Here is a 230,686-nt window from a genome sequence, read left to right as displayed (position 1 = left end):
TAATCTTTACTTTTTCAGAACGAGTGCAATTCGCCCGAATGTTTCGTGCTTATGGAGGAGTGGTAAAAATAACGATCATTAACTCTATTTTTGGATGTGAGCTATACCCTCCTGACTATTGATAATGCGATATAAAACAAACAGACTTATTTCTCTCATCATGAAATAGAGCGATAAGCGCTTTCGTCCATACATCTCATTAGTACAACTGATAGTGTTATCATTTAATTGAGTGTAATCCGATAACAATTCTCTCCGCGTCTGAATAGATAGACTATGTTGCAATACAAACCTGCACATTTTTGCTATGTAAAATCCGCATCAGTTAAACCTCCCGATGGATAATACGATGGTGAGATTAAGGTAAATTTTCTGAAATGTGCTTCTGAAACAGTATAATTAGTCTTACTTTTTTCTTACTTTTGGCCTTTCAGAAGTTTCCTGAGTTTGCGTTAAGGTAAAGAAAAGTGTTCAGATTTACCTATAACTGTTTGATTTGTAATGTGCAGGTAATACTTGTGTCAATTATTGTTTACTATAAGTGAGACTTATAAGTTAAACTCAGGTTAATTAGGGGGCTGAATTCTTTTTTGAGCATGATAATATGTCGTCTGAATGATGGATGCAGTTACCTTTAGGATTGTCATGAATGAAAGCATATTTTTACTTGATAAGCGTGTTGTATTTGATAGTACGAAGATGACCTTATCGCATGGTAATGAGATAATCAGAATATCAGAAGCTGAGACCCATCTGCTTCTTGCTTTTTGGCATGGTCTTTACAAAAAAGAAGATATTATTCATTTTGTTTGGGAAAATCGTGGAGGCTGCGTCTCAGAATCAAGTTACTATAAACTCATTAATCAAATGAGAAATGATTTTAGTAGCATCGGTCTACAGCCATCTGATATCGTAACTCGCCCTCGGGTGGGGGTATCGCTGTCTGTTGCCATTGAACCTATAAAAAAAATCACCTCCCTAAAGGTGAGTGATGAAAACGTTAAAGGCTCCCCGACTCGGGAGAACATATTTTACAAAATTAAACGTCACAGCGTATTTGTGGTATTAACAGGAGCCATTATTCTGGCATTGTTCTATGGTGTATTTACTATATATAAAGCGCCTGTTCGTAACAGCCCTGATAGTTTTTTTACATATCTTGGCGAATATAATGATTATGCAATCTATAAAACAAAAGAGGATAAGGTCACATTAAGTGAAGTAGTTTTTGCTTTTAACTCTCTAAAAATTAAAGTTTACCGGCAAAATGGACGCCATCTTTATTATATCAGGGAGCCTAACATGAATATTTTTCTGCAATGCTTAAATCCTGTTGAAATGGCGGTGCCAAAATGTATTACAGTAAAAGAACGTTACTGATTATATTTGTAATATTTATCGCCATTGTCGCAATCGGATCGGTAATAGCGCTTGAGTGGGTAAATCGTGACTCTTATAGAACCAATAATCTTATATGCACGACAAAATCAGAAGCGTATATTGAACCACGAAAATTGTACATGGATGGTGGACTTGTGCTGGATCTTAAATCTGGCAGGATTACCTTACACTACGATGTTACTACCGATACGAAAGAGAAACGGCTTTTTTTTCGTGATATCTGCATCAGCAAACTGCGCAGAACGGGTATGAAAACATTTACTTTTAAAGTCAATTCAGTTAAGACTTTTGAGTCTGATACTGCTGGCGATTTGTTTTCCTGGTTGAGACTGTTACAGCCTGGTACGATTAATGAGTTAAAGATGGTCAAAATTGGGAAAAATACCTACATGTTTTCGCTTAATCGACATTTGTATAATGTGTGTACCACCAGTAGTAACGTTGAGTTGTAGCCAATAATCCCTGTATTGATGGGAATTCGTTCCGTGATTTATGCCTAATCAGGCAGCGAACCTGGCATCTGGCTAACATATTGAATTTAGATATCTGCTATCGCTTATTCTAACGATAGTATCCTGCACCTGTTGGGTATTGATATTTTCTTGTCTATTTTCGGCACAGGGAGTGCCATCTTGCTATCATTAAGAACGTATAACCTATCTCTCAATATTGCTTTTCTCTATTAATGTTACTTTAGTTATCCTATAAAAGCGTACAGTGGCAAAAGGAAGGCCGGTAAGAGGGCAATGATTTGAAAGTAAGAAAGCTATTTCTGATGTTGTTTATTGCCGTTCCACTGATCGTAATGATATTGGTGGGGTTACTCGCGGGTATCTTCCAGCTAAAACGAGATATCGCCGTCAGCGCCAATACGCTGCTGCGGTTTAGCGCGGATATATCTGCCGCCTCCTGGCAAGTCGCCGGAAAAGCCGCCAGACTGGCTGAGAGTTCCTGCACTGATACGCTGAAAGAACTGTCCAGAACGCGGGCCTTCACTCCTTATGTACGTGACATTGGGTTTCTGGAAAATGGTGATATCACTTGCTCCTTTGTCACAGGAACCGAACGCTATCATTTTTCCCGGCTGGCAGGGCTTTCCTTACCTGCTTCTTATCCGGAACGGTGGTTGCGATCTATCGGTAGTATGGCCGAAGGACCCGATCGCCTTGTTGTGGTTTATGTGAAAAAAGTAGCAGCGAATAAAGCGGCTTTCGTCATTGTGGATTCGCAGTATGTCCAGGAGCTCATGGAGATATTGGCAGCAGAGAGAGCATCAGCCTTTAGCCTGACATTCGGCGCAGGGGAGGCGATTACCAGCGCTGCGACGTTGCGCGGTAAGGCGTTTTTAACGCAGCGCTTCACCTCAACCGATCACACTATCCAGCTGATGGTGCGAACCCCTTTCTCAACGTTATCGGCATACTGGTTACAAAACCTTTTTATTTTTGTTCCGCTGTCATTGTGTCTTTCTGTAGGGATGATGTTGTTCTACAGGCGCTGGTATTTAAAACGTTTATCTCTGGCCCGGGAGATTGCCAGGGGGATAACGCACAATGAGTTTACGGTACATTATCAACCTGTTTTTAACGTTAAACACGCTAGTTGCGGCGGCGTGGAGGCGCTAATGCGCTGGCCGCAACCGGATGGCCGTTTTATAACTCCCGATATTTTTATTACCGCCGCAGAAAATGAAGGCATGATTATTCCTCTCTCTCGTCATCTGTTCGAACTGATTGCTCATGACGTGATAAACTGGACTGTACCGGATGATTTCTATATCAGCGTAAATATATCGCCTGCGCATCTTATGGATGACGGTTTTATACAAGATATAGAGGCGCTCAGGACTCGTTTGGGAACGATAACGCTTATGTTGGAGCTCACCGAGCGTAGCCTGATTGTAGAACCTTCACAGGTCGCAGAAAAACTTTCAACGCTCCGTGAAAAAGGCGTGTTAATAGCGATTGATGATTTTGGGACCGGCTATTGCTCACTCTCCTATCTCCAACAATTACCTGTAGACTCTCTTAAAATAGACAGAACGTTTATCGATACCATTGATACCAGCAGCAATGATGTTCCTGTCCTGGATACTATCATTACGCTGAGTCAGCGACTGGGACTCAATGTGGTTGCCGAAGGGGTCAGTACCCAGCACCAATTGCGTTACATCTTAAGCCACGGGGTAGGATTCGTTCAGGGATTTCTTTATGCCAGGCCGATGGGGACTAATGACTTTATGAGTTGGCTTGGCAAGTCAGCCCAGCGGCAAAATGGTTTGCTCAAGGGGGAAAACGAATCTGCGAGTGGCCTGGTGGCTGAATAATACAGGAGCTCGCTACGGAAAAAAATTCAATAGCACGATATATCCTGGTAATATGTTTATGCCGTGAAGAAACGTGATAGCACTGGGGCGGATATTTTTATGAGTCAGAACAATTATCTGATTGACAAAAGGGTTATTCTTGATTGTGAACGAATGACGCTTTCCTGCGCCGGAGAGTCGATAACGATATCTGAATCGGAACGCAGTTTGCTTATCGCTTTTTATGAAGGCCTTTTTAAAAAAGATGATTTAATTAACTATGTCTGGGGGCGCAAAGGTGTCGTGGTCTCTGATGCCAGTTATTATAAATTGATTAACCAGCTACGAGGGTCATTTGATAAAATTGGTCTTAAGGGGGCGTCTGTTGTGACTCGCCCTCGCGTGGGTGTTTTACTCTCAGTTTCCATTGAACCGTTGAGTGATGAGGCGCAAGATATGCCGTTGCCTGCTGTTGCTGAAACAGAATTATCGACGGTTGAAGTGCGGCACGATGATACTATCATTCCCCCAATACCGGGCGCTGTGAATAAAAAAGATTGGCTCTACTTTTGCCTGGCCGCGCTTCTGATGTTTTTTATGATTTATAAAGTTAAGGGTGAAAATATTGATTATTTTACCCTCAATGGTTCGTATGATGGATACACTTTTTATAGTGTCGGGCATGATAAAACCCATCTGACGGATATCGTTGAAGCGTACTCTGAGATGAGTAATGAAATACATAAACAAAACGGGAAAATCATTTATTATATTCGCGTTCCTAATACAAATATTTTTGTCCAGTGTCTTAACCAACTTGATATAGCGGAGCCGAAATGCATTTCCATAAAAGAACGTTATTAAGCGTGGCGACGCTTGGTATGTTGGCTGTTTCAGTCGTACTGATGGTAGTTTGGGTACGAAACAGTAGCCATAGTTCTATTAATACTAATGAATTTTTATGTACGACAAGAACGGTAACGACGATACAACCTAAAGATATCCATGCCGATGGCAGTCTTGTTCTTGATTTTAAGATGAAGAGAATTACGCTTCAATATGAAATAAAAACAAAAGATAACGGTGTAAAAATATTATACCGGGACGTATATATGAAAAATTTACATCGAACAGCGCCTGGTGTTTATACGTTCGAAGTATCCCAGGTAAAAGTCTTTGCCACGGACACGGCTGGCGATCTGTTATCATATTTACGGGTTCTGCATCCGGAAGCGGCTAATGAGATTCGAATATCTAAAGTGGGTGAGAAAACCTTTTTTTATTCTCTTAATCGGCAGCTTTATAACGTTTGTACCGCGCAGTAGATCTGAATGTTGTCTGAATGCGTCAGAAGCGAGTTGCGAAATTGCCCTCCGCAAGGGTAAAGGTTAACTCGAACACCAGTTAAAGAGCATTAAAAACAATGAGTTATGAATTTTTTACTCTTCATGGAGGTAACTGATACTCGCTGATAACCTCTCGCAGTCCGCCTGACGGATGCGATGCCAGGATCGGGTCTGAAGCAACCATGAATCCGCCATTAATAAAAAAGTAAGAACTCTGTAAGACTGATTTCATATCCATTATCGAATATATCAGGTTATATTACCTCCGCAGCTGGCATGACTGGTAATAAGCGCATTTAGGTGCTCTTAATCTAAATGCTATTTGTGTGCCATAAGTTCCGGTACCGCCTTAATTATATATCAAAAATGGAGTGGTTTTAATGAAAAGACGGTCTTCGTTCCTTGTTTTTTTAGGTTTATTATTAGCGTCACCTTTAGCTTTGGCTAACGATCAGCACACCGTATCGTTTGGTTATGCACAAACTCATCTCAGTTCATTGAAAAATAGCGATAGCAAAGATCTGCGAGGCTTTAATTTTAAATATCGTTACGAGTTCAATGAGACCTGGGGGATGTTAGGCTCATTCACCGCGACGCGCAATGAAATGGAGAACTACACCTGGAAAGAGGGGAAATTGCATAAAAATGGTTCCGATTCTGTGGACTATGGTTCTTTGATGTTTGGACCAACATATCGTTTTAATGACTATGTGAGCCTGTACGGCAATGCGGGTATAGCGACGATGAAATTTAATAAACACTCAAAAGAAGACTCCTTTGCCTACGGCGCTGGTGTAATATTTAATCCTGTTAAGAGTATATCTATCGATGCATCATGGGAAGCAAGCCGTTTCTTCGCTGTGGATACCAATACATTTGGTGTCAGCGTAGGTTATCGCTTCTGATATTAAAAGTATAAGCGTTACGTTTATGGCAAGGAATTAAAAATAATATGGCGCTGCTACAGAATAGGGATGGTTATGAGCGCTCAGGTAATCTTAAGAGGAAGATAAAACACTCACCGTAGCGTTATTCTATTGATGAAATTATGATAAATTCACTATCGGAACAACTTCCGTTAAAAACGATAGGTATAGTTTTAACGGATGATTATTATACTTATTTAGGCATTGCTTCACTCTTTGAGGATGGGAAGTGCTTTATGTTCCCACTCAATGGAGAATATAATTCGTGTCAGATATCAGCTAGCGAAGATATCATAATTATTATTGATGGACGAGTTTTGATTCAGGGGGTCTGGAAAGGTTTTAAGGCGCTCATGCAGCATTATCCACATGCTCGTCGAATATGGCTCACGCGCAGAGATATTGGAAAACTTTATCCACATGGCTGCGATAGAGATCCTGATATCGATCCCGATTTGGCAAAGCCTGTTTTTATTGAGCATTTCATTAAATACGCTTGTGCAAACGAAGTAGCGGTCGGTGAACTTGCGCCGTTGACAAAAAAGGAGGAGGAGTTGTTATGGCACTTTTTATATAAAAAGTCGATGAGTCAGATCGCCAGTAGCTATGGCATGAGTCGTAAGACTTTGTACATTCATAGATTGCGTATCTGTCGTAAATATGGCTTCAAACGCTTTTTCCATTTGCTATTTATTTACCAAAGAAGTCGCCATATCTTCGCATCTAAAATTTGCCGTGTAGACAAAAACGCCGATCAGGCTTGAAGCAAACAAGATGAAAAAGTTAACGATGAGAGAGTGTGAAAGCATCAATCCTACTATGCTGCTTGCCATTAAGATACTTATCTCGGCGCTTGACGAAAAAACAAAAATAAGACTCAGAGAGCATATTGAAAAAACTGAACAAGAAATAGCCTCAAGCATACATGATAGCATCATGACAGAGACTTTTCTTCAGCAAATGAAAGACATTCGTTACATCTTAAATATAGTTCCTTGACGGCGTTCAGAAGCAAGAACGCGTTATTATTTAATGATTAATAGACCAGGTATTAGTATGAAAAAGATCTTAGTATGTTTCGTCGGCTTGGCTTTAACCGCATGTAGCGCTAATTCGTTGAATTATGGCGCTGAACAGGTACGGGTGATGACCAGCGAGCCAGGTAAGGAATGCAGCTACTTAGGGGATATCACGGGCAGCCAGGGGAATTTCTTTACCGGTGGCTGGACTTCCAACAGTAACCTGGAAACGGGTGCCCGTAACGATCTGAAAAACAAAGCTTATAAAATGGGCGGCAATACGGTAGTCCTGTTAACCCAGCGTGCAGGCCAGACAGGAAGTTCATGGCACGGTTCTGGCTCAAGCAAACAAACGAATGTCACGTTAAGCGGGAACGTTTATCGTTGCCCTCGTTAACCTTATTTTGCAGGCAATATATGCCTGTTTAGCGCGCGCGCCGCACTGGCGACGCGCGCGCTATTTGGGCTAACCTTGCTTTTTCTCGCTGTATTCCCGCCAACCGCCGCCTAATGCTTTATACAGATTAATGATATTCAGCTGTTGCATGAGCCGTGTGCGCACCAGACGCTGCTGCGCGCCATAAAGCATACGATGGGTATCAAGCAGCGTAAGGTAGTCATCGACGCCTTCCTGAAAACGGAGTCCGGCCAGCTCATAGGCGATTTGACTGGCTTCAACCGCGCGTTGTTCTGATTGCACCTGGTCACTCAGCGTACGCTGTCCCGCCAGACCATCCGCCACGTCGCGAAAGGCTTGCTGAATAACGTTTTCATACCTGGCGATTTCAATCTGTTTTTGGACATGCGCCCTATCCAGGTCAGCGCGTAATGCGCCGCCGTGAAAGAGAGGCAAGGTGATTTGCGGTAGAAAACGCCAGCTTCCCGATCCCGGTTCAAAGAGTCCGCTAAGAGACGCGCTGGCCGTTCCCGCCGCGCCTGTCAGGCTGATGGTCGGGAAGAAGGCGGCGCGCGCTGCGCCTATCCGGGCGTTTGCGCCACGCAGCCTGTACTCGGCGGCGCGAATATCCGGGCGGCGTACCAGCAGATCTGACGGTAATCCGCCTGGCAGAGTGGTCGGGATCGCGCCTTCCGTAAGCGTGACCGCCTCGTTTAGTCGACGCGACAGTTCAGGCGTGAGCGGCTGGCCCAACAGCAATTCAAGCGCGTTACGATCCCGCGCCAACTGTCGCGTATACGCCGCGCGATTGATTTCCGCAGAACGCAGCGCGATCTCCGCCATACGCAGATCGAGCTGTGTGGCGTTGCCTGTCCGGGCAAGCTGGGTTGTCAATGTGTATGAACTTTTTTGCGCGGCCAGCGTATCTTCGGTTAAGCGCAGCAGCTCCCGGTCAGCCCGTAGCGTCAGCCAGGCGCTGGCGACTTCGGAAACCAGGCTCATTCGCGCCGCAATGTACGTCTCATCAAGCGCCATATAGGCGGCTAATGCCTGGTCGCTAAGGCTTCGCACTCGCCCCCAGAGATCCAGTTCCCAGGCCGTCGTCGCCCCAGCCGCCTCGTAGCGTCGGTTAATCTCAGGCTCGTCCGTGACGCTGAGATCGGCGGGAGTGCGACCGGCGTCCATGGCGGTGGCGATACCGAGCGTCGGCAGCATCTCCGCGCGCTGAATACGGTATAACGCCCGGGCGGCTTCAACATTGAGCCCTGCCTTGCGTAAATCCCGATTATTGCGTAACGCGATCGCGATCAGTTCCTGTAGAAGCGGATCGTGGAAGAAATCACGCCAGCCAATGTCAGCGGCATCCGGCGCGCCAGAAACGGTTGACGTTGCGTAGGGATAGACCACCGCAGTCGGCGATGTGGGGCGTTCGTGCTTCGGCGCCATCGTACAGCCAGCAAGCGTGGTGACGAAAGCAAGCGTCGCCAGCGTGGCGGTCTGCCGATAGCCTGTAAAAGTGATCTTCATTATGCCATTCCCATCATTATGCTTGCTGATCATGTGAATCAACGCGGTTCTCACGCTTTAATGCCATCCTGCGAACCACCACGTAAAATACAGGCGTCAATAACAGGCCGAAGAGCGTGACGCCCAACATGCCGGCAAACACGGCGATGCCCATCGCATGTCGCATTTCCGCGCCGGCACCCGTCGCGAGTACCAGCGGTACTACGCCTGCGATAAAGGCGAATGAGGTCATCAGGATAGGACGCAGACGCAGGCGGGACGCTTCCAGTACGGCGGTCAGCGGGTCTGCGCCGTCGTGTTCTTTGGCGCGGGCAAACTCGACAATCAAAATGGCGTTCTTGGCCGCCAGGCCGACCAGCACCACGAAACCAATCTGCGTAAAGATATTGTTATCTCCGCCAGATACCCACACGCCGACAATGGCTGAGAGTAATGACATAGGCGCAATAAGCAGGACGGCGAAGGGCAGCGACCAACTGTTGTACTGCGCCGCCAGGATCAGGAAGGCCAGCAGCACCGCCAGCGCAAAGATAGCAAGCGCAGAGTTGCCGGCCTGTTTTTCCTGATAAACCAGATCGGTCCATTCGAAGACCATCCCTTCCGGCAACGTTTCACGCACGATCTTTTCAATCGCGTCCGTCGCCTGTCCGGAGGAGAAACCCGGAGCCGGTCCACCGCTAATATCTACCGAGGGGAAGCCGTTGTAATGGATGATTCTGTCTGGCCCCGACTGGCGCATAATCGTGACGAAAGCGCTAAGCGGGATCATCTCGCCCTTCGCATTGCGGACTTTAAGCAGGCCGATATCCTCTTGTTGCATACGGAATGGCGCATCGGCCTGCGCCATCACCCGCCAGGTACGGCCAAATCGGTTGAAATCGTTGACGTAAAGCGAGCCGAGGTTAATTTGCAACGTTTCAAAGATGTCGGTGAGCGATACCCCCATTGATTTCGCCTTTACCCGGTCGATATCCACCTGTAATTGCGGGGCGTTCGTCTGGAAACTGGCCAGCATATTGGCCAGTTCGGGCGTCTGCATCGCCTTAGACATAATCTCGCTTTGCACCTTTGTCATCGCTTCAAATCCCAGTTCCGCACGATCTTCAATCTGCAATTTAAAGCCGCCCGTCGCGCCAAGCCCTGGAACCGGCGGCGGCGGGAAGATGCCAATAAACCCGTCGGGAATGTGGCTAAATTTGTGCATTAGCTTTCCGGCGATAGCGTTAGCGGAAAGCGAAGGATCTTCACGCTCGTCAAAGGGTTTCAGCATGGCGAACATCAGCGCCGAATTTGGCACATTTACCGGGCCGTTAACCGACAGACCGGGGAAGACGACGACGCTTTCAACGCCGGGTTCCGCCAGCGCGATAGCGGACATCTGTTTCACGACCGCCTCTGTGCGATCCAACGATGCGCCGCTTGGGAGCTGGGCGATGCCGACGAGATAGTATTTATCCTGCGCAGGCACAAACCCGTTCGGCACCTGATGGAAGCCAAGCCAGGTCAGCCCCACAAAGCCAGCATAGAGCACCATCACAATGACGCTGCCGCGCACGGCCCGACGGACGGCGCTAACATAGCGGTTCGACGCGCTGTCGAAGAAACGGTTAAAGCGATGGAAAAAACCGCCAGTGACCGTGCCCATCAACCGCGTTAGCCAGTCAGCCTTCGCAGTATCGTGGTGCGGTCTTAGCAAAATGGCAGCCAGCGCAGGGGAGAGCGTCAGCGAGTTAATGGCCGAAAGGATGGTCGAAATAGCGATGGTCAACGCGAACTGACGATAAAACTCACCCTGCAGGCCCGCCAGGAATGCGGAAGGGATAAAGACCGCCGTTAGCACCGAGGTAATAGAAAGAATGGGACCAGTGACTTCATCCATCGCCTTCTTTGCCGCCTCTCCGGGACTTTTGCCCTGCGAGATATGCCGTTCCACGTTTTCGACCACAACGATGGCGTCATCGACAACGATACCTATCGACAGGACCAAACCAAACAGCGAAAGCGTATTCAGCGAAAAGCCAAACAGGTGCATCAAGGCAAAGGTGCCGACCAGCGAAACGGGAACCGCCACCAGAGGAATAATGGACGCCCGCCAGGTTTGCAGGAACAGCACCACGACAAGGACGACCAGCACGAGGGCTTCCAGCAACGTAATCGCCACCGATTGTAGCGATGCGCGCACGAAGACCGTAGGATCATAGGCAATCCGGTATTCGATATCCTGCGGGAAGTTTTGCTGCAACTCATCCATTTTGCCGCGAATCGCGTTAGAAACGTCAATCGCATTGGCGCCCGGACTTTGAATAATCTGTAACGCTGGCGCCGCTTCGCCATTCAGTAAACTGCGCAGCGTATAGGCATCAGCGCCCAGCGTGACGCGGGCGACATCACGCAGACGCGTCACCTCGCCGTCAGCGCCGATTTTTACCACAATCTCGCCGAACTGTTCTTCGCTGGTCAGGCGGCCCAGCGTGTTTACCGTCATCTGAAAAGCGGCGGAGGCCTCCGGCTGTTGCCCGACGGAACCGGCGGCGACCTGTACGTTTTGTTCCCGCAACGCCGTAACGATATCACTGGCGGTAAGACCGCGGTTGGCGATTTTCGCCGGGTCCAGCCAGACGCGCATGGCGTACTCGCCCGCGCCCCAGACGAGAACATCACCGACGCCGGGTAAACGGGCCAGTTCGTCGCGAACCTGCCGGATGGCGAAGTTAGACAGGTAAAGTGAGTCATAGCGTTTTTGCGGCGAGACAAGATGGACCACCATCAACATATCGGGGGACGTTTTCTCCGTTACAACGCCAATTCGTTGGACTTCTTCGGGCAGGCGAGGCAGCGCGCGGGATACCCGGTTTTGCACCTGAATTTGCGCCATATCAGGATCGGTTCCCTGTTCGAAGGCGATAGAGATAACCATGCGACCATCAATGGCCATCTGGGTATTCATATACAACATGCCGTCAACGCCGTTGATCACCTGTTCCAGCGGCGCGGCTACCGTATCGGCAATCACTTGCGGGTTAGCGCCGGGGTAGCTGGCGCTAACCTGTACCGTGGGCGGCGTAACGGCCGGATATTCACTCAGCGGCAGTTTTAAAAAGGCGATAGCGCCAGCCAGCAGCATTAACAGCGACAGGACGATGGCGAAGATGGGCCGTGCGATGAAAAAGTGGGTGAATTTCATTGGCGCACCGCCTTCGACGCGCTGTCGCCGTCCGCTTTAGTCAATGTCGCGGTCTGTTTCTCGGGCATATTCTGCCGCATCGGCACCAGACGCGGCGCAACGGTCATGCCAGGACGCACCAGCCCCTTGAGGATGATTTTTTCTCCCGGCTGTACTCCCTGTGTAACGACGCGGAGTCCATCGACCATTTGTCCCAGCTCAACCGGACGATACTCCACCTGATTCTCCTTGCCGACGATCAGCACATAGTTTTTGCCCTGATCGGCGCTCACCGCCAGATCGTCAATCAGCACGGTTTCCCGCGGCTCGCCGATGGGCAAACTGATTCGGGCAAACAGGCCGGGAGAAAGCATTCCGTCGGGGTCAGGAATCACGGCGCGCGCCCGGATAGTGCCGGTGCTGCGGTTCATCTGATTGCCCATAAAGTCGAGTACGCCCTGATAAGGCAGCCCGTTATCGGTGGTTAACCCCATGTTGACTACCGGTGGATTCTTGTCGGAGCGGGTATGCCGTAACGCCTTCAGCCAGGTGGCTTCGTCAATATCGAAATACACATACATGGGATTGTGAGACACGATAGTCGTCAGAAGCGTGGCGTTACCCGCTACGCCGCCGCTGACCAGATTGCCCCGGGTCACCAGTATGCGGTCAACGCGTCCGGCAATGGGCGCGGTAATACGGGTCCAGGAGAGTTCAAGGCGCGCTGCGGCGACGGCGGCTTTGGCCGATTGCATCTGCGCCTGTCGCGCATTACGCGTGGCGGTGACATCGTCAGCGTTTTTACGTGATACGGCGCCGCTGGCGACCAGTCGTTGAATGCGATCGAAATCCGCCTGCGCCTGGCGGGCCAGTACTTCAGCCTGACGTAATTGCGCGACGGCGGTGTCGAGGGCGACCTCGAACGGGCGCGGATCGATCTGGAACAGCAGTTGTCCGCGGCTTACCAGACGTCCTTCCGGAACGCTGACGGCGTCAAGGGTTCCTCCCACGCGCGAACGCAGCTCCACGGTCTCCGGCGCGGCCAGAAAACCGGTGAATTCCGCCGTAGGCGCGAGTGTACGGCTAAGGGCTTTAGCAACCGGTACCGACGGTGGAGGCGGCGCGCTGGCCGGTGGTCCGACGGCGTTGTCTTTATCCCATAGTGCTTCGCCGGCCATGTAAATCACGCCCCCGCTGGCGGCGATGACGCCGGCTATCAACATAATTTTGAATGTTCTACGCATGTCGTTTCCCTCTTTACCGCAGCGTGTCGGCCATTCCGCAACGCTGCCGCAGAATTTTTGGCAAAGGCTAGGCGTTACAACGAAGGAAAGGTCAAGCGTTCCTGACGGGTTTTTACGGGGCGTGGGTCGGCATCGTGGCGTAAATGTCTCGCATCATCCTCTTTTATGAGCCATCTCACATTCTCGCCGAACCGTGCAGCCTGAATACGCTTGACCTTCCCACAATGGCAAGCTTTAGGCTTTCTGATACCGAATAGTCAGGATGGGGAACTCGTCATGAGTCAGTCAGAAAATCGTCACGACACGATAAGCTTGCTTATTGAAGGTATGACCTGCGCGTCGTGTGTCGCTCGCGTTGAAAAAGGTATTAAGGCTGTGCCTGGCGTAACGGACGCTACGGTGAATCTGGCGACGGAGCGCGCCACCGTTCGCGGGACGGCGTCGGCGGAGGCGGTGATCGCGGCGATTGAAAAAACGGGGTATGAGGCGCGACCGGTAGAGACGGCGGGGCAGGGAGAAGACGACTCTGAAGAGAAAAAAGAGGCCGAGCGCGTCAGGCTGAAGCGCGATCTGATTCTCGCCAGCGTGCTGGCGCTCCCCGTTTTTGTGCTTGAAATGGGCTCGCACCTTATTCCTGGTATGCACGAGTGGGTGATAAAAACGATTGGCCTGCAACAAAGCTGGTACTGGCAATTTGCACTGACCCTGTTGGTGCTGACGATCCCCGGTCGCCGTTTTTACCTTAAAGGGTTCCCGGCGCTGGCGCGTCTGGCGCCGGACATGAACTCGCTGGTCGCCGTGGGAACCGCAGCGGCGTTCGGCTACTCGCTGGTGGCGACCTTTACGCCCGACCTGTTGCCTGAAGGGACGGTAAACGTCTATTACGAGGCCGCCGCAGTGATTGTCGCGCTTATTCTGCTGGGGCGCTTTCTGGAGGCAAGGGCGAAGGGGCGGACTTCCGAAGCGATTAAACGTCTGGTGGGGCTACAGGCGCGGGTCGCGCATGTGTTACGCGAGGGCCGCATCGTGGATATCCCTGTCGACGAGGTTGTGCTGGGCGACTGTGTGGAGGTTCGGCCAGGCGAGCGGATCCCGGTTGACGGCGAAGTGACCGAAGGCCGCAGCTTCGTTGACGAGTCGATGATTACCGGCGAACCGATACCGGTTGAGAAATCCGCAGGAAGCGCGGTGGTGGGCGGTACCGTCAACCAAAAAGGCGCGCTCACGCTGCGGGCGACCGCCGTCGGCGGACAGACCATGCTGGCGCAAATCATTCGTCTGGTGGAACAGGCGCAGGGTTCAAAACTGCCGATTCAGGCCGTCGTGGATAAAGTGACGCTGTGGTTTGTCCCAATGGTAATGCTTATTGCTGCGCTGACCTTTGTGGTATGGCTGGCGTTTGGGCCGTCGCCTGCGCTGACTTTCGCTCTGATCAATGGTGTTGCGGTTCTGATTATCGCCTGTCCTTGCGCGATGGGCCTGGCGACGCCGACCTCCATTATGGTGGGAACCGGTCGTGGGGCGGAAATGGGCGTGCTGTTCCGTAAGGGGGAGGCGTTACAGCTACTCAAAGACGCTAAGGTGGTGGCCGTAGACAAAACCGGGACACTTACCGAAGGCCGCCCGGTACTGACCGATCTCGACGTGGCCAGCGGCTTTGAACGCCGTGAGGTGCTGGCGAAAGTCGCGGCGGTAGAATCGCGTTCAGAGCATCCGATTGCCCGTGCGATTGTCGTGTCGGCAGAAGAGGAAGGGATCGCGCTACCAGGCATGAGCGGCTTCGAATCGGTGACCGGGATGGGCGTATACGCTACCGTTGACGGTACGCGTGTTGACGTGGGGGCCGATCGCTATATGCGCAAAATTGGCGTGGATATTAGCGGCTTCGCCACCACCGCCGAACGGTTAGGACAGGAAGGGAAATCGCCGCTCTATGCGGCTATTGACGGTCAACTGGCAGCGATTATCGCCGTGGCCGATCCGATCAAACCCAGTACACCCGCCGCAATTAACGCTTTACATCAGCTCGGCATTAAGGTCGCCATGATCACTGGCGATAATGCCCGCACGGCACAGGCTATCGCCAGACAGTTAGGGATTGATGACGTGGTCGCCGAGGTATTGCCAGAAGGGAAAGTCGAGGCGATACGGCGCCTGAAAGCGGCGTATGGGCAGGTGGCGTTTGTCGGCGATGGCATCAACGATGCGCCAGCGCTGGCGGAGTCCGACGTGGGGCTGGCGATTGGCACCGGCACCGATGTGGCGGTGGAATCCGCCGACGTCGTACTAATGTCCGGCAACCTGCAAGGCGTGCCGAATGCTATCGCGCTGTCTAAAGCGACCATCCGCAATATCCACCAGAATCTGTTCTGGGCCTTTGCTTACAATACGGCGCTGATTCCTGTCGCGGCAGGCGCGCTATTTCCGGTCTGGGGCATATTATTGTCACCGGTATTCGCCGCAGGGGCGATGGCGATGTCGAGCGTGTTCGTGCTGGGCAACGCTTTGCGGCTGCGCCGTTTCCGGGCGCCGATGGCAACCCCATCCGACACATCCACGACCCGAGGAGGAGCGTCATGAACATCGGTAAAGCAGCTAAAGCATCGAAAGTTTCGGCCAAAATGATTCGCTACTATGAACAGATTGGTCTGATTCCCGCGGCAAGTCGGACGGATTCCGGCTATCGGGCCTATACCCAGGCTGATGTTAATCAATTGCATTTTATACGCCGCGCGCGCGATCTCGGTTTTTCAGTTGCTGAAATCAGCGACTTACTGAATCTTTGGAATAACCAGTCGCGGCAAAGCGCTGACGTCAAACGCCTGGCGCAGACGCACATTGATGAACTGGACAGACGTATCCAGAACATGCAGCACATGGCGCAAACCCTCAAAGCGCTGATTCACTGCTGCGCCGGCGACGCGCTGCCAGATTGCCCCATTCTGCATACGCTTGGACAACCTGACGATAGCGAGCCGGAGGCGCGTACCGGAGCGGTATTGCGACGTCCTCGTCGCCACGGACTGGCAAAGCGTCTGTAAGTCCTGAGATTACGCTTGACCTTCCAACACTGGCAAGGCCCAGACTGGCAACAGTTCCCACACAAAAGGAGTTCACTATGCAGTTCCATATTGATGACATGACCTGCGGCGGCTGCGCCAGTACGGTAAAAAAGACGATTCTGACTCTCGATGCTAATGCGACGGTGAGAACTGACCCGGCGACGCGTCTGGTTGACGTTGAAACGTCGCTATCCGCGGAGCAGATTGCCGCCGCCCTGCAAAAGGCCGGTTTCCCGCCGCGCGAAAGGTAATCGTCAATGGCGATCGGTCTGGCGACAGGCCGGTCGCGATACGCTAGCCACGCTTCGCTTTCCTTTGCATGAGATAATCCCCATAAAAACTGTGACAAATCATGTGCCAGTAAGCTTTGTTAATAATATGTAATGATTTGTCTATTTTTGCTAACATTTTACCTGCTATATACAAAAAGATAACAAATAAGTAGCGCAACGCTACCTTGTTACGTCGCTTTGACGACGGGAGCGCTCCAGCGTTTCGCCGCTTCAAAGCTTGATGTTATTTTTTGATGCAGGACACTACCTATGTACACCCCCCTGAACTGGACGACGACACAACGACATGTGGCGTTTGCCAGCTTTACCAGTTGGATGCTGGATGCGTTTGATTTCTTTATCCTTGTCTTTGTACTTAGCGATCTCGCCGAATGGTTTCACGCTTCCGTATCGGACGTTTCCATTGCGATTATGCTGACCCTGGCGGTACGTCCCATTGGCGCGCTGCTATTTGGCCGAATGGCGGAAAAGTACGGACGTCGACCGATACTGATGCTCAATATTCTGTTCTTTACGGTGTTTGAACTGCTTTCCGCCTGGTCGCCCACCTTCATGGCATTTCTGATTTTTCGGGTCATGTACGGCGTGGCGATGGGCGGGATATGGGGCGTCGCGTCATCACTGGCGATGGAAACCATTCCCGATCGTTCGCGTGGCCTGATGTCGGGCATTTTTCAGGCGGGCTATCCCTGCGGCTATCTGTTCGCCTCGGTTATTTTTGGCCTCTTCTACAGTATGGTAGGCTGGCGCGGTATGTTCCTGATTGGCGCCCTGCCTGTTGTCTTGCTGCCTTATATCTGGTTTAAAGTGCCGGAATCCCCCGTCTGGCTGGCGGCCAGAGCGCGTAAAGAGAATACCGCGCTGCTTCCTGTTCTGCGCAAACAGTGGAAGTTGTGTCTGTATCTGGTGCTGGTCATGGCGTTCTTTAACTTTTTCAGCCACGGCACGCAGGATCTCTATCCTACCTTCCTGAAGATGCAGCATGGTTTTGATCCGCATCTGATCAGTATCATTGCGATTTTTTATAACATTGCCGCCATGCTCGGCGGTATTTTCTACGGTACGCTATCGGAACGTATTGGGCGTAAAAAAGCGATCATGATCGCCGCCTTTCTTGCGCTTCCGGTACTCCCGCTATGGGCATTTTCCAGCGGATCATTCACGATTGGCCTGGGCGCGTTCCTGATGCAGTTTATGGTGCAGGGCGCCTGGGGTGTCGTGCCGACCTGGCTGAACGAGCTGGTTCCGGCGAATGCGCGCGCCGTGCTGCCAGGGTTTGTTTACCAACTGGGTAATTTACTGGCGTCGGTTAATGCGACGTTACAGGCCCGCATCGCGGAAACGCATGGTGGCAATTACGGGTTGGCAATGGCGATCGTGGCTGGCGCGGTGGCTATTTTAATCTGTGTATTTGTGGCATTTGGTCGCGAGACCCGGGGAGTCGTCATCTCCGGTACAGATAGCGACGCCCTCCCGGAGTCGGCCATCAGTCATCGCACGTAAACACTACGCTCCTGGCGCATACTGTCGCCGGGAGCACGCCTTCCCCCCGTCGTTTTCACGCCCTTTCAACGAACAACAAAGGTTAATGATGGCATCTGCCTTTCGTGACCATTACAATCATCGCTTACTTTTTTCTTTATAAGAAATTGATTGTTGGACCTTAAAATTATCAACGGAGCGAAGATATCATGTTGAAAGATAACCAAAAACACAACGAGTCTGTTGCCCCGAATAGCGCCTTTCTGTCTGAGTTACAACGTGCATTACCGGAATTTTTTACCGCCGATCGCTATAACGAGCAGGGCGAACTGATCGCGAAAGGCGGATTTGATCTCGCCAAATTTGAGCGCGCGCTGAAAGCGCGTAATATTGATGAGCTGACTAGCGGTTATCAGATTGATTTTATTGGCAAAGATTACGCAAAAAAACAGGCGGGTGAAAAATCCGTTACCGTTATCGTTCCTGACGTGGAACACAATACTCTGGCAGAAAACAAAAACAGCCATAATCTTTTTCTGACCGGGGATAATCTGGATGTGTTACGCCATCTGCAAAATAATTACGCCGATACCGTCGATATGATCTATATCGATCCCCCTTATAACACCGGATCGGACGGGTTTGTCTATCCCGATCATTTTGAATATAGCGATCGGGCGTTGCAGGATATGTTTGGTCTTAATGATACTGAACTGGCACGTTTAAAATCCATTCAGGGTAAATCGACGCACTCCGCGTGGTTATCTTTTATGTATCCGCGTCTTTTCCTGGCCAGGAAGCTCCTGAAAGATACCGGATTTATTTTTATCTCTATCGACGATAATGAGTACGCCAATCTTAAATTAATGATGGATGAGATTTTTGGCGAAGGTGGATTTGTCACCAATGTGATGTGGAAGCGCAAAAAAGAGATTTCTAACGACTCTGATAACGTTTCCATCCAGGGGGAATACATTCTTGTTTACGCCAAAACCGGTCAGGGCGCTTTACGTTTAGAACCGCTTTCTAAAGAGTATATTCAGAAATCCTATAAAGAACCGACCGAACAGTTTCCAGAAGGGAAATGGCGACCGGTGCCGTTAACGGTGTCAAAAGGGCTGAGCGGCGGCGGCTATACCTATAAAATTACCACGCCGAACGGTACGGTACACGAAAGACTATGGGCTTATCCTGAAGCCAGTTACCAAAAACTGGTGGCCGATAATCTGGTCTATTTTGGCAAAGATAACGGCGGTATTCCCCAGAGAGTCATGTACGCGCACCACAGTAAAGGGCAGCCAACGACCAATTACTGGGATAACGTAGCGTCGAATAAAGAGGGGAAAAAGGAGATTCTGGATCTCTTCGGCGACAACGTTTTTGATACGCCGAAACCGACCGCATTATTGAAGAAAATCATCAAGCTCGCTATCGATAAAGACGGCGTCGTCCTGGACTTTTTTGCCGGTTCCGGCACTACGGCCCATGCGGTAATGGCGCTGAATGAAGAAGATGGGGGGCAGCGCACGTTTATTCTGTGTACTATCGATCAGACATTAAGCAATAACACTATCGCGAAAAAAGCAGGTTATAACACTATTGATGAAATCAGCCGCGAGCGAATTACACGCGTTGCGGCGAAGATCCGCGCCAACAATCCCGCGACCAATAGCGATCTCGGTTTTAAACATTATCGTTTTGCCACTCCGACACAGCAGACGCTGGACGATCTGGATAGCTTCGATATTGCTACCGGCCATTTTATCAATACCAGCGGTCAACTGGCCGCTTTCACCGAGTCAGGATTTACCGACATGATCAATCCTTTTTCCGCCAGAGGATTGGGCGTGCCGGGCGGCGCAAGCGGCGAAGAGACCTTATTAACGACATGGCTGGTCGCCGATGGTTATAAAATGGATATTGACGTACAGACCGTTGATTTTTCCGGCTATTGCGCCAGGTATGTTGATAATACGCGCCTGTATCTGATTGATGAACGGTGGGGAACAGAGCAGACCCGCGATCTTCTCAACCACATTGGTACGCACCAGCTTCCGGTTCAGACCATTGTCATTTACGGCTACTCTTTCGACCTTGAATCCATTCGTGAACTGGAAATCGGCTTAAAACAGCTTGATCAAAAAGTGAACCTGGTGAAGCGTTATTAAGAGGGGATGATGATGAATATTTTACTGGAAGAACTTCCCCATCAGGAACAGGCGTTAGCGGCGATTCTGGCGAGTTTCACCGGTATCGATCACGCGCAAGCCGATCATAATCACTATGCTAATCCGCTGATTAAGGAACGTTACGACGATAAGGCCAATATTGACGTTAAAATGGAGACCGGGACGGGTAAAACCTATGTCTATACCCGGTTGATGTATGAATTGCATCAGAAGTATGGCCTCTTCAAATTTGTGCTGGTGGTGCCGACGCCAGCCATTAAAGAAGGCGCGCGGAACTTTATTACCAGCGATTACGCCAGACAGCATTTTTCACAGTTCTACGAAAATACGCGGATGGAACTTTGCACCATCAACGCCGGTGATTTTAAAGTAAAGTCGGGGCGTAAAAATTTTCCGGCCCAGCTATTAAGTTTTACTGATGCCAGCCGTCGTGATAGCCATACGATTCAGGTTTTGCTGATCAATGCGCAAATGCTCAATTCCGCCAGTATGACGCGAGACGATTACGATCAAACGCTACTGGGCGGGCTGACGTCGCCTGTTAAAGGGCTGCAAATGACGCGACCGGTGGTCATTATTGATGAACCGCATCGTTTTGCGCGAGATAACAAATTTTATCGAGCGATTCAGGCCATTCAGCCGCAAATGATCGTCCGCTTTGGCGCTACCTTCCCGGATATTGTCGAAGGTAAGGGTAAAAATAAATGTGTACGTAAAGATTACTATCGCCGGCAACCGCAGTTTGATCTCAACGCGGTGGACAGTTTTAACGATGGTTTGGTGAAAGGTATTGATATTTATTACCCGAATCTCCCCGAAGAACAGGCCAACAATCGTTATATCGTTGACAGCGTCACGGCAAAGAAATTAATCCTCCGACGGGGGAGCAAAATTGCCGAGGTTGGCGTGGGCGAAAATCTCGCCGATGTCGATGCAGGATTTGAAGGCAGTATCGAATATGCCGGCAGTAAAATGTTGTCGAACGATCTGGAGCTGGAGGCAGGGATGGCGCTGGTGCCAGGAACCTTTGGCGCGAGCTACCAGGAACTGATTATTCAGGACGCTATCGATAAGCATTTTGACACTGAGCAGGCAAATTTCTTACGCAGCAATGAGCCAGAAAATAATGCCCCGCGTATTAAGACCTTAAGCCTTTTCTTTATTGACAGTATTAAAAGCTATCGTGATGACGAAGGCTGGTTGAAAGTCACTTTTGAGCGTTTGCTGAAAAAGAAACTGACGCAACTGATTGACGATTATCAGCGCAAGACCCTGCCGCGAGAAGTGGAGTATCTGTCGTTTCTGCAGGCCACGCTCGCCAGCCTGCACTCGGATAACCAAAACGTCCACGCTGGTTACTTTGGCGAAGACCGCGGAAGCGGCGATGAGGCGATCCAGGCTGAGGTAGATGATATTCTGAAAAATAAAGAGAAGTTGCTCAGTTTTTCAGACCATCACGGCAACTGGGAAACGCGCCGCTTTCTGTTTTCAAAATGGACGCTTCGCGAAGGCTGGGATAACCCGAATGTTTTTGTCATTGCTAAATTACGTTCTTCCGGTAGCGAGTCGAGCAAAATTCAGGAAGTGGGGCGCGGCCTGCGGCTACCGGTAGATGAAAATGGTCATCGCGTTCATCAGGAAGAGTGGCCGTCCCGACTGTCGTTTCTGATTGGTTATGATGAAAAAGCGTTTGCCAGCATGCTGGTTGATGAGATTAATCGCGACAGCAAAGTTCAGCTTAACGAGCAGAAACTGGATGAGGCGATGATCACACTCATCGTCACCGAGCGGCAAAAAGTCGATCCTGCGTTTACGGAGCTTCGTTTGCTGGAAGATCTGGATGATAAAAAACTGATCAACCGGAGTAATGAGTTTAAACCCAGCGTCACGCTTAACGGGGAAACCAAAAGTGGTTTTGCGTGGCTACTGGAGTTCTACCCTGAGCTGACGCAGGCGCGGGTGCGAGCGGATCGCATTCGTGACAATAAGCCCGCCTCCCGACTGCGAGTCAGGTTACGCAAAGAGAATTGGGAACAACTTAGCAGTATCTGGGAGCAGTTTTCCCGCCGTTATATGCTGCAATTCGAGCGTAGCGGCGCGTCTCTGGAACAGATTGCCGCCGAGGTGCTGCGCGATCCGGCGCTGTATATACGCCAGAAGCCAAGCCAGGTTCAACAACGGCTGGTATCGAATGAAGATAATGGCCGTTTTGAAGTGGCGCAGCGGGAAGGCGAATTAGCCGCCAGCGAATTTAGGGCGGGCATGAAATATGGCCATTTTCTTAAGCAACTGGCGTTACGCACCAGTCTGCCGGTTAACGTCCTGCACCCGGTGTTAATGGCGATGCTGCGTGATGTTTTGCACGGAGATTCACGTTATTTAAGCGAGATCTCGTTGGACAATATGACCCGCGCATTACAGGCGCGGATTAATGCGCATTTTGCGCAGCGCCACGATTATCTGCCTCTCGATTTTCAGGCTTCAACGTCGGTATTTGATTCTACGGCACGGCAGTTCAGAGAGGAGATTAGCGCTGAAATTGTGGGGAAAAATGTGGATGAGAATGCGATAGACGATCCCCGTTCTCTCTATCAAATACCGCCGTTGCGTTATGACAGCGTCGATCCAGAATTGCCGCTATTAAAATACGATTATCCGCAACAGGTTTCTGTGTTTGGCAAACTGCCTAAGCGGGCCATTCAGATCCCCAAATATACGGGGGGCTCTACTACGCCGGATTTTGTGTACCGTATTGAGCGTCAGGACGCCGACAGCGTTTATTTACTGGTTGAAACTAAAGCAGAAAATATGCGCGTAGGCGATCAGGTTATTCTTGATGCGCAACGTAAATTCTTCGATATGCTGCGTCGGCAAAATATTAATGTCGAGTTTGCGGAAGCGACCAGCGCGCCGGCGGTATTTTCTACGATCAATGGCTTGATTGAGGGGAAGGCAAACTAACGGGTTTGAATGGACCTTAACGGTTATCTTTTTGATAGACCATATAAAATGGCCGCCGCGCAGCGAGCGTTGCGGTCATTCTCCCTGTACTAATCCCCCGTCCCGTAAACCGCGTTGACTTGAAGGTTATCGTTTTACGTCTATTCTTAACTTTCAGCTAAGCGTATTTTGCTGAAATTGCAAATAGTCTTGAAGACGCTGTTTTTTTGTTTTGCCGTTATTTTTATAACGGCCAGGTAGATATTGCCAAGTGAATGTAACTAAGGGAGACATGTTATGCTAAATAGATACTACCGTTTCGCTGTCGAAAAAGACGACCCCTCCGAAGCGCCAGAGTCGGGCGATAAGCCTGACAGCCAGCCGCAAAAAAAATCGTAATTTATCTGGATATTCCCCGACGTTTTTACGTTTGGGGAAAATAACCGTTTCGTTTCAACCTGGTTGCGAACAGTGAATATTTTACACGAAGTGACTATATATAAACGGGAGGGAACATGGAGTTTGATGCCTTCTTTTTAGCGAGACTCCAGTTTGCCTTTACCGTCTCTTTTCATATTATTTTCCCCGCGATTACGATTGGCTTAGCCAGTTACCTGGTGGTACTGGAAGGTCTATGGCTAAAAACGCGTAATCCTGTCTGGCGCTCGCTCTATCAGTTCTGGCTCAAAATTTTTGCCGTCAACTTCGGGATGGGCGTGGTCTCCGGTCTGGTCATGGCTTACCAGTTCGGAACGAACTGGAGCGGTTTCTCCCAGTTCGCCGGCAGTATCACCGGGCCTTTATTAACCTATGAAGTGCTCACCGCATTCTTCCTGGAAGCGGGATTCTTAGGCGTGATGCTTTTTGGCTGGAACAAAGTCGGGCCGGGCCTGCATTTCTTGTCTACCTGTATGGTGGCGCTGGGCACGTTAATGTCGACGTTCTGGATTCTGGCGTCTAATAGCTGGATGCATACCCCGCAGGGATTTGAAATTCACAACGGTCAGGTGGTCCCGGTGGACTGGTTCGCGGTGATTTTCAACCCGTCGTTCCCGTATCGCCTGTTGCATATGTCCGTTGCGGCGTTTTTAAGTAGCGCGATGTTTGTCGGCGCGTCCGCTGCCTGGCATTTACTGAAAGGTAACGATACGCCGGCTATCCGCCGTATGTTCTCGATGGCGTTATGGATGGCGGTCGTGGTGGCGCCCGTTCAGGCATTGATTGGCGATATGCACGGCCTTAACACCCTGAAGCATCAGCCGGTCAAAATCGCCGCGATTGAGGGGCACTGGGAAAATACGCCCGGCGAGCCAACGCCGCTTACGCTGGTAGGCTGGCCGGATATGGAGGCGGAACGGACCCGCTATGCGCTTGAGATCCCGGCGTTGGGCAGTCTGATCCTGACGCATAGCCTGGACAAACAGGTGCCTGCGCTAAAAGATTATCCCAAAGAGGATCGCCCCAACTCTACCGTGGTGTTCTGGTCTTTCCGTCTGATGGTGGGCATGGGCGTACTGATGATCTTCCTGGGGCTGGCCAGCCTGTGGCTACGCTACCGACGCCGACTGTATCATTCGCGGCCCTTTATGCACTTTGCGCTGTGGATGGGGCCGTCCGGGCTTATCGCCATCCTTGCCGGATGGGTGACGACTGAAGTAGGACGTCAGCCGTGGGTGGTCTATGGCCTGCTGCGAACGCGTGATGCGGTTTCCGCGCACAGCACCTTGCAGATGAGCATCAGTTTGCTGGCCTTCTTTGTGGTCTATTCCCTGGTCTTTGGGGTTGGCTATATTTATATGATTCGTCTTATCCAGAAAGGGCCGCAGCCGGCGGAGACACCGACCGCTGAAACCGATGGCAGACCCGCGCGTCCTATCTCTGCCGTGGGAGAATCGCTTGAGCAGGAGAAACGCGAATGACCATCGATCTTCCGGTTATCTGGTTTGCTATTATCGTGTTCGCCACGCTGATGTATATCGTGATGGATGGTTTCGATCTGGGCGTCGGTATCCTGTTTCCGTTTATTCGTGATAAACACGATCGCGATGTTATGGTGAACTCGGTCGCGCCGGTATGGGACGGGAACGAAACCTGGCTGGTGCTGGGCGGGGCCGGGCTTTTTGGCGCGTTCCCGTTGGCTTATGCCGTCATCACCGACGCGCTGACTATCCCGCTGGTGGTTATGCTGCTTGGTCTTATCTTTCGCGGCGTCGCTTTTGAATTCCGTTTTAAAGCCACCGAGTCGCATCGCGCGTTCTGGGATAAATCCTTTATCGTCGGGTCAATCCTGGCGACCTTTGCCCAGGGGGTTGTGGTGGGCGCGGTGGTGAGCGGTTTTCAGGTGGAAGGGCGAACCTTTAGCGGTTCGCAGCTTGACTGGCTGACGCCGTTTAACCTGTTCTGCGGTGTCGGTCTGGTTGTCACCTACGCGCTGCTGGGCGCTACCTGGCTGATTATGAAAAGCGAAGATCCGCTGCATAGCCGGATGTGCGCGCTGTCGCGCCCGTTGTTGATCGTCTTGTTGCTGATGATGGGAGGCGTCAGCGTGTGGACGCCGCTCACCCACGACGACATCGCCGAGCGCTGGTTCACGCTGCCCAATTTATACTACTTCCTGCCGGTGCCTGTGCTGGTGTTGGCTTTTAGCGTCTGGCTATGGCGCAGCGTGAAAAAACCAGAATCCCATGCGCGTCCATTTATTCTCACGCTAGGGCTGATTTTTCTGGGGTTCAGCGGGTTAGGCATCAGTATTTGGCCGAATATTATTCCACCGGATATTTCGCTGTATGCCGCCGCCGCGCCGCCGCAAAGTCAAAGCTTTATGCTGGTTGGGGCGCTGATAATCATCCCGATTATTCTGGCTTATACCTTCTGGAGCTACTACGTCTTCCGTGGAAAAGTGCGACATGGAGAGGGATATCACTGATGGTTAAAGTGAAAAAATGGTCGCGGCGAGTCGTATGGATGGTCGCGATATGGTGCGCCAGCGTGCTTCTGCTGGCGGGAGTCGGAATGTTATTCAGACTGCTCATGACCTCCGCAGGATTTCGCTCCTGACTGATACCCCCCGGACGCGCTTTCATCTCTCGCGAAAGCGCGTTTTTATCGACAGATCGGCGTTTACCGATCACCTTTGCTCGCCTTATCTCCCCCCTCAATAGCGGTTGATAATTATTCTCATCTTTATTGTCGTTCCCGGGCCGCAGTGATATGGTTACACAGTGGCTAACGCTCTGGTATAACGCAGATAAACGGTATTGATAATGTCTCCGATCTCCTGTCACTCTTCCGCCGCCCCGGCGATGAAAAAGATCTTTTCCGTCAGCGATTTCATCGCGTTTGGCGAGCGTTATGGCATTGATTACCGCTTCCCTGCGTTACCGCAGTATACGCAGAGTAGTCCCGTACTTCATGGCGATATCGAAGAGATAGCGCTTCCCGGCGGGATTTGCATTACACGCTCGGATGTTCACGTGTTACAACCTTATGAAACCACCTCTCGCCATAGCAGTCCGCTGTATATGCTGGTGGTGCTGGAAGGTAACGTCGCGCTGGCTGTCAATGAGCAGACCTTTTTGTTGAGCGCGGGGATGGCGTTTTGCTCGCAACTGAGTGAGCAGCAGACGATACGCGCCCATCACGGCGCAGACAGTAAATTGCGCACCTTATCGCTGGGAATGTACCCGGACGGCGGATGGCGGGAGCGTTTGCCTGTCTCGCTGGCAGACGAGTGGGAAAATAGCGCAACCTCGGCGAGGGTCTGGCAGGTGCCGGAGTTTCTGCTTTCGGGGCTACGTTATGCGCAGCAGCCCGGACCTCATGCGGCGTCACGCCAGTTAATGCTGGAAGGCATCATGCTGCAATTGCTGGGCTATGCGCTAAATCTATGTCAGCCCGCAACGCAAAAACGCGGGCTTCCCGTCACCGGTGAATACCAGCGGCTGGAGCTCATTCGGCGTTTACTGGAGCAGACGCCGGAAAAAGCCTACACGCTGAACGAACTGGCGCGTCGGGCGGCAATGAGTCCAAGTAGCCTGCGGTGCAAGTTTCGCCATGCCTATGGGTGTACCGTGTTTGATTATCTGCGCGATTGCCGCCTGGCGCGCGCGCGTCGTTATCTGATGGAGGGATACAGCGTGCAGCAGGCCGCCTGGATGTCAGGCTATCAACATGCCACTAACTTTGCGACGGCATTTCGTCGGCGTTATGGCTGCTCGCCCGGCGAGCTGCGTGACGCGTCTCTGACGGCGTCCCGCCACTGTGCGTAACGCGCCCCGCCAGAGCGGTAATATCCGCCGCTAACCCGGTTTTCTGCCGCTTTGGGTGATTTTTTATCATTGCGCATAGGCAATCTGGCGTTACGCATAGTGGTCCGTTATCTCTAAAAGGTAATAATTCTTATTTACAATAAAGATGCCTTTGGAGATGTTCATGTTTGCGACAACGCGTATGGCGCTATTGATAGGCGGAGCTATCGGCGGCGCGACTTTTCCTCTTTCTGCCCAGGAAACCACAAAAAATGATACCGTCATTGTCACCTCGCCCGTTCAGAGTGGCGCGACCAAGCTGGCGACGCCAGATATTGAAACGCCGCAGTCGGTATCCATTATTACCCGCCAGCAGTTTGAAGAGCAGGGCGCAACCAGCGTGCGTCAGGCGGTCAGCTACACCCCAGGCGTATACAGTAACCAGATAGGCGCCTCTAACCGCTTTGATTACATCGTATTGCGTGGTTTTTCGGACGGTAGTCTGGATAACGTCTATCTCGACGGGTTAAAAATGATGGGCGACACCAATTCGCACAGTTCGTTGGTGGTTGACCCCTGGTTTCTGGAAGATATCGAGGTGGTACGCGGCCCGGCGTCCGTTCTGTATGGTCGTTCATCGCCAGGCGGCATTGTCGCGTTGACGTCGCGAAAACCGGCGTTTGATGTCGGGGGAGAAGTGAAGCTGTTTGCCGGCAATCACAACCAGCGCGGGGCGGCTTTTGATGTGACCGGCCCACTGGATGACAATGAACGTGTGGCGGCGCGTCTTAGCGGTATGACACGTTACGCCGATTCGCAGTTTACCCCCTTGAAAGAGGAACGTTATGCGCTGATGCCGAGCCTGACCTGGCGAATTACCGATCGGACGCGTCTTGATCTTATGGCCTATCTGCACCGTGATCCGGAAGGCGGTAGCCACTCCGGACTGCCTTATCAAGGCACGGTTGTACCTTATAACGGCAGAAAAATTTCTAACACTTTCTTTGAAGGTGAAGATGACTACGACAAATACGATCGCCGTGAAAATATGGTGGGTTATAACATTGAGCATCTGTTCGATAACGGCTGGTCGGTACGGCAAAAATTGCGTTATTTGCATACCAAAGTGACGTTGAATCAGGTCTATGCCGCAGGTTGGTTGAATGAAACGGCGCTGAATCGCGGCTATTCCGGCTCCGGGGAGAAAATGTCGGCTATCGCGCTGGATAATCAGCTCGACGGCAGCGTGGATACCGGGGCGATTAATCATCGTCTGCTGGTGGGGATCGATTATCAGGATCGCAGTAATCATACTACTGGCTATTATGGCGCGTTTCCGCCGATTGACGCTTTCAACCCTGTTTATGGCGCTCAGCCGGATTACATTACGTTGTATAGCCGTGAAAAACATAAGCTGCGGCAGACCGGATACTATTTACAGGATCAGATGTCATGGGATCGCTGGCGCTTTACGTTGGGCGGTCGTTACGATCGGGTCAGCGTGTCTAACATCGACAAACTTCATGATTCACGCAGCGATCTCGATAAAAACAACGTCAGTACCCGTGCTGCGTTGCTTTATCTGTTCGACAATGGCGTCGCCCCCTATCTCAGTTATTCTACCGCGTTTACGCCGACCAGCTTCGCCGACGAAAACGGCAATGTGCTGGAACCGATGAAAGGCAAGCAGTGGGAGGCGGGGGTAAAATACGAACCGCTGGGGGGGAATAGCCAGTTTAGCGCCGCCGTGTATCGTATTAACCAGACAAATATCGCGACCAAAGAAGAACCTACCGATCCGTACCGCTCGATTGGTGAAATTGAGTCTAAAGGGGTGGAACTGGAGGCCATTAGCCATTTGTCGGATAGCGTCCGTTTGCAGGCGGCGTATACCTATACTGATATCCGTTATAAGAAAAGTAGCCCGCAAGAGCAGGGTAAGCGCGCGGTTTATGCTCCACGGAACCAGGCCAGCGCCTGGCTAAGCTACGATGTGAAAAGCGGTCTGTTAGAGGGGCTGACTTTGGGCTCCGGCATCCGGTACGTCAACGGCGTGACCAGCGATCGCCTGAATACCCACATGTTGCCGTCCTATACACTGGTCGACATGGTAGTTGGGTATGATTTATCCAGCATTGGGTTAAATGGCTTGAGCGCCCAGCTCAACGTAAATAACCTGACGGACAAACGCTATGTCGCTGCCTGTAATTCGCTCTCTTATTGTTATTTTGGCGCCGAGCGTAGCATTGTAGGCAGCGTGTCATGGGCGTTTTGATAACGCTTATCGTCCGGTAGCAAAGGCTACCGGGCAAACATTAGCGGTGCGTCACGCCTTCATAGAGAAGTCTGAGCGCAAACATCCCGATAATGGCGCCGATAACACGGCTGGCAATGCGCTGTATACGCCCATAAGCGCGGCGGACTGCGGGGAGCGAAAAGGCCTGGCTGAGAAAAATACGCCAGATAACGGATGACAGCACAATTCCGGCCCAGGCCATTAACCTTGCCCATGTGGGCGTTTCTGCGCTAAGCGTTACGGAAAAAATACTGATAAAAAACAGTACGGTTTGCGGATTGGATAAATCGGTCATTAATCCCCGGCGAAAGAAAATCGTCCACGGGGCGGCAATCGGCGTCTGGAGCGTGCTCATTTGCGGCGTCGCCTGGTGGCGAATACTGTTCCAGGCGAACCATAATAAATAGGCGCCGCCGACAATTTTGATAAGAGAAAATACCGCTTCGCATTGCGTAATGAGCGTCGCCAGACCGAAAAGCCCCAGCCCGGAATAAAAGGCGTCTCCCGTGGCGACGCCCAGGCCGGTGATGACTCCCGCCCGGCGTCCTGATGCGAGGCTGGTTTGCACCACCACAAACAGATTCGCGCCGGGATTAAAAAAGGTTAACACAAACAGACTGACGGTAAGCACAACGGCATGAAACGGCTCCATAGGCAACTCTTCTCTTAGCCTCAAGAAATAACGTTCATCTTATTAATAGTCAAACCAGATGATTGCGAGTGAGATCACAAAGCAGGGGCGTTTTAATCCGCGTTGTTACGCCGACTGAGCGGGGGCTGACTGGATTTTTCCAGCAATCTACACTACTTATTTAATCAGTCCGAACGGCCTTTTTGTTCTGATAAAGCGATGATGGCGTAATAATAAAACGAGGGTTTTGCTATGAAAACTGGCTACAAGGTTATGCTTGGCGCATTAGCGTTTGTCGTGACAAACGTTTATGCCGCAGAAATCATGAAAAAAACGGACTTTGATAAAGTCGCCTCCGAATACACGAAAATTGGCACGATTTCCACCACCGGGGAAATGTCGCCGCTGGACGCCAGAGAAGATTTAATCAAAAAGGCGGATGAAAAAGGGGCGGATGTGGTGGTGCTGACGTCCGGGCAGACAGAAAATAAAATTCATGGTACGGCTGATATTTATAAAAAGAAATAAAAGCGTTGCATCATAAAAATACCCGCCTGGGTTTCCGGCGGGTATTTTTATTCCTGGCAACCGGCATCCGTTTTGCCGGATGACGGCCTGCAGTAAACGTAGCGCCATCAGGCATTCAGGACGCGGTCATTTGTCTTAATTATCCGACTGGTCTTTGGCACCAGCTTTTAAACGACGCCACAGAGTGGTGCGGCTAATCCCCAGATAACGCGCCGCGGCGCTCTTATCGCCCTTAAAGCGCGCCAGTACATCCTGTAACGCGTTCGCATCCACGGTTGAAGGCGTCAGCTCTGCTGTGTTCACCATAAGCTCAGGTAATAACTGCCGCATAAATTGCCTGTCCAGCGTTGGCGCGGGATCGACGCTTAAAAAAAGCGCCAGGCGCTCCATCATATTACGCAGTTCGCGAATATTACCGGGCCAGCGCCAGGCCAGCAAAAGCGGCTGACACTGTGTCAATCCATGACGTATCGATTCGGTAAACGGAATTTCCATCGCTGCCAGCGACTGTTTTAAAAAGCTTTCCGCGAGCGGCAAAATATCAGCCTGCCGCTCGCGCAAAGGAGGAAGCGTCAGACGCAGAATACTCAGGCGATAAAAGAGATCGGGGCGAAAACGTCCTTGCATTATCTCCCGATCCAGATCGCAATGCGTAGCGCTGATCACCCGGACATCCACCGGGATCGGCTGGTGTCCGCCGACGCGAGTGACGGCTTTTTCCTCCAGTACGCGCAAAAGTCGGGTTTGTAACGGCAAGGGCATTTCGCCGATTTCATCCAGAAACAGCGTGCCGCCGTGTGCGATTTCAAACAGCCCCGCCCGGCCTCCTCGTCGTGAACCGGTAAACGCGCCCTCTTCATAACCAAACAGTTCCGCTTCTAGCAACGACTCGGTAATCGCGCCGCAATTGACGGCGACAAAGGGAGGGGATGGCTTATTCTGACGGTGAGGCTGGCGGTGAAAGAACGTCTGGTGAATCGCCTGCGCCGCCAGCTCTTTTCCGGTCCCTGTTTCCCCCTGAATCAGCACTGCCGCACGGGAGCGGGCATAGAGCGTAATCGTCTGGCGGAGCTGCTCCATTTGCGGCGACTGGCCGCGTATATCGCCCAGTTCATACCGGGTTTGTAATCCCTTGCCGGATGGGTAATCCACGCGCTGGCGCCGTGTCAGACGGGTCATATCCAGCGCATCATGGAAAGCCTGACGAACGGTCGCCGCGGAATAAATAAAGATGGCGGTCATTCCCGCTTCTTCCGCCAGATCGGTAATTAATCCCGCGCCGACGACGGCTTCAATACCGTTGGCCTTAAGTTCGTTAATTTGCCCGCGCGCGTCCTCTTCGGTGACATAGCTTCGCTGTTCAAGACGGAGGTGAAACGTTTTCTGAAAGGCAAGTAAAGCCGGAATGGTCTCCTGATAGGTCACGATACCGATAGACGAGGTGAGCTTTCCCGCTTTCGCCAGCGCCTGTAATACATCGAATCCGCTGGGCTTGATGAGGATCACCGGTATTGACAGGCGGCTTTTTAAATAGGCCCCATTCGAACCCGCCGCGATAATCGCGTCGCAGCGCTCGGTCGCCAGTTTTTTGCGAATGTAGGTCACCGCCTTTTCAAAGCCGAGTTGAATAGGCGTGATGGTCGCCAGATGATCGAATTCCAGACTGATATCCCGAAACAGTTCGAACAGACGCGTTACGGAGACCGTCCAGATCACCGGTTTATCGCTATTATCGCGCGGAGCGCTGTGAGCAGTCGTCATCGCAGTAGGCTCATCTTTGAGGGGCGATTTTTTGTTTTAAACGTGTTTCATAAATGTTGCAATGAAACGGGGTGATTCGTTTCATGAAACGTTAGCTGACACGTTTTTCTTTTCCCTTAATCGCGCTTATTCATAACAGGCATTACTGTAATTGCCTGTTTTTAAATCTCATTGTATTTAATTTTCTCGCTGCCTCTTTGCCTGGCATAGCCTTTGCTTTGGTGAATACATTCTGAGTAACAATTTACTAACATGAGGACGAGATATGTCTTTACATTCGCCGGGGCAGGCATTTCGCGCCGCGCTCGCTAAAGAGAATCCATTACAAATTGTCGGCGCGATCAATGCCAACCATGCTCTGTTGGCCCAACGGGCCGGGTATCAGGCTATCTATCTTTCTGGCGGCGGCGTAGCGGCGGGCTCGCTCGGACTGCCGGATCTGGGGATTTCTACGCTGGATGATGTGTTAACCGATATCCGGCGCATCACGGATGTTTGCCCGCTGCCGCTGTTGGTGGATGCGGATATTGGCTTTGGCTCCTCCGCCTTTAATGTCGCGCGGACGGTAAAGTCCATAGCCAAAGCGGGCGCCGCCGCGCTGCATATTGAAGACCAGGTTGGCGCTAAGCGCTGTGGACACCGTCCAAACAAAGCGATCGTCTCGAAAGAGGAGATGGTAGACCGAATTCGGGCGGCAGTGGATGCGCGCACCGATCCGAAATTTGTGATCATGGCGCGTACCGATGCGCTGGCGGTGGAAGGGCTGGAGGCGGCTCTCGATCGCGCGCAGGCTTACGTGGACGCGGGGGCTGACATGCTGTTCCCGGAGGCGATCACCGAACTGTCGATGTACCGCCAGTTCGCCGACGTGGCGCAGGTGCCGATCCTCGCCAACATCACTGAGTTTGGCGCGACGCCGCTGTTTACGACCGACGAGTTGCGCAGCGCAAACGTGGCGATGGCGCTCTATCCGCTGTCGGCGTTTCGCGCCATGAACCGCGCCGCAGAAAAAGTCTATACCGTGCTGCGCCAGGAAGGGACGCAAAAGAACGTGATCGACATCATGCAGACTCGTAACGAGCTGTACGAAAGCATCAATTACTACCAGTTCGAAGAGAAGCTGGACGCGCTGTACAGGAATAAAAAATCGTAGCCTGTAGGCCTGATAAGGCGAAGCCGCCATCAGGCAATGCCGGATGGCACTACGTTTAACCCGCCTACGGTACGGCCTACACGCCTCAATACCCTACACATTACAATAATGACGAGGACAATATGACAGACACGACGATCCTGCAAAACAACACGCATGTCATTAAGCCTAAAAAATCAGTCGCGCTTTCCGGCGTACCTGCCGGAAATACCGCTCTGTGTACCGTGGGAAAAAGCGGTAACGATCTGCACTATCGCGGTTACGACATTCTCGATCTGGCGGAGCACTGCGAATTTGAAGAAGTCGCGCATTTACTGATCCACGGAAAATTACCGACCCGCGACGAGCTGAACGCGTATAAAAGCAAGTTAAAAGCGCTGCGCGGATTACCCGCCAATGTCCGTACCGTTCTGGAAGCGTTACCGGCGGCCTCGCACCCGATGGACGTGATGCGTACCGGCGTCTCCGCGCTGGGCTGCACCCTGCCGGAAAAAGAGGGACATACCGTCTCCGGCGCGCGCGATATTGCCGATAAGCTGTTGGCCTCGCTCAGCTCTATCCTTCTTTACTGGTATCACTACAGCCACAACGGCGAACGTATTCAGCCGGAAACCGACGATGATTCCATCGGCGGCCATTTCCTGCATCTGCTGCACGGTGAAAAGCCAACCCAAAGCTGGGAAAAGGCGATGCATATTTCGCTGGTGCTGTATGCCGAGCATGAGTTCAACGCCTCGACGTTTACCAGCCGGGTGATTGCCGGAACCGGCTCGGATGTCTACTCCGCGATTATCGGCGCGATTGGCGCGCTGCGCGGCCCGAAACACGGCGGGGCGAATGAGGTGTCGCTGGAAATTCAACAGCGTTATGAAACGCCGGACGAGGCAGAGGCGGATATCCGTAAACGCGTGGAAAACAAAGAGGTGGTGATTGGCTTTGGACATCCGGTTTACACCATCGCCGACCCGCGCCATCAGGTGATCAAACGGGTGGCGAAACAGCTTTCAGAAGAAGGCGGCTCGCTGAAGATGTACCACATCGCCGACCGTCTGGAAACGGTGATGTGGGAGACCAAAAAGATGTTCCCGAATCTCGACTGGTTTTCGGCGGTCTCCTACAACATGATGGGCGTCCCTACCGAAATGTTCACCCCGCTGTTTGTCATCGCCCGCGTTACCGGCTGGGCGGCGCACATTATTGAACAGCGTCAGGACAACAAAATTATTCGCCCCTCTGCCAACTATACCGGGCCGGAAGATCGTCCGTTTGTCTCGATAGACGATCGTTGCTAACTCACTCTTATTAAAAATAAAACGCAGGAAACGTACCCTATGTCTACCCAAGAACTGAACATCCGCCCGGAATTTGACCGCGAAATCGTCGATATCGTGGATTACGTGATGAACTACGACATCACCTCAAAGGTGGCGTACGACACCGCGCATTATTGCCTGCTCGACACGCTCGGCTGTGGTCTGGAAGCGCTGGAATACCCGGCCTGTAAAAAATTGCTTGGGCCGATCGTGCCAGGCACGGTGGTGCCCAACGGCGCACGCGTGCCGGGCACCCAGTTCCAGCTCGATCCGGTACAGGCAGCCTTTAACATTGGCGCGATGATCCGCTGGCTCGATTTTAACGATACCTGGCTTGCCGCCGAGTGGGGCCATCCTTCTGATAACCTGGGCGGTATTCTGGCGATTGCGGATTGGTTGTCACGCAACGCCGTCGCCGCCGGCAAAGCGCCGCTGACCATGAAACAGGTATTGAGCGGGATGATCAAAGCCCATGAAATTCAGGGCTGTATCGCGCTGGAAAACGCCTTCAACCGTGTCGGGCTTGACCATGTGCTGCTGGTGAAAGTGGCCTCGACCGCGGTTGTCGCTGAAATGCTGGGGCTGACGCGCGATGAGATCCTCAACGCGGTATCGCTGGCGTGGGTGGATGGGCAGTCGTTGCGCACTTATCGTCATGCGCCGAATACCGGTACGCGCAAATCCTGGGCGGCGGGCGATGCGACTTCGCGCGCGGTACGTCTGGCGCTGATGGCGAAAACCGGCGAGATGGGCTATCCCTCGGCGCTCACCGCCAAAACCTGGGGCTTCTACGACGTTTCATTCAAAGGTGAAACGTTCCGTTTCCAGCGCCCTTACGGCTCCTACGTGATGGAAAACGTGCTATTTAAAATTTCTTTCCCGGCAGAATTCCACTCGCAAACCGCCGTCGAAGCGGCGATGACGCTGTATGAGCAGATGCAGGCCGCGGGCAAAACGGCAGCGGATATCGAGAAAGTGACTATCCGCACCCACGAAGCCTGTCTTCGCATTATCGATAAAAAAGGCCCGCTCAATAACCCGGCGGACCGCGATCACTGTATCCAGTATATGGTCGCCGTGCCGCTGCTGTTCGGACGGTTAACCGCGGCGGATTATGAAGACGAGGTGGCGCAGGACAAGCGTATTGACGCCCTGCGCGAGAAGATCGTGTGTTATGAGGACCCGGCTTTTACCGCCGACTATCACGACCCGGAAAAACGAGCTATCGGCAATGCGATCACCGTGGAGTTTACTGATGGCTCACGCTTTGGCGAGGTTGTCGTGGAGTATCCGATTGGTCATGCGCGTCGCCGCGCCGACGGTATTCCGAAGCTTATCGAAAAATTTAAAATTAACCTGGCGCGTCAGTTCCCGACTCGCCAGCAGCAACGCATTCTGGATGTCTCCCTGGACAGAGCCCGCCTGGAGCAGATGCCGGTTAACGAATACCTCGATTTATATGTCATCTGAACCAGCCAGCAGTAAGGCGTAAGTTCAACAGGAGAGCGTGATGTCTTTTAGCGAATTTTATCAGCGTTCCATTAACGAACCGGAGGCGTTCTGGGCCGAGCAGGCCCGACGTATCGACTGGCGACAGCCGTTTACGCAGACGCTGGATCATAGCCGTCCACCGTTTGCCCGCTGGTTTTGCGGCGGCACCACTAACTTATGTCATAACGCCGTTGACCGCTGGCTGGATAAACAGCCGGAGGCGCTGGCGCTGATTGCCGTCTCATCAGAGACCGATGAAGAGCGCACATTTACCTTCAGCCAGTTGCATGACGAGGTCAACATTGTGGCCGCCATGTTGCTGTCGCTGGGCGTGCAGCGTGGCGATCGCGTATTGGTCTATATGCCGATGATTGCCGAAGCGCAGATAACCCTGCTGGCCTGCGCGCGCATTGGCGCGATCCATTCGGTGGTCTTTGGCGGTTTTGCCTCGCACAGCGTGGCGGCGCGCATTGACGATGCCAGACCGGCGCTGATTGTGTCGGCGGATGCCGGAGCGCGGGGCGGTAAAATTCTGCCGTATAAAAAGCTGCTTGATGACGCTATTGCGCAGGCGCAGCATCAGCCGAAACACGTTCTGCTGGTGGACAGAGGGCTGGCGAAAATGGCATGGGTGGATGGGCGCGATCTGGATTTTGCCACGTTGCGCCAGCAGCATCTCGGTGCGAGCGTGCCGGTGGCGTGGCTGGAATCCAACGAAACCTCGTGCATTCTTTACACCTCCGGCACTACCGGCAAACCGAAAGGCGTCCAGCGCGACGTCGGCGGTTATGCGGTGGCGCTGGCAACCTCGATGGACACCATTTTTGGCGGCAAGGCGGGCGGCGTATTCTTTTGCGCATCGGATATCGGCTGGGTCGTCGGCCACTCCTATATCGTTTACGCGCCGTTGCTGGCAGGCATGGCGACTATTGTTTACGAAGGACTGCCGACGTACCCGGACTGCGGGGTCTGGTGGAAAATTGTCGAGAAATACCAGGTTAACCGGATGTTTTCCGCCCCGACCGCGATTCGCGTGCTGAAAAAATTCCCGACGGCGCAAATCCGCAATCACGATCTCTCCTCGCTGGAGGCGCTTTATCTGGCCGGTGAGCCGCTGGACGAGCCGACGGCCAGTTGGGTGACGGAGACGCTGGGCGTACCGGTCATCGACAATTATTGGCAGACGGAGTCCGGCTGGCCGATCATGGCGCTGGCCCGCGCGCTGGACGACAGGCCGTCGCGTCTGGGAAGTCCCGGCGTGCCGATGTACGGTTATAACGTCCAGCTACTCAATGAAGTCACCGGCGAACCTTGCGGCATAAATGAAAAGGGGATGCTGGTGATCGAAGGGCCGCTGCCGCCGGGCTGTATTCAGACTATTTGGGGCGACGATGCGCGTTTTGTGAAGACTTACTGGTCGCTGTTTAACCGTCAGGTTTATGCCACCTTCGACTGGGGAATCCGCGACGCCGAGGGGTATTACTTTATTCTGGGCCGTACCGATGATGTGATTAATATTGCGGGTCATCGGCTGGGGACGCGAGAAATAGAAGAAAGTATCTCCAGCTACCCGAACGTAGCGGAAGTGGCGGTAGTGGGGATAAAAGACGCTCTGAAAGGGCAGGTAGCGGTGGCGTTTGTCATTCCGAAGCAGAGCGATACGCTGGCGGATCGCGAGGCGGCGCGCGACGAGGAAAAAGCGATTATGGCGCTGGTGGACAACCAAATCGGTCACTTTGGTCGTCCGGCGCATGTCTGGTTTGTCTCGCAGCTCCCCAAAACGCGTTCCGGAAAGATGCTTCGCCGCACGATCCAGGCGATCTGCGAAGGCCGCGATCCGGGCGATCTGACAACCATTGACGATCCCGCGTCGTTGCAGCAAATTCGCCAGGCGATCGAGGAATAGCCGTAAGCCGGATAAGCCGCGTCCGGCAACGGGTCAGGCTCAGCGACTGAATAGTGGGGTGTAAAGTCGGGAAAGGGCGGCGGCAGCGCGCCGCCCTGTAACAGAATTAACGCAGAATATTTTTCTCAGCCAGATCCAGTGCGAAGTAGCTGAAAATCAAATCGGCGCCGGCGCGTTTAATCGAGCCCAGACTTTCCAGCACGACCTTTTCTTCATCAATGGCGCCAGCCATAGCAGCAAATTTAATCATGGCGTATTCACCGCTCACCTGGTAAGCGCCAAGCGGCAACTCTGTGCGTTCGCGGATTTCACGCAGCACGTCCAGATACGCGCCGGCCGGTTTCACCATTAAGCAATCCGCGCCCTGGGCTTCGTCGAGCAGTGATTCACGAATCGCTTCACGGCGGTTCATCGGATTCATTTGATACGTCTTGCGGTCGCCTTTTAACGCGGTGCCCGCTGCTTCACGGAAGGGGCCGTAGAAAGAAGAGGCGAACTTGGTGGAGTAGGACATTATTGCCGTATCGGTAAAACCGGCGGCATCCAGCGCCTGGCGGATAGCCTGGACTTGTCCATCCATGGCTGCGGAGGGCGCAATAAAATCTGCTCCAGCCGCCGCCGCGATAACGGCCTGCTTGCCGAGGTTGGCCAGCGTCGCATCGTTATCCACGCCGTGTTCGCACAACACGCCGCAGTGGCCGTGCGAGGTGTATTCACAGAAGCAGGTGTCGGACATGACGATCATCTCTGGCACGGTTTGCTTACAGATGCGGGACATTCTTGCCACCAGGCCGTCTTCTTTCCAGGTATCGCTGCCGGTGTCATCAGTATGGTGAGAAATGCCGAAGGTCATAACGGAACGAATGCCAGCATTTGCGATACGTTCAATCTCTCGCGCCAGCTGCTTTTCCGGGATACGCATTACGCCGGGCATGGCATCAATAGCTTTGTAATCGTCGAGTTCTTCTTCAACAAAGATCGGCAACACCAGGTCGTTCAGGCTAAGTGTTGTCTCTTCAAACATAGCGCGCAGCGCAGCGGATTTGCGCAGGCGGCGAGGGCGATGGATAAGGTCTGTCATGGTCTGCCTGATGTTTGTGGAATCGAAGGCCCAGTATACCTGAATCTGCAGGCAGATGTTTTACGAAAACGGTCCTTAACGTAGCAGGCGCAGCCCCGGCTGCGGCAGAACATGGCGCTTCTTTTATATACCGAAGATTAATACCTCAGGCACTATATCATTTTAAATAAGAATTAGTTTTACGTTGTTTTTAGTTTTATTTCATCGTCATTTAAGTAAATGAGGGTTTTAACATTATTCATGTTTATTTTGTTTTTCTTTAATCCATATTTATATTATATGTATTTTGTTTTTTTGTTTTCTTGTAAGGTCATGAAAAAGAATGCTTTTCAATTATAAAACTTCCTTTTATTACGTCTTTTTAATTCATGTCCGAATCCGGACTGAGGATAAAGAATAATTGAACCTTTTAGCAATGACGCCGCATAATCCTTCTTGCTAAACATCTGTATGTTTTTATGCATTGATAATTGATGGATCAACTATATTACGTCCCTGAGGAGGGATGACAAATGCACTCCTGGAAAAAGAAACTTGTAGTCTCACAATTAGCATTGGCTTGCACTCTGGCAATCACTTCTCAGGCGAATGCTACTACTTACGATACCTGGACTTACATTAATAACCCTACTACGGCTCTTGACTGGGCCAATATGGATAATCCAGGTACAGTCGATGGTAACTATGTAAACTATAGCGGCTTTGTCTACTACAACAACGCCAATGGTGATTTCGATCAGACGTTCAACGGTGACACTGTTAATGGTACGATTTCTACCTATTATCTGAACCATGACTATGCCACTGATTCAGATAACACTCTGAACATTACGAATTCGAATATACATGGTTCAATTACTTCAAAGCTGCCTTTCGGCTACTGGAGTATTACACCAGCTTCTATTGACCCTGTAACTGGAGCTGTTACCCCTCGTATGTATAACGGTTATACATACGACAATGGTACTACCATTACTGATACAAATTGGTACGACGGTGATGTATTTACGCTGAATATTTCAAACTCTACTATTGATGATGATTATGAAGCGCTTTATTTCACTGACACTTATTTGAGCGGTGATGATGGTACTACAACTAAAACGACTAATGAGTCGTTCTATACGGCTTTAGGGGTTGCAGTAGATCTGAACGTAGAGAGCAATATCAATATTGCTAATAATTCTCGTGTTGCGGGTATTGCTTTGTCTCAGGGGGATACAACCAATACTGCGTATACATCCGAGTACCATCAGTGGGACAATAATATTAGCGTCTCCAACTCTACTGTGACTTCTGGTTCAGAAATTCCGTTGGAAGATGACTATGACGGAGCAAAATACTTCTTTGGTAACTCTGCTGAACCTAGTGACTATAATGGTGATGGTAGTGTAAATGATGTAGCACTGTCTTTCTCTGACAACGCTGATTCTAATTACTCCATGAAGAACAATGTTTACTTCGACCATTCTACCTTATTGGGCGATGTAGAGTTTTCTAGCCACTGGAATAATGATGGTGAATTCTTCTATTCAACAGGCTATGACAGCAACGGCGATGGTGTTAAGGATACCAACGGCGGCTGGATTGATGACAGTCAGAATGTTGATGAGCTAAATATTACTCTGGATAATGGTAGTAAATGGATTGGTTCGGCTAATATTACTGCCGATGCTATTGCTCCGGTTAATATGTACGATGTTGCATATAATAGCCTTACCCCTGGTGCGGTTATTGAAGATAACGATTGGGATCGTGTTATTGACAACAAAGTATTCCAAAGTGGAGTATTTAACGTTGCATTAAACAATGGTTCTGAGTGGGATACTGTCAACACTTCCGTTATTGATACCTTAGCTGTAAATAATGGCTCTCAGGTAAATGTTACAGACTCTACCCTGGTATCAGACACCATTGGATTGACCAACGGTTCTAGTATGAATATCGGTGAAGATGGTCAGGTAGCAACTGATCATCTGACTATCGATAGCTACAGTACTGTTGCGCTGAATGATGATGTGACTCATTATGGTGATTATTCACTGTATGCCAATACTATCACTGTAACTAATGGTGGTATGTTGGATGTTAACGTTGATCAGTTTGATAATGGTGTATTCAGCACTGATAAACTGGAACTGACCAGCGGCAATACTGCTGATCACAACGGTAATGTTGTTTCTGGTGTGTTCAATATCCATAGCAGCGATTATGTTCTGAACGCTGACCTGGTGAACGACCGTACCTGGGATACCACTCAGGCTAACTATGGTTACGGTACTATCGCAATGAACTCTGACGGTCACCTGACCATCAACGGTAATGGCGATATCAACAACGGCGACGAACTGGATAACAGCTCTGTTGACAACGTTGTAGCGGCTACCGGTAACTATAAAGTTCGCATCGACAACGCTACTGGTGCCGGTTCTGTTGCGGATTACAAAGGCAACGAGCTGATTTATGTCAATGACGTAAACACCGACGCGACCTTCTCTGCAGCAAACAAAGCTGACCTGGGTGCTTACACCTATCAGGCTAAGCAGGAAGGCAACACTGTCGTGCTGGAACAGATGGAACTGACCGACTACGCTAACATGGCGCTGAGCATTCCTTCTGCGAACACCAATATCTGGAACCTGGAACAAGACACCGTTGGTACTCGTCTGACCAATGCTCGTCATGGCCTGGCGGATAACGGCGGCGCATGGGTAAGCTACTTCGGCGGTAACTTCAACGGCGACAACGGCACCATTAACTACGATCAGGATGTTAATGGCATCATGGTCGGTGTTGATACCAAAGTTGACGGTAACAACGCTAAGTGGATCGTTGGTGCGGCAGCAGGCTTCGCGAAAGGCGATCTGAGCGATCGTACCGGTCAGGTGGATCAGGACAGCCAGTCTGCCTACATCTACTCTTCCGCTCGTTTCGCAAACAACATCTTTGTTGACGGTAACTTAAGCTACTCTCACTTCAACAACGATTTGTCTGCTAACATGAGCGACGGTACTTACGTTGACGGCAACACCTCTTCTGACGCCTGGGGCTTCGGCTTGAAACTGGGTTATGATCTGAAGCTGGGTGATGCGGGCTACGTAACGCCTTACGGCAGCGTATCCGGTCTGTTCCAGTCCGGCGACGACTACCAGCTGAGCAACGACATGAAAGTTGACGGTCAGTCTTACGACAGCATGCGTTATGAACTCGGTGTAGATGCAGGTTATACCTTCACTTACAGCGAAGATCAGGCGCTGACCCCGTACTTCAAACTGGCTTACGTTTACGACGACTCCAACAACGATGCTGACGTAAACGGCGACTCTATCGACAACGGCGTAGAAGGTTCTGCGGTACGTGTTGGTCTGGGTACTCAGTTCAGCTTCACGAAGAACTTCAGCGCCTACACCGATGCTAACTACCTCGGCGGCGGTGATGTTGATCAAGACTGGTCTGCAAACGTTGGTGTTAAATATACCTGGTAATCATTTTCTCTCAGGAGAAATAAAGGTAATTTAAACTGAAAAATGCCCGTCAAGGACTTGACGGCATTATTGCAAGGAATGCATATGTTATCTTTAAGCAAGCCACTACAGGAATTCTACAGACTCGATAAATGCCTTTCTAAGCATGGTACGCGTTTCGAGTTTGTTAATGATAAAGAGATTATCTGTTCACCTGATGAAAGTAATACCCATACCTTTGTTATTTTAGAGGGGGTTGTTTCGTTAGTTCGGGGTGATAAAGTTCTTATTGGTATTGTGCAGGCCCCTTTTATTTTTGGCTTAGCCGATGGCGTGGCGAAAAAAGAGGCACAATATAAATTAATTGCGGAGAGCGGTTGCATCGGTTATCGCCTCTCATCATCACAAACTCTCGCCATCATTGAGCAGAACCAACTGTGGCGTGAAGCCTTCTGTTGGATAGTATGGAAAAGTCAGGTACTGGAGCTTCGTGACAAGCAGCTCATTGGTAATAATTCTTACGACCAGATTCGTGCGACGTTAATGACAATGATTGAGTGGGATGAAGAACTTCGCTCACGTATTGGCGTTATGAATTATATTCATCAACGAACGCGCGTATCGCGATCGGTGGTGGCGGAAGTTCTCGCGGCCCTGCGTAAGGGTAATTACATTGAAATGAATAAAGGCAAACTGATCAGTATTAACCGTTTGCCCTCCGAATATTAACAAAAATGTTGCGCCTCGTCTGATATAGCGCGAGGCGCGACGACTCAGGATGCAGGAATAGCAATCGGTTTATTGCCGCTTAGCTCAGTAACCAAATCGTTAATCCCGTCGCTCATATTGGTAAAACGCGTGAGGGGGGAACGGGTTACGACCACAAAAGCGCCAATATTATATTGTGGGATCATCGCCATATAGGTAATAAAACCGCCGCCGCCTCCCGTTTTCTGGATAATGCCAGGACGTCCGTCTTTTGGCGCCATATAGACCCAGCCCAGACCGAGCGCGTCGGCTTTACCCGGTACGTCCATCCCGATGATTTTCTTTAACTGTGTGCGCTGATAAATCAACGTTTGCATACGATCGGCCTGTTGGCTACGGTGATAGAAATCTGACGACAGATACTGTTGCATCCAGCGCATCATATCTCCTGGCGTAGAATAGACCCCGCCGCTGCCAATGGCAGCCAGCGTATTATTACAGGGGCTTGCGCCTTTCTCTGCCACCATCAGACGTTTACACTGATCGGGAGAGGGGGTAAACGTGGTGTCTTTCATTCCCAGCGGGCGGGTAATCTTTTCTTCAAACAGTTGCGTATAAGGTTTGCCGGAGGCGGTCGCCAGCGCGTCGGCTAACAGGTCGAACGCCAGATTGGAATAGGCCGCCTGCGAGCCTGGCGCGACTTTTAACGTTGCGGTAGAGAGCCAGTTCCAGCGTTGTTCGCGGGTTGGCCAGACAAATACCGGACGATGCGCCGCGCCGCCTGGCTGTTCTCGCGGAAGCGCGCTGGTATGGGTTGCTAAGTTGACCAACGTAATCGGCGTGCCTTGATACGTCGGGACATGCGCGCCGGGAGGCGCATATTTGCTGAGAGGATCGTTTAATTTTACCGTTCCCTGATCGAGCAATTTTACCAACATTTCACTGGTCATTAGCTTGGTGAGCGAAGCGATACGAATGACCGAATCAAGCTGTGGACGAACATTATTGCCCGGTCTGGTGTCACCGAAACTACGAAACACGCGTTGATTGCCGTCGATCACCACCAGCGCCATGCCCGTGGCGCCGCTACCATAAAAGATATGCTCGGCATAACGATCAACGATATCAGAGGCAAAAACCGGATCGGCAATCGGCTGAGCCGCCTGGACAGAAGTAAGTGATGCTGCAAACAGCATGGCAGTAAAAAGCAGACTACGTTTCAACGGTGATGTCCATAAGTGAAATAACGGTGGTTATGCGTATTTATACTACCCGGCGGCACATTGCAAAACGTTAAAGAGAAAAAAGTAGGTGAAAAAACGTAACGGCGGGTTTTCGTGATGGAGAATGTTTACTTTTGTGATAAAGCGCTTGTGATAACCTGATAGCGTCAGCGTGCCTGCTGAGTATGAAACTCGTCGAAACAATTCTGTTGAGCAGAAATGCGAACTAAGCGTCACAACGTAGGTCACAATGCCTGGTTTAGCCCTTTCATTTGCGTGGGCATGGCGTGCTATTGCCGCCGTCACAGCAGCCGTAATAAAGATAAGAAGTTAGCAGGAGAGCATGATGTTTAAATCTTTTTTCCCAAAGCCAGGGCCGTTTTTCATGTCGGCGTTTGTTTGGGCGCTGATCGCCGTCATTTTCTGGCAGGCGGGAGGAGGAGATTGGGTGGCGCGACTTGTAGGGGCATCGGATGAAGTGCCTATCAGCGCAGCGCGCTTTTGGTCGCTGGACTATCTGATTTTTTATGCTTATTACCTGATTTGCGTGGGATTATTTGCAACGTTCTGGTTCATCTATAGCCCGCACCGCTGGCAGTACTGGTCGATACTTGGCACCTCGCTCATTATTTTTGTCACCTGGTTTTTGGTGGAGGTTGGCGTCGCGGTTAACGCCTGGTACGCGCCGTTCTATGATTTGATTCAAACGGCGCTCAGCTCGCCGCACAAGGTCACTCTTGGTCAATTTTATCATGAAGTGGGGGTGTTTCTCGGTATTGCGCTTATCGCCGTGGTGATCGGCGTGCTGAACAACTTCTTTGTCAGCCACTATGTATTTCGCTGGCGTACCGCAATGAATGAGCACTATATGGCGCACTGGCAGTACCTGCGCCATATCGAAGGGGCCGCCCAGCGTGTGCAGGAAGACACCATGCGTTTTGCCTCTACACTGGAGAATATGGGCGTGAGTTTTATCAATGCCATCATGACGCTTATCGCCTTTCTGCCGGTGTTAGTCACCCTGTCAGCGCATGTGCCGAATTTACCCATCGTAGGACATATCCCTTACGGCCTGGTCATTGCCGCCATAGTCTGGTCATTAATGGGGACGGGCCTGCTGGCGGTCGTCGGGATCAAATTGCCGGGGCTGGAATTTAAAAATCAGCGAGTGGAAGCAGCTTATCGTAAGGAGCTGGTCTACGGTGAAGATGACGCCAGCCGCGCCACGCCGCCCACCGTCCGTGAACTGTTTAGCGCGGTGCGCCATAACTACTTCCGTCTCTACTTTCACTATATGTATTTCAACATCGCGCGCATTCTCTATTTGCAGGTCGATAACGTTTTCGGTTTGTTCCTGCTGTTTCCTTCCATTGTTGCCGGTACGATTACGCTGGGGCTGATGACGCAAATCACCAACGTGTTTGGCCAGGTGCGCGGTTCGTTCCAGTATTTGATTAACTCCTGGACGACGCTGGTGGAGCTGATGTCTATTTATAAACGTTTACGTAGCTTTGAACGTCAGTTGGATGGTCAGCCAGTTCAGGAAGTGACCCACTCTTTTAGCTAACAGAAGGAAACGTTATGTCGGCGGCGTCCCGTCTTTATCCTCTGCCTTTTCTGGCGGTCGCCATGTTGGCTGGCTGTAGTAGTCAATCCGGGCAGCCGGTGAGCAAGGGCGAGAAGCCTGTCGACGTGGCAAGCGTAGTACGTCAGAAAATGCCAGCCAGTGTCAAAGACAGAGAGGCCTGGGCGAAAGATATCGCGACAACGTTTAAGAGCCAGGGGCTGGCGCCGACGGTAGAAAATATCTGTTCGGTGCTGGCTGTCGCCCAGCAGGAGTCCGGTTATCAGGCGGATCCTGTCGTGCCGGGGCTAAGTAAAATCGCCTGGCAGGAGATTGATCGCCGCGCTGAACGACTACACATCCCGCTGTTTCTGGTGCACACCGCGCTGAAAATTAACTCCCCCAACGGCAAGAGCTATAGCGAACGCCTGGACACGGTAAAAACCGAAAAACAGCTTAGCGCTATTTTTGATGATTTTATCAATATGGTTCCTATGGGGCAGACGCTATTTGGCTCATATAACCCGGTGCATACGGGCGGCCCGATGCAGGTCAGCATTGCCTTTGCCGAACAGCACGCGAAAGGTTATCCGTGGAAGATGGCGGGTACGGTACGTCAGGAGGTCTTTACGCGCCGTGGCGGGTTGTGGTTTGGAACTTACCATTTGCTGAATTACCCGGCGAACTACAGCGCGCCTGTTTTCCGCTTCGCCGACTTCAACGCGGGATGGTACGCCAGCCGTAACGCTGCGTTCCAGAATGCCGTCAGTAAAGCCAGTGGGGTAAAACTGGCGCTGGATGGCGATCTGATTCGTTATAACAGCAAGGAACCGGGCAAAACAGAGTTAGCGGTACGCAAACTGGCAGGGCAGTTGGGAATGAGTGAGCGTGAAATTCGCAGCCAACTGGAGAAAGGCGATAGCCTGGCGTTTGAAAAAACGGCGCTCTACAAGAAAGTCTATAAACTGGCCGAGGCCAAAACGGGCAAGACGCTTGCGCGGGAAATGTTGCCCGGTATTCAACTAGAAAGTCCGAAGATCACGCGCAAGCTGACGACCGCCTGGTTTGCTAAACGAGTTGATGAGCGGCGGTCGCGGTGTATGGGGCGATAAATTTCGCGCTGGGATATTTTCTCTAGCGCGCTAAGGTTTATTGGTGACGGTGACGCCAGCGTAAAAACGCGGCGATAACGGCAAAAATGAGGCAGCCCGTGAGGAAGGGCACCAGGCCAAAAATCGTCCCGACGCCCAGCCCAATCTCTACCCGCGGTCGACCTGTATCCTGTACCTGCATCAGATGCTCATAGATGCCTGGCGCATGAACCAGCAGGTTTAAGAGTTGCGCTCCGGCCCAGAAGCAAAACAGTACAAATATGGCGTAAGCAATATTTCCGGGCGTAGAGGAGGTTTCTCGATGCTTCCCGCTGAACAGCGATTTTGAGAGAGTGAAATCAGCCATAAAGACCTCCAGGATGATCGGCTACGATCTGGCGTTATGCCATCGGCTTACTGTGAAGTCTGACAGGTCATTGTGTTTGTCAATATCAGAATCATGGTAATTTCACATACGGAATGTATCCATCGCGTAAATTTTTGTTAGTTGTCACAAAACGATCACTTTTATCAAAATCAATTAACATTTAAGAAATTCCGTATCCCCCACAGACTCGCTCGCCAGAAGTATGCAAAAATACGTTTTTGTTGCTGTTAATACGTCGGAGTCGTTATGCGTTTGCCTGTAAAAATTCGTCGTGACTGGCACTACTATGCCTTCTCTATTGGCCTTATCTTTATTTTGAATGGCGTCGTAGGATTGCTGGGTTTTGAGGCGAAAGGATGGCAAACCTATGGCGTTGGGCTGGTAACGTGGATTATTAGCTTCTGGCTGGCGGGGTTCATCATTCGCCGGCGCGAAGATGATGAGGTAAAAGACGCCCGATAAACGTTGCGCTATCGGGCGTGCGCTATTACATCGTGGTTTTTAAGGCGTTATTCGCCGTATGGCGTTCCAGCGCCAGCTCAATCAGACGGCTGATCAAATCGGTATAGCCCAATCCGCTCGCCTGCCAGAGTTTTGGATACATACTGATATTGGTAAAACCTGGCAGCGTATTAATCTCGTTAATCACGACCTCATTGTCTGCCGTTAAGAAGACATCGACACGCGCCATACCCGCGCACCCCAGCGTCTGATAAGCCTGGATCGCGATCGCGCGGATCTTATCATTCACCTCGGAAGGGATCTGCGCAGGCACGACAACTTGTGCGCCGTTATCATCAATATACTTAGTATCGTAGGCGTAAAATTCGCTATTCAGTACGATTTCGCCGCAGGTACTGGCCTGTGGGTTATCGTTACCTAATACGGCGCATTCGATCTCGCGCCCTTTGATCCCTTGCTCCACCACCACTTTATGATCGAATTCGAAAGCCAGCGTGACCGCCTGCTGATATTGCGCTTCGTTAGCGACTTTACTAACGCCGACCGAAGAGCCCTGATTGGCGGGCTTAACGAACAGCGGCAGTCCCAGACGGGATTCAACCTCGGCAAAACTAAACGCGTGACGATTCGTTCGGGTGAGTGTAATAAACGGGGCGATATTCAGTCCTGCATCGCGTAGCAGTCGTTTGGCGACGTCTTTATCCATGCAGGCTGCGGAGCTCAGCACGTCTGAACCGACAAACGGTAAGTTTGCGACGCGCAGCATCCCCTGCAATGAGCCGTCTTCGCCCAGCGTACCGTGGACGATAGGAAAAATAACATCTACCGTCGGTAGCGGCTGCCCGTTCTGAGCGTTAATCAATTGGTGTTGGTGTTTGCCAGGCACCTGGGCCAGACTGATTGCCGAAGGACGTAGCGCGATATGTGCCGGATCGTCTGCATTCTGCAAATAATTTTCCGCATCGTTAACATGCCATTGTCCCGCCTTATCTATCCCTAACAGCACCACGTCGAAGCGGGTTTTATCGATCGCATCAACGATATTTTTCGCTGATTGCAAAGACACTTCATGTTCCGCCGACTTACCGCCAAATACTATTCCTACCCGCAATTTCGCCATCTTAAAAACCCATTCCATCGAATGCAAAGCGTATACATTACCACGACAAAACGCGGGTTTCGCGGGCTTCTGCCATAATGTTTATGGGATGTGAGAACGGAGGCCGCGTGAGAGGTAAGGGTTTTCTGATTATTGTGCTGTTGGGCGGCATTGGCGGGCTGGGATATCGTTATCTTCCCTCTTATTATAATCCTTTTGCTCCGCTACAACTTGCCGATCCGCCAGGCTGGATCACGACCTTCAAACTACAGCGCCTTACGCCGTCGCAGTGCCGGGAGCTGTTGACGGCGGCCAATCAACAGGGATTAATTTCATCACAACCTGTTGCGGATAGCGCTGGTGAATGTCCCTTGTCCCATGTTGTGCGCGTCAGAGATTTTGGCCAGGTTAAACTGAGCAGCAGTTTTTTAGCCTCCTGCCCGTTGGCGCTGCGCTCCGCGCTGTTTGTCGAACAGCAGGCAAAACCTTTAACAGAAACGTGGATGAAGCGCCGCCTGACCCGCATCGAACATCTGGGTAGCTATGCCTGCCGTAATATTTATCACCGCCCGGATGCGCGTCGCAGTGAACATGCCAGCGCAGAAGCGCTGGATGTCAGCGGGTTTCAGCTATCAGATGGCCGAAAAATCACTGTTCTGCGCGGCTGGGGGCGTCAGGAGACGGGGCCCTGGTTACGCGCTATGTTAAACGCCAGTTGCCATTATTATGGCAATGGGCTCGGGCCTGACTATAACGCTGCGCATGCTAACCATTTTCATCTTGGAATGCGGGGCTACGGCGTGTGTCGTTAAAGCATAAACGTCTGCCTTGCGCGGCTATATAATGTGACATGTTTCACAAAAATGATGAACGGGGAGACAAAATAGCAAAGTGTGACGTATCGCACCTCTGGAACCACCAGGAAAAAGAGAACTTGCTAAGCTAACGCGTATTTTCAGCTACTTACCGTTACGAGTCTTATGGAATCCTGGAAAGTTAATCTAATTTCCGTTTGGTTTGGATGTTTTTTTACCGGGCTGGCAATCAGCCAAATCCTGCCATTCTTACCCCTTTATATTTCCCAGCTTGGCGTCTCTTCCCATGAAGCGTTATCAATGTGGTCCGGGTTAACGTTTAGCATCACGTTTCTTATTTCCGCCATTGTGTCGCCGATGTGGGGCAGTCTCGCCGATCGTAAAGGGCGTAAACTGATGCTATTGCGCGCGTCGCTCGGGATGGCGATAGCTATTCTACTGCAGGCATTTGCGACCCATGTCTGGCAACTTTTCCTGCTGCGCGGAATCATGGGGTTAACGTCAGGCTATATCCCCAATGCCATGGCGCTGGTAGCCTCTCAGGTACCACGCGAACGTAGCGGCTGGGCGCTCAGTACGCTTTCTACCGCGCAGATCAGCGGCGTTATCGGCGGGCCGTTAATGGGCGGCTTTGTCGCGGATCATATCGGGCTGCGGGCGGTATTTCTGATTACCGCCATGCTGTTGGTGGTGAGCTTTCTGGTCACGCTATTTTTAATTAAAGAAGGCGTGCGTCCGGTCATCAAGAAAAGCGAACGCCTGAGCGGTAAAGCCGTTTTTGCGTCGTTACCTTATCCTGCGCTGGTGATCAGTTTGTTTTTTACCACGATGGTCATTCAACTCTGTAATGGTTCCATCAGTCCAATCCTGGCGCTGTTTATCAAATCAATGATGCCGGACAGTAATAACATCGCCTTTCTTAGCGGGTTAATTGCCTCGGTGCCCGGTATCTCTGCGCTTATCTCCGCGCCTCGCCTGGGAAAACTTGGCGACAGAATCGGCACGGAAAGAATTCTGATGGCCACGCTTATCTGCGCAGTGCTGCTTTTCTTCGCGATGTCCTGGGTCACTACGCCGTTCCAGTTGGGGCTGTTGCGTTTCTTGTTAGGCTTTGCCGATGGCGCGATGTTACCCGCCGTACAAACGTTATTGGTGAAATACTCCAGCGACCAAATTACCGGACGTATTTTTGGCTACAACCAGTCATTTATGTACCTGGGCAACGTGGTTGGGCCGTTGATGGGCGCGACGGTATCGGCGATGGCCGGTTTCCGCTGGGTTTTTATCGCTACGGCGGCGATCGTGTTGATCAATATTGGACAACTGACCCTGGCGTTACGTCGTCGGCGTAACGCGCAAAAAGCGAAAGGCCAATAGCGGTGCATCGTAACGGCGCTTCTGCCGTTACGATATGGTTTAAATTAAAAGATATATTCTTTATCCGTGAAGTTTTTCTATAGATGGCATAACCTTAAATTATGATATAGCGTGATTATTGTTTTTTGATGGTTTATTATCGTCTCGTTTACGGCCTGAGAAACGTTTCGCTGCGGCGACAGTGATAATTATTTGTGTAAAGTTCTTCCTGTATCATAAAAATAGTACTTTCAGCCTCTAGGCAGTGGTTCTTCATAGTGATAACGTCACCCTGGAACTAATAAGGAAATATGGTCATGAAAAATCTCATAGCAGAGTTGTTGCTTAAGCTAGCCCAAAAAGAAGAAGAGTCGAAAGAACTGGTTGCTCAGGTAGAAGCGTTAGAGATTATCGTCACAGCAATGTTACGTAACATGGCGCAAAACGAGCAGGAGATGTTGATACGTCAGGTAGAGGGGGCACTTGAAGGCGTAAAGCCGGATGCCAGCGTTCCTGATCACGATACGGAATTGCTGCGCCAATATGTAAAAAAGTTGCTGAGACACCCCCGGCACTAATCGTATTTAAAACAACACAGTTGTTATAACGTTACTTTTATGAAATAACATAGCCGCTTCGTTTTTATTTTCTTCTGGGTAATACAGAGCAAAATAAAAACGAAGCGGCTATGGTAATAACAGTGTAACGTTATGCGCTGTTCTTCTGCATCCTGCCAGTGTAACTGTGGATAATCGAATTGCACATTAGCCTACGGTTTGTCAATCAATAAAACATCTATTGCTAACGGTAAGTAATACTTTTACAGCCGGGTGGTATTTTTGCCAGTAACAGCCAGACTTATATAAAGTCCCTGGGATATTTCCCAAAGGGACAACGTGTAATGTGTACACTGACAAAAGGATGGTGCTATGAAAATAACATTACTGGTGACTTTACTTTTTGGCCTGGTCTTTTTAACCGCCGTCGGCGCAACCGAGAAACCGTTAACGCCGCAACAGCAGCGCATGACGACCTGTAATCAGCAGGCGACAGCGCAAGCGTTGAAAGGCGATGCGCGTAAAACCTACCTTAGCGACTGCCTGAAAAACAGTCAGTCAGCCCCTGGCGAGAAAAGCCTGACGCCGCAACAGCAGAAAATGCGTGAATGCAATGTTCAGGCGACGGAACAATCACTGAAAGGCGATGACCGTAGCAAGTTTATGAGCGCCTGCCTGAAAAAAGCGGCGTAGTGCTATCGGGTGAGTCCTGAAAAACACTCACCCGAAATTTCATACTTCCTCCATGCGCTCTGTTTCTATAATTTGGGAAAATTGTTTCTAAATGTTCCCAAAAATAATGAATGATGAAAATTTTTACCGAAAAGCGGTTGAACAGGCGGTAGCGCCGCCTGACCCTCCTGATGATCGTCAGCGCTCCGGGTTGCGCTTCGCCCGGCGCATCAGGCTACCGCGTGCGGTGGGGTTAGGGGGGATGTTTTTACCGGTGGCCGCCGTGTTAGTGTCGCAACCTGTCTTTGGCGGCTGGTGGCTATTGCTGGTCGGCTGGTCTTTTGTCTGGCCGCATCTGGCGTGGCAGTGGGCGGCGAAAGCCCTTGATCCGCTACGCCAGGAAATTTACAACCTGAAAGTGGATGCGATCCTCTCCGGCATGTGGATCGCGCTGATGGGCGTCAATATGTTGCCTGCCGCCGCGCTGTTTATGATGATGAGCATGAATCTGATGGGCGCTGGCGGGCGGCGGTTATTCACTGTCGGAATGGGCCTTTTGCTGGTGTCATGTCTGGTGACGTTGCAGCTTACCGGGCTACCTGTCGCGATGCGAAGCTCGTCGCTGGAAGTCACGCTCTCTTTGCCCGTCATTATGTTGTATCCGCTTCTGTTCGCCTGGGTAAGCTATCAAACGGCCATTAAATTAGCGGAACATAAGCGACGCTTGCAGGCGATGAGCTCGCGGGATGGCATGACCGGCGTCTATAACCGACGCCACTGGGAAATTTTATTACGTAATGAATTCGATCACAGCCGACGCCACCATCGGGAGGCGACATTGTTGATTATCGACATCGATCATTTTAAGAGCATTAACGACACCTGGGGACATGATGTTGGGGATGAGGCTATTATCGCCCTGACGCGTCAATTACAGATAACGCTACGCGGGAGTGATATTATCGGGCGCTTTGGCGGCGACGAATTTGCGGTGATTATGTGCGGAACGCCGGCAGACAGCGCGATTACCGCCATGTCGCGAGTGCATGAACGGCTAAATACCTTACGCTTGCCGGGCGCGCCGCAGGTCATGTTACGTATCAGCGTGGGCGTGGCGCCGTTAACGCCACAAATCGGTCATTATCGGGAATGGCTAAAGTCTGCGGATATGGCGCTTTATAAAGCAAAGAATGCCGGACGTAACCGCACCGAAGTGGCGGCATGACGTCCAGCCGGGCTTCAGGATTTACTGAGCGCCTCTGATTTTTCCATACACTTCGTCATCGCTTCTATTACCGCAGCGCGGAAGCCACGTTCTTCCAGAACGCGTACGGCTTCAATCGTCGTTCCGCCAGGCGAGCACACCATATCTTTCAGTTCGCCGGGATGCTTTCCGGTTTCGAGTACCATTTTCGCCGATCCCATGACGGCCTGCGCGGCGAATTTATAAGCCTGAGCGCGAGGCATACCGCCCAGAACGGCAGCGTCCGCCATCGCCTCGATAAACATAAAGACATAGGCCGGCGAAGATCCGCTCACGCCAACCACCGGATGGATCATCGGCTCAGCAATCACTTCCGCCTCGCCAAAGCAGCGGAAAATATTCAGTACATCAGCCGTATCTTCCGGTGTGACCAGCGCGTTGGGCGTGACGGAGGTCATTCCTGCGTTGACCAGCGACGGCGTATTCGGCATAGCGCGAATGATTTTACGGTCGTGTCCCAGCGCGCGCGCAAGCTGATCAAGCGTTACGCCTGCGGCGATAGAGACCACCAGCGAGTCTTTGTTCAGGCTGGAGGAGATTTCACTGAGCACTTTCACCATAATGCCCGGTTTTACCGCGCCGAAAACGATATCCGTGACCTGAGCGACCTCCTGCGCGCTTTGCGCCGCATTAATGCCGTACTGGTCATGCAGGGCGGCAACTTTATCGGGGGAGGGGGTGTAGACCCAGATCTGACCGGGAAGTACCTGACCGCTGGCAATCAGTCCGCCAAGAATAGCCTTGCCCATATTACCGCAGCCAATAAAACCGATTTTCTTCTCCATCTCGTCATTCCCTATGTTTGTGTGTTATGGGGAATGGTTAGCTTAACGCGGATTGAAAACGGGCAGAAGGAGAAACAGCACTTTGATGAAAGACAAAAGCGCGAGACAATAAAAGATTGTATACCGTACGGGAGACATTATGACCATCTGGGTGGATGCGGATGCGTGTCCGAATGTCATTAAAGAAATTTTGTACCGCGCCGCCGAGCGGATGCAGTTGCCGCTTATTCTGGTTGCCAATCAGGCCTTGCGCGTGCCGCCTTCGCGTTTTATCCGCACGCTCCGCGTGGCCGCCGGGTTTGACGTGGCGGATAACGAAATCGTGCGTCAATGCGAAGCGGGCGATCTGGTGATTACCGCGGATATTCCGCTGGCGGCTGAAGTGCTGGAAAAAGGCGCTGCGGCTCTTAATCCCCGGGGAGAACGCTATAGCGACGCCACGATTCGCGAACGTCTGACGATGCGTGACTTTATGGACACGCTACGCGCCAGCGGCGTACAAACGGGGGGGCCAAACACTCTCTCGCCGCGCGATCGTCAGCATTTTGCCGCCGAGCTGGATAAGTGGTGGCTGGAAAGCCAGCGTAAAAAATAAATCCTGTAATGAAAAATTTACAGTTTATTCATTTCTGATTCTTGCTATAGTACTAATATTGTGACTTTAGTACCTTTGTGTAAATTATTATTTACATTTATGCATTGTACTAGTTAGATGATATGATTATAACATTGCTGATATCAAATCCTGCGTATGCGCAGTTCCTGGGGGAACGCCTGCTATGATGCAACCTCTTTATCTTGTTGGCCCGCGGGGCTGTGGGAAAACCACCATCGGTATGGCGCTGGCGCAGGCAACCGGTTTCCGGTTTGCGGATACCGACCGCTGGCTGCAATCGCACGTGCAGATGAGCGTCGCTGATATCGTTGAAAAAGAAGGCTGGGGAGGGTTCCGCGCCCGGGAAACCGCGGCCCTGGAGGCGGTAAGCGCGCCTTCGACTGTCGTGGCGACGGGGGGCGGTATTATTCTCACGGAGTATAACCGACGTTATATGCACCGTGTTGGCGTAGTGATTTATCTGTGCGCGCCGGTATCCACGCTGGTTAACCGGCTTGAGGCTGAACCTGAAGCGGATCTGCGCCCGACCCTCACCGGCAAGCCGTTGAGCGAAGAGGTTCGGGAAGTGCTTGAGCAGCGTGACGCGTTGTATCGCGAAACGGCGCATTACATTATTGACGCGACGAAAGCGCCGGCCCAGGTCGTTTCTGAAATTATTGCGGCGCTGCCGCCGTCGACGCAACGGTTACAGGGAGATGTCTATACTTAACGCTCACCCAGAATAAAGGAAACGCTATGCCAACCAGACCACCTTATCCGCGGGAAGCTTATATCGTCACCATTGAAAAAGGCACGCCGGGCCAGACGGTGACGTGGTATCAGCTACGGGCTGACCATCCGAAACCTGATTCGCTCATCAGCGAGCATCCGACCGCAGAAGAAGCGATGGATGCGAAAAAACGTTACGAAGATCCGGATAAATCATAGACGCATGAACCACTCGGAAGGGATTCTGAGTACCCCTAAATTGTATCTCCATCACATTCTTGAAACATTTATACTGGCAACTAAAACCGTAAATTAAGCGATAACAATACAATATTGGAGTTATTTGGAATCTTTACACAATACGTTGCTCATCTGCTGCTACGCTTTCTGAGATTTGTAGGGCAGGTAGCGCGGTGAGCGTGTGAATATTTGCCCGGGAATTACGACGAAGTAATAAGGTGGAATAAAAATGAGTGCGTCGTTGGCAATCCTCACAATCGGCGTTGTGCCAATGAGCGAAGTGTTACCGCTTCTGACGGAATACATCGACGAACAACACATCACCCATCATAGCCTGCTGGGAAAAATGAGCCGGGAAGACGTTATGGCGGATTACGCTGTAGAGCCTGGCGACGATCCGCTTTTGACGTTGCTGAATGATAACCAGATAGCCCATGTTTCCCGCCAGAAAGTGGAGCGAGATTTACAGAGCGTTGTCGAGGTGCTGGATAACCAGGGTTACGATGTCATTATACTGATGAGCACCGCGGCGATTAAAAGTATGGCAGCCCGTAATTCTATTTTGCTTGAACCGCTGCGTATTATTCCACCGCTTGTCGCCTCTATTGTGGATGGGCATCAGGTGGGCGTGATTGTGCCTGTTGCAGAACTTCTGGCGGCCCAGGAGAAAAAATGGCAGGTATTGCAAATGCCGCCGGTGTATTCGCTGGCGAATCCGGTTCACGGTTCTGAGCAACAGTTAATTGATGCCGGGCAGGCGCTATTGGATCAAGGCGCGGACGTCATTATGCTGGATTGTCTGGGTTTTCATCAGCGTCATCGGGATATTTTACAGCAGGCGCTGGATGTGCCGGTTTTACTCTCTAACGTTTTGATTGCGCGGTTAGCTTCAGAACTGCTTGTCTAATTTTACGTGACAGGCCGAACGTCAGGACTCTATATTGGGTGTTAATTTAATAATGAGACGGGGCCTGATTATGCTACAAAGCAATGAATACTTTTCCGGGAAAGTGAAGCCTATTGGATTTACCAGCAGTAGCATCGGCCGGGCCAGCGTTGGTGTGATGGCGGAAGGGGAGTATACCTTTGGCACCGCCGAACCCGAAGAGATGACGGTTGTGAGCGGCGCGTTGAAGGTACTGTTGCCGGGAACTGTCGAATGGAAAGTGTATACAGCCGGTGAGGTGTTTAACGTGCCTGGCCACAGTGAGTTTCATCTACAGGTTGCTGAGCCCACCTCGTATCTGTGCCGCTATTTGTAACGGTGAGTCCCCTCTCCGGCGGAGAGGGACCCTCTGGTTAGCGCTGCGCTTCGCCGCCTAATCCTTCCACCAGGCTTTGAATCAGCGCCGCCAGCTCGCCGGTCATCAGGATAAAGTCCGCGTCAAAACGTTGGGCAAAATCTTCCCGGTCGATATCTTCGTTCTGATCGCGCAGCTCATCGCAGAATTTCAGACGCTTAATGGAGCCGTCGTCGCACATGACGAATTGAATACGCTGCTGCCAGTCGAGCGCCAGCTTCGTGACCACTTTACCCGCTTCAATATGAACGGCGATCTCGTCGCTGACCAGATCCTGCTTTTTCGCGCGGATCACGCCGCCATCTTCCAGCATCGCTTTCAATTCGGCTTCGTCCAGCAACTGGAAACCCTGAGCGACCGTACCGGAGCGCACCCACTCGGTGAGCGTCAGCTCAATCGGATTTTCCAGCGCCAGCGGGACGACCGGCAGCGAGCCAAGACTTTTACGCAGTAGCGCTAAAGTATCTTCCGCTTTTTTCGCGCTGGCGCAGTCAACCATAATCAGGCCGTTAACGGTATCAATCCACATCATTGTCTGACTGAAGCGGCTAAACGCGCGCGGCAGCAACGAATGCAACACTTCATCCTTCAGGGAATCTTTTTCCGTCTTCTTCAGCTTGCGTCCCTGATCGGCTTCCAGTTTCTGGATTTTCGCCTCCAGTGCCTGTTTGATCACTGGCGATGGCAGGATTTTCTCTTCTTTGCGCGCGCAAATAATAATTTGGCCATTGGCGGTGTGCGTTAACGCATCGCTGTGAGAGCCCATCGGCGGAACCCAGCCCATTTTGGCCATATCCTGGCTACCGCATGGGGTAAACGTCATTGAGGCGAGCTGTTTCTCCATCTCTTCGGCGCGTAATGTGATATCGCGGCTAAGACGGTAAACCATTAAATTTTTGAACCACAGCATGATAATTTCCACGGCCTTGTCGTTAAATCCAGGCGGTATAGTAACGAATTGTCGGCAGGCTTGCATTGCCAATCAGAACGGTGAATTCTACCCTGTTGATATTCCCAAAAAATGAGGAGCGGTATGTGCGTATTGGTATCGATTTAGGCGGCACAAAAACGGAAGTCATTGCGCTTGATGATGCAGGAGAGCAGCGGTTTCGCCATCGTCTGCCTACGCCGCGGGAGGATTATCAGCAAACGATAGAAACCATCGCTACGCTGGTCGACATGGCGGAACAGGCGACCGGCCAGACCGGTAGCGTTGGCATTGGCATTCCCGGTTCTCTCTCGCCTTACACCGGCGTGGTAAAAAACGCTAACTCTACGTGGCTTAACGGCCAGCCGTTCGATAGCGATGTGAGCCGTCGTCTGAAGCGTGAAGTGCGGTTAGCCAACGATGCCAATTGCCTGGCGGTATCAGAGGCGGTAGATGGCGCGGCGGCGGGGGCGCAAACGGTATTTGCGGTGATTATCGGTACCGGGTGCGGCGCGGGCGTAGCGCTAAATGGCCGGGCGCACATCGGCGGCAACGGTACGGCAGGCGAATGGGGCCACAATCCGTTGCCGTGGATGGATGACGATGAGTTGCGTTACCGTGAAGAAATTCCCTGTTATTGCGGTAAACAAGGCTGTATCGAAACCTTTATTTCCGGTACGGGATTTGCCACGGATTACCAGCGTTTGAGCGGTAAAACGCTAAAAGGCGATGAGATTATTCGTCTGGTCGACGCGCAGGACGCCGTGGCGGAACTGGCGTTAAGCCGTTATGAGCTGCGGCTGGCGAAAGCATTATCTCATGTCGTGAATATTCTGGATCCGGATGTCATTGTGCTGGGCGGCGGTATGAGCAATGTTGAGCGCCTGTACAAGACGGTTCCGTCGCTGATGAAATCGTTTGTTTTTGGCGGCGAGTGCGAGACGCCGGTACGTAAGGCGCGGCATGGCGATTCGAGCGGCGTGCGCGGCGCGGCCTGGCTGTGGCCGCTGGCGTAACGTTTCTAGCCGGATGGCGTCATCCGGCAACCGGCGTGACCGATGGCTGCTTGTGTTTTAGACGTCCGTATACCAGCAACGACGACATGGCGGAAAACGAGAGCAGGGCGGCGGGAAGCGCCACATAGTGGTACGCAAAACCTAGCGTCAGCATCAGCCCGCCGCACCAGGCGCCAATCGCGCTACCGAGATTAAACGCGATTTGCCCTCCCGCCGCGCCCAGCAGTTCGCCGCCTTTGGCGTTTTGCAGTAGCAGGATTTGCAGCGGCGCAGAGAGCGCAAACAGACCAGCGCAGCAGATAAACGCGAAAGTCAGCGATGCCGTTTTGTATCCGCTGAAGAAAAAGAGCGCCATGAGAGAGAGCACGATAACGAGGTCAGTCACTACCGCGATGCGCAGCGGCGTATATCTGCCGGAGAGTTTGCCGCTTAACAGATTGCCTAACACCATCCCCAGCCCGACCAGCATCATAATAAACGTCATGCTCGTCTCCGAAAAACCGGAGATGTACATCATAAATGGCTTGATATAGCTGAACCAGGCAAAAACGCCCGCATTGCCGAACATCGTGGCGGCGAAAATGAGCCACGGCGCAGGACTACGCAAGAAGTGGAACTGCTCGCGCAGGCTGCCTTGGGCTTTGTCACGGATATCCGGCACCCAGAAGAAAATCGCGGTGAGCACGGCGATGTTGAAAACCGCGATCAATAAAAAGGTGTAGCGCCAGCTAAATTCCTGGCTCAGGTAAGTGCCGACCGGAATGCCCACCAGATTCGCCACCGTCATCCCTGAAACCATACCCGCGACGGCGGCGGTGACTTTCCCGGGGCGGATAATCTTTGACAGGACAATGGCGCCGACGCCAAAAAAGGCGCCGTGCGGAAAGCCGGAAACCAGTCTGCCGACGGCGAGCATCAGATATGACGAGGAAAAGGTAAATATGGCATTGCCCATCACGCACAGCGTGACCAGAAACAGCAGTATATGTTTAAGCGAAAAGCGGCTGGAAAAGAGCGCCATAACAGGCGCGCCCAGCACGACGCCGAAGGCGTAAAACGAGATCATATGCCCGGCGGCGGGAATTGTTATCCCGACATCGCGTGCCAGCTCCGTCAGCACGCCCATAATGCCAAACTCGGCCATCCCCAGTCCGAACGTACCCAGCGCCAAAGAAAAAATAACTTTTTTCATACCACCTGCCGAAAATAAAGGCGCATGTCGCGCGCTGTGGCTGTGAATTGTCACAGCCAATCAACGTATAGCTTGCGGATAAGCGCGAGGTAATACCATTCCTTATCCGTCTTTGTGTATTCATTATTATGCTATGTCATGACGGTATGCTGTGCGCAGGATGACACTCGCGTTACTCCACAGCAAACGCTTTGTCCAGTTTGCTATAACCAAGCCCATTGATTTTTTTCACTTTTATCTGCACAGGGATACGTTCTTTCATGGCTTCCACGTGGCTAATCACACCGATGGTCTTCCCGCTGGCATTCAGCGCGTCGAGCGCATCCAGCGCGGCGTCCAGCGTTTCGCTATCAAGCGTGCCGAAGCCTTCGTCGAGGAACAAAGAATCAATGCGCGTTTTATGGCTGACCAAATCTGATAACGCCAGCGCCAGCGCCAGGCTGACCAGGAAACTTTCGCCGCCTGATAACGTTCGCGTATCGCGCACGGCGTCGGCCTGCCAGGTATCGACAACCTCCAGTTCCAGCGCGTCGCTGGCTTTGCGCTGCAATAAATAGCGGCCATGCAGGCGGGTGAGCTGATGATTCGCCAGCCAGACCAGATTATCCAGCGTCAGTCCCTGGGCGAATTTGCGGAACTTATCACCTTCTTTAGAGCCGATCAGCGCATTGAGATAGCCCCAGTCTTCCACTTGCTGAGAGGTTTGCTTCATTTCCGCCATCAGCGCGCGTTGGCGCTGCCGATTATCTGCATCCTGTTTAATTTGCTGGCGGATTTCCCCCTGGCGTGTCGTGTTTTCGCGCAGTTGTTGCGCCAACTGCGTCAGCCGCTGCGCGAGCTGCTCCGCCGTACACGTTGGGTCCAGACCGGCGGGCGGCTGTTGCTGATGGTCAGCCAGCGCCTGCGCGGACTGCGCGCTTAACGCCTTCGCTTGTTGTAGCTGACTTTCCAGCGTTTGTTGTTGTTTTTCCAGACGGGTCACGGTCTCTTCATCCAGCAACGCCGCCAGGAACGTTGCCTGGCTGTCAAACGGGCTATTTTTTAACGCCGCATCAAAGTGCGCTATTGCCTCGGCGGCGCGCTGCTGTTCCTGCGTCGTCTGTTCCTGCAGGGTTTGCAACTGGCTTTGTAATGACACGCACTCATCATGCGCCTGCCGCCAGTTATCCAGCGGCACGTCGTCGTCGGAATCCGCGGTATCCGTTTGCGGTAGCGTCTCCAGCAACGGGGCAAGCCTGTCGATCTGCATTTGCAAATCCGCGAACTCGGTCTGACGCTGTTGCCATATTTTCGCTTCGTCGGCGCGCTCATTCAGCCATGAGGCTTCGTCTTCTGGCGCAGGAAGGGAAAGCGTATACTGCGCCAAATCAGCCGTCAGCGACGCCTGACGCTGCGCAATCTGCGCGGTAAAGCGCGCTACCTGTTCAGTATGCGCCGCGATTTGCGTTTGTAGAGCATGACGCTGGCTGAGCTGATCCAACTGTTGCTCATGCTCTTCCGCGGCGGTCAGCCAGCCCGCGAGGTCTTCTTGCGGCTGGAGCTGAACGCCCAGCGTAGCGCACAGCGTTTGCCATTCCTCAGTAAGCGCTTGCTCCTCCTGCAACAACGACTGCGCCTCGCTTTCATCCCGCTGTAATTGTTGCGTTAAGGCATCTAACTGTCCTCGCAGCGCCGCGCCTTCTTCCGCCAGCGTTTTGACCTCTTTTTCCAGCGCGTCGCGGCGGGTTTGATTCGCGCTCAGTTCCAGCGCCTGATAGGCGGCGATGGCGGGGTGCGTCGTCGAGCCGCAAAGCGGACACGGCTGGCCGGACTGTAAGTGCGCCCGCTGGCTTTCCAGATCTTTGATGCGCGCCTCCTGCTCGCAAATAGTGCGAACGTCCGCAAGCTCCTGCGCTTTAGTCTTATAACTCAAACGCTTATCCGCCAGACGTTGGGTGTATTGCGCCTGCTCCTGATGATGACGCGCGATAGCTGCCTGTAGCTGCGCCTGACGCTTTTGTTTCGGGAGAATTTGCCCCTGAAGCGCGGCGAGACGATGGCGTAGCGGACGCTGCCGGGTATGCAATGCTCTGGCTTCCGCCAGCGCCTGTGGCGTGAGGTCGAGCGTGAGCGGCGGTAGCGCATCACGCTGACGCGTATCGCTCAGCAACTGCTGTTGCCATTGGCTCAGTTGCGCCCGATCGTGGGATTGTTGTGTTAATAATGCTCGCCACCCCGCCAGTTCGCTGCGCCAGACGCGGATGCCGTCGTGTTCCGCCAGCCATGTCTTCAACCGCTGCCCTGTGGCGTTCAGTTGCGTGAATTGTCGATGCGCGCAGGCGCGGATACGCTGGCGCAGGCGATACGCGCTTTGTAAGCGAGCATTCACTTCATCACTGTGCTGGCGAACACGCTCAACGGCGCGGGTTTGTTCCTGAATGCGCTCCCAGTGCGGGCGCAACTGGCGAGCAGGTTGCGCCAGTGTCAACGCCGCGAGCTGCGGCTGCGCTTTTTCTCGCGCCTCTTGCGCCGCGTACAGCGCCTGCTGCCGGGCGTGTAATTCAGTGTGGAGCTCGTTTTTTCGGGTCAGCCAGTGAAGGTGCTGCTGCTGTCCCTGCTGGTCGGCCAGCAGGCGTTTCTCTTCGTCAGTAAGCGCCTGCAAACTGGCTTCCAGTTGCTGTAACTGTTCGTCCGCCAATAGGGCGACGCCGCTGGCCTGCGCTTGTAACTTTTCCAGTTCGAGACGGGCTGATTTATGTTTTTCAAATACCTGTGCGGAGATCTGCCCGTAAATCTCAGTGCCGGTGAGCTCCTCCAGAAGCTCTGCGCGCTCTTTCGCTTTGGCGTTAAGAAAGGCGGCGAACTGCCCCTGTGATAACAACATCGAACGAGTGAAGCGCCCGTAGTCCAGCCCGGTCAACGTGGCGATCATCTCCAGTTTATCCTTTACCTTATCGGCAAAGATCTTTCCGTCTGAACACCGCGCCAGCTCCACGCGTGGGGCCTGGAGATTGCCGTCAGGCTGATTTCGGGCTCGGTTCTGGCTCCAGAACGCGCGCCAGGCTTCGCCTTTTACCTCGAACTCCACTTCGGCCAGACATTCCGCCGTATCGCGCGTCATCAAATCGTTTTGCGACTGCGATACCGTATTCAGGCGCGGCGTTTCGTGGTACAGCGCCAGGCAGATGGCGTCAAGCAAGGTGGTTTTTCCCGCGCCGGTCGGGCCGGTAATGGCGAATAACCCGTTACTGGCAAACGGTTCGGCGGTAAAATCGACCTTCCATTCTCCTTTCAGCGAGTTCAGGTTTTTCAGACGCAAACTGAGAATTTTCATGCCTCATGCTCCTCATTCAACGCGTAGAGCGTGCTGGAAAAGAGCTGATTCAGGCGCTCGCGCTGCGGGGGATCTAACGCTTCCAGCGCCAGACGCCGCGCAAAAACCTCCTCCACGCTAAGCTCGCTTAATGTTTCCCGCCGCTCGTTCGCCAGCGAGCGCTCACGCTGTTCGCGGCTACGGCGCACCAGTAATACCTCTACGGGGAGTGACTCCGTTAATGTCTGTATTCTGCGTTGGATATCGTGCAGATAATCATCTGTGGTGATTTCAATATCCAGCCAGACGGGGGGCGATTGCTCAACGCCGCGCCACTGCTCAAGCTGTTCGGTAATTGATGCCAGGTCGCCTTTTAAAACCGCCAACGGTTGAGTCACGGGGACAGCCAGACTTTCGGTGCTTTGCCATTTCCCCTGGTCGAAGGTCACCAGATGCACGCATTTGCTTTTGCCGCACTCATCAAAGCTGAGGGCGATGGGCGAGCCGCAATAGCGGATATGCTCCGTGCCGCCGACACATTGCGCGCGGTGAATGTGTCCTAATGCGATATAATCCGCGGGGGGGAAATGCTGCGCCGGAAAGGCATCCAGCGTACCGATATAAATGTCGCGAACCGCATCGCTTTTGCTGGCGCCGACGGTGGTTAAATGTCCCGTCGCGATAACCGGCAGCTTTCGTTCGCCGCGTAGCTGGCACGCTTCCTGATGCTGCTGTTGATAATAATCGGCAATCGCATGAAGAAGTTGCTGCTGTTTCTCGCTGCCGGATAACCCCGCCTGACTGGTAATAATGTCGCGCGGGCGCAAAAAGGGAATGGGGCACAGTACGGCACCCGGAGAACCGTCGCGACGATGAAGTAGCCGCGGCGCATAGCCCGCGCTGGCGATCACGGTTGTATTGAGAAACGCCAGAATGTCGCGCGACTCGTTTAGCGTGGCGACGGAATCATGATTACCGGCCAGCACCACCAGATGACAGCCCGTTTGCTGTAAATTAACGACGAAACGGTTATAAAGTTCTCGGGCATAGCTTGGCGGCGAACCGGTATCAAAAATATCGCCAGCGACAATAATGGCATCCACCTGATGGGCCTGCGCGGTCTCCAGCAGCCAGTCCAGAAAAGCCTGATGCTCCGCGGCGCGGCTTTTACTGTAGAAGTTTTGTCCCAGATGCCAGTCAGAGGTGTGGAGGATGCGCATAATTGTTCCATGCAAAAAAAGCGTGAACGGGATTATACACGTCCTCCCTTCCATTTTTGGGCGCAATTTACCGCCGGTACACGGTAATGCACGGTTTCACCGGTGTCATAAATCATCAACATGCTGTCAATGCCGCCTTTTTTTTTCATAAATCTGTCATAAATCTGACGCATAATGGCGCGGCATTGATAACTAACGACTAACAGGGCAAATTATGGCGAGACGTATTCTGGTCGTAGAAGATGAGGCGCCGATCCGTGAAATGGTGTGCTTCGTGCTCGAACAAAATGGCTTTCAGCCCGTAGAAGCCGAAGATTATGACAGTGCGGTGAATAAACTTAATGAACCCTGGCCGGATCTCATCCTTCTTGACTGGATGTTGCCCGGCGGGTCAGGGTTACAGTTTATTAAACATCTCAAACGTGAAGCCATGACCCGGGATATTCCTGTGGTTATGCTGACCGCAAGAGGTGAGGAAGAAGATCGTGTGCGCGGGCTGGAAACCGGCGCTGACGATTACATTACCAAGCCGTTTTCCCCCAAAGAGTTGGTGGCGCGCATTAAAGCCGTTATGCGGCGCATCTCGCCGATGGCGGTCGAAGAGGTGATCGAGATGCAGGGACTGAGCCTTGATCCTGGCTCTCACCGCGTGATGACCGGCGACAGCCCGCTGGATATGGGGCCGACCGAATTTAAATTACTCCATTTCTTTATGACGCACCCGGAACGGGTTTACAGCCGCGAACAGCTACTCAATCATGTCTGGGGCACCAATGTGTACGTTGAAGACCGGACGGTCGACGTGCATATTCGCCGTTTGCGTAAGGCGCTGGAGCACAGCGGCCACGACCGGATGGTGCAAACGGTACGCGGGACAGGGTATCGTTTTTCGACCCGCTTTTAATGCCTTTTCCGCCAGTAGAACACAGGTTTCTGGCGGAGAAGGCTTTCCATTCTTGAGGGAGTATGACGCGTGCTGGAACGGCTGTCATGGAAAAGGCTGGTGCTGGAGCTGGTGCTCTGTTGCATCCCCGCGCTTATCCTTAGCGCTTTTTTTGGTTATCTGCCGTGGTTTTTACTGGCGGCGGTGACGGGACTGCTTGTCTGGCATTTCTGGAATTTGTTACGCCTCTCCTGGTGGCTTTGGGTCGACAGAAGTATGACGCCGCCGCCGGGGCGGGGAAGTTGGGAACCGCTGTTATACGGTTTACACCAGATGCAGTTGCGAAATAAGAAGCGTCGCCGCGAGCTGGGGAACCTGATTAAACGTTTTCGCAGCGGCGCGGAGTCGCTGCCTGATGCCGTGGTACTGACCACAGAAGAGGGCGGCATTTTTTGGTGTAACGGTTTGGCGCAACAGATACTGGGGCTACGCTGGCCGGATGACAACGGGCAGAATATTCTCAATCTACTGCGTTATCCGGAGTTTACCCAGTATTTAAAAACGCGTGATTTCACCCGTCCGCTTCATTTGGTGCTCAATACCGGGCGGCATCTGGAGATCCGCGTCATGCCTTATACCGATAAACAACTCCTGATGGTGGCGCGCGATGTGACGCAAATGCATCAGCTTGAAGGCGCCAGACGTAACTTTTTCGCCAACGTTAGCCATGAGTTGCGTACGCCCTTGACGGTATTGCAAGGCTATCTGGAAATGATGCAGGAACAGGCGCTGGAAGGGGCGACGCGAGAGAAAGCGCTGCATACGATGCGCGAGCAAACGTATCGTATGGAAGGGCTGGTAAAACAACTGCTTACGCTGTCTAAAATTGAGGCGGCTCCGGCGCTGTTATTAAATGAAAAAGTGGATGTACCGATGATGCTGCGGGTCGTGGAGCGTGAAGCGCAGACGCTCAGCCAGCAGAAACATACCTTTACGTTTGAGGTCGACGATAGTCTTAGCGTTCTGGGCAATGAAGAGCAGCTACGTAGCGCGATCTCAAACCTGGTGTATAACGCAGTAAACCATACGCCGGCGGGAACGCATATTACGGTGAGCTGGCGACGTGCCGCGCATGGCGCTGAATTTTGCATTCAAGATAACGGTCCGGGGATTGCTGCCGAGCATATTCCTCGTCTGACCGAACGCTTCTACCGCGTCGATAAAGCGCGTTCGCGGCAAACGGGCGGCAGCGGCCTGGGATTGGCGATTGTGAAACATGCGTTGAATCACCATGAAAGCCGCCTTGAAATCGACAGTTCGCCTGGCAAAGGAACGCGATTTAGCTTTGTGCTGCCGGAACGTTTAATTGCCAAAAATAGCGATTAATTGCCTTTCGTAAGTATAACTTTCCATAAGCCAGCGGATGCTGGCTTATTTTCTTTGCAGTTAAGACGGGCTCGTTGAAACATTCAACGTTTGGTGATTTTTTGTTCGCATGATTAGCCATAACTTTTTCATGAGAATGGTGTTTTATTCTGGTTGTAAATTTCATATCGCTATATTCATCTGGTTTTTAGATCCCACCTTGCTTTAAAACGTTATAAGCGTTTAAATTGCGCTTCAGGTGCTGTCATTACGACTGCATTTGCGCGGTAAATCGAAAAACAATTCTTCGCCGCATCGGTCCGGGAGCTTTTCCCGCTGAAATTGATAAAAAACGCCGCTTTATAATCCTCCGGGAAAGGCAAAAATTTTAATGTTTACAACATCACCATCCACAGGCAGTAAGACTTTATGACCCATCAGTTAAAATCGCGCGATATCATCGCCCTGGGCTTTATGACATTTGCGCTGTTCGTTGGCGCAGGCAATATTATCTTTCCTCCTATGGTCGGTTTGCAGGCGGGTGAACACGTCTGGACAGCCGCTATTGGCTTTCTGATTACCGCCGTAGGGCTACCGGTTCTTACTGTTGTGGCGTTGGCGAAAGTCGGCGGCGGCGTAGACAGCCTCAGTACGCCGATTGGTAAAGTGGCGGGACTCCTGCTGGCGACCGTTTGCTATCTGGCCGTCGGGCCGTTATTTGCGACGCCGCGTACCGCGACGGTGTCGTTTGAGGTCGGTATCGCTCCGTTGACCGGCGATTCTGCAATGCCGTTGCTGATTTACAGCGTGGTCTATTTCGCTATCGTTATTCTGGTTTCCCTCTATCCGGGTAAACTGCTGGATACGGTAGGGAATTTCCTGGCGCCGTTGAAAATTATTGCGCTGGTCATCCTTTCCGTCGCGGCTATCGTTTGGCCTGCCGGCCCAATCAGCAACGCCCTGGACGCTTATCAGAATGCGGCCTTTTCTAACGGATTTGTGAACGGCTATCTGACGATGGATACGCTTGGCGCGATGGTGTTTGGTATCGTTATTGTGAACGCGGCGCGTTCTCGCGGCGTGACCGAAGCGCGCCTGTTGACGCGTTACACGGTCTGGGCCGGCCTGATGGCGGGCGTGGGGCTGACGCTGCTTTACCTTGCCTTGTTCCGCTTAGGTTCTGATAGCGCGACGCTGGTCGATCAGTCAGCGAACGGCGCGGCGATTCTTCATGCCTACGTTCAGCATACCTTTGGCGGCGCGGGAAGCTTCCTGCTGGCGGCGCTGATCTTTATCGCGTGTCTGGTGACGGCGGTGGGGCTGACCTGCGCCTGCGCTGAGTTTTTCGCGCAGTATATTCCGCTGTCTTACCGCACGCTGGTCTTTATTCTCGGCGGCTTCTCTATGGTGGTGTCAAACCTCGGACTGAGCCATCTGATTCAAATTTCCATTCCGGTGCTGACGGCTATCTATCCGCCGTGTATCGCACTGGTTGTATTAAGTTTTACCCGCTCATGGTGGCATAATTCCACCCGCATCATCGCGCCGGCCATGTTTATCAGTCTGCTTTTTGGTATCCTTGACGGCATCAAAGCATCTGCCTTTGGCGATATGCTGCCAGCCTGGAGTCAGCGTTTGCCGCTGGCGGAACAGGGACTGGCGTGGTTGATGCCAACGGTGGTGATGGTGATCCTGGCGATTATCTGGGATCGCGCGGCGGGTCGGCAGGTGACCTCCAGCGCTCACTAAAATCGCTGACATATGTGTACACCACGGGGCTTAACGCCCCGTGGTTTTTTATTGTGTTGATAGGTCAGAAATTGATGGAAAGCAATAATAAGCTAAAGCGTGGGCTGAGCACCCGGCACATTCGCTTTATGGCATTAGGTTCGGCAATCGGCACCGGCCTGTTTTACGGCTCGGCGGACGCCATCAAAATGGCGGGGCCGAGCGTGCTGTTGGCCTATATTATTGGCGGGGTCGCGGCATATATCATTATGCGCGCATTGGGGGAAATGTCCGTTCACAACCCTGCCGCCAGCTCATTTTCGCGCTATGCGCAGGAAAACCTCGGCCCGCTTGCGGGCTACATTACCGGCTGGACCTACTGTTTTGAGATCCTGATCGTCGCCATTGCCGACGTGACCGCGTTCGGCATTTACATGGGAGTCTGGTTCCCCGCCGTGCCGCACTGGATTTGGGTACTTAGCGTGGTGCTGATCATTTGCGCCATCAACCTGATGAGCGTCAAGGTGTTCGGCGAGCTGGAGTTTTGGTTCTCCTTCTTCAAAGTCGCCACCATTATTATCATGATTGTCGCGGGTATCGGCATCATTGTGTGGGGAATTGGCAACGGCGGGCAGCCGACCGGCATTCATAACCTGTGGAGCAACGGCGGCTTCTTCAGCAATGGCTGGCTGGGAATGATCATGTCGCTGCAAATGGTGATGTTCGCTTATGGCGGGATTGAGATTATCGGTATCACCGCCGGGGAAGCGAAAGACCCGGAGAAATCCATTCCGCGCGCCATTAACTCAGTACCGATGCGTATCCTGGTATTTTATGTCGGCACGCTGTTCGTCATTATGTCTATCTATCCGTGGAATCAGGTCGGCACAAACGGCAGCCCATTTGTGCTGACGTTCCAGCATATGGGGATTACCTTTGCCGCCAGCATTCTGAACTTTGTGGTATTGACCGCCTCGCTTTCCGCTATCAATTCTGATGTGTTTGGTGTAGGCCGTATGCTGCATGGTATGGCGGAGCAGGGGAGCGCGCCGAAAGTCTTTGCCAAAACGTCACGCCGTGGTATTCCGTGGGTCACTGTGCTGGTGATGACGATTGCGCTGCTGTTTGCGGTTTACCTGAACTACATCATGCCGGAAAACGTCTTCCTGGTGATTGCCTCGCTGGCGACGTTTGCGACGGTATGGGTATGGATTATGATCCTGCTGTCGCAAATCGCCTTCCGTCGTCGTTTACCGCCGGAAGAGGTAAAAGCGCTGAAATTTAAGGTGCCGGGCGGTGTCGTAACGACGATAGCGGGTCTGATTTTCCTGGTCTTCATTATTGCGCTTATCGGCTACCATCCGGATACCCGCATCTCACTGTACGTGGGTTTTGCGTGGATAGTTCTGCTGTTGATTGGCTGGATGTTTAAACGCCGTCGCGACCGTCAATTGGCGCAGGCGTAGTCGTTTTTCTCTGCCTTATCCGGTCTGCAGGCAACGGTAGACCGGATAAGCGGAGCCGCTTCTCCTCCTGGAGCCTCCTCCCCTAATAAACCCCTGGATGATGAGTTATCCTTTAAATCTCTATGGCAAGGTGGCCCCATTTTCAGTAGAGGGGATACGAGATGTTGAATGCCTGGCACTTACCGGTTGCCCCATTTGTGAAGCAACATAACGATAAATTAACCATTACGCTGTGGCTGAGCGGAGAAAATCCGCCGTCTCGCGTGACGTTGCGCTCAGAATTCGATAATGAAGAAATCTCACTGGCGATGCGCAAACAGCGCCGCCAGCCGCAGCCGGGTGTGACGGCGTGGCGAGCGACGCTCAATATCGCGTTAGGGCAACCCCGTCGCCGTTACAGCTTTAAATTGCTTTGGCACGACCGCCAGCTTTGGTTTACGCCGCAGGGATTTAACCGCTTCCCACCGGCGCGTCTGGAACAATTTGCCGTTGATGTTCCGGACAGCGGCCCGCAGTGGGTCGCCGATCAAATTTTTTATCAGATCTTCCCGGATCGTTTTGCCCGCAGCGCGACGCGTGAAGCCGATCAGGACCGGGTGTACTACCATCATGCCGCAGGTCAGGAGATTGTGCTGCGCGACTGGGACGATCCTTTAACCCCCCAGGCGGGCGGTTCCACCTTTTACGGCGGCTGTCTGAATGGCATTTGTGAGAAGCTGCCGTATCTGAAAACACTGGGCGTCACAGCGCTATATCTGAATCCGGTATTTACCGCGCCGAGCGTCCATAAGTACGACACGGAAGATTATCGCCATGTCGATCCGCAATTTGGCGGCGATCGGGCGCTGCTACGCCTGCGGCGTAAAACCCAGGCGCAGGGCATGAGGCTGGTGCTGGATGGCGTGTTTAACCATAGCGGCGACTCGCATGCGTGGTTTGACAGGCATAACCGCAGCACTGGCGGCGCGTGCCATCACCCGGACTCGCCGTGGCGTGACTGGTACTCCTTTTCACCACAAGGCGTGGCGCTGGACTGGCTGGGTTATCCGAGCCTGCCGAAACTCGATTATCAATCAGAAACGCTGGTGGATGAGATCTATCGCGGTGAGGACAGTATCGTTCGTCACTGGCTAAAGGCTCCGTGGAATATGGACGGCTGGCGGCTGGATGTCGTACATATGCTGGGCGAGGCGGGCGGGGCGCGTCATAATTTGCAGCACGTCGCCGGTATTACCCGGGCGGCAAAAGAGGCGCAGCCCGAAGCCTATATTGTGGGGGAACATTTCGGCGATGCGCGGCAGTGGCTACAGGCCGATGCGGAAGATGCCGCCATGAATTATCGCGGCTTCACCTTCCCGCTATGGGGATTTCTCGCCAATACTGATATCGCTTACGAACCACAGCATATTGATGCCCGGACCTGTATCGCGTGGATGGATAACTACCGCGCCGGGCTGTCACATCAGCAACAACTGCGCATGTTTAATCAACTCGACAGCCATGATACTGCGCGCTTTAAAACTCTGCTGGGTAAAGACGCGGCGCGCCTGCCGCTGGCGGTGGTCTGGCTGTTTACCTGGCCCGGCGTGCCATGTATTTATTACGGCGATGAAGTCGGCGTGGACGGCGCAAATGACCCCATGTGCCGCAAACCGTTCCCATGGGATGAACGCAAGCAGGACGGCAACTTGCTGGCGCTGTACCAGCGTATGGCGAAACTGCGCCAGAGCAGTCTGGCGCTGCGTCGTGGCGGATGCCAGGCGCTGTATGCCGAAGGTGACGTAGTGGTATTCGTGCGAGTTTATCAGCAGCAGCGGGCGCTGGTGGCGATTAACCGGGGCGAGGCCTGTGAAGTGGCGCTGGAAGCGTTGCCGTTGCTGAACGTGGCCGGATGGCAATGTAAAACGGGAAGCGGTGACATCCGTGAGGGAAGACTTAGTTTACCCGCGATTTCCGCGACGGTATGGATGAATCGTTGAGGCGAGGTGGTTCGTAACACCTTACGCATAAAAAAGGCTCGCATTCGCGAGCCTTTTATCAATGCACTGACTTACAGGCTGGAAATGTTCTCAGCCAGGTATTTAGCCACGCCGTCCGGAGAGGCGTTCATGCCTTCTTTGCCTTTTTCCCACTGCGCCGGGCAGACATCGCCGTGCTCTTCGTGGAACTGCAGCGCGTCGACCATACGCAGCATTTCGTCGATATTACGACCCAGCGGCAGATCGTTTACGACCTGGTGGCGAACAATACCGTTAGCGTCAATCAGGAAAGAGCCGCGCAGCGCAACGCCTTCGTCCGGATGTTCGATACCGTAAGCTTTCTGAATTTCACGCTTCACGTCAGCGACCATTGCGTATTTCACCGGGCCAATGCCGCCTTTATCGACAGGGGTGTTACGCCATGCGTTGTGAACGAACTCAGAGTCGAAAGAAACGCCAACCACTTCAACGCCGCGCTTCTGGAATTCTTCATAACGTTTATCAAAGGCGATCAGCTCAGACGGGCAAACAAAAGTGAAGTCCATCGGCCAGAAGAACAGAACGGTCGTTTTACCATTGGTGTGCTGTTTGAAGTTGAATTTATCAACAATCTCACCGCTACCCAGTACCGCCGCAGCGGTGAAATCCGGGGCCTGACGAGTAACCAGTACCATAATAATTCTCCTGCAATATTAAGGGTTTTAGAACGCAACGCGGGCAGTATAGGGAGGGCGAAGCGACAAAACAATGCGGTCTTGACAATCAATGAGACAGCTTTTGCCTATCGATCGGGTTATTATAAATCGTAATGATGACCCTTTTATGACAGCGAACGATCTTTCTGCCAACGGCGGATCTGACGCACGCCCTCGCTATCAGGCCGTCACAGCGCTTTGCGGGCGGCCTGTGCCATCATACGCGGATAAAAATGCCAGAAGAGCTCTTCTAACGCGTCGTAGTGCGCGTCCAGATCGTACCAGGAATCACGCAAGGCATCCAGCCGGGGACGGCGATTCGCCATGCCATTCAGCACGTTTTGAATGAAATCCATATCGCGATACCGCTCTAACCATTTTTCTGACCAAAGATAATCATTCAGGTTGACAAAGCGCGGCGGGGAGTCGGGCAGAATCGTCGCGACCTGCGCATGGGCGTAGCCGACAAACGCCTGAAGTGGAAAATCAGGGGAGATTTGCGTCCAGTGGCGCGATAAAAAATGATCCCACATGACGTCCAGCGTAATGGGCGCCACGCGCCGCGTTTCATGGCGGAACCACTCTCGCGCCTCACGAACTTCCGGCAGGTTGTCGGTCATGACGTCAATACGCCGATGCATATAAATACCCTCTACCACGTCAGGAGGGTAATGTGTTGCCGGGTTACCGCGGACAAAATCGGCCAGAAGATTACCGGAAAGCGAGCTGTCGGCAAGGTGCGCCAGATGCAGGTGAGCAAGAAAATTCATTATTGATTCTCTGTCCAAAAAGCGGGTAACGGTTGCAGCGGGAACGCCCCGGCACTAGACTACCCGCCTCTTATTTTAGTCTGAGTCAGAGTCATGCGCGTTACCGATTTTTCCTTTGAACTACCCGAATCCCTGATTGCCCACTACCCACAGCCGGAACGCAGTCGCTGCCGTTTGCTGTCATTAGAGGGGCCGACGGGCGCGCTGACGCACGGTACTTTCACCGATCTGCTCGATAAGCTCAACCCTGGCGATTTGCTGGTCTTCAATAATACCCGCGTGATCCCGGCGCGGCTCTTTGGCCGTAAAGCCAGCGGCGGCAAGATAGAAGTGCTGGTCGAACGTATGCTCGATGATAAACGCATCCTGGCGCATATTCGCGCTTCTAAAGCGCCAAAACCGGGCACGGAACTGCTACTGGGCGACGACGAAAGTATCCACGCGACCATGACCGCGCGTCACGGCGCTCTGTTTGAAGTTGAGTTTAATGACCCGCGTCCGGTGCTGGATATTCTCAACGCCATCGGCCATATGCCGTTGCCGCCGTACATCGACCGTCCGGACGAGGACGCCGATCGCGAACTGTACCAGACGGTCTACAGTGAAAAACCGGGCGCCGTCGCCGCGCCGACCGCGGGGCTGCACTTTGATGAGCCGCTGCTGGCGGCGCTTCGTGAGAAAGGTATCGAAATGGCGTTTGTTACGCTACACGTAGGCGCGGGCACTTTCCAGCCGGTGCGTGTCGATACCATTGAAGATCACATCATGCACTCCGAATATGCTGAGGTGCCGCAAGAGGTGGTCGACGCGGTGCTGGCGGCGAAAGCGCGCGGCAACCGCGTGATTGCGGTCGGCACGACCTCGGTACGCTCGCTGGAAAGCGCGGCGCAGGCGGCAAAAAGCGATTTGATAGAGCCGTTCTTCGGCGATACGCAAATATTTATTTATCCAGGTTATCAATACAAAGTGATTGATGCGCTGATCACCAACTTCCATCTGCCGGAATCGACGTTGATTATGCTGGTTTCCGCATTTGCCGGTTATCAACACACCATGAATGCCTATAAGACTGCGGTAGAACAAAAATATCGCTTTTTTAGCTACGGGGACGCGATGTTTATCACGTACAATCCGCAGGCTATTTTTGAGCGTCCGTAAGAAGGCTATCTCACTTGCCATTTTGACGCCGGGCAGTGCTCGCCATCCTCACGTACTGCGTGTACGCTCCGGTGGTTGTGCGCTGGTCGACCCCAAACTGGCTGCGCCGATGACGCCTTCGGGAATTTATTAGCTATGGAATCATTCCGTAGCGAGTCGTTAAACGTCGGACTGTTTTTCTGACGCAGGAGTGATAATGAAATTTGAGTTAGATACCACCGATGGTCGTGCGCGTCGCGGTCGTCTGGTGTTTGATCGTGGCGTAGTGGAAACGCCTGCTTTTATGCCTGTGGGTACTTACGGTACCGTGAAAGGCATGACGCCGGAAGAAGTGGAAGCGACCGGCGCGCAGATTATTCTCGGCAACACTTTCCACCTGTGGCTGCGCCCGGGTCAGGAAATCATGAAGCTGCATGGTGACCTGCACGATTTTATGCAGTGGAAAGGGCCGATTCTTACCGATTCCGGCGGCTTCCAGGTCTTCAGCCTCGGCGATATTCGTAAGATTACCGAGCAAGGCGTGCACTTCCGTAACCCGATCAACGGTGATCCGATTTTCCTCGATCCGGAAAAGTCGATGGAGATCCAGTACGATCTCGGTTCCGATATCGTGATGATCTTTGATGAATGTACGCCGTACCCGGCAGACTGGGACTATGCTAAACGCTCGATGGAGATGTCGTTGCGTTGGGCGAAGCGTAGCCGCGACCGTTTTGATAGCCTTGGCAATAAGAATGCGCTTTTTGGCATCATTCAGGGCAGCGTTTACGAAGATTTACGCGATATCTCGGTGAAAGGTCTGGTAGAGATTGGCTTTGATGGCTACGCTGTCGGCGGTTTGGCTGTCGGTGAGCCGAAAGCAGATATGCACCGCATTCTGGAGCACGTTTGCCCGCAGATCCCGGCTGACAAACCGCGTTACCTGATGGGCGTGGGTAAACCGGAAGATCTGGTGGAAGGGGTGCGTCGCGGTATTGATATGTTTGACTGTGTCATGCCAACGCGAAATGCCCGTAATGGTCATCTGTTTGTGACCGACGGCGTGGTGAAGATTCGTAATGCAAAGCATAAAAGCGACACCAGCCCGCTTGACGCCGAGTGCGATTGCTACACCTGTCGCAATTATTCACGCGCTTACTTGCATCATCTCGACCGTTGCAACGAAATATTAGGTGCGCGTCTCAATACCATTCATAACTTGCGTTACTACCAGCGTTTGATGGCGGGTTTACGCAAGGCTATTGAAGAGGGTAAATTAGAGAGCTTCGTAACCGAGTTTTACCAACGTCAGGGGCGACCCGTTCCACCTTTGAACGTTGATTAATTTTAATAATGAGGGAATTTGAATGAGCTTTTTTATTTCTGATGCGGTAGCGGCAACAGGTGCTCCAGCGCAGGGCAGCCCGATGTCTCTGATTTTAATGCTGGTGGTGTTTGGTCTGATTTTCTATTTCATGATCCTGCGCCCGCAGCAGAAGCGCACCAAAGAGCACAAAAAGCTGATGGACTCCATTGCGAAAGGTGATGAAGTTCTGACGAATGGCGGTCTGGTTGGTCGAGTGACCAAAGTAGCGGAAGCCGGCTACATTGCCATCGCGCTGAATGACACCACGGAAGTGGTTATCAAACGTGACTTCGTAGCTGCCGTTCTGCCGAAAGGCACCATGAAGGCGCTGTAATATTTCGTTTTCCCAAAGGGAACTGCCGTGTTAAACCGTTATCCTTTGTGGAAGTACATCATGCTGGTCGTCGTGATTATCGTCGGCCTGCTTTACGCACTTCCCAACCTGTATGGTGAGGATCCGGCTGTTCAAATCACTGGCGTGCGCGGCGTCGCCGCCAGTGAGCAAACGCTGATCCAGGTCCAGAAAACGTTACAAGAAGAAAAAATTCCCGCTAAGTCTGTGGCACTGGAAGAGGGCGCTATTCTTGCGCGCTTCGACACCACCGATACCCAGCTACGCGCCCGTGAAGCGCTGATGAGCGTGCTGGGGGATAAATATGTCGTGGCGCTTAACCTTGCGCCGGCTACGCCGCGCTGGTTGGCGGCTATTCACGCCGATCCGATGAAGCTCGGTCTTGATCTGCGCGGCGGCGTTCACTTCCTGATGGAAGTGGATATGGATACCGCGTTAGGTAAACTCCAGGAACAAAATATCGATAGCCTGCGCAGCGATCTGCGTGAAAAAGGCATTCCTTATACCACCGTTCGTAAAGAAAATAATTATGGGCTGAGCATCACGTTCCGTGACAGCAAAGCGCGTGATGAGGCGATCGCCTATCTGACGCCGCGTCATCGTGACCTGGTGATTTCCAGCCAGAGCGGTAATCAACTTCGCGCGGTAATGACCGATGCGCGCCTGAGCGAAGCGCGCGAATACGCCGTTCAGCAGAACATTAATATTCTGCGTAACCGTGTTAACCAACTGGGCGTCGCGGAGCCTGTCGTACAACGCCAGGGCGCAGACCGTATTGTGGTTGAGCTGCCGGGTATCCAGGATACCGCTCGCGCGAAAGAAATTCTCGGCGCGACCGCGACGCTGGAATTCCGTCTGGTGAATACCAACGTTGACCAGGCCGCCGCTGCTGCCGGGCGCGTACCGGGCGATTCCGAAGTGAAACAGACCCGCGAAGGTCAGCCGGTGGTATTGTACAAACGCGTGATCCTCACCGGCGACCATATCACCGACTCGACGTCCAGCCAGGATGAATATAACCAACCGCAGGTTAACATCTCGCTGGATAGCGCAGGCGGCAATATCATGTCTAACTTCACTAAGGACAATATCGGCAAACCGATGGCGACCCTGTTTGTGGAGTATAAAGACAGCGGTAAGAAAGACGCTAACGGTCGCGCCGTACTGGTGAAACAGGAAGAGGTGATTAACATTGCCAACATCCAGTCTCGGCTGGGTAACAGCTTCCGTATTACCGGTATCAGCAACCCGAACGAAGCGCGTCAGCTCTCGTTGTTGCTGCGTGCGGGCGCCCTGATTGCGCCGATTCAGATCGTTGAAGAGCGCACCATTGGCCCGACTCTGGGTATGCAGAACATCAAGCAGGGCCTGGAAGCCTGTCTGGCCGGTCTGGTGGTCTCCATCCTGTTCATGATCTTCTTCTATAAGAAGTTTGGTCTGATTGCGACCAGCGCGTTAGTGGCTAACCTGGTGTTGATTGTCGGTATCATGTCGCTGTTGCCGGGGGCAACGCTCAGTATGCCGGGGATTGCGGGTATCGTGTTAACCCTTGCGGTGGCGGTCGACGCCAACGTTCTGATTAACGAACGTATCAAAGAAGAGTTGAGTAATGGCCGCACGGTACAGCAGGCGATAAACGAAGGCTATGCCGGCGCGTTCAGTTCCATCTTCGATGCGAACATCACGACGCTGATTAAAGTCATCATTCTGTATGCCGTTGGTACCGGGGCAATTAAAGGGTTCGCGATTACGACCGGTATCGGTGTGGCGACGTCGATGTTTACCGCGATTATCGGTACGCGTGCTATCGTAAACCTGCTATATGGCGGCAAGCGCGTCACTAAGCTGTCAATCTGAGGAGTGCGATGTGGCACAGGAATACACTGTTGAACAACTAAACCACGGCCGTAAAGTCTATGACTTTATGCGCTGGGACTTCTGGGCATTCGGCATCTCCGGGCTGTTGCTGATCGCGGCCATTGTCATTATGGGCGTACGCGGGTTTAACTGGGGGCTGGATTTCACCGGTGGTACGGTAATTGAAATCACGCTGGAAAAACCGGCTGAAATGGACGTGATGCGCGAAGCGCTGCAAAAAGCGGGCTATGAAGAGCCGCAGTTGCAGAACTTTGGCAGCAGTCACGACATTATGGTGCGTATGCCGCCAACCGAAGGTGAAACCGGCGGTCAGGTACTGGGTAGCAAAGTGGTGACGATCATTAATGAAGCCACCAACCAGAACGCGGCCGTGAAGCGTATTGAATTCGTGGGGCCAAGCGTGGGCGCCGATCTGGCGCAAACCGGCGCTATGGCGCTGCTGGTGGCGTTGATCTCTATCCTCGTTTATGTCGGTTTCCGCTTTGAGTGGCGACTGGCGGCAGGGGTGGTCATCGCGCTGGCGCACGACGTGATCATTACGCTGGGGATACTGTCGCTTTTCCATATCGAGATTGACCTGACCATTGTGGCATCGTTGATGTCGGTGATCGGTTACTCGCTGAACGACAGTATCGTGGTCTCCGACCGTATTCGTGAAAACTTCCGCAAAATCCGTCGCGGGACGCCTTACGAAATCTTTAACGTGTCGCTGACCCAGACGCTACACCGTACGTTGATTACCTCCGGTACGACGTTAGTGGTAATTCTGATGCTGTACCTCTTCGGCGGTCCGGTACTGGAAGGCTTCTCGCTGACGATGCTGATCGGTGTCTCTATTGGTACGGCATCTTCTATCTATGTCGCATCGGCGCTGGCGCTGAAACTCGGTATGAAGCGCGAGCATATGCTGCAGCAGAAAGTCGAAAAAGAAGGGGCGGATCAGCCGTCCATTCTGCCGTAAACACGTATTTAAGTGTTATCTGAATCCCGGTCATGCGATCGGGATTTTTTTATTTATGTACCATGACGATAAACATTACTGACAGTATGCTGTCAGGAGCCCTGTCATACACTCCTCATGAATTTACCCACACTCGCAGGAGGATGTATGAAAAACTTGATTAACTGGTTTGAAATTCCAGTTACTGATATGGCGCGTGCAATCGCCTTTTATGAGCAAGTGATGCAGATATCGTTACGTCGGGAAACCATGGATGGGGCGGACCTGGCCGTATTCCCGTATGCTGAACCCGGACCCGGCGGAGCGCTGATAAAGCAGGATGATGTCGCTCCAGTTGCGCAGGGAGTCGTTATTTATCTGCATACCGCCGATTTGTTAGCCTCGATTGAACGTGTCGTCCTTGCCGGTGGCAAGTGTGTTCTGGAACCCATGGTTCCCGGAGATGACATTGGAACCATCGCGTTGTTTATTGACAGCGAAGGCAACCGAATAGGTTTACATCAACCTGCGTGATATTTGCTAAATGTAGAGAGTCAATATGACCAGACGCGCTGACCGTTTGTTTCAGATCGTGCAAATTTTGCGGGGTAGACGACTGACGACGGCAGCGCTGTTGGCACAGCGGCTTGCGGTTTCTGAACGGACGATTTATCGCGATATTCGCGATCTGTCGTTATCCGGTGTGCCTGTCGAAGGTGAAGCGGGGAGCGGATACCGTTTAATGGCGGGTTTTGATCTGCCGCCCTTGATGCTTACCCATCGTGAATCGGAAGCACTGATGGTGGCTATACGGTTATTGAAAACCTGGGGCGGCGATTCGCTATCGCGCGAGCTTGAATCCGCCCAGGAAAAAGTGTTGGCTATTTTACCGGAAGAGAGCCGTCGTAAAGCGGAGCAGACACGGATTTACGCTCCGGATTTGGGTACATCTCCACATTCGCGCAGCGCGTTTGATCTTATCCATCAGGCCGTTTCGGCGCAGCAGGTGTTGGCGCTACATTATCGTGATGAAGCGGGGCATCTCTCTTCGCGGGATATACAACCGCTGGGATTGTTTTTCTGGGGAGAGCACTGGCTACTGGTTGCCTGGTGTGAGAGACGGGAAGACTATCGGTGTTTTCGCCTCGATCGCTGTTTACAAATTACTCCGCTTAACCGGCGATTTCGTGAAACAATCGACCGTTCTTTGCGTGATTTTTTGCGTAAAGTTGAGCACGAAAAAATGCCGTAAGATGTGATAGCGATAACTCCAACGCTTGTAAAACGGGTTGATTGGTCATCAGTTTGCCTGAAATAGCCTTCCTTACCTGGATATATAAGTTGCACAGAATCATTGCTAAAAGCCCGGCTTCGCGGGAAACTGCGCATAACCCTTTGTATTATTCAGGTACCTGTTAATTATGGCTATCATCCCAAAAAACTACGCGCGCCTGGAAAGCGGCTATCGTGAAAAAGCGCTGAAGCTGTTTCCGTGGGTGTGCGGACGTTGTTCCCGTGAGTTTGTGTATTCAAATCTGCGTGAGCTGACGGTGCATCATATCGATCATGACCACACCAATAACCCGGAAGACGGCAGCAACTGGGAGCTATTGTGCCTCTACTGCCACGATCACGAGCATTCCAAATATACCGAAGCCGATCAGTACGGTTCGACGGTCATTGCCGGGGAAGATGCGCAAAAAGATGTCGGCGAGGCGACTTATAACCCGTTTGCCGATCTGAAAGCGATGATGAACAAAAAGAAATAAGCAGGCTGCTGACAAAGTTGTTGGTGCTGTTGAATGTTAGGTTACGCTTCGCTCCACCCAACGGAATCCGCAATATAAATGAATTATTGGTTTTCGTAGGTCGGATGCAATCTGGCATTTTTTCAGCCCCGGAGTTTGTCGCCAGCCCCAAACGTCCTGTAACGCATACATTGTCACTGGAATCCCGATCGCAAGGTTGGGATTTTTTTGTTTTTAAGTCCTGCCGATACTGGCGAGCAGAGTAGAATCAGCGGTAAGCCGGGGCAACCCGGTGAGGCGCAATGTTGCGGGGGCTTGATCCCCGGTGGCCTTGTCGCTGGAAAGAGAAAACCCCCGCACATTGTTCGGTATTCACCGGCAACATTACGGGGGCTAACTTGACCCTAGACAAGTTGAGGATAGCCGCGAACCGTTGCCATTGCAACAAAGGCGGCAATATGACGCTCACAGAGTTGAGCATTACTATCTGGCACGATCTGGCGGCACCAACGCTGGTCGGGATTGCGACAGGTCTGTTTTTAGGCTGGTGGCATCGCCGGAAGTAATGTGAAGTGGGCGCGACTCGCCGCCGCATGGCAGCATGCGCCCGAAACGGGCCAGAGGACGACCTCTGGCCTTTTTTGCAGGTTTAGAAGTTGTAACCCACGACCAGGTAGCCGCCCCAGCCGGTAGATTTCGCGCTGAAATCGCCGTCGCCCCAGTTCAGTTTTGCGCCATTCTGCCACTGTCCGCCGTTATGGAAGTAACGCGCAACGACCGAGTAGTGCCAGTGATCGTAGTTCAGCGCCAGGATATGGCTGGAAGCGATGGAGTTGCTGGTACGGTTCGGATCGTCGCCTAAATCAGATCCCCAGTCAAAGTTGGTAAAGCCGATATAGCTCAGTTTACCGCCCCACAGATCGGTGATGGGGACGAAGTATTTCACTTTGAAACGGTAGCCGTCCCATTCGTTTTCATTGGACGCGCCGTAGTTTTGCCACTGATATTTCGCATACACGTTCAGCGACAGGCCCATCGGCAGGCCGGTGTCGATATCGGTCCCCAGACCCATATACCACGTGCTCTGGCGGCTGGCTTTGTTATCGCCCATATCGTAGATGTAGTTGTTGGCGAAATACCACTCTTTAAACGGGCCGAAGCTCAGGTCTGCGCCGGTCAGCTTATCAATTGAGAAACGCGGTTCGATTTCCATGAACAGCGGAGAACCGTCGGACCAGATACCTTTATCGTTGCCGTTACCCCAATCAAAGGTTTTGGGAATATCGATATAGCCGTAGAAATCAAACCAGTCTTTTTTGGCAAATGCTTCATATTCCAGATAGACGTCGTTGTTCAATTTCGGCGAGAAACGGGTATGGTAGCTGCCTACCACGTTTACGCTCTGGTGCCACCAGTCGGACAAATACTGCGGCTGATCATTTTCTGCTGCGTTAGCAGTAAAAGATGAGGTGAGCGCCAGCGCTGCGCTGACTGCGAGTAAAGTTTTTTTCATATGTATGCCACTGTTTGAAATCCCTTGCGGGAGTGAAAAGAACGCAATTTGCGTTTCTAAATATTTCGTGTTTCTGCGGAGCCTATTATAAAAATCATTGCTCACAAAAATATGTCTTGTTTCACATATCTATCATTTACGTAATCGATTGCGTTCACGTTTGCGCATTTTAGACGCGGCGACAGTACTATCTTTCATGAATATTACCAATCCATGTCATAAATGACGGGAATGTCAGTAGGGCAACAAAAGTCGCGCGGGGGATGTTGCGGAACGCACAAAACGCTCCGCCAGAACGTTTATTGATTAACAGGCTGAATATCATGGATGCGAATGAAGCCTAACTGCGCCGGAGTGATCCCCTTCAACGGTAACGAAATATTGACATCACTGGGCGCCAGCAAGCTGGCAGGGGCATTTACCAGAAGGCTCTGTGCATTCACCTCCTGATAGTTCTCCGTAGTGCCCTGAAGTTGCCCGTACTCTACGGTAGCGCTGAATGCCGGCAGCGGATCGCGGGACTCGCCCTGAATGTGTAACGTTGCGTGAGCGCCGTCTGCGACAGGCGTAATTTCCAGCAATGTCATACGTAGCGTACCGATCTGGCTCTCCAGCCGGGCAGGCGTATTGGCGCCAGGCAACAAATAGACGCCGCGGGTTGACTCCGCATTCAGCTTATTTTGTTGGGTAATTTTTACCGTTTCCTGATTCAGTTGGGTCATCTCTTTATTCAGGGTGCTAATGCTTTGATGCATCTGGCGAACTTCGCTCTGCGGCGCGCAGGCGGTCAGGCTCAAGAGACTTCCCACCAGGAGAATTCTTAGGTAACGTCTTGTCATGTCGATCATTTCCTTCATGGTTCGATAGCGTAATGGTAGTGCGCTATACGCACAAAGGCACCGATCCTTTATCTCAAAAGCGCTCCGCCTTTGTTGTCGCGCCAGTTCAGGGTAAAATAGCATTTCCTAAATCATCTGGTCAGGACGCCGTATGCATTGCCCATTTTGTTTCGCCGTAGATACCAAAGTCATTGACTCTCGTCTTGTAGGCGAGGGCTCGTCCGTGCGCCGCCGTCGGCAGTGCCTGGTGTGTAATGAACGCTTTACGACCTTTGAAGTGGCTGAACTGGTCATGCCGCGCGTGATAAAAAGCAACGATGTGCGCGAACCCTTTAATGAGGATAAGCTGCGTAGCGGCATGTTGAGAGCGCTGGAAAAAAGACCCGTCAGCGCAGATGATGTTGAAATGGCATTGAACCATATTAAGTCACAATTACGTGCCACTGGGGAGCGTGAAGTTCCCAGCAAGATGATTGGCAACCTGGTCATGGAGCAGCTGAAAAAACTCGATAAAGTCGCGTATATTCGCTTTGCCTCCGTCTATCGCAGTTTCGAAGATATCAAAGACTTTGGCGAAGAAATCGCTCGCCTACAGGACTAAGCCATGCAGGATGAGTTTTACATGGCGCGAGCGCTCAAACTGGCGCAGCGTGGACGTTTCACCACTCACCCGAACCCTAATGTCGGCTGTGTCATTGTTAACAATGGCGACATCGTCGGCGAAGGTTATCACCATCGCGCCGGAGAGCCGCACGCCGAGGTCCATGCGCTGCGGATGGCGGGCGCAAAAGCCAAAGGCGCAACCGCCTATGTCACGCTTGAACCCTGTAGCCATCATGGGCGAACGCCGCCATGTTGCGATGCGCTGATTGCGGCCGGCGTCGCGCGCGTGGTCGCCGCGATGCAGGACCCGAACCCACAGGTCGCCGGGCGCGGGCTGTATCGCCTGCAACAGGCGGGTATTGCGGTCAGCCACGGGTTAATGATGAGTGAAGCGGAGGCGCTCAATAAAGGCTTCCTCAAGCGGATGCGTACCGGATTCCCTTATCTTCAGCTTAAACTGGGTGCCTCCGTGGATGGACGGACGGCGATGGCCAGCGGCGAAAGCCAGTGGATCACCTCGCCGCAGGCCCGGCGCGACGTTCAGCGCTTGCGTGCGCAAAGCCACGCTATTTTAACCAGTAGCGCGACGGTATTGGCTGACGATCCGGCCTTGACGGTGCGTTGGGCGGAGTTAGACGCCTCTACGCAGGCGTCTTACCCGCAGGAAAATCTGCGCCAGCCGGTGCGAATTGTTATCGACAGCCAAAACCGGGTAACGCCTGCGCATCGTATTGTGCAGCAGCCTGGCGAAACGTGGATTGCGCGTACCCAGGAAGATAGCCGCGCGTGGCCCGATGCGGTTCGTACTATCAGCGTGCCGGCGCACAACGGACATTTGGATCTGGTTGTACTGATGATGCAGTTAGGCAGGCAGCAGATTAATAGCATATGGGTTGAAGCCGGACCGGGACTGGCAGGCGCGTTGTTGCAAGCCGGGCTGGTGGATGAACTGATTGTCTATGTCGCGCCTAAATTGTTGGGAACCCAGGCGCGGGGATTATGCGAATTGCCGGGGCTTGAGAAGCTCGCCGACGCGCCGCAATTTACCTTCAGCGAAATACGCCATGTCGGCCCGGATGTTTGCCTGCATATGGTGAGCGCATGAGTTCTCCCGTCGAAAGGGGAGCAGCGCTCAAATTATTATGATAAAATCCGCCCCCCTGCGGGGCCAAATGAACCCTGGAAGAGAGAATATGAACATTATTAAAGCTAACGTTGCAGCCCCTGACGCTCGTGTCGCCATCACTATTGCGCGTTTCAATCAGTTTATCAACGACAGCCTGCTGGATGGCGCGGTTGATGCCCTGACGCGTATTGGTCAGGTAAAAGATGATAATATTACCGTAGTGTGGGTGCCTGGCGCCTATGAACTGCCGCTGGCGACCGAAGCGCTGGCGAAAAGCGGTAAATACGACGCCGTGGTTGCGCTGGGAACCGTGATTCGCGGGGGGACTGCGCACTTTGAATATGTGGCAGGCGGCGCCAGCAATGGCCTGGCAAGCGTTGCCCAGGACAGCGGCGTGCCGGTAGCCTTTGGTGTTCTGACCACCGAGAGTATTGAACAAGCCATCGAACGTGCTGGTACAAAAGCCGGTAATAAAGGCGCAGAAGCTGCGCTGACCGCGCTTGAAATGATTAATGTATTGAAAGCCATTAAGGCCTGATTTTTTGTAAGGGGAATTCCGTGAAACCTGCTGCTCGTCGCCGCGCCCGTGAGTGTGCCGTCCAGGCGCTTTACTCCTGGCAGTTGTCCCAGAACGACATCGCTGATGTTGAATACCAGTTCCTGGCGGAACAGGACGTAAAAGACGTCGACGTTCTCTATTTCCGTGAACTGCTGTCCGGGGTGGCGACTAACAGCGCGTACCTGGATGGTTTAATGAAACCGTATCTGTCCCGCCTGCTTGAAGAGCTGGGACAGGTTGAAAAAGCCGTGCTGCGTATTGCGTTGTTTGAGCTGTCAAAACGCAGCGATGTGCCTTATAAAGTGGCCATCAACGAAGCGATTGAACTGGCGAAAACCTTTGGCGCTGAAGACAGCCACAAATTCGTCAACGGCGTACTGGATAAAGCAGCTCCGGTGATTCGTCCCAACAAAAAGTGATTCACAGGCCGGAAAGATAGCGGGCGATGGATGATACCCGCCGTCTCCGGCCTTTTCTTTTTTTCTGCTGAGGCATAACGTATGGCATGTGGCGAGTTTTCCCTGATTGCCCGTTATTTTGACCGTGTAAAAAGCTCTCGTCTTGATGTTGAAACCGGTATTGGCGACGATTGCGCGCTCCTGAATATTCCTGAAAAGCAGACCCTGGCGATCAGTACCGATACGCTGGTGGCGGGCATCCATTTCTTACCCGATATCGATCCTGCCGATCTGGCGTATAAAGCGCTGGCGGTGAATTTAAGCGATCTGGCGGCGATGGGCGCCGATCCGGCATGGTTAACGCTGGCGCTCACGCTTCCTGACGTCGATGAGGCGTGGCTTGCCGCGTTCAGTGACAGCCTGTTTGAACAACTGGATTACTACGACATGCAGCTCATTGGCGGCGATACCACGCGCGGCCCGCTGTCGATGACGCTCGGTATTCATGGCCTTGTGCCAGCCGGTCGGGCGCTGAAACGTTCTGGCGCAAAACCGGGCGACTGGATTTATGTTACTGGCACGTTGGGCGATAGCGCTGCCGGGCTGGCGATTCTACGGGGTGATTTTCGCGTGGGAAGCTGGGGGGATGCCGACTATCTGGTCAAACGCCATCTGCGCCCGACGCCGCGTATTTTACAAGGGCAGGCGCTACGCGATCTCGCCAGTTCGGCGATCGATCTTTCCGACGGTTTGATCTCCGATCTTGGTCACATTCTGCAAGCCAGCAACTGCGGCGCGCGAATCGATTTGGAGGCGCTGCCTGACTCCGAAGAACTGTGGGGACATGCCAATGATCCCGAACAAAAGCTTCGCTGGATGTTATCCGGCGGCGAAGATTATGAACTGTGCTTTACCGTCCCGGAGCTGAACCGTGGCGCGCTGGATGTCGCGCTTGGTCATCTGGGCGTGCCGTTTACCTGTATCGGGCAAATGACGGCGGATATCGAAGGGATCGCCTTTGTGCGTGACGGAGAACCTGTCACTTTTGACTGGAAAGGATATGACCATTTTGCCACGCCATAAAGATGTTGCGAAAAGCCGCCTGAATTTGCGCAATCCGTGGCACCTGCTCGCTACCGGCTTTGGCAGCGGGCTGAGCCCTGTGGTGCCGGGCACGATGGGCTCGCTGGCGGCGATCCCCTTCTGGTATTTGATGACGTTTCTGCCGTGGCAGCTTTATTCGCTGGTCGTGATGTTTGGGATCTGCATTGGCGTTTATCTTTGCCATCAGACGGCGAAAGATATGGGCGTACACGACCACGGCAGTATTGTCTGGGATGAATTTATCGGTATGTGGATAACGCTAATGGCGTTGCCGACGACGGACTGGCAGTGGGTGGCTGCCGGGTTCGTTATTTTCCGCATTCTGGATATGTGGAAACCCTGGCCGATCCGTTGGTTTGATCGCAACGTGCACGGCGGCATGGGGATTATGATCGATGATATCGTCGCCGGCGTGATATCCGCCGGCATACTGTATTTTATCGGTCATCACTGGCCGCTCGGTATTATTTAAAGGGTTTGCCGGATGGCGGCGTAAACGCCTTATCCGGCCTACCCCCGAACAATATGTCGATTTCACAGGCCCGATAAGCGCCGCGCCATCGGGCAATGGCAGATTATTTAAATCCCACCACCGGATGCTGTTTGTACGGTGTTTCGAGTTCGGCAATCTGCTCCGGTTTGAGCGTTAAATCAACGGCATTCAGCAACTCATCTAACTGCTCTTCACGCGAAGCGCCGATAATCGGCGCGGCGACGCCTCGTTTACTGAGTAGCCAGGCCAGCGCAACCTGCGCTCGCGTTGCGCCAAGCGCCTCGCTGACGCCAGACAGCCGTTCCGCTATTTGCGCATCATTTTTATCGCTTTCAGCATATAAATTTTTGCCCACGTCATCCGAGACCAGCCGGGCCGTGGTTTCTCCCCAGGGGCGAGTTAAGCGCCCGCGCGCCAGCGGGCTCCACGGAATCACGGCGACGCCTTCCTGCCAGCACAGCGGTAGCATCTCTCGCTCTTCCTCGCGGTAGATCAGGTTATAGTGATCCTGCATGGTGACAAACGGCGCCCAGCCGTGTTGTTTTTGTAGCGCCAGCGCCTGGGCAAATTGTGAGGCGTGCATTGAGGAAGCGCCGATATAGCGGGCTTTACCCGCCTTCACCACGTCGTTTAGCGCTTCCAGAGTTTCTTCTATCGGCGTGGTGTAATCCCAGCGGTGGATTTGCAGGATATCGACATACTCCATTCCCAGACGGGTGAGGCTATCGTCAATAGAGCGCAGGATTTGCGCGCGGGATAATCTTTCCGGCAGATCGCCGACGCGATGGAAGACTTTCGTCGCTACCACCACCTCGTCGCGCCGGGCGAAATCACGCAGCGCGCGGCCGACAATCTCTTCGCTGCTGCCGTCGGAGTAGCTGTTGGCGGTATCAAAAAAGTTAATGCCGCCCTCAAGGGCGCGCTTGATGATGGGACGGCTGCTCTCTTCGGGAAGCGTCCAGGCGTGATTGCCGCGACTCGGCTCGCCGAATGTCATACAGCCCAGACAAAGGCGGGATACCCGAAGATCTGTATTTCCTAACGTGTTGTATTGCATGACTCCGCTCCTGTTATACCCGTCACTCTTCAAGCATAGCAGGAGCAAAGAGGGGATTATGCCAGCCAGGCCTTGATTTTGGCTTCAATGCCTGCGGCGTCAAGCCCCAGTTCCGCGCGGGCTTCTTCCTGCGTTCCTTGCGGGATAAAGAAATCCGGAAGACCGATATTCAGCACAGGTACAGGTTTACGATGGGCCATTAGCACTTCGTTTACGCCGCTGCCAGCGCCGCCCATAATGGCGTTTTCTTCCAGCGTCACCAGCGCGTCATGCTGCGCGGCCATCTCCAGAATTAACGTGTCGTCCAGCGGCTTAACAAAGCGCATGTCGACCAGCGTGGCGTTCAGCGCTTCGGCGACTTTCGCCGCCTCAGGCATTAAGGTGCCAAAGTTCAGAATCGCCAGTTTTTCGCCATGACGCTTCACAAGGCCTTTACCAATAGGCAGTTTTTCCAGCGGGGTTAGCGCCACGCCCTGCGCATTACCGCGTGGATAACGTACTGCCGTCGGGCCGTCGTTATAGTGATACCCGGTAAATAACATCTGGCGACATTCGTTCTCGTCGCTTGGCGTCATGATCACCATATCCGGGATGCAGCGCAGATAGGAGAGATCGAACGCGCCCTGGTGTGTTTGCCCATCCGCGCCAACGATACCGGCGCGATCGATGGCGAACATGACCGGCAGTTTCTGGATAGCGACGTCATGGATGACCTGATCGTAGGCGCGTTGCAGGAAAGTAGAGTAGATCGCCACGACGGGCTTATAGCCGCCAATCGCCAGGCCTGCGGCGAAGGTGACGGCATGCTGTTCGGCGATGGCGACGTCAAAATAGCGATCCGGGAATTTACGTGAAAATTCCACCATGCCGGAACCTTCGCGCATTGCCGGGGTGATCGCCATCAGCTTGCTGTCTTTGGCGGCAGTTTCACACAGCCAGTCACCGAAGATTTTTGAATAACCTGGCAGACCGCCGCTGCTTTTCGGCAAACATCCGCTGGAGGGATCAAATTTAGGCACCGCATGGAAAGTGATCGGATCTTTTTCCGCGGGCTCATAACCGCGGCCTTTCTTGGTCATGATATGCAGGAACTGCGGGCCTTTCAGGTCACGCATGTTCTTCAATGTGCTGATAAGCCCCATGACATCGTGACCATCGACCGGCCCGATGTAGTTAAAGCCCAGCTCTTCGAACAGTGTGCCCGGCACAACCATGCCTTTAATATGTTCTTCGGTACGCTTGAGCAGCTCTTTAATTGGCGGTACGCCGGAGAAGACTTTTTTTCCGCCTTCGCGCAGAGAAGAGTAAAGCTTACCGGAAAGTAGCTGCGCCAGATGGTTGTTGAGCGCGCCGACGTTTTCCGAAATCGACATTTCATTGTCGTTCAGAATGACCAGCATGTCGGGCCGGATATCGCCTGCGTGATTCATTGCTTCAAACGCCATACCGGCGGTGATGGCGCCGTCGCCAATCACACAGACGGTGCGGCGATCTTTGCCTTCTTTCTCCGCCGCTACGGCAATACCGATACCGGCGCTGATGGAGGTGGAGGAATGCCCAACGCTCAGCACATCGTATTCACTTTCTCCGCGCCACGGGAACGGATGCAGACCGCCTTTCTGGCGAATGGTGCCGATTTTGTCGCGACGACCGGTAAGGATTTTATGTGGATAAGCCTGGTGTCCAACATCCCAGATTAGCTGGTCAAACGGGGTGTTGTAGACATAATGCAGCGCCACGGTAAGTTCTACCGTGCCCAGCCCGGAAGCGAAATGCCCGCTGGAACGGCTTACGCTGTCGAGTAAGTAGCGGCGTAGCTCGTCGCAGAGTTTCGGCAGACTCTCTTTCGGTAACAGTCGTAACTCCTGGGTGGAGTCGACCAATGCCAGGGTAGGGTATTTGGCTATATCAAAACTCATCGCAAGCTCATTGGATATGGGGTTTATTTATCACGCTGGATTATGTAGTTCGCTAGCGCTTCCAGTGCCGAGGTGTCCAGTGATTGCGCGGCCAGCTGATGTAACGACTGACGGGCGTCCTCTATCAGGTCCCGGGCTTTATTCCGGGCTTGCTCAAGACCCAGAAGTGCAGGGTAGGTACTTTTGCCAAGCTGCTGGTCTGCGCCCTGACGTTTACCTAACGTTGCAGTATCGCCCACCACATCCAGAATGTCATCCTGAACCTGGAAGGCAAGGCCGATACTCTCTGCATAGCGGTCAAGTATCGGCAGAGTATTCCGTCCTTTATCGCCCGCGCTCAACGCGCCAAGTCTAACGGCGGCGCGAATGAGCGCGCCGGTCTTATGGCGATGAATGCGTTCCAGCGCGTCCAGAGTGATCCGCTGGCCTTCTGCCGCCAGATCCAATGCCTGACCGCCGCACATACCGGCGATACCGCTGGCATTTGCCAGTTCGGCGATCATCGCGATACGATCGCGATCGGTGACTTCCGGCATCGGCGCGTCGCTGATAATGGCAAACGCCAGCGTCTGCAACGCGTCTCCCGCCAGGATTGCGTTGGCTTCGCCAAATTTAATATGGCAAGTCGGCAGGCCGCGACGCAAATCGTCATCGTCCATCGCTGGCAGGTCGTCATGGATCAGCGAATAGGCATGAATGCATTCGACCGCCGCAGCTGGCGCATCCAGCGTTGCCGTACTGACGCCAAACATTTGACCGGTGGCGTAAACCAGAAATGGCCGCAGGCGTTTACCGCCTAATAATGCGCCATACTGCATGGCTTCGACCACGGGAGTGTTCTGAAAGGGCAGTGGCGCGATAAAACGGCTCAGCGCCTGATTCGCTTGCGTTACGCAAGCCTGTAGCTGCTGCGTAAAGTCCATTTACTCATTATCCGCGATAAAAGGCTCAGGTGAAGCCTCTTCATTATCAGACAGCAAAATTTGCACGCGCTGTTCCGCCTGCTGCAGTTTTGCCTGCCCCTGACGCGCCAGTTGTACGCCGCGCTCGAATTCATTCAGCGCGTCTTCCAGCGGCAAATCGCCGCTTTCCAGGCGGGTAACAATATGTTCCAGCTCGCTCAGCGCAGTTTCAAAGCTGGCGGGCGCCTCATTTTTCTTCGGCATGATGACTGTTTGACTCTCTGTAATGGCAGTACAAGTCTATGGTAACGGACTCACACTGATAAGCAAATAACGCGCAATGGTAAGGGGAAATGCGCAAGATGTCCGTGATAGTGATATACTTCCGCGCCTGGATGCAGCCGTAGGTATGGGCTGCTGTACTATTTCTCCACGACAAGCCTTAGATAGCTTGCTAAAGAACCATTGCCGCCATGAAGTTTATCATTAAATTGTTCCCGGAAATCACTATCAAAAGCCAATCTGTGCGTTTGCGCTTTATAAAAATTTTAACCGGGAACATCCGTAACGTTTTAAAGCACTACGATGAGACCCTCGCGGTTGTCCGTCACTGGGATAACATTGAAGTTCGCGCCAAAGATGAAAACCAGCGTCTGGCGATTCGCGACGCGCTGACCCGCATTCCGGGGATTCACCATATTCTTGAAGTCGAAGATGTGCCGTTCACCGATATGCACGACATTTTCGAGAAAGCGTTGGCGCAGTATCGCGAGCAGCTTGAAGGCAAAACCTTCTGCGTGCGCGTAAAACGTCGCGGTAAGCATGAGTTTAGCTCCATTGAGGTGGAGCGCTATGTCGGCGGCGGATTAAATCAGCATATTGAATCGGCGCGCGTGAAGCTCACTAACCCGGATGTGACGGTGCATCTGGAAGTGGAAGATGATCGCCTGCTGCTGATCAAAGGGCGTTATGAAGGTATTGGCGGTTTCCCGATTGGCACCCAGGAAGACGTGCTGTCGCTGATCTCCGGCGGTTTTGACTCCGGCGTCTCCAGCTATATGCTGATGCGTCGCGGCTGTCGCGTACACTACTGCTTCTTTAACCTCGGCGGCGCGGCGCATGAAATCGGCGTTCGCCAGGTGGCGCATTACCTGTGGAACCGCTTTGGCAGCTCCCATCGCGTGCGTTTTGTGGCGATTAACTTCGAACCGGTGGTCGGCGAGATTCTGGAGAAAGTTGACGACGGCCAGATGGGCGTGGTGCTCAAACGTATGATGGTACGCGCGGCGTCGAAAGTGGCGGAACGTTACGGCGTACAGGCGCTGGTGACCGGCGAAGCGCTGGGCCAGGTGTCCAGCCAGACGCTAACCAACTTGCGCTTGATCGATAACGTGTCTGACACGCTGATCCTGCGCCCGCTGATCTCTTACGATAAAGAGCACATTATCAACCTGGCGCGCCAGATTGGTACGGAAGATTTTGCCCGTACGATGCCGGAATACTGTGGCGTGATTTCAAAAAGTCCGACGGTGAAAGCCATTAAAGCGAAAATTGAAGCCGAAGAAGAAAACTTCGACTTCAGTATTCTCGATAAGGTGGTAGAAGAAGCGAACAACGTCGATATTCGTGAAATCGCCCAGCAGACCCAGCAGGAGGTGGTGGAAGTAGAAACCGTGAGCGGTTTCGGCCCGAACGACGTGATTCTGGATATCCGTTCTGTGGATGAACAGGATGACAAGCCGCTGAAAGTGGAAGGTGTGGACGTCGTTTCGCTGCCGTTCTACAAGCTGAGTACTAAATTTGGCGATCTCGATCAGAGCAAAACCTGGCTGCTGTGGTGTGAGCGCGGGGTAATGAGCCGCCTGCAGGCGCTCTATCTGCGCGAGCAGGGCTTTGAAAACGTGAAAGTGTATCGTCCGTAATTCCTTTGCCGGGTGGCGGCTATGTCCTACCCGGCCTACCGTTTTATTTCTGCCCCAACCGTTTTGCAATGCGCTCCAGCTTCATCATCAGCAGCAGCGTAATGGCCACCAGCACAATAGTCAGCGCCGCGCCGTCGGCGATATTTCCACGGTCGGTCAGGCTAAAGATAGCTACCGGCAGCGTCGTCCAGCCCGGCGGATAAATCATCATCGTCGCGCCCAACTCCCCCATGGAGAGCGATAAACTCAGCGCCAGCGCTGACACCATCCACGGCATCAATAACGGCAACGTCACGTGACGCAGACGATACCAGGGCGATGCCCCCAGACTCGACGCGACGTTTTCAATATCGGCGGAAATTCGCGCCAGTCCGGTCGACACGTTACTGAAGGTAAAGGCGGAAATCAGCACAAAGTGCGCTGTCAGCACAATCCATAGGGTGCCGTTCATTTGCAATGGCCCCTGGCTGAAAGCAACCAGAATGCCCAGGCCCACGGACACTGACGGAATCGCACTCGGCAGATAGAACACCATACTTAACCATTTCTGCGTTTTCACCCCATATTGACGCAGCGCCAGCGCCGCCCAAACGCCGCACAGCAGCGCAAACAGGCTGGCGCAAAAGCCAATCGTGAGGCTGGCAAGTAGGGCATCCCATGCCGCACCGTGCAGAGCGTTAACAAAGTGGTTCAGCGTGAAGCCACTCGGCAGAATACCGTTCCACTGCTGGCTAAGGCTGGACATCAGAATCACCGCCAGCGGCAGGAAAAAGAACACGATAAACAGTACGCTAGCCACAACGCCCGCCGCAGCGCGTCCTTTAGGTGACCAAATTAGCATGGCTAGCTCCTTACGCCGGTACGCGATGCCGCCAGGCGATAGAGGGAGAACAGCCCCAGCGACAAGACAATGTTAATCAACGCAATCATGCAGGCGACCGTATAGTCGGACTCCAGAATCGCTTTGCTGTAAACCATCATCGGCAGGGTGTTAACCCCTTTCGCGCCAATAAACAGTACGATGCCGAACTCGTTAGTGGTCAACAGTAGGCACAGGCTGCCACCAGCCATCAGCGCCGGTAGCGCCGCCGGGAAAATCACCTGCCCAATCACCCGTAACGGGTGCGCCCCCAGAATACTGGCTGCCTCTAGCTGGCTTTTATCAATTTGCCGCAGCGCGGCCATCAGTGGCCGCATCACCAGCGGAGTGAACACCGTGATCTCCGCCAGAATGACGCCCTGCATCGAGTAGAGAAAATCCACCGGCGGTAGCTCAAAGGCAAACAGGCTCATCAGCGCACCGTTGAGCAGACCCGCTGACCCATAAATAAAGGTGAACGCCAGCGTAATCAGGAAGGTCGGCAGCGCAATAAAAGTATCGACGACCCGACCAATCAACTCGCTGCCGGGGAAAGGAATAAACACCAGAATCAGCGACATCACGCTGCCCAGCAGCAGGCAACCGGCGGTGGCGAAAAAGGCGATTTGCAACGTGTTCAGCAACGCGCCGACAAAGCGTTTCGAGTCAACCACCTGGCGGAAGGTCTCGAGCCCGATGTCGCCATTGGCACCGCGTAGCGCCTGTTCAACGATGAGCGACAGTGGCCAGAAAAACAGCGTCGCCAGCACCAGCAACGGGAGCAGCAGCCACAGCAGCGGGCGTAGGTTAAGCGCCGGTTTTTCCAGAGGTAAAATGAGTGACATGGTTATACCTCAATCAGGACCGCATCATCCGGTTCGAACCACAGCGCCAGCTTGTCGCCCACGCGCGGCAGCGGATTGACATGCGTCAACACCATCCGCACCGTTTCGCCAGCAATGTCACACAGCAGATGGGTTAAATCGCCCTGCCAGTGCACCGATTGCAGTGTGGCGTTGAAGCGGTTGCTGTAGGCCGAACGCGGCGTTAGGCTGAGGTGCTGAGGACGAATGCACAGCAGTTTGTTGTAACCGTGGTGGCTGCCCCGGCTGAACGCGCGAATCACCGCACCGCCGCAGCTGACGTCCACCAGCCCCGGAACCTCCGTTATCCCCAGCGCGATGGCGGAGAGAATATTGGCGCGACCTAAGAATTCGGCGGCAAAACGATTGGGCGGATGCTGATATAGCGCGCGGGTTTCGCCGTGAGCAATCAGCGAGCCATCCTTCATAATGCCGATTTTATCGGCCAGGGTGAGCGCTTCCGTTTGATCGTGGGTGACGTAGAGAATAGTGAGTTCCGGCAGCTCACGGTGAAGACGGGCGATTTCTTCCACCATATTATGACGAATCTGTGCGTCCAGCGCTGACAGTGGTTCATCCAGCAACAGCACGCGCGGGCGCACGGCAATCGCGCGGGCGATGGCCACGCGTTGCTGCTGGCCGCCGGAAAGTTGATGCGGATAACGGGCGGCGTAATCACTCATGCCAACCGTTTTCAGCGCCTGCGTGACACGCTCATTAATTAGCGCCTTTGGCTGCTTCTGCGCACGCAGGCCAAAAGCGACGTTGTCTTCCACTTTCAGATGCGGGAACAAGGCGTAGTTCTGCACCACCATCGCCAACCCGCGTTTATAGGGTGGCAGATGGGTGACGTCCGTATCGCCAATCAGAATACGACCGCCTGCAGGTTGCACAAAGCCCGCAACCGCACGCAGCACCGTCGTTTTTCCAGATCCTGATGGGCCAATCAGCGCCAGCACTTCGCCAGGTTCAATCGTCAAAGAGAGCGGTTTAAGCACCACGTTGCCGTGATACGCAACGCGCAGCGAGTCGAGGACTATCCCCGATGTCCCCTGCGATGCAGGGGCGTGAACGGCAGTCGTTTTCATCAGCATCAGGCTTACTCGCTTTCGGTCACTTTGTGCCAACGGCTAATATCTGCCGACAGCGAAACGGCTACGTCATCCCAATTTGGCTGCCAGCTCTGCACGCCTTCCAACGCGGCAGTGGCGGCCTTATAATGTTCGTCGCTCGGCGTTACGTCGCTGCGTACCGGCATTCCCCAGGAGAGTTCGCTGACGCGAGTCTGCGCTTCTTTACTCAGCAGGAAGTTAATCAGCTTTTTACCATTTTCACTCTGCGGCGCCCCCTGGACCAGGCCAATGACATAAGGGATGGCCAGCGCGCTGCGCTCGCCTTTGTCGTTGGCCGGCCAGAAGATTTTCACGTTCGGGTTACGTTCCATCTGCGCGAGGTTCATTTGCAGGTCGCCGTTAGCGACGTAGATTTCACCTTTATTAACCAGCGCGGTTAGCTTGCCGGTAGAGGCAGATGGCCCGACGTTATTGGCCTGCAGCTTGCCGAGATACGCAAAACCGGCATCTTTACTGCCGAAGCTGTGGAAAGCCTGCAGCATTACCGCCGTGCCGTCAGCGGCCTGACCTGGCGTGGAATACTGGAGTTTATTTTTGAATTTACCGTCAAGCAGATCCTGCCAGCTCGCCGGGGCAGTTTTCAGCAGCTTGCTGTTGTAGATAAAGCTCAGATAGTTCTTTACCAGCGGCGAATAAAGGTTGTTGGCATCGGGGATAGCCGAGGTGGCGTCGGTGTTAAAGTTCGCCAGCAGCTTTTCGGCGGCGGCGCGCTGAATGAATGGCGGCGCGGTTACCAGCACGTCGGCCTGCGGATTCGTACGCTCTTTTGCCAGACGTTCCACTACCACGCCACCACCGCCTTCAACATAGCGTACGGTAATGCCGGTCGCTTTGGTGAATGCGTCAAACTGTACCTGGTACCAGCTGTTATCGCCATCATGCAGCCCGTCGATGGAGTACACCGTGACCACCGATTCCGCCCATGACGGGGCGCTGGCGAGAGCGAAGACAGACAGCAGAGCAAGTCGGGAAAGTTTCATCGTAATAGCCTCATAGCGTACGTTGCATTTTCTGGCCTATACCAGGTTTGCTTTTTACGCTAAACGGCTTATATGACAAAACGATGAAAGAGAAATAAATCAGTCCACGCCGGATGATGCTGCGTTTATCCGGATAGCCGTGAGACGATACGATTGACAGGCCGGATAAGGCTCGCAGCCAACATCCGGCGCACCCGCTAGTGGGTATCTACCTCAATGCGCAGGCTGTCGTGACGCCAGTATTCGATATCCAGATCCAGCACTCGCCCGTGTTGATCGTAGTTCAGACGGCGCAGCAACAGCGCCGGGCGCCCTTCCATAACGCCCAGCGCCTGTGCGGCCTGCGCAGGCATGGCGGTGGGGTAGAACGACAGATGCATGCTGGTATAGACAAGGTTGTAGCGCGACTCGTATACCTCAGTCAGGCTGCCGTTGAGATCGTACTGCAGCAGCTCAGGCACGCGGGCGGGCAAACAATGGTTTTCGCAGTAGCACACGGCGCGGCCATCGGCGTAACGCAGACGGGTCAGCAGATAGATTTGATCAAACGGCTGGAGCTGGAGGGGCTCCATGACCTCGACAGGCACGGTGGTTAACACGCCGCTCAGTAGCGCGGTTTTTGGCTCCCGCCCCTGCTCGCGGCAAAGCTTATGGAAGTTGGTATTCTGGGTTGGATCCAGCCACAGGCGTTCCGGCGTAACGAACCAACCGCGACGATCGGCGCGCCAGATAAGCCCACTGGACTCCAGCTGCGCCAGGCTTTCGCGAATAGTAATGCGCGTGGTGTTGAAGATCGCGCACAGTTCGCGTTCAGACGGCAGTTTATCACCGCTTTTCAACGCACCGCTCTGAATACGTGCCTGAAGCTGCGCCTTGATCAACAGGTACTGCGGGATATCGCCCGGGATAGATTTCATGCTTACTCGCTTCCGTTTTGCCTGCCGCCATTATACAAGCAGAGATGAATTTTTTGTTGCAGCGCGATTTTCTCTTTGACCCGTCGCGGCAAAGATCGTCATGATAAATGCAATCTGGTATAGACCAAAGGTAAATAACATGACTTCGCGTAACTATCTGTTGCTGACTCCTGGCCCGCTCACCACCTCTCGTACCGTGAAAGAAGCGATGTTGTTCGATAGCTGTACCTGGGATGATGATTACAATATCGGCGTGGTGGAACAGATCCGCCAGCAGCTGACCGAACTGGCAACGGCCTCCGAAGGCTACACCTCCGTACTACTGCAAGGCAGCGGTAGCTATGCTGTGGAAGCCGTACTGGGCAGCGTATTGGGGCCGCAGGATAAGGTGCTGATCGTCAGCAACGGTGCATACGGCGCACGAATGGTCGAGATGGCCGGCCTTATGGGTATCGCCCATCACGCTTACGACTGCGGCGAAGTTGCGCGCCCGGACGTGCAGGCGATCGACGCGATCCTCAACGCCGACCCGACGATCAGCCATATCGCCATGGTGCATAGCGAAACGACCACCGGGATGCTCAACCCCATTGATGAGGTGGGCGCTCTGGCGCATCGCTATGGCAAAACCTACATCGTTGACGCCATGAGCAGCTTCGGCGGCATCCCCATGGATATTGCAGCATTACACATCGACTATCTGATCAGCTCCGCCAATAAATGCATTCAGGGCGTGCCGGGTTTTGCCTTTGTGATTGCCCGCGAGCAAAAACTGGCCGCGTGCAAAGGGCATTCCCGCTCGCTGTCGTTAGATCTCTACGCCCAGTGGCGCTGCATGGAGGATAACCACGGCAAATGGCGTTTTACTTCGCCCACACATACCGTCCTGGCGTTTGCACAGGCGCTGAAAGAGCTGGCGAAAGAAGGTGGCGTAGCGGCACGTCATCAACGCTATCAGCAAAATCAGCGCAGCCTGGTGGCCGGAATGCGGGCGCTGGGCTTTAACACGCTGCTGGATGACGAACTTCATTCGCCCATTATCACCGCCTTTTATTCACCGGAAGACCCGCAGTATCGCTTTAGCGAATTTTATCGCCGCCTCAAAGAGCAGGGCTTTGTTATCTATCCTGGCAAAGTGTCGCAAAGCGACTGCTTCCGCATCGGCAATATTGGCGAAGTATATGCCGCCGATATCACGGCCCTGCTGACCGCCATTCGTACCGCCATGTACTGGACGAAATAAGGAACCATGATGAACCGTATTCACGCTGTTATTCTCGACTGGGCGGGCACCACCGTCGATTTTGGCTCCTTCGCGCCGACGCAAATTTTCGTTGAGGCGTTCCGTCAGGCATTTGATGTGGAGATCACCCTCGCTGAAGCACGCGTGCCAATGGGGCTGGGTAAATGGCAACACATTGAAGCGCTGGGAAAATTACCTGCTGTTGACGCGCGCTGGCAGGCAAAGTTTGGCCGCTCCATGAGCGCAGCAGATATTGATGCCATCTACGCCGCTTTCATGCCGTTACAGATTGCTAAAGTTGTCGATTTTTCTTCTCCTATTGCCGGAGTTATCGACACGATCGCGGCGCTACGAGCCGAGGGTATCAAGATAGGCTCCTGCTCCGGTTACCCACGAGCGGTGATGGAGCGCCTGGTCCCCGCCGCCGCCGGGCATGGCTATCGTCCGGATCATTGGGTGGCAACGGACGACCTGGCCGCGGGTGGTCGCCCGGGGCCGTGGATGGCGCTGCAAAACGTGATTGCGCTGGGCATTGATGCGGTCGCGCACTGTGTGAAGGTAGATGATGCCGCGCCGGGCATTAGCGAGGGGCTTAACGCGGGGATGTGGACGGTGGGGCTGGCGGTATCGGGTAACGAATTCGGCGCAACATGGGACGCCTATCAGACAATGTCGAAAGAGGACGTTGCGGTCCGCCGCGAGCACGCGGCCAGCAAGCTGTACGCCGCCGGGGCGCATTACGTGGTGGATTCACTGGCGGATTTACCTGGGGTGATTGCGCATATTAATGCGCGTCTGGCGCAGGGCGAACGCCCGTAAAATAACTGCCGGATGGCGCTGTCGCTTATTCGGCCTACAGACTGTACCGTTTTGTAGGCCGGATAAGGTGTTTACGCCGCCATCCGGCAATCATTCTTATTCGTAGTAGTTATAAATCCCCGCCGCCATCACCAGTTGCGAAGCCACTTCATGCGCTTTTTCACGACCAGCCAACAGGTCGATGATTTTCAAACCAAAATCGATAGCGGTACCCGGTCCCTGGCTGGTTAATAATTTTACCCGCGCATCCCACACCACACGCTTATCCAGCCACTGTTCGGCGGGGATCTTATCTTTCAGCGCCGGAAAACCGGTCATATTGCCGATAGGGAAGATATCGTGCGGCACGAGCACTGTGGCGGCTGCGGCGCAAATGGCTGCGACAATGCGCCCGGAGCGGTGAAACTGTTTTACGGTTTCGACCAGCAGCGGGCTGTCGCGAAAGCACTCGGCGCCTTTAATTCCGCCGGGCAACACGATGATGTCATAATCGCCGTCGGCAACTTCAACCAGCGGCGCATCCGCCAGTAGCTTTACACCGCGCGAGCAGACAATCGTCAGGTTGCCATCGCTGGCGACGCTGGCGGTAGTGACGTGGATTCCGCCGCGAACCAGCAGATCGATAGTGGTGACCGCTTCGGTCTCTTCACTACCAGGGGCGATGCATACCAGTGCCTGAGCGCTCATACTCACTCTCCTTTCGCTTTACCATTTCAAACAGGCGGCTATTTTCCGGAACGGCGAGACCGTGCACGCGGGCGCGCTTGAGTAAATAACCGGTGATGTAGTCAATTTCGGTATGGCGCATGGCACGCACGTCCTGCAACATGGATGAGATGTTTTCTGCCGTACTGTCAATCACTTGCTCAACATAATAGCGTAAATCGTCTGCCGATGTGTGGTAGCCTTCACGTTCAATCACGGCGGCGACCTCTTCGCAAATCGCGTTGATTTCATCAGTATGATGGCGCAGCTCGCCGTTCGGGCAGTTCCAAAGCGCGGTGAGCGGGTTGATAACACAGTTGACCGCCAGTTTGCGCCACATCTCTGCGCGGATATTGTTATGCCAGGCGACATCGGGCAGTACCCCCTGCAGGATATCGGCGAGATAACTGTAATCGCCGTCTTGCTCGCGCGCCGGGCCAATATGCGTAGTACCGTTAGCGACATGAATAATGATATTACCGTCGCGGCGCGCAGCATGGGTGATAGTCCCCATCAACATCGGCTGTTGGATATTTTGCAGTTCTTCTATGGTTCCCATTCCATTATGAATGAGCAGGATAGGCGACGTCACCGGTAGGGTTGACGCCAGGGTTCGTACTGCGTCGGAAACCTGCCACGCTTTCAGCGTGACTAATAACAGTTCGCTCTTCGCCAAAAAATCCGGATCGTTTGCCGTCAGTGATTCGTTGAAAAAGGAACCATCGGTATCGATCAGATTTACGCTGCAATAAGGTTGTGGCACCCGTAGCCAGCCCTGTACGTCATGTCCGTGTTTGCACAGTGCCGAAAGCCAAAGTTGTCCTAAGGCTCCGCATCCCAGTACAGTAATTTTCATTGTTCCTCCTCACCTGCAACAGCGCCAGGTGTTATGGCGCTAATTATAGCGTCATCAGCTAAGCTTCTCGTTAAGCCTCGTTGCAGGTATTATGCAACGCAACGAAAATGAAGGGAGAAGAAAAGATGCCATCTTTCGATATTGTTTCTGAAGTTGATCTGCAGGAAGCGCGTAACGGTGTGGATAACGCGGTTCGCGAGGTTGAGTCTCGTTTTGACTTCCGTGGCGTAGAGGCGACTATTGAACTGAACGATGCCAATAAAACCATCAAGGTGCTGAGCGAGTCCGATTTCCAGGTCAATCAGTTGCTCGATATTCTGCGCGCCAAGCTGCTTAAACGCGGTATTGAAGGCGCTTCGCTGGATGTACCGGACGAGTTCGTGCATAGCGGTAAAACCTGGTATGTGGAAGCGAAGCTGAAGCAGGGCATTGAAAGCGCCGTGCAGAAGAAAATCGTCAAGCTGATTAAAGACAGCAAACTGAAGGTGCAGGCGCAAATTCAGGGGGAAGAGATTCGCGTGACGGGCAAATCACGTGACGATCTGCAATCGGTAATGGCGCTGGTTCGCGGCGGCGATTTGGGCCAGCCGTTCCAGTTCAAAAACTTCCGCGATTAAGTTGTTATGCCGGATAGAGCCTCGCCGCCATCCGGCAATGCAGCATTCATCCTTTGCTGATAAGCTGTTCAACTTCAAAGCGATTGGTCACTTTGCTGTCGATTTTGACGTAAGCGGAATGCTCTTCCGCCACGATCAGCGCTTCGCTTACGCCTTTCATTGCCAACAGTCGCTGTTTTAGCCTGTCGTCAGCAACGATATCCGCTGGAATTTCCACGCGCAGGCTGCTGACATAGGGCGGCTCTTTCATGGTACTTGCCACCGCCAGCCATACCATCGCCAGTACGGCCCCGGCAAGGAAAACGGTTTGCCCATCAAACGTGCCGTCTATCCAGCCGCCCAGCGAACCGCCAAGCGCCACGCCAAGAAACTGACTGGTAGAATAGACGCCCATCGCCGTTCCTTTATACCCCGCGGGCGACTCTTTGCTAATCAGCGAAGGCAGCAGCGCCTCCATCAGATTAAAGGCGAGGAAAAAGAGTTGTACGCCAATCACCAGCTCCCAGAAATGCTGGCCCGCTCCCCACAACACGATTTCCGCGACGACAATGAGCCCCACGCAGAACAGGAATACCTGCTTCATCCGCCGTTTGACTTCAGCATAGATGATAAAAGGCACGACGGCGGCAAAGGCGATCACCATGGTTGCCAGATACACCTTCCAGTGTTCGGCGGCAGGGAAACCGGCATCGGCAAGCTGGCCGGGCAGGGCGACAAAGGTGGACATTAATAAAATATGCAGACACATAATGCCGAAATTGAGCTTGAGCAGCCTCGGCTCCGCCAGCACTTTACTGAAGCTGCCTTTGACCATCCCGGATTCGCGATTCAGCACATGGTTGGTACTGTTGGGAACCACCCAGATCGTCAGAAGAATGCCCAGAGTGGCGAGGGCGGCGATCATCCAGAACAACGCGTTCAATCCCAGACTATGGGTAACGATCGGCCCTAATACCATCGCAATCGCGAAGGTGATACCAAAGCTGACGCCGATAAACGCCATCGCTTTGGTACGGTTTTGCTCTCGGGTGAGATCAGACAGAAGCGCCATGACGGCGGCGGCAATAGCGCCGGACCCTTGTAGCGCTCGCCCCAGAATAATGCCCCAGATTGAGTGAGAGAGCGCGGCAATGACGCTACCCGTGACAAATACCGCCAGTCCGCCGACAATCAGCGGTTTGCGGCCAATGCGGTCGGACAGCAGCCCAAAGGGAATTTGAAAGATAGCCTGCGCCAGCCCGTAAATGCCGATCGCAATGCCGATTAATGCTTCGCTGGCGCCCTGTAGCGCCATACCGTATGTGGTCAGTACTGGTAGAACCATAAACATGCCCAGCATACGCAACGAAAAGACGGTCCCTAAACCCCATGTGGCGCGCAGCTCCCCTGGCGTCATTTTATAATCGTTCATTGCCACCTCTGTATAAAAGCTGGGAGTAGTGTAGTGCGGGGAGTGTGTCGGGTAAATAGAGGGTTAATTAGCAAATATTATGTTTTTGAAACAGTTGAGCTAAAAAAGAGATAAATTGTTAACACGATAGGGGCGATAGGGAGAGCCAGCATAGGCTTGTGCTCATTCATATTCCGATCTCCTTGAGCTGTAGTGGCTATCTGAGCCATATCAGTATAGTGTAGCGGTTAGCCACGGCCTTCAGGCTGTGTGCGCTGTTGCTCCATATCGCAATAGCAGAACTCGTCAAGCCAGACTGTCAGCGAACCGCGCTGCCTGAGTGTGGCTGGCCGGTGGGTGATTTTAAACTTTTGCTTTGCCATAGGAACCCGATTCTGAAACGATGGCAATGATCAGATCCGCCCATCTTCTGAAAATTTGATTTATTCAACAACGCCGAGACTGATAGCAAACTTTCTGCGTGATGGCGCGCGTTTATCAGGCAGAAGATTCGTCAGCAGTCGCATTTATTATATTATTCAAGGAGTGAATTTGTTATGGAAATTAAATATTTATCATTATGTATTTTAGCGGGTATTTTATTTGTTAGCCAGGTGAATGCTTCAGAGAACAACGGTAAAGATGATGTAAAATATGCTGCGCTTACCCAGAAGGATCTTGATGCTTTGCCTGTGGAAAAAAGAGCTTCGGTTCTGGATGAACTGGGGTTTATCCATGAATACGGTATTGGTGTACCGATGAATCGCGAACGGGCGTTGCAGTATTACAAGCAGGCCTGTGAACTTGGCGGTAACTATGGTTGCTATAATGTGAAGTATGCTTATCAGTATGGCGACGGAGTGGCGAAAGATAGTGCTCAGGCCAATAAGTATGCTAAAAAAATGAATCTGGATAATTTATTGATTGAGCAAGAGTATATCGATAAGTTTTCGCAAGAAATTTACGCGGCAAAAGTATTGGCCGATACGGATAAATCGCAGCGACCAGAATTTATTAATGCACTATTTAATCTTCTAAATAATAGGCCAGAGAGCGATGCGCTTTTTTTTAGTCGTATCGGATTTAATCAGGAAAAAACGTTCCGCCTTGCTACGCTATGGGTGCAGGACGGCGATCCACAAATGGATTATCAACTGGGGTTACTCGCCCTTAATGATTTCTCTGGTCATTATGTGGATGAGCCTTATAAGGCCAGGCCAGCCTCGTTGAAATGGTTTCGCGCCGCCGCGGAAAAAGGCGTCGTTGAGGCCCAATCTCTCTTGGGGGGTATTTATTCGGGGGGAGAGGGCGATGAGTGGGGGATTAAGCCAGACATTCAGGAAGCACAAAAATGGTATGGGCAGGCGGCTGAGCAGGGTGACAGCGATGCACAGATTGCGCTAGGTAAAATCTATTATTCTGGCGCAACAGGGCGCACTGATTACGCTAAAGCGCTGGCATTATTTACGCAGGTTGAAAATGATGGTACTAATTCGCGCTCAACGATGCCGTTGAGTTGGATGTATTATAACGGTTTAGGTACTGCACCTGATTGTGATAAAGCCTGGTCGTATTACAAGAAAGCATCTCGATATGTAGGTAAGAAAGTTGAGGAAAAAATATTTTTAAGTAAATGCGCAGCGGATATTCAGAGTCGAAAAAACAACGCGGATGCTTTACCTAAAGTAACCCTGAAAAAAGAGAGAATTTTCTCTCGCGGGATAACGGCTAAACCGAAAGAATGCGCACTAATTTTTCAGATTGGCACAGATAAAATCCGTAACATGGCGAATTTGCATATTACGCTTGAGCTGAAAAATGCTGATGGAGTGGCAACTGAGGAAACGTTAATGATTCCGCCATTCGGTTTGAATACTCTGGGGATAGATATGCAAAATCATGATGTTGATCCTCTCGTTACCCCATACGATCTCCCGCTGTATACGCAAGATTTTTGTCACGGGATCGGCGATATCCATTTTACGCTGAAATCCGCTACGGCAACGATTAACGGTAAGAATGTCGATTTACTGAAAGCTGACAGTGTGCGCTTTTTAGATAAAGAATAAGGGAATGAAAAATGATAAAACGGAAATGGAATATTTTGTTTCTGCTTGGGCTTTCTTTCGCATCGGTATGCCAGGCAGGTGATGATATTGACGCGTTGTATAGCCGTATTGCGCAGAAAGATGTTCAGGCGCTAAATGAGCTAAAGGCGTTAGCCAAAGATAATAACGCTCAAGCGCTGGCAGAGCTGGGCTTTATTTATGAGTATGGCGTTACTGTGCCGAAAGATACGATACAGGCTATCAAGTATTATGAGCAGGCTTGTCATGTTGAAGAACCCTATGGCTGCTACAACGCTCGTTATTTTTATCTGCATGGCCTGGGGGTGATGCAGGATGACGTTTTGGCAAAAGAGCTTGCGGATAAAACCAGTAAAGCAGACACCGATACTGATGCGCAGACGGTGACGCGCCTGATAGCCGACGAAATAGATACGGCAAAGCAAGCCGCGGAAAGCGATATTACTCAGCGTTCCCGGTTTATTGAAACATTACGCCAGTATGCCAGCGGCGGGAGCGCGATGGCCGCGCGCATCACGCGCCTGGGTTATTCAAAGGCGGATATTCTGCACCTTGCGGAGCTGTGGGCGCAGGAGAGAGACCCTGAACTTAACTTTATCGTTGGTAGCCTCTATGACTCTGGTTTTGTTGAGGTCGACGATAAAGAGGCGCGTTCGTTGCAATGGTTCCGCAAGGCTGCTGAATTGGGCCAGGCTGATGCGCAGAATATACTCGGTTACTTCTACTTGAATGGAAAACGAGGGATTAAGCGCGATCTGCAGAAGGGGGTGCAGTGGTACGAGTTGGCGGCTGCGCAGGGTAATGCCGATGCGCTCATAAATCTTGGTGAGATCTATTACTCCGGGACGCAGGTTCCGCTTGATTACGCTCGGGCGTTTGAATTCTTTGATCGGGCGGCGAAGATGGGCAAGTCTCGCGCTTTAAACTATCTTGCCTGGATGTATACCAACGGTCAGTTTGTCGACACGGACTGCCGGAAGGCAGCGGAGTTGTTTGCTCAGGGGCGAACAAGTTTTGCAGACGATCCCCATTTTCAGGTGACCTGCGAAAAAGACCGACAGGCCCGCGCTGAGGCTGTGGCAATGCGTGAAAAGAATTTGCCGAAGTTAACCTTCAATCGTGATCGTGTTTTCGGTGCGAGCCAGGGCAGCGGCTATGCATGCGAGCTGGAGTTTGTCGTCAAAACGGACAGAATCAGCAGTATAGAGAATTTACGCGTCTCACTGGCGCTGAAAAATAAGGCCGGGGCGATGTCACAGCAGGTTATCGCATTTGAGCCTTTTGGGCTAAATACGCAGGACCGCAATTTACAAGGGTATAAGTCTGATACGCTACGTGAATCGACATTACAACCTGTCTATCAGCCGGAATTTTGCGATGTTGATAGCTATAGCGTAACCGCTGTGACGGGGATTGTTAACGGTAAAGAGATGGACATTCTTAAGGCGGGAATTTTTCTTTAAACGCGAAAAGAAAGATGGCGTATCAAGCGATACGCCATCTAAAGTCTTTACCAGACGTAAGTCAGCAGATTTTGCGAATTCGGCACCATAAAATCAACGGACATCATGATACTCAGCGCGGTAATCGCAATGATAGAGAAGCCGAACAGCTTGCGCGCCCAGACCTTATCATCTTCCACTTTGTAACCGCGTAGCGCCATGCCGAGCCACCAAACGCTGACCGCCGCGGCGACCACCAGGTATTTGTAACCGGCATAACCACCCAACGTGAGCATTAGCGTTGCAACGGCAAACGCAATGATGTACAGCGTAATGTGGTTTTTAGCGACTGAGATTCCTTTTACCACCGGCAGAACCGGGATATTGGCCGCCTGATAGTCCTTAAAGCGGAAAATGGCGATGGCGTAAGAGTGCGGCATCTGCCAGAGGCTGAAAATAGCCAACAGAATCGCCGCGCCGCTGTCAAAGTCGCCCGTTACGGCGCAGTAGCCAATCACCGGCGGCGCTGCGCCGGAGAGAGAACCAATCAGCGTTCCGTAGACGGAGTGACGCTTCATGTACAAGCTGTACACGCCAACGTAGACCACGAAGCCCATCACCCCCAGCCAGCAGGCCAGAGGATTAGCGCCAAACCACAGCAGCATAAAGCCAGCAATACCCAGCAGGGTGGCGTATACCAGCGAGACGCCAGGAGAAATCAGGCCTTTGACCAGCACCCGATTCTTGGTCCTTTCCATCTTCCTGTCGATATCCCTGTCGATGTAGTTGTTAAATACACAACCCGACGCCACAACCAGTGACACCCCGACCAGCGTATAAATGAACAGGGGATAGTCAATGCTGCCCTTTGAAGCCAGCAGAAATCCCCCGATCACCGAGATCAGGTTGCCAAAGATGATGCCTGGTTTCGTTACTTGCAGGTATTGCTTAAACATCATACTCGCCGCTCTTAGTGCATCATCATGTTGTAGTTGAGGTTCCACATAATCCAGATGGAGCCCACAACCAGGATGGCGATGATCAGCACGGTAAAGATGAAGGCCGTCATGTTCCAGCCTTCATCAGATTTGGTGTTCATGTGCAGGAAACACACCAGATGCACCAAAATCTGCACCACTGCCATTGCCAGGATAGATCCCAGAATAACGGCCGGAGAGGCAGCGCCGGTCATCACCATCCAGAATGGAATAACCGTCAAGATGACCGACAGGATAAAGCCGGTCATGTACGTTTTTACGCTGCCGTGGGATGCGCCGCCGCTCTCGGTAGAATGACTCATTACATCGCCCCCATCAGATAAACAACAGTGAATACGCAAATCCAAATCACATCCAGGAAGTGCCAGAACAGGCTCAGACACATGATGCGGGTACGGTTAGTGCTGGTCAGACCGCGACGGGCAACTTGCACCATCAGCACCGCCATCCAGATCAAACCGGAAGTGACGTGCAGACCGTGCGTGCCGACCAGCGCGAAGAACGCAGACAGGAAGCCGCTGCGATCCGGGCCCATACCGTTAACAATCAGGTGATGGAATTCATAGAGTTCCATCCCGATAAATCCGGCACCGAACAAGAAGGTCAACGCCAGCCAGGAGATAACCTGGCTCTTGTTGTTCTTGTGCATGGCGATCGCCGCCATGCCGTAGGTAATGGAGCTAAATAACAGCAGGAAGGTTTCAACCAGAACGAACGGCAGTTCGAAAATGTCCTTACCTGTCGGGCCGCCAGCGGTGCCGTTCACCAGAACGGCATAGGTAGCAAACAGAATAGAGAACAGAATGCAGTCGCTCATCAGGTAGACCCAAAATCCGAAGATTTTGTTCTGGCCTGCGTCATGGTGCCCGTGTTCGTGCGCGTGGGCAGTCGCGTGCGTTAAAGTATCAGTTGCCATTTTTCAGCCCTGCCTTAGTAATCTCATCGAAATGCTGGTTTTCCAGTTTTTCGACTTCCGGGACCGGCACGTAGTAATCCACATCTTCATCAAAGCTTTTTACAATCCAGCTGATGATCATGCCTGCGAAACCCACTATCGCCAGCCACCAGATATGCCAGATCATGGCGAAGCCAAATACCGTCGCGAAGGCGGCGATAACAATACCGGCACCGCTATTTTTCGGCATATGAATCTCTTCATACTGTCCAGGCTGTTGGTACGCTTCGCCTTTTTCTTTCATTTCCCAGAAGGCGTCACGTTCGTGAACGTGCGGCACAACGGCAAAGTTATAGAACGGCGGCGGAGAAGAGGTTGACCACTCCAGCGTACGGCCACCCCATGGGTCGCCGGTCAGATCGCGGTTCTGATCGCGGTCGCGAATAGAAACGAAGATCTGAATCAGTTGGCACAGGATACCCAGCGCAATCAGCGCGGCGCCGGCGGCGGCAACCATCAGCATCGTATGGAACTGCGGATCAATTTGCTGGCTGAGGCGACGGGTCATGCCCATGAAGCCCAGTACGTACAGCGGCATAAAGGCTACAAAGAAACCGATAATCCAGAACCAGAAGGCGCGTTTACCCCAGGTTTCGTTCAGCTTGAAGCCAAACGCCTTCGGCCACCAGTAGGTCATACCCGCGAAGCAGCCAAACACCACGCCGCCGATGATCACGTTATGGAAGTGCGCAATCAGGAACAGACTGTTGTGCAGGACGAAGTCCGCGCCCGGTACCGCCAGCAGCACGCCGGTCATACCGCCGACCGAGAAGGTCACGATAAAGCCGATGGTCCACATCATTGCGGAATGGAAGACGATACGGCCCTGATACATGGTGAACAACCAGTTGAAGATCTTCACCCCGGTCGGGATGGCGATAATCATGGTGGTGATACCGAAGAAGGCGTTAACGTTCGCGCCTGCGCCCATCGTGAAGAAGTGGTGCAGCCAAACGATAAACGACAGTACGGTAATACAGACGGTCGCCCAAACCAGCGAGGTATAGCCGAACAGACGTTTACGCGAGAAGGTCGCTGCGATTTCGGAGAATACCCCGAAGACCGGCAGAATCAGAATGTACACTTCCGGATGGCCCCAGGCCCAAATCAGGTTGATGTACATCATCATGTTGCCGCCCATATCGTTGGTAAAGAAATGGGTGCCCAGATAGCGATCCAGGGTCAGCAACGCGACGGTAACCGTCAGAATCGGGAAAGAGGCGATGATCAGTACGTTGGCGCACAAAGAGGCCCAGGTAAAGACCGGCATCTTGAACATTGTCATACCCGGCGCACGCATCTTCAGGATCGTCACGAAGAAGTTGATACCGGTTAACGTCGTACCAATACCCGAGAGTTGCAACGCCCATATCCAGTAATCGACCCCGACGCTGGGACTGTACTCTATTCCCGATAGCGGCGGATAAGCCAGCCACCCTGTCTGCGCGAATTCACCCACGCCCAGCGAGAGGTTAACCAGGATAACGCCGACAACGGTGAACCAGAAGCTCAGGTTGTTCAGGAAAGGGAACGCAACGTCGCGCGCGCCGATCTGCAGCGGAACCACCAGGTTCATCAGACCGATAACGAAGGGCATCGCCACGAAAAAGATCATGATTACGCCGTGAGCGGTAAAGATCTGATCGTAGTGGTGCGGCGGTAGAAAACCCGCTTCGCCTGCGGAGGCAAGCGCCTGCTGGCTACGCATCATGATGGCATCGGCGAAACCACGTAACAGCATCACAATCGCGACGATGATATACATGATGCCGAGGCGTTTATGGTCAACTGACGTTAACCACTCTTTCCATAGGTAGGTCCACTTACCGAAGTAAGTAATCGCTGCCAGTATCGCCAGTCCCCCGACGATAATTGCAGCGATCGTTACCATGACGATAGGTTCATGGAACGGTACTGCATCCAGTGATAATTTTCCGAACATCTTATCTTCCTCAACCCTTGGAGTTGGCGGATTCCGCGTGGCTCATGTCCATACCTTCCATTCCTTCATGCGAGCTGTGCTCACCTTCAGGTTGGGTCATGTCCATGCTCTTACCGTGGTCCATGAATTTGTTAATAACGTCCTTGAACAAATCTGGTTTCACGCTGGAGAAATATTCCACCTTGTTGTACTCGCTTGGCATAGCCACTTTCTCGAACGCCGCCATATCATTCATGGTGTTCGGAGACTGCTTCGCTTTTGCGACCCATTGGTCGAATTCTGCGCGGTCTTTGGTGGCGATAGCTTTAAACTTCATACCAGAGAAGCCCGGGCCGCTATAGCTGGCGGAGATGCCATCGTAGGTTCCGGGTTCGTTGGCGATCAGATGCAAACGTGTTTGCATACCGGCCATGGCATAAATCTGGCTACCCAGACGCGGGATAAAGAAGGAGTTCATCACGGAGTTGGAGGTCACTTTGAAATAAACCGGCGTGTTCGCCGGGAAGGCGATCTCGTTGACGGTGGCGATACCCTGCTCCGGATAGATGAAGAACCATTTCCAGTCCATGGAAACCACTTCGATGGTGATCGGTTTTTCGTCATGCGCCAGCGGCTTGCTTGGTTCAAGCGCGTGCGTGGTTTTCCAGGTCAGTACGGCAAGGAAAATGATGATCAAGATAGGCACCGTCCAGACCACGGCTTCCACTTTATTGGAGTGTGACCAGTTCGGGCTATACTTCGCATCCTTATTACTCGCACGATACTTCCAGGCGAAACCAACAGCCATCAAGATGGCGGGAATAACGACGATCAACATCAGGCCAAATGCCGTCAGTATCAGCGAACGTTGCTCCAGTCCAATCTGTCCTTTGGGATCCAGCAGCGCAGAATTACAGCCACTGAGTAATGCAGTGCCTGCAATTAATGACAACCATCCCAAACTTTTATTGTATTTCCTGAGTCTCATTTAACGACCTCAATTCCACGGGACCTGGTGGCGTTTAAAGTGTAGGGGCATTTTACGGTAAGGTTACATTACTGTAAACATGATTGGTTCTGTGTTACCAAGTTCTGCCGCGCATGTCACATATGTTGCCAATTGTGTCGAAATAACTTTAAGACACTGTTGAAACTTTGCGTTATAACGGATGAGGTCTGTAAGTGGGATGTTGAGGGATAATTGGTATAACCAATGTAAAAATAAAACAATTACTTAACAATTTATTATCAATAAAAGGACAATCAACGGCAGAAATTTAAATTTAATCGGCTGAATCGTGTAAAGAAAATAGGTAGCGTAGAAATTACCAATAATTTCCAAAATTCTGTTGCGCACAAAAAGACAAATATATTTTTTATCAATTGATGGTTATTTAGCCGTTATAATTCCGGGTCGTTATTACAACGGCAAATAATGTTTTAGAGCAGGCGTGTTTTTCGTAGTGCCAGGTAGTCCAGCAACCCGCCAAAGACAATGCCGCACACGGCAACCGCTACCGCAGTCTCAAGCAATCCGGACAGGAATGAGAAGTTAGTGTAATCCAACGCGTTCATGGTCAGCAGGAGTACCCATACCGCCAGCAAAGCGACGCCCGCGAGCAGGATTGAAAGCGCGAAATTGTAGGCGCCACGGTATTGCGTGCGGGGAATGAAACGCTCGTTCTGCCAGCTATATTCCAGCGTTTGCCGACAGACCAGCAACAGTAACAGCCCGGGAACGGCGGCAACAACCGAGAAGAGGTAGAATGTCGGCCAGCCGTGCGCTTCAACGAACCAGCCCGCTACAGGACCAACATAAACCCGGCCTACTGCGGAGAGGGCCGACAGTAGGGCAAACTGTGTTGCGGAAAACGACTTATTACATAGCGTCATTAATAAGGCGACAAAGGCGGCAGTACCCATCCCGCCGCACAGATTTTCGAAAAAGACCGCCGCGCCCATGCTGAACATGTTTTTATCGGTAATGGAGAGCAACCAGTAACCGGCGTTGGACGCGCCTTGCAAAATGCCGAAAATCAGCAGCGCGCGAAACAGCGAAAGACGCTGCATTAATATGCCGCCGTATAACGCGCCGACGATCGTTGCCAACAGGCCCAGCGTTTTATTGACCACGCCAACTTCACCGGCGTCAAAGCCGACGCCGCGAATCAAAAAGGTGGTGGTCAGGCTCATAGCGAAGGCGTCCCCCAGTTTATAAAGCACAATGAGCAGTAAAATCAGCCAGGCGTTATTACGGCCAAAGAAATCGCGTAGCGGCGCGACGACGGCCTGTTCCAGCGATTTCGGGGACGGGATAGTATCGGTCGGTTCCGGCGCCAGTAAGGTGGCGATAATGCAGGGGATCAGCAATGCCGCCATTAGCCAGTACATGCCCTGCCAGCCGAGCCAGCGATCGGCCAGCCATAGCGCCAGTCCGCCGGAAACCAGCATCCCCAACCGGTAGCCAAGCACGCTGATTGCCGCGCCAGCGCCGCGTTCTTCTGCGGGTAAAACATCGGTTTTCCAGGCGTCGAACACGATATCCTGCGAGGCGGAGCAAAAAGCAATCACCACCGCCAGCGCCGCCATCCAGCGTAGCTGCGTGCCGGGTTCAAGAAAGCCCATCGCCGCAATCGCCGCCAGTAACAACAGTTGGGTGGCGAGTAACCAACCGCGACGACGACCTAAAAAAGGCGGCGTGTAGCGGTCCATCAGCGGGGACCAGAGAAACTTAAACACATAGGCCTGACCAACCAGCGAGAAGAAGCCAATCGTTTTAAGATCGATATTCTCGACGGTCATCCACGCCTGTAGCGTACCGGAGGTGAGCGCCAGCGGGAGACCGGAGGCAAAACCCAATATCAGCAGAATGGCTGAGCGCGGTTGCTGGAAAATACGTAAATATTGACTTGACATAGGCATCTACAGACCCGGCTTCTGCCGGGTCTTGTTGTTGCTATTAACGGGCGTTTTGCTTGATAAAATCGTGAATACTGGTGTCCTGAGACATATCAGCAATGGTATCGGTCAGAACGCTGTTCACCGCGTCGGCAATATTCTGGTTAGAGGCCTGGAACGCCCCTTCAATAGAGTAGTTGGCGCGATAGTTTTTGGTCATCTTGCTGCCATTTGCCGCGGTCGCAATAATCGCGATATCCGCTTTGGTCGCGATGTTGTAGCGCACGCTGCCCTGGGAAACATCAGCATACAGTTGGTTAACAATAATCTGCAGATTAACCGCGCCGTTAGGCCCGATCATATAGCCCCGCGCCGTCATCTGTTTTTCCAGGACTTCTTGTAACAGGAAGCGTAAATCGCGGGAGGCGGTTAACGTTACCAGCTGGTTGTTACGCGTGACTTTCGCTAACGCTTGATCCTGGCGCTGGTCCGCGCCGGTAATGCTAACGGTGACGCCCATCAGGCTCGGGTCCTGCTGTGGCAAGGTGATCTTCGGCGCGACGTCAATGGTCGTCGGCGGTGTGGCGCATCCTGCCAGCATAAACAGAGCGACTAACGGAAAGAGAAGTTTTTTTAACATATTCAGGCTCTCAATGACGCTTAAAACGTGATAGGTAAAAATTCCCGCCATCATAACACCGCTAACGGCGAGGGGAAGTGGTCAACGCAGGTAAATTCGTCGTAATGTCCGATTTGGTATTGATAACGGCGCGAGCGGGGATTTTGAGCGCTAAAAGAATGATTAAGGCAGTAAACTTCATACGTTTGGCTGAAATAATCAGACGAAAGCTAAATTTTTGTTGTCATGCTGTAATGGAAACGGTAAAAGCGGCTAGTATTTAAAGGGATGGGTGACATCACAGCGTTGTCGGAGGAGATTTTCATGATGATACGTGAGCAAATAGAAGAAAAATTAAGGACAGCGTTCGACCCCGTGTTTCTCGAAGTTGTGGATGAAAGCTATCGTCACAATGTTCCTGCAGGATCGGAAAGCCATTTTAAGGTCGTGCTGGTGAGCGATCGCTTTACAGGCGAACGTTTTCTTAATCGTCATCGGATGATTTACGGTACGTTAACGGCGGAACTCTCCACAACCGTACATGCGCTGGCACTGCATACTTATACCCTCAAAGAGTGGGAAGGGTTGCAGGATACTATCTTCGCGTCGCCTCCTTGTCGCGGCGCGGGAAGCATCGCGTAGCAAAACGGATTTGCAACTACCTCCGCTTTTCCAGTATGTTGCTACAGAATTATGTGAAAACGGCCTGCGGGCCGTTTTGTTTTGTCTGAATTTTGAGCGTGCCGTACAGTATTCAGACAAAAATTAGCCGAGAATTGTGAAAACCGCCGCAGCATCGCACAATCACCGTTCTCGACTCACAAAAGTGATGCCGCTATAATGCGCCGTCTTATATATGAACGTCTTCGGGATGATTCTGACGACAGGGAATGTGATTGATTATGAGAACATCCCGGTTCCGCGAAGCAAATAGCACGTGCTTGCGGAGTAGAGTTGACCGAGCACTGTGATTTTTTGAGGTAACAAGATGCAAGTTTCAGTTGAAACCACTCAGGGCCTTGGCCGCCGTGTAACGATTACAATCGCTGCTGACAGCATCGAGACCGCTGTAAAAAGCGAGCTGGTCAACGTAGCGAAAAAAGTACGTATTGACGGCTTCCGTAAAGGCAAAGTACCGATGAATATCGTCGCTCAGCGTTATGGCGCTTCTGTTCGCCAGGACGTGCTGGGCGATCTGATGAGCCGCAACTTCGTTGACGCGATCATCAAAGAAAAAATTAACCCGGCAGGCGCGCCGAACTATGTTCCGGGCGAATACAAAGTGGGTGAAGACTTCACTTACTCCGTCGAGTTTGAAGTCTATCCGGAAGTTGAACTGACCGGCCTCGAGTCTATCGAAGTTGAAAAACCGGTTGTTGAAGTCACCGACGCTGACGTTGATGTGATGCTGGACACCCTGCGTAAGCAGCAGGCGACCTGGAAAGAAAAAGACGGCGCTGCGGATGCGGAAGACCGTGTGACCATCGACTTCACCGGCTCTGTAGACGGCGAAGAGTTCGAAGGCGGCAAAGCGACCGATTTCGTTCTGGCGATGGGCCAGGGTCGTATGATTCCGGGCTTTGAAGACGGCGTTAAAGGCCACAAAGCTGGCGAAGAGTTCACTATCGATGTGACCTTCCCGGAAGAGTACCATGCTGAAAACCTGAAAGGTAAAGCGGCTAAGTTCGTTATCAACCTGAAGAAAGTTGAAGAACGCGAACTGCCGGAACTGACCGAAGAATTCATCAAACGTTTCGGCGTTGAAGATGGTTCCGTAGCCGGTCTGCGCGCTGAAGTACGTAAAAACATGGAACGCGAGCTGAAAGGCGCGGTGCGTAACCGCGTTAAGTCTCAGGCGATTGAAGGTCTGGTAAAAGCTAACGACATCGACGTACCGGCTGCGCTGATCGACAGCGAAATCGACGTTCTGCGTCGTCAGGCTGCGCAGCGTTTTGGTGGTAACGAGAAACAGGCTCTGGAGCTGCCGCGCGAACTGTTCGAAGAACAGGCTAAGCGTCGTGTAGTTGTCGGTCTGCTGCTCGGCGAAGTCATTCGTACCAACGAGCTGAAAGCGGACGAAGAACGCGTTAAAGGCCTGATCGAAGAGATGGCGTCTGCTTACGAAGATCCGAAAGAAGTAATTGAGTTCTACAGCAAAAATAAAGAGCTGATGGACAATATGCGTAACGTCGCTCTGGAAGAACAGGCTGTTGAAGCGGTTCTGGCAAAAGCGAAAGTGTCTGAAAAAGCCACTTCCTTCAATGAGCTGATGAACCAGCAGGCGTAATTTGTCGCGTTAAAAGCACGAAATTTGCACAAAAACCCGTCACCTTTCAGTGACGGGTTTTTTTTTGTCACGCATTTTGCATGGTAAGGGTGCGAAAACCGCGTTTCAGTGTTAGCGTTAGAGCAAAAGATTGTTATGCTTGAATTATGGCGATGCCGTACCCATTACAGAGGGACTGGCTGATAATCCGTCCATCAGGTTACAATCAGTACAGCAGGTTTTTTCAATTTTTATCCAGGAGACGGAAATGTCATACAGCGGAGAACGAGATAATTTGGCCCCTCATATGGCGCTGGTGCCGATGGTCATTGAACAGACCTCACGCGGTGAGCGCTCTTTTGATATCTATTCTCGTCTACTTAAGGAACGCGTCATATTTCTGACCGGCCAGGTCGAAGACCATATGGCTAACCTGATCGTGGCGCAGATGCTGTTCCTGGAAGCGGAAAACCCGGAAAAAGATATCTATCTGTACATTAATTCTCCTGGCGGCGTAATTACTGCGGGGATGTCCATCTATGACACCATGCAGTTTATTAAGCCAGACGTCAGCACCATTTGTATGGGACAGGCGGCCTCTATGGGGGCGTTTCTGCTGACTGCCGGGGCGAAAGGCAAACGTTTCTGCTTGCCGAACTCTCGCGTCATGATCCACCAGCCGCTGGGCGGCTACCAGGGCCAGGCGACGGATATTGAAATTCACGCCCGCGAAATTTTGAAAGTAAAAGGGCGCATGAATGAACTTATGGCGCATCATACGGGTCAATCTCTTGAGCAGATTGAACGTGATACTGAGCGCGATCGCTTCCTCTCCGCGCCTGAAGCGGTAGAGTACGGTTTGGTTGACTCAATTTTGACCCATCGTAATTGATGCCCTGGACGCAAGTGTGCCGCTATACACTTCATCCTTCACGCTACCTCGGTGTTGGCTGCCAGCGCGCCTCCCAGTGACTTACTTATGTAAGCGCCTGCGGAGTCGACGAGTTGCCGCCTTGATGTAGCTCGAATGATTTTGTGTATATACTAATGAAGGGCGGCACAACGCTGATTAGCGGCTTGCGCCTGAGAATGGCATTTGCGTCGTCGTGTGCGGCACAAAGAACAAAGAAGAGGTTTTGACTCATGACAGATAAACGCAAAGATGGCTCGGGCAAATTGTTGTACTGCTCTTTTTGCGGCAAAAGCCAGCATGAAGTGCGCAAGCTGATTGCCGGTCCATCCGTGTATATCTGCGACGAATGCGTCGATTTATGTAACGACATTATTCGCGAAGAAATTAAAGAAGTTGCTCCGCACCGTGAACGTAGTGCGCTGCCGACGCCGCATGAAATTCGTACCCACCTGGACGATTACGTTATCGGCCAGGAGCAGGCGAAAAAAGTGCTGGCGGTGGCGGTCTATAACCACTACAAGCGTCTGCGTAACGGCGATACCAGCAATGGCGTCGAGTTAGGTAAAAGCAACATTCTGCTGATTGGACCGACCGGTTCCGGTAAAACTCTGCTGGCGGAAACGCTGGCGCGCTTGCTGGATGTGCCGTTCACTATGGCGGATGCGACCACGCTAACCGAAGCGGGTTACGTTGGTGAAGACGTCGAGAATATCATTCAGAAACTGTTGCAGAAATGCGACTACGACGTGCAAAAAGCGCAGCGTGGGATTGTCTACATTGATGAAATCGATAAGATTTCGCGTAAATCAGACAATCCGTCCATTACCCGCGATGTTTCCGGCGAAGGCGTACAGCAGGCGTTGCTGAAACTGATCGAAGGCACCGTCGCCGCGGTTCCACCGCAGGGCGGTCGCAAACATCCGCAGCAGGAGTTCTTACAGGTAGATACCTCTAAGATTCTGTTTATCTGCGGCGGCGCGTTTGCCGGTCTGGATAAAGTGATCGCTAACCGTGTTGAAACCGGCTCCGGCATTGGTTTTGGCGCGACGGTGAAAGCGAAGTCCGACAAAGCCAGCGAAGGCGAGCTGTTGTCGCAGGTTGAACCGGAAGATTTGATCAAATTTGGTCTGATTCCTGAGTTTATCGGTCGTCTGCCAGTGGTAGCGACGCTGAATGAACTCAGCGAAGAAGCGCTGATTCAAATCCTGAAAGAGCCGAAAAATGCGCTGACCAAGCAGTATCAGGCGCTGTTTAACCTGGAAGGCGTCGATCTGGAATTCCGTGACGAAGCGCTGGACGCTATCGCCAGGAAAGCAATGGCGCGTAAAACCGGCGCCCGTGGCCTGCGTTCTATCGTCGAAGCGGCGCTGCTGGATACCATGTACGATTTGCCATCTATGGAAGACGTCGAAAAAGTGGTGATCGACGAGTCCGTTATTGCCGGTCAGAGTAAGCCGTTGCTGATTTACGGCAAACCGGAAGCGCAGGCTTCTGGCGAATAATTAAACATTCATACAATCAGTTAGCCAAAAAAGGGGGGATTTTATCTCCCCTTTCGTTTTTCCTGTAAACACGCCGTTGAATGTGTGGGAAACATCCCCATATACTGACGTACATGTTATAGGTGGTATGGAGCACAGCTATACTATCTGATTACCTGGCGGACACTAAACTAAGAGAGAGCTCTATGAATCCTGAGCGTTCTGAACGCATTGAAATCCCCGTATTGCCCTTGCGCGATGTGGTGGTTTATCCGCACATGGTCATACCCTTATTTGTAGGGCGGGAAAAATCTATCCGTTGTCTGGAAGCGGCTATGGACCATGATAAAAAAATCATGCTGGTCGCCCAGAAGGAAGCATCGACGGATGAGCCGGGTGTAAACGATCTTTTCACCGTCGGGACCGTGGCCTCTATTTTGCAGATGCTGAAACTGCCTGACGGCACCGTAAAAGTGCTGGTCGAGGGGTTACAGCGCGCGCGTATTTCCGCGCTGTCTGACAACGGCGAACATTTCTCCGCGAAGGCGGAGTACCTTGATTCGCCAGCCATTGATGAGCGTGAACAAGAAGTGCTGGTGCGTACCGCTATCAGCCAGTTCGAAGGCTACATCAAGCTGAACAAAAAAATTCCGCCGGAAGTGCTGACGTCACTCAATAGCATTGACGACCCTGCACGTCTGGCTGACACCATCGCCGCGCATATGCCGCTGAAACTGGCGGATAAACAGTCCGTACTGGAGATGTCCGACGTTAACGAACGTCTGGAATATCTGATGGCGATGATGGAATCTGAAATCGATCTGCTGCAGGTTGAGAAACGCATTCGCAACCGCGTGAAAAAGCAGATGGAGAAATCCCAGCGCGAGTACTATCTGAACGAGCAAATGAAAGCGATTCAGAAAGAGCTTGGCGAGATGGACGACGCGCCGGACGAAAACGAAGCGCTGAAGCGTAAGATCGACGCGGCGAAAATGCCGAAAGAGGCGAAAGAGAAAGCGGAAGCGGAACTGCAGAAGCTGAAAATGATGTCTCCGATGTCGGCGGAAGCGACCGTGGTGCGCGGCTACATCGACTGGATGGTGCAGGTGCCGTGGAATGCGCGTAGCAAGGTCAAAAAAGACCTGCGTCAGGCGCAGGAAATCCTCGATACTGACCATTATGGTCTGGAGCGCGTGAAAGACCGCATCCTTGAGTATCTCGCGGTTCAAAGCCGTGTAAATAAAATCAAGGGGCCGATCCTGTGTCTGGTGGGGCCGCCGGGGGTAGGTAAAACCTCGTTGGGCCAGTCCATCGCTAAAGCAACAGGGCGTAAATACATCCGTATGGCGCTGGGCGGCGTGCGTGATGAAGCGGAAATCCGCGGTCATCGCCGGACTTACATTGGCTCTATGCCGGGTAAACTGATCCAAAAAATGGCCAAAGTGGGGGTTAAAAACCCACTGTTCCTGCTCGATGAGATCGACAAAATGTCTTCTGACATGCGCGGCGATCCGGCTTCCGCACTGCTGGAAGTGCTGGATCCGGAGCAGAACGTGGCGTTCAGCGATCATTACCTGGAAGTGGATTACGATCTCAGCGATGTGATGTTCGTCGCCACTTCCAACTCCATGAACATTCCGGCGCCGCTGCTGGATCGTATGGAAGTGATCCGTCTGTCCGGTTATACCGAAGACGAGAAGCTGAATATTGCTAAACGTCACCTGCTGCCGAAGCAGATCGAGCGTAACGCGCTGAAGAAAGGCGAACTGACGGTCGACGATAGCGCGATTATCGGTATTATCCGCTATTACACGCGTGAAGCGGGCGTTCGTAGTCTGGAGCGTGAAATCTCCAAACTGTGCCGCAAAGCGGTTAAACAACTGTTGCTCGATAAGTCGTTAAAACATATCGAAATTAACGGTGATAATCTGCACGACTACCTCGGTGTGCAGCGCTTTGACTATGGCCGCGCGGATAGCGAAAACCGCGTAGGTCAGGTGACGGGCCTGGCGTGGACGGAAGTGGGCGGCGATCTGTTGACCATCGAAACCGCCTGCGTCCCGGGCAAAGGCAAGTTGACCTACACCGGCTCGCTCGGTGAAGTGATGCAGGAATCCATTCAGGCGGCGCTGACCGTGGTGCGTGCGCGCGCGGAAAAACTGGGTATTAATCCGGACTTTTACGAAAAACGCGATATCCACGTTCACGTGCCGGAAGGCGCAACGCCGAAAGACGGTCCAAGCGCCGGTATCGCGATGTGTACCGCGCTGGTTTCCTGCCTGACCGGTAATCCGGTGCGCGCAGATGTGGCAATGACCGGTGAGATCACGCTGCGTGGTCAGGTGTTGCCGATCGGCGGCCTGAAAGAAAAACTGTTGGCGGCGCATCGCGGCGGGATTAAAACGGTCTTAATTCCGTTCGAAAATAAACGTGACCTGGAGGAAATTCCGGACAACGTGATTGCCGATCTGGATATTCATCCTGTGAAGCGCATTGAGGAAGTTCTGACGCTTGCTCTGCAAAACGAACCGTCTGGAATGCAGGTTGTAACCGCAAAATAGTGACCTCGCGCAAATAGCGCTAATAAAAACAGGGCTGGCAGGCTATTTCGGACTTGCCAGCCTTTTTTTGTATAGCTAATTTAGATGGTTGATTGGGTCTGCCACCATTAACGGGTGTTGTAAGGGCGTGGCAGGCCTGATATAACTGCTGCGCGGTCGTACTTCGAAGGATTCAGGTGCGATATAAATTATAAAGAGGAAGAGAAGAGTGAATAAATCTCAACTGATCGAAAAAATTGCTGCAGGGGCTGATATCTCTAAGGCTGCGGCTGGACGTGCGTTAGATGCGATTATTGCTTCTGTTACCGAATCTCTGAAAGAAGGGGATGACGTTGCACTGGTAGGCTTTGGTACTTTTGCTGTTAAAGAGCGTGCTGCCCGTACTGGTCGCAACCCGCAAACAGGTAAAGAGATCACCATCGCCGCTGCCAAAGTGCCGAGTTTCCGTGCAGGTAAAGCGCTGAAAGACGCGGTAAACTAAGCGTGATCCCCTCGGGGGATGTGACAAAGTACAAGGGCGCATCAACTGATGTGCCTTTTTTATTGGCGATTCGGGACTTTCTGTGCGTTGCGGGCTGACAATTGCCCTCGTTTCTTGTCACAATAGGCTTTTGTGCGCCGCGTTCAGAAAATGCGATGCGCGTGAAGTCTCTATACGCAAATCATTCAGGTTGCGTCGACGCGGCTACTGAGCGAATCACTCAGTAGCCAGCAGAGAAGCCGCCTGAAAGATAAAGTGTAAAGTCACCTACAGCGGAGTGTGGTTACACCATGATGGACAGCTTACGCACGGCTGCAAACAGTCTCGTGCTCAAGATTATTTTCGTTATCATTATCGTGTCGTTCATTTTGACCGGCGTTAGTGGTTACCTGATTGGCGGAAGCAATAACTACGCCGCAAAAGTGAATGGCCAGGAAATCAGCCGGGCACAGTTTGAGAATGCGTTTAATAACGAACGTAACCGTATGCAGCAGCAGTTGGGCGACAGGTATTCTGAACTGGCGGCCAACGAAGGTTATATGAAAAGCCTGCGCCAGCAGGTGCTGAATCGTCTGATAGATGAAGCGCTGTTGGATCAATATTCTCGCGAACTGAAACTGGGCATCAGCGATGAGCAGGTAAAGCAGGCGATTTTCGCCACTCCCGCTTTTCAGGTGGACGGTAAGTTTGACAACAACCGCTATAACGCGATTGTGAATCAGATGGGAATGACCGCCGATCAGTACGCTCAGGCGCTGCGTAACCAGCTTACCACTCAGCAACTGATCAACGGCGTGGCCGGTACTGATTTTATGCTGAAAGGGGAAACCGACGAACTGGCGGCATTAGTCTCTCAACAGCGCGTGGTGCGTGAAGCCGTTATTGATGTCAACGCGCTGGCGGCGAAGCAGCAGGTGACCGATCAGGAAGTGTCCAGCTACTACGATCAGAATAAAGTCCGCTTTATGACGCCGGAACAGTTCCGCGTAAGCTATATCAAGCTGGATGCCGCGACGATGCAGGCACCGGTCAGCGATGCGGATATTCAGGCCTATTATGACCAGCATGTAGATCAGTTTACTCAGCCGGAGCGTATTCGTTACAGCATTATTCAGACCAAAACGGAAGATGATGCGAAAGCGGTACTGGATGCGCTGAACAAGGGCGAAGATTTCGCCACGCTGGCGAAAGAGAAATCTACCGATATCATCTCTGCGCGTAATGGCGGCGATATGGGCTGGCTGGAAGAGTCTGCCACGGTGCCGGAACTGAAAAACGCCGGATTAAAAGAAAAAGGCCAGATATCTGGCGTGATTAAGTCGTCTGTCGGTTTTCTGGTGGCGCGTCTGGATGATATTCAGCCTGCCAAAGTGAAACCGTTAAGCGAGGTTCGCGACGACATTGCCGCGAAAGTGAAACAGGAAAAAGCGCTGGATGCTTACTATGCGTTGCAGCAGAAAGTGAGCGATGCGGCAAGCAACGACAATGAGTCGTTAGCAGGCGCTGAACAGGTCGCTGGCGTAAAAGCCGTTGAAACCGGCTGGTTTAGCCGTGACACCTTACCGGAAGAGCTGAACTTCAAACCGGTAGCCGATGCTATCTTTAATGGCGGTCTGGTGGGCGAAAACGGTACGCCGGGGCCGAATTCAGACATTATCACCGTGGATGGTGACCGGGCTTTTGTCGTACGCGTGAGCGAACATAAACCTGAAGCCGTGAAGCCGTTGGCAGAAGTGAAAGAACAGGTCACTGCCCTGGTGAAGCATAATAAAGCGGAACAACAGGCGAAGCTGGATGCGGAAAAACTGCTGGTCGAGCTGAAAGCGGGCAAAGGCGCGGAAGCGATGAAAGCGGCGGGTCTGAGTTTTGGCGAGCCTAAAACGTTAAGTCGTACCAGTCAGGATCCGGTGAGTCAGGCGGCCTTTGCATTAAGCCTTCCGACGAAAGATAAGCCAGTTTATGGCGTGGCGAACGATATGCAGGGTAACGTCGTTCTGCTGGCGTTTGACGAGGTGAAAGCGGGCGCCATGCCGGAAGCGCAGAAAAAAGCGATGGTGCAGGGCATCACGCAGAACAATGCGCAAATTGTCTTTGAGGCGCTGATGAGCAATCTGCGTAAAGAGGCGAAAATCAAAATCGGCGACGCTCTGGAACAGCAGTAATCGTCGAGGCGCTTCGCAAAAAATTGCAAAACGTTGTATCCCACAAAGGCCGCTTTCGCGGCCTTTTCCATTTCTGAGAATTGCCGTTTGTTCGTTTTTCTCCGCCCCGCTATCGTGGCTGCACTGTTAACAAACAAGGAGAAAACAGTATGAAACACGGAATTAAAGCACTGCTTATTACGCTTTCTTTAACCTGCGCGGGCATGGCCCATAGCGCGCTGGCGGCGACGCCTGTCGCAAAAAATGCAGCGGTGGAAACAAAAGCGGATACGCCTTCTTCATCCTCCGCCAAAGCGGCATTACCTGCTAAAGCCAGCGATGATGAAGGTACCAGGGTGAGCATTAATACCGCGTCTGCGGAGGATCTGGCGCGGGTGATGAACGGCGTTGGGCTGAAAAAAGCGCAGGCTATTGTGAGCTATCGGGAGGAGTATGGTCCTTTTAAAACGGTGGATGATTTAAAGCAGGTGCCGGGAATGGGAAGCGCGCTGGTGGAGCGTAATCTGGCAGTTTTAACATTGTAATCACTTGCACAGTGGCCAAAATTTGCCAGACTGTAGAGGTCATACCAGTTATGACCTCTGTACTTGTCGTTTACTTATAACAACAACGTAAGGTTATTGCGCTATGCAAACACAAATCAAAGTTCGTGGATATCATCTTGATGTTTATCAACATGTTAATAATGCCCGCTATCTGGAGTTTCTGGAAGAGGCCCGTTGGGATGGTCTGGAAAACAGCGACAGCTTTCAGTGGATGACGGCCCGCAATATTGCCTTTGTGGTGGTAAACATCAATATAAATTACCGTCGCCCGGCGGTATTGAGCGATCTATTGACCGTGACCAGCCAGGTACAACAGCTTAACGGTAAAAGCGGCGTATTAAGCCAGACGATTACGCTGGAGCCAGAAGGGCAGGTGGTGGCCGATGCGCTCATCACGTTTGTTTGTATTGATTTAAAAACGCAAAAAGCGCTGCCGCTGGAAGGCGAATTGCGTGAAAAGCTGGAACAGATGGTGCAATAACGCTTCGCAGTCTGATGGCGTTGAACTTGTCCGGCCTGGCGATATTGACCATGGTGAATATCGCCAGGCCGGATAAGGTGCATGCGCCGCCATCCGGCAAAACAATCACCTTAACCCGTTTTTTTGCTTCATTGCCGCCATCACCGCCGCTTTATTCGACAGATAATGATTCAGGCCGTTAGCGCGCAGATTACAGGCTGCGCAATGACCACAGCCATCGCCTTTAATGCCGTTATAGCAGGTCAGCGTCTCTTCGCGAACCAAATCCAGTTGGCCCCAATAATCGGCCAGCGCCCAGGTTTCAGCTTTATCAATCCACATTAAGGGCGTTTCGAAACGGATATCTTTCGCCATGCCCAGATTCACCGCGTGATTCAGCGCTTTGACGAACTCATCGCGACAGTCTGGATAGCCGGAAAAATCGGTCTCGCAAACGCCGGTGATCACCGCTTCGGCTTTGACCTGATAAGCGTAAATCGCCGCCAGCGTCAGAAAGAGAATATTGCGTCCCGGTACGAAAGTATTGGGGATACCGTCAGCGTTCGGTTCATAGTCCGGCACCGGAATGCTATCCCGCGTCAGGCTGCTGACCGCCAGTTCGTTCAGCAAAGTGACATCCAGCACTTTATGCGCGCGTGCGCCAAGTTTTAACGCCAGTGCGCGCGCGACATCAATCTCTGCGCGGTGGCGCTGACCATAATCAAACGTGACACAATGCACTTCATCATACTGATGCCGCGCTTGCGCCAGACAAGTGGTGGAGTCCTGACCTCCACTAAATACAACAACGGCGCGTTTCATAGTTATCCTGATCAATGACGAAAACCAATATGGTAACGCGTACGGATAATCCCGACCAGCTTCTTCACGGCGAAGGCGGCGGAAGCCAGGCTTCGCTAAATTCAAACCAGCCGCGAGGGGTGAGTCGAACGCCGTTAACGCCCGGTGGGGCGCTGATGCGATAGTGATAATTAAATAGTGGCGTAAGTGTGGCGTCATCCATCAGGTTGGCAAAAACTTGTTGTAGCGCGGCGCGGCGATCTTTTTCATTGGGCTGAATTTGCAGAGCGTCAAGCGTAGCCTGCAGATGGGAAAACGCAGGCGCGTCAAGGACATGCGGCCAGATCTGATCGCAACGTAGCCACTGCTCCAGCGTATATTCCGGCGCTTCGCCGATCAGCCTGTCGCCCATCATCAGATCCGCTTGCGCCAACGCAGGGCAGTTATCCCAGTTTTTGGCATTATGAAAAATCAACGTTAACTCACAGCCGAGCGTCGCCAGGTAATGTCGAAGCTGTTCCGCCATCGTATGCAGCTCTACGGGAAGGTGATACGCCAGGGTAAGTTTTTTCGGCAATGGCGTTTCATCAACGTCCTGCCATTGCGGGATTGTCCAGCCGGGTAGCAGCCCCTGACTTGGCATAATCAAGTTCTCATCTACCGGTAAGGTTTTCAGCAGCGAAGTATGATGGATAATATGTATCAGACGCCGCGCCTGCTGTACGTTGAGCCGTGAGCCCTTTTTGAGGGTTAAATAACAAAAGCCAAGACTGATACCACTACTTACCTGACTCAGCGTCGCCAGCTCTTCCGGTTTGCCGATGGCAATCTGCACCGGATGGCGGCAACTGGTGCCCAGATCCTGGGCAAACAGTTGCGGGGTGATCCAGAATTCAATCGCTTTCAGTAGCGGATGGCTGAGGTGATAATGGTCATGACTTTCCAGACGCACCAGTTCCGGCGTGAACAACGCCAGGCGAAAAGGACCGGTGCCGATAAGCGGCAGGTCAGGATGCGCCAGACCGCTACAATAGCTCGCCAGACGATGCGCCAGCCAGTAATCAGGTCGGTGAAGGAGAAAGGTCAGGCACTGAGGATGCGTTACTTCGATCCGTGCGACGCTAATAAACAATTTGCTTAGCGCCGGTAGGGTAAGCAGCCTTTCCAGGCGTTCGTGTAGCTGCGCGGTATCCACCGCATCGCCATTATGCCAGTGCAGCGTGGAGCGAATATAAAAATCCCAGCGTAAACCGTCGGCGGAAACCTTCCAGTGATGCGCCAAATCCCCGCAAGGATATTGGCTATCGCGGTCGAAGCGCGTTAACCCGGAAAAAACTTGCCCTGCGAGATGCTGTTCCGCGCGTCCTGGCAGAAAACCCGGCTGCAGCGGATCAAGCGGACGATAGTAGGGAATACGCAATGTCGGCGTATCGTTTTGCCATTGGCCGCCCATAAAAGGCTGGAGCATCGCCCGTAACTCGCCCGGCGCCAGCTGCGCCAGTTCCAGTACGTTGAGCTGCTGCCCTTTTTCCAGCGCCTGTTCCATCATGGCGGTGCGGAGCGATTCCGGCGTGACCAGAAACTGGAGCCGTCCACGTTTCCCGCGTCCGGACTGCGCCTCCCATCTTAGCCAACCCGCCTGCTGGGCCTGACGCAGCAGCGTTCGCAGATGGCGCTCGCTACAAAAACAGCGTTCGGCCAGTTCGCTAACGGTGACATGTTGCGTTTCCCCGGCGGAAGGCTGCCAGAGGCGTTGATATTGATTAAGCCGATTCAGTAGCCTCATAGAAACCCGGAACACTTCCTTTTATCTGTTCACTATTACTTCCGTATATCTCAGGTAATACTGAACAACAAGTTAACCGCGTCACAGTGTGGAGAAAGAGATGGCCCGTCTGGCAGCATTTGATATGGATGGCACGTTATTAATGCCCGATCACCATTTGGGTAGAGAAACGATCGCCACGCTGTCGCGTCTGCGCGAACGCGATATCACCCTGACATTCGCTACGGGTCGTCATGTGCTGGAGATGCGGCATATTCTGGGGACGCTTTCACTGGATGCTTATCTTATTACCGGTAACGGGACGCGAATTCACTCGCTGGAAGGCGACGTGCTGCATCGTCAGGATCTCGATCCTCAGGTTGCCGATACGGTGATGCACCATGCCTGGGATACCCGAGCCAGTATGCATGTGTTTAATGACAACGGCTGGTTTACAGGCCAGGAGATCCCCGCGCTACTCCAGGCGCACGTCTACAGCGGCTTTCGTTATCAGGTTATCGATATAAAAAGTATTCCGGCCCATCAGGTGACGAAGATCTGTTTTTGCGGCGATCATGACGATCTGATCCGTTTGCGCATTCAGCTCAATGAGGCGCTGGAAGAACGCGCGCACCTCTGTTTCTCTGCCGTCGACTGCCTGGAAGTGCTACCGCTGGGGTGCAATAAAGGATCGGCGCTGGCGGTATTGAGCAACCATTTAGGGCTTTCACTGGCAGATTGCATGGCGTTTGGCGACGCGATGAACGATCGGGAAATGCTGGGCAGCGTCGGGCGGGGGCTCATTATGGGCAATGCCATGCCGCAGCTTATCGCCGCGCTGCCACACCTTTCGGTTATCGGACATTGTGGTAATCAAGCGGTATCACACTTTTTGACGCATTGGCTGGACAATCCGCATCTACCTTATTCCCCCGAATGAGAGATCTCTTCCAGCAAGCCAGACATTCAGTCTGGCTTTTTTTTGGTTTTTAGTCGCCGGTAAGTAATTTTGCGATGGCCGCTGACCACGGCGTCAAATCGCCGATATGGTCGCTAACCCAGGCCGGATGGTAATAGGTATCCAGATAGCGATCGCCGCTATCGCACAATAACGTCACGATAGCGCCGGTTTCTCCAGCCTCGCGCATCCGGGCCGCAAGCTGCAGAGCTCCCCACATATTCGTGCCGGTAGAGGCGCCGACTTTACGGCCTAGCTGCGTTTCCAGCCAGTGTGTGGTGGCAACGCTGGCGGCGTCCGGCACGCGCAGCATCTCATCCACGACATCCGGAATAAAAGAAGGCTCTACTCGCGGACGACCAACTCCTTCAATTTTACTGCCCACCGGGCTGCGTAATGAAGCGTCGCGATCCTGCCAGTAAGGTAAAAAGACGGAATTTTCCGGATCCACCACCATGAGCTGAGTATCATAGCCCTGGCTGCGAATATAGCGCCCAATCGTCGCAGAGGTTCCGCCCGTTCCGGCGCTCATGACGATAAATCGCGGTACCGGATGGGGTTCGTTGCGCATCTGGCGGAAAATACTGTCGGCAATATTATTGTTGCCCCGCCAGTCGGTAGCTCGTTCTGCGTAGGTAAACTGGTCCATATAGTGACCGTTCAGTTCATGCGCCAGCCGCTCGGAGGCGGCATAAATTTCGCAGGCGCTCTCCACAAAATGACAGTGGCCGCCGTAAAATTGAATCTGTTCGATTTTACGTTTTGCGGTACAGGCGGGCATGACGGCGATGAACGGCAGTCCCAGTAAACGCGCGAACCAGGCTTCGGAAATCGCCGTTGAGCCTGATGACGCTTCAATAATCGGAGTGCCTTCTTTAATCCAGCCATTGCACAGCCCATAAAGGAACAGCGAGCGCGCCAGACGATGCTTGAGGCTACCGGTGGGATGCGTGCTTTCGTCTTTCAGGTAAAGCTGGATACCTGGAAATGCCGACAGGGGCAAACGAATAAGATGCGTATCCGCCGAGCGCTGGTGGTCAGCGTTAATTTCATTAATGGCATTTTTAACCCAATTGCTACTCATCATTAATATCCATTTATCATTTTGTGCCAAGAGTAGCGAAAAGTACGGAAAAAATTGTTGCTATTTGACCTTTAAATTACAATGTAAGGAGAAAAATATTCTCTATGGAGTGGGTATGTTAGATAAAATTGACCGTAAGCTGCTTTGCTTATTGCAGCAGGATTGTACCCTCTCTTTGCAGGCGCTGGCGGATGCCGTTAATCTGACGACAACGCCTTGCTGGAAGCGGCTTAAACGCCTGGAAGATGACGGTATCCTGCTTGGCAGGGTCGCGCTGCTGGACCCGGAAAAACTGGGCCTGGGATTAACCGCTTTTGTGTTGATAAAAACGCAGCACCACAGCAGTGAATGGTACTGTCGGTTCGTGACCGTCGTCTCTGAGATGCCGGAAGTGCTTGGCTTCTGGCGGATGGCGGGGGAATACGACTATCTGATGCGAGTTCAGGTGGCCGACATGAAGCGGTATGACGACTTCTATAAACGTCTGGTCAATAGCGTCCCAGGACTGTCAGACGTCACCTCCAGTTTTGCGATGGAACAGATTAAGTACACCACCTCTCTGCCCATTGAATAATTCTCCCGGTATTGCCGGAAATCATATCAGGAAATAACGCGTGCGATTATTTGCTCAATTAAGCTGGTACTTTCGCCGGGAATGGCGTCGCTATCTTGGCGCGGTGGCCCTGCTTATGCTTATTGCGATGCTTCAGCTGATCCCGCCCAAAGTGGTGGGGATTGTCGTGGATGGCGTAACCGCACAGCATTTTACTCCAGGCCGAATAGCGATGTGGATTGGCACCATTGCCCTGATCGCCGTAGTGGTCTATTTGTTGCGCTATGTCTGGCGCGTGCTGCTATTTGGCGCCTCTTATCAATTAGCCGTTGAACTGCGTGAAGATTATTATCGCCAGTTGAGTCGTCAGCATCCTGAATTTTATCAGCGCCATCGGACGGGCGATCTGATCGCGCGTGCGACGAATGATGTGGATCGCGTCGTATTTGCGGCGGGCGAGGGCGTTCTGACGCTGGTTGACTCGCTGGTAATGGGCTGCGCGGTACTGATTGTCATGTCGACGCAAATTAGCTGGCAGCTAACGCTATTAGCGCTGTTGCCGATGCCGATTATGGCGCTGATGATCAAACGTTACGGCGATCGGCTGCATGACTATTTCAAACTGGCGCAGGCCGCCTTCTCCAGCCTGAACGACCGCACGCAGGAGAGTCTGACCAGCATCCGTATGATCAAAGCGTTTGGTCTGGAGGACCGCCAGTCTTCGCTGTTTGCGGCGGATGCCGAAGATACCGGCAAGAAAAATATGCGCGTGGCGCGTATTGACGCGCGTTTTGATCCAACCATTTACATCGCCATTGGCATGGCGAACCTGCTCGCGATTAGCGGCGGAAGCTGGATGGTGGTTAACGGCAGCCTGACGCTGGGCGAACTCACCAGCTTTATGATGTATCTGGGGTTGATGATTTGGCCGATGCTGGCGCTGGCCTGGATGTTTAATATCGTGGAGCGGGGTAGCGCCGCTTACAGCCGCATCCGCGCCATGCTGGCGGAAGCGCCGGTAGTTAAGGATGGCGAAGAGCCGGTCCCGGCGGGGCGTGGCGAACTGACGGCGGCCATTCGTGAGTTTTGCTATCCGCAAACGACGCATCCGGCGCTGGAGAATGTGAACTTTCGTCTTAAACCGGGTCAGATGCTGGGGATATGCGGTCCGACCGGCGCGGGGAAAAGCACAATATTGTCGCTTATCCAGCGCCATTTTGATGTGACGCAGGGAGAGATCCGTTTCCATGACGTGCCGTTGACGCATCTGCAGCTGGATAGCTGGCGTAGCCGACTGGCGGTCGTCAGCCAGACGCCGTTTTTGTTCTCGGACTCTATTGCCAATAATATTGCGCTCGGACGCCCGGAGGCGACTCAGGAGGAGATTGAACAGGTGGCGCGTTTAGCCAGCGTACATGAGGATATTCTCCGTTTGCCTCAGGGCTACGACACGCAGGTAGGTGAACGTGGCGTCATGTTATCGGGAGGGCAAAAACAGCGTATCTCGATTGCCAGAGCGCTGCTGTTAAATGCGGAAATTCTGCTTCTCGATGATGCGCTTTCAGCAGTAGATGGTCGTACGGAGCATCAGATTTTGCATAATTTGCGCCAGTGGGGCGAAGGGCGTACGGTCATCATCAGCGCGCATCGTTTATCCGCGCTGACCGACGCCAATGAAATTATCGTTATGCAACATGGTCATGTTGTTCAGCGCGGCGATCACGATCAACTGGCGCAGCAGATTGGCTGGTATCGCGATATGTATCGCTATCAGCAACTGGAGGCCGCTCTGGATGACGCGCCGGAACGCGGCGAGGAGGCGGTGAATGCGTAGTTTTGGACAGCTATGGCCGACGCTGAAACGGTTGCTGGCGTATGGCTCGCCATGGCGAAAACCGCTCTCTGTCGCGGTGATGATGCTGTGGATTGCGGCGGCGGCGGAGGTTAGCGGTCCGCTGCTGATCAGCTATTTCATTGATAACATGGTGGCCCGCCACCATTTACCGTTGGGCAAGGTCGCGGGGCTGGCGGCCGCCTATGTGGGGCTACAGTTTCTGGCGGCGGGTCTGCATTACGCCCAGTCTTTATTATTTAACCGGGCGGCCGTTGGCGTGGTTCAGTCCTTGCGCACGGACGTCATGGATGCCGCCTTGCGCCAGCCGCTAAGCGCCTTCGACACGCAGCCTGTCGGACAATTAATTTCACGTGTGACCAACGATACGGAAGTCATCCGCGATCTGTACGTCACGGTCGTCGCAACGGTATTACGTAGCGCGGCGTTGATCGGCGCCATGCTGGTCGCCATGTTCAGCCTTGACTGGCGGATGGAGCTGGTGGCGATTTTGATTTTTCCGGCGGTATTGACCGTGATGATCATTTATCAGCGCTACAGCACGCCGATTGTACGCCGCGTGCGGGCATATCTGGCGGATATTAACGACGGCTTTAACGAAATCATCAACGGGATGAGCGTAATTCAGCAGTTTCGCCAGCAGGCGCGCTTCGGCGAACGCATGGGCGAGGCCAGCCGCTCGCACTACATGGCGCGGATGCAGACGCTGCGCTTGGATGGCTTTTTATTGCGTCCGCTGCTTAGCCTCTTTTCCGCGCTCATTTTGTGCGGTCTGTTGATGCTTTTCAGCTTTACGTCTGCCGGCACGATTGAGGTCGGGGTGCTGTATGCGTTCATTAGCTATTTATCACGTCTGAACGAGCCGCTCATTGAACTGACCACCCAGCAATCCATGCTACAGCAGGCGGTTGTGGCGGGAGAACGTGTTTTTGAACTGATGGATCGCCCGCGCCAGCGCTATGGCAGCGATGACAGGCCGTTACAAAGCGGGGCGATTGATATTGATCATCTGTCGTTTGCTTACCGCGACGATAATCTTGTTTTACAGGACATTACGCTATCAGTACCGTCCCGTAGCTTTGTGGCGCTGGTGGGGCACACCGGCAGCGGGAAGAGCACGCTCGCCAGCTTATTAATGGGGTATTACCCCCTGACACAAGGCGAAATTCGGCTGGATGGGCGAGAAATCGCCTCTCTTAATCATCGCGTTTTACGCCAGGGCGTGGCGATGGTTCAACAGGACCCGGTAGTGATGGCGGATACCTTTCTGGCTAATGTGACGCTGGGGCGCGATGTCTCCGAGGCGCAGGTGTGGCAGGCGCTGGAAACGGTACAACTGGCAGATCTGGCGCGCGGCTTGAGCGACGGGCTGCATACGCATCTCGGCGAGCAGGGAAATACGCTGTCCGTCGGGCAAAAACAGCTATTGGCGCTGGCGCGCGTGCTGGTTGACGCCCCGCAAATATTAATTCTTGATGAAGCGACGGCCAGCATCGATTCCGGCACTGAGCAGGCGATACAGCAGGCGCTGGCGGCGATTCGCGAGCGCACCACGCTGGTGGTTATTGCCCATCGTCTATCGACAATCGTGGAGGCGGATACCATTCTGGTTCTCCATCGCGGCCAGGCGGTGGAGCGCGGGACGCATCAACAATTGCTGGCGGCGCAAGGGCGCTACTGGCAAATGTATCAATTACAGTTAGTTGGCGAGGAGTTAGCCGCCAGCGTACACGAAGAACCCGGCCCTGCGGCGTAAGGTTTGGCGCCACAGGGCAAAACCTCGCCCATCATGCACCGTCGTGGTGCGTTTTTCTTTCCCTGCTTCGATTTTGGGGCGCGTCAATATAAAGACGCGCCGCTAACCGCGCTTTTCCTCGCTCGCCAGCTTCTGGCACATCCTTTGCAATATCCATTCTGAAGAGTCCATGCGCGGCGGCAGCCGTTACCTAATTCTGACTGGAGGGTTCTATGAAGCTGGTTACCGTAATTATCAAACCGTTCAAGCTGGAGGACGTGCGGGAGGCGCTTTCTTCCATTGGCATTCAGGGACTGACCGTCACCGAAGTGAAAGGGTTTGGCCGTCAGAAAGGACACGCCGAACTGTATCGCGGCGCGGAGTACAGCGTGAATTTCCTGCCGAAGGTCAAAATTGATGTGGCTATCGCCGACGACCAACTGGAAGAGGTGATCGATATCATCAGTAAAGCGGCTTACACCGGAAAAATTGGCGACGGCAAAATTTTCGTCGCGGAGCTCATGCGCGTTATTCGGATTCGTACCGGCGAAGCTGACGAAGCAGCGCTGTAAGACCCGCCACACAGCAACAGGAAATGAAAAAATGAAGATAGCGATGATAAAAACCACACTGGCTTCACTGGCGCTGCTGCCTGGGCTAACGATAGCCGCGCCGGCGGTTGCCGATAAAGCGGATAGTGCTTTTATGATGATTTGCACCGCGCTGGTGCTGTTCATGACGATACCGGGTATCGCGCTGTTTTACGGCGGATTAATTCGCGCCAAGAACGTGCTGTCAATGTTAACGCAAGTGACCGTCACCTTTGCGCTGGTCTGTATTTTATGGGTGGTGTACGGCTATTCGCTGGCTTTTGGCGAAGGGAATCATTTTTTCGGTAATGCCGATGGGGCGATGTTGAAGAATATCGCGTTGACGGCGGTAACGGGGACGATTTATCAGTATATTCATGTCGCGTTTCAGGGATCTTTCGCCTGTATTACCGTCGGGCTGATTGTCGGCGCGCTGGCGGAGCGTATTCGTTTTTCGGCGGTACTGATTTTTGTCGTGGTGTGGTTCACGCTCTCTTATATCCCGATTGCGCACATGGTGTGGGGCGGCGGCCTGCTGGCTGCTCACGGCGCGCTGGATTTTGCTGGTGGTACAGTGGTGCATATTAACGCCGCTATCGCTGGGCTGGTGGGGGCTTATTTAATTGGCAAACGCGTCGGCTTTGGGAAGGAAGCATTTAAACCCCATAACCTGCCGATGGTCTTTACCGGTACTGCGATTCTGTATATCGGCTGGTTTGGATTTAACGCGGGTTCTGCCGGTAGCGCAAACGAGATAGCAGCGCTGGCCTTTGTGAACACCGTGGTGGCGACCGCCGCCGCGATTCTGGGGTGGATTATCGGCGAGTGGACGCTACGCGGTAAGCCTTCCCTGCTGGGAGCGTGTTCCGGCGCGATTGCCGGTCTGGTCGGCGTGACGCCAGCCTGTGGCTATGTTGGCGTTGGCGGCGCGCTGGTTATCGGCGTTATTGCGGGTCTGGCGGGATTGTGGGGAGTCACCATGCTTAAACGTCTGCTACGGGTAGATGATCCGTGCGACGTATTTGGCGTTCACGGCGTTTGCGGAATAGTCGGCTGTATCCTGACCGGCGTTTTTGCCGCCAGTTCGCTGGGCGGCGTTGGCTTTGTCGACGGCGTTACGATGGGACATCAGGTGATGGTACAGCTGGAAAGTATTGCTATTACGGTCGTCTGGTCCGGCGTTGTCGCGTTTGTTGGTTACAAACTGGCGGATATCCTTGTTGGACTGCGTGTACCGGAAGAGCAGGAGCGCGAGGGGCTGGATGTGAACAGTCACGGCGAGAATGCGTATAACGCGTGATTGCGCAACATGCCTGATGGCGCTGCGCTTATCCAGTTTACCGTAGGCCGGATAAGCGCAGCGTCATCAGGCCATTAACGCCGCATAGCGGCATGTTTTTTAATTGTGATTACGCATTACCCCTTCCTGCACGGTTGAAGCGACCAGCGCGCCATCCTGAGTATAAAACTCGCCGCGAACAAAGCCCCGGGCGCTGGAGGCGGAAGTGCTCTCCACGCTATAAAGTAGCCATTCATTAAAATTGAACGGGCGATGGAACCACATAGAGTGATCGATAGTGGCGATCTGAATGCCCTTTTCCAGAAAACCGATGCCGTGAGGCTGAAGCGCGACGGGAAGGAAATTCAGATCCGAGGCATATCCCAGTAAATATTGATGGACGCGAATGTCATCCGGAACGGTGCCGTTGGCGCGAATCCATACCTGACGCACAGGCGCGGCGACGTGACCTTTCAACGGATTGTGAAATTCGACGGGACGAATTTCCAGCGGGCGATCGCAGAGAAACTTTTCTTTCAGAATCGGCGGCAGTAAATGCGCCAGCGATTGCGCGATTTCCGTTTCTGACGGTAGTCCTTCCGGCCCGACTGCCGTCGGCATGGTTTTTTGATGTTCAAAACCCGGTTCCGGTGCCTGGAATGAGGCGGTCATGTAAAAGATGGGTTTCCCGTTCTGAATAGCGGCAACGCGGCGGGCGCTGAAGCTATTCCCATCGCGCAGCACTTCTACGTCATAGATAATGGGTTTTTGGCTGTCGCCTGGCCGCAGAAAATAACTGTGGAATGAATGTACCAGTCGCGCTTCCGGCACCGTTTCTTTGGCGGCATAGAGCGCCTGGCCCACCACCTGACCGCCAAATACCTGGCGCAGCCCTAAGTCTTCACTTTGGCCCCGAAAGAGTCCTTCTTCAATTTTTTCCAGATTCAATAATGTCAGCAAATTATTCAGTGTCTGACTCATACATACTCTCCAGGTGACAACGATGCCGAAGCGAGGTAGGGCAGAGTATAACGCAATTTTGCAAGTGGTCCGATGGGTACAAAAGTCTGAATAACAGACCAATTCCAGGCAAAAATGAGTGACATGTGCCACACTTAATCACGTTATGTTTCTGTTAACCACTCTTCCGGCGGGGGGAAAGGCCTGCTGGTGCATTGATGATAAGGAGAATTGAATGAAACTCGTGCACATCGTAAGTGGTTTAGCGGTTGCGATATCTCTGGCGGCCTGCGCTGATAAAAGCGCTGATATCCAGACGCCTGCGCCAAACCCTAACATGTCGATTACAGCTAACCAGTCTACTATTCAGCAACCCAATGTTTCCGGTACCGTCTGGATCCGCCAGAAGGTCGCTCTGCCGCCAGATGCGGTGCTGACCGTGACGCTTTCAGATGCTTCGCTGGCTGATGCGCCGTCTAAGGTGCTGTCGCAAAAAGCGGTACGTACCGAAGGTAAACAGGCGCCTTTCAGTTTTGTGTTGCCGTTTAACCCATCAGATATTCAACCTAACGCGCGCATTCTCCTGAGCGCGGCCATCACCGTTGATAATAAGCTGGTATTTATTACCGATAGCGTGAAACCGGTGATTAATAATGGCGGCACTAAAGCGGATCTGACGCTGGTACCGGTACAGCAAACGGCGGTGCCTGTGCAGGCCAGCGGTGGTGCGACGACGACGGTTCCATCGACTTCGCCGACCCAGGTCAATCCGTCTTCTGCCGTTCCTGCGCCTACCCAGTATTAATCCTGCGCCAACCCTCTCCGTTACGGAGAGGGTTAATACACCCAGCGATAGCGTTGTAAATCGATTTGTCCGCTTCCCGACACCACCACGCCTTCCGCCAGTAATGCCTGACGTTGCCGCTGTAGATCCGGCCCGGTAAGTGATATTGCGCCGTGGCGGTTCACCACCCGATGCCATGGTAAAGTGCTGCCTTCCGGCAGACGTTTTAAAACTCCGCCGACCTGACGCGCCGCCCGAGGCGAACCGGCAAGCCGGGCGACATCGCCGTAGGTCGTGACAAACCCTTCCGGGATCGAGGCGACGATTTGCCAGACGCGTTGAGGAAATGTGTCCTGAATATCCATAATAGAATCCTGCGTTAATGCTTCAGGATAATCTGGAATAAGGGGGGAGGAAAGCCCGGATGCGCAAGAAACCAGCATCCGATGCCTGATGGGTTGCAATTGCACGATATAGCAGTGATAATGCGCCTGCGCGTTGGTTCACAACGCTCTCAATGGGGGCTCTGTTGGTTCTCCCGCAACGCTACTCTGTTTACCAGGTCAGGTCCGGAAGGAAGCAGCCAAGGCAGATGACGCGTGTGCCGGGATGTAGCTGGCAGGGCCCCCACCCATTTGTGCCTCTCCACACTGTTCTTTTCTGCTGTGCGACGTTATAGCCGCTGTTCCGCCCAAAGAATAAATGCCGTAGCGGGTAGGGGTTTACTGTATAACCAGCCCTGACCATAATGTACGCCATGCTGGCGTAGCCACTGTTCTTGCCTGGCCGTTTCGATGCCTTCTGCGACCATCTTAAGTTTGAGCGTTTTCGCCATTTCAATAATATGCGGCGTGACGTTTTTATATTCCAGCGCATCGACAAAAGATTTATCAATTTTAAGGACATCCACATCCAGATTTTGTAAGTAGCTGAGGCTGGAATAGCCGGTGCCAAAGTCATCAATATAAATTGAATGTCCCGCGTTACGGTATCTGGCGACAATTGGCGCGCTGGTTTTCGGATCGGCGAACTCGCGTTCCGTTAACTCAAGCGCGATTTGCGACGGAGAAATTTGGCTACGGTTCAGCAGCGTGCTTAACAGCGTCGGCAACGTTTCCGACGCCAGATCGGATGCCTCAAGATTGATTGAAATATGTTGTTCGGGATGGGACTTTAACCAACTCCCCATGTCTTCAAAAACGGTGTCGATGATTAGCCGGGTTAGCGGCTCCGTGAGCCCGGTTTGTTCAGCCAGCGCGATAAAAATTTCCGGCGAAAGGAAGGTGCCGTCCGCCTGTTGCCAGCGAGCTAAGGCTTCGGCACCGACAATTTTTCCGCTGCTCAGGGAGACAATAGGCTGATAGTGTACGTTAATTTCGCGATTGTCTATCGCATCCTGGAGACGGTGGCGGGGCGACTGTAGTCGACGCAAAATACGCAGAATAAAGGCCGCGGCCAGCAGACCCGTTACGATGCCCGCCGGTAGCCAGATAAACGCCTGTCGATACCAGCTCCTTTCCAGCGGAGCGGTCGGTGCCCAGCTTACGATAGTAATGCCCATTTCCGGAAAGGGGTGGATAGCATACTGAATGCCTCGGTTTTCCAGCCGCAGGGGCGTCTCATGGTGAATGAGCGGAAGAATAGCGGGGTCAAGGTTACCGCTGCTGGCAACCACAGTATTGCGTTCCCGGCCAATAATAGCGACGTCAATCGGCCATGCGCCAAACGGAATCACATCGATAAAGGACGCCGGGTCGATCATCACGATATAGCTGTCGCTCCCGAGTGCCGCCATATAGCGTTTTATACCCAGATCGTTTTGCGCCGTAAACCAGGCGCGATAACCGTCGCGAGTGATTTTCATGGGCGGAGGGAAAGCGGGAATATGGCTCTCTTTTTCAAGTGAGGAGCAAACGGGAATCGAATTTTTAAGATACAGAACTTCCTGGACATACCGAAAGCTATAAGACACGCGGCGCATGGCGAGTAAATGGGCGCTGCTGCAGGGCTCGCCTTTAAAGGAGGCAATATGCGTTAACGCGGCTTTTGCCTGGTCACTGACCCTTTCTGTACGTAGCGCCACCCGGGACGAGAAGATATCCAGCTCTTCGTTAAACCTTTTTTCAACTTGACGGTGCGCCAGCCACAGGCTCAATCCTATCGGGAAAAGGACAGACAGGATAAGCACTCCCGTTACCAGGCTGACCAGATGTCGTGTTGTCACAGTGATGTCCTTATAAACACAGCGTAGAGAAAGTATATCCGATCGTAAATCGCGCCCTTGAATGATAAAGCTATTTTATCGATTTTACAGATACAGGGGCCAGACTAACGCGTTACGCCACGTTGCTTTTGCCGCCAGGAAGAGATCGTGAATGTTTACCGGTTGAAAAAGGAGCATTGATAGCGTATTTTATTGTTATGTTATAACATAATTGAGAGAGCGCAATGAAACCTGATATTCATCCTGTATACCGCACCGTCGTATTTCACGACACCAGCGCAAATGAATATGTGAAAGTGGGATCAACTATCAAAACTGAACGTGAAATCGAACTGGACGGCGTGACATATCCGTATGTCACTATTGATGTGTCATCAAAATCGCATCCTTTTTATACCGGTAGACAGAAAACGTTTGATAGCGAAAGTAGCGCCGCACGCTTCCAGAAACGTTTTGGTCATTTTATCGGCGCTAAACGGGGGTAAATGAAATGCAGGTGTTAAACTCACTTCGCAATGCAAAACAACGGCATCCGGATTGCCAGATAGTCAAACGCAAAGGACGCTTATACGTGATTTGTAAAACAAATCCGCGTTTTAAGGCGGTTCAGGGGCGTAAAAAAAGACGTTAAAAAACCAACAGTTCAGGGAAAGCAGTGCGTACCAGGGAGGGTGCGCACTTTTTTATTACCGGCTGGCTTCTGCGCGGGCCAGCGTAAAAATATCGTAGAAGGAAAGTTCGCCCTTACGGGCAACCATTTTTTGCAGCTGGACTTTATGTTCATTATCCACCTGTGGAGACTGAAGAATCGTCTCAATGAGCGTGGGGGGAACAAAGCGGGTGTTGTACCATTCGCCGTTGTAACAGACCCGGAGGTCCAGCACATCGATGTCGTTATAGTGATAACGCGGGGCGATGTCGAAAAAGAAGAAGCCATTAAATGCGATAAATAACACCACTAACAGCCACACTGACCCCACCAGCGTTTCTGATTGCAGCATGACCGCCAGCGTCGCAAACCAGGCTGCATACATCGCGATAAATAACCCAGGATGCTTGCGGATAAAACTGATACTAAAACGCGGCCTGTTATCGCGTTTTTCACGGACGTTTAAGTCATCAATAGTTTCGCTAAGCAGGCGCTGTATCTCTGTCATCTTTTGCCTTCATGATTTCTGCGACATAGGGGGTAGTAACAGCCCATTTTAAAGGGAGGTGTAACGTGAAAAAAGTAACAGATTAACCACGAATTAGCATAACAGTTATCATTTTAACTACAATTTTTTAATGATTCGCGCCGGGTTTCCACCTACCACGACGTCTGGCGGTACGTTTTTTGTCACCACAGCGCCTGAAGCGACGACGACGTTATCGCCGATGGTTACGCCAGGATTAACGACGGCTCGTCCGCCTATCCAGACGTTATTTCCGATAGTGACGGGTTTACCTAATTCTCTGCCGCTGTTGCGTTCGACGGCGTCCAGCGGGTGCGTGGCGGTATAGATATGTACCCCTGGCGCGAGCATACAATTATCGCCAATATGAATTGGGCAAACATCAAGCATGACGCAGTCGAAGTTAGCGTAAAAGGAGTGACCAAGAAAAATATTATAGCCGTAGTCGCAACGGAAGGAAGGTTCAATATAGGCGTCTTCGCATCGACCCAACAGGTCGCGTAAAATCGCCTGACGCTTATTTATTTCATCAGGCGTAGTATAATTGTATTGATGGATGAGTTGACGCGCCCGCAGTCGATCCTGGCATAAAGTTTCATCGGTCGGGCAATACAGTGCCCCAGCGATCATTTTTTGTTTTTCGTCACTCATCGCGCGCTCCCCTTGGTGGATATTATCGCAATAGAAGCAATAATAAAGTATTAGAGGGAACGTTCCCTGCTATTGGTATGTGATCTATATCACTGTTCTATAATAGCCCGTTGTGTTATTAGCCTGAACGAGGAGGCAGATAACACCTGTGTGTTCTCTAAAAAGTAATGTTGCGTGATTAACGAATGAATTTCCATACTGAAGAGGGGATCTTGTCGTAGAGTTTGTTCATCGTCAATTCTGCAAGACGGTGATCCGCAGCTGAGTAAAATACAGCCAGCTCATTGTCGGATAATTCATATTTATTTTTCTCAATGACGCGCTCCAGAGTGTCAATTGTCTGACAGCGCCGTAAACGCATCAAATAATCAGTTTTAGTTAATGGTTTATCAGACATAAATTCTACCTATGATTGTAATAATTTTTAACAAGACAAACTAACAGGATTAGCCCTGGTGGCGTTGACGAAACAACGGAACAGGCGGTTGCCCGATTTACGCCATTTTTGCAAATCCTGCGTATTAATACCATAGCTGCTGAACAACATAAAGGTGTCGTCCAGGTATTCATCTATCTGCGCAATCAATTTATTGTCTTCATTGTACTTAATTTTATAATTAAGCGCGAAAGTTGCAATATGCTCTATCAGCTCATTGAGCTGCAGGTTGACTGCTGAGGTCGGGTCATTAACCCAGCCATGGTTGCTTTCTTCAAGGTTTGCAAGACAGTCATGATACAGGGTTTCGCAAAGAAATTTAAGCTGTGCTATATCATGTCTTTTGGGTGAGTATTCGTCCATAATGCATCCCCTTTTTAGTGGCTTAAACTAACCGAACACCTTCGGGATGGATACAACTAACTAACCTGGTACTTCCCACGTCACCTTATGATTTAACTATAATCTACTCTAAAAAACTTTTCATCGTCATATTACGAAAAATTACAATTGCGTGAAAGCCGCGTGTTGCCATACTTTTTCGAATTTTAACAGTGATCGTCGGTCGCCTAAAAAGGAACCAGTTTTATTGTTTGTGTAATCATTGGGTTAACGTTTTTTAGCTTTTCAGGCTAAAACAATAGACTCTGACAGGAGAAAATAGCCAGGAATATTCTTAATATTTCTTAATTAATGGCTGAATTAAGAAATGGCCAACTTTCCTAAGAAAAGCCTTTAACGCAGTAAGGATTATACCTTTTATTAATATGGCAAAAAATAATCAATCTAACAATAAGCGTATTTTATGATTTTTGCGTAAAAAAGGCCGCTTGCGCGGCCTTATCAACAGTGAGCAAATCAGCGATGTTCTGTCGAATGACTATGCTCAATATCTTCGCTTTTACGGCTAAAGCGGCGGCGTACCACCACGAAGAAGACCGGTACGAAGAAAATAGCCAGTACGGTTGCCGTTACCATCCCGCCCAGTACGCCAGTACCTACCGCATTCTGCGCGCCGGAACCCGCGCCGGAACTGATAACCAGCGGCATAACCCCCAGCATGAACGCTAACGAGGTCATCAGAATCGGGCGCAAACGCATCCGGACGGCCTCCAGCGTCGCTTCTACCAGACCTTTCCCTTCTTTATCCATTAAGTCTTTGGCGAATTCGACGATAAGTATCGCGTTCTTCGCCGACAACCCAATGGTTGTGAGCAGGCCCACCTGGAAGTAAACGTCGTTAGTCAGTCCGCGGAAGGTCGCAGCCAGCAGCGCGCCGATAACCCCAAGCGGAACAACCAGCATTACGGAGAACGGGATAGACCAGCTCTCATACAATGCCGCCAGACACAGGAAGACGACGATCAGCGAGATAGCATACAGGGCAGGGGCCTGGTTGCCGGACAACCGCTCCTGGTAGGACATCCCGGTCCAGTCATATCCAATGCCTGACGGCAGCTTGCTGGCCAGTTCTTCCATCATCGCCATCGCTTCACCAGTACTCTTGCCTGGCGCCGCCTGACCCAGAATTTCCATCGAAGGCAGACCGTTATAGCGTTCCAGACGCGGCGAACCATATTCCCAGCGGGAAGAGGAGAATGCGGAGAATGGCACCATCTGACCATCGCTACCACGAACGTACCAGTCGTTAATATCATCCGGCAACATGCGGTATTTCGCTTCGGACATCACGTAAACTTTCTTCACACGACCGCGATCGATAAAGTCGTTTACATAGCTGCCGCCCCATGCTGCGCCCAGCGTGGTATTAATGTCGCTAATAGATACGCCCAGCGCCTGAGCTTTTTCCTGGTCGATATCGATTTTAAACTGCGGTGTATCCTCCAGGCCGTTAGGTCGAACGCCGACCAGCAGATCAGGATATTTCGCCACCTCGCCGAACAACTGATTACGCGCCTGGGTGAGTTTTTCATGACCAAGTCCCGCCTGGTCAATCAACTCGAAGTCAAACCCGGTTGCGGTGCCCAGTTCAACAATCGCCGGTAGGTTAAAGGCGAAGACCATCGCATCTTTAATTTGTGAAAACGCTGCGGTTGCCCGCTGGGTAATCGCTTCAACCTTGTTTTTTTCGCCTGGACGATCGGCCCAGTCTTTCAACGACACGAATGCAATACCGGTATTCTGACCGCGCCCTGCAAAACCGAAGCCGTTGACGGCGAATACCGATTCAACGTTGGCTTTCTCTTTGTTCAGATAGTAATCCGTGACCTCATCCAGCACTTTTTGCGTGCGCTCTTGCGTCGCGCCGGCGGGGAGCTGGACCATTGTCAGGAATACGCCCTGGTCTTCATCCGGCAAGAAAGAGCTTGGCAGACGAACGAACAGATAAGCCATACCGACGACGATAATGAGATAGAGCAGCAGATAACGCCCGGTGCTGCGCAGAATATTGCCTACGCTATCGGTGTAGTGATGCGTGCTCTTATCAAACAGGCGGTTAAACCAGCCGAAAAAGCCTTTTTTCCCTTCGCCATGATCGCCTTTGGCGACGGGTTTGAGCATCGTCGCGCACAGCGCAGGCGTCAGGATCAGCGCGACCAGCACCGACAGCGCCATCGCCGATACGATGGTGATAGAGAACTGACGATAAATTGCCCCGGTTGAGCCGCCAAAGAAGGCCATCGGAATAAATACCGCCGACAGTACCATCGCGATACCCACCAATGCGCCCTGAATCTGGCCCATGGATTTGCGCGTCGCTTCCTTCGGCGGAAGGCCTTCTTCCGTCATAACACGTTCGACGTTCTCGACCACCACGATGGCGTCATCCACCAGCAAGCCGATGGCGAGCACCATCCCGAACATCGTCAGCGTGTTTATCGAGAAACCGAATGCCGCAAGCACGGCAAAGGTTCCCAACAACACCACCGGAACCGCAATAGTCGGAATCAACGTCGCGCGGAAGTTCTGCAGGAACAGGTACATCACCAGGAACACGAGGATAATCGCTTCGACCAGCGTTTTTACCACTTCATGAATAGAGATCTTCACGAACGGCGTGGTGTCATACGGGTAGACGATTTTCATCCCTGGCGGGAAGAACGGTTCCATTTTTTTCAGTTCGGCGCGAATAGCGGTAGCGGTATCCAGCGCGTTGGCGCCGGTAGCCAGTTTGATGCCAAGACCTGACGCTGGCTGACCGTTAAATTTCGCGATGACGTCGTAGTTCTCGCCGCCAAGCTCAATTTTCGCTACATCCCGCAGACGAACCTGAGAGCCATCCTGATTCACCTTCAGCAGGATTTTGCCAAACTCATCCGTTGAGGTCAGACGCGTTTGGGCAATAATCGATGCGTTAAGCTGCTGGCCTTTTACCGGCGGCGTACCACCGAGCTGACCTGCCGCGACCTGGGCGTTCTGCGCTTTGATCGCGTTAATCACGTCGACCGGCGTCAGTTGGTATTTGGTCAGCTCTGTCGGATTCATCCAGATACGCATCGCATACTGCGAACCAAACAGCTGGACGTCGCCCACCCCAGAGGTACGGCTGATCGGATCTTTCATATTGGCGGCAACGTAATCCGAAATATCCTCCTGGGTCATGGTGCCGTCGGTGTTAATGACGCCCACTACCATCAGGAAGCTACTTGAGGACTTCTCAACGCTCACGCCCTGTTGCTGTACTTCCTGGGGAAGTAACGGCATTGCCAGTTGCAACTTGTTCTGAACCTGAACCTGCGCGATGTCCGCATCGGTGCCGGATTCAAAGGTCAGCGTGATCTGCACGGTCCCCGTGGAGTCACTGTTGGAGGACATATACATCAGGTTATCGATACCGTTCATATTCTGTTCGATAACCTGCGTGACGGTATCCTGTACCGTTTTCGCATCAGCGCCAGGGTAGGTTGCGGAGATCGTCACTGCTGGTGGCGCAATCGTCGGATATTGCGCTACCGGCAATTTGAGGATCGCGAGCCCCCCTGCCAACATGATGATGATGGCGATCACCCACGCAAATATAGGGCGATCGATAAAGAAATTAGGCATGTCTTAACGGCTCCTGTTTAAGTTAAGACCTGGGCTGAGCAGGTTGATCACCGCTTGCGGCTTGCTGTTTGTTATCCGCGGTAATTTCCTGCACTTTAACCTGTGCGCCAGGACGTACTTTTTGCAGCCCGCTGACGACTACGCGGTCGCCCGCTTTCAACCCGTCAGTCACCAGCCACTTATCGCCGATCGCCTGGCTTGCGACGATTTGGCGGGTTTCCACTTTGTTATCAGCGCCAACCACCAGCACTGTGGCATCGCCGCGTGGAGTACGGGTAACGCCCTGTTGTGGAACCAGTAATGCCGTCGGTTTTGTCCCTTCCTGCAGACGTGCGCGAACGAACATTCCTGGCAATAAGGTGTGATCCGGGTTAGGGAAGATGGCGCGCAAAGTAATAGACCCGGTGGTTTGGTCAACGGTCACGTCGGAGAACTCAAGCGTACCGGACTGCGGGAATTTGATACCGTCGCTGGTCACCAGATCGACCTTCGCTTTGCCGTTTTCCTGCTTCAGCGAACCATTTGCCAGCTCCTGCTTCAGGCGCAGGAAATCATTGCTGGACTGGGTCACATCGACATAAATAGGGTCCAGCTGCTGCACTGTCGCCAGCGCCGACGCTTGACCGTTCTGTACCAGCGCGCCTTCCGTTACGGACGACTTACCAATACGACCGCTAATCGGCGAGGTGACTTTGGTATACGCCAGGTTGATACGTGCGGTTTCAACGGCGGCTTTTGCTGCGACAACGGCGGCAGTCGCTTGTTGCGCGTCAGCCAGCGCCTGATCGTATTCCTGCTTACTGATGTACTGCGTGCCCAGCAGCTTTTGATAACGCTTCACCGTCAGTTCAGCGATATTCGCGGCGGCCTGCGCTTTTGCCAAATCGCCCTTAGCGCTGTCGTAAGTCGCCTGGTAGGTCGCAGGATCAATCTGATAGAGAGAGACTCCCGCTTCGATATCACTTCCCTCAACGAAATTACGCTTCAGGATAATGCCGCTTACCTGTGGGCGAACTTCGGCGATACGGTAAGCAACGGTACGACCCGGAAGTTCAGTTGTGATTTGCAGTGGTTCCGTTTTTAGTGTGACAACTCCAACTTCTGGCATCTGCTGGCCGCCTTGCTGGTCCTGTTTGTCGTCACATCCTGTTAGCGCTAAGCTGCCTGAGAGCATCAGAACGACCGCCAGAGGCGTTAACCCTCTGTTTTTGTTCATATGTAAACCTCGAGTGTCCGATTTCAAATTGGTCAATGGTCAAAGGTCCTTAAACCCATTGCTGCGTTTATATTATCGTCGTGCTATGGTACATACATCCATAAATGTATGTAAATCTAACGCCTGTAAATTCACCGACATATGGCACGAAAAACCAAACAACAAGCGCTGGAGACACGACAACACATCCTGGATGTGGCCCTGCGTTTGTTCTCGCAGCAAGGCGTATCAGCAACCTCGCTGGCGGAGATTGCGAACGCTGCTGGTGTGACGCGCGGCGCAATCTATTGGCATTTCAAAAATAAGTCGGATTTATTCAGTGAGATCTGGGAGCTATCAGAATCCAATATTGGTGAGCTTGAGATTGAGTATCAGGCAAAATTCCCCGACGATCCACTATCTGTATTAAGAGAAATTTTAGTTCATATTCTTGAAGCTACTGTAACAGAAGAACGACGCCGCTTATTGATGGAGATTATATTCCATAAATGTGAGTTTGTCGGAGAAATGGTTGTGGTTCAACAGGCGCAACGTAGCCTTTGTCTGGAAAGTTACGATCGGATTGAACAAACGTTAAAACATTGTATTAATGCTAAAATGCTGCCTGAAAATCTGCTGACCCGTCGTGCGGCGATACTGATGCGCAGCTTTATTTCAGGGCTCATGGAAAACTGGTTATTTGCTCCGCAATCGTTTGATTTAAAAAAAGAAGCTCGCGCCTACGTCACGATCCTGCTGGAGATGTATCAATTGTGTCCGACGCTGCGCGCGTCGACGGTCAACGGCTCCCCCTGATAATATTCCAGGAAAACTCCTGGACATTTTCTGTGTCGCTATTCTGTTTGTTACAGGCGTGATATTCTTGCGACTCAATTATTTCCGGTCTGCTTGCCGGTTCAGACACTTCATTCTCATGACTATGTTGCAGCTTTATAAACGTTCACAGCATTTTGTTTTTATTACAATTAGCGTCCTTATTATCCTGCTGTCCTGTCAGTCTCTGGCATTTGCCCGGGGGCAAACGAATGGCGACCTGCCGTCAAAAGCGGATGTGCAAAACCAGTTGGATACGCTGAATAAGCAAAAAGATCTCTCCGCCCAGGATAAGCTCGTCCAGCAGGACCTTATTGATACGTTAGCTACACTGGAGAAAATCGAGCGGGTAAAAGAGGAGACCGTACAGCTACGGCAGAAGGTGGCGCAGGCGCCTGAAAAAATGCGTCAGGCGACGGCTGCGTTGAATGCGCTGAGCGACGTCGATAATGATGATGAAATGCGAAAAACGCTGAGTGCGCTTTCGCTACGTCAGCTTGAGCTGCGCGTGGCGCAGGTACTGGATGATTTGCAAAATTCGCAAAACGATCTTGCCGCTTATAACAGCCAGCTTGTTTCGCTACAGACCCAGCCTGAGCGCGTGCAAAACGCCATGTATACCGCCTCACAGCAAATACAGCAAATCCGTAACCGTCTGGACGGCAATAACGTCGGCGAAGCCGCGCTTCGCCCCAGCCAACAGGTGTTATTACAGGCACAACAGGCGCTGCTTAATGCGCAGATCGACCAGCAACGTAAGAGTCTTGAAGGAAATACCGTTTTGCAGGACACCCTGCAAAAACAGCGGGATTACGTGACGGCCAACAGTAATCGCCTTGAACATCAGCTTCAACTTTTACAGGAGGCGGTCAACAGTAAACGACTTACGCTAACGGAAAAAACGGCCCAGGAGGCCATTTCGCCGGACGAAACGGCGCGTATCCAGGCGAACCCGCTGGTAAAACAGGAACTGGATATTAACCATCAACTCAGCCAGCGTCTGATTGTCGCGACCGAAAACGGCAATATGTTGATGCAGCAAAACATTAAAGTAAAAAACTGGCTCGATCGCGCGCTGCAGTCGGAAAGAAATATCAAAGAACAGATTGCCGTCTTAAAAGGCAGCCTGTTGCTGTCGCGTATTCTTTATCAACAGCAGCAAACACTGCCCTCCGCCGACGAACTCGAAGATATGACCAACCGCATTGCGGATTTGCGTCTGGAGCAGTTTGAAATCAACCAGCAGCGTGATGCCTTATTCCAAAGCGATGCCTTTGTCGACAAGCTGGAGGAGGGGCATACCAGCGAGGTGAATGATGAAGTTCATGATGCGTTGCTTCAGGTGGTGGAGATGCGCCGTGAGCTATTGGATCAGCTAAATAAACAGTTGGGTAACCAGCTGATGATGGCGATTAACCTGCAAGTTAACCAGCAGCAGCTGATGAGCGTCTCGAAAAATCTGAAAGCCATTCTGACGCAGCAGATTTTTTGGGTGAACAGTAACCGCCCTATGGACTGGGACTGGCTTAAAGCGTTCCCCCAAACGTTAAAAGAGCAATTCAGCGCCATGAAAATCACGGTGAACTGGCAAAAAGCCTGGCCCGCGGTATTTATTGCTTTTTTGGCCGGGTTGCCGCTCTTGCTCATCGCCGGTTTAATCCGCTGGCGTCTGAAATGGTTAAAAGCGTATCAACAGAAGCTGGCCGCCGCCGTGGGATCGCTGCGTAACGATAGTCAGCTCAATACGCCAAAAGCTATTCTGATCGATCTGATCCGCGCGCTGCCGGTGTGCCTGATTATCCTCGCGCTTGGACTGATCCTGCTGACCATGCAGCTAAATATCAGCGATCTGCTCTGGGCCTTTAGTAAAAAGCTCGCGATGTTCTGGCTGGTCTTTGGGCTGTGCTGGAAGGTGCTGGAAAAAGAGGGCGTGGCGATACGCCATTTTGGTATGCCGGCGCAGTTGACCAGCCACTGGCGTCGCCAGATTGTACGCATTAGCCTCGCATTGCTGCCGCTGCACTTTTGGTCTGTGGTGGCGGAGTTGTCGCCGCTGAATCTGATGGATGACGTGCTGGGGCAGGCGGTTATTTTCCTCAATCTGCTGGTCATAACATTGCTGGTGTGGCCACTGTGCCGGGAAAGCTGGCGCGATAAAGAATCTCACGGCATTCGACTGGTGACCGTGACGATTCTTTCCATCATTCCGGTGGCGTTAATGGTATTAACGGCGACCGGCTATTTCTATACCACCCTGCGCCTGGCGGGACGCTGGATTGAAACCGTCTATCTGGTCATTATCTGGAACCTGCTTTATCAAACGGTGCTGCGCGGGTTAAGTGTAGCGGCGCGCCGGATTGCCTGGCGACGCGCGCTGGCTCGTCGTCAGAACCTGGTAAAAGAGGGAGCGGAAGGGGCGGAGCCACAGGAAGAACCCACCATCGCGCTGGAGCAGATTAACCAGCAAACATTACGTATCACGATGCTGCTAATGCTTGCCCTGTTTGGCGTTATGTTCTGGGCGATTTGGTCCGATTTGATCACCGTATTCAGCTATCTTGATAGCATCACGCTGTGGCACTACAACGGCTCCGAAGCTGGCGCTGCGGTGGTGAAAAGCGTGACGATGGGCAGCTTGCTATTTGCCATTATTGCCGCGATGGTGGCCTGGGCGCTCATCCGCAACTTACCCGGCCTGCTGGAAGTGCTGGTGCTTTCACGCCTGAATATGCGCCAGGGGGCTTCGTATGCGATCACCACGATCCTTAACTACGTCATTATCGCTGTTGGCGCGATGACAGTATTCGGATCGCTCGGCGTCTCGTGGGATAAACTCCAGTGGCTGGCGGCGGCGTTGTCGGTAGGTCTCGGTTTTGGGCTACAGGAGATCTTCGGTAACTTTGTCTCGGGTTTAATCATCCTCTTCGAACGTCCGGTACGCATTGGCGATACGGTAACGATCGGCACCTACTCCGGCACGGTCAGTAAGATTCGTATTCGCGCCACCACTATTACCGATTTTGATCGTAAAGAAGTGATCATTCCGAACAAAGCGTTCGTGACGGAGCGGCTGATTAACTGGTCCCTCTCCGATACCACGACACGTCTGGTGATCCGGCTTGGCGTGGCCTATGGCTCGGATCTGGAGAAAGTGAAAAGAGTCCTGCTACAGGCGGCGATGGAGCATCCGAAGGTGATGCACGATCCGGAACCTGCCGTATTCTTCACTACCTTTGGCGCCAGCACTCTGGATCATGAACTGCGTCTGTACGTGCGTGAATTGCGCGATCGTAGCCATACGGTGGATGAGCTGAACCGCGCGATCGATCGACTGTGCCGTGAAAATGATATCAATATCGCCTTTAACCAGCTTGAGGTGCATCTGCATAACGCGAAGGGCGACGAAGTCACTGAAGTGAAGCGCGATCTCAACGGCGGCGATCTGGCGCCGGCGGCAAGCTAAAAGGCGGTGGGCCGCGCGCTTTATGAGTGCGCGCGGCGCCGCTAATGCGAAAGCGTAGAAAGCTCTTCCGGCGTAATGCCGGTGACGCTGGCGATGAGCCCGGGTTCCAGCCCGTTGGCAAGCATTTTGCGGGCAATAGCGCGCGCTTCGGCCTCACGGCCTTGTGCTAACCCTTGCTCAAGGCCTTTTTGCAGGCCCTTTTGCAACCCTTCCGTTCGGCCTTTTTCTTCCAGCCATTCCGCTATTGTCATCAGTTGTTCCTTATACTGCGGCGCGCCCTGCGCCAGTTGACGAATTAGCGCCCCGGGTTCTGCGGCGTTTCCTGCTTTCAACATATAGTTGATCAGCACACTGAGCTGCGTGTCCGTCAAATGATCCTGCGTTAAAAGCGTGATAAGGGGGCGAGCAGTTCGCTTAAATCGCGTTGACGAATATGTTTTTGCAGGAGCTCTAACATCGCTATCCGCCGATGCTGCAAAAGCTGATTATCCGGCATTGTCGTCAGGTCGACCAGCGCAAATTCATGACTGTATATACCCTTCATACTTCAAGTTGCTTATGTGTTGGCTACGCTCGCTCACCCCAGTCACATAGTTATCTATGCTCCTGGGGACTCACTCCCTTGCCGCCTTTAAGCAACTCGAATTATTTTGGGTATAAGGCCTTCGCCATATCCGGTTTCACAAACATATTATGCCAGTTAAGGCTATAGGGCCACGGGCTTTCCGGACCGTGATAAAAGAGGATTGGTACCACCAGCGGCAAGGTATCATGGCCGGCATCCAGATGACGCTGCATGGCGGCAATGGCGTAACGCATCAGGCGAAAAGCCATCAGCCGGTCTGATTTGCTCTGATGTTCAATGAGCGCGTAAACATACCCGGGGCCGTGTTGGGTATGCAGAGAGTAGAGAATATCTGAATAGCGGCTGCGTAAATTGTCTTCAACAAAACTCCCTGACTCCAGCTTCAGTGAATCCAGATCGCAGATTGCAAGAAAGGCTTCTGGCAAGTGGATAGCCAGAAAGTCGCGGGCGACCTCTTTTTGCATCAGCATCTGTCGAAATACCGCATCGTGCGGCGTGGTGGGTAGACGTTCCATGCCCCGTCCTTTGTTGCCTGACTGTAGCGACCACTCTGTCAGCGACAACGAGGACAAACCAGCAGGCAATTACTCTGTTTGCGAGTCGTCTTCCGTACTTTTTAACTTGTTTTCATAATCACGCATAACTATTTCCAGCGCGCGTAGCACCGTTCGTGCCGGTAAGCGATTCTCTTCAAGCAGCACAATTAAATCCACGGCCAGTTTGACTTCATCAGGGGCATTTTCAAGCGACATACTTTCTCCAGGATTAACGGGTTAAACGCGCCAGTACGTTTTCTATTTTCTCCAGCGCATGTCGGCAGCGCGCCAGCCGTCCTTCATAGATCTCGACTTCCTTTTGCAGCGTTTGTTGTTCGACAAGGCCGGTCGCCTGCGCCAGACGAATTTTGCGCTCCTGTGTCATCGCCAGTAGTCGACGTTCAAACTCCTGATGCTGTATTCGTCTGCGCTGCCAACGGCCAAGCCCTGGCGCGGCGGTGTCCCACTGGCGCAGCGACCAGGCGGCGGTTTCACGCGATATAGCCTCCAGTTGCGAAGCCAGATGTTCCGCCAGCCAGGCGACTTGCGGCAGTTGCTCATGTTTTACCGCCTGACGCAACGCGGCGAGATTGGCGTCAGCCTCTTCCAGATATCCCTGCAACAGAGTACTGCGGGTACGGAAAAGGTGTCGGTCAAAGCGCGCGCTTAACGTCGCATGTTGCGCCAGCGGCGCGCAGCGTTGGCGTAGCGTCGCCAGCCTCTCTTCCAGCGTCTGTAACAGCATAGCGGTTTTCAATTCAACACCCCGATGAAAATAAGACAGGCTGTGCTACAGTAGCCTTCTGTTTGATAACGATTCGCATTATGCAACGTACTATTTTAATCATCATTGGCTGGCTGGCGGTAGTATTAGGGACATTGGGCGTGGTTTTGCCTCTGTTGCCGACAACGCCGTTCATTTTACTGGCGGCCTGGTGTTTCGCCCGCTCGTCGCCGCGTTTCCATGCCTGGTTGTTATACCGCTCATGGTTTGGCGGTTATCTGCGCCACTGGCAGCGCTATCGGGCCATGCCGCCGGGAGCGAAACCGCGAGCGATCGCGTTGATATTGCTGACCTTTGGTATTTCGCTGTGGCTGGTGAATATGATGTGGGTGCGGGTGCTGCTGTTGGTTATTTTGGCCTGCCTGCTGATTTTTATGTGGCGGATACCGGTGATTGATGAAAAGCAACAAAAGCGCTGAAGCACACGAATCGCTGTTGCAATTGTCGTTCACAGCCAGTAAATTCGACCGTTTTCGAGCACAGGCGCAGGCGGTCAAAGAGTAACCGAGCGTTACCCCTGACTGAAAAGTATTGCGCCGTGAGTAACACCGTACTTAGCAGGCATATATCCATGACCGCGACTGCACAGCAGCTTGAGTTTCTCAAAAACAGCATCAAAAGCATTCAGGATTACCCGAAACCGGGCATTCTTTTCCGTGATGTCACCAGCTTACTGGAAGACCCGAAAGCCTACGCGCTCAGTATTGAACTGTTGGTTGAGCGTTATAAAAATGCGGGTATCACCAAAGTGGTCGGCACCGAAGCGCGTGGCTTCCTGTTTGGCGCGCCGGTTGCGCTTGGGCTGGGCGTTGGTTTTGTTCCGGTACGTAAACCGCGCAAATTACCGCGTGAAACTATTGCCGAGACCTATGAATTAGAGTACGGCACCGATCAGCTGGAAATTCATGTCGACGCGATTAAACCTGGCGACAACGTGCTGGTCGTGGACGATCTGCTGGCGACTGGCGGCACCATTGAGGCGACCGTGAAGCTGATCCGTCGTCTGGGCGGGAAAGTCACCGATGCGGCGTTCATCATCAATTTGTTCGATCTGGGCGGCGAGCAGCGTCTGGAAAAGCAGGGGATTACCTGTTATAGCCTGGTGCCGTTTCCAGGGCATTGATTCAGGCTATCCGCACTGCTATTTTAGCCAGAGAGACAACCTCGCTGTATCGGCGAGGTTGTGTTAGCATTACCCTTCTATGAATCCACCTTCCAGCGTTTCAGAGCCTGCCAATGAGTTATCAGGTCTTAGCCAGAAAATGGCGCCCACAAACCTTTGCTGACGTCGTCGGCCAGGAACATGTGCTGACCGCACTGGCGAACGGCTTGTCGTTAGGGCGCATTCATCACGCATATCTTTTTTCCGGCACGCGCGGCGTCGGTAAAACCTCTATCGCCCGGCTGCTGGCGAAGGGGCTGAACTGCGAAACCGGTATTACCGCGACGCCGTGCGGCGTTTGCGATAACTGTCGGGAAATTGAGCAAGGGCGTTTTGTCGATCTCATTGAGATTGACGCCGCATCGCGTACCAAAGTCGAAGACACCCGCGACCTGCTGGATAACGTCCAGTACGCGCCTGCGCGCGGTCGCTTTAAAGTCTATCTGATCGATGAAGTCCACATGCTGTCGCGCCACAGCTTTAATGCGCTACTTAAAACGCTTGAAGAGCCGCCAGCGCATGTGAAATTTTTACTGGCGACCACCGATCCGCAGAAGCTGCCGGTGACCATTTTGTCGCGCTGCCTACAGTTTCATCTCAAAGCGCTGGATGTTGAACAGATTCGCCATCAGCTTGAGCATATTCTCAATGAGGAACATATCGCTCACGAACCCCGCGCGTTGCAGTTGTTATCACGCGCGGCTGACGGCAGCCTGCGCGATGCATTAAGTCTGACTGACCAGGCGATCGCCAGCGGCGACGGGCAGGTTTCGACGCAGGCGGTAAGCGCCATGCTCGGTACGCTGGACGACGACCAGGCTTTGTCATTAGTCGAGGCGGTGGTTGACGCTAACGGCGAACGCGTCATGTCGCTTATCAACGAGGCGGCGGCGCGCGGTATTGAATGGGAAGCGCTGCTGGTCGAAATGCTTAGCCTGCTGCACCGTATTGCGATGGTGCAACTTTCGCCTGCCGCGTTAGGCAGCGATATGGCGGCTATCGAGCAACGGATGCGCGAACTTGCCCGGACGGTGCCTCCCGGCGATCTTCAGCTCTATTATCAGACGTTGTTGATTGGCCGCAAAGAATTGCCCTGGGCGCCGGACCGGCGGATGGGCGTTGAAATGACGTTACTGCGTGCGCTGGCGTTTCACCCGCGTATGCCCTTGCCGGAGCCTGAAACGCCGCGGCAGTCTTTTGCGCCCGTGGCCCCAACGGCGGTAATGACGCCGCCGCAGGTGCAGCAGCCGTCGGCGCCCGCGCCGCAGACATCGCCAGCGCCGCTGCCGGCGTCTACCAGTCAGGTGCTGGCGGCGCGCAATCAGCTACAGCGCGCGCAGGGAGTAACCAAAACAAAAAAGAGTGAACCGGCAGCCGCATCCCGCGCGCGGCCGGTGAATAACTCTGCGCTGGAGCGGCTGGCCTCGGTTTCGGAGCGCGTACAGGCGCGCCCGGCGCCGTCTGCGCTGGAAACGGCGCCAGTAAAGAAAGAGGCTTATCGCTGGAAGGCCACCACGCCGGTAGTACAAACCAAAGAAGTGGTAGCTACGCCAAAAGCGCTTAAGAAAGCTCTGGAGCATGAAAAAACGCCGGAGCTGGCGGCTAAACTGGCGGCGGAAGCGATTGAGCGCGATCCGTGGGCGGCGCAGGTAAGTCAGCTTTCTTTGCCTAAGCTGGTGGAGCAGGTGGCGCTTAATGCCTGGAAGGAACAGAACGGCAACGCGGTTTGTCTGCATCTGCGCTCGACGCAGCGGCACCTCAATTCCAGCGGCGCGCAGCAAAAGCTGGCGCAAGCGCTCAGCGATCTGACGGGAACGACGGTTGAACTGACCATCGTTGAAGATGATAATCCCGCGGTGCGTACGCCGCTGGAATGGCGTCAGGCCATTTATGAAGAGAAACTCGCGCAAGCGCGTGAGTCAATTATTGCGGATAATAACATTCAGACGCTGCGTCGATTCTTCGACGCCGAGCTGGATGAAGAGAGTATCCGCCCCATTTGATCGTAAGCCTGGCTTGCGATTGTGAACCATCAAGAGAGAGAGCTTATGTTTGGAAAAGGCGGTCTGGGCAATCTGATGAAACAGGCCCAGCAGATGCAGGAAAAAATGCAGAAAATGCAGGAAGAGATTGCGCAGCTGGAAGTGACCGGCGAATCCGGCGCGGGTCTGGTGAAGGTTACCATCAACGGCGCGCATAACTGCCGCCGCGTGGAAATTGACCCAAGCCTGCTGGAAGATGACAAAGAGATGCTGGAAGATCTGGTCGCTGCGGCCTTCAACGATGCGGCGCGCCGCATTGAAGAGACGCAAAAAGAGAAGATGGCTTCCGTCTCTTCCGGTATGCAACTGCCGCCAGGCTTTAAGATGCCATTCTGATGCAAACCAGTCCGCTGTTAACTCAGCTTATGGAAGCGTTGCGCTGCCTTCCGGGCGTTGGCCCTAAGTCGGCGCAGCGGATGGCGTTTACCCTGTTGCAGCGCGATCGCAGCGGCGGAATGCGCCTGGCGCAGGCGCTGACCCGGGCGATGTCGGAAATCGGCCACTGCGCCGACTGCCGCACCTTTACCGAGCAGGATGTCTGTAATATCTGCTCGAACCCGCGGCGTCAGGAAAACGGCCAGATTTGCGTGGTGGAGAGCCCTGCGGATATCTACGCCATTGAGCAGACCGGGCAATTTTCCGGGCGGTATTTCGTGCTGATGGGCCACCTGTCGCCGCTGGACGGCATCGGGCCGGATGATATCGGTCTCGATCGTCTGGAACAGCGGCTGGCGTCAGAAAAAATCAGTGAGCTGATCCTCGCGACCAACCCGACGGTTGAAGGGGAGGCTACCGCGAACTATATTGCCGAGCTGTGCGCGGAGGCCGGCGTCGAAGCCAGTCGTATCGCCCACGGCGTGCCGGTTGGCGGCGAACTGGAGATGGTCGACGGTACGACGCTGTCCCACTCGCTGGCGGGACGCCATAAGATTATTTTCTGAACAAACGGAGGCGGCATTCGCGGCCTCCGCTTGAAATCACACCCGCTTGTCCCCATCTCACCCTCAACGTATTTTTACCATTAAAAATGGCATTGTTGAGGTCTATCCACATGAAAGGACAAGAAACGCGTGGTTTTCAGTCAGAAGTTAAACAGCTTCTGCACCTGATGATCCATTCTCTTTATTCCAATAAAGAAATCTTCCTGCGTGAACTCATCTCTAACGCCTCAGATGCGGCGGACAAGCTGCGTTTCCGCGCTCTGTCAAACCCGGACCTGTATGAAGGAGATGGCGAGCTGCGTGTGCGCGTCTCTTTCGATAAAGATAAGCGTACGTTGACCATTGCCGATAACGGCGTGGGGATGAATCGTGATGAGGTGATTGACCACTTAGGCACCATTGCCAAGTCCGGCACCAAATCTTTCCTCGAATCAATGGGGTCCGATCAGGCGAAAGATAGCCAGCTCATTGGTCAGTTTGGCGTAGGCTTCTACTCCGCGTTTATTGTGGCCGATAAAGTGACCGTACGTACCCGTGCGGCAGGCGACAAGCCGGAAAATGGCGTGTTCTGGGAATCGGCAGGCGAAGGCGAATACACCGTTGCCGATATCACCAAAAATGACCGTGGTACGGAAATCACCTTACACCTGCGTGAAGGCGAAGATGAATTCCTCGATGACTGGCGCGTACGCTCGATTATCAGCAAATATTCCGATCACATCGCATTGCCGGTAGAGATTGAAAAACGGGAAGAAAAAGACGGCGAAACCGTGATTTCCTGGGAGAAAATCAACAAGGCTCAGGCGTTGTGGACCCGCAACAAGTCGGAAATTAAAGACGACGAGTACAACGAGTTTTACAAGCACATCGCGCATGATTTCACCGATCCGCTGACCTGGAGCCACAACCGCGTGGAAGGTAAGCAGGAGTACACCAGCCTGCTGTATATCCCGTCGCAGGCGCCGTGGGATCTGTGGAACCGCGATCACAAACATGGTCTGAAGCTGTACGTACAGCGCGTGTTCATTATGGACGATGCCGAGCAGTTCATGCCGAACTATCTGCGTTTCGTGCGCGGCCTGATTGATTCTAATGACCTGCCGTTGAACGTCTCCCGTGAAATCCTGCAGGACAGCACGGTAACGCGTAATCTGCGCAGCGCCCTAACCAAACGCGTTCTGCAAATGCTGGAAAAACTGGCGAAAGACGACGCGGAAAAATACCAAACCTTCTGGAAACAGTTTGGTCTGGTGCTGAAAGAAGGCCCGGCGGAAGATCACGCCAACCAGGAAGCGATCGCTAAACTGTTGCGCTTTGCCTCCACCCATACCGACTCTTCCGCCCAGACCGTGTCGCTGGAAGATTACGTCTCCCGGATGAAAGAAGGGCAGGAAAAAATCTACTACATCACCGCAGACAGCTATGCGGCGGCGAAAAACAGCCCGCACCTGGAACTGCTGCGTAAGAAAGGCATCGAAGTGCTGCTGCTCTCCGATCGCATCGACGAGTGGATGATGAACTACCTGACCGAGTTTGACGGTAAAGCATTCCAGTCGGTCGCTAAAGCCGATGAGTCCATCGAAAAACTGGCGGATGAAGTCGACGAAAACGCGAAAGAAGCGGAAAAGGCGCTTGAGCCGTTCGTGGAGCGTGTCAAAACCCTGCTGGGCGATCGCGTGAAAGAGGTGCGTCTGACGCATCGTTTAACCGACACGCCGGCGATTGTCACCACCGATGCGGATGAAATGAGTACCCAGATGGCGAAACTGTTCGCCGCGGCCGGTCAGTCCGTGCCGGAAGTGAAATACATCTTTGAGCTCAACCCGGATCATGTGCTGGTTAAACGCACTGCCGATACCGAGGATGAAGCGCAGTTTAAAGAGTGGGTCGAGCTGCTGCTGGATCAGGCGCTGTTCGCTGAACGCGGTACGCTGGAAGATCCGAACCAGTTTATCCGCCGTATGAACCAGTTGCTGGTGTCCTGATAACGCTCATCTGATTGCCGGATAGCGACGCGAAGCATCTTATCCGGCCTACGGACGGGTACTGTTTTGTGACTGCCGGATGGCGACGTGAAACGTCTTATCCGGCCTACGGACGGGTACTGTTTTGTGACTGCCGGATGGCGACGTGAAACGTCTTATCCGGCCTACGGACGAGTACTGTTTTGTGACTGCCGGTTGGCGACGCGAAGCATCTTATCCGGCCTACGGGCGAGTACTGTTTGTAGGCCGGATAAGCGCCAGCGCCATCCGGCATTTTTTATAATACCTTCTCTTTTCTCGATTTCTCTTCGTTAACCGTTTCAGCATCAGGCGGCTTCCTTGAGCGAAATGCGTGATGGTGGTATCGTTTAGCGCTTTTTAAAAAATATCGACAACCTTTGAGGGGATTTTCGTAATGCGTATTATTCTGCTTGGCGCTCCGGGCGCGGGTAAAGGAACTCAGGCTCAGTTCATCATGGAGAAATATGGTATTCCGCAAATCTCCACTGGCGATATGCTGCGCGCCGCAGTGAAATCAGGCTCCGAGTTGGGCAAACAGGCGAAAGATATCATGGACGCCGGTAAACTGGTGACCGATGAACTGGTGATTGCGCTGGTTAAAGAGCGTATCGCCCAGGAAGACTGCCGTAACGGTTTTCTGCTGGACGGTTTCCCGCGCACGATCCCGCAGGCTGACGCAATGAAAGAAGCGGGTATTGTCGTGGATTACGTGCTGGAATTCGACGTACCGGACGAACTGATCGTTGACCGTATTGTGGGTCGTCGCGTACACGCCGCCTCTGGCCGCGTTTACCACGTTAAGTTTAATCCGCCGAAAGTAGAAGGCAAAGATGACGTCACCGGTGAAGATCTGACGACCCGTAAAGACGATCAGGAAGAGACCGTTCGCAAACGTCTGGTGGAATATCATCAGATGACCGCGCCGCTGATTGGCTACTACCAGAAAGAAGCGGAAGCGGGCAACACCAAATACGCTAAAGTTGACGGTACGCAGGCCGTTGCCGACGTGCGCGCAGCGCTGGAAAAAATCCTCGGTTAATTTTTTCGCGTAGTGAACCGCTTATCAGGCCTGCCATTATCCCGCAAGCCTGATAAGCGTAGCGCCATCAGGCAATCGGTGCCGGATGGCGGCCTGAACGCCTTATCCGGCCTGCTGGTATCGTTAGCGCCATTCGGCGAATTCTCGTCTTACCTCTCGCAGCAATTAGTTCTTCTTTATCACTTTTCCGCTACAATTATCAACAATTTGAATAGATAAGAGGCGGCAATGCGTCAGACGAAAACCGGTATCCTGCTGGCTAACCTTGGCACGCCAGATGCCCCAACTCCCGAAGCGGTAAAGCGCTACCTGAAACAATTTTTAAGCGACAGACGCGTGGTGGATACTCCTCGTCTGCTGTGGTGGCCGCTGCTGCGTGGCGTTATTTTACCGCTGCGTTCGCCGCGCGTCGCGAAACTCTATCAATCTATCTGGATGGATGGCGGTTCGCCGCTCATGGTATATAGCCGCGAACAGCAACAGGCGCTGGCCGCGCGGTTGCCAGACACGCCCGTCGCGCTGGGGATGAGCTACGGCTCGCCCTCGCTGGAAAGCGCTGTCGATGAACTGTTAGCAAGCGACGTCGACCATATCGTCGTGCTGCCGTTGTACCCGCAATACTCTTGCTCAACGGTGGGCGCAGTCTGGGATGAACTGGGGCGGATACTGGCGCGTAAACGTCGTATTCCCGGTATCTCATTTATTCGCGATTACGCGGATGACGGCGCTTATATCGATGCGCTGGCGAAAAGCGCGCGTGAGTCGTTCGCCAGACACGGCGAGCCGGATGTGCTTCTGCTCTCTTATCACGGCATTCCACAACGTTATGCGGATGAAGGCGATGACTACCCGCAGCGCTGTCGCGATACCACGCGCGAACTGGTTTCCGCATTGGGACTGCCGCCGGAAAAGGTAATGATGACGTTCCAGTCGCGCTTTGGCCGTGAACCGTGGCTGACGCCGTACACCGATGAAACGCTAAAAATGTTGGGTGAAAAGGGGACGGGCCATATTCAGGTCATGTGTCCGGGGTTTGCCGCGGATTGTCTGGAGACGCTGGAAGAGATAGCGGAACAGAACCGCGAGATTTTCCTTGAAGCGGGCGGTAAAAAATATGCGTACATTCCGGCGCTGAACGCGACGCCGGAACATATTGATATGATGCTGAAACTCACGGCGCCGTACCGTTAACGCGGCGTCTTCATCCTCGCCATAAAGAATCGCGCGCCGTCCTGCAAGGCATCGTCGGCGATTGTCATCATTCGCGAATAGTGCAGGAAGGCGTGCAGCGTGCCGGGATACATTTTGTATTCGCAGGGCTGCTGGTGCGCCTGTAATGTCTGGTGCAGCAAGCGGCTGTCATCAATGAGCGGATCAAACTCCGCGCTGGCAATAAAGCAGGGCGGCACATCGCGCGTGAGATCGTTATTAAACAGACAATACCAGGGCGATTCCCGATCGTCTTCGTTACGCAGATAGGCCTTTTCGTACATGTCCAGATCTTCACGCGTCAGGCCGTCCCACGCGCCGCCGAACAGACGGCGGCTTACCGAATCCTGCAACCCATACAGCCCATACCACAACAGAATCGCGATAACGTTACCGCAGCGAATGTGCTTATCACGTAGCCAGAGCGCGCTGGCAAGCGCCAGCATGGCGCCTGCGGAATCTCCGGCGAAACCGATTTTCTCCACGTTGAGCGAGTATTCATCGGCATGTTGAGAGAAGTAGCTGCATATCGCGACGGTTTCTTCAATGGCCTGTGGATAACGCGCTTGCGGCGACAGCGAATAATCAATACCGATCACGGTGCAGCCGGTATAACGCGCCAGCAGACGCATTATCCGGTCATGCGTATCCAGGTTACCGAGGATAAATCCGCCGCCGTGCAGATAGTATAAGGTGGCCTGGCTGGTCGGCTGCGGCGAGTAGAGCCGGGTTGTTACATCGCCATAAGGCGTAGGGACGACGCAGGTGCGGGTGGTCATGGACGGCGCGTCGGCATTCCAGAAACGGCGCTCAAGAAGATAATACTGACGCTGGGTCTCAATATCGCCATCGGCAGGCCAGGGGGGAAGGCCTGGTTGCTGGAAGTTTACGACGGCTGTCATTTCGTCTGACAGTCGGGTGAGTACGGGAATTTTATTTTCCGGCTTCATAAAACGCTCCTTGTGAAAGTGAACCATTGTAAAAAACGCGGCTGGAGAAACTGCGATCTCGTCGTCCGATATTGAAACGCCATCGTCCGTCGCGCGCAGCAGGGGGAATGTGCTACCATGCAGCGCTCCGTTATTCATCCGTAAGCACAATCATGAAATTTCCCGGTAAACGTAAATCCAAACACTATTTTCCCGTCAATGCGCGTGACCCGTTGTTGCAACAAATTCAGCCAGAACAGGAAACCAACGCCTCCTGGGTCGTCGGTATCGACCAGACGTTGGTGGATATTGAGGCGAAAGTGGATGACGATTTTATTACACGCTATGGATTAAGCGCCGGGCATTCTCTGGTGATAGAAGACGAGGTGGCGGAGAAGCTGTATCAGGAACTGACGCGGGAAAATCTGATCACCCATCAGTTTGCTGGCGGCACTATAGGCAATACGATGCATAATTACTCGGTACTGGCGGATGACCGTTCGGTGTTACTGGGCGTGATGTGCAGCAACATTGAGATTGGCAGCTACGCTTATCGCTACCTGTGTAATACTTCCAGCCGTACCGACCTGAATTATCTGCAAGCGGTAGATGGCCCGATTGGCCGCTGTTTCACGCTGATTGGCGAATCCGGCGAGCGTACCTTCGCTATCAGCCCCGGCCATATGAATCAGTTACGGGCGGAAAGTATTCCGGAAGCGGTGATCGCTGGCGCTTCCGCGCTGGTGTTGACCTCATATCTGGTGCGCTGTAAGCCTGGCGAACCGATGCCTGACGCGACGATGAAAGCGATCGAATACGCGAAAAAGCATAACGTGCCGGTTGTCATGACGCTGGGCACCAAATTTGTGATCGCCGATAATCCGCAGTGGTGGCAGGCGTTTCTCAAAGAGAATGTCTCGATTCTGGCAATGAATGAAGAAGAAGCGGAAGCGCTGACCGGCGAAAACGACCCGCTGCTGGCGGCGGATAAGGCGCTGGACTGGGTCGACCTGGTGTTATGCACCGCCGGGCCGATAGGGTTATATATGGCGGGCTTCACCGAAGAGGAAGCAAAACGTAAAACCCAGCATCCGCTGCTACCGGGAGCTATTGCTGAATTTAACCAGTATGAATTTAGCCGGGCAATGCGCCATAAAGATTGTATTAATCCGCTGCGCGTTTATTCGCATATTGCGCCGTATATGGGCGGGCCGGAAAAAATCATGAACACCAACGGCGCGGGCGATGGCGCGCTGGCGGCGCTGCTGCACGATATTACGGCGAACAGTTACCATCGTAGCAACGTACCGAACTCCAGTAAGCACAAATTTACCTGGCTGACCTATTCGTCGCTGGCGCAGGTGTGTAAATATGCTAACCGTGTCAGTTATCAGGTACTGAACCAGCATTCTCCGCGTCTGACACGCGGGCTGCCGGAACGTGAGGACAGCCTGGAAGAGTCGTACTGGGATCGCTAATCTGGCTTGCCCGATGGCGCTGCGCGCATCGGGCCGTCCGGAAAACCCTTAACTGGCGACGACTTCACCCGCGGGCGGCGTTTCAAGCAGTTCCAACATCGCCCGGGCAATTTCTCGCTCGCCCATCACTACCTGATTGGCTCCCCGCTCGGTAATATATTTCACTTCATCATCATAGTGTGCGCGGGCGATTATCTCGATATCAGGACTTTTTTCCCGCGCTGAGGCGACAATCTCACCGGCTTCGTAACCGTTGGGGATGGTCAATAACAGCCAGCGGGCGCAGTCCAGATGCGCCAGATTCATGATTTCTTCGTTAGCGGCGTTGCCCAGCACGGCGCGAATCCCGCGTTCGCGCAGTTCATCCACGCGGGTACGGGACGTTTCGATAACCACCAGCGGAATCCCCGCCGCCAGTAATTTTTCTCCCAGCAGACTGCCTACGCGGCCAAAACCCACCAGCAGGGCATGATTACAGATATCCACCGGAATTTGCTTCTCTTCTTCGATAGCCTCTTCCAGAGTTTGCTCTTCCAGCGTTTCGGTTTTCGCCAGATACTTCTCCAGCAGGGTAAACAGTACGGGATTAAGCATAATCGACAAAATAGCACCTGCCAGCACCAGGTTCTGTCCCGCTTGCGGCAGCAGGTTGAGCGCCATGCCGAGTCCGGCGAGAATAAAGGCGAACTCGCCGATTTGCGCCAGGCTGGCGGCAATGGTCAGCGCGGTTCGCGGCGAGTGGCCGAACATACGCACCAGGAAAAACGCAGCGATCGATTTGCCAAAGACGATAATGGCAAGCGTCGCCAGCACCGCCAGCGGCTGTTGGATCAAGACTAACGGATCGAACAACATGCCGACGGAAACAAAAAACAGGACGGCAAAGGCGTCGCGCAGCGGCAACGTATCGTGCGCCGCCCGGTGACTCAGCTCCGACTCATTAAGCACCATTCCAGCGAAGAACGCGCCCAGCGCAAAAGAGACGTCAAACAGTTCTACCGCGCCAAACGCAATGCCTAACGCCAGCGCCAGTACGGAAAGGGTAAACAATTCGCGCGAGCCGGTGGCGGCGCTGCGAGCCATAATCCACGGCACCAGGCGGCGTCCGACCAGCATCATGATGGCGATAAACGCCACCACTTTACCAATGGTTATCCCCATATCGACTGTTAGCGAGGCTATGCCGACATCGCCTTTTTCCACCATGCCGGCAACGGCGGGCAGCAAGACCAGCGTCAGCACCATCACCAGATCTTCGACAATCAGCCAGCCGATGGCGATTTGCCCGCGCTGGCTATCAAGGAGTTGCCGCTCCTCAAGCGCGCGCAGCAGGACGACGGTACTGGCGGTAGACAGACAGAGCCCAAAAACGATGCCGGTCATTAATGACCATCCCAGCACGGCGGAAAGCGCCATACCCAGCAGCGTCGCCACCGCTATCTGAGCGACAGCGCCGGGAATGGCGATAGACTTTACCGCCATCAAATCCTTCAGCGAAAAATGCAGCCCGACGCCGAACATCAATAGAATCACGCCGAGCTCCGCCAGCTCCGGCGCCAGTTTGGTATCCGCAACAAAACCAGGGGTAAAAGGTCCCGCCAGAACGCCCGCTAACAGATATCCCACCAGTGGAGAAATACGCAATTTGTTGGCAATCATGCCGAGAATAAAAGCGAGCACAAGGCCGCCGACAATGGTGGTGATAAGCGGGGTAGCGTGATGCATTCCGTCTCCTTTGGTTGCTGGACTCCAAAACTCCGGGTAATAGTTTATGACAATTTCAATCAGGATGTTTATAAAAAATGGTTGTGTTTTATAAAAAGATACGATCTGAAGGCAAAAAGAGCACGGAACGTAAAAGTGATAAGTATGGGATGGACAAAGCAAGATGGCATCAGGATGTACAGGCGGTTAAAGCGTACCTTTAACCGCCATAAAATCATGCTTTATGTCGATTATCAGGTAAGAATATGGTCAGTATCCCCAGAAGCGGCAGGAAAGCACAGATTTTATAAACTAAATAGATACTGGTATGGTCGGCAATCAGCCCCAGCACCGCTGCGCCCAGGCCTCCCATCCCGAAGGCAAACCCGAAAAACAGGCCGGAAACCATACCGATGCGTCCTGGCAGCAACTCCTGGGCATACACCAGAATGGCGGAAAACGCCGACGCGAGAATAAAGCCGATAATCACCGTTAAAATCCCCGTCCAGTACAGCGTGGCGTAGGGTAAAACAAGGGTAAACGGCGCGACGCCGAGAATAGAGCCCCAAATCACATATTTCCTGCCGATTTTATCGCCCACCGGCCCGCCGATTACCGTCCCGGCAGCCACCGCAAACAGGAAGGCAAACAGATGGAGCTGCGCGTTTTGTATTGATAATCCGAATTTTTGCATCAGATAAAAGGTGTAGTAGCTACTGATGCTCGCCATATAAAAATATTTCGAGAAAATGAGTAGCAATAACACGCTGACCGCCAGCACGACTTTATTGCGCGGCAGCGGGTTAGCGGTTATCGCTTTTGGCTTGCCTTTCGCTATCCGGTGCTGGGCTGCATACCAGCGGCTGATCTGCGCCAGCACCACGATCGCCAGCAGCGCAGCCAGCACAAACCAGGCGACATTCCCTTTGCCATAGGGCGCGATAATCACGGCGGCCAGCAGCGGGCCCAATGAACTGCCGAAGTTACCGCCGACCTGGAAGATAGACTGCGCCAGACCATGACGTCCGCCGGAGGCCATGCGCGCCACGCGGGACGATTCCGGGTGAAAAACGGACGAGCCGGTACCCACCAGCGCCGCAGCGAGCAATACGCCGCCAAAATTTCCCGCCATTGCCAGCAGTACCAGCCCGCTCAGGGTAAAACACATGCCGACAGGCAGCGACCACGGCATGGGATATTTATCCGTCCAGTAGCCGACGACCGGTTGCAGCAGCGATGAGGCGAGCTGGAACGTCAGGGTGATCAAACCTATCTGGACGAAAGTCAGCGAAAACTCTGCCTGCAACAGGGGATAAATGGCTAAGATTAGCGACTGGATCATATCGTTCAGCAGATGGGAAAGACTGATCGCGCCCAAAATACCAAACGAAGTACGTGCTTTAGCGGCCGCTGCGGGCGCGCCGGCTAACGGCTGGGTTGGTTCACTCATGGCCATAGAAAGTCACTTAAATTTTATGCGATGTTGGAGATAGTAGGATGTGTAATTATTACTTGCCTAACATACCTGTGAAATGTGTTTGAAGGAAGTCTCAATTCTGAAAACATATTTGTCTATTATTGCAAGGAAAGGTAATTTCTGCGGTTGATATTGAGTCAGGGAGAGAAAGATGAAATTTTTGAAACGGGGTGTGGCGCTGGCGTTACTGGCGGCGTTCGCGCTGACGACTCAGCCTGCACAGGCTTACGAAAAAGATAAAACCTATAAAATTACTATCCTGCATACCAACGATCACCACGGTCACTTCTGGCGCAGCGAATATGGCGAATATGGTCTGGCAGCGCAAAAAACGCTGGTGGACAGTATCCGTAAAGAGGTGGCGCAAGAGGGGGGAAGCGTCCTGTTGTTATCCGGCGGCGACATTAATACCGGAGTGCCGGAATCCGATCTCCAGGATGCGGAGCCCGATTTCCGCGGGATGAATCTGATTGGCTACGACGCTATGGCCGTCGGTAATCATGAATTTGATAACCCGCTCACCGTATTGCGCCAGCAGGAAAAGTGGGCGAAGTTTCCCTTTCTTTCCGCCAATATTTATCAAAAAAGTACCGGCGAGCGTCTGTTTAAGCCGTGGGCTATTTTTACACGCCAGGATATAAAAATCGCGGTAATCGGCTTAACCACCGATGACACGGCGAAAATAGGCAACCCGGAATATTTCACCGATATTGAGTTTCGTAAACCTGCTGAAGAAGCAAAGGTGGTGATTCAGGAACTTAATATGAATGAAAAACCGGACGTGATTATCGCGACCACGCATATGGGACATTATGACAACGGCGATCACGGTTCGAACGCGCCGGGCGACGTTGAGATGGCGCGTAGCCTGCCTGCCGGTTCGTTGGCGATGATTGTGGGCGGTCACTCACAAGACCCGGTATGCATGGCGTCGGAAAATAAAAAACAGGTGAATTACGTACCGGGAACGCCCTGCGCGCCGGATAAGCAAAATGGCATCTGGATCGTGCAGGCGCATGAGTGGGGTAAATATGTGGGCCGTGCGGATTTCGAATTCCGTAACGGCGAGATGAAAATGGTTAACTACCAGCTTATTCCGGTAAATCTCAAGAAAAAAGTGACCTGGGATAACGGGAAAAGCGAGCGTGTACTTTACACGCCGGAAATCGCCGAAAATCCGCAAATGCTCTCGTTATTAACGCCGTTCCAGAATAAAGGTAAAGCGCAACTGGAGGTGAAAATTGGTAGCGTGAATGGCCTTCTTGAAGGCGATCGCAGTAAGGTCAGATTTGTCCAGACCAATATGGGACGGGTGATTCTGGCTGCGCAGATCGCGCGCACCGGCGCCGATTTTGGCGTGATGAGCGGCGGCGGTATTCGCGACTCGATTGAGGCGGGAGATATTACCTATAAAAGCGTGCTCAAGGTACAGCCGTTCGGCAACATTGTGGTGTATGCCGATATGAGCGGCAAAGAGGTGGTTGATTATCTCACCGCCGTAGCACAGATGAAACCGGACTCCGGCGCCTATCCACAGTTCGCCAATGTGAGCTTTGTCGCCAAAGAGGGCAAGCTCACCGATCTGAAAATCAAAGGCGAGCCTGTTGATCCGGCTAAAACCTATCGCATGGCGACGCTGAGTTTCAACGCCACGGGCGGCGATGGTTATCCGCGCATCGATAACAAACCGGGATACGTGAATACCGGGTTTATTGACGCGGAAGTGCTGAAAGAGTTTATTCAGCAGAATTCACCGCTGGATGCGGCGGCGTTTACGCCAAATGGCGAGGTGAGCTGGCTGTAGCGGTACGGATAGCCATCACTGCCTGATGGCGCGCAGCCTAAGGCCTACGGATTATGTCTGCTGTAGGCCGGATAAGGCGTTTGCGCCGCTATCCGGCAATGTATTTTACGCAGGCTTAATCCCGACGCGCGATATCAGCGAATTTAGCACCCAGTATGGCGGCCAAATCGTCAGCCGCCAGTTCAATATCCAGCCCGCGTTTACCACCGGAAACATAAATAGTGGCAAACGTGCGGGCAGGCGCGTCAATCAGCGTGGGCAGCCGTTTCTTCTGTCCCAGCGGACTGATCCCGCCGACCAGATATCCCGTGGTGCGTTGCGCCACCATCGGGTCGGCCATATCGACCTTTTTCGCGCCCAGAGCTTTGGCGACTTTTTTCAAATCCAGCTGTCCGGCTACAGGCGTCACGGCGACGGCCAGTTGCTTCATATCGCCATTCACGGCGACCAAAAGCGTTTTATACACCTGATCGGCGTTTAGCCCGAGCTTACGCACCACTTCATCGCCAAAGTTAGTTTCATTCGGATCGTGATCGTAGGTGTGAATGTTAAACGGAATCTTATTCTTTTCGAGTAACTTAACTGCGGGTGTCATAACGTTCCTTCTTACTACAGACGTGATTTGCCATCAGCATACGCCCGAAAGCGGACTAAAAAATAGTATAATCTTGTGCATTAGGTCTTGGCAGTTGCGGCAACTTTGAGCGACAATCTGAAGATCCGAAGCGAAAGCGTCGGGATAATAATAACGATGAAATTCCTCTTTGACGGGCCAATAGCGATATTGGCCATTTTTTTATTTCAATATTTGCGGTAGGTTGCCTTCGCCGTACAGATGTAGCGCCCCTACGGCTACCACGTAGCGTCCCGGCGGCAGTGCCAGCAGCGCGTCGCGCCAGGCTTCATTGCGTTTCACCATCAGTACATCATACAGCGGTTGGCTAAACGTTCTGGGGAGCGAAGCGCCGACGCTGGTCGGCGGCTGTTCAAGCCACCAGCCGATCATCACCTGCAAAAGCCGTGCGTTGGTGTGCCAGTGCGTCAGCGTGTCGTCGAGCAGCGCCATCCCGCCATCGGGCAGATCGCAGAGTAGTTCGAGCTGGTGTTTCGCCCCTTCCAGCTCTTGCACCGGCAGCGACATTTCGCGGGCAGCCTGTAATAACTGATAATCAATGCCATAGTCCGGGCGCAATCCCAGCCGTTGCGCCTGCGTGGCCTGTAGCACCATAGCTATCTGCCATAAAGGTTGATTATCAAAATGGATCAGCGGCATACCCAACTCGCTGACCCGTTTTTCCAGTGCGCTTAGCTGCCCGGCGCTGAGACGTTCGACCAACGGCGGGCATTTGGGGAGATTGCTGAATGGCGTTTCGTTACCAGAAATATCCGCTTCAACGACCAGCGCGTCGGCCTGGCGTAGCTTTTTCACCAGCTTTGCTGGAAGAGGAGCCATATCGCGCGTCCCCATATGAATACTGCCAACCAGATGCAGATGACGACCGCCGGGCAGGGAGAGATCGATAGCAGGCCAACTATTTGGGGTACCACGCAGCGCGCGCCATAAACGTTTAAGTTGATTTAATAACTCCATACGCGCTCCCTTTGAAAAAGCTCATGCTAGCGCGTTGGAGAAAAGGGCGCAATGCGCCCTGACGGGACGTCAACGATCGGTCGGGTTATTCGCTGCCGTCGAGATAGGCCGTTCTGGCGATGGTCATTTCAAGCTGGCATTTATAAATACTGATGCGCTTCTCAGCAGGTATGGCCTCGGATTTGGCATCGCTAAGTTTGCCGCACTGCTGCTCTTTTTTTGTCACCCAGACTCGCTGCTCTTGTTTTAATGCCGTTCGGGCAGAAGCGGGTAGCGATTTCCAGACCTGATTAAGCTCGCGATCTCTACTCTCAAATTTCTTTGCTGCGATTTCAATCAGTGAGTTATTTTTTTTCTTTATAATGCTATCACCAGATACCGTCATTCTTGCCATTACATAAATAGACCGCGCCAATTTATCGGTTTTTTGCACAGGGGTGACAACAATATCTTTGTTGTTGTCTGCTAGCTGAATATTGTAGTTAACCTGTTTCCAGGTCACCGTATTGTTTATTACCTGTCCATCCCCTTGTGAAATATAGAATAGAGTATTTGGTAAGTCTTTCATTAATTTAAATAATGGCTGAGGAATACCCATGGCGACGGTAGCCGAGCAAGTTCGTAAGTTGGCATTTTCTGCTTGAGGGTTCTGCGTGATTACATCACTGAATTGAACAGGAATAGCCCGGAGTTGCTGTTCGTATTGAGTCTGGGGGATATCGAAGAAAAGCGTGGAGGGCTCTTTAATATAGTCTTGCTGTAAACGACCTAATGCTTCATTATAAATCCACTCTTTTGCCGCCGTGACTGCATTATCGTTGCCACATTTTAACTCTGGAGTGGAATCAAATAACCCTGCATAACTGACGGCGGGAGAAAGCAGGAAAAGAAGCGTAACTGCTTTTCTAAACATAAATAACACATCCTTATGATTCAAAAAAACATTATAAAATGTTGATTTTTATTTTTCTACAGGATGTACGGTTAAATTTTTATATATTGATACGGTAAATTACTGATGGCTTAATAATATATCAGGCAGCTAATGCTGCCTGATAGAGACTTTTTACGCTTTCGGTTTAAAGCGTAATAGCCGGTTGGCATTGCTCACGACGGTAATGGAAGACAGCGCCATTGCCGCGCCCGCTACTACCGGGTTTAACAAGGTACCGGTAAACGGCCACAGAATACCGGCAGCCACCGGGATACCAATGCTGTTGTAGATAAATGCGCCAAGCAGGTTTTGTTTCATATTGCGCAACGTCGCGCGCGAAATGGCCAGCGCATCCGCCACGCCCATCAGACTATGGCGCATCAGCGTAATCGCCGCGGTTTCAATCGCCACATCGCTGCCGCCGCCCATCGCGATACCGACGTCCGCCTGCGCCAGCGCGGGCGCATCGTTGATACCATCGCCGACCATCGCAACCTGACGACCCTGGCTTTGCAGACGTTTAATCGCATCGGCTTTGCCATCCGGCAGAACGCCCGCAATGACTTCGTCAATACCCGCTTCTTTGGCAATCGCGTTAGCCGTCGTTGGGTTATCCCCGGTGAGCATTACCAGACGGTATCCGGCGTTGTGCAGGCGTTCAAGCGCGGCAATACTATCGCTGCGCAATGGATCGCGTACCGCCAGTAACGCCGCCGCTTTACCGTCAATCGCCAGCAGGACCGGAGTCGAGCCTTGCGAGGCCTGCGCGGTGATTTCCGCCGTCATATCATCCGTGGCGACGTGCTGTTCGTTCAGCAACGCCTGGTTCCCCAGAAGCAGTTGATGGCCTTCCGCTTCACCGCTGACGCCCAGTCCGCGCAGAGTTCTGAAACCGTTCACCTGCGGCAGTTTATCGTCGCCGGCTTTTTCCAGAATCGCATGGGCCAGCGGGTGGCTGGAGCCTTGTTCGAGCGCGGCTGCCAGACGTAATGCCTGAGCTTCATCAACGCCGTTAAAGGTTTTTACCGCCACCACTTGCGGCTTGCCTTCCGTCAGCGTCCCGGTTTTATCAAAAACGAGGGTATCCAACGTACTGGCGCGTTGCAGGGCATCGGCGTCGCGTACCAGCACGCCGAATTCGGCAGCGCGGCCTACGCCGGAAATAATCGACATTGGCGTCGCCAGGCCTAATGCGCAAGGGCAGGCGATAATCAGTACGGTGGTGGCGATGACCAGCGTATAAACAATTTGCGGCGCCGGTCCGAAGAAATACCAGATAGCGGCGCTGAACAGCGCAATGGCCACGACGACGGGAACGAATACCGCGGAGATTTTATCGGCCAGTTGGCCAATTTCCGGTTTACTGCTCTGCGCCTGGCGTACCATGCGAATAATGCGTGACAGCGTGGTATGACTGCCCACCGCGCTGGCGCGGAACAGGACGCTGCCGTCCTGGACGACGGTGCCGGCATGAACGCTGTCGCCTTCGCCTTTTTGCTGCGGAATAGGTTCGCCGGTCAGCATGGCTTCATCAAGCCACGCTTCGCCCTGGGTAATTTCGCCATCCACCGGCACGCGATCGCCGGTAGTGAGCCGCAGCAGCATCCCTGGCTGAACGTCCGCCAGCGGGACGCTTTTTTCGCCGTCTTCTGTCACGACGCGTGCGGTGGGCGGGGTGAGATCGAGTAATTTTTCCAGCGCTTTTGAGGAACGCTGACGGGCGCGCGCTTCCAGCATGTGTCCGAGATTAATCAAACCGATAATCATCGCGCTGGCTTCGTAATAGAGGTGCCGCGCTTCCATCGGGAACCACTGCGGCCACAGGTTGACGCTCATGGAGTAGAGCCAGGCGACCCCGGTGCCGAGCGCCACCAGCGTATCCATCGTCGCCGTGCCGTTCAGCAGGCTTTTCCACGCGTTACGGTAAAAGTGACCGCCCGCAAAGACCATCACCGCAAGCGTGATCAGGCCAATAGCCAGCCACAGGCTGCGGTTGTCGCCGGTCACCATCATGTTATCGCCGATCATCCCCCAGACCATGACCGGTATACCGACCGCCAGGGCGACGATGGCCTGCCAGCGAAAACGTTTCATGGTGGCGATGGCGGTTTCCTGCTGGCGCTCGCGGCGTTTGATGTCATCTTCAATCGCCTCTGCGCCGTAGCCGGCTTTTTCCACCGCCTGCACTAAATCAGCGGCGGACGCGCTGCCCATCACCAGCGCAGTGCGTTCCGCCAGGTTTACCCGTGCCTGCGTGACGCCCGGTACGCTTTGTAGCGCATGTTGTACGCGGGTGACACAACTGGCGCAGCTCATGCCGCTTAACAGCAACTGTTGGCTTTCTTCATCGGCCGTCGCTACCGGAAGCTCATGAGGAACCGCTGCCAGTGCTTCCGACGGGATTGATGACTCCGTCAGCGGTTTAGCCTTTGGGTGGCTTAACGTCGCGCCATACCCGGCTTGTTTGATGGTTTCAATTAACGCGTCCGCACTGGCGATACCGGTAACGTGCGCTTCGGTTACGGTGACGTCCGCCAGCTCAACATCCGGACGTTGTTCAAGACTTTCTTTCACGCGTTTAACGCAATGACCGCAGGACAAACCGTCCAGGGTCAGGTCGATAGTTTGAGACATAGTAAAAACTCCTTTATGATTGGTCATCAATTCATTGACCTTAGTAATCGTAGTGACTCACTGTGATAAAGGTTAAACCTTCCAGCAAGGTTAAGGTCAAGGGGGAAATATGAATATTAGCGATGTGGCGAAAAAAACCGGTTTAACCAGCAAAGCCATTCGGTTTTATGAAGAGAAAGGGCTGGTGACGCCGCCATTACGTAGCGAAAATGGTTATCGCACCTACACGCAGAAGCATTTAAACGAGCTGACGTTGCTGCGACAGGCGAGGCAGGTGGGGTTTAATCTGGAAGAGTGTGGCGAACTGGTCAATCTGTTTAACGATCCGCGACGCCATAGCGCAGATGTGAAAAAGCGGACGCTGGAAAAGGTCGCAGAGATCGAGCGCCATATCAGCGAGCTGCAATCAATGCGCGATCAACTGCTGGCGCTGGCGGAGAGTTGTCCCGGCGATGACAGCGCCGACTGCCCGATTATTGATAATCTTTCCGGCTGCTGTCATCACAAGGCGCAAAAGCCACGTTGATTAAACGGCGCGAATGCGTAGGGTGATGCCTTCCACGGCGATCACTTCGACATGCGTACCTGCGCGCAGGTCTTCGTCAGCGCATACCGGCCACGAGCTGTCGCCGACACGCATATGACCCCGTCCGTTCACTAACGCGGCATCAAGCATAAACCGGCGGCCTACCAGTTGTTGTCCGCGTTGGTTAAGGCGGCTGTCGGTCGGCTTCTGTTCCCGCACGCGACGCGCCAGCCAGCGCCACCAAAGCCAGGCCGCCAGCAACGTTAAGGCCGCAAACAGCACGCCCTGCCATTCCCAGCCGAGCGGTAAGAGCCAGACGGTTAAGCCGGTAATCACTGCCGCCACGCCGCTCCACAGCAAATAGCCGTTACCGCCGAGCATTTCAGCGGCCAACAACAGGCCGCCGAGGCTAAGCCAGAAGATATGCGGATGCACCAGAATCATCGCTATCATGCTTTTTTCCGTTCGCTGGCGCTGTCCTTAACCAGCTCGCTGATCCCGGCGATAGCGCCCATCAGACTGCTGGCATCCAGCGGCATCATGACCACTTTGCTGTTATTCGCCGAGCCGATTTGCTGTAACGCTTCGGTGTATTTCTGCGCCACAAAGTAGTTTATCGCCTGAATATCCCCGGCGGCGATGGCTTCAGATACCATCTGCGTAGCGCGGGCTTCCGCTTCGGCGGAACGTTCACGCGCTTCCGCCTGCAGGAAAGCGGACTGACGTTCGCCTTCGGCTTTCAGAATCTGCGACTGTTTTTCCCCCTCGGCTTTCAGGATTTCCGCCTGACGTACCCCTTCGGCCTCAAGGATATAGGCGCGTTTGGTACGTTCCGCTTTCATCTGGGCGTTCATAGAGGAGATCAATTCCGCGGGCGGGCGGACATCGCGAATTTCGATACGGGTAACTTTAATTCCCCACGGGTTGGTGGCTTCATCGACAATATGCAGCAGCCGCGTGTTGATGCTGTCGCGCTGGGAGAGCATTTCATCCAGCTCCATCGAACCGAGCACCGTACGGATATTGGTCATGGTCAGGTTAATGATCGCCAGTTCCAGGTTACTGACTTCATAGGCGGCGCGCGGCGCATCGATAACCTGAATAAAACAGACCGCATCGATAGTGACGTTGGCGTTATCTTTTGAGATCACCTCCTGCGACGGAATATCCAGCACTTGCTCCATCATATTGATCTTGCGGCCAATTCTGTCCATAAACGGTACAACAAGGCTTAATCCCGGCTGCAGGGTTTTGGTGTAACGTCCAAAGCGCTCCACCGTCCACTGGTATCCCTGCGGAACGATTTTGACGCCCGCGCCGACGATCACCAGCGCGACGAAAATGAGAATAGGGATAAGAATGAGCATAGCTAAACCTCCTGTTGCGTTGTCCATAAACCGATTTTGCTGACGAATTAAGCGAATTATACCTGATTCAGTAAAGCATGTTCCCCCCTTATTAATTACAGGGATACACTATCGCTATAAAAATATGAACAACGGATGCGCAATAAATGACAGAACGTAGCATGTTGCTTGAGTTAAAGCAGGTCGGTTACCGGACTGCGACGACAAAAATAGTGAATAACATCAGTTTTACGCTGCAACGCGGCGAATTTAAGTTAATTACCGGTCCTTCTGGCTGCGGAAAAAGTACGTTGTTGAAAATGGTGGCCTCGTTAATAAGCCCTGATATCGGCGTGATTCTTTTTGAGGGGCAGGATATTACTACTCTGAGTCCGGAAGCCTATCGCCAGCAGGTTTCTTATTGCGCTCAGACGCCAGCGCTATTTGGCGATACGGTTTACGATAACCTGATTTTTCCCTGGCAAATTCGCCATCAGCGCCCGCAGCCGACAGCCTTCGCAGACGATCTGGCGCGTTTTGAACTGCCGGAGACGATTCTGCAAAAACCGATTGCCGCGCTTTCCGGCGGGGAAAAACAGCGTATTGCTCTAATTCGTAATCTACAGTTTCTGCCGAAAATACTGTTACTCGACGAAATAACCAGTGCGCTGGATGAACATAACAAACGGAATGTAAATGATATTATTCATCGCTATGTTCGCGATAAGCAGGTCGCTGTCTTGTGGGTAACGCATGATAAAGATGAAATTCAACACGCGGATAAGGTGATAACGTTAACGCCATCTGCCGGAGAGATGCAGGAGGCGCGTTATGAACGAGCATAATATTACCAATACCTCGCTGGCGTTATCGATGCTGCTGGTGGTGGTCGCGATGCTCATCAGTCACAAGGAAAAGCTGGCGCTGGAAAAAGATATTCTGTGGAGCGTATGCCGGGCGGTGATACAGCTCATTATTGTCGGCTATGTACTGAAATACATCTTTGGCGTTAATCATGCCGCCCTGACGCTGCTGATGGTGCTGTTCATCTGTTTTAACGCCGCCTGGAACGCGCAAAAGCGCAGTAAATATATCGATAAGGCATTTCTCTCCTCGTTTATCGCCATCACCGTCGGCGCCGGACTAACGCTGACGGTACTGGTGCTTACCGGTTCGATTGAATTTGCGCCGATGCAGGTGATTCCCATCGCTGGCATGGTCGCCGGTAATGCGATGGTAGCGGTAGGGCTGTGCTACAACCAACTGGGGCTACGTTTTCATAGCGAGCAGCAGCAAATCCAGGAAAAGTTAAGTTTGGGCGCAACACCGAAAATGGCCTCCGCCGGGCTTATCCGCGATAGCATCCGCGCATCGCTTATCCCGACGATCGACTCGGCAAAGACCGTTGGGCTGGTGAGCCTGCCGGGGATGATGTCCGGGCTGATTTTTGCCGGGATCGATCCGGTAAAAGCGATTAAATATCAAATTATGGTAACGTTTATGCTGTTGTCGACAGCCAGCCTGTCTACCATCATTGCCTGCTATTTAACCTACCGGAAGTTCTATAATTCGCGTCATCAGTTGGTAGTGATGCCGCTCAAGAAATCATGATAGTTGCCGGATGATGGCGCAAGCGCCTTATCCGGCCTGAGGACGACAGGTAGGCCAGATAAGCGCGCCATCAGGCAAGAGAGGATTAATACAGTAGCGCGTACAACTGGCGGCGGTATTTCGACGCCAGCGCGTCGCCGGTGCCGAGCGCGGCAAGGATCTCCTGGAAGGTTTTGCGCGTCTGTCCCTCGGCGGCGGCAAGATCTTTTCTCAGATGGCTGAACAGCAATTCCAGCGCTTCTTCATTACGTCCGACCTGGTGCAACTGCAACGCCAGTTGCGTTGCCAAAGCCGCATCCTGCGGATTCTCCGCGACTTGCTGCTGAAGTTGCTGAATTTCCGGCGTATCCGCCGCCTGTTTAAGCAGTTCGATCTGCGCAACCAGCCCCTGATAACGGGTATCCTGATCCTGTAGCGGGATAGTTTTTAACACCGCTTCGGCCTCTTCAGAGCGGTTCAGCGCAATTTGCGCTTCCGCCAGTAACAGGCCAATCTCACTGTTCTGCGAAGAGAGCTGCCAGGCGTCTTTGAGCAACGGCAGCGCGTCAATGTAGTTGCCCTCCTGCATTAACTGCATCGCTTGTTGCGCTTTTAGCTCTTCTTCGCGCGGCAGTACTTTATCCAGCAGAGCGCGGATCGCCTCTTCCGGCTGCGGCCCCTGGAAACCATCGACCGGTTGGCCATTCTGGAACAGATAGACAGTCGGGATGGCGCGCAGACCAAACTGAGCGGCGATCATCTGTTCGGCGTCGCAGTCCAGCTTTGCCAGAATAAACTGACCGTGGTACTGGGCAGCCAGACTTTCCAGCACTGGCGTTAATTGCAGACAGTGTTGGCTGCGTTCAGACCAGAAATAGAACAGTACCGGCGTGGTCATGGACTGCTCTAAGGTCTGCTGCAGGTTGGATTCATTAATATTGACAATGTTCTGTACGGACATGGCGTCGCTCTCTTTTGTCTGTGTCACGTTTACATGGGGGCTGACTGGCGCGCTTCAACTCAGCTTTGTAAAATTTTATCCAGCATCCGGCCCGGCAATAGGCGTTTCAGCGCCATCACCGCCCAGGTGACCAGCGTAACGGGATAGCGCAGCCTGGGTTTATCGCTTGCAAAAGCATGACGTACTTTCGCTACTACCGCGTCAGGATCGCGGGTGAAACGTGCGGCGATGCCGGGATTTTCTACCGGTTTATCACGCTGCGTCTGGTTAACGTTATCCGTAAAACGGGTACGAATCGGCCCCGGTTCTATCAGGCTCACTTTAATGCCTGTGTGCCGTAGCTCCATACGTAGCGCGTCAGACCAGGCTTCGAGCGCATACTTGCTGGCGGCATAAGCGCCGCGCCCTGGGGTGGAAATCAGCCCCATCACCGATGAGGTCATCACAATGCGTCCTTCGCCATGCGGCAACATGGCGGGAAGTAAGCGCATGGTAAGCTGATGCGCGCCGAAAAAATTACTGGAAAACTGTTGCTCCATCTGCTCACGGCTGATGGTAGAAAGGGGGCCATACACGCCGTAGCCGGCATTGTTAAAGATCCCATACAGACGATTATCGGTCAGGGCGATCACTTCATCGGCGGCACGATCCACGCTTTCAGGGGAGTCGAGATCGATCAACACGCCGGTAAATCCCATACTGTTCATCCGGGCGACATCATCAGGTTTGCGGCAGCCCGCCAGGATTTGAAAGCCCTGGCGTTTAAGCTCAAGCGCGCTGTCCAGACCGATTCCGCTGGAACATCCTGTTATTAAGACCGATTTTTGCATAACTTTACCTGTCAGGATCTCCGTTGATTTAAGAGTCGTGGTTAACTATATCCGTCATACTTCAAGTTGCCTGTGCGTTCGTTTACTCCAGTCACATAGGTATCTATGCTCCTGGAAATTCTCTTACGTGCCGCCTTCATGCAACTCGAATGATTCAGGAGAGAAAAGGGGTCAACTGCTTCGCCATCCAGTCGGCAATAAACGGCTGGGCGTCGCGGTTGGGATGAATGCCGTCATCCTGCATCCACTGCGGTTTCAGATATACCTCTTCCATAAAAAACGGTAACAGAGGAATATCGAACTCTTTGGCGAGCTTAGGATAAATGGCGCTAAAGGATTCATTATAACGGCGACCGTAGTTAGCGGGCAGATGAATTTGCATCAGTAACGGTTGGGCATCGGCGGCTTTCACCGTCTGAATGATTTTACGTAGCGTCTGTTCGGTTTGCGCAGGCGCAAAACCGCGTAGGCCATCGTTGCCGCCAAGTTCCACCACTACCCAGCGCGGGTGATGCTGTTGCAACAGCGCCGGCAAACGCGCCAGTCCCTGCTGCGAGGTATCTCCGCTTATACTGGCATTAACGACCGACGTTTTGTTTTGCCATTTATCATTAAGGAGCGACGGCCATGCCGCGCTGGCGGCCATACGGTAACCGGCGCTGAGGCTATCGCCCAGAATTAATAAGGTGTCTGCGGCGGCGGCACGGAAAGTTAACAGGATCAAAAACAGGAAGGGCAAATGCCAGCGGAAAACAGTGTTGAAGTTCATCGTCTCAGGAAGTCCGTCGGTCAGGGTGAGCATGAGCTTTCCATCCTTACCGGAGTTGAACTGGTTGTCAAACGCGGCGAAACCATTGCGCTGATTGGCGAATCAGGATCGGGAAAATCTACGCTGCTGGCGATTCTCGCCGGACTGGATGACGGCAGTAGCGGAGAGGTCAGTCTGGTGGGGAAACCGCTTCACCAGATGGACGAAGAGGCGCGGGCGCAGCTTCGCGCTCAGCATGTCGGTTTTGTTTTTCAATCCTTCATGCTTATTTCTACGCTTAACGCGCTGGAAAACGTTGAGCTACCGGCCCTGCTACGCGGTGAAAACAGCGGTCAGAGTAAGGCGGGGGCGAAAGCGCTGCTCGAACAACTGGGACTGGGAAAACGGCTTGACCACCTTCCGGCACAGCTTTCCGGCGGCGAGCAGCAGCGCGTAGCGCTGGCGCGCGCGTTTAACGGGCGTCCTGATGTGCTGTTTGCCGATGAGCCGACGGGCAACCTTGACCGTCAGACCGGAGATAAAATCGCCGACCTGCTATTTTCGCTTAACCGCGAGCACGGCACCACGCTGATTCTGGTGACGCACGACCCGGCGCTGGCGGCGCGCTGCGACCGGAGGCTGCGGTTGGTCAACGGTCAGTTACAGGAGGAGGCATGATAGCTCGCTGGTTCTGGCGCGAATGGCGCTCGCCGTCGCTGATTATTGTCTGGCTGGCGTTGAGTCTGGCGGTGGCCTGCGTACTGGCGCTCGGCAGTATCAGCGACCGGATGGAAAAAGGGTTAAGTCAGCAAAGCCGCGAGTTTATGGCAGGCGATCGGACGCTGCAAAGTTCGCGGGAGGTACCGAAAGCCTGGCTTGAAGAGGCGCGTAAACGCGGCCTTAACGTGGGCGAGCAGTTAACCTTTGCGACCATGACGTTTGCCGGCGATACGCCGCAACTGGCCAGCGTGAAGGCAGTGGATAGCGTTTATCCGATGTACGGCGAATTGCAAACCCGTCCAGGCGGAGTGAAACCGCAGCCGGGTAGCGTACTGCTGGCGCCGCGTCTGATGGCGCTGCTTAATTTGAAAACGGGCGATACCATTGATGTCGGCGACGTGACCTTGCGTATTGCCGGTGAAGTGGTGCAGGAGCCGGATTCCGGGTTTAACCCTTTTCAGATGGCGCCGCGTCTGATGATGAATATGGCCGATGTGGCAAAAACCGGTGCGATACAGCCGGGGAGTCGCGTGATGTGGAGGTATAAATTCGGCGGAACGCCGCAACAGCTTGCTGGCTATGAAAGCTGGCTGTTACCGCAGCTTAAACCGGAACATCGCTGGTACGGACTGGAGGAGGATGACGGGGCATTGGGGAAATCGCTCGAACGTTCGCAGCAGTTTTTGCTGCTTTCGGCGTTATTAACGCTACTGCTGGCGGTAGCTGCCGTCGCGGTGGCGATGAGCCATTACTGCCGTAGCCGCTACGATCTGGTGGCGATTTTAAAAACGTTGGGCGCGGGCCGGGCCCAGTTGCGTAAACTTATTATCGGACAGTGGTTGATGGTGCTGGGGCTTTCCGCCGTCACGGGAGGCGCGATTGGGTTACTGTTTGAAAACATATTGCTGGTGCTGCTAAAACCGGTATTGCCCGCCGATTTGCCGCTCGCCAGCCTGTGGCCCTGGCTGTGGGCGCTGGGCGCGATGACGGTCATCTCTCTGCTGGTCGGTTTACGGCCTTATCGATTGTTGCTGGCGACCCAGCCGCTACGGGTGCTGCGCCGCGATGTTGTTGCTCGCGTCTGGCCGTTAAAAATTTATTTGCCTGTTGCCTGCGCCGTCGTGGTGGCGCTGCTCGCCGGATTGATGGGCGGAAGTATGCTGTTGTGGGCGGTTCTGGCGGGCGCCGTGATACTGGCGCTGATGTGCGGTCTGGTGGGCTGGATGCTGCTTAACGTGCTGCGCGGCATGACGTTGACGTCGCTACCGCTGCGTCTGGCCGTCAGCCGACTTCTGCGTCAGCCGTGGTCAACGTTGAGTCAGCTTTCGGCGTTTTCGCTTTCGTTTATGCTGCTGGCGCTCTTGCTGGTGCTGCGCGGCGACCTCCTTGATCGCTGGCAACAGCAGCTCCCGCCGGAAAGTCCGAACTATTTCCTTATCAATATTGCTTCAGAACAGGTTGCGCCGCTGAAAGCCTTTTTGGCAGAACATCAGGTGATTCCGCAGACGTTTTATCCGATTGTGCGGGCGCGGTTAACCAGGATAAACGGTAATCCGACGGAAGGTCAGCAGGATGAGTCGCTCAACCGTGAACTGAATTTGACCTGGCAGGATACGCGCCCGGCGCATAATCCGCTGGTCGCCGGTCACTGGCCGCCAAAACCGGGCGAAGTCTCTATGGAAGAGGGGCTGGCGAAGCGGCTGAACGTCAAACTCGGCGATAGCGTAACCTTTATGGGCGATACCCAGGCATTTAGCGCTAAAGTCACCAGCCTGCGTCAAGTGGACTGGGAAAGCCTGCGGCCCAACTTTTTCTTCATTTTTCCTTCCGGGGCGCTGGACGGGCAACCACAAAGCTGGTTGACCAGTTTTCGCTGGGAGAATGGCAACGGCATGTTAACGCAGCTTAACCGCGAGTTTCCTACCGTCAGCCTGTTAGATATCGGGGCGATCCTGAAACAGGTGGGACAGGTGCTGGAGCAGGTCAGTCGGGCGCTGGAGGTGATGGTTGTGCTAGTCACCCTCTGCGGCATGTTGCTATTACTGGCTCAGGTACAGGTCGGGATGCGTCAGCGCCATCAGGAGCTGGTGGTGTGGCGCACGTTAGGAGCCGGAAAGAAACTGTTGCGTACCACACTCTGGTGCGAATTCGCCATGCTGGGGTTAGTTGCCGGGCTGGTCGCCGCGATTGGCGCGGAAACGGCGCTGGCGATCTTACAAATCAACGTTTTTGATTTCCCCTGGGAGCCGGACTGGCGTTTATGGGGCGCACTGCCGTTTTGCGGCGCGCTGCTGCTTTCCGTATGCGGCGGCTGGCTTGGCGTTCGTTTGCTGAAAGGCAAAGCGCTATTCCGACAGTTTAACGGATGATTCATGATGTGAATAATTTCGCGCCGGTTTTTAAAACGGCGCGTACTTTATTTAGTCGCACAAATTGCTAACTCCTTGATTTTTAGTAGCACAAATCATTAAAAAATACACAACACGTAAGGTTTTATAACAGTTATTATTTGCCTGCTAAATGATTTGGATTGGCTATCTATCAAGGAAAATATAATGACAATAAAAATAACAGCGTTGGCGGCATCGATCGGCGCGGCAATGGCTTTCATGCCTTTCGCCACTCAGGCGGAAATCACCGTTTTAAAACAAGATCCCCAGGCGGGTAATCCACTCAGCCGACTCAATTTCACCGTTGGCGGGAGTATTCGTCCGCAGTTCCAGAATATGACCGGCAATGACGGCGCGAACGGTTATAAACGTAATGGTTTTGATGGCGGGACGCGTTTCCGCTTCGCCGCGGATTATTATCTGTTTGATGATATCAGTTGGATTAGCTATTACGAGCTGGGCGTCAATATCCCTGCGGTATTTGACTGGGATAACCATTATGCGAAGGGCGCGACTGATACCACTCGCCGTATGCTGTATACCGGCTTCAAGAGCGCGACGTGGGGAACGCTGACCTTCGGTCAACAGAACAGCATTTATTACGATGTGGTGGGCGTAAAAACCGATATCTGGGATTACGACATGATAGGTCAGGCGCCGGGCAACGGGATTAACGGCGACTACGATGGTTCTTACCGCACGCGTAAGTCATTGAAGTATAAGAAAAGCATTGGCAATGTCGATCTCTACGCGTCTTATCTGTTCAGCGACGATTATAATGCCAATAACGGCCTGAATTACAAACGTAAAGGCGGCGGTTCTTTAGGCGCGGATTACCATCTCACCGACGATCTGACCTGGGGGACGGCATGGAACTATACCCGTGCGGAGATGCGCGGCAACGGCAATAAAACTTACGATCAAAATATTGTCGGTACCGCGTTAAGCTGGACGCCGGAAAACTGGACTATCGCCGCAGGCGGCGGTTGGTATCAGAACTTTATGACGACCAAAAAAGTGTCTGTGAATGATTACTTTGCCGGCGATGCGTGGGGTCTGGAATATTTTGTCGGTTACGCTTTCCCGATTGGTCAGTATGCCGTGAAAGCTATTCAACCGTACTTTATGGGCGACCGCATTGAATATGTGAATGGCCGCGACTATCTGCGCACCGATAACGGCGTGGGGATCACCTTCCAACTGGATTATGGTTTCCGCGTTGATTATGAACATGTTTTCACCTCCAGCACTGACAATCTGGGCGATATGAACCTGGTGCGTCTGCGTTACGATTTCTAAAGCGTTTTCCTCTGCCGGATGTTGGCGTTAAGACCTCTTATCCGGCATTTCCCTTTACGCCATTCCCGCCTGACACACGCCTGAGCGCCTGCCTCGTACATTTAACGACACACCAGGAAACATCATGAAATAATTTCAAGGACAGCAGGCTGTGATCTGTGTCATGTTAAGAAATAGCCTTTCGTTTGGGCCAAAACAGACGATGCCGCATGAACGGCATCCGGCACAGCATCACACTATTTAAAATGGAGAAATTATGGGATTGCGTCAGAGTTTACGCATTGCGGCCAGCACGCTATTACTGGCCTGCGGATTACAGTTTGCCCATGCCGATAGTTCCCCGCAAACGATCGTATTTGGCGTCGCGCCAGGGCCGTATGGCGACATGGTGAAGCAGGCGATTGCGCCGACATTAAAAGAAAAAGGGTATAAGGTCGTGGTGCGCGAGTTTAGCGACTATGTCCAGCCCAATATGGCGTTAGCTAACGGCAGCATCGACGCCGACCTCTTTCAACATACCCTCTATTTTGACAAATTCACCGCTGACAAAGGGCTGAAGCTCAGCAAACTTATTGTGGTACCGACCGCTGGGATGGGCTTCTATTCACGTAAAATCAACAGTCTGGATGCGCTTAAAAAAGGGGACATTATTACTCTCTCCAACGATCCGACTAACCTGGCGCGCGGCCTTCGCTTCCTGCAATCGTTGGGGCTCATCACGATTAAGGACAATATCGATCCGACCAAAGCCTCTGAACGAGATATCGCCAGCAATCCAAAAGGACTGGTTTTCAAACCGCTGGAAGCCGCACAGCTACCGCGCACGCTGGATGGCGTGACCGGCGCGCTGGTTAACGGGAACTTTGCGGTGGCGGCAGGACTCGATCTCTCCAGCGCGATTAAGCAGGAACACCTGGATGAGAACCTGAAAAATATCATTGCGGTACGCAGTGAAGATGCCGATAAGCCGTTTGCCAAAGATATTGTCGAGGCGGTGAAATCGCCGGCTTATCGCGCGGTTATCGACGATCCAAAGAATATTTATAGCGCCTTCCAGAAACCGGAATGGATGACCGCGACACCCTGATCGCAGCGGTGGCCATCCCCAATTTCTGAGGTGAATATGATTGAAATAGAAAAAGTCTGCGTCGATTTTACCGCCGGGCGCGGTACCTCCACGCGCGCGGTGGATGATGTGAGCCTGCATATCGCCGCGGGCGAGATTTTTGGCATTGTCGGTACCAGCGGCGCAGGAAAAAGCACGCTGCTGCGTACCCTGAACGCCTTAACGCGTCCCAGCCAGGGGCGCGTCAACGTCAACGGCGTGGAAATTTCGGCGCTGGACGGAAAAGCGTTACGCCAGGCGCGGCAGCGTATTGGTATGATTTTCCAGCATTTTAACTTAATGCATACCCGGACAGTGGCGCAAAACGTTGCGTTTAGCCTGAAAGCGGCTGGCTGGGAACGCAGCAAAATCGCGCCACGGGTGGCGGAAATTTTAACGCTGGTGGGCCTTGCCGATAAAGCGAACCGTTTCCCGGTACAGCTCAGCGGCGGGCAAAAACAGCGGGTGGGGATAGCCCGCGCCATCGCTAACCATCCGGATGTGTTGTTGTGTGATGAACCGACTTCCGCTCTGGATCTGGAAACTTCCGCCACGATTCTGGCCCTGCTCAGACAGATCAACGCACAGCTTGGGATTACTATTGTGCTGATCACCCATGAAATGAACGTGATCAAATCTATTTGCGATCGCGTGGCGGTGATGTCGGGCGGTAAGGTTGTGGAATCGGGCGAGGTGTTTGATGTGTTTGCCCACCCGCAACACGCTTTCACACAGCAACTGGTGTCTCATACCCTTAATTTGACCCTGCCGGAACGTTTACGGGAACACCTGCCCGGGCAGTTGCTGAAAATTTTGTTTATCGGCGATTCGGCGGAGCAGCCGGTACTGTCGGAGGTGGCGATCAAGTTTGGCGTCGCGGTCAATATCCTGCATGGCAAGATTGAATATATCGGCGAACGCGCGTTGGGCATTCTGGTGGTGCAATTAACCGCGCCGCATAATCCAACGGCGGTGGCCGCCGCCGTGGAGCATATCCGTCAACGTACCGCACAGGTGGAGGTGATCCGTGGATGATTTATTGCCGGATTTAACGCTGGCGTTCAATGAAACTTTCCAGATGTTGAGTATTTCAACGGTGCTGGCGATTCTTGGCGGTCTACCGCTCGGTTTTCTGATTTTTGTCACCGATCGTCATCTGTTCTGGCAGAACCGTTTTATTTATCTCGTCGCCTCGGTTCTGGTGAATATTATCCGCTCGGTGCCATTTGTTATTTTACTGGTGCTGTTACTGCCGCTAACGCAGCTTTTGCTGGGCAATACCATTGGCCCGATTGCAGCCTCCGTCCCGCTGTCGGTGGCCGCAATCGCGTTTTATGCACGCCTGGTAGATAGCGCGCTCCGTGAAGTCGATAAAGGGATTATTGAGGCGGCGCTGGCATTCGGCGCTAGTCCGATGCGTATTATCTGTACCGTACTGTTGCCGGAAGCCAGCGCAGGGCTGCTGCGCGGCCTGACGATTACGCTGGTAAGCTTAATCGGCTACTCGGCGATGGCCGGGATTGTCGGCGGCGGCGGGGTAGGCGACCTGGCGATTCGCTATGGCTACTACCGTTACGAAACCGAAGTGATGGTTGTTACCGTAGTGGCGCTGATTGTGCTGGTTCAGGTCGTTCAGATGCTGGGCGACTGGCTGGCAAAACGTGCCGACAAGCGCGACAGACACTAAGCCGGCGTCAGCCGGCAATAAAAGTAAGCTATTGCGCTTTTAGCCAGTTGGCAACGTCTTGCCATGGGCCGCGAAAAACGATATTCGCGGCTTTTTTCTCCAGTTGATAGCGATACATTGGGTCGTAATATTCGTTAAGTAGCGGAACCAGCCATGCCATATGGCCGTCGGTGCTGCCGCTGGATAATTGCTCTGCCAGCGCCCTATCCAGCGTGTCCGTCAGTTCGGCAAAGCGTTGCAACCCCAGACGGCGGCGAATAGCGAACAGTCCATGATGAAGATATTCACTATACGCCTGCCAACCGGCTTCATCGCCGTAGGCGTGGGTGAAGTCGTGATGCATACGGATGAAATACTCTTCACGCAGTCGTTCCAGACGAAGCGCAAACGGATCTTCCACTACCGCAATGGGGGCCTGCGCCATTCTTTCGCGTAAACACTCAGGCAGATGGTTGGCGCCGATCGTTCGCCCTTCATCTTCCAGTACCCACCTTTTTAGCGTCTGACGCGCGTTAATTTTCAGCAATTCAACGGCAAGTTTGTTTTCAAAACTGGCCTGGCTGAGCTGGGGGTTCAGCGTGCGGCCAAAAGAGGAGCCGCGATGACGCGCGAGACCTTCCAGATCCACGCCGTTGGGCTGTTGTCGCACCAGTTGCGTTTTGCCGCTGCCCGTACAGCCGCCAATTAAAAGTATCGGTTTTTGCGCCAGTTGCCAGGTCGCCTGAATTGCTGTCTGGCGCAGCGCTTTATAGCCGCCTTCAATAAGCGGGCAGTCAATCCCTGTTTCTTGCAGCCAACGTTGTACGATATGTGACCGCTGACCGCCGCGCGCGCAGCACAGATACCCGTTGGGGAAACGTTGATACGCGGCTTTCCAGGCCTCAAGCCGCTGCTGGCGAATGTCGCCGCAAACCAGCCGATGCCCCAACGCTAACGCCGCATCCGCGCCCTGACGTTTGTAGCAGGTGCCGACGGCGGCCCGCTCGTCATCCATCATCAATGGCAGGTTGATAGCGCCCGGCATGGCGCCCTGTTCAAACTCAATCGGCGCGCGTACATCAATTAAAGGCGTATCGGCAAGGAGGAGCGCGCGATAGTCCTGTGCTTTTTGTCTGTCTTGCATAACGTAAAACGTAACCTTAAATCATCCTTTGCGCTATTTTACGCGCCAATTCGCAAAGTGGCTTGATTTTTAACAGCGTACCGTGTTGAAAATGGATAAAAAACCGGCTATTTCGGGTTGCCGTTGGGTAAATAATTTCACAATGTCTTCTACCGCTTTGCCTCTGCCAAATTTATGCCAGGCGAGGCTTAACGGTGAGGGCGGACGCATCGTAGGGATGGTACAGCTTACCAGTTCGTTTTTGTCGAGCAGCGTTTGACAAAGCGGCTGCGGAACAAAACCGATACCGACGCCTGCCAGATGAGCGGCGATTTTGGTTTCCATATCAGGCACGATAATTTCCTTCTGCCCCGGAAGGCGCCAGGCTACCCGCTTGGTCAGCGTACGCGCGCTGTCTTCGATATTAATTGCCGGGAAACGGCGCAACTGCGCTTCTGTTAGAGGCCCGCTGACGTGAGCTAAAGGATGATCCGCGGACATCACAAAACGCCATTGTACGGAACCTAAAGGGTCGAGCATAAAGGTATTAGCCAACGGCTCGGTGCCAGTTACGCCAATCGCCAGCGAAAAACCTTCATACAGGAGCGAATCCCAGACGCCCATATAAATTTGCCGGGAAAAGTGAAACTGGGTGAAAGGGTAACGCGCATTAAGCCACGATAAAAGACTGGCGACCGCTTGCGGGCTATAGAGCAGGTTATTCACCACAATATTGACCTGACGCTCTACGCCGTCGTTAACCTGGCGTAGCTCGTCAGGCATGCTGTCCAGCCACGCAAGCCAGTCTTTTGCCTGAGAGAGAAGGTGAGAGCCCGCCGCCGTCAACGAGACGCTTCGCGTTGTGCGAAAGAACAGCCCTACGCCGGTATTTTCCTCCAACAGTTTGATGCGGTAGCTAATGGTTGCCGTGGTTTTACACAGGCGCTCCGCCGCTTTGGAGAAACTCCCCGTTTCGGCAACGCTGATAAAGGTACGCAGTGTTTCCGGGTCAAACATCGTCAGGCGCCTCCTTACGATCCTGATAAAACCAGAATTGTTTTCCTATGATTTTTAAGTAGTTTTACATAATAGCCATGTTTGATTTGTGGTCTAAATCTACTTTTGGAAAAATATTCCAACTTTTATGTTGATGTTAAATCCCGAAGGTTTTAGATTGCATGGTATTGAAACCGGACAGAGTCCAAACCGCGGTTAAACGGAATCGAGCTACAAGGGAAAAATAATGAAACTTGAGGTATTACCGTTAGATCAGAAGACGTTCAGCGCTTATGGCGATGTTATTGAGACGCAGGAACGTGACTTTTTTCATATAAACAACGGGTTAGTTGAGCGATATCACGACCTGGCGAAGGTTGAAGTTCTGGAGCAGGATCGCACGCTGATCAGTATTAACAGGGCGCAACCGGCCGCGATGCCTATTGTGGTACATGAACTGGAACGTCATCCTTTAGGTACGCAGGCGTTTGTGCCGATGAACGGCGAGGCTTTTGTCGTTATTGTCGCGCTCGGCGATGATAAACCCGATCTCTCCACGCTGCGGGCGTTTATTAGCAATGGACGGCAGGGCGTCAATTATCACCGTAATGTATGGCATCACCCGCTGTTTGCATGGCAGACGGTTACCGATTTTCTGACGGTGGATCGCGGCGGCAGCGATAACTGTGATGTTGAAAGTATCCCGACACATGAACTCTGTTTTGCGTGACGCTATTGGCCTTCTTGCATAAGATGAACATATTGTTCATTGTTTATGCTCATATTTTGGGCCGGAGTTAACGTAAATATGACGGAAGTAAGACGACGCGGCAGGCCAGGACAGGCAGAGCCGACTGCGCAGAAAGGCGCTCAGGCGCTGGAGAGGGGCATAGCGATATTGCAATATCTCGAAAGAAGCGGCGGCAGTTCATCAGTTAGCGATATTTCCGGCAGCCTGGATTTACCGCTTTCTACGACGTTTCGCCTGTTAAAGGTACTGCAAGCGGCTGATTTTGTGTACCAGGATAGCCAGCTTGGCTGGTGGCATATTGGTTTAGGCGTATTTAATGTGGGCTCTGCGTATATTCATAATCGCGATGTCCTCTCGGTGGCCGGACCCTTTATGCACCGACTTATGCTGCTTTCTGGCGAGACGGTCAACGTAGCGATTCGCAACGGTAATGAAGCGGTGTTAATCGGTCAAAAGGAGTGCAAATCGATGGTCAGAATGTGCGCGCCCTTAGGGAGTCGTCTGCCGTTACATGCTTCCGGCGCCGGAAAAGCGCTGCTTTACCCGCTCACCGAAGAAGAGCTGGTGGGGATCGTCGTCAATACCGGTTTGCGGCGGTTTACGCCGACCACTCTGGTGGATTTACCTATCCTGCTTAAAAATCTGGAGCAGGCGCGTGAACAGGGCTACACCGTCGACCAGGAAGAACATGTTGTCGGGCTGAATTGTATCGCCTCCGCTATCTATGACGATGCGGGCAGCGTGGTCGCCGCTATCTCAATATCGGGACCGGCTTCCCGGCTGACGGAAGATCGCTTTATCAGCCAGGGTGAACTGGTACGGGATACCGCGAAAGACATCAGTACGGCGCTTGGGCTAAAACCCCCTGTAGCCTGAGCCGCATCCCGCTCGCTGGAGCGGGACTTTTTTAAAATTTTTAAAAGTTGGAAACTTTTTCCAATAAAAAGAGGTAGCAATAAAATGGCAAAAATGAGAGCCGTGGATGCGGCAATGTATGTGCTCGAAAAAGAAGGTATCACCACAGCATTCGGCGTTCCTGGGGCTGCAATCAACCCCTTCTATTCTGCAATGCGTAAGCATGGAGGCATTCGCCATATACTGGCGCGTCATGTGGAAGGCGCTTCACATATGGCTGAGGGCTACACACGTGCGGCGGCAGGTAATATTGGGGTTTGCCTGGGCACTTCCGGCCCGGCGGGAACCGACATGATCACCGCGCTCTATTCCGCTTCTGCCGACTCTATCCCGATTTTATGCATTACTGGTCAGGCGCCACGAGCGCGTCTGCACAAGGAAGATTTCCAGGCAGTCGATATTGAAGCGATTGCAAAACCAGTCAGCAAGATGGCAGTGACGGTTCGTGAGGCGGCGCTGGTGCCGCGCGTATTACAACAGGCTTTTCATCTGATGCGCTCAGGCCGCCCAGGTCCTGTGCTGGTTGATTTACCGTTTGATGTCCAGGTTGCGGAGATCGAATTCGATCCGGATATGTATGAGCCGTTGCCGGTATATAAGCCAGCCGCCAGCCGCGTACAGATTGAAAAGGCGCTGGAGATGCTGATTCAGTCCGAGCGTCCGGTAATTGTCGCGGGCGGCGGGGTTATTAACGCCGACGCCGCACCACTGCTGCAGCAGTTTGCCGAACTGACCAGCGTACCGGTGATCCCTACTCTGATGGGCTGGGGCTGTATCCCGGACGATCACCCCTTAATGGCGGGGATGGTCGGCCTGCAAACGGCGCACCGCTACGGCAACGCCACTCTGCTGGCATCCGATATGGTTTTTGGCATCGGTAACCGTTTTGCTAACCGTCATACGGGGTCCGTTGAGAAATATACTCAGGGGCGAAAAATCATCCATATCGATATTGAACCGACGCAAATTGGCCGCGTGTTGTGCCCGGATCTGGGCATCGTTTCTGACGCCAAAGCGGCGCTAACGTTGCTGATCGATGTCGCGCAGGAGATGCAAAAAGCGGGGCGTTTGCCATGCCGGAAGACCTGGGTGGACGAATGCCAGCAGCGTAAACGGACTTTGCTGCGTAAAACCCACTTTGACAACGTGCCAGTGAAGCCGCAGCGCGTCTATGAAGAGATGAACAAAGCCTTTGGTCGCGATGTGTGCTATGTCACCACCATTGGATTGTCGCAAATCGCGGCAGCGCAGATGCTGCATGTGTTTAAAGACAGACACTGGATCAACTGCGGCCAGGCGGGGCCTCTTGGCTGGACAATCCCGGCGGCATTAGGGGTTTGTGCTGCCGATCCGCAACGCAATGTGGTGGCGATTTCCGGCGATTTCGACTTCCAGTTCCTGATTGAAGAGTTAGCCGTCGGCGCGCAGTTTAACATCCCGTATATCCATGTGCTGGTTAACAACGCTTATCTTGGTCTGATTCGCCAGTCGCAACGCGCATTTGACATGGACTACTGCGTACAGCTCGCCTTTGAAAATATCAACTCCAGCGAAGTGAATGGCTATGGCGTTGACCATGTAAAAGTGGCGGAAGGGTTAGGCTGTAAAGCAATTCGTGTCTTTAAACCGGAAGATATTGCGCCTGCATTTGAACAAGCTAAAGCGCTGATGGCGCAATATCGCGTTCCGGTGGTGGTGGAAGTCATTCTGGAACGCGTAACCAATATTTCCATGGGCAGCGAACTGGATAACGTAACCGAGTTTGAAGAAGTTGCGGATAGTGCGAAAGATGCGCCAACAGAAACCTGTTTTATGAAATATGAGTAAGGGAGGTAATCGATGTTACGTTTCTCTGCCAATCTTTCTATGCTGTTTACGGAATATGATTTCCTGGAACGCTTTGATAAAGCGGCGTTGTCGGGATTTCGCGGCGTGGAATTCATGTTTCCCTACGATAACGACATCGAAGTGTTAAAACGTAAGCTCAGGGATAATAATCTGGAACATACGTTACATAATTTACCGGCTGGCGACTGGGCGGCTGGCGAACGTGGAATTGCCTGTATTCCTGGGCGCGAAGAAGAATTTCGCGATGGCGTAGCGGCCGCAATCCGTTATGCACGTGCGTTAGGCAATAAGAAAATAAATTGTCTGGTGGGTAAAACGCCGTCAGGATTCTCCGCAACGGAGATCCACGACACGTTGGTTGAAAACCTGCGCTATGCGGCAAATATGCTGGCGAAAGAAGACATTTTATTACTTATCGAACCTATTAATCACTTTGATATGCCGGGATTCCATCTCACCGGCACTCAACAGGCGTTAGCATTAATTAAGGATATCGGCAGCGATAATATCAAAATTCAGTATGATATTTATCACATGCAACGCATGGAAGGGGAATTAACGCAAACCATGACGGCATGGGCCGATAAAATAGGCCATTTACAGATTGCTGATAACCCGCGTCGCGGCGAGCCGGGGACCGGGGAAATCAATTATGACTTTATTTTTAATGTCATTAAACAGTCTGATTATGATGGCTGGGTTGGCTGTGAATATAAACCACTGACTACCACGGAAGCGGGATTATCGTGGATTAATCAGTACCGTTAAAACGCAGAATAATTCGGGCAGCGCTTTTTTTTCCACTGTGTTGGAAGGGGATTGTGTTGCCTGAATCTGGAAACACCGAAAGCAATAAAAGAGGTTGTATATGAAACTGGGATTTATTGGCCTGGGAATTATGGGCTCGCCAATGGCTATCAATTTGGCACGCGCCGGTCATCAATTACACGTTACGACTATTGGTCCGGTCGCGGACGAACTGCTCTCGCTGGGGGCGGTAAATGTTGAGACTGCACGTCAGGTAACTGAATTTGCAGACATTATCTTCATAATGGTGCCGGATACACCGCAGGTTGAAGACGTGTTATTTGGCGAACACGGTTGCGCTAAAACATCGCTTCAGGGAAAAACCATCGTCGATATGAGTTCTATTTCTCCTATCGAAACCAAACGTTTTGCCCAGCGCGTTAATGAAATGGGCGCTGATTACCTGGATGCCCCGGTTTCCGGGGGCGAAATCGGGGCGCGTGAAGGCACTCTGTCGATTATGGTCGGCGGCGAGCAGAAAGTCTTTGACCGCGTTAAACCGCTCTTTGACATCCTGGGAAAAAATATCACCCTGGTGGGCGGCAATGGGGATGGGCAAACCTGTAAGGTGGCTAACCAAATTATTGTTGCGCTGAATATTGAAGCGGTTTCTGAAGCCTTAGTGTTTGCTTCAAAAGCAGGTGCCGATCCGGTACGCGTGCGCCAGGCGTTAATGGGCGGGTTCGCCTCTTCACGCATTCTGGAAGTTCACGGCGAGCGGATGATCAACCGGACGTTCGAGCCTGGTTTCAAAATCGCGCTTCATCAGAAAGACCTTAATCTTGCATTGCAAAGCGCAAAAGCGCTGGCGCTGAATTTACCGAATACGGCGACCTGCCAGGAATTATTCAATACCTGTGCGGCAAATGGCGGGAGCCAGCTTGATCATTCGGCAATGGTACAGGCGCTGGAATTAATGGCCAATCATAAATTGTCCTAATTATGTGTATCGCTGTGGCTGCAGCGATACCTGTTCACAAGGAACACTCTGTAAAGGTGAAGAACATGAGTGAAACTAAAAAATCCGGGATTGATTACTGGAAACAAATTGTTGTCGTAATGAGTCTGGGCTGGGTAGCGATTTGGATCTATCGCACCGTGCTTACGCCAATTTATCCAGAAATTCAGGCATCTTTAGACAATGTAAGTAATGCAGAAATAGGCGCCATTGCAAGTTTTTACTTTTTTGCTTACTGCAGTATGCAAATCCCTTGCGGAATATTGGTCGATAAATTCGGTCAAAAAATCATGCTGATGGCCGGATTTACGCTTTTTATTATTGGTACACTCTGTATCGCGAAAGCCAATGGCCTGGCCATGATCTATACAGGGTCGCTAATGGCAGGCGGAGGATGCGCTTCTTTCTTTAGCTCGGCTTATTCACTCTCTTCGGCAAACGTGCCGCAGGCCCGTCGGGCATTAGCCAACGCGATTATCAACAGCGGGTCGGCTATAGGGATGGGGATTGGCTTAATCGGTTCCAGCATATTAGTAAAAAACATGAGCATGGCCTGGCAGAATGTACTGTATATCGTGGCCGCGATATTAGTAATCATGCTGTGCGTTTTTACGCTGGTCATTCGTGGTAAAGCCAAAAGCGACTCTGCGCAAGCGGAAAAGCAAACCCAAACCGTTACGGAAGATGAGAAACGCGCGCCTTTATTCTCTGGTTTATTGTGTAGCGTTTACTTCCTCTATTTCTGTACCTGCTACGGTTATTATTTGATAGTGACCTGGCTGCCTTCTTATCTCCAGACTGAAAGAGGATTTGATGGCGGAGCTATCGGGCTGGCATCAGCGCTGGTAGCGGTGGTTGGCGTACCGGGAGCGTTATTTTTTAGCCATCTGTCAGATAAATTTCGTAACAGTAAAGTTAAGGTTATTCTCGGTCTGGAAATTGTGGCGGCAGCAATGTTGGCGTTTACGGTTTTGTCCCCGAATACCACGATGCTGATGGTCAGCCTGACGCTATACGGCTTGCTGGGGAAAATGGCGGTAGACCCGATCCTGATCTCCTTTGTATCTGAACAGGCTTCGGCAAAAAGTCTGGGAAGAGCTTTCAGCCTTTTTAACTTCTTTGGCATGAGTTCAGCGGTTGTCGCCCCAACGTTGACCGGATTTATTTCGGATGTAACGGGGTCGAAAGAGATCAGTTTTGTGATTTCAGCATGTTTAGTGGTCACCGGAACGCTGATCTTTGCTGTCGTCACTTTATATAAAAAGAAAGCAACGCAACGTATTGCTTCAGCTTAAAAATAATTATATCTACTAATTCTTTATTTTATATTTATTTGTTCCTCATAGCTAAACCCATAACAACGTTATCCGATGCGTGAAAAGAGGGATTTATGGAACATCAAAGAGAGCTATACCAGCAGCGCGGTTATAGCGAAGACTTATTACCTAAAACAGAAACCCAACGAAACTGGAAGGCATTTAACTATTTCACCTTATGGATGGGATCTGTACATAACGTGCCAAATTACGTTATGGTCGGCGGTTTTTTTATACTGGGGCTATCAACATTTAATATCATGTTGGCCATTATTATCAGCGCATTATTTATTGCGGCGGCGATGGTAATGAATGGCGCGGCAGGCAGCAAATATGGCGTTCCTTTTGCTATGATATTGCGAGGTTCTTACGGCGTCCGCGGCGCGCTATTCCCTGGATTATTGCGAGGGGGAATCGCGGCAATTATGTGGTTCGGCTTACAGTGTTACGCGGGATCGCTGGCATTTCTTATTTTGATTGGGAAGATCTGGCCAGGATTTCTGACATTAGGCGGAGATTTCAAGCTGCTGGGTCTTTCACTGCCAGGACTAATTACTTTTCTAATTTTTTGGATTATTAACGTTGGCATCGGTTTTGGCGGTGGTAAAGTATTAAATAAATTTACCGCTATCCTCAATCCATGTATTTACATTGTCTTTGGCGGCATGGCTATTTGGGCAATATCGCTGGTCGGCATTGGCCCGATTCTGGACTATCTGCCTTCAGGCGTGCAAAAAGCAGAGCACAGCGGCTTTCTGTTCCTGGTGGTGATTAACGCCGTAGTCGCCGTCTGGGCTGCGCCAGCGGTAAGCGCGTCCGATTTCACGCAAAACGCGCATTCATTTCGCGCTCAGGCATTGGGACAAACACTGGGGCTTATCGTAGCGTATATATTATTCGCCGTAGCCAGCGTGTGCATTATTGCCGGAGCCAGTATTCATTATGGTATGGATACCTGGAACGTGCTGGATATTGTGCAGCGCTGGGACAGCCTGTTTGCTTCATTCTTTGCGGTGCTGGTGATTCTGATGACGACAATTTCAACCAACGCCACCGGTAATATTATACCTGCGGGGTATCAAATTGCGGCGCTTGCCCCGACAAAGCTTAACTATAAAAATGGCGTAATGATTGCCAGTATTATCAGTCTACTGATTTGCCCATGGAAATTAATGGAGAATCAGGACAGTATTTATCTGTTCCTCGATATTATCGGCGGTATGCTTGGCCCGGTAATCGGCGTAATGTTAGCTCATTATTTTGTGGTAATGCGTGGAAAAATTAATCTTGATGAGCTGTACACCGCCAGCGGTGATTACAAATATTATGATAATGGATTTAACCTGACTGCATTTTCAGTCACCCTGGTCGCAGTCATTCTGTCATTAGGCGGCAAGTTTATACCATTTATGGAGCCTTTATCCCGCGTGTCCTGGTTTGTAGGCGTAATAGTTGCGTTCGTTGCTTATGCGCTATTGAAGAAACGCACGCGTTTTGAAAATACAGGAGAGCAAAAACTCGTAGGTTAAATATTGAAAAAGCATTAAGCGTATTTAATGAAGTGTGCGCTATTTAAAAACTATCTGTATCCATACAAGGAGTTTGTTATGTCTTTTGATTTAATTATTAAGAACGGTACTGTCATCTTAGAAAACGAAGCGAGAGTTATCGATATCGCCGTCCAGGGCGGAAAAATCGCCGCGATTGGCGAAAACCTGGGGGAAGCGAAAAATGTGCTGGATGCGACGGGATTGATCGTTTCGCCGGGCATGGTTGACGCGCATACCCACATTTCTGAACCGGGCCGTACCCACTGGGAAGGCTATGAAACCGGTACGCGCGCGGCGGCGAAAGGCGGTATTACCACGATGATTGAGATGCCGCTCAATCAGCTGCCGGCGACGGTCGATCGTGAGACGATTGAACTCAAGTTTGACGCGGCAAAAGGTAAATTGACCATCGACGCCGCGCAGTTGGGCGGTTTGGTTTCTTATAACCTGGATCGGCTGCATGAGCTGGACGAAGTGGGCGTTGTCGGCTTCAAGTGCTTTGTCGCCACCTGCGGCGATCGTGGCATCGATAATGATTTTCGCGACGTTAATGACTGGCAGTTTTACAAAGGCGCGCAGAAACTGGGGGAGATGGACCAGACGGTACTGGTACATTGCGAAAATGCTCTGATTTGCGATGAGCTGGGCGAGGAAGCTAAACGCGAAGGACGCGTAACGGCGCATGATTATGTCGCCTCACGTCCGGTATTTACTGAAGTGGAAGCCATTCGTCGCGTGCTGTATCTGGCGAAAGCGGCAGGTTGCCGTCTGCACGTTTGCCATATCAGCAGCCCGGAGGGGGTAGAGGAAGTAACGCGCGCGCGTCAGGAAGGTCAGGATGTCACCTGTGAATCGTGCCCGCACTATTTTGTCCTCGATACCGATCAGTTCGAAGAGATTGGCACCCTGGCAAAATGTTCTCCGCCAATTCGCGACCAGGAAAACCAGAAAGGGATGTGGGAAAAACTGTTTAACGGCGAAATCGACTGCCTGGTATCCGACCACTCTCCATGCCCTCCGGAAATGAAAGCAGGCAATATCATGCAAGCATGGGGCGGAATTGCCGGACTGCAAAACTGCATGGACGTCATGTTTGATGAAGCGGTGCAAAAACGCGGTATGTCGTTGCCGATGTTTGGCAAATTAATGGCGACCAACGCCGCCGATATTTTTGGTCTGAAACATAAAGGACGTATTGCCCCCGGCAAAGATGCTGACCTGGTCTTTATTCAGCCTGACAGCAGCTATGTTCTGAAAAATGAAGATCTGGAATATCGCCATAAAGTCAGTCCGTATGTTGGCCGTACTATTGGCGCGCGTATTACCAAAACGATTTTGCGCGGCGATGTTATTTATGACATCGAGCATGGCTTCCCTGTGCCGCCAAAAGGTCAGTTTATCCTTAAACATCAGCAGTAATCCGGTGTGATTTAATGCCCGTCGTCACGACGGGCATTCTCTATTTTAAGGTGTGGATATGTTCCCTGTTATTAACCGCGAAAGTGTGTTGTCCGGCTTTCAGTGGTTTTTCTTTATTTTCTGTAACACGGTTGTGGTTCCCCCTACCTTGCTGTCCGCTTTTCATCTTCCCGCTGATAACCTGTTAATGCTCACACAATACGCTTTTTTGACCACCGCGTTGGCCTGCCTGGTTCAGGCATTTTGCGGCCATCGCCGGGCCATTATGGAAGGGCCGACAGGGCTGTGGTGGGGCGCTATTCTTACGATTACGCTTGGCGAGGCGTCTCGCGGCACGCCGCTGAACGATATCGCCTCCAGCCTGTCGGTCGGGATTGCGATCTCCGCAATGGTGACGATATTTATCGGCATTAGCGGGTTAGGACACCGTCTGGCTCGCCTGTTTACGCCGGCGGTAATGGTTTTTTTCATGCTGCTTTTGGGCGCGCAGCTGACCTCAATATTTTTTAAAGGCATGCTGGGGCTGCCTTTTGGCATTGCCGATACCAGCGCCAGAATCAAATTGGCCCCCTTTGGGCTGGCGGTCGCGGTGATGTGTTTTATCCTCGCGATGATTATTTTCCTGCAGCAGCGTATCTCCCGTTACGCGTTACTGGTAGGGACCGTGGTCGGGTGGGGGCTATGGCGGTTATGCTTTCCTTCGTCACACTTACCGCCAGGTGAATTAAGCTGGCGATGGTTTCCGCTGGGCAGCCACGGCACGCTGATGCCGGGTATTATTGTGACGGCGGTGATGACGGGGTTAGTCAACATCAGCAACACTTACGGCGCCATCCGCGGTACCGATATCTTTTATCCGCATCAAGGGTCGGGCAGTTCTCGTTATCGCCGAAGCTTTATGATTTCCGGACTGATGACGTTAGTGACGGTGCCTTTCGCGGTCGTGCCTTTTTCGCCTTTTGTATCTTCCATTGGTTTATTAACGCAAACCGGCGACAGTTCTCGCAAATCCTTTATCTGCGGTAGCGCGCTGTGTCTGCTGGTTGCCATTATAACGCCGTTAACCCGCTTATTTTGCGCTATTCCACTGGCGATCAGCAGCGCCGTTATGCTGGTCTCTTATTTACCTTTACTTTATTCCGGTTTGGTTTTTAGCCAGCAAATTACGTTTACCGCGCGGAATATTTATCGCCTGGCATTACCGCTTTTTGTCGGCATTTTTTTGATGGGGCTTCCTCCGGTCTATTTACAGGATCTTCCACTGATGATTCGTCCTCTGCTTAGCAACGGATTACTGGTGGGAATCTTACTGGCAGTGCTTATGGAAAATCTTATTCCGTGGGAACGCATTAAATAACGTGAGAAAACAAGGAGACATGATGAAGATTGTAATTGCGCCAGATTCATTTAAAGAGAGCTTAAGCGCTGATAAATGCTGTCAGGCTATTAAAGCGGGATTTTCAACCGTATTTCCTGATGCGCGCTATGTTTGTTTACCGATCGCCGATGGCGGAGAAGGAACCGTGGACGCGATGGTGGCTGCGACCGGCGGGAAACGGGTTTCTGTGGACGTTAGCGGGCCGATGGGGGAAAAAGTAAACGGATTTTATGGCCTGACCGGCGACGGCAAAACGGCGATTATTGAAATGGCGGCGGCGAGCGGATTGATGCTGGTGGCGCCAGAGGCGCGTAATCCGCTGCTGGCATCCAGTTTCGGCACCGGCGAATTGATTCGTCACGCCCTGGACGCGGGGATTCGCCATATTATTCTGGGTATCGGCGGCAGCGCCACGGTGGATGGCGGAATGGGAGTAGCGCAGGCGCTCGGTGTGCGTTTTCTGGACGCGCAAGGAATGCTGCTTGGCGCCGGAGGGGGCAATTTATCGCGCCTGGCGAGCATTGACCTGCAGGGGTGCGATCCGCGTATTTCAGAGTGTCGTATTGAGGTCGCCTGTGATGTTGATAACCCGTTGGTGGGGCCACGCGGCGCGGCGGCGGTATTCGGTCCGCAGAAAGGGGCGACGCCTGAAATGGTCGAGACGCTGGAAAATGGATTACGTAATTATGCCCGTGTCTTACATGCCCTGACCGGACGCGACATGTCTCAAATACCGGGCGGTGGAGCGGCCGGAGGAATGGGGATTGCCGCTATCGTCTTCCTGGAAGCGGAAATGAAGCCCGGTATTGAGATTGTTATGCAGGCGGTGAAGCTGGAGGAGGCGGTAAAAGAGGCCTCGCTGGTGATTACCGGAGAAGGGCGAATCGACTCGCAAACGGCGGGAGGAAAAGCGCCGATAGGCGTCGCGTCAGTGGCGAAACGGCATCATGTCCCGGTTATCGGCATTGCCGGCGTACTGGGCGATGGCGTGGAAGTGGTCCATCGCCACGGTATTGATGCCGTATTCAGTATTTTGCCGCGGCTGGCGCCTTTGCCGGAAGTTCTGGCGAACGGTGAACAAAATCTCTACCACAGCGCCTGTAATATTGCCCGCGTCATCAAACTTGGCCAGGACATCGGGACTCGTTAAGCATAAAAAAAGCCACGGTTCTCACCGTGGCAAAATCCAACATAGCTAAATAAAAAATAATCAGGAGGGCTGCCCGCCGTTAAATCATAACGTCGCGGTTACAGTCTTTGGAGTAGATGTAGCTGAATGCTTCGCCACGACCTACACCGTATCCGGCCTGCAGGGAATAAGCACCCATGAAGATGTAGTCGCCTTTTTTCACCGGCACCCAGTTGTTGTCGAGGTTATAAACTCCCTGGCCGGAAAGGATATAAGCGCCATGTTCCTGGACGTGGGTTTCAATATAGCCGTGGCTGGCGCCCGGTTCGAACGACAGAATATGCATATTCATATCGAAGCCCAGCTCTTTAGGCAGGAAATCCAGCAGAATAACATCTTCCATGCCTTCATAATGAATACGCTCCAGCTGGCTGGCATTGCCGGAAACCAACCACGGGGCATGCCCCTCGACAGGAGTATAGCGGCGTTTATATAAAAATAGCTGGCTGTCTTCCGTTTGAGCGTTGCTAAAGGTCATCATCTCGCCCGGTGGACAATAGAGGTATCCGCCCTGGGTTAAAGAGAATGTTTTTCCTTCTGCTTTAGCTTCAATATTTCCCGTAATGACATAGAGAAAAGTTTCAATCCCCTCGTCGCCAAAGCCCTGCTGGTTGCCGCCATTCTGATGTAAGGTGACCAGATAATCGACGAAAGAAGCACCCAGCTTCGGCGTCGAAAGGATGGTGACGTCACAGTTTTCAAAGCCGGGAATAATATTTTTCACCAGACCGTCCGGCGTTAAGAGCGCATAGTTACCGTGTTTCACAATGGCGCGGTTCGCCAGTAAATCATCGCGGTAACCCGTGACGTTATTCAGATATCCCATTGATGGCTCCTTATTTTTGCCAGGCAAGTTGATGCAGCATTAATGCCAGAGTTTTGACCCCTTCAGCAAGGTCATTAATGTTGGTACGTTCCGCCGGGTTATGGCTGATACCATTAATGCTGGGGACGAAAATCATACAGGTAGGGACGCGCGGCGCGAAAATTTGCGCGTCATGACCTGCGCCGCTATGCATTATGCGATAGTTCAGTTGTTCGGTTTCACACAGCCTGGTGAGGGCCGCGACCAGTTCGGCGTTCATCGGCACCGGCGCTTCGTCCATCCACAAATCGATATCGATGCTGATATCCATTTCATCGCAGATGGCGCGCATATCGTTTTCCAACTGTTCGGTAAATTCGCGAAGTACCGCGGCGTCCGTATGCCGGCAATCGATTGTAAATGTGGTTTTTCCAGGGACAACATTGACCGTATTCGGCTGCGGCTCAACTTTGCCGAACGTTAATACCAGGGGATCGCCATGCTGTTTGGCTTTTTCAATGGACTGACTGCAAATACGACTGAAGGCATGCACCGTATCGCGACGATAGCCCATTGGCGTTGTGCCTGCATGGTTGGACTCGCCGTTGAGCGTCACCGTGTAGCGACGTTGCCCGACGATGGCGTTGACGACGCCAATCGACTGTCCGTTGCTCTCCAGAACGCAGCCTTGCTCAATATGCAATTCAACAAAGGCGCGGATATCGGTTCGCGCGGCGAGCGGCGCGGCGGGAAGGGTAAATCCGCACGCCTGCATAGCGTCGACAAAGCCTGTGCCTTTGGCGTCCTGGATATGGCGTACCTCTTCAGGATTCGCCAGGCCAAAAATGTTCTTGCTGCCCCAAAAAACGTAAGGGAAACGGCTGCCTTCTTCCTCAGCCATTGATACTACCTCGACGGTGCGCAGCGGCGCGCCGTAGGTCGCTTTTAGCCAGTCGAGCGCCAGCCAGGCGGCAAGCGCGCCGAATTGCCCGTCCAGATTGCCGCCGTTGACGACCGTATCAATATGCGAACCGCTTAAAATCACCTGCTCCGGAAATTGTGTGCCGCAAAGGCGGCCATATAAATTTCCGACGTCATCAAAGCGTGTTTCCAGACCGCTTTCTGCCATTCGCTTTTTAAACTGCTGCTGTGTTTCCAGCCACTCAGGCGAATAAAGTAAACGCGTCATTCCACCCGTAGGATCGGCTCCAATGGAAGAGAGCCAGGGCAATGTTTCTTCTATCGCGTGGCGAAAATGCTTTATCATAGAAAATTCCTGTTTCAATAATTATTGGGCAAAGGGATTTTTTGTTTCGTATGACTTGAGATAGAGGGCATCGGAAATCAGATATTGATAAATATCATCAACAATATCGATACCATTCATATCGGCATTTTTCTGTTTAATATCCTGATCCTGTCCAGGATAATAAACCTGTTTAAAACCGGGGGCGGGCTTCACGGCATTGAGTTCCTGCATGGTCTGACTAATATGTTTGCGGAATAATTCACAGGAAGAGAAGAACGCCGGATTAATGACCAGATGAAGTTGTCCTAAATTGCGTCCGGCGTGTAAATCTTCATACATCGAACTGACCTGGCGGCCAAACGGCAGCCCCAGCAGAATGCCGGACAAAATATCGATCATCATCATCAGGCCGTAACCTTTCGGGCCTGCGGCGGGTAATAACGCATTGACGGCAAAAGGATCATGTGTCGGCGCGCCGTTTTTATCGACGGCCCAACTCTCCGGAATGGACTCATTGCGGGACCGTGCATCGAGGACTTTTCCCCAGGCCTGCACGGTGGTGGCCATATCAAAGGTAATGATGTCATCGCCTTCGCCCGGCGCGGCAAAGGCCAGCGGATTAGTGCCATAGTAAATATCCGCCCCGCCAAACGGCACGACCATAGGATCGGACTGACAGATAGACAGACCGATCAGGCCTTCGCGAGCAGCCTGGCGGACGAAATAAGAGATGGCGCCGCTATGGCCCATTCTGCTAATGCCGACAACCGCGACGCCATTTTTTTTGGCTATTTCAATAGCATGCTCCATTCCCATTTTGGCTGCGACCTGTCCGGCAGCATTATCGGCATGCAGTATCGCCGTACAGGGACCGGTATTCTCAATGCGGAACGTCGGCTCCCGGTTGGTGCCGCCTTTTGAAATTCGTTCGGCATAATATTCAACGCGTACGGCGCCATGTGAGTGAATACCTCTGGCATCTGCATAAACCAGTACGTCGGCGACGATGGCGGCGTGCTCACGTTTTAGTCCGGCTTTATAAAGCTTATTTTCGATAAGCTGATGGAGTGTTTCCCGACTGATTTTCATCTGTCTTCCTTTTTAACGACGGTGTGAAGCATGACTGCGATTAACATACCGGGAAAATAAAATGATTATGTGATCCAGACAGGCAAAAAAATATAATTAGAATTTATTTGATAATCAGGCGGGTTTTATCTTTTTGCTTAAATAAAAAGCTTTTTTAGAAAATCATAACTAATCCTTTGACCGTTGTTTGAATTCTTTTGTTAATAAATTTGATGTGACGTTAATCACTCTATTTACCCTCCCGGATATATACCGTGAAGCGCACATTAACACTGCTCGTGCAATTGCAATGGGTGCAATTATTAAGGAGTTGTTATGATCCACGCCTTTATTAAAAAAGGGTGTTTTCAGGACTCTGTCAGCTTAATGATTATTTCTCGAAAGCTGAGTGAGTCCGAAAATGTTGATGATGTATCGGTAATGATGGGAACGCCTGCGAATAAGTCGCTGCTGGAAACTACCGGTTTCTGGCATGACGATTTTCATGGCGCTACGCCCAATGACATTTGCGTGGCGATTCGTACCGAAGCGGTAGATGACGGCATTACGCAGGTGATTGTGCAACAGCTCGAAGAAGCATTGCAGCAGTTGGCGCAGGGAAGCAGCGGCAGCCAGTCGTTAATCCAGGTCAGACGCTGGGAAAGCGCCTGTCAGAAACTGCCAGAGGCGAATCTGGCGCTGGTATCGGTGGCCGGCGAATATGCGGCGGAACTGGCAGATCAGGCGCTGGATCGTTCGTTGAACGTGATGATCTTCTCCGATAATGTCACGCTGGACGACGAAATCAGACTAAAACGCCGGGCGCGTGATAAAGGACTGCTGGTCATGGGGCCGGATTGCGGCACCGCTATGATCGCCAATACGCCGCTGGCTTTCGCTAACGTCATGCCAGAGGGCAACATCGGGGTGATTGGCGCTTCCGGCACCGGTATTCAGGAGCTCTGTTCACAGATTGCGCTGGCGGGGGAAGGGATTACCCATGCCATCGGGCTTGGCGGACGCGATTTGAGCGCCGAGGTCGGCGGGATCAGCGCGCTAACGGCACTGGAGATACTCAGCGCGGATGAAAAGAGCCAGGTGCTGGCCTTTGTCTCCAAACCGCCTGCCGATGCGGTTCGTCAGCATATTATCGCGGCGATGAAAGCCACCGGGAAACCCGTTGTCGCGCTGTTCTTAGGGTTTTCCTCTCCCGTTGCGCGTGAGGGAAACGTCTGGTTTGCCTCGACGCTGGATGAAGCCGCCCGGCTGGCATGTTTATTGTCTCGCGTGACGTCGCAGCGTAAAGAAATGGTTTCAACAGGCGGCGTGATTCGTGGCCTCTATACCGGCGGAACGCTGGCGGCGGAAGCTGCGGGGCTGCTGGCCGGCTATCTGGGCGTTGCGGCGGATACGGAACATCACCATGGCATGATGCTTGACGCTGACGGCCACCAGATTATCGATCTGGGCGATGACTTTTATACCGTTGGGCGACCACATCCGATGATCGACCCGGCGTTACGTAATCAGCTTATCGCCGGGCTTGGCACGCAGCCGCAGGTACGCGTGTTATTAGTGGACGTCGTTATTGGTTTTGGCGCGACCGCCGATCCCGCCGCATCGCTGATTCAGGCCTGGCAGAAGGCATGTGCCGCACGCGCCAGCGATCAGCCGCTGTTCGCCATCGCAACCGTCACCGGAACGGAACGCGATCCTCAGTGCCGCTCGCAACAAATCGCCGCGCTCGAAGATGCCGGCATCACGGTAGTGGATTCTCTTCCCGAAGCCACTCTGTTGGCCGCGGAACTGATTCGACCCACTCTCTCTTCCACTCATCCATCAGCTCCCCGGTTACTGGAAGCGGTAGCGGTGATTAATGCCGGGTTACGTAGCTTCGCGCTGGATTTACAGGCTGCCGGTATGCCCGTGGTGCACTACCAGTGGGCGCCTGTCGCTGGCGGTAATAAAAAACTGGCTCGTCTGTTAGAACGTTTGCAATAAGGGGTTCCCATGTTTACATCAGTGGCGCAAGCCAACGCTGCAGTCATCGAACAAATTCGTCGCGCACGTCCGCACTGGCTGGATGTGAAGCCAGCTTCTTCATTAATTAGCGTGCTCAATCAGGGGAAAACGCTTCTTCATGCCGGGCCGCCGATGCGCTGGCAAGAGATGACCGGCCCGATGAAAGGCGCCTGTATCGGCGCATGCCTGTTTGAAGGATGGGCCAAAGATGAAATGAGCGCGCTCGCGCTGTTAGAGCAGGGAAAGGTCAACTTTATTCCCTGCCATCACGTTAACGCCGTGGGGCCGATGGGCGGTATTACCTCAGCCAGTATGCCGATGCTGGTCGTGGAAAATATCACCGACGGCAATCGTGCGTACTGCAATCTCAACGAAGGGATCGGCAAAGTGATGCGTTTCGGCGCCTATGGCGAGGATGTTCAGCAACGTTTGCGCTGGATGCGTGATGTGCTGATGCCGGTATTAAGCGCGGCGCTGGGACGTCTGGAGCGGGGCCTCGACCTGACCGCAATGATGGCGCAGGGCATTACGATGGGAGATGAATTCCACCAGCGCAATATCGCCTCTTCCGCATTGCTGATGCGCACGTTGGCGCCGCATATCGCCCGTCTGGAACACGATAAGCAGCAGATAGCGGAAGTGATGGATTTTCTGAGCGTCACCGATCAATTCTTCCTTAATCTGGCGATGGCCTACTGTAAAGCCGCCATGGACGCAGGCGCGCAGATTCGCGCCGGCAGTATTGTGACGGCGATGACCCGTAATGGCGATATGTTTGGCATTCGGGTTAGCGGTCTGGGCGACCGTTGGTTCACCGCGCCTGTTAATACGCCACAGGGGCTATTTTTTACCGGTTTTTCGCAGGATCAGGCCAACCCGGACATGGGCGACAGCGCCATTACTGAAACGTTTGGTATTGGCGGCGCTGCGATGATTGCCGCGCCTGGCGTAACGCGTTTTGTCGGTGCCGGGGGAATGGAAGCGGCGAAATCTGTTTCTGAAGAGATGGCTGAAATTTATCTCGAACGCAACATGCAGCTACAAATCCCCGGCTGGGATTTTCAGGGGGCCTGTCTGGGACTGGATATCCGCCGCGTGGTCGAGACCGGAATTACGCCGCTGATTAACACGGGTATCGCGCATAAAGAGGCGGGGATTGGACAGATTGGCGCGGGAACCGTCCGTGCGCCGCTGGCCTGTTTCGAGCAGGCGCTGGAAGCGCTGGCGGAAAGCATGGGCGTAAGTTAAGAGAGCGTCTCATGAAATGTATCCATCCTCTTATGGCAAGCCGACAATCGGCGGATTATCGGCAACCCTGGCAGATGTCAGGGGTATGGCGTCGCTCTATTAATTTTGTGGCGAAAAGCGGTGAGTTATTAACGCTTCACCGTCGGGGGAGCGGCTTCAGTCCGGGAGGGTGGATACTGCGCGGCGGCGATTTTGACGCATTGCGCGATGTGCTCACCGATGGCGAAAAACCGCAGTCAACCGCTGCCGGTATTCAGATTGGCGAGTTTCTTTTATGCGAGCCGGAGAGGCGCTGTTCGCTGCGGGTTCCACGCTATCTTGCGTCGCCGCGTCTTAACGCGACGTACATGCAGCGTAGTGAGGAGACGGGACTGTTTGGGCCGTTAACCGTCGCCGCAGCTCAGCCTCTATGTCCGGAACTTCGCCAGTTTTGTCACTGCTTTCAGTCGGCGCTTGCAGGTGCTGCGACTGACTGGCGGCTATGGCTGGGTAAAGGGCCGGGCTTAACGCCCAGTCATGACGACACGCTGACGGGAATGTTGCTGGCGGCCTGGTATTTTGGCGCCATAGATGAACGCGCCGGGCGTAATTTTTTTGCCCAATCCGGCAGCCTTGATCGGGCGACGACGCTCGTGAGCGTCAGCTATTTACGCTATGCGGCTATGGGTTATTTCGCGTCGCCTTTACTCCACTTTATTCATGCGCTGCGACGAGATGCTCGCACAGAAACGGCGATTGATGGACTGCTGGCGCTGGGGCACACCTCTGGCGCGGATACGCTGCTGGGGTTCTGGCTTGGACAACAAATAGTAAAAGGATAGGGAATGAAAACGTTGGTAGTTGCTCTTGGCGGCAACGCATTATTGCAGCGCGGAGAAGCGCTAACGGCAGAGAATCAATATCGTAATATTGCCGACGCGGTGCCTGCGCTGGCGCGACTTGCCCGCTCGTATCGGCTGGCGATAGTACATGGCAACGGCCCCCAGGTCGGCCTGTTGGCTTTACAGAACCTTGCCTGGAAAGCCGTTGAGCCTTATCCGCTGGATGTGCTGGTAGCAGAGAGTCAGGGAATGATCGGCTATATGCTGGCGCAGCGTCTGGCGCTTGAACCCGATATGCCGCCGGTGACTGCAGTATTAACGCGGATAAAGGTATCGGCGGACGATCCTGCTTTTCTTGAACCGGAAAAGTTTATTGGTCCCGTTTATTCGCCAGAAGAGCAAATGGCGCTGGAAGCGACTTATGGCTGGCATATGAAACGTGATGGAAAATATCTGCGCCGTGTCGTCGCTTCCCCGGCGCCGCGTCAGATTATCGAAAGCGCCGCTATTGAGTTATTGCTAAAAGAGGGCCATGTGGTGATTTGCAGCGGCGGTGGCGGGGTACCTGTTGCCGGCGAGGGCGAAGGGGTCGAGGCGGTGATAGATAAAGACCTGGCGGCGGCATTGCTGGCGGAGCAGATAGCGGCCGATGGTCTGATCATTTTGACGGATGCGGATGCGGTGTATGAACATTGGGGGACGCCGCAGCAGCGCGCTATTCGTCAGGCTTCGCCCGATGAGCTGGCGCCGTTTGCCAAAGCCGATGGCGCGATGGGACCGAAGGTGACCGCGGTAAGCGGATATGTGAAGCGGTGCGGAAAGCCGGCATGGATTGGCGCATTGTCGCGTATTGACGATACCCTGGCGGGCAGAGCGGGAACCTGCATCTGTCTGTGATCGCGACGGGCGGCGACAGAGAATGCGCCGCCCACGCCGTTTATTTAAGCTTACTTTGCGCCCAGATAATGCCGCTGGCGTATTCGCCCGGCAGGAGCGGAGAGAGCGCTTCCAGGGTGGCGCTAAGACGTGACGTATCGCTGTCGGTCAGATTCAGATGGCCGACTTTTCGCCCCGGACGTACCGCTTTATCATACCAGTGCAGATGTACCAGCGGCAGCTTCAGCCAGTCGTAATTCAGCTCGCTGCCGATCAGGTTGATCATCACCGACGGGGCGTTAATCACCGGCGCGGGCAACGGCAGGCCGGTAATCGCGCGCAAATGCAATTCAAACTGACTGATGCTGGCGCCATTTTGCGTCCAGTGTCCGCTGTTATGCACGCGCGGCGCCAGTTCATTGATTAACAGGCCTTCCGGCGTGATAAAACATTCCATCGCCATTACGCCGACGTAGTTCAGCGCCTGCATAATTGCTGACAGCATCGATTCCGCCTGCTCCTGCTGTTCGGCGTTCGCCTGTGGGAACGCGACGCTGGTCCGCAAGATGCCGTCCTGATGCAAATTGTGCGTTAGCGGGTAAAACACGGTACTGCCGTCATGAGCGCGCGCGCCGACTAACGACACTTCGCCGGAAAAATGGATACCGCGCTCAACAATACATTCGCCATAGCAGTCATCCGGCAGTTGCCCGGTTTCGTCCGCGCGTAGACGCCACTGCCCGCGACCGTCGTAGCCGCCAACGCGACGCTTAATAATCGCCAGTTCGCCCAGACGGTCAAAGATGCCGGACCACTCGTCGGCGCTGGTCAGCAGCTGCCACGGCGCGGTCGCGAGTCCCAGTTTATCGAAAAGCTGTTTTTGTGTCAGACGGTCGGCGATGATCGGAAATACATCGCGATTGACGAAGGCCGGGTGGCGCGCCAGCTCGCGGGTAAGCGCGGTTTCCGGCCAGCGCTCAATCTCTGCGGTAATGACGCTCTGCTGTACCGGCACGGCGGTAGGCTCTGCATCCAGACCAACCGGCCAGACGGCGATACCCAGCGGTTCGCCCGCCTGGCGCAGCATTCGGCCCAGTTGCCCGTTGCCGAGAACGCAAACTTGCTTCATAGCGTCCCCCGCGGATCGGGATTTTCCAGAACTTCATCGGTTTGCGCTTTGCGCCAGTCGGCAATGCGCTGATGCAGTTCCGCGTCGTGTTGCGCCAGAATCTGCGCGGCGAGCAGGGCGGCGTTAGCGGCACCGGCTTTACCGATCGCCAGCGTACCCACCGGAATGCCGCGCGGCATCTGCACGATGGAGTAGAGGCTATCCACGCCGCTTAGCGCAGCGCTTTGTACCGGCACGCCGAGTACCGGGACCAGCGTTTTTGCCGCAATCATTCCCGGCAGGTGCGCCGCGCCGCCCGCGCCGGCAATAATCACTTGATATCCGTTCTCTTCCGCCGTTTCGGCGAAGCCGAACAGCTTATCGGGGGTGCGATGGGCGGAAACCACTTCTACATGGTGCGGGACATCCAGAATTTCAAAAATTTCGGCGGCGAATTGCATGGTAGCCCAGTCGCTTTTGGACCCCATCACGATGGCGACACGCGCCGGATTATTGCGGGAAGACATGCGTCTTAAAACTCCTGTGGTGCGGGACACGCTGCTTTTGAGGTGTCAGAGAATAGCATGATAATCAGGCAAGGAAAACGGTTGCGTGTGCGCCGTAACGGACGATTCGACGAATATTTACAGGGGGAAGGCGATTAACTCCACGTTGTCCGGCGTGACTTTTATCATTGAACCTTCATGATGCCATGCGCCTAACACCACGCGGAACGCGGGCTGGCCGTTGGCGGAAAGTTCATGCACCGCCGGGCGGTGGGTATGACCGTGAATCAGCCACTGTACGCGGTGTTTTTCCATTTCGGCGACGACGGTCTGCGCATTGACGTCCATAATATCCAGCGATTTGCTGCTGTTGGCGGCTTTGCTGCCGGCGCGCATTCTGGCGGCGATACGGCGGCGGATAAACAGCGGCAGGGTAAGGAACAGCCGTTGAACCCACGGATTATGGACTTTGGCGCGAAACGCCTGATATCCGGCATCATCGGTACAGAGCGTATCGCCGTGCATAATCAACACATTGCGGCCATACAGGTCGAGCACTTTTTCCTGCGGCAGTAGAATCATGCCGCTTTCGCGGGCAAAGCGTTTGCCAATCAGGAAGTCGCGATTACCATGAATAAAGAAGCAGGGAACGCCGGAATCAACCAGCGATTTAATGGCAACGGCCATTTCACGATGTAGCGGGTTGGGGTCGTCGTCGCCAATCCAGGCCTCGAAGAGATCGCCAAGAATATACAGCGCGTCAGCCTGACGGGCTTCTACGGCTAAAAAACGCAGAAAACCGGCGACGATCGCCGGTTCTTCCGTTTGCAGATGCAAGTCTGCAATAAACAGTGTCGCCACGATTACTCGCTGACGGTCACGTTTTCAATGATGACGTCTTCTTTTGGTACGTCCTGGTGCATACCGCTACGGCCAGTGGCGACGCCTTTGATTTTATCTACCACGTCCATACCTTCTACGACTTCCGCAAAGACGCAGTAGCCCCAGCCCTGTAGACTTTCGCCGGAGAAGTTCAGGAAGTCGTTGTCTGCCACGTTGATGAAGAATTGCGCGGTAGCCGAGTGTAGCGCCTGAGTACGTGCCATTGCCAACGTACCACGGGTATTTTTCAGACCATTGTTGGCTTCGTTTTTGATCGCCTCTTTGGTGGCTTTCTGTTTCATGCCCGGCTCAAAGCCGCCGCCCTGAATCATGAAACCGTTAATCACACGGTGGAAAATGGTGTTGTTGTAAAAACCTTCGCGGCAGTAGTCCAGGAAGTTTTTAACTGTTTCAGGCGCTTTATCATCAAAGGTTTTGATTACGATATCGCCGTGATTAGTGTGGAAAGTAACCATTTTTGCATCCTGTTCCAAGAGAGTGGTGCTTTAGCCCGCAATGGGGCACATATAGGGGCTTGTTATAGCATAACCGTAAGCTGCGATCACCTTGCAAAGTGTGCTGCTTCGATTACGAATAATATGTATCATACGGAGATTATTACCCACACACGTCTATACGGAATCTTCGATGTTAAAAATTTTTAATACACTGACGCGCCAAAAAGAGGAATTCAAACCCATTCATGCCGGGGAAGTCGGCATGTACGTGTGTGGTATCACCGTTTACGATCTCTGCCACATTGGTCACGGACGCACGTTTGTCGCTTTTGACGTTGTCGCGCGCTATTTGCGTTTTCTCGGTTATAAGCTGAAGTATGTGCGTAACATTACCGATATCGACGATAAAATTATTAAACGTGCCAATGAAAACGGCGAAAGTTTTGTCGCGCTGGTCGACAGAATGATTGCGGAAATGCATCAGGACTTCGACGCGCTGAATATTCTGCGTCCGGACAGCGAGCCGCGTGCGACGCACCATATTCAGGAAATTATCGAACTCACCCGCACCTTAATCGAGAAAGGGCACGCCTATGTGGCGGATAACGGCGATGTGATGTTTGATGTACCGACCGATCCGACTTATGGGCAGCTTTCCCGTCAGGATCTTGAGCAGCTTCAGGCGGGCGCGCGCGTGGATGTCGTTGACGTGAAGCGTAACCCGATGGACTTCGTGCTGTGGAAAATGTCGAAAGAGGGCGAGCCGAGCTGGCCGTCGCCGTGGGGCGAAGGGCGTCCGGGCTGGCACATTGAATGTTCGGCGATGAACTGCAAGCAGTTGGGCAACCATTTTGATATTCACGGCGGCGGTTCCGATCTGATGTTCCCGCACCATGAAAACGAGATTGCCCAGTCTACCTGCGCGCATGACGGCGAATACGTCAACTACTGGATGCACTCCGGTATGGTGATGGTGGATCGCGAGAAGATGTCCAAATCGCTGGGCAACTTCTTTACCGTGCGCGACGTGCTGAAATACTACGATGCGGAAACCGTGCGCTACTTCCTGATGTCCGGGCATTACCGTAGCCAACTGAACTACAGCGAAGAGAACCTCAAGCAGGCGCGCGCCTCGCTGGAGCGGTTATACACTGCATTGCGTGGAACGGATAAATCAGCGGCCCCGGCGGGCGGCGAGGCGTTTGAAGCGCGTTTCGTGGAGGCGATGAATGACGATTTCAACACGCCGGAAGCCTACTCCGTCCTGTTTGATATGGCGCGTGAAGTCAACCGTCTGAAGGGCGAGGATATGACCGCCGCGAATGCGATGGCGTCTCATCTGCGGAAGATTTCCGGCGTGCTGGGACTGCTGGAGCAGGAGCCGGATGTTTTCCTGCAAAGCGGCGCGCAGGCGGATGACGGTGAAGTTGCGGAAATTGAAGCCTTGATTCAACAGCGTCTGGATGCCCGTAAAGCGAAAGACTGGGCGGCGGCGGACGCGGCGCGCGATCGTCTCACTGAAATGGGTATTATTCTGGAAGATGGCCCGCAGGGCACCACCTGGCGGCGTAAGTAAGCGCTTTTACAGGCCGCTCTATTTGCATAGAACGGCCTGTTTTTTATTTTTTCGCACCGGGCGAAAGATAAACACACACCGACTCCCCCAGATTCTGATGTTCACACCCGGGTATTGCCCGGCTGTAATGGGCAATAAAGCGGATGACGCTGTCGCCGCTGTTTAGCCCCACATTTCCTTTTCGCAGCAATTCTGCTGGCTGATCGTCGGTGAAAACGTTAGGGGTGAACAGTTTTGCGCCTAATCGTTCAAAAGTGCCAGCACTAACGATAGAGGGTTGATAACCCTGAAGCTGCAACCAGCGGCGGGCATCATTACGTGACCAAACCTGCGCATCGTTTGCTCGCGCAAACACTTCGAGAAGCCAGCCATTCGAATTCTGATAAAGGCCGGAAAAAGGCCACGCAATCAGGTTATAGCGGGGACTGTGGAAGAGATTGAGTTTGATAGCGCTATGTAAAAGCGTTTGTAATGCCGTCGCGATATCTGAACGCGGGCGCAAAACGGCAATGCTCTGATTCACCAGGTCATCAGCCAGAAACTCATACAGACCTTGTATATAGAGCGCTGATTCAGCGGTTCCGCAAGTATTCAGATTATGGTAAACCCGCCAGTCTCCGTTTGGCTGGCGCATGGCATAGCCAGCATGTGACCAGGTTAAATGTCGGCTCGACATATCTTGCCCCTGGCGAACCAGAATGACGACCGGATCGGGTTGACTGTTAAGCTGTTTTTTGAGCTGTAGCGCCTGATCCATTGTCGCTGCGATGCTCTCCGGCGTGTTTGCTTTTTGGTGACAGTTAGCACTGTCTGCATAAGCGTTGAGCGAGATTGCGCTGAGCCACAGGGCAAACGCGAACCGCTTCATTTGGCCGGTACCGTCTGGTTGCTGGAAAGTCCTGCGTCGTCCTGATTTACCATATGGGCAAGGACTTTGCCCTCTTTTTTCAAATAAGCGCCGGTGCCTTCCTGCGTTTTTTCCAGAGTGACTTTATCACCTGCTTTGAGGTTGCCTTCTTTGACGACATGTAGCGGAACTTGCATTTTAATGTCTTTGTTATCGGGGGACTTAGTGGTTAACAGCGCGGTTTTTTGCTTTTTATTTTCGACAACAGATCCAATGCTCAGGTTGAGCGGCAGCAGTACGGGGGAGAGTATAATTCCGCTAACCAGTGCGGAACTGCCCACGCTGACAACCGCAGACGATGCCGCATACCAGCCAGTGGCAGACATTTCTTCGCTATAGCTGGCGTGGGAAAATGAGAAACAGATGACCGCGGCGGCGAATGTCATTTTATTCATATTGATTCCTTTTAATATGCGTTTTAAGTACCCGTAGAAATAACACTAAAATACTTCCCGGCAACCACACCCACAGCAATTCTGAGAGAATGACCTGATGTCCATACGGCGTGATGTAGCTTGAAAGCGCGAAAGGCGCGACTTTAATCACCTGCCAGGGCGCAAAAAAACGTTCATCTGACCACGGCCACAGCCATCCGACGCCTTTACCACCCGTGGTGATCGAATCCAGCAGGCTGTGCGACAACAATGAAACGGTTAAAAACAGCCAGCAGCGCACCTGCCCCGCTCGAAACCATCGTCGTCCCGCGAGTACGCACAACAGGGGGAGGACGAATGCGAAAAGTAAAGAGTGGGTAAATCCGCGATGGCCGAACACGTTGCCGTAGGCGACGCCAAATTTAAAGGCCAGCACGTCGGCATCGGGGAGCATCGCCAGCACAACACCGGCAAACAGCAGGCGAGGAGGGATAACTTTCAGGCCTAAGCCTGCGCCAAAACACAGGGGAACGGCGGCGTGGGTGATAACGGTAGGCATAGCGATGGTTCACAGGGAAATAGCCATGCTAGCAGTTGGAACGCAGAGGATTAAGTGGATGATTATCTGAAAAGACAGCATAATCAGGCCGGATAAGACGCTTTGCGTCGCTATCCGGCACTCTGTATCAGGCCACGACGTTCACACTTTGGCCTTCGAAGCTAACGGTTTGCCCGGCGACAATTTTGCAGCGTTTACGCGTTTCAACCGCGCCATCAACCTTCACCAACCCGTCGGCAATGGCGATTTTCGCCTGCGCGCCGCTTTCGCTCCAGCCTTCCAGCTTGAGCAGATCGCACAGCTCGACGTGCGGGTGCTTGCCTAAAGAGAATGTCGCCATGTTATTTTCCTTGTGGATCGTGATATTCAATGCACGCCTGCAGCGTGTTTTCGATAAGCGTGGCGACCGTCATCGGGCCGACGCCGCCCGGTACTGGCGTGATGTATGACGCGCGCGCCGCGGCTTCGTCAAACACGACGTCGCCAACGACCTTGCCATTTTCCAGACGGTTAATACCGACATCAATCACAATTGCGCCTTCTTTAATCCATTCGCCGGGAATAAAGCCCGGTTTACCTACGGCGACAATGAGCAAATCAGCATGCTCGACATGGTGACGCAGATCTTTGGTAAAGCGGTGCGTAACGGTAGTCGTACAGCCAGCCAGCAGCAGCTCCATGCTCATCGGGCGTCCAACGATATTGGACGCGCCAATGACCACCGCATTCAGGCCGTAGGTATCAATATTGTAACGCTCAAGCAGCGTCACAATACCGCGGGGCGTACAGGGACGCAGGCGCGGCGCACGCTGGCACAGACGACCGACGTTATAAGGATGAAAACCGTCTACGTCTTTATCTGGCGCGATACGCTCCAGCACTTTAACGTTGTCGATGCCTGCCGGTAAAGGCAACTGCACCAGAATACCGTCGATCGTGTTATCTGCATTCAGAGTATCGATAAGCGCCAGCAGTTCGGCTTCGCTGGTGGTTTCTGGCAGGTCATAGGAGCGGGAGACGAATCCCACTTCGTCGCACGCTTTACGTTTGCTTGCGACATAAATCTGTGAGGCCGGATTGCTGCCGACCAACACCACAGCCAGGCCGGGAGCGCGAAGACCTGCTGCGACGCGTGCCTGAACTTTTTGAGCAACCTCAGATCGCACCTGCTGCGCAATCGTTTTACCGTCAATAATCTTTGCTGCCATCAGAGAGAAGATTCCATCTGTTACTTCAAGTCAAAGGGGATAACGCTATTTTGTCAGAAGCGGGCCTCGCTGTCAGTTAACGTTTGTGTTTCCGATGCAAACGCGACGTCTCCCCCGTCTGTTGACGATACTGAGACGTGGCCCGTAAGCGCGCCATGATTAACCAAAAAGAAACAATTCATCACCCTGGCTATGGTTACCGTAATCCCTCGTCGTTAATAGCATCGGGCGGCATAATGCGACATTTTATACAAAATAAGATTAGACCCTTCTTATATCCCAATAAGAATTAGCTTAGGTCATTAAAAGAGTTTGCGGCTATTTTTTATTTAGCGAAATGTTTAATTTATTACCGTGACGAAATGTCATATTCGCAAAGATTAATTACTGCGTCTGATACTCAGGGGAGAAACAGAAAACTAATTAATCCGCGATATCTATCTTTACAGGATGAAGAGATAGCTTTTCTGACATGCTATGTCGATAATAATTCAAACGGAGCCGACAGGATGCCGAAACCGGGTGTGTGTAATTCAAGGGAAATCCATGAAACATAAATTAATGACCTCTACTATTGCGAGTCTGATGTTTGTCGCTGGCGCAGCGGTTGCGGCTGATCCTACTCCGGTGAGCGTGAGTGGCGGTACTATTCATTTCGAAGGTAAACTGGTTAATGCAGCCTGTGCCGTCAGCACTAAATCCGCCGATCAAACGGTGACGCTGGGTCAATACCGTACCGCCAGCTTTACGGCGATTGATGATACGACCGCGCAGGTGCCTTTCTCCATCGTCCTGAATGACTGCGATCCGAAAGTGGCGGCCACCGCTGCCGTGGCTTTCTCTGGTCAGGCAGATAACACCAACCCTAATTTGCTGGCTGTCTCCTCTGCGGACAATAGCACTACCGCAACCGGCGTCGGGATTGAGATTCTTGATAATACCTCTTCACCGTTGAAGCCGGACGGCGCGACCTTCTCGGCGAAGCAGGCGCTGGTTGAAGGCACCAATACGCTGCGTTTTACCGCACGCTATAAGGCAACCGCCGCCGCCACGACGCCAGGCCAGGCTAATGCCGACGCCACCTTTATCATGAAATACGAATAATCCCGTCAGGGAACGCCAGGGAAGGGAGGCGCCTCAACGGAAGAGGCTATCGGGGATAAAAGAGAACATAGCAGATGATAAGGAAAGGCGCGGCGCTAGCGGGGCTTGTTTTGATGTCGCCCGTCATTGCGCAGCCGGTAATGGTGGAGAGCGGGCGTGTTCACCTGCGCGGACAACTGGTCAATGGCGGCTGCGCTGTCGCCACTGAAAGCCAAGATTTGCGCGTACTGATGGGACAGTACCGCACGAATGCGTTTACCGGTCCTGGCAGCTTCGCTCCCGTCAGCGTTCCATTTTCGTTACGGTTAATCTCCTGTAGCGCGGAGGTCTGGCGTCATGTCGGCATTGCGTTTGCCGGCGTTACGCCTGCGGAAGATCCCCATGTTTTTCTGGCCAGCGGCGAGGGTATCGGTAATGCCGGAATCGGCCTGGCGTTATTTGATGACCAGCAGCGGCAAATCATACCTAACACGTTACCGCTTCATTACACGCCCATTTTAACGTCAGAAATGACTTTGCATTTTACCGCCCGCTATCGGGCAATTTCAGAAAATATGACGCCGGGACGAATTCATTCAGAAGTGTGGTTTACGCTGGTTTACCCATGAATTTTCTTGCCGACGTGACTCAATGCAAAAGGTATTTTTTACCATGCTGAATAGTATAAAATTAGGCTTTATTGTTCTTCTCACGTTATTTACTTCGCTGAACGTACAGGCAGCGGGGGGGATTGCATTAGGCGCCACGCGCGTTATTTATCCCTCGGCGGCGAAACAGACTTCTCTGGCAATCAGTAATAGCGATACTCAAGAACGTTACCTCGTCAATTCATGGATCGAAAATAGCGCCGGGCAGAAAGAAAAAACGTTTATCGTTACGCCGCCTTTATTCGTCAGCGAACCCAAAAGCGAAAACACGCTGCGTATTATCTACGCCGGGCAACCGCTACCCGGGGATCGGGAGTCGTTATTCTGGATGAACGTGAAAGCCATCCCGTCGGTCGATAAAAGTCATATTGAAGGAAAAAACGTTCTGCAACTGGCGATTCTGTCGCGCATCAAACTGTTCGTGCGTCCGGCGAATTTGCCGCAGACGCCGGAAGACGCGCCGACCTTGCTGAAATTTTCCCGTGTCGGCAACCATCTCAAGATAACCAACCCATCTGCTTATTACCTCACGCTGGTCAATATCAGCGTGGGCGCGAAAAAGATTGATAACGTGATGATCGCGCCAAAAAGCGACATGCAAATTCCCTTACCGACAGGCGCGCAGGGCAGCGTGACATTTCAGACCGTCAATGATTACGGCGCATTGACGTCGGCGACAACGGCCAGTCTCGGTTAAGCAGAGAGCGTGAAGCCACACGAGAACACGATGAAGAAGACAACCTGGTTTGCAGGGCGATTTCCCGGCTATGTATCACCGTTAAGCGGCGTGGCGCTGTCGGTGCTGGCGGCGCTGTGTCCGCTGACGAGCCGCGGCGAAAGTTATTTCAACCCTGCGTTTTTGTCGGCGGATACCGCGTCCGTGGCGGATTTATCTCGCTTTGAAAAAGGTAATCATCAGCCTCCCGGTATTTACCGGGTGGATATCTGGCGTAACGACGAATTCGTAGCGACGCAGGATATTCGTTTTGAGGCGGGCGCCGTGGGCGCCGGCGATAAATCCGGCGGCCTGATGCCTTGTTTTACACCGGAGTGGATTAAACGGCTGGGCGTGAATACCGCGGCGTTCCTTGTCTCAGATAAAGGCGTCGATACCACGTGTATTCACCTTCCTGAGAAAATCCCGGGCGCGGAGGTCGCGTTCGATTTCGCTTCGATGCGCTTAAATATTAGCTTGCCGCAGGCGTCATTGCTCAACAGCGCGCGTGGCTATATCCCGCCGGAAGAGTGGGATGAAGGGATACCCGCCGCACTCATTAATTACAGTTTTACCGGTAGCCGCGGAACAGACAGCGATAGCTATTTTTTGAGTCTGCTGAGCGGGTTGAACTATGGCCCCTGGCGGCTGCGTAATAACGGAGCCTGGAATTATTCGAAAGGGGATGGCTATCATTCGCAACGCTGGAACAACATTGGCACCTGGGTACAGCGCGCCATCATTCCGCTAAAAAGCGAACTGGTCATGGGGGACAGCAATACCGGGAACGATGTTTTCGACAGCGTCGGCTTTCGCGGAGCGCGGCTGTACTCTTCTGACAATATGTATCCCGATAGCCTGCAGGGCTACGCCCCCACGGTTAGAGGAATCGCCCGGACGGCGGCAAAGCTGACGATACGACAGAACGGGTATGTTATCTACCAAAGCTATGTGTCGCCGGGTGCGTTTGCGATTACCGATCTTAATCCTACCTCTTCCAGCGGCGACCTTGAGGTGACGGTAGATGAAAAAGACGGTAGCCAACAACGTTACACGGTGCCTTACTCTACCGTTCCGCTATTGCAGCGTGAGGGCAGGGTGAAGTATGACCTGGTGGCCGGGGATTTTCGCAGCGGCAATAGTCAGCAGTCTTCGCCATTCTTTTTCCAGGGAACGGTGATTGCCGGCCTGCCTGCGGGGCTGACGGCTTACGGCGGTACGCAACTTGCCGATCGTTACCGTGCCGTGGTGGTCGGGGCGGGGCGAAATTTGGGCGACTGGGGTGCCGTGTCGGTCGATGTCACACATGCGCGTAGCCAACTGGCAGATGACAGCACCCATCAGGGGCAATCGTTGCGTTTTCTGTACGCCAAATCGCTGAATAATTACGGGACTAATTTTCAATTGCTGGGTTACCGCTATTCCACGCGCGGATTTTACACCCTGGATGATGTGGCATACCGCAGTATGGAAGGGTACGACTACGAATACGATAGCGACGGACGCCGCCATAAAGTGCCGGTGGCGCAGAGCTACCACAATCTCCGTTACAGCAAAAAAGGCCGCTTTCAGGTCAATATTTCGCAAAACTTGGGGGATTACGGGTCACTGTATCTTTCCGGCAGTCAACAAAATTACTGGAATACGGCGGATACCAATACCTGGTATCAACTGGGATACGCCAGTGGATGGCAAGGCATAAGTTATTCGCTGTCATGGTCGTGGAACGAGTCGGTGGGGATCTCAGGCGCCGATCGCATTCTGGCATTCAATATGTCCGTTCCGTTTAGCGTTCTGACCGGACGGCGCTATGCGCGCGACACTATTCTTGATCGTACTTATGCCACGTTTAACGCCAACCGCAACCGCGACGGCGACAATAGCTGGCAGACCGGCGTGGGCGGCACGCTTCTGGAAGGACGTAATCTGAGCTACAGCGTGACGCAAGGGCGTAGCAGTAGCAATGGTTATAGCGGCAGCGCCAGCGCTAGCTGGCAGGCGACGTATGGCACGCTGGGCGTGGGATATAACTACGATCGCGATCAGCATGACTATAACTGGCAACTTTCCGGCGGCGTGGTCGGTCATGCGGATGGTATTACGTTTAGCCAACCGTTGGGCGATACCAATGTCTTGATTAAAGCGCCGGGAGCGAAAGGCGTGCGCATCGAAAACCAGACCGGCGTGAAAACGGACTGGCGGGGCTATGCGGTAATGCCCTATGCCACGGTATATCGCTATAACCGCGTCGCGTTAGATACCAACACGATGGACAACCATACCGATGTCGAAAATAACGTCAGCAGCGTAGTGCCGACAGAGGGCGCGCTGGTGCGGGCTGCTTTTGATACGCGGATAGGCGTAAGGGCAATCATTACCGCGAGGCTTGGCGGACGTCCGTTACCGTTTGGCGCGATAGTACGAGAAACCGCCAGCGGCATTACCAGTATGGTCGGCGATGACGGGCAAATTTATCTGAGCGGCTTGCCGCTAAAAGGTGAACTGTTCATCCAGTGGGGAGAGGGGAAAAACGCGCGTTGTATCGCCCCTTACGCTCTGGCGGAGGATAGCCTGAAGCAGGCGATTACGATAGCCAGTGCGACCTGTATCCGTCCGGCGTCATAAAAGGAAAAATAGAGATGAAAATATACTCAGCGCTATTGCTGGCGGGGACCGCGCTCTTTTTCACCCATCCCGCGCTGGCGACGGTTTGCCGTAATTCAAACGGGACGGCGACCGATATCTTTTACGACCTGTCAGATGTTTTCACCAGCGGCAATAATCAGCCGGGACAGGTGGTTACGCTGCCGGAAAAATCAGGTTGGGTCGGCGTAAACGCGACGTGCCCGGCGGGGACAACGGTAAATTATACCTACCGAAGCTATGTATCAGAATTACCGGTACGAAGCACCGAAGGAAATTTTAAATACCTCAAACTGAATGACTACCTTCTGGGCGCGATGAGCATCACCGATAGTGTCGCTGGCGTATTTTATCCGCCCCGTAACTATATTCGCATGGGCGTCGACTCTAACGTGTCGCAGCAAAAGCCGTTTGGCGTGCAGGACTCAAAGCTGGTTTTTAAATTAAAAGTGATACGGCCTTTTATTAATATGGTGACGATCCCTCGCCAGACAATGTTTACTGTCTATGTAACGACCTCTACCGGCGACGCGTTGAGCACGCCGGTGTATACCATTAGCTACAGCGGCAAAGTGGAAGTACCGCAAAACTGTGAAGTGAATGCCGGACAGGTCGTGGAGTTTGATTTCGGCGATATCGGCGCGTCGTTATTTAGTCAGGCGGGGGTGGGTAATCGTCCGCAAGGCGTCACGCCGCAAACGAAAACTATCGCTATTAAATGTACCAACGTCGCGGCGCAGGCCTATTTATCGATGCGGCTTGAAGCCGAAAAGGCCTCAGGGCAGGCGATGGTGGCCGATAATCCGGATTTAGGCTTTGTGGTTGCTGATAGCAACGGTACGCCGCTCACACCCAATAATTTGTCGAGTAAAATTCCGTTTCATCTTGATGATAACGCCGCCGCTCGCGTAGGTATTCGCGCCTGGCCGATCAGCGTGACGGGGAATAAACCGGCGGAAGGGCCGTTTACTGCGCGCGGCTATCTACGAGTCGATTATGATTAAGGAGGCATAATGATCTTTCGGCGCGTTTTCATCGCTATCGGTTGTGTTTTGTTCAGCCCGCTGAGTCAGGCCAACTCATCTCTGGGCGAAGTGAATATTGAACTGCGCGGTAACGTGGTGGATTTTACCTGCGCCGTGGTTGCGGGCGACAGTAACAAGTCGGTTAACCTCGGCACCTGGCCGACAAAACAGCTTCACGCCGTCGGTGACGCCACGCAACCGGTAGCCTTTAGCCTAAAACTTGAAGGTTGCCCGCCGGGGTCGGCGTCTATAACGTTTTCCGGGACGCCAGCGCCCGGCACGGCATTACTGGCGCTTGCTGATACGGAAATGGCGCAAAAACTGGCGATTGAAATTCGCGATGGCGATCAACGTCGATTGCCACTTGAACAGGCCAGCAAGGCCGTCGATATTGACAACAACGGCAATGCTACCCTGAAATTCTATGCGAACTATATCGCCTTAGCCGATGGCGTGCAGCCCGGACTTGCTAACGCGGATGCGACCTTCCTGATCAATTACAATTAGTGTCCGTTATTTTGGCTCCCGAACGATAATTCGCCGGGAGTACATTTACAATAATTCGTGTGATTTGGCGTAATCGATAAGCTCAACGATAGAGTGAAGGCCAAGTTTAGAAAATATATTGGCCTTATGCGCGCTGATAGTCTTGTTACTCAATAAAAGTTGCTCGGCAATTTCTTTGTTAGACATTCCATTGGCCAGATAGCGCAGCACGGTAACTTCGCGGTTAGAAAGTGGCATATCATGGTGCCCGCCTTTGGGGGTACGGGTATTACTGATAAAGTTAAGCGTCTCAGATGGAAAAAAAGAATAGCCGGATAAAATCATTTTTACCGCATTATAAATATCATTGAGGTCTTTGCGTTTACTTACAAATCCGTTTGCGCCCGCTCTTATTGCTCTTCCGGCATAAAAAGCCTCTGATTTCGACGATAAAAAAAGTATCCGGGTATGTTCCTGGATAGATTTGATTCGTTTAAGTAAGGTAAAGCCGTCGGTGCCCGGTAATTCAATATCCAGAATGACAAGGTCAACAGGATAAGTGCGCAGATACTCTATCGCTGTTCGGCTATCATCCGTTTTCAGGACAACCTGAATATTGCTATTTTTACCGAGTAAAACTTCGATCGACATTCTTACAATAGGGTGTTCGTCCATAATGATAACAGATGCAGGTTTCATTGTTGTATGCCTCAGACTGTTATGCGTCCTTCGTTTTAGAATAAGCGTCAGACACCTTAAAGATTGTGAAATAGCCAGATCTACACACCACACAGTGGAGCAATAATAAAGAATGAGACCTCCCTGTTGACTGGCTATTTTGCGTAAGAGTAATAAATATGTGGAATATCCATTTCGCACCAACAAAAAAGAAATTTCTGATTAAGTAAAAACAATATGGATTATACCTGGTCTGATTTCTCGGAAAAGTCTTGCGAAATGCGAATTATGGATAGCGGGTAGGATGTTCTGTGGCGTTATAGAAAATTTGTTCGTGGTGGAGCTATTTTCTTTAGAGTTGACATTGAGTAGTTTAAACTGTTGTTTTTAAGTATAAAAATAATATGAAAGACTAATTGTTTAGTATTTGTTATGTAATAACAGAAAGATGTTGACGCTGGAGACCTCAAAAAACGAGGAGGGACAGGGGGCGATGTAAGAAAAAAATTTTTATCGCTTACCAGGACGAGTTGTAAATATTAATTTTATGTGAAATATTTACATTTAATGGAAGTGAAAATAAGTAATTTCTTAAAAAATCTTATTCACCAAAACGTTAGTTCGTTAAAAAATGTCGTGGAAAGTAACGTTTAACTGCTGGATCAGCCGAAGAAAGCTTTGTCTGTGGGGAAGGTTAAGGAGGGTGATAAGTTGTTTAAGCCGGTAAACTACACGATGATAAGGTACGCTTTGCTGACGTGCTATTTCTTTTAAAGAGGCACCTTGCGCTAAAGTTTCAATCATCAACCAGTCAGTACGGCTAAAGCTTTCCGATAAGCGAGGTTTGGCGGCTGATAACAAGGCTTCGCGTACAGAGGCCAGATTTTGTCGTCGCGACAGAACAAAAAAACGCCCAGCCATACGGATAAACTGTGTTATAGCGGGGGTTTTATCTGATACCAGCAGGTAAATCTGGATATCGCTTTGTTGCCAACTGAGCGCGCGTAGCTGGTTAAGCGCCTCAATACAGGAGACAGGTAGCGCCTCCATATCTACAATCAGTTGTCTGAGCGACCCCTTTTCAATCCACAAAGAAATGTCATCTAATGAGCGGAATGCAGCGGTACGTTTTCCGGAAAATAAGTAGTGACTCAATGAATAGCCGAGGTAGTTATCAGTTGTAATTATTGCCTGGGAAATGATACCAACCGGCAAGGCATAATTAAGCTGTTGGTCCAGTAACTCAAGGCGATCAAATATCTGCGGCGTTGGAGAGTGATAACGGCAGGCGCAGTCTTTGGCATTTCTTAAACGGCGGTGTCTTTCCCTGCGTGGTACGCTGCGCATCCTGCTTTTTCCATTGCTCTAATATATATCTGGTAATATGGCTGGCCATAAATAACCTTGTTCCATCGTTGCACCAGCGTAAAAAGCAATGCTTCGTTGCTCTGATGTTTCAATGCCTTCCATCAGCATTAACTGCTGAAAAAAAACTTCGCTATCATGTTCTGACGGAAGTTGCGTCAGGACCTCATAGCCGATTAATTGCGCAGTTGAGAGATTAACGATTGGCTCAGATTTTAACAATTCGCTGTTGAGATATGAATGACGTGTGGGCGAAGACGCCAGGTGTGGGGGATTTATCCTTTCCTTTAACAAAGTACCCTGTGCCACCAAACACTCCTCCAGGCATTTATGATGCAGCCATATATTTTCGACCCCTGAATCTATCAGGATATTATGGGCATCATTGTGGCAGCGTTAAAAAAATGCCTGTAGGTATCGTTACTTAATTATTGGTGAGATATTTCGTAAGCCTTGTAAAAAGTTAAGTGAGTTTACTTACTGAGTAAGAAATGAAGGTTAACTCTAATATATTTTAAAAACTGCTGCTCCGTTTTAACATGTAATTTTCGCATAATGCTCCGGCGGAGTGACTTTGTCTGCTCTTCAGAAAGTGAAAGTAAAGCGGCCGTTTCGCTTAAATGATAACCGCTGGCGATCAGTTTTAACAGGTGACGTTCTGTTACTGAAAAATGACGAGTCGTGCAGTAGTGGCAAATGCCAGAAGGGACGCTATGTCGAAGCGCTCGCTTATGTAAGATCAATATCATTTTCCGTGTAATTTCTTCAACATCATCTTCCCGATAAATATGCGGCAGCATATACAGACATGGTCTGAACATGAGCTTTTCTTTATCGCATTTATTACAAATAATTACCCGTAGCTGATGTTGGGTATGCATAGGTATCTGGTAACAGCCTGCGCTGAACCAATCATCATCCAGGGCCAGGAAAGCGATATCGGCATTATCTATCTCTTCTGGCGGCAGAAAGTCAATTTTCTGCTGCCATTGATTCGCCAGACGCGTCATGATGATTTTCAAACCATGCTCAAAGTGACTGTTTTGTTCCTTAATAGCGATACTCAGCATAAAAAATATCCTACACGGCAGGTGAATCATGGTGAAATATTAAAGAAACTTATTGATTTTCTAAATACTGGCGGCCTTAATTCCCACTTTATGCGTGCTGAGATGTGTCCAGGCGATTTCCTGGAACCTGGCATTGCGCCAGAAAAGACGATATTCGTACACTTAGTCAGCAACCAGAACAAAAGCCATTGACTCAGGAGTGCCTGACCGTATAATTCTCGCGTTTCGTCTACACGAAGTCTTCACTTCACAAGGCGCCCTTAGCTCAGTTGGATAGAGCAACGGCCTTCTAAGCCGTGGGTCGCAGGTTCGAATCCTGCAGGGCGCGCCACTTATAAATCAACGCGTTACGCTTCTTTATTTCCTCCTTATTTTCCATATGGGACATATTTGGGACATCATCACCAAAAATGTCGTCTATTTTCCTCGCGTGTTCCGTTAAATGATTAGGCGCAAGGTGAGCATATCTGTGAATCATTTCAATAGATTTCCATCCCCCATTTCCTAAAGCACTGACAGTGGAACTCCTGATTGAATTAACCAGCTTGCCCATGTGTGCCTAAGGCCGTGAAAGCGAAAGTCTTCTATTTTTATTTTCGCCCAGCCATATACCCGGCTGCGCTTTCTGGCCTTCGGTGTTGATACCCAGCGCGAGGAAGACGGCTTTGTTTATGATGCTGTGACTTTGGATATCAATGTGAGCGACACATCGGCGTCGTACATTTCTTTGAAGGTGGCGGAGATTTCGCGCGTGACCATGCCTTTGACATACAGCGATAAAATCTGGCTGTCCATCTGTGTGAGCCGCGTCTGGTTCTTCTTAATCAACTGAGGTTTGAAGGTGTTTTCACGGTCACGCGGCGTGTTCAGTTCAATCTCGCCATCACCGCAATTTACCTGTCCTCGTTATCGGAATGAATATATCAAAAACAGGCAGATACACAATTTAAATTACAGTCTCTCAACAAAACGTAGATGCACCTTGTTTTATTTTTCTTTCTCTTCTACAGGGCCAATGAAACGCGTCTCCAATCGACAGACATTATTGGAAACCCCGTCAAAGTTGCCCCCTTGAGTTCCTGTTGCCAGCGGCATGAAGAAAATCCCGTTATATCCACCAAACGTGCGCACATTATCAGCATTGCAATTCTGTGTGGAACTGGAGTAAATGGCTGTAGTTTCGGTTAACTGGTAGATATCTAGGTTCTCGATAACCCCGCCGATGATTCTCACATCCGGCCACGTGATAGTCTCAATAGACAAAAATGATCAGGCAGTGATATCCGTGCCTGTCTGTCGTAATATCGCATGACCGCCAATTTCGGAGATGCAATGGTGCACTAGAGAGATTTTTGATGAGTAATATTCCGCGACGGGCAAAATACATTTTTTAACGCTTTCTGTAGCCTCAATATACTGCTTATTCTCAAATGTACTCCCGGCATTCGGCATGGCGCCAAATTTAGTCGCATCTCATGGGCCGATGATACATTTCTACGCATAGGTAGAGGCCACTGCAATAGTGTCTCTCTCATCTGTTAATCCGGTTTTATCTACACCCTGAAAAACGCAGCGACATTCCCCTGATGATCTGCATGCCAGCAGCACATAATCCCCAATAGACAGTGGAATAAAAATACTAAAATAAGAGTAAATAGTTGATTATAAAATTATTAATCTGCGGGATTCGAACTTGGAACCCTCGACTTAGAAGTTTCTGTAACCGCCGTTTAAGCCAACAAGTTATCCTGTTATCAATGCAAACACATGACCCACCTTCGAGAAACATACAAAGCTTTGTATGCCCCAAATCACCAGGTAATCATCAAACTCGCTGTAACTCACAGCATTTTCCAATATCAACCTATCGATTGCAACGATCGATTTTAATGTGTATGATAGTTGTAAGCTATCAAACACTAGATTATTGATCGTCTTTATCGATCAAATCAATTTGTAGTGCTACACTCCAGACCTTTCCGAATCCGCTGATTTTCATAATGTTGAAGTTATTCGCTAAGTACACATCGATCGGTGTTCTTAACACGCTTATTCATTGGGGCGTATTTGCTTTTTG

General features: G+C 52.6%; 209 protein-coding genes, 1 tRNA gene, 1 other RNA gene, 8 pseudogenes and 1 other annotated feature. Of the genes and pseudogenes, 132 read left to right on the top strand and 87 right to left on the bottom strand.

Annotation, left to right across the window (positions count from 1 at the left end; translation table 11 throughout):
- Positions 1-645: 645 nt before the first annotated feature.
- The 9 genes and pseudogenes from J4617_RS18245 (at position 646) to J4617_RS18205 (ending at position 7,394) form a co-directional block, all read left to right on the top strand.
- Positions 646-1,380, top strand: coding sequence for a transcriptional regulator (locus J4617_RS18245; RefSeq protein WP_017465401.1), 735 nt, complete (start codon positions 646-648; stop codon positions 1,378-1,380).
- A pseudogene (locus tag J4617_RS18240) lies at positions 1,353-1,653 on the top strand (hypothetical protein). The gene J4617_RS18245 and the pseudogene J4617_RS18240 overlap by 28 nt, the downstream one beginning before the upstream one ends.
- 499 nt (positions 1,654-2,152) lie before the next feature.
- Positions 2,153-3,727, top strand: a complete 1,575-nt coding sequence (locus J4617_RS18235) for an EAL domain-containing protein (RefSeq protein WP_023893321.1) — start codon at positions 2,153-2,155, stop codon at positions 3,725-3,727.
- A gap of 99 nt (positions 3,728-3,826) precedes the next feature.
- Positions 3,827-4,570, top strand: a complete 744-nt coding sequence (locus tag J4617_RS18230) for a transcriptional regulator (protein ID WP_017465399.1) — start codon at positions 3,827-3,829, stop codon at positions 4,568-4,570.
- Positions 4,543-5,031, top strand: a complete 489-nt coding sequence (locus J4617_RS18225) for a hypothetical protein (protein ID WP_000545426.1) — start codon at positions 4,543-4,545, stop codon at positions 5,029-5,031. The genes J4617_RS18230 and J4617_RS18225 overlap by 28 nt, the downstream gene beginning before the upstream one ends.
- 401 nt (positions 5,032-5,432) lie before the next feature.
- Positions 5,433-5,957, top strand: a complete 525-nt coding sequence (locus J4617_RS18220) for an Ail/Lom family outer membrane beta-barrel protein (protein WP_000830237.1) — start codon at positions 5,433-5,435, stop codon at positions 5,955-5,957.
- Between the two features lie 143 nt (positions 5,958-6,100).
- Positions 6,101-6,742, top strand: coding sequence for a helix-turn-helix transcriptional regulator (locus J4617_RS18215; RefSeq protein ID WP_000610827.1), 642 nt, complete (start codon positions 6,101-6,103; stop codon positions 6,740-6,742).
- 10 nt (positions 6,743-6,752) lie between these two features.
- A complete protein-coding gene (locus J4617_RS18210) occupies positions 6,753-6,977 on the top strand; it encodes a membrane protein (protein WP_000737127.1) in 225 nt (74 codons plus the stop codon).
- 57 nt (positions 6,978-7,034) lie between these two features.
- Positions 7,035-7,394 carry a DUF4156 domain-containing protein gene (locus J4617_RS18205; protein WP_000722978.1) on the top strand — a complete coding sequence of 120 codons (360 nt, stop codon included), beginning with the start codon at positions 7,035-7,037 and terminating at the stop codon, positions 7,392-7,394.
- Between the two features lie 69 nt (positions 7,395-7,463).
- Here the strand turns inward: J4617_RS18205 and mdsC are convergent, their stop codons facing one another.
- From mdsC to mdsA, 3 genes are read right to left on the bottom strand one after another with little or no spacing between them, the layout of a single operon-like run.
- Positions 7,464-8,921, bottom strand: a complete 1,458-nt coding sequence (gene mdsC, locus J4617_RS18200; protein ID WP_023356629.1) for a multidrug efflux transporter outer membrane subunit MdsC — start codon at positions 8,919-8,921, stop codon at positions 7,464-7,466.
- Between the two features lie 16 nt (positions 8,922-8,937).
- Positions 8,938-12,105: a multidrug efflux RND transporter permease subunit MdsB gene (gene mdsB, locus J4617_RS18195; protein WP_000673153.1), complete on the bottom strand. Its 3,168-nt coding sequence runs from the start codon at positions 12,103-12,105 to the stop codon at positions 8,938-8,940.
- On the bottom strand, positions 12,102-13,328 hold the full coding sequence (gene mdsA / locus J4617_RS18190; RefSeq protein WP_017465397.1) for a multidrug efflux RND transporter periplasmic adaptor subunit MdsA: 1,227 nt from the start codon (positions 13,326-13,328) through the stop codon (positions 12,102-12,104). The genes mdsB and mdsA overlap by 4 nt, the downstream gene beginning before the upstream one ends.
- Before the next feature lie 276 nt (positions 13,329-13,604).
- Here mdsA and golT point away from each other — a divergent pair, with 276 nt between their 5' ends.
- From golT to foxA, 13 genes and pseudogenes are all read left to right on the top strand, one after another.
- Positions 13,605-15,908 carry a gold/copper-translocating P-type ATPase GolT gene (gene golT / locus J4617_RS18185; RefSeq protein ID WP_017465396.1) on the top strand — a complete coding sequence of 768 codons (2,304 nt, stop codon included), beginning with the start codon at positions 13,605-13,607 and terminating at the stop codon, positions 15,906-15,908.
- A complete protein-coding gene (gene golS, locus J4617_RS18180) occupies positions 15,905-16,369 on the top strand; it encodes an Au(I) sensor transcriptional regulator GolS (protein WP_001020583.1) in 465 nt (154 codons plus the stop codon). The genes golT and golS overlap by 4 nt, the downstream gene beginning before the upstream one ends.
- A gap of 77 nt (positions 16,370-16,446) precedes the next feature.
- Entirely contained in the window at positions 16,447-16,641 is a 195-nt protein-coding gene (gene golB / locus J4617_RS18175; protein ID WP_001159470.1) for a gold resistance metallochaperone GolB, read from the top strand.
- A gap of 291 nt (positions 16,642-16,932) precedes the next feature.
- Entirely contained in the window at positions 16,933-18,186 is a 1,254-nt protein-coding gene (locus J4617_RS18170) for an MFS transporter (protein WP_000288503.1), read from the top strand.
- Positions 18,187-18,374: 188 nt separating this feature from the next.
- Positions 18,375-20,333, top strand: coding sequence for a site-specific DNA-methyltransferase (locus tag J4617_RS18165; protein WP_017465395.1), 1,959 nt, complete (start codon positions 18,375-18,377; stop codon positions 20,331-20,333).
- Between the two features lie 9 nt (positions 20,334-20,342).
- On the top strand, positions 20,343-23,315 hold the full coding sequence (locus J4617_RS18160; protein WP_012219085.1) for a type III restriction-modification system endonuclease: 2,973 nt from the start codon (positions 20,343-20,345) through the stop codon (positions 23,313-23,315).
- 276 nt (positions 23,316-23,591) lie between these two features.
- Positions 23,592-23,693 (top strand): small effector SsaA, encoded by a 102-nt coding sequence (gene ssaA, locus J4617_RS18155; protein ID WP_000934834.1) that lies wholly within the window; start codon positions 23,592-23,594, stop codon positions 23,691-23,693.
- Between the two features lie 116 nt (positions 23,694-23,809).
- Positions 23,810-25,213, top strand: a complete 1,404-nt coding sequence (locus J4617_RS18150; RefSeq protein WP_000393711.1) for a cytochrome ubiquinol oxidase subunit I — start codon at positions 23,810-23,812, stop codon at positions 25,211-25,213.
- A complete protein-coding gene (gene cydB, locus J4617_RS18145; RefSeq protein WP_017465394.1) occupies positions 25,210-26,220 on the top strand; it encodes a cytochrome d ubiquinol oxidase subunit II in 1,011 nt (336 codons plus the stop codon). The genes J4617_RS18150 and cydB overlap by 4 nt, the downstream gene beginning before the upstream one ends.
- Positions 26,166-26,351, top strand: coding sequence for a DUF2474 domain-containing protein (locus J4617_RS23205; protein WP_305954967.1), 186 nt, complete (start codon positions 26,166-26,168; stop codon positions 26,349-26,351). Before cydB ends, J4617_RS23205 begins: the two co-directional genes overlap by 55 nt.
- Positions 26,270-26,462 (top strand): annotated as a pseudogene (locus J4617_RS23090) (hypothetical protein). Before J4617_RS23205 ends, J4617_RS23090 begins: the two are co-directional and overlap by 82 nt.
- Positions 26,463-26,557: 95 nt before the next feature.
- Entirely contained in the window at positions 26,558-27,562 is a 1,005-nt protein-coding gene (gene foxR, locus J4617_RS18135; protein ID WP_000074605.1) for a ferrioxamine uptake transcriptional regulator FoxR, read from the top strand.
- Between the two features lie 145 nt (positions 27,563-27,707).
- Positions 27,708-29,816, top strand: coding sequence for a ferrioxamine B receptor FoxA (gene foxA, locus J4617_RS18130; RefSeq protein ID WP_017465393.1), 2,109 nt, complete (start codon positions 27,708-27,710; stop codon positions 29,814-29,816).
- A 40-nt stretch (positions 29,817-29,856) separates the two neighbouring features.
- Here foxA and J4617_RS18125 read toward each other — a convergent pair whose 3' ends face one another.
- The gene (locus tag J4617_RS18125) at positions 29,857-30,489 is read right to left on the bottom strand and encodes a LysE family transporter (RefSeq protein WP_000433131.1); all 633 of its coding nucleotides are present in this window, start codon (positions 30,487-30,489) and stop codon (positions 29,857-29,859) included.
- 231 nt (positions 30,490-30,720) lie between these two features.
- Here J4617_RS18125 and yahO point away from each other — a divergent pair, with 231 nt between their 5' ends.
- Positions 30,721-30,996, top strand: a complete 276-nt coding sequence (gene yahO, locus J4617_RS18120) for a DUF1471 family periplasmic protein YahO (RefSeq protein WP_000848026.1) — start codon at positions 30,721-30,723, stop codon at positions 30,994-30,996.
- 135 nt (positions 30,997-31,131) lie between these two features.
- Here the strand turns inward: yahO and prpR are convergent, their stop codons facing one another.
- On the bottom strand, positions 31,132-32,757 hold the full coding sequence (gene prpR, locus J4617_RS18115) for a propionate catabolism operon regulatory protein PrpR (RefSeq protein ID WP_000205277.1): 1,626 nt from the start codon (positions 32,755-32,757) through the stop codon (positions 31,132-31,134).
- Between the two features lie 265 nt (positions 32,758-33,022).
- Here prpR and prpB point away from each other — a divergent pair, with 265 nt between their 5' ends.
- The 4 genes from prpB to prpE all read left to right on the top strand — a co-directional run bounded on the left by prpB (position 33,023) and on the right by prpE (position 38,620).
- Positions 33,023-33,910, top strand: coding sequence for a methylisocitrate lyase (prpB, locus tag J4617_RS18110; protein ID WP_017465392.1), 888 nt, complete (start codon positions 33,023-33,025; stop codon positions 33,908-33,910).
- Positions 33,911-34,032: 122 nt separating this feature from the next.
- Positions 34,033-35,202, top strand: coding sequence for a 2-methylcitrate synthase (gene prpC / locus J4617_RS18105; RefSeq protein WP_000132749.1), 1,170 nt, complete (start codon positions 34,033-34,035; stop codon positions 35,200-35,202).
- A 39-nt stretch (positions 35,203-35,241) separates the two neighbouring features.
- Positions 35,242-36,693: a bifunctional 2-methylcitrate dehydratase/aconitate hydratase gene (locus J4617_RS18100; RefSeq protein ID WP_000107076.1), complete on the top strand. Its 1,452-nt coding sequence runs from the start codon at positions 35,242-35,244 to the stop codon at positions 36,691-36,693.
- A 40-nt stretch (positions 36,694-36,733) separates the two neighbouring features.
- Positions 36,734-38,620, top strand: coding sequence for a propionate--CoA ligase (gene prpE, locus J4617_RS18095; RefSeq protein ID WP_017465391.1), 1,887 nt, complete (start codon positions 36,734-36,736; stop codon positions 38,618-38,620).
- 106 nt (positions 38,621-38,726) lie between these two features.
- Here prpE and hemB read toward each other — a convergent pair whose 3' ends face one another.
- Positions 38,727-39,701, bottom strand: a complete 975-nt coding sequence (gene hemB, locus J4617_RS18090; RefSeq protein ID WP_000130724.1) for a porphobilinogen synthase — start codon at positions 39,699-39,701, stop codon at positions 38,727-38,729.
- A gap of 512 nt (positions 39,702-40,213) precedes the next feature.
- On the opposite strand from hemB, the gene J4617_RS18085 reads away from it, so the two are divergent.
- Together J4617_RS18085 and iprA are read left to right on the top strand one after the other, a co-directional pair.
- Positions 40,214-43,186 carry an autotransporter outer membrane beta-barrel domain-containing protein gene (locus tag J4617_RS18085; RefSeq protein ID WP_017465390.1) on the top strand — a complete coding sequence of 991 codons (2,973 nt, stop codon included), beginning with the start codon at positions 40,214-40,216 and terminating at the stop codon, positions 43,184-43,186.
- Positions 43,187-43,270: 84 nt separating this feature from the next.
- Positions 43,271-43,894 (top strand): hydrogen peroxide resistance inhibitor IprA, encoded by a 624-nt coding sequence (gene iprA, locus J4617_RS18080; RefSeq protein ID WP_000950242.1) that lies wholly within the window; start codon positions 43,271-43,273, stop codon positions 43,892-43,894.
- A gap of 44 nt (positions 43,895-43,938) precedes the next feature.
- Here iprA and ampH read toward each other — a convergent pair whose 3' ends face one another.
- A complete protein-coding gene (gene ampH / locus J4617_RS18075) occupies positions 43,939-45,096 on the bottom strand; it encodes a D-alanyl-D-alanine-carboxypeptidase/endopeptidase AmpH (protein WP_000830777.1) in 1,158 nt (385 codons plus the stop codon).
- A gap of 346 nt (positions 45,097-45,442) precedes the next feature.
- On the opposite strand from ampH, the gene sbmA reads away from it, so the two are divergent.
- Positions 45,443-46,663, top strand: a complete 1,221-nt coding sequence (gene sbmA, locus J4617_RS18070; RefSeq protein WP_000477024.1) for a peptide antibiotic transporter SbmA — start codon at positions 45,443-45,445, stop codon at positions 46,661-46,663.
- A gap of 14 nt (positions 46,664-46,677) precedes the next feature.
- Positions 46,678-47,772, top strand: a complete 1,095-nt coding sequence (yaiW, locus tag J4617_RS18065; protein WP_001616292.1) for a surface-exposed outer membrane lipoprotein YaiW — start codon at positions 46,678-46,680, stop codon at positions 47,770-47,772.
- Positions 47,773-47,809: 37 nt separating this feature from the next.
- Here yaiW and J4617_RS18060 read toward each other — a convergent pair whose 3' ends face one another.
- The gene (locus tag J4617_RS18060) at positions 47,810-48,118 is read right to left on the bottom strand and encodes a YaiY family protein (RefSeq protein WP_000763139.1); all 309 of its coding nucleotides are present in this window, start codon (positions 48,116-48,118) and stop codon (positions 47,810-47,812) included.
- Between the two features lie 267 nt (positions 48,119-48,385).
- On the opposite strand from J4617_RS18060, the gene J4617_RS18055 reads away from it, so the two are divergent.
- A complete protein-coding gene (locus tag J4617_RS18055) occupies positions 48,386-48,601 on the top strand; it encodes a DUF2754 family protein (protein WP_001239240.1) in 216 nt (71 codons plus the stop codon).
- Between the two features lie 25 nt (positions 48,602-48,626).
- Here the strand turns inward: J4617_RS18055 and ddlA are convergent, their stop codons facing one another.
- Positions 48,627-49,721 carry a D-alanine--D-alanine ligase gene (gene ddlA, locus J4617_RS18050; protein ID WP_001096595.1) on the bottom strand — a complete coding sequence of 365 codons (1,095 nt, stop codon included), beginning with the start codon at positions 49,719-49,721 and terminating at the stop codon, positions 48,627-48,629.
- Between the two features lie 77 nt (positions 49,722-49,798).
- Between ddlA and J4617_RS18045 the strand changes: the two genes are divergently transcribed.
- The 5 genes from J4617_RS18045 (at position 49,799) to adrA (ending at position 54,325) form a co-directional block, all read left to right on the top strand.
- Entirely contained in the window at positions 49,799-50,512 is a 714-nt protein-coding gene (locus tag J4617_RS18045; RefSeq protein WP_000480794.1) for an extensin family protein, read from the top strand.
- A gap of 168 nt (positions 50,513-50,680) precedes the next feature.
- Complete coding sequence (locus J4617_RS18040) at positions 50,681-51,892, top strand: multidrug efflux MFS transporter (protein ID WP_000446768.1); 1,212 nt, start codon at positions 50,681-50,683, stop codon at positions 51,890-51,892.
- Positions 51,893-52,188: 296 nt separating this feature from the next.
- Positions 52,189-52,449, top strand: coding sequence for an anti-adapter protein IraP (iraP, locus tag J4617_RS18035; RefSeq protein ID WP_001518423.1), 261 nt, complete (start codon positions 52,189-52,191; stop codon positions 52,447-52,449).
- A 351-nt stretch (positions 52,450-52,800) separates the two neighbouring features.
- Positions 52,801-53,121, top strand: a complete 321-nt coding sequence (gene psiF / locus J4617_RS18030; RefSeq protein WP_000705165.1) for a phosphate starvation-inducible protein PsiF — start codon at positions 52,801-52,803, stop codon at positions 53,119-53,121.
- 91 nt (positions 53,122-53,212) lie between these two features.
- Positions 53,213-54,325, top strand: a complete 1,113-nt coding sequence (gene adrA, locus J4617_RS18025) for a diguanylate cyclase AdrA (RefSeq protein ID WP_000484085.1) — start codon at positions 53,213-53,215, stop codon at positions 54,323-54,325.
- Between the two features lie 14 nt (positions 54,326-54,339).
- Here the strand turns inward: adrA and proC are convergent, their stop codons facing one another.
- Complete coding sequence (gene proC / locus J4617_RS18020; RefSeq protein ID WP_017465389.1) at positions 54,340-55,149, bottom strand: pyrroline-5-carboxylate reductase; 810 nt, start codon at positions 55,147-55,149, stop codon at positions 54,340-54,342.
- Positions 55,150-55,288: 139 nt separating this feature from the next.
- Here proC and J4617_RS18015 point away from each other — a divergent pair, with 139 nt between their 5' ends.
- The 5 genes from J4617_RS18015 (at position 55,289) to ppnP (ending at position 57,975) form a co-directional block, all read left to right on the top strand.
- The gene (locus J4617_RS18015) at positions 55,289-55,744 is read left to right on the top strand and encodes a YaiI/YqxD family protein (RefSeq protein WP_000158137.1); all 456 of its coding nucleotides are present in this window, start codon (positions 55,289-55,291) and stop codon (positions 55,742-55,744) included.
- Between the two features lie 184 nt (positions 55,745-55,928).
- On the top strand, positions 55,929-56,474 hold the full coding sequence (aroL, locus tag J4617_RS18010) for a shikimate kinase AroL (protein ID WP_000983569.1): 546 nt from the start codon (positions 55,929-55,931) through the stop codon (positions 56,472-56,474).
- A 26-nt stretch (positions 56,475-56,500) separates the two neighbouring features.
- Positions 56,501-56,692 carry a protein YaiA gene (gene yaiA, locus J4617_RS18005; protein WP_001143161.1) on the top strand — a complete coding sequence of 64 codons (192 nt, stop codon included), beginning with the start codon at positions 56,501-56,503 and terminating at the stop codon, positions 56,690-56,692.
- Positions 56,693-56,942: 250 nt separating this feature from the next.
- Positions 56,943-57,620: an AroM family protein gene (locus J4617_RS18000; RefSeq protein ID WP_001276437.1), complete on the top strand. Its 678-nt coding sequence runs from the start codon at positions 56,943-56,945 to the stop codon at positions 57,618-57,620.
- 70 nt (positions 57,621-57,690) lie between these two features.
- Positions 57,691-57,975, top strand: coding sequence for a pyrimidine/purine nucleoside phosphorylase (gene ppnP / locus J4617_RS17995; protein ID WP_017465388.1), 285 nt, complete (start codon positions 57,691-57,693; stop codon positions 57,973-57,975).
- A 37-nt stretch (positions 57,976-58,012) separates the two neighbouring features.
- On the opposite strand, the gene rdgC is transcribed toward ppnP, so the two are convergent.
- Complete coding sequence (gene rdgC, locus J4617_RS17990) at positions 58,013-58,924, bottom strand: recombination-associated protein RdgC (protein WP_000964305.1); 912 nt, start codon at positions 58,922-58,924, stop codon at positions 58,013-58,015.
- A gap of 125 nt (positions 58,925-59,049) precedes the next feature.
- Between rdgC and mak the strand changes: the two genes are divergently transcribed.
- A complete protein-coding gene (gene mak, locus J4617_RS17985) occupies positions 59,050-59,958 on the top strand; it encodes a fructokinase (protein WP_001219276.1) in 909 nt (302 codons plus the stop codon).
- 19 nt (positions 59,959-59,977) lie between these two features.
- Here the strand turns inward: mak and araJ are convergent, their stop codons facing one another.
- The 3 genes from araJ to sbcD all read right to left on the bottom strand — a co-directional run bounded on the left by araJ (position 59,978) and on the right by sbcD (position 65,662).
- Complete coding sequence (gene araJ, locus J4617_RS17980) at positions 59,978-61,150, bottom strand: MFS transporter AraJ (protein ID WP_000755630.1); 1,173 nt, start codon at positions 61,148-61,150, stop codon at positions 59,978-59,980.
- 172 nt (positions 61,151-61,322) lie between these two features.
- Positions 61,323-64,463, bottom strand: coding sequence for an exonuclease subunit SbcC (gene sbcC, locus J4617_RS17975; protein ID WP_017465387.1), 3,141 nt, complete (start codon positions 64,461-64,463; stop codon positions 61,323-61,325).
- Positions 64,460-65,662, bottom strand: a complete 1,203-nt coding sequence (gene sbcD / locus J4617_RS17970; protein WP_017465386.1) for an exonuclease subunit SbcD — start codon at positions 65,660-65,662, stop codon at positions 64,460-64,462. The genes sbcC and sbcD overlap by 4 nt, the downstream gene beginning before the upstream one ends.
- 214 nt (positions 65,663-65,876) lie before the next feature.
- On the opposite strand from sbcD, the gene phoB reads away from it, so the two are divergent.
- The 5 genes from phoB to malZ all read left to right on the top strand — a co-directional run bounded on the left by phoB (position 65,877) and on the right by malZ (position 73,083).
- A complete protein-coding gene (gene phoB, locus J4617_RS17965; RefSeq protein WP_000113921.1) occupies positions 65,877-66,566 on the top strand; it encodes a phosphate response regulator transcription factor PhoB in 690 nt (229 codons plus the stop codon).
- Between the two features lie 69 nt (positions 66,567-66,635).
- Positions 66,636-67,931: a phosphate regulon sensor histidine kinase PhoR gene (phoR, locus tag J4617_RS17960; RefSeq protein WP_000893642.1), complete on the top strand. Its 1,296-nt coding sequence runs from the start codon at positions 66,636-66,638 to the stop codon at positions 67,929-67,931.
- 408 nt (positions 67,932-68,339) lie between these two features.
- Positions 68,340-69,659 carry a branched-chain amino acid transporter carrier protein BrnQ gene (brnQ, locus tag J4617_RS17955; protein WP_000149625.1) on the top strand — a complete coding sequence of 440 codons (1,320 nt, stop codon included), beginning with the start codon at positions 68,340-68,342 and terminating at the stop codon, positions 69,657-69,659.
- Positions 69,660-69,733: 74 nt separating this feature from the next.
- Positions 69,734-71,104 (top strand): proline-specific permease ProY, encoded by a 1,371-nt coding sequence (gene proY, locus J4617_RS17950; RefSeq protein ID WP_001537837.1) that lies wholly within the window; start codon positions 69,734-69,736, stop codon positions 71,102-71,104.
- 161 nt (positions 71,105-71,265) lie between these two features.
- A complete protein-coding gene (gene malZ / locus J4617_RS17945) occupies positions 71,266-73,083 on the top strand; it encodes a maltodextrin glucosidase (RefSeq protein WP_017465384.1) in 1,818 nt (605 codons plus the stop codon).
- Between the two features lie 71 nt (positions 73,084-73,154).
- Here malZ and J4617_RS17940 read toward each other — a convergent pair whose 3' ends face one another.
- A complete protein-coding gene (locus J4617_RS17940) occupies positions 73,155-73,757 on the bottom strand; it encodes a peroxiredoxin (RefSeq protein ID WP_000244731.1) in 603 nt (200 codons plus the stop codon).
- Positions 73,758-73,966: 209 nt separating this feature from the next.
- The gene (gene acpH / locus J4617_RS17935) at positions 73,967-74,548 is read right to left on the bottom strand and encodes an ACP phosphodiesterase (RefSeq protein ID WP_017465383.1); all 582 of its coding nucleotides are present in this window, start codon (positions 74,546-74,548) and stop codon (positions 73,967-73,969) included.
- 93 nt (positions 74,549-74,641) lie between these two features.
- Here acpH and queA point away from each other — a divergent pair, with 93 nt between their 5' ends.
- From queA to J4617_RS23200, 9 genes are all read left to right on the top strand, one after another.
- Positions 74,642-75,706 (top strand): tRNA preQ1(34) S-adenosylmethionine ribosyltransferase-isomerase QueA, encoded by a 1,065-nt coding sequence (queA, locus tag J4617_RS17930; protein WP_001266524.1) that lies wholly within the window; start codon positions 74,642-74,644, stop codon positions 75,704-75,706.
- A gap of 196 nt (positions 75,707-75,902) precedes the next feature.
- Entirely contained in the window at positions 75,903-77,030 is a 1,128-nt protein-coding gene (tgt, locus tag J4617_RS17925; protein WP_000667305.1) for a tRNA guanosine(34) transglycosylase Tgt, read from the top strand.
- 22 nt (positions 77,031-77,052) lie between these two features.
- Positions 77,053-77,385, top strand: coding sequence for a preprotein translocase subunit YajC (gene yajC, locus J4617_RS17920; RefSeq protein ID WP_000007628.1), 333 nt, complete (start codon positions 77,053-77,055; stop codon positions 77,383-77,385).
- A gap of 27 nt (positions 77,386-77,412) precedes the next feature.
- Positions 77,413-79,260 carry a protein translocase subunit SecD gene (secD, locus tag J4617_RS17915; protein ID WP_000934811.1) on the top strand — a complete coding sequence of 616 codons (1,848 nt, stop codon included), beginning with the start codon at positions 77,413-77,415 and terminating at the stop codon, positions 79,258-79,260.
- Positions 79,261-79,270: 10 nt separating this feature from the next.
- The gene (secF, locus tag J4617_RS17910; RefSeq protein ID WP_000046629.1) at positions 79,271-80,242 is read left to right on the top strand and encodes a protein translocase subunit SecF; all 972 of its coding nucleotides are present in this window, start codon (positions 79,271-79,273) and stop codon (positions 80,240-80,242) included.
- A gap of 147 nt (positions 80,243-80,389) precedes the next feature.
- Complete coding sequence (locus tag J4617_RS17905; RefSeq protein WP_000793035.1) at positions 80,390-80,755, top strand: VOC family protein; 366 nt, start codon at positions 80,390-80,392, stop codon at positions 80,753-80,755.
- Positions 80,756-80,780: 25 nt separating this feature from the next.
- Positions 80,781-81,473: a YafY family protein gene (locus tag J4617_RS17900; RefSeq protein WP_000198318.1), complete on the top strand. Its 693-nt coding sequence runs from the start codon at positions 80,781-80,783 to the stop codon at positions 81,471-81,473.
- Positions 81,474-81,642: 169 nt separating this feature from the next.
- A complete protein-coding gene (yajD, locus tag J4617_RS17895; RefSeq protein ID WP_000974818.1) occupies positions 81,643-81,990 on the top strand; it encodes an HNH nuclease YajD in 348 nt (115 codons plus the stop codon).
- A gap of 437 nt (positions 81,991-82,427) precedes the next feature.
- Positions 82,428-82,535: a type I toxin-antitoxin system toxin Ldr family protein gene (locus tag J4617_RS23200; protein ID WP_000176312.1), complete on the top strand. Its 108-nt coding sequence runs from the start codon at positions 82,428-82,430 to the stop codon at positions 82,533-82,535.
- A gap of 83 nt (positions 82,536-82,618) precedes the next feature.
- Here J4617_RS23200 and J4617_RS17885 read toward each other — a convergent pair whose 3' ends face one another.
- Positions 82,619-83,482, bottom strand: a complete 864-nt coding sequence (locus tag J4617_RS17885; RefSeq protein ID WP_000752021.1) for a nucleoside-specific channel-forming protein Tsx — start codon at positions 83,480-83,482, stop codon at positions 82,619-82,621.
- A 299-nt stretch (positions 83,483-83,781) separates the two neighbouring features.
- Positions 83,782-84,321, bottom strand: coding sequence for a DUF3251 domain-containing protein (locus J4617_RS17880; RefSeq protein ID WP_000198484.1), 540 nt, complete (start codon positions 84,319-84,321; stop codon positions 83,782-83,784).
- Positions 84,322-84,472: 151 nt separating this feature from the next.
- On the opposite strand from J4617_RS17880, the gene nrdR reads away from it, so the two are divergent.
- The 6 genes from nrdR (at position 84,473) to pgpA (ending at position 88,583) form a co-directional block, all read left to right on the top strand.
- Positions 84,473-84,922 (top strand): transcriptional regulator NrdR, encoded by a 450-nt coding sequence (gene nrdR / locus J4617_RS17875; RefSeq protein ID WP_000543533.1) that lies wholly within the window; start codon positions 84,473-84,475, stop codon positions 84,920-84,922.
- A 3-nt stretch (positions 84,923-84,925) separates the two neighbouring features.
- The gene (gene ribD / locus J4617_RS17870; protein WP_001150216.1) at positions 84,926-86,029 is read left to right on the top strand and encodes a bifunctional diaminohydroxyphosphoribosylaminopyrimidine deaminase/5-amino-6-(5-phosphoribosylamino)uracil reductase RibD; all 1,104 of its coding nucleotides are present in this window, start codon (positions 84,926-84,928) and stop codon (positions 86,027-86,029) included.
- 88 nt (positions 86,030-86,117) lie between these two features.
- The gene (ribE, locus tag J4617_RS17865; RefSeq protein ID WP_001021372.1) at positions 86,118-86,588 is read left to right on the top strand and encodes a 6,7-dimethyl-8-ribityllumazine synthase; all 471 of its coding nucleotides are present in this window, start codon (positions 86,118-86,120) and stop codon (positions 86,586-86,588) included.
- A 20-nt stretch (positions 86,589-86,608) separates the two neighbouring features.
- Complete coding sequence (gene nusB / locus J4617_RS17860) at positions 86,609-87,028, top strand: transcription antitermination factor NusB (RefSeq protein WP_000801129.1); 420 nt, start codon at positions 86,609-86,611, stop codon at positions 87,026-87,028.
- Positions 87,029-87,109: 81 nt separating this feature from the next.
- The gene (gene thiL / locus J4617_RS17855; protein ID WP_000742082.1) at positions 87,110-88,090 is read left to right on the top strand and encodes a thiamine-phosphate kinase; all 981 of its coding nucleotides are present in this window, start codon (positions 87,110-87,112) and stop codon (positions 88,088-88,090) included.
- On the top strand, positions 88,068-88,583 hold the full coding sequence (gene pgpA / locus J4617_RS17850) for a phosphatidylglycerophosphatase A (protein WP_000154063.1): 516 nt from the start codon (positions 88,068-88,070) through the stop codon (positions 88,581-88,583). Before thiL ends, pgpA begins: the two co-directional genes overlap by 23 nt.
- 103 nt (positions 88,584-88,686) lie before the next feature.
- On the opposite strand, the gene J4617_RS17845 is transcribed toward pgpA, so the two are convergent.
- From J4617_RS17845 to xseB, 4 genes are read right to left on the bottom strand one after another with little or no spacing between them, the layout of a single operon-like run.
- The gene (locus tag J4617_RS17845) at positions 88,687-89,661 is read right to left on the bottom strand and encodes an aldo/keto reductase (protein ID WP_017465382.1); all 975 of its coding nucleotides are present in this window, start codon (positions 89,659-89,661) and stop codon (positions 88,687-88,689) included.
- Between the two features lie 56 nt (positions 89,662-89,717).
- A complete protein-coding gene (dxs, locus tag J4617_RS17840; RefSeq protein ID WP_000006777.1) occupies positions 89,718-91,580 on the bottom strand; it encodes a 1-deoxy-D-xylulose-5-phosphate synthase in 1,863 nt (620 codons plus the stop codon).
- Positions 91,581-91,603: 23 nt separating this feature from the next.
- Positions 91,604-92,503 carry a (2E,6E)-farnesyl diphosphate synthase gene (gene ispA, locus J4617_RS17835; RefSeq protein WP_000348076.1) on the bottom strand — a complete coding sequence of 300 codons (900 nt, stop codon included), beginning with the start codon at positions 92,501-92,503 and terminating at the stop codon, positions 91,604-91,606.
- Positions 92,504-92,746, bottom strand: coding sequence for an exodeoxyribonuclease VII small subunit (xseB, locus tag J4617_RS17830; protein ID WP_001124944.1), 243 nt, complete (start codon positions 92,744-92,746; stop codon positions 92,504-92,506). It abuts the gene before it with no gap.
- Positions 92,747-92,955: 209 nt separating this feature from the next.
- Here xseB and thiI point away from each other — a divergent pair, with 209 nt between their 5' ends.
- The gene (thiI, locus tag J4617_RS17825; RefSeq protein ID WP_000668652.1) at positions 92,956-94,404 is read left to right on the top strand and encodes a tRNA uracil 4-sulfurtransferase ThiI; all 1,449 of its coding nucleotides are present in this window, start codon (positions 92,956-92,958) and stop codon (positions 94,402-94,404) included.
- Between the two features lie 43 nt (positions 94,405-94,447).
- Here thiI and phnV read toward each other — a convergent pair whose 3' ends face one another.
- The 5 genes from phnV to phnR form a co-directional block, all read right to left on the bottom strand.
- Positions 94,448-95,245 (bottom strand): 2-aminoethylphosphonate ABC transport system, membrane component PhnV, encoded by a 798-nt coding sequence (phnV, locus tag J4617_RS17820; RefSeq protein WP_000909793.1) that lies wholly within the window; start codon positions 95,243-95,245, stop codon positions 94,448-94,450.
- A gap of 2 nt (positions 95,246-95,247) precedes the next feature.
- Positions 95,248-96,108: a 2-aminoethylphosphonate ABC transporter permease subunit gene (phnU, locus tag J4617_RS17815; RefSeq protein ID WP_000052710.1), complete on the bottom strand. Its 861-nt coding sequence runs from the start codon at positions 96,106-96,108 to the stop codon at positions 95,248-95,250.
- 2 nt (positions 96,109-96,110) lie between these two features.
- Positions 96,111-97,220 carry a 2-aminoethylphosphonate ABC transport system ATP-binding subunit PhnT gene (gene phnT, locus J4617_RS17810; RefSeq protein ID WP_000928790.1) on the bottom strand — a complete coding sequence of 370 codons (1,110 nt, stop codon included), beginning with the start codon at positions 97,218-97,220 and terminating at the stop codon, positions 96,111-96,113.
- A 5-nt stretch (positions 97,221-97,225) separates the two neighbouring features.
- Complete coding sequence (gene phnS / locus J4617_RS17805) at positions 97,226-98,239, bottom strand: 2-aminoethylphosphonate ABC transporter substrate-binding protein (protein WP_017465381.1); 1,014 nt, start codon at positions 98,237-98,239, stop codon at positions 97,226-97,228.
- A gap of 197 nt (positions 98,240-98,436) precedes the next feature.
- Positions 98,437-99,156, bottom strand: coding sequence for a phosphonate utilization transcriptional regulator PhnR (gene phnR / locus J4617_RS17800; protein WP_000836271.1), 720 nt, complete (start codon positions 99,154-99,156; stop codon positions 98,437-98,439).
- 139 nt (positions 99,157-99,295) lie between these two features.
- On the opposite strand from phnR, the gene phnW reads away from it, so the two are divergent.
- Complete coding sequence (gene phnW / locus J4617_RS17795) at positions 99,296-100,399, top strand: 2-aminoethylphosphonate--pyruvate transaminase (RefSeq protein ID WP_000203975.1); 1,104 nt, start codon at positions 99,296-99,298, stop codon at positions 100,397-100,399.
- Positions 100,400-100,408: 9 nt separating this feature from the next.
- Positions 100,409-101,218, top strand: a complete 810-nt coding sequence (gene phnX, locus J4617_RS17790) for a phosphonoacetaldehyde hydrolase (RefSeq protein WP_001526311.1) — start codon at positions 100,409-100,411, stop codon at positions 101,216-101,218.
- Between the two features lie 96 nt (positions 101,219-101,314).
- On the opposite strand, the gene yajL is transcribed toward phnX, so the two are convergent.
- On the bottom strand, positions 101,315-101,905 hold the full coding sequence (gene yajL, locus J4617_RS17785) for a protein deglycase YajL (protein ID WP_017465380.1): 591 nt from the start codon (positions 101,903-101,905) through the stop codon (positions 101,315-101,317).
- The gene (gene panE / locus J4617_RS17780) at positions 101,868-102,779 is read right to left on the bottom strand and encodes a 2-dehydropantoate 2-reductase (RefSeq protein WP_017465379.1); all 912 of its coding nucleotides are present in this window, start codon (positions 102,777-102,779) and stop codon (positions 101,868-101,870) included. Before panE ends, yajL begins: the two co-directional genes overlap by 38 nt.
- Positions 102,780-102,904: 125 nt before the next feature.
- Here panE and J4617_RS17775 point away from each other — a divergent pair, with 125 nt between their 5' ends.
- Positions 102,905-103,396, top strand: a complete 492-nt coding sequence (locus tag J4617_RS17775; RefSeq protein WP_001138913.1) for a YajQ family cyclic di-GMP-binding protein — start codon at positions 102,905-102,907, stop codon at positions 103,394-103,396.
- 46 nt (positions 103,397-103,442) lie between these two features.
- Here J4617_RS17775 and J4617_RS17770 read toward each other — a convergent pair whose 3' ends face one another.
- Complete coding sequence (locus J4617_RS17770) at positions 103,443-104,807, bottom strand: MFS transporter (protein WP_017465378.1); 1,365 nt, start codon at positions 104,805-104,807, stop codon at positions 103,443-103,445.
- 230 nt (positions 104,808-105,037) lie between these two features.
- Positions 105,038-105,169 (bottom strand): annotated as a pseudogene (locus J4617_RS23080) (IS5/IS1182 family transposase); the annotation flags it as partial.
- Positions 105,170-105,343: 174 nt separating this feature from the next.
- On the opposite strand from J4617_RS23080, the gene J4617_RS17765 reads away from it, so the two are divergent.
- A complete protein-coding gene (locus J4617_RS17765) occupies positions 105,344-106,855 on the top strand; it encodes an SEL1-like repeat protein (RefSeq protein WP_017465377.1) in 1,512 nt (503 codons plus the stop codon).
- A gap of 11 nt (positions 106,856-106,866) precedes the next feature.
- Positions 106,867-108,336 (top strand): tetratricopeptide repeat protein, encoded by a 1,470-nt coding sequence (locus J4617_RS17760; protein ID WP_017465376.1) that lies wholly within the window; start codon positions 106,867-106,869, stop codon positions 108,334-108,336.
- 47 nt (positions 108,337-108,383) lie between these two features.
- On the opposite strand, the gene cyoE is transcribed toward J4617_RS17760, so the two are convergent.
- From cyoE to J4617_RS17725, 7 genes are all read right to left on the bottom strand, one after another.
- Positions 108,384-109,274: a heme o synthase gene (gene cyoE / locus J4617_RS17755; protein WP_000971352.1), complete on the bottom strand. Its 891-nt coding sequence runs from the start codon at positions 109,272-109,274 to the stop codon at positions 108,384-108,386.
- Positions 109,275-109,285: 11 nt separating this feature from the next.
- Positions 109,286-109,615: a cytochrome o ubiquinol oxidase subunit IV gene (locus tag J4617_RS17750; RefSeq protein ID WP_000019878.1), complete on the bottom strand. Its 330-nt coding sequence runs from the start codon at positions 109,613-109,615 to the stop codon at positions 109,286-109,288.
- Positions 109,615-110,229 (bottom strand): cytochrome o ubiquinol oxidase subunit III, encoded by a 615-nt coding sequence (locus J4617_RS17745; RefSeq protein ID WP_000179833.1) that lies wholly within the window; start codon positions 110,227-110,229, stop codon positions 109,615-109,617. Before J4617_RS17745 ends, J4617_RS17750 begins: the two co-directional genes overlap by 1 nt.
- A complete protein-coding gene (gene cyoB / locus J4617_RS17740) occupies positions 110,219-112,210 on the bottom strand; it encodes a cytochrome o ubiquinol oxidase subunit I (protein ID WP_000467158.1) in 1,992 nt (663 codons plus the stop codon). The genes J4617_RS17745 and cyoB overlap by 11 nt, the downstream gene beginning before the upstream one ends.
- A 10-nt stretch (positions 112,211-112,220) precedes the next feature.
- Entirely contained in the window at positions 112,221-113,177 is a 957-nt protein-coding gene (gene cyoA / locus J4617_RS17735) for a cytochrome o ubiquinol oxidase subunit II (RefSeq protein ID WP_001239448.1), read from the bottom strand.
- Between the two features lie 452 nt (positions 113,178-113,629).
- Positions 113,630-115,105 (bottom strand): muropeptide MFS transporter AmpG, encoded by a 1,476-nt coding sequence (gene ampG, locus J4617_RS17730; protein ID WP_000098473.1) that lies wholly within the window; start codon positions 115,103-115,105, stop codon positions 113,630-113,632.
- Positions 115,106-115,148: 43 nt separating this feature from the next.
- Positions 115,149-115,727, bottom strand: coding sequence for a lipoprotein (locus tag J4617_RS17725; RefSeq protein ID WP_001537832.1), 579 nt, complete (start codon positions 115,725-115,727; stop codon positions 115,149-115,151).
- Between the two features lie 303 nt (positions 115,728-116,030).
- Between J4617_RS17725 and bolA the strand changes: the two genes are divergently transcribed.
- The 9 genes from bolA (at position 116,031) to fadM (ending at position 126,596) form a co-directional block, all read left to right on the top strand.
- Entirely contained in the window at positions 116,031-116,348 is a 318-nt protein-coding gene (gene bolA, locus J4617_RS17720) for a transcriptional regulator BolA (protein ID WP_000973433.1), read from the top strand.
- Between the two features lie 346 nt (positions 116,349-116,694).
- Positions 116,695-117,993 (top strand): trigger factor, encoded by a 1,299-nt coding sequence (gene tig, locus J4617_RS17715; RefSeq protein WP_001198403.1) that lies wholly within the window; start codon positions 116,695-116,697, stop codon positions 117,991-117,993.
- Positions 117,994-118,240: 247 nt separating this feature from the next.
- Entirely contained in the window at positions 118,241-118,864 is a 624-nt protein-coding gene (clpP, locus tag J4617_RS17710; protein WP_000122257.1) for an ATP-dependent Clp endopeptidase proteolytic subunit ClpP, read from the top strand.
- 251 nt (positions 118,865-119,115) lie between these two features.
- Complete coding sequence (gene clpX / locus J4617_RS17705) at positions 119,116-120,387, top strand: ATP-dependent protease ATP-binding subunit ClpX (protein ID WP_000130314.1); 1,272 nt, start codon at positions 119,116-119,118, stop codon at positions 120,385-120,387.
- Between the two features lie 185 nt (positions 120,388-120,572).
- The gene (lon, locus tag J4617_RS17700; RefSeq protein ID WP_001067723.1) at positions 120,573-122,927 is read left to right on the top strand and encodes an endopeptidase La; all 2,355 of its coding nucleotides are present in this window, start codon (positions 120,573-120,575) and stop codon (positions 122,925-122,927) included.
- Between the two features lie 190 nt (positions 122,928-123,117).
- A complete protein-coding gene (gene hupB / locus J4617_RS17695; RefSeq protein ID WP_254888479.1) occupies positions 123,118-123,408 on the top strand; it encodes a nucleoid-associated protein HU-beta in 291 nt (96 codons plus the stop codon).
- 290 nt (positions 123,409-123,698) lie between these two features.
- Positions 123,699-125,570 carry a peptidylprolyl isomerase gene (ppiD, locus tag J4617_RS17690; protein ID WP_000969434.1) on the top strand — a complete coding sequence of 624 codons (1,872 nt, stop codon included), beginning with the start codon at positions 123,699-123,701 and terminating at the stop codon, positions 125,568-125,570.
- A 149-nt stretch (positions 125,571-125,719) separates the two neighbouring features.
- Positions 125,720-126,094 (top strand): helix-hairpin-helix domain-containing protein, encoded by a 375-nt coding sequence (locus J4617_RS17685; protein ID WP_000680322.1) that lies wholly within the window; start codon positions 125,720-125,722, stop codon positions 126,092-126,094.
- 103 nt (positions 126,095-126,197) lie between these two features.
- Positions 126,198-126,596 carry a long-chain acyl-CoA thioesterase FadM gene (gene fadM / locus J4617_RS17680; protein ID WP_001194543.1) on the top strand — a complete coding sequence of 133 codons (399 nt, stop codon included), beginning with the start codon at positions 126,198-126,200 and terminating at the stop codon, positions 126,594-126,596.
- Between the two features lie 105 nt (positions 126,597-126,701).
- Here the strand turns inward: fadM and queC are convergent, their stop codons facing one another.
- Both queC and J4617_RS17670 read right to left on the bottom strand, forming a co-directional pair.
- Positions 126,702-127,397 (bottom strand): 7-cyano-7-deazaguanine synthase QueC, encoded by a 696-nt coding sequence (gene queC, locus J4617_RS17675; protein WP_017465375.1) that lies wholly within the window; start codon positions 127,395-127,397, stop codon positions 126,702-126,704.
- A gap of 64 nt (positions 127,398-127,461) precedes the next feature.
- Positions 127,462-129,162 (bottom strand): SgrR family transcriptional regulator, encoded by a 1,701-nt coding sequence (locus tag J4617_RS17670; protein ID WP_001238174.1) that lies wholly within the window; start codon positions 129,160-129,162, stop codon positions 127,462-127,464.
- A 100-nt stretch (positions 129,163-129,262) separates the two neighbouring features.
- Here J4617_RS17670 and cof point away from each other — a divergent pair, with 100 nt between their 5' ends.
- The gene (gene cof / locus J4617_RS17665) at positions 129,263-130,081 is read left to right on the top strand and encodes an HMP-PP phosphatase (protein WP_000113040.1); all 819 of its coding nucleotides are present in this window, start codon (positions 129,263-129,265) and stop codon (positions 130,079-130,081) included.
- Between the two features lie 49 nt (positions 130,082-130,130).
- Here cof and cdsH read toward each other — a convergent pair whose 3' ends face one another.
- Complete coding sequence (gene cdsH, locus J4617_RS17660; protein ID WP_017465373.1) at positions 130,131-131,186, bottom strand: cysteine desulfhydrase; 1,056 nt, start codon at positions 131,184-131,186, stop codon at positions 130,131-130,133.
- A 112-nt stretch (positions 131,187-131,298) separates the two neighbouring features.
- Here cdsH and decR point away from each other — a divergent pair, with 112 nt between their 5' ends.
- From decR to amtB, 5 genes are all read left to right on the top strand, one after another.
- Positions 131,299-131,757, top strand: coding sequence for a DNA-binding transcriptional regulator DecR (gene decR / locus J4617_RS17655; RefSeq protein WP_000884593.1), 459 nt, complete (start codon positions 131,299-131,301; stop codon positions 131,755-131,757).
- 40 nt (positions 131,758-131,797) lie between these two features.
- Positions 131,798-133,570 carry a SmdA family multidrug ABC transporter permease/ATP-binding protein gene (locus tag J4617_RS17650; RefSeq protein WP_001235566.1) on the top strand — a complete coding sequence of 591 codons (1,773 nt, stop codon included), beginning with the start codon at positions 131,798-131,800 and terminating at the stop codon, positions 133,568-133,570.
- Positions 133,563-135,344 (top strand): SmdB family multidrug efflux ABC transporter permease/ATP-binding protein, encoded by a 1,782-nt coding sequence (locus J4617_RS17645; protein WP_017465372.1) that lies wholly within the window; start codon positions 133,563-133,565, stop codon positions 135,342-135,344. The genes J4617_RS17650 and J4617_RS17645 overlap by 8 nt, the downstream gene beginning before the upstream one ends.
- A 212-nt stretch (positions 135,345-135,556) precedes the next feature.
- Entirely contained in the window at positions 135,557-135,895 is a 339-nt protein-coding gene (gene glnK / locus J4617_RS17640) for a P-II family nitrogen regulator (protein ID WP_000780341.1), read from the top strand.
- 31 nt (positions 135,896-135,926) lie between these two features.
- Complete coding sequence (amtB, locus tag J4617_RS17635) at positions 135,927-137,213, top strand: ammonium transporter AmtB (RefSeq protein ID WP_000684912.1); 1,287 nt, start codon at positions 135,927-135,929, stop codon at positions 137,211-137,213.
- Positions 137,214-137,312: 99 nt separating this feature from the next.
- Here the strand turns inward: amtB and tesB are convergent, their stop codons facing one another.
- Positions 137,313-138,173 carry an acyl-CoA thioesterase II gene (tesB, locus tag J4617_RS17630; protein WP_000084176.1) on the bottom strand — a complete coding sequence of 287 codons (861 nt, stop codon included), beginning with the start codon at positions 138,171-138,173 and terminating at the stop codon, positions 137,313-137,315.
- A 214-nt stretch (positions 138,174-138,387) separates the two neighbouring features.
- Between tesB and J4617_RS17625 the strand changes: the two genes are divergently transcribed.
- Positions 138,388-138,957 carry a YbaY family lipoprotein gene (locus J4617_RS17625; RefSeq protein WP_000779802.1) on the top strand — a complete coding sequence of 190 codons (570 nt, stop codon included), beginning with the start codon at positions 138,388-138,390 and terminating at the stop codon, positions 138,955-138,957.
- A 32-nt stretch (positions 138,958-138,989) separates the two neighbouring features.
- On the opposite strand, the gene J4617_RS17620 is transcribed toward J4617_RS17625, so the two are convergent.
- On the bottom strand, positions 138,990-139,379 hold the full coding sequence (locus J4617_RS17620; RefSeq protein ID WP_000961285.1) for an MGMT family protein: 390 nt from the start codon (positions 139,377-139,379) through the stop codon (positions 138,990-138,992).
- Positions 139,380-139,463: 84 nt separating this feature from the next.
- Between J4617_RS17620 and ffs the strand changes: the two genes are divergently transcribed.
- Positions 139,464-139,560, top strand: an RNA gene (gene ffs / locus J4617_RS17615) — signal recognition particle sRNA small type.
- Between the two features lie 49 nt (positions 139,561-139,609).
- Here ffs and J4617_RS17610 read toward each other — a convergent pair.
- Positions 139,610-141,160, bottom strand: a complete 1,551-nt coding sequence (locus J4617_RS17610; protein ID WP_000213139.1) for an EAL domain-containing protein — start codon at positions 141,158-141,160, stop codon at positions 139,610-139,612.
- Between the two features lie 224 nt (positions 141,161-141,384).
- Here J4617_RS17610 and J4617_RS17605 point away from each other — a divergent pair, with 224 nt between their 5' ends.
- Together J4617_RS17605 and ykgO are read left to right on the top strand one after the other, a co-directional pair.
- Positions 141,385-141,645: a type B 50S ribosomal protein L31 gene (locus J4617_RS17605; RefSeq protein WP_000801415.1), complete on the top strand. Its 261-nt coding sequence runs from the start codon at positions 141,385-141,387 to the stop codon at positions 141,643-141,645.
- A 5-nt stretch (positions 141,646-141,650) separates the two neighbouring features.
- Positions 141,651-141,791: a type B 50S ribosomal protein L36 gene (gene ykgO, locus J4617_RS17600; protein ID WP_001197749.1), complete on the top strand. Its 141-nt coding sequence runs from the start codon at positions 141,651-141,653 to the stop codon at positions 141,789-141,791.
- Between the two features lie 55 nt (positions 141,792-141,846).
- Here ykgO and J4617_RS17595 read toward each other — a convergent pair whose 3' ends face one another.
- From J4617_RS17595 to acrA, 6 genes are all read right to left on the bottom strand, one after another.
- Positions 141,847-142,317, bottom strand: coding sequence for a YlaC family protein (locus J4617_RS17595; RefSeq protein ID WP_000136183.1), 471 nt, complete (start codon positions 142,315-142,317; stop codon positions 141,847-141,849).
- A gap of 117 nt (positions 142,318-142,434) precedes the next feature.
- Positions 142,435-142,986, bottom strand: a complete 552-nt coding sequence (gene maa / locus J4617_RS17590) for a maltose O-acetyltransferase (RefSeq protein ID WP_001278793.1) — start codon at positions 142,984-142,986, stop codon at positions 142,435-142,437.
- Positions 142,987-143,164: 178 nt separating this feature from the next.
- Positions 143,165-143,383, bottom strand: coding sequence for an HHA domain-containing protein (locus J4617_RS17585; protein WP_001280991.1), 219 nt, complete (start codon positions 143,381-143,383; stop codon positions 143,165-143,167).
- 27 nt (positions 143,384-143,410) lie between these two features.
- A complete protein-coding gene (gene tomB / locus J4617_RS17580) occupies positions 143,411-143,785 on the bottom strand; it encodes an Hha toxicity modulator TomB (RefSeq protein WP_000344807.1) in 375 nt (124 codons plus the stop codon).
- Positions 143,786-144,280: 495 nt separating this feature from the next.
- Positions 144,281-147,430, bottom strand: a complete 3,150-nt coding sequence (gene acrB, locus J4617_RS17575; RefSeq protein WP_001132508.1) for an efflux RND transporter permease AcrB — start codon at positions 147,428-147,430, stop codon at positions 144,281-144,283.
- Between the two features lie 22 nt (positions 147,431-147,452).
- A complete protein-coding gene (gene acrA / locus J4617_RS17570) occupies positions 147,453-148,646 on the bottom strand; it encodes a multidrug efflux RND transporter periplasmic adaptor subunit AcrA (RefSeq protein WP_001039202.1) in 1,194 nt (397 codons plus the stop codon).
- 141 nt (positions 148,647-148,787) lie between these two features.
- Between acrA and acrR the strand changes: the two genes are divergently transcribed.
- Positions 148,788-149,441 (top strand): multidrug efflux transporter transcriptional repressor AcrR, encoded by a 654-nt coding sequence (acrR, locus tag J4617_RS17565; protein WP_000101755.1) that lies wholly within the window; start codon positions 148,788-148,790, stop codon positions 149,439-149,441.
- A 118-nt stretch (positions 149,442-149,559) separates the two neighbouring features.
- Positions 149,560-152,922, top strand: coding sequence for a mechanosensitive channel MscK (gene mscK, locus J4617_RS17560; protein ID WP_000178248.1), 3,363 nt, complete (start codon positions 149,560-149,562; stop codon positions 152,920-152,922).
- A gap of 41 nt (positions 152,923-152,963) precedes the next feature.
- Here the strand turns inward: mscK and J4617_RS17555 are convergent.
- The 4 genes and pseudogenes from J4617_RS17555 to priC all read right to left on the bottom strand — a co-directional run.
- Positions 152,964-153,457, bottom strand: a pseudogene (locus J4617_RS17555) (Rpn family recombination-promoting nuclease/putative transposase); the annotation flags it as partial.
- 119 nt (positions 153,458-153,576) lie between these two features.
- Positions 153,577-154,023 (bottom strand): annotated as a pseudogene (locus J4617_RS23150) (Rpn family recombination-promoting nuclease/putative transposase); the annotation flags it as partial.
- Between the two features lie 69 nt (positions 154,024-154,092).
- Entirely contained in the window at positions 154,093-154,260 is a 168-nt protein-coding gene (rsmS, locus tag J4617_RS17545; RefSeq protein ID WP_000051161.1) for a pleiotropic regulatory protein RsmS, read from the bottom strand.
- A 13-nt stretch (positions 154,261-154,273) separates the two neighbouring features.
- Positions 154,274-154,801, bottom strand: coding sequence for a primosomal replication protein N'' (priC, locus tag J4617_RS17540; protein ID WP_001519637.1), 528 nt, complete (start codon positions 154,799-154,801; stop codon positions 154,274-154,276).
- A 68-nt stretch (positions 154,802-154,869) separates the two neighbouring features.
- On the opposite strand from priC, the gene J4617_RS17535 reads away from it, so the two are divergent.
- The 8 genes from J4617_RS17535 (at position 154,870) to hemH (ending at position 163,209) form a co-directional block, all read left to right on the top strand.
- On the top strand, positions 154,870-155,247 hold the full coding sequence (locus J4617_RS17535; RefSeq protein WP_001189860.1) for a DUF454 family protein: 378 nt from the start codon (positions 154,870-154,872) through the stop codon (positions 155,245-155,247).
- A 152-nt stretch (positions 155,248-155,399) separates the two neighbouring features.
- Positions 155,400-155,951: an adenine phosphoribosyltransferase gene (apt, locus tag J4617_RS17530; protein WP_000127350.1), complete on the top strand. Its 552-nt coding sequence runs from the start codon at positions 155,400-155,402 to the stop codon at positions 155,949-155,951.
- Positions 155,952-156,064: 113 nt separating this feature from the next.
- Positions 156,065-157,993, top strand: coding sequence for a DNA polymerase III subunit gamma/tau (gene dnaX, locus J4617_RS17525; protein WP_000121967.1), 1,929 nt, complete (start codon positions 156,065-156,067; stop codon positions 157,991-157,993).
- Positions 157,326-157,390 (top strand) — a sequence feature (DnaX frameshifting element). (Overlaps the previous gene by 65 nt.)
- A gap of 45 nt (positions 157,994-158,038) precedes the next feature.
- On the top strand, positions 158,039-158,368 hold the full coding sequence (locus J4617_RS17520) for a YbaB/EbfC family nucleoid-associated protein (protein ID WP_000467098.1): 330 nt from the start codon (positions 158,039-158,041) through the stop codon (positions 158,366-158,368).
- Positions 158,368-158,973: a recombination mediator RecR gene (gene recR, locus J4617_RS17515; RefSeq protein ID WP_001195023.1), complete on the top strand. Its 606-nt coding sequence runs from the start codon at positions 158,368-158,370 to the stop codon at positions 158,971-158,973. The genes J4617_RS17520 and recR overlap by 1 nt, the downstream gene beginning before the upstream one ends.
- 110 nt (positions 158,974-159,083) lie before the next feature.
- Positions 159,084-160,958, top strand: a complete 1,875-nt coding sequence (gene htpG, locus J4617_RS17510; protein ID WP_001523272.1) for a molecular chaperone HtpG — start codon at positions 159,084-159,086, stop codon at positions 160,956-160,958.
- A gap of 415 nt (positions 160,959-161,373) precedes the next feature.
- Complete coding sequence (adk, locus tag J4617_RS17505) at positions 161,374-162,018, top strand: adenylate kinase (RefSeq protein ID WP_001220237.1); 645 nt, start codon at positions 161,374-161,376, stop codon at positions 162,016-162,018.
- Positions 162,019-162,246: 228 nt separating this feature from the next.
- Complete coding sequence (gene hemH / locus J4617_RS17500; RefSeq protein WP_001250078.1) at positions 162,247-163,209, top strand: ferrochelatase; 963 nt, start codon at positions 162,247-162,249, stop codon at positions 163,207-163,209.
- On the opposite strand, the gene aes is transcribed toward hemH, so the two are convergent.
- On the bottom strand, positions 163,206-164,177 hold the full coding sequence (gene aes, locus J4617_RS17495; RefSeq protein WP_023356623.1) for an acetyl esterase: 972 nt from the start codon (positions 164,175-164,177) through the stop codon (positions 163,206-163,208). The two genes, hemH and aes, sit on opposite strands and share 4 nt — an antisense overlap.
- A 152-nt stretch (positions 164,178-164,329) precedes the next feature.
- On the opposite strand from aes, the gene gsk reads away from it, so the two are divergent.
- Positions 164,330-165,634, top strand: a complete 1,305-nt coding sequence (gene gsk / locus J4617_RS17490; protein ID WP_000671592.1) for an inosine/guanosine kinase — start codon at positions 164,330-164,332, stop codon at positions 165,632-165,634.
- Positions 165,635-165,682: 48 nt separating this feature from the next.
- On the opposite strand, the gene ybaL is transcribed toward gsk, so the two are convergent.
- Positions 165,683-167,359, bottom strand: a complete 1,677-nt coding sequence (ybaL, locus tag J4617_RS17485; protein WP_000546209.1) for a YbaL family putative K(+) efflux transporter — start codon at positions 167,357-167,359, stop codon at positions 165,683-165,685.
- A 214-nt stretch (positions 167,360-167,573) separates the two neighbouring features.
- Positions 167,574-168,794 (bottom strand): MFS transporter, encoded by a 1,221-nt coding sequence (locus J4617_RS17480; RefSeq protein WP_017465370.1) that lies wholly within the window; start codon positions 168,792-168,794, stop codon positions 167,574-167,576.
- 172 nt (positions 168,795-168,966) lie between these two features.
- On the opposite strand from J4617_RS17480, the gene ushA reads away from it, so the two are divergent.
- Positions 168,967-170,619 (top strand): bifunctional UDP-sugar hydrolase/5'-nucleotidase UshA, encoded by a 1,653-nt coding sequence (gene ushA / locus J4617_RS17475; protein ID WP_000670399.1) that lies wholly within the window; start codon positions 168,967-168,969, stop codon positions 170,617-170,619.
- A gap of 115 nt (positions 170,620-170,734) precedes the next feature.
- On the opposite strand, the gene ybaK is transcribed toward ushA, so the two are convergent.
- The 4 genes from ybaK to copA form a co-directional block, all read right to left on the bottom strand.
- A complete protein-coding gene (ybaK, locus tag J4617_RS17470; RefSeq protein WP_000186618.1) occupies positions 170,735-171,214 on the bottom strand; it encodes a Cys-tRNA(Pro)/Cys-tRNA(Cys) deacylase YbaK in 480 nt (159 codons plus the stop codon).
- Positions 171,215-171,415: 201 nt separating this feature from the next.
- On the bottom strand, positions 171,416-172,210 hold the full coding sequence (locus J4617_RS17465; protein ID WP_000421861.1) for a TraB/GumN family protein: 795 nt from the start codon (positions 172,208-172,210) through the stop codon (positions 171,416-171,418).
- A gap of 85 nt (positions 172,211-172,295) precedes the next feature.
- Complete coding sequence (locus tag J4617_RS17460) at positions 172,296-173,123, bottom strand: lysozyme inhibitor LprI family protein (RefSeq protein WP_000488545.1); 828 nt, start codon at positions 173,121-173,123, stop codon at positions 172,296-172,298.
- Between the two features lie 153 nt (positions 173,124-173,276).
- On the bottom strand, positions 173,277-175,778 hold the full coding sequence (gene copA / locus J4617_RS17455) for a copper-exporting P-type ATPase CopA (RefSeq protein WP_208290705.1): 2,502 nt from the start codon (positions 175,776-175,778) through the stop codon (positions 173,277-173,279).
- Between the two features lie 109 nt (positions 175,779-175,887).
- On the opposite strand from copA, the gene cueR reads away from it, so the two are divergent.
- Positions 175,888-176,304, top strand: coding sequence for a Cu(I)-responsive transcriptional regulator (cueR, locus tag J4617_RS17450; protein ID WP_001026760.1), 417 nt, complete (start codon positions 175,888-175,890; stop codon positions 176,302-176,304).
- Here the strand turns inward: cueR and J4617_RS17445 are convergent, their stop codons facing one another.
- Together J4617_RS17445 and J4617_RS17440 are read right to left on the bottom strand one after the other, a co-directional pair.
- Positions 176,305-176,757, bottom strand: a complete 453-nt coding sequence (locus J4617_RS17445) for an NfeD family protein (protein WP_000561177.1) — start codon at positions 176,755-176,757, stop codon at positions 176,305-176,307.
- Complete coding sequence (locus J4617_RS17440; protein WP_000906146.1) at positions 176,754-177,671, bottom strand: SPFH domain-containing protein; 918 nt, start codon at positions 177,669-177,671, stop codon at positions 176,754-176,756. Before J4617_RS17440 ends, J4617_RS17445 begins: the two co-directional genes overlap by 4 nt.
- Before the next feature lie 146 nt (positions 177,672-177,817).
- Here J4617_RS17440 and fetA point away from each other — a divergent pair, with 146 nt between their 5' ends.
- Positions 177,818-178,495 carry an iron ABC transporter ATP-binding protein FetA gene (gene fetA, locus J4617_RS17435; RefSeq protein WP_000140192.1) on the top strand — a complete coding sequence of 226 codons (678 nt, stop codon included), beginning with the start codon at positions 177,818-177,820 and terminating at the stop codon, positions 178,493-178,495.
- A complete protein-coding gene (gene fetB / locus J4617_RS17430; protein ID WP_001002130.1) occupies positions 178,482-179,261 on the top strand; it encodes an iron export ABC transporter permease subunit FetB in 780 nt (259 codons plus the stop codon). The genes fetA and fetB overlap by 14 nt, the downstream gene beginning before the upstream one ends.
- 85 nt (positions 179,262-179,346) lie before the next feature.
- Here fetB and cnoX read toward each other — a convergent pair whose 3' ends face one another.
- The 3 genes from cnoX to tesA form a co-directional block, all read right to left on the bottom strand.
- The gene (gene cnoX / locus J4617_RS17425) at positions 179,347-180,201 is read right to left on the bottom strand and encodes a chaperedoxin (RefSeq protein ID WP_000116060.1); all 855 of its coding nucleotides are present in this window, start codon (positions 180,199-180,201) and stop codon (positions 179,347-179,349) included.
- 59 nt (positions 180,202-180,260) lie between these two features.
- On the bottom strand, positions 180,261-181,031 hold the full coding sequence (locus J4617_RS17420; RefSeq protein WP_001172804.1) for an SDR family oxidoreductase: 771 nt from the start codon (positions 181,029-181,031) through the stop codon (positions 180,261-180,263).
- Between the two features lie 154 nt (positions 181,032-181,185).
- Positions 181,186-181,800, bottom strand: a complete 615-nt coding sequence (gene tesA, locus J4617_RS17415; protein WP_001010574.1) for a multifunctional acyl-CoA thioesterase I/protease I/lysophospholipase L1 — start codon at positions 181,798-181,800, stop codon at positions 181,186-181,188.
- Between tesA and ybbA the strand changes: the two genes are divergently transcribed.
- From ybbA to J4617_RS17385, 6 genes are all read left to right on the top strand, one after another.
- Positions 181,771-182,457 (top strand): putative ABC transporter ATP-binding protein YbbA, encoded by a 687-nt coding sequence (gene ybbA, locus J4617_RS17410; protein WP_017465369.1) that lies wholly within the window; start codon positions 181,771-181,773, stop codon positions 182,455-182,457. The genes tesA and ybbA overlap by 30 nt on opposite strands.
- Entirely contained in the window at positions 182,454-184,868 is a 2,415-nt protein-coding gene (ybbP, locus tag J4617_RS17405; RefSeq protein WP_017465368.1) for a putative ABC transporter permease subunit YbbP, read from the top strand. Before ybbA ends, ybbP begins: the two co-directional genes overlap by 4 nt.
- A gap of 186 nt (positions 184,869-185,054) precedes the next feature.
- On the top strand, positions 185,055-186,188 hold the full coding sequence (locus J4617_RS17400) for a porin (RefSeq protein WP_000152862.1): 1,134 nt from the start codon (positions 185,055-185,057) through the stop codon (positions 186,186-186,188).
- A gap of 256 nt (positions 186,189-186,444) precedes the next feature.
- A complete protein-coding gene (locus J4617_RS17395) occupies positions 186,445-187,275 on the top strand; it encodes a MetQ/NlpA family ABC transporter substrate-binding protein (RefSeq protein WP_017465367.1) in 831 nt (276 codons plus the stop codon).
- A gap of 36 nt (positions 187,276-187,311) precedes the next feature.
- Entirely contained in the window at positions 187,312-188,328 is a 1,017-nt protein-coding gene (sfbB, locus tag J4617_RS17390) for a virulence-associated ABC transporter ATP-binding protein SfbB (RefSeq protein WP_000569667.1), read from the top strand.
- Positions 188,321-188,980 carry a methionine ABC transporter permease gene (locus J4617_RS17385; RefSeq protein WP_000342247.1) on the top strand — a complete coding sequence of 220 codons (660 nt, stop codon included), beginning with the start codon at positions 188,321-188,323 and terminating at the stop codon, positions 188,978-188,980. The genes sfbB and J4617_RS17385 overlap by 8 nt, the downstream gene beginning before the upstream one ends.
- Positions 188,981-189,008: 28 nt before the next feature.
- Here the strand turns inward: J4617_RS17385 and mnmH are convergent, their stop codons facing one another.
- Positions 189,009-190,103: a tRNA 2-selenouridine(34) synthase MnmH gene (gene mnmH, locus J4617_RS17380; protein WP_001154077.1), complete on the bottom strand. Its 1,095-nt coding sequence runs from the start codon at positions 190,101-190,103 to the stop codon at positions 189,009-189,011.
- Positions 190,104-190,172: 69 nt separating this feature from the next.
- A complete protein-coding gene (gene allS / locus J4617_RS17375; RefSeq protein ID WP_017465366.1) occupies positions 190,173-191,099 on the bottom strand; it encodes an HTH-type transcriptional activator AllS in 927 nt (308 codons plus the stop codon).
- 226 nt (positions 191,100-191,325) lie between these two features.
- Between allS and allA the strand changes: the two genes are divergently transcribed.
- The 10 genes from allA (at position 191,326) to glxK (ending at position 203,170) form a co-directional block, all read left to right on the top strand.
- Positions 191,326-191,808, top strand: a complete 483-nt coding sequence (gene allA, locus J4617_RS17370) for an ureidoglycolate lyase (RefSeq protein ID WP_000764659.1) — start codon at positions 191,326-191,328, stop codon at positions 191,806-191,808.
- A 78-nt stretch (positions 191,809-191,886) separates the two neighbouring features.
- Positions 191,887-192,705, top strand: coding sequence for an HTH-type transcriptional repressor AllR (gene allR / locus J4617_RS17365; RefSeq protein WP_000141265.1), 819 nt, complete (start codon positions 191,887-191,889; stop codon positions 192,703-192,705).
- An 84-nt stretch (positions 192,706-192,789) separates the two neighbouring features.
- Positions 192,790-194,571, top strand: coding sequence for a glyoxylate carboligase (gene gcl, locus J4617_RS17360; RefSeq protein ID WP_001096868.1), 1,782 nt, complete (start codon positions 192,790-192,792; stop codon positions 194,569-194,571).
- A 12-nt stretch (positions 194,572-194,583) separates the two neighbouring features.
- On the top strand, positions 194,584-195,360 hold the full coding sequence (gene hyi / locus J4617_RS17355; RefSeq protein WP_000943590.1) for a hydroxypyruvate isomerase: 777 nt from the start codon (positions 194,584-194,586) through the stop codon (positions 195,358-195,360).
- A 100-nt stretch (positions 195,361-195,460) separates the two neighbouring features.
- Positions 195,461-196,339, top strand: coding sequence for a 2-hydroxy-3-oxopropionate reductase (gene glxR, locus J4617_RS17350; RefSeq protein ID WP_000765810.1), 879 nt, complete (start codon positions 195,461-195,463; stop codon positions 196,337-196,339).
- 65 nt (positions 196,340-196,404) lie between these two features.
- Entirely contained in the window at positions 196,405-197,652 is a 1,248-nt protein-coding gene (locus J4617_RS17345; RefSeq protein ID WP_000005060.1) for an MFS transporter, read from the top strand.
- 95 nt (positions 197,653-197,747) lie between these two features.
- Positions 197,748-199,202 carry a putative allantoin permease gene (locus J4617_RS17340; protein ID WP_000401066.1) on the top strand — a complete coding sequence of 485 codons (1,455 nt, stop codon included), beginning with the start codon at positions 197,748-197,750 and terminating at the stop codon, positions 199,200-199,202.
- A 78-nt stretch (positions 199,203-199,280) separates the two neighbouring features.
- Positions 199,281-200,642 (top strand): allantoinase AllB, encoded by a 1,362-nt coding sequence (gene allB, locus J4617_RS17335; protein ID WP_000006865.1) that lies wholly within the window; start codon positions 199,281-199,283, stop codon positions 200,640-200,642.
- 58 nt (positions 200,643-200,700) lie between these two features.
- Positions 200,701-201,999, top strand: a complete 1,299-nt coding sequence (locus tag J4617_RS17330) for a uracil/xanthine transporter (protein WP_000484506.1) — start codon at positions 200,701-200,703, stop codon at positions 201,997-201,999.
- A 22-nt stretch (positions 202,000-202,021) separates the two neighbouring features.
- Positions 202,022-203,170 carry a glycerate 3-kinase gene (glxK, locus tag J4617_RS17325; RefSeq protein ID WP_000706327.1) on the top strand — a complete coding sequence of 383 codons (1,149 nt, stop codon included), beginning with the start codon at positions 202,022-202,024 and terminating at the stop codon, positions 203,168-203,170.
- Between the two features lie 79 nt (positions 203,171-203,249).
- Here the strand turns inward: glxK and allE are convergent, their stop codons facing one another.
- The 3 genes from allE to allD are packed head-to-tail and all read right to left on the bottom strand — an operon-like array spanning position 203,250 to position 206,352.
- A complete protein-coding gene (gene allE, locus J4617_RS17320; RefSeq protein ID WP_017465365.1) occupies positions 203,250-204,035 on the bottom strand; it encodes a (S)-ureidoglycine aminohydrolase in 786 nt (261 codons plus the stop codon).
- A 10-nt stretch (positions 204,036-204,045) separates the two neighbouring features.
- Positions 204,046-205,281 (bottom strand): allantoate deiminase, encoded by a 1,236-nt coding sequence (gene allC, locus J4617_RS17315; protein WP_000589769.1) that lies wholly within the window; start codon positions 205,279-205,281, stop codon positions 204,046-204,048.
- Between the two features lie 21 nt (positions 205,282-205,302).
- The gene (allD, locus tag J4617_RS17310) at positions 205,303-206,352 is read right to left on the bottom strand and encodes an ureidoglycolate dehydrogenase (protein WP_000703934.1); all 1,050 of its coding nucleotides are present in this window, start codon (positions 206,350-206,352) and stop codon (positions 205,303-205,305) included.
- 315 nt (positions 206,353-206,667) lie between these two features.
- Here allD and J4617_RS17305 point away from each other — a divergent pair, with 315 nt between their 5' ends.
- From J4617_RS17305 to J4617_RS17290, 4 genes are read left to right on the top strand one after another with little or no spacing between them, the layout of a single operon-like run.
- Positions 206,668-208,332 (top strand): acyl-CoA synthetase FdrA, encoded by a 1,665-nt coding sequence (locus tag J4617_RS17305; protein WP_017465364.1) that lies wholly within the window; start codon positions 206,668-206,670, stop codon positions 208,330-208,332.
- Between the two features lie 9 nt (positions 208,333-208,341).
- Positions 208,342-209,601, top strand: coding sequence for a DUF1116 domain-containing protein (locus J4617_RS17300; protein WP_000495330.1), 1,260 nt, complete (start codon positions 208,342-208,344; stop codon positions 209,599-209,601).
- 11 nt (positions 209,602-209,612) lie between these two features.
- Positions 209,613-210,422 (top strand): DUF2877 domain-containing protein, encoded by an 810-nt coding sequence (locus J4617_RS17295; protein ID WP_017465363.1) that lies wholly within the window; start codon positions 209,613-209,615, stop codon positions 210,420-210,422.
- Between the two features lie 3 nt (positions 210,423-210,425).
- Positions 210,426-211,319, top strand: coding sequence for a carbamate kinase (locus tag J4617_RS17290; RefSeq protein WP_000855337.1), 894 nt, complete (start codon positions 210,426-210,428; stop codon positions 211,317-211,319).
- Positions 211,320-211,359: 40 nt separating this feature from the next.
- On the opposite strand, the gene purK is transcribed toward J4617_RS17290, so the two are convergent.
- The 4 genes from purK to ppiB form a co-directional block, all read right to left on the bottom strand.
- Positions 211,360-212,427: a 5-(carboxyamino)imidazole ribonucleotide synthase gene (purK, locus tag J4617_RS17285; protein WP_000815601.1), complete on the bottom strand. Its 1,068-nt coding sequence runs from the start codon at positions 212,425-212,427 to the stop codon at positions 211,360-211,362.
- Positions 212,424-212,933 (bottom strand): 5-(carboxyamino)imidazole ribonucleotide mutase, encoded by a 510-nt coding sequence (gene purE, locus J4617_RS17280; RefSeq protein WP_017465362.1) that lies wholly within the window; start codon positions 212,931-212,933, stop codon positions 212,424-212,426. Before purE ends, purK begins: the two co-directional genes overlap by 4 nt.
- 117 nt (positions 212,934-213,050) lie before the next feature.
- Positions 213,051-213,773, bottom strand: a complete 723-nt coding sequence (gene lpxH, locus J4617_RS17275; protein WP_017465361.1) for a UDP-2,3-diacylglucosamine diphosphatase — start codon at positions 213,771-213,773, stop codon at positions 213,051-213,053.
- Between the two features lie 2 nt (positions 213,774-213,775).
- Entirely contained in the window at positions 213,776-214,270 is a 495-nt protein-coding gene (gene ppiB, locus J4617_RS17270; protein ID WP_017465360.1) for a peptidylprolyl isomerase B, read from the bottom strand.
- 172 nt (positions 214,271-214,442) lie between these two features.
- Between ppiB and cysS the strand changes: the two genes are divergently transcribed.
- Positions 214,443-215,828 carry a cysteine--tRNA ligase gene (gene cysS, locus J4617_RS17265; protein ID WP_000912377.1) on the top strand — a complete coding sequence of 462 codons (1,386 nt, stop codon included), beginning with the start codon at positions 214,443-214,445 and terminating at the stop codon, positions 215,826-215,828.
- 43 nt (positions 215,829-215,871) lie between these two features.
- Here cysS and J4617_RS17260 read toward each other — a convergent pair whose 3' ends face one another.
- From J4617_RS17260 to folD, 5 genes are all read right to left on the bottom strand, one after another.
- Positions 215,872-216,696: a DUF2145 domain-containing protein gene (locus J4617_RS17260; protein WP_017465359.1), complete on the bottom strand. Its 825-nt coding sequence runs from the start codon at positions 216,694-216,696 to the stop codon at positions 215,872-215,874.
- Positions 216,693-217,130 (bottom strand): STM0539 family protein, encoded by a 438-nt coding sequence (locus tag J4617_RS17255; protein ID WP_001038573.1) that lies wholly within the window; start codon positions 217,128-217,130, stop codon positions 216,693-216,695. The genes J4617_RS17260 and J4617_RS17255 overlap by 4 nt, the downstream gene beginning before the upstream one ends.
- Positions 217,123-217,668, bottom strand: coding sequence for a metal-dependent hydrolase (locus J4617_RS17250; RefSeq protein WP_017441726.1), 546 nt, complete (start codon positions 217,666-217,668; stop codon positions 217,123-217,125). Before J4617_RS17250 ends, J4617_RS17255 begins: the two co-directional genes overlap by 8 nt.
- Before the next feature lie 127 nt (positions 217,669-217,795).
- A complete protein-coding gene (gene ybcJ, locus J4617_RS17245) occupies positions 217,796-218,008 on the bottom strand; it encodes a ribosome-associated protein YbcJ (protein WP_000190278.1) in 213 nt (70 codons plus the stop codon).
- A 1-nt stretch (position 218,009) separates the two neighbouring features.
- Entirely contained in the window at positions 218,010-218,876 is an 867-nt protein-coding gene (gene folD, locus J4617_RS17240) for a bifunctional methylenetetrahydrofolate dehydrogenase/methenyltetrahydrofolate cyclohydrolase FolD (protein ID WP_000729165.1), read from the bottom strand.
- A 546-nt stretch (positions 218,877-219,422) separates the two neighbouring features.
- On the opposite strand from folD, the gene fimA reads away from it, so the two are divergent.
- The 6 genes from fimA (at position 219,423) to sfmF (ending at position 225,517) form a co-directional block, all read left to right on the top strand.
- Positions 219,423-219,980, top strand: coding sequence for a type 1 fimbrial protein subunit FimA (fimA, locus tag J4617_RS17235; RefSeq protein WP_000681025.1), 558 nt, complete (start codon positions 219,423-219,425; stop codon positions 219,978-219,980).
- Between the two features lie 74 nt (positions 219,981-220,054).
- The gene (gene fimI, locus J4617_RS17230; protein ID WP_000619604.1) at positions 220,055-220,588 is read left to right on the top strand and encodes a type 1 fimbrial protein subunit FimI; all 534 of its coding nucleotides are present in this window, start codon (positions 220,055-220,057) and stop codon (positions 220,586-220,588) included.
- A gap of 43 nt (positions 220,589-220,631) precedes the next feature.
- Positions 220,632-221,324, top strand: a complete 693-nt coding sequence (fimC, locus tag J4617_RS17225) for a type 1 fimbria chaperone FimC (protein ID WP_001519112.1) — start codon at positions 220,632-220,634, stop codon at positions 221,322-221,324.
- A 30-nt stretch (positions 221,325-221,354) separates the two neighbouring features.
- Positions 221,355-223,967, top strand: a complete 2,613-nt coding sequence (locus J4617_RS17220; protein ID WP_017465358.1) for a fimbrial biogenesis usher protein — start codon at positions 221,355-221,357, stop codon at positions 223,965-223,967.
- Between the two features lie 14 nt (positions 223,968-223,981).
- A complete protein-coding gene (fimH, locus tag J4617_RS17215) occupies positions 223,982-224,989 on the top strand; it encodes a type 1 fimbria D-mannose specific adhesin FimH (RefSeq protein WP_017465357.1) in 1,008 nt (335 codons plus the stop codon).
- 9 nt (positions 224,990-224,998) lie between these two features.
- A complete protein-coding gene (gene sfmF, locus J4617_RS17210; RefSeq protein ID WP_001642932.1) occupies positions 224,999-225,517 on the top strand; it encodes a fimbria assembly protein in 519 nt (172 codons plus the stop codon).
- 45 nt (positions 225,518-225,562) lie between these two features.
- Here the strand turns inward: sfmF and fimZ are convergent, their stop codons facing one another.
- From fimZ to fimW, 4 genes are all read right to left on the bottom strand, one after another.
- The gene (fimZ, locus tag J4617_RS17205) at positions 225,563-226,195 is read right to left on the bottom strand and encodes a fimbria biosynthesis transcriptional regulator FimZ (protein WP_000801273.1); all 633 of its coding nucleotides are present in this window, start codon (positions 226,193-226,195) and stop codon (positions 225,563-225,565) included.
- A gap of 603 nt (positions 226,196-226,798) precedes the next feature.
- Positions 226,799-227,521, bottom strand: coding sequence for a fimbria biosynthesis regulator FimY (gene fimY, locus J4617_RS17200; protein ID WP_001258110.1), 723 nt, complete (start codon positions 227,519-227,521; stop codon positions 226,799-226,801).
- An 18-nt stretch (positions 227,522-227,539) separates the two neighbouring features.
- Positions 227,540-227,851 (bottom strand): hypothetical protein, encoded by a 312-nt coding sequence (locus tag J4617_RS17195; protein ID WP_000226492.1) that lies wholly within the window; start codon positions 227,849-227,851, stop codon positions 227,540-227,542.
- 161 nt (positions 227,852-228,012) lie between these two features.
- Positions 228,013-228,609: a fimbria biosynthesis transcriptional regulator FimW gene (gene fimW, locus J4617_RS17190; RefSeq protein ID WP_000948629.1), complete on the bottom strand. Its 597-nt coding sequence runs from the start codon at positions 228,607-228,609 to the stop codon at positions 228,013-228,015.
- A 254-nt stretch (positions 228,610-228,863) separates the two neighbouring features.
- Here fimW and J4617_RS17185 point away from each other — a divergent pair.
- Positions 228,864-228,940 (top strand) — tRNA-Arg (locus tag J4617_RS17185).
- Here J4617_RS17185 and J4617_RS17180 read toward each other — a convergent pair.
- From J4617_RS17180 to J4617_RS17170, 3 genes and pseudogenes are all read right to left on the bottom strand, one after another.
- Positions 228,899-229,197 (bottom strand): annotated as a pseudogene (locus J4617_RS17180) (tyrosine-type recombinase/integrase); the annotation flags it as partial. The gene J4617_RS17185 and the pseudogene J4617_RS17180 overlap by 42 nt on opposite strands.
- Position 229,198: 1 nt before the next feature.
- Positions 229,199-229,494: pseudogene (locus tag J4617_RS17175) on the bottom strand (transposase); the annotation flags it as partial.
- A 102-nt stretch (positions 229,495-229,596) separates the two neighbouring features.
- Entirely contained in the window at positions 229,597-229,872 is a 276-nt protein-coding gene (locus J4617_RS17170) for a hypothetical protein (protein WP_000021431.1), read from the bottom strand.
- Between the two features lie 737 nt (positions 229,873-230,609).
- Here J4617_RS17170 and J4617_RS17165 point away from each other — a divergent pair.
- Positions 230,610-230,686: pseudogene (locus J4617_RS17165) on the top strand (GtrA family protein); the annotation flags it as partial.

The sequence above is a fragment of the Salmonella sp. 32010601201800023SM genome, assembly GCF_017572235.1.
Lineage (GTDB): Bacteria > Pseudomonadota > Gammaproteobacteria > Enterobacterales > Enterobacteriaceae > Salmonella > Salmonella enterica.
The sequence above is the reverse complement of the archived record's forward strand: the minus strand, read 5'-3'. Positions and strand labels throughout refer to the sequence as shown.

Coding starts and splice junctions, on each gene's coding strand:
- J4617_RS18245 (WP_017465401.1), top strand. CDS start 646: ATGAATGAAAGCATATTTTTACTTGATAAGCGTGTTGTATTTGATAGT.
- J4617_RS18230 (WP_017465399.1), top strand. CDS start 3,827: ATGAGTCAGAACAATTATCTGATTGACAAAAGGGTTATTCTTGATTGT.
- J4617_RS18225 (WP_000545426.1), top strand. CDS start 4,543: ATGCATTTCCATAAAAGAACGTTATTAAGCGTGGCGACGCTTGGTATG.
- J4617_RS18220 (WP_000830237.1), top strand. CDS start 5,433: ATGAAAAGACGGTCTTCGTTCCTTGTTTTTTTAGGTTTATTATTAGCG.
- J4617_RS18215 (WP_000610827.1), top strand. CDS start 6,101: ATGATAAATTCACTATCGGAACAACTTCCGTTAAAAACGATAGGTATA.
- J4617_RS18210 (WP_000737127.1), top strand. CDS start 6,753: ATGAAAAAGTTAACGATGAGAGAGTGTGAAAGCATCAATCCTACTATG.
- J4617_RS18205 (WP_000722978.1), top strand. CDS start 7,035: ATGAAAAAGATCTTAGTATGTTTCGTCGGCTTGGCTTTAACCGCATGT.
- mdsC (WP_023356629.1), bottom strand. CDS start 8,921: ATGAAGATCACTTTTACAGGCTATCGGCAGACCGCCACGCTGGCGACG.
- mdsB (WP_000673153.1), bottom strand. CDS start 12,105: ATGAAATTCACCCACTTTTTCATCGCACGGCCCATCTTCGCCATCGTC.
- mdsA (WP_017465397.1), bottom strand. CDS start 13,328: ATGCGTAGAACATTCAAAATTATGTTGATAGCCGGCGTCATCGCCGCC.
- golT (WP_017465396.1), top strand. CDS start 13,605: ATGAGTCAGTCAGAAAATCGTCACGACACGATAAGCTTGCTTATTGAA.
- golS (WP_001020583.1), top strand. CDS start 15,905: ATGAACATCGGTAAAGCAGCTAAAGCATCGAAAGTTTCGGCCAAAATG.
- golB (WP_001159470.1), top strand. CDS start 16,447: ATGCAGTTCCATATTGATGACATGACCTGCGGCGGCTGCGCCAGTACG.
- J4617_RS18170 (WP_000288503.1), top strand. CDS start 16,933: ATGTACACCCCCCTGAACTGGACGACGACACAACGACATGTGGCGTTT.
- J4617_RS18165 (WP_017465395.1), top strand. CDS start 18,375: ATGTTGAAAGATAACCAAAAACACAACGAGTCTGTTGCCCCGAATAGC.
- J4617_RS18160 (WP_012219085.1), top strand. CDS start 20,343: ATGATGAATATTTTACTGGAAGAACTTCCCCATCAGGAACAGGCGTTA.
- ssaA (WP_000934834.1), top strand. CDS start 23,592: ATGCTAAATAGATACTACCGTTTCGCTGTCGAAAAAGACGACCCCTCC.
- J4617_RS18150 (WP_000393711.1), top strand. CDS start 23,810: ATGGAGTTTGATGCCTTCTTTTTAGCGAGACTCCAGTTTGCCTTTACC.
- cydB (WP_017465394.1), top strand. CDS start 25,210: ATGACCATCGATCTTCCGGTTATCTGGTTTGCTATTATCGTGTTCGCC.
- foxR (WP_000074605.1), top strand. CDS start 26,558: ATGTCTCCGATCTCCTGTCACTCTTCCGCCGCCCCGGCGATGAAAAAG.
- foxA (WP_017465393.1), top strand. CDS start 27,708: ATGCCTTTGGAGATGTTCATGTTTGCGACAACGCGTATGGCGCTATTG.
- J4617_RS18125 (WP_000433131.1), bottom strand. CDS start 30,489: ATGGAGCCGTTTCATGCCGTTGTGCTTACCGTCAGTCTGTTTGTGTTA.
- yahO (WP_000848026.1), top strand. CDS start 30,721: ATGAAAACTGGCTACAAGGTTATGCTTGGCGCATTAGCGTTTGTCGTG.
- prpR (WP_000205277.1), bottom strand. CDS start 32,757: ATGACGACTGCTCACAGCGCTCCGCGCGATAATAGCGATAAACCGGTG.
- prpB (WP_017465392.1), top strand. CDS start 33,023: ATGTCTTTACATTCGCCGGGGCAGGCATTTCGCGCCGCGCTCGCTAAA.
- prpC (WP_000132749.1), top strand. CDS start 34,033: ATGACAGACACGACGATCCTGCAAAACAACACGCATGTCATTAAGCCT.
- J4617_RS18100 (WP_000107076.1), top strand. CDS start 35,242: ATGTCTACCCAAGAACTGAACATCCGCCCGGAATTTGACCGCGAAATC.
- prpE (WP_017465391.1), top strand. CDS start 36,734: ATGTCTTTTAGCGAATTTTATCAGCGTTCCATTAACGAACCGGAGGCG.
- hemB (WP_000130724.1), bottom strand. CDS start 39,701: ATGACAGACCTTATCCATCGCCCTCGCCGCCTGCGCAAATCCGCTGCG.
- J4617_RS18085 (WP_017465390.1), top strand. CDS start 40,214: ATGCACTCCTGGAAAAAGAAACTTGTAGTCTCACAATTAGCATTGGCT.
- iprA (WP_000950242.1), top strand. CDS start 43,271: ATGTTATCTTTAAGCAAGCCACTACAGGAATTCTACAGACTCGATAAA.
- sbmA (WP_000477024.1), top strand. CDS start 45,443: ATGTTTAAATCTTTTTTCCCAAAGCCAGGGCCGTTTTTCATGTCGGCG.
- yaiW (WP_001616292.1), top strand. CDS start 46,678: ATGTCGGCGGCGTCCCGTCTTTATCCTCTGCCTTTTCTGGCGGTCGCC.
- J4617_RS18060 (WP_000763139.1), bottom strand. CDS start 48,118: ATGGCTGATTTCACTCTCTCAAAATCGCTGTTCAGCGGGAAGCATCGA.
- J4617_RS18055 (WP_001239240.1), top strand. CDS start 48,386: ATGCGTTTGCCTGTAAAAATTCGTCGTGACTGGCACTACTATGCCTTC.
- ddlA (WP_001096595.1), bottom strand. CDS start 49,721: ATGGCGAAATTGCGGGTAGGAATAGTATTTGGCGGTAAGTCGGCGGAA.
- J4617_RS18045 (WP_000480794.1), top strand. CDS start 49,799: ATGTTTATGGGATGTGAGAACGGAGGCCGCGTGAGAGGTAAGGGTTTT.
- J4617_RS18040 (WP_000446768.1), top strand. CDS start 50,681: ATGGAATCCTGGAAAGTTAATCTAATTTCCGTTTGGTTTGGATGTTTT.
- iraP (WP_001518423.1), top strand. CDS start 52,189: ATGAAAAATCTCATAGCAGAGTTGTTGCTTAAGCTAGCCCAAAAAGAA.
- psiF (WP_000705165.1), top strand. CDS start 52,801: ATGAAAATAACATTACTGGTGACTTTACTTTTTGGCCTGGTCTTTTTA.
- adrA (WP_000484085.1), top strand. CDS start 53,213: ATGTTCCCAAAAATAATGAATGATGAAAATTTTTACCGAAAAGCGGTT.
- proC (WP_017465389.1), bottom strand. CDS start 55,149: ATGGAGAAGAAAATCGGTTTTATTGGCTGCGGTAATATGGGCAAGGCT.
- J4617_RS18015 (WP_000158137.1), top strand. CDS start 55,289: ATGACCATCTGGGTGGATGCGGATGCGTGTCCGAATGTCATTAAAGAA.
- aroL (WP_000983569.1), top strand. CDS start 55,929: ATGATGCAACCTCTTTATCTTGTTGGCCCGCGGGGCTGTGGGAAAACC.
- yaiA (WP_001143161.1), top strand. CDS start 56,501: ATGCCAACCAGACCACCTTATCCGCGGGAAGCTTATATCGTCACCATT.
- J4617_RS18000 (WP_001276437.1), top strand. CDS start 56,943: ATGAGTGCGTCGTTGGCAATCCTCACAATCGGCGTTGTGCCAATGAGC.
- ppnP (WP_017465388.1), top strand. CDS start 57,691: ATGCTACAAAGCAATGAATACTTTTCCGGGAAAGTGAAGCCTATTGGA.
- rdgC (WP_000964305.1), bottom strand. CDS start 58,924: ATGCTGTGGTTCAAAAATTTAATGGTTTACCGTCTTAGCCGCGATATC.
- araJ (WP_000755630.1), bottom strand. CDS start 61,150: ATGAAAAAAGTTATTTTTTCTTTGGCGCTGGGTACGTTCGGACTGGGG.
- sbcC (WP_017465387.1), bottom strand. CDS start 64,463: ATGAAAATTCTCAGTTTGCGTCTGAAAAACCTGAACTCGCTGAAAGGA.
- sbcD (WP_017465386.1), bottom strand. CDS start 65,662: ATGCGCATCCTCCACACCTCTGACTGGCATCTGGGACAAAACTTCTAC.
- phoB (WP_000113921.1), top strand. CDS start 65,877: ATGGCGAGACGTATTCTGGTCGTAGAAGATGAGGCGCCGATCCGTGAA.
- brnQ (WP_000149625.1), top strand. CDS start 68,340: ATGACCCATCAGTTAAAATCGCGCGATATCATCGCCCTGGGCTTTATG.
- proY (WP_001537837.1), top strand. CDS start 69,734: ATGGAAAGCAATAATAAGCTAAAGCGTGGGCTGAGCACCCGGCACATT.
- malZ (WP_017465384.1), top strand. CDS start 71,266: ATGTTGAATGCCTGGCACTTACCGGTTGCCCCATTTGTGAAGCAACAT.
- J4617_RS17940 (WP_000244731.1), bottom strand. CDS start 73,757: ATGGTACTGGTTACTCGTCAGGCCCCGGATTTCACCGCTGCGGCGGTA.
- acpH (WP_017465383.1), bottom strand. CDS start 74,548: ATGAATTTTCTTGCTCACCTGCATCTGGCGCACCTTGCCGACAGCTCG.
- queA (WP_001266524.1), top strand. CDS start 74,642: ATGCGCGTTACCGATTTTTCCTTTGAACTACCCGAATCCCTGATTGCC.
- tgt (WP_000667305.1), top strand. CDS start 75,903: ATGAAATTTGAGTTAGATACCACCGATGGTCGTGCGCGTCGCGGTCGT.
- yajC (WP_000007628.1), top strand. CDS start 77,053: ATGAGCTTTTTTATTTCTGATGCGGTAGCGGCAACAGGTGCTCCAGCG.
- J4617_RS17905 (WP_000793035.1), top strand. CDS start 80,390: ATGAAAAACTTGATTAACTGGTTTGAAATTCCAGTTACTGATATGGCG.
- J4617_RS17900 (WP_000198318.1), top strand. CDS start 80,781: ATGACCAGACGCGCTGACCGTTTGTTTCAGATCGTGCAAATTTTGCGG.
- yajD (WP_000974818.1), top strand. CDS start 81,643: ATGGCTATCATCCCAAAAAACTACGCGCGCCTGGAAAGCGGCTATCGT.
- J4617_RS23200 (WP_000176312.1), top strand. CDS start 82,428: ATGACGCTCACAGAGTTGAGCATTACTATCTGGCACGATCTGGCGGCA.
- J4617_RS17885 (WP_000752021.1), bottom strand. CDS start 83,482: ATGAAAAAAACTTTACTCGCAGTCAGCGCAGCGCTGGCGCTCACCTCA.
- J4617_RS17880 (WP_000198484.1), bottom strand. CDS start 84,321: ATGACAAGACGTTACCTAAGAATTCTCCTGGTGGGAAGTCTCTTGAGC.
- nrdR (WP_000543533.1), top strand. CDS start 84,473: ATGCATTGCCCATTTTGTTTCGCCGTAGATACCAAAGTCATTGACTCT.
- ribD (WP_001150216.1), top strand. CDS start 84,926: ATGCAGGATGAGTTTTACATGGCGCGAGCGCTCAAACTGGCGCAGCGT.
- ribE (WP_001021372.1), top strand. CDS start 86,118: ATGAACATTATTAAAGCTAACGTTGCAGCCCCTGACGCTCGTGTCGCC.
- thiL (WP_000742082.1), top strand. CDS start 87,110: ATGGCATGTGGCGAGTTTTCCCTGATTGCCCGTTATTTTGACCGTGTA.
- pgpA (WP_000154063.1), top strand. CDS start 88,068: ATGACCATTTTGCCACGCCATAAAGATGTTGCGAAAAGCCGCCTGAAT.
- J4617_RS17845 (WP_017465382.1), bottom strand. CDS start 89,661: ATGCAATACAACACGTTAGGAAATACAGATCTTCGGGTATCCCGCCTT.
- dxs (WP_000006777.1), bottom strand. CDS start 91,580: ATGAGTTTTGATATAGCCAAATACCCTACCCTGGCATTGGTCGACTCC.
- ispA (WP_000348076.1), bottom strand. CDS start 92,503: ATGGACTTTACGCAGCAGCTACAGGCTTGCGTAACGCAAGCGAATCAG.
- xseB (WP_001124944.1), bottom strand. CDS start 92,746: ATGCCGAAGAAAAATGAGGCGCCCGCCAGCTTTGAAACTGCGCTGAGC.
- thiI (WP_000668652.1), top strand. CDS start 92,956: ATGAAGTTTATCATTAAATTGTTCCCGGAAATCACTATCAAAAGCCAA.
- phnV (WP_000909793.1), bottom strand. CDS start 95,245: ATGCTAATTTGGTCACCTAAAGGACGCGCTGCGGCGGGCGTTGTGGCT.
- phnU (WP_000052710.1), bottom strand. CDS start 96,108: ATGTCACTCATTTTACCTCTGGAAAAACCGGCGCTTAACCTACGCCCG.
- phnT (WP_000928790.1), bottom strand. CDS start 97,220: ATGCTGATGAAAACGACTGCCGTTCACGCCCCTGCATCGCAGGGGACA.
- phnS (WP_017465381.1), bottom strand. CDS start 98,239: ATGAAACTTTCCCGACTTGCTCTGCTGTCTGTCTTCGCTCTCGCCAGC.
- phnR (WP_000836271.1), bottom strand. CDS start 99,156: ATGAAATCTATCCCGGGCGATATCCCGCAGTACCTGTTGATCAAGGCG.
- phnW (WP_000203975.1), top strand. CDS start 99,296: ATGACTTCGCGTAACTATCTGTTGCTGACTCCTGGCCCGCTCACCACC.
- phnX (WP_001526311.1), top strand. CDS start 100,409: ATGAACCGTATTCACGCTGTTATTCTCGACTGGGCGGGCACCACCGTC.
- yajL (WP_017465380.1), bottom strand. CDS start 101,905: ATGAGCGCTCAGGCACTGGTATGCATCGCCCCTGGTAGTGAAGAGACC.
- panE (WP_017465379.1), bottom strand. CDS start 102,779: ATGAAAATTACTGTACTGGGATGCGGAGCCTTAGGACAACTTTGGCTT.
- J4617_RS17775 (WP_001138913.1), top strand. CDS start 102,905: ATGCCATCTTTCGATATTGTTTCTGAAGTTGATCTGCAGGAAGCGCGT.
- J4617_RS17770 (WP_017465378.1), bottom strand. CDS start 104,807: ATGAACGATTATAAAATGACGCCAGGGGAGCTGCGCGCCACATGGGGT.
- J4617_RS17765 (WP_017465377.1), top strand. CDS start 105,344: ATGGAAATTAAATATTTATCATTATGTATTTTAGCGGGTATTTTATTT.
- J4617_RS17760 (WP_017465376.1), top strand. CDS start 106,867: ATGATAAAACGGAAATGGAATATTTTGTTTCTGCTTGGGCTTTCTTTC.
- cyoE (WP_000971352.1), bottom strand. CDS start 109,274: ATGATGTTTAAGCAATACCTGCAAGTAACGAAACCAGGCATCATCTTT.
- J4617_RS17750 (WP_000019878.1), bottom strand. CDS start 109,615: ATGAGTCATTCTACCGAGAGCGGCGGCGCATCCCACGGCAGCGTAAAA.
- J4617_RS17745 (WP_000179833.1), bottom strand. CDS start 110,229: ATGGCAACTGATACTTTAACGCACGCGACTGCCCACGCGCACGAACAC.
- cyoB (WP_000467158.1), bottom strand. CDS start 112,210: ATGTTCGGAAAATTATCACTGGATGCAGTACCGTTCCATGAACCTATC.
- cyoA (WP_001239448.1), bottom strand. CDS start 113,177: ATGAGACTCAGGAAATACAATAAAAGTTTGGGATGGTTGTCATTAATT.
- ampG (WP_000098473.1), bottom strand. CDS start 115,105: ATGTCAAGTCAATATTTACGTATTTTCCAGCAACCGCGCTCAGCCATT.
- J4617_RS17725 (WP_001537832.1), bottom strand. CDS start 115,727: ATGTTAAAAAAACTTCTCTTTCCGTTAGTCGCTCTGTTTATGCTGGCA.
- bolA (WP_000973433.1), top strand. CDS start 116,031: ATGATGATACGTGAGCAAATAGAAGAAAAATTAAGGACAGCGTTCGAC.
- tig (WP_001198403.1), top strand. CDS start 116,695: ATGCAAGTTTCAGTTGAAACCACTCAGGGCCTTGGCCGCCGTGTAACG.
- clpP (WP_000122257.1), top strand. CDS start 118,241: ATGTCATACAGCGGAGAACGAGATAATTTGGCCCCTCATATGGCGCTG.
- clpX (WP_000130314.1), top strand. CDS start 119,116: ATGACAGATAAACGCAAAGATGGCTCGGGCAAATTGTTGTACTGCTCT.
- lon (WP_001067723.1), top strand. CDS start 120,573: ATGAATCCTGAGCGTTCTGAACGCATTGAAATCCCCGTATTGCCCTTG.
- ppiD (WP_000969434.1), top strand. CDS start 123,699: ATGATGGACAGCTTACGCACGGCTGCAAACAGTCTCGTGCTCAAGATT.
- J4617_RS17685 (WP_000680322.1), top strand. CDS start 125,720: ATGAAACACGGAATTAAAGCACTGCTTATTACGCTTTCTTTAACCTGC.
- fadM (WP_001194543.1), top strand. CDS start 126,198: ATGCAAACACAAATCAAAGTTCGTGGATATCATCTTGATGTTTATCAA.
- queC (WP_017465375.1), bottom strand. CDS start 127,397: ATGAAACGCGCCGTTGTTGTATTTAGTGGAGGTCAGGACTCCACCACT.
- J4617_RS17670 (WP_001238174.1), bottom strand. CDS start 129,162: ATGAGGCTACTGAATCGGCTTAATCAATATCAACGCCTCTGGCAGCCT.
- cof (WP_000113040.1), top strand. CDS start 129,263: ATGGCCCGTCTGGCAGCATTTGATATGGATGGCACGTTATTAATGCCC.
- cdsH (WP_017465373.1), bottom strand. CDS start 131,186: ATGATGAGTAGCAATTGGGTTAAAAATGCCATTAATGAAATTAACGCT.
- decR (WP_000884593.1), top strand. CDS start 131,299: ATGTTAGATAAAATTGACCGTAAGCTGCTTTGCTTATTGCAGCAGGAT.
- J4617_RS17645 (WP_017465372.1), top strand. CDS start 133,563: ATGCGTAGTTTTGGACAGCTATGGCCGACGCTGAAACGGTTGCTGGCG.
- glnK (WP_000780341.1), top strand. CDS start 135,557: ATGAAGCTGGTTACCGTAATTATCAAACCGTTCAAGCTGGAGGACGTG.
- amtB (WP_000684912.1), top strand. CDS start 135,927: ATGAAGATAGCGATGATAAAAACCACACTGGCTTCACTGGCGCTGCTG.
- tesB (WP_000084176.1), bottom strand. CDS start 138,173: ATGAGTCAGACACTGAATAATTTGCTGACATTATTGAATCTGGAAAAA.
- J4617_RS17625 (WP_000779802.1), top strand. CDS start 138,388: ATGAAACTCGTGCACATCGTAAGTGGTTTAGCGGTTGCGATATCTCTG.
- J4617_RS17620 (WP_000961285.1), bottom strand. CDS start 139,379: ATGCTGGTTTCTTGCGCATCCGGGCTTTCCTCCCCCCTTATTCCAGAT.
- J4617_RS17605 (WP_000801415.1), top strand. CDS start 141,385: ATGAAACCTGATATTCATCCTGTATACCGCACCGTCGTATTTCACGAC.
- ykgO (WP_001197749.1), top strand. CDS start 141,651: ATGCAGGTGTTAAACTCACTTCGCAATGCAAAACAACGGCATCCGGAT.
- J4617_RS17595 (WP_000136183.1), bottom strand. CDS start 142,317: ATGACAGAGATACAGCGCCTGCTTAGCGAAACTATTGATGACTTAAAC.
- maa (WP_001278793.1), bottom strand. CDS start 142,986: ATGAGTGACGAAAAACAAAAAATGATCGCTGGGGCACTGTATTGCCCG.
- J4617_RS17585 (WP_001280991.1), bottom strand. CDS start 143,383: ATGTCTGATAAACCATTAACTAAAACTGATTATTTGATGCGTTTACGG.
- tomB (WP_000344807.1), bottom strand. CDS start 143,785: ATGGACGAATACTCACCCAAAAGACATGATATAGCACAGCTTAAATTT.
- acrB (WP_001132508.1), bottom strand. CDS start 147,430: ATGCCTAATTTCTTTATCGATCGCCCTATATTTGCGTGGGTGATCGCC.
- acrA (WP_001039202.1), bottom strand. CDS start 148,646: ATGAACAAAAACAGAGGGTTAACGCCTCTGGCGGTCGTTCTGATGCTC.
- acrR (WP_000101755.1), top strand. CDS start 148,788: ATGGCACGAAAAACCAAACAACAAGCGCTGGAGACACGACAACACATC.
- mscK (WP_000178248.1), top strand. CDS start 149,560: ATGACTATGTTGCAGCTTTATAAACGTTCACAGCATTTTGTTTTTATT.
- rsmS (WP_000051161.1), bottom strand. CDS start 154,260: ATGTCGCTTGAAAATGCCCCTGATGAAGTCAAACTGGCCGTGGATTTA.
- J4617_RS17535 (WP_001189860.1), top strand. CDS start 154,870: ATGCAACGTACTATTTTAATCATCATTGGCTGGCTGGCGGTAGTATTA.
- apt (WP_000127350.1), top strand. CDS start 155,400: ATGACCGCGACTGCACAGCAGCTTGAGTTTCTCAAAAACAGCATCAAA.
- dnaX (WP_000121967.1), top strand. CDS start 156,065: ATGAGTTATCAGGTCTTAGCCAGAAAATGGCGCCCACAAACCTTTGCT.
- J4617_RS17520 (WP_000467098.1), top strand. CDS start 158,039: ATGTTTGGAAAAGGCGGTCTGGGCAATCTGATGAAACAGGCCCAGCAG.
- recR (WP_001195023.1), top strand. CDS start 158,368: ATGCAAACCAGTCCGCTGTTAACTCAGCTTATGGAAGCGTTGCGCTGC.
- htpG (WP_001523272.1), top strand. CDS start 159,084: ATGAAAGGACAAGAAACGCGTGGTTTTCAGTCAGAAGTTAAACAGCTT.
- adk (WP_001220237.1), top strand. CDS start 161,374: ATGCGTATTATTCTGCTTGGCGCTCCGGGCGCGGGTAAAGGAACTCAG.
- hemH (WP_001250078.1), top strand. CDS start 162,247: ATGCGTCAGACGAAAACCGGTATCCTGCTGGCTAACCTTGGCACGCCA.
- aes (WP_023356623.1), bottom strand. CDS start 164,177: ATGAAGCCGGAAAATAAAATTCCCGTACTCACCCGACTGTCAGACGAA.
- gsk (WP_000671592.1), top strand. CDS start 164,330: ATGAAATTTCCCGGTAAACGTAAATCCAAACACTATTTTCCCGTCAAT.
- ybaL (WP_000546209.1), bottom strand. CDS start 167,359: ATGCATCACGCTACCCCGCTTATCACCACCATTGTCGGCGGCCTTGTG.
- J4617_RS17480 (WP_017465370.1), bottom strand. CDS start 168,794: ATGGCCATGAGTGAACCAACCCAGCCGTTAGCCGGCGCGCCCGCAGCG.
- ushA (WP_000670399.1), top strand. CDS start 168,967: ATGAAATTTTTGAAACGGGGTGTGGCGCTGGCGTTACTGGCGGCGTTC.
- ybaK (WP_000186618.1), bottom strand. CDS start 171,214: ATGACACCCGCAGTTAAGTTACTCGAAAAGAATAAGATTCCGTTTAAC.
- J4617_RS17465 (WP_000421861.1), bottom strand. CDS start 172,210: ATGGAGTTATTAAATCAACTTAAACGTTTATGGCGCGCGCTGCGTGGT.
- J4617_RS17460 (WP_000488545.1), bottom strand. CDS start 173,123: ATGTTTAGAAAAGCAGTTACGCTTCTTTTCCTGCTTTCTCCCGCCGTC.
- copA (WP_208290705.1), bottom strand. CDS start 175,778: ATGTCTCAAACTATCGACCTGACCCTGGACGGTTTGTCCTGCGGTCAT.
- cueR (WP_001026760.1), top strand. CDS start 175,888: ATGAATATTAGCGATGTGGCGAAAAAAACCGGTTTAACCAGCAAAGCC.
- J4617_RS17445 (WP_000561177.1), bottom strand. CDS start 176,757: ATGATAGCGATGATTCTGGTGCATCCGCATATCTTCTGGCTTAGCCTC.
- J4617_RS17440 (WP_000906146.1), bottom strand. CDS start 177,671: ATGCTCATTCTTATCCCTATTCTCATTTTCGTCGCGCTGGTGATCGTC.
- fetA (WP_000140192.1), top strand. CDS start 177,818: ATGACAGAACGTAGCATGTTGCTTGAGTTAAAGCAGGTCGGTTACCGG.
- fetB (WP_001002130.1), top strand. CDS start 178,482: ATGAACGAGCATAATATTACCAATACCTCGCTGGCGTTATCGATGCTG.
- cnoX (WP_000116060.1), bottom strand. CDS start 180,201: ATGTCCGTACAGAACATTGTCAATATTAATGAATCCAACCTGCAGCAG.
- J4617_RS17420 (WP_001172804.1), bottom strand. CDS start 181,031: ATGCAAAAATCGGTCTTAATAACAGGATGTTCCAGCGGAATCGGTCTG.
- ybbA (WP_017465369.1), top strand. CDS start 181,771: ATGCCAGCGGAAAACAGTGTTGAAGTTCATCGTCTCAGGAAGTCCGTC.
- tesA (WP_001010574.1), bottom strand. CDS start 181,800: ATGAACTTCAACACTGTTTTCCGCTGGCATTTGCCCTTCCTGTTTTTG.
- ybbP (WP_017465368.1), top strand. CDS start 182,454: ATGATAGCTCGCTGGTTCTGGCGCGAATGGCGCTCGCCGTCGCTGATT.
- J4617_RS17400 (WP_000152862.1), top strand. CDS start 185,055: ATGACAATAAAAATAACAGCGTTGGCGGCATCGATCGGCGCGGCAATG.
- J4617_RS17395 (WP_017465367.1), top strand. CDS start 186,445: ATGGGATTGCGTCAGAGTTTACGCATTGCGGCCAGCACGCTATTACTG.
- sfbB (WP_000569667.1), top strand. CDS start 187,312: ATGATTGAAATAGAAAAAGTCTGCGTCGATTTTACCGCCGGGCGCGGT.
- mnmH (WP_001154077.1), bottom strand. CDS start 190,103: ATGCAAGACAGACAAAAAGCACAGGACTATCGCGCGCTCCTCCTTGCC.
- allS (WP_017465366.1), bottom strand. CDS start 191,099: ATGTTTGACCCGGAAACACTGCGTACCTTTATCAGCGTTGCCGAAACG.
- allA (WP_000764659.1), top strand. CDS start 191,326: ATGAAACTTGAGGTATTACCGTTAGATCAGAAGACGTTCAGCGCTTAT.
- allR (WP_000141265.1), top strand. CDS start 191,887: ATGACGGAAGTAAGACGACGCGGCAGGCCAGGACAGGCAGAGCCGACT.
- gcl (WP_001096868.1), top strand. CDS start 192,790: ATGGCAAAAATGAGAGCCGTGGATGCGGCAATGTATGTGCTCGAAAAA.
- hyi (WP_000943590.1), top strand. CDS start 194,584: ATGTTACGTTTCTCTGCCAATCTTTCTATGCTGTTTACGGAATATGAT.
- glxR (WP_000765810.1), top strand. CDS start 195,461: ATGAAACTGGGATTTATTGGCCTGGGAATTATGGGCTCGCCAATGGCT.
- J4617_RS17345 (WP_000005060.1), top strand. CDS start 196,405: ATGAGTGAAACTAAAAAATCCGGGATTGATTACTGGAAACAAATTGTT.
- J4617_RS17340 (WP_000401066.1), top strand. CDS start 197,748: ATGGAACATCAAAGAGAGCTATACCAGCAGCGCGGTTATAGCGAAGAC.
- allB (WP_000006865.1), top strand. CDS start 199,281: ATGTCTTTTGATTTAATTATTAAGAACGGTACTGTCATCTTAGAAAAC.
- J4617_RS17330 (WP_000484506.1), top strand. CDS start 200,701: ATGTTCCCTGTTATTAACCGCGAAAGTGTGTTGTCCGGCTTTCAGTGG.
- glxK (WP_000706327.1), top strand. CDS start 202,022: ATGAAGATTGTAATTGCGCCAGATTCATTTAAAGAGAGCTTAAGCGCT.
- allE (WP_017465365.1), bottom strand. CDS start 204,035: ATGGGATATCTGAATAACGTCACGGGTTACCGCGATGATTTACTGGCG.
- allC (WP_000589769.1), bottom strand. CDS start 205,281: ATGATAAAGCATTTTCGCCACGCGATAGAAGAAACATTGCCCTGGCTC.
- allD (WP_000703934.1), bottom strand. CDS start 206,352: ATGAAAATCAGTCGGGAAACACTCCATCAGCTTATCGAAAATAAGCTT.
- J4617_RS17305 (WP_017465364.1), top strand. CDS start 206,668: ATGATCCACGCCTTTATTAAAAAAGGGTGTTTTCAGGACTCTGTCAGC.
- J4617_RS17300 (WP_000495330.1), top strand. CDS start 208,342: ATGTTTACATCAGTGGCGCAAGCCAACGCTGCAGTCATCGAACAAATT.
- J4617_RS17295 (WP_017465363.1), top strand. CDS start 209,613: ATGAAATGTATCCATCCTCTTATGGCAAGCCGACAATCGGCGGATTAT.
- J4617_RS17290 (WP_000855337.1), top strand. CDS start 210,426: ATGAAAACGTTGGTAGTTGCTCTTGGCGGCAACGCATTATTGCAGCGC.
- purK (WP_000815601.1), bottom strand. CDS start 212,427: ATGAAGCAAGTTTGCGTTCTCGGCAACGGGCAACTGGGCCGAATGCTG.
- purE (WP_017465362.1), bottom strand. CDS start 212,933: ATGTCTTCCCGCAATAATCCGGCGCGTGTCGCCATCGTGATGGGGTCC.
- ppiB (WP_017465360.1), bottom strand. CDS start 214,270: ATGGTTACTTTCCACACTAATCACGGCGATATCGTAATCAAAACCTTT.
- cysS (WP_000912377.1), top strand. CDS start 214,443: ATGTTAAAAATTTTTAATACACTGACGCGCCAAAAAGAGGAATTCAAA.
- J4617_RS17260 (WP_017465359.1), bottom strand. CDS start 216,696: ATGAAGCGGTTCGCGTTTGCCCTGTGGCTCAGCGCAATCTCGCTCAAC.
- J4617_RS17255 (WP_001038573.1), bottom strand. CDS start 217,130: ATGAATAAAATGACATTCGCCGCCGCGGTCATCTGTTTCTCATTTTCC.
- J4617_RS17250 (WP_017441726.1), bottom strand. CDS start 217,668: ATGCCTACCGTTATCACCCACGCCGCCGTTCCCCTGTGTTTTGGCGCA.
- ybcJ (WP_000190278.1), bottom strand. CDS start 218,008: ATGGCGACATTCTCTTTAGGCAAGCACCCGCACGTCGAGCTGTGCGAT.
- folD (WP_000729165.1), bottom strand. CDS start 218,876: ATGGCAGCAAAGATTATTGACGGTAAAACGATTGCGCAGCAGGTGCGA.
- fimA (WP_000681025.1), top strand. CDS start 219,423: ATGAAACATAAATTAATGACCTCTACTATTGCGAGTCTGATGTTTGTC.
- fimI (WP_000619604.1), top strand. CDS start 220,055: ATGATAAGGAAAGGCGCGGCGCTAGCGGGGCTTGTTTTGATGTCGCCC.
- fimC (WP_001519112.1), top strand. CDS start 220,632: ATGCTGAATAGTATAAAATTAGGCTTTATTGTTCTTCTCACGTTATTT.
- J4617_RS17220 (WP_017465358.1), top strand. CDS start 221,355: ATGAAGAAGACAACCTGGTTTGCAGGGCGATTTCCCGGCTATGTATCA.
- fimH (WP_017465357.1), top strand. CDS start 223,982: ATGAAAATATACTCAGCGCTATTGCTGGCGGGGACCGCGCTCTTTTTC.
- sfmF (WP_001642932.1), top strand. CDS start 224,999: ATGATCTTTCGGCGCGTTTTCATCGCTATCGGTTGTGTTTTGTTCAGC.
- fimZ (WP_000801273.1), bottom strand. CDS start 226,195: ATGAAACCTGCATCTGTTATCATTATGGACGAACACCCTATTGTAAGA.
- fimY (WP_001258110.1), bottom strand. CDS start 227,521: ATGCGCAGCGTACCACGCAGGGAAAGACACCGCCGTTTAAGAAATGCC.
- fimW (WP_000948629.1), bottom strand. CDS start 228,609: ATGCTGAGTATCGCTATTAAGGAACAAAACAGTCACTTTGAGCATGGT.